This window comes from Undibacterium sp. Tian12W, assembly GCF_049339405.1.
Classification (GTDB): Bacteria; Pseudomonadota; Gammaproteobacteria; order Burkholderiales; family Burkholderiaceae_D; genus Undibacterium.
The window spans coordinates 1-230,686 of the sequence record NZ_JBMPPK010000001.1; the positions used below are offsets into that span (position 1 = coordinate 1).

The 230,686-nt window shown below is 50.9% G+C and carries 198 protein-coding genes (1 of these 198 cut by a window edge); 85 read left to right on the forward strand and 113 right to left on the reverse strand.

From position 1 onward, the window contains the following. Nucleotides 1-136: 136 nt before the first annotated feature. From ACO0LI_RS00005 to ACO0LI_RS00055, 11 genes are all read right to left on the reverse strand, one after another. Nucleotides 137-1,111, reverse strand: a complete 975-nt coding sequence (locus tag ACO0LI_RS00005; protein ID WP_423029947.1) for an alpha/beta hydrolase family protein — start codon at nt 1,109-1,111, stop codon at nt 137-139. Nucleotides 1,112-1,317: 206 nt separating this feature from the next. Continuing rightward, a complete protein-coding gene (locus tag ACO0LI_RS00010; RefSeq protein WP_423029949.1) occupies nt 1,318-2,415 on the reverse strand; it encodes a helix-turn-helix domain-containing protein in 1,098 nt (365 codons plus the stop codon). Between the two features lie 82 nt (nt 2,416-2,497). Next, nucleotides 2,498-4,378 (reverse strand): glucokinase, encoded by a 1,881-nt coding sequence (locus ACO0LI_RS00015; RefSeq protein ID WP_422949341.1) that lies wholly within the window; start codon nt 4,376-4,378, stop codon nt 2,498-2,500. A 147-nt stretch (nt 4,379-4,525) separates the two neighbouring features. Next, complete coding sequence (locus ACO0LI_RS00020; RefSeq protein WP_423029951.1) at nt 4,526-6,934, reverse strand: TIM-barrel domain-containing protein; 2,409 nt, start codon at nt 6,932-6,934, stop codon at nt 4,526-4,528. Between the two features lie 27 nt (nt 6,935-6,961). After that, nucleotides 6,962-8,659 carry an alpha-amylase family glycosyl hydrolase gene (locus tag ACO0LI_RS00025; RefSeq protein ID WP_423029953.1) on the reverse strand — a complete coding sequence of 566 codons (1,698 nt, stop codon included), beginning with the start codon at nt 8,657-8,659 and terminating at the stop codon, nt 6,962-6,964. A 21-nt stretch (nt 8,660-8,680) separates the two neighbouring features. Next, nucleotides 8,681-10,045, reverse strand: a complete 1,365-nt coding sequence (locus tag ACO0LI_RS00030; protein ID WP_423029955.1) for an MFS transporter — start codon at nt 10,043-10,045, stop codon at nt 8,681-8,683. 360 nt (nt 10,046-10,405) lie between these two features. Next, entirely contained in the window at nt 10,406-11,617 is a 1,212-nt protein-coding gene (locus ACO0LI_RS00035; RefSeq protein ID WP_423029957.1) for a cation:proton antiporter, read from the reverse strand. An 82-nt stretch (nt 11,618-11,699) separates the two neighbouring features. Then, a complete protein-coding gene (locus tag ACO0LI_RS00040) occupies nt 11,700-13,208 on the reverse strand; it encodes a tryptophan halogenase family protein (protein WP_423029959.1) in 1,509 nt (502 codons plus the stop codon). Between the two features lie 83 nt (nt 13,209-13,291). Next, nucleotides 13,292-16,090 carry a TonB-dependent receptor gene (locus ACO0LI_RS00045; protein ID WP_423029961.1) on the reverse strand — a complete coding sequence of 933 codons (2,799 nt, stop codon included), beginning with the start codon at nt 16,088-16,090 and terminating at the stop codon, nt 13,292-13,294. A gap of 539 nt (nt 16,091-16,629) precedes the next feature. Beyond that, nucleotides 16,630-17,496 carry a PhzF family phenazine biosynthesis protein gene (locus ACO0LI_RS00050; protein ID WP_423029963.1) on the reverse strand — a complete coding sequence of 289 codons (867 nt, stop codon included), beginning with the start codon at nt 17,494-17,496 and terminating at the stop codon, nt 16,630-16,632. A gap of 77 nt (nt 17,497-17,573) precedes the next feature. Continuing rightward, nucleotides 17,574-17,966: a hypothetical protein gene (locus ACO0LI_RS00055; RefSeq protein ID WP_423029965.1), complete on the reverse strand. Its 393-nt coding sequence runs from the start codon at nt 17,964-17,966 to the stop codon at nt 17,574-17,576. A gap of 364 nt (nt 17,967-18,330) precedes the next feature. Between ACO0LI_RS00055 and ACO0LI_RS00060 the strand changes: the two genes are divergently transcribed. The 3 genes from ACO0LI_RS00060 to ACO0LI_RS00070 all read left to right on the forward strand — a co-directional run bounded on the left by ACO0LI_RS00060 (nt 18,331) and on the right by ACO0LI_RS00070 (nt 22,377). After that, complete coding sequence (locus ACO0LI_RS00060; RefSeq protein ID WP_423029967.1) at nt 18,331-20,430, forward strand: TonB-dependent receptor plug domain-containing protein; 2,100 nt, start codon at nt 18,331-18,333, stop codon at nt 20,428-20,430. Between the two features lie 198 nt (nt 20,431-20,628). Further along, nucleotides 20,629-21,426 (forward strand): helix-turn-helix domain-containing protein, encoded by a 798-nt coding sequence (locus ACO0LI_RS00065; RefSeq protein ID WP_423029969.1) that lies wholly within the window; start codon nt 20,629-20,631, stop codon nt 21,424-21,426. 84 nt (nt 21,427-21,510) lie between these two features. Continuing rightward, on the forward strand, nt 21,511-22,377 hold the full coding sequence (locus ACO0LI_RS00070; protein ID WP_423029971.1) for a metal-dependent hydrolase: 867 nt from the start codon (nt 21,511-21,513) through the stop codon (nt 22,375-22,377). Nucleotides 22,378-22,458: 81 nt separating this feature from the next. Here ACO0LI_RS00070 and ACO0LI_RS00075 read toward each other — a convergent pair whose 3' ends face one another. The 6 genes from ACO0LI_RS00075 to ACO0LI_RS00100 all read right to left on the reverse strand — a co-directional run bounded on the left by ACO0LI_RS00075 (nt 22,459) and on the right by ACO0LI_RS00100 (nt 30,013). Then, nucleotides 22,459-23,784, reverse strand: a complete 1,326-nt coding sequence (locus ACO0LI_RS00075) for a TolC family outer membrane protein (protein ID WP_423029973.1) — start codon at nt 23,782-23,784, stop codon at nt 22,459-22,461. 23 nt (nt 23,785-23,807) lie between these two features. Next, nucleotides 23,808-24,131, reverse strand: a complete 324-nt coding sequence (locus ACO0LI_RS00080; RefSeq protein ID WP_423029975.1) for a rhodanese-like domain-containing protein — start codon at nt 24,129-24,131, stop codon at nt 23,808-23,810. Nucleotides 24,132-24,156: 25 nt separating this feature from the next. After that, nucleotides 24,157-24,807 (reverse strand): protein-L-isoaspartate O-methyltransferase family protein, encoded by a 651-nt coding sequence (locus ACO0LI_RS00085; protein ID WP_423029977.1) that lies wholly within the window; start codon nt 24,805-24,807, stop codon nt 24,157-24,159. A gap of 40 nt (nt 24,808-24,847) precedes the next feature. Then, nucleotides 24,848-28,048, reverse strand: a complete 3,201-nt coding sequence (locus ACO0LI_RS00090) for an efflux RND transporter permease subunit (protein ID WP_423029978.1) — start codon at nt 28,046-28,048, stop codon at nt 24,848-24,850. A 2-nt stretch (nt 28,049-28,050) separates the two neighbouring features. After that, nucleotides 28,051-29,232: an efflux RND transporter periplasmic adaptor subunit gene (locus ACO0LI_RS00095; protein WP_423029980.1), complete on the reverse strand. Its 1,182-nt coding sequence runs from the start codon at nt 29,230-29,232 to the stop codon at nt 28,051-28,053. 148 nt (nt 29,233-29,380) lie between these two features. After that, on the reverse strand, nt 29,381-30,013 hold the full coding sequence (locus ACO0LI_RS00100; protein ID WP_422949358.1) for a TetR/AcrR family transcriptional regulator: 633 nt from the start codon (nt 30,011-30,013) through the stop codon (nt 29,381-29,383). A 694-nt stretch (nt 30,014-30,707) separates the two neighbouring features. Here ACO0LI_RS00100 and ACO0LI_RS00105 point away from each other — a divergent pair. Further along, on the forward strand, nt 30,708-31,679 hold the full coding sequence (locus tag ACO0LI_RS00105) for a phospholipase A (RefSeq protein WP_423029982.1): 972 nt from the start codon (nt 30,708-30,710) through the stop codon (nt 31,677-31,679). A 118-nt stretch (nt 31,680-31,797) separates the two neighbouring features. On the opposite strand, the gene ACO0LI_RS00110 is transcribed toward ACO0LI_RS00105, so the two are convergent. Beyond that, the gene (locus tag ACO0LI_RS00110) at nt 31,798-32,820 is read right to left on the reverse strand and encodes a LacI family DNA-binding transcriptional regulator (RefSeq protein WP_423029984.1); all 1,023 of its coding nucleotides are present in this window, start codon (nt 32,818-32,820) and stop codon (nt 31,798-31,800) included. Between the two features lie 213 nt (nt 32,821-33,033). Further along, complete coding sequence (locus tag ACO0LI_RS00115; protein ID WP_423029986.1) at nt 33,034-34,614, reverse strand: tryptophan halogenase family protein; 1,581 nt, start codon at nt 34,612-34,614, stop codon at nt 33,034-33,036. A 403-nt stretch (nt 34,615-35,017) separates the two neighbouring features. Between ACO0LI_RS00115 and ACO0LI_RS00120 the strand changes: the two genes are divergently transcribed. After that, a complete protein-coding gene (locus ACO0LI_RS00120) occupies nt 35,018-37,447 on the forward strand; it encodes a TonB-dependent receptor (protein WP_423029988.1) in 2,430 nt (809 codons plus the stop codon). Nucleotides 37,448-37,662: 215 nt separating this feature from the next. Continuing rightward, nucleotides 37,663-38,139 carry a cache domain-containing protein gene (locus ACO0LI_RS00125; RefSeq protein WP_422949363.1) on the forward strand — a complete coding sequence of 159 codons (477 nt, stop codon included), beginning with the start codon at nt 37,663-37,665 and terminating at the stop codon, nt 38,137-38,139. 95 nt (nt 38,140-38,234) lie between these two features. Here ACO0LI_RS00125 and ACO0LI_RS00130 read toward each other — a convergent pair whose 3' ends face one another. Then, on the reverse strand, nt 38,235-39,596 hold the full coding sequence (locus ACO0LI_RS00130; protein WP_423029990.1) for a GH1 family beta-glucosidase: 1,362 nt from the start codon (nt 39,594-39,596) through the stop codon (nt 38,235-38,237). Between the two features lie 866 nt (nt 39,597-40,462). Here ACO0LI_RS00130 and ACO0LI_RS00135 point away from each other — a divergent pair. The 3 genes from ACO0LI_RS00135 (at nt 40,463) to ACO0LI_RS00145 (ending at nt 45,321) form a co-directional block, all read left to right on the forward strand. Further along, entirely contained in the window at nt 40,463-41,797 is a 1,335-nt protein-coding gene (locus ACO0LI_RS00135; RefSeq protein WP_423029992.1) for an MFS transporter, read from the forward strand. 948 nt (nt 41,798-42,745) lie between these two features. Then, nucleotides 42,746-44,131 carry a pyridoxal-phosphate dependent enzyme gene (locus tag ACO0LI_RS00140; RefSeq protein ID WP_423029994.1) on the forward strand — a complete coding sequence of 462 codons (1,386 nt, stop codon included), beginning with the start codon at nt 42,746-42,748 and terminating at the stop codon, nt 44,129-44,131. Then, nucleotides 44,128-45,321, forward strand: coding sequence for a trans-sulfuration enzyme family protein (locus ACO0LI_RS00145; protein WP_422949367.1), 1,194 nt, complete (start codon nt 44,128-44,130; stop codon nt 45,319-45,321). The genes ACO0LI_RS00140 and ACO0LI_RS00145 overlap by 4 nt, the downstream gene beginning before the upstream one ends. A 69-nt stretch (nt 45,322-45,390) precedes the next feature. On the opposite strand, the gene ACO0LI_RS00150 is transcribed toward ACO0LI_RS00145, so the two are convergent. The 3 genes from ACO0LI_RS00150 to ACO0LI_RS00160 all read right to left on the reverse strand — a co-directional run bounded on the left by ACO0LI_RS00150 (nt 45,391) and on the right by ACO0LI_RS00160 (nt 50,441). Next, on the reverse strand, nt 45,391-46,479 hold the full coding sequence (locus tag ACO0LI_RS00150) for a tryptophan 7-halogenase (RefSeq protein ID WP_422949368.1): 1,089 nt from the start codon (nt 46,477-46,479) through the stop codon (nt 45,391-45,393). A gap of 2 nt (nt 46,480-46,481) precedes the next feature. After that, on the reverse strand, nt 46,482-49,433 hold the full coding sequence (locus tag ACO0LI_RS00155) for a LodA/GoxA family CTQ-dependent oxidase (protein ID WP_423029996.1): 2,952 nt from the start codon (nt 49,431-49,433) through the stop codon (nt 46,482-46,484). A gap of 255 nt (nt 49,434-49,688) precedes the next feature. Next, the gene (locus ACO0LI_RS00160; RefSeq protein WP_423029998.1) at nt 49,689-50,441 is read right to left on the reverse strand and encodes an NUDIX hydrolase; all 753 of its coding nucleotides are present in this window, start codon (nt 50,439-50,441) and stop codon (nt 49,689-49,691) included. Between the two features lie 157 nt (nt 50,442-50,598). On the opposite strand from ACO0LI_RS00160, the gene ACO0LI_RS00165 reads away from it, so the two are divergent. The 3 genes from ACO0LI_RS00165 to ACO0LI_RS00175 all read left to right on the forward strand — a co-directional run bounded on the left by ACO0LI_RS00165 (nt 50,599) and on the right by ACO0LI_RS00175 (nt 53,050). Next, a complete protein-coding gene (locus ACO0LI_RS00165; protein ID WP_423030000.1) occupies nt 50,599-51,168 on the forward strand; it encodes a 2OG-Fe(II) oxygenase in 570 nt (189 codons plus the stop codon). Further along, nucleotides 51,168-51,740, forward strand: a complete 573-nt coding sequence (locus ACO0LI_RS00170; protein ID WP_423030002.1) for a 2OG-Fe(II) oxygenase — start codon at nt 51,168-51,170, stop codon at nt 51,738-51,740. Before ACO0LI_RS00165 ends, ACO0LI_RS00170 begins: the two co-directional genes overlap by 1 nt. 77 nt (nt 51,741-51,817) lie before the next feature. Next, a complete protein-coding gene (locus tag ACO0LI_RS00175; protein ID WP_423030004.1) occupies nt 51,818-53,050 on the forward strand; it encodes a hypothetical protein in 1,233 nt (410 codons plus the stop codon). A 43-nt stretch (nt 53,051-53,093) separates the two neighbouring features. Here the strand turns inward: ACO0LI_RS00175 and ACO0LI_RS00180 are convergent, their stop codons facing one another. The 4 genes from ACO0LI_RS00180 to ACO0LI_RS00195 all read right to left on the reverse strand — a co-directional run bounded on the left by ACO0LI_RS00180 (nt 53,094) and on the right by ACO0LI_RS00195 (nt 57,144). Then, a complete protein-coding gene (locus tag ACO0LI_RS00180) occupies nt 53,094-54,170 on the reverse strand; it encodes a hypothetical protein (RefSeq protein ID WP_423030006.1) in 1,077 nt (358 codons plus the stop codon). Between the two features lie 133 nt (nt 54,171-54,303). After that, nucleotides 54,304-55,377: a hypothetical protein gene (locus tag ACO0LI_RS00185; RefSeq protein WP_423030008.1), complete on the reverse strand. Its 1,074-nt coding sequence runs from the start codon at nt 55,375-55,377 to the stop codon at nt 54,304-54,306. A gap of 92 nt (nt 55,378-55,469) precedes the next feature. Continuing rightward, nucleotides 55,470-56,297, reverse strand: a complete 828-nt coding sequence (locus ACO0LI_RS00190; protein ID WP_423030010.1) for a sugar phosphate isomerase/epimerase family protein — start codon at nt 56,295-56,297, stop codon at nt 55,470-55,472. 7 nt (nt 56,298-56,304) lie between these two features. Next, nucleotides 56,305-57,144, reverse strand: coding sequence for a phytanoyl-CoA dioxygenase family protein (locus tag ACO0LI_RS00195; RefSeq protein WP_423030012.1), 840 nt, complete (start codon nt 57,142-57,144; stop codon nt 56,305-56,307). Nucleotides 57,145-57,297: 153 nt separating this feature from the next. Between ACO0LI_RS00195 and ACO0LI_RS00200 the strand changes: the two genes are divergently transcribed. Both ACO0LI_RS00200 and ACO0LI_RS00205 read left to right on the forward strand, forming a co-directional pair. Further along, the gene (locus ACO0LI_RS00200; protein WP_423030014.1) at nt 57,298-58,227 is read left to right on the forward strand and encodes a LysR family transcriptional regulator; all 930 of its coding nucleotides are present in this window, start codon (nt 57,298-57,300) and stop codon (nt 58,225-58,227) included. 31 nt (nt 58,228-58,258) lie between these two features. Then, nucleotides 58,259-58,897, forward strand: a complete 639-nt coding sequence (locus ACO0LI_RS00205; RefSeq protein WP_423030016.1) for a hypothetical protein — start codon at nt 58,259-58,261, stop codon at nt 58,895-58,897. A 12-nt stretch (nt 58,898-58,909) separates the two neighbouring features. On the opposite strand, the gene ACO0LI_RS00210 is transcribed toward ACO0LI_RS00205, so the two are convergent. Beyond that, complete coding sequence (locus tag ACO0LI_RS00210) at nt 58,910-60,346, reverse strand: PLP-dependent aminotransferase family protein (protein WP_423030018.1); 1,437 nt, start codon at nt 60,344-60,346, stop codon at nt 58,910-58,912. Between the two features lie 88 nt (nt 60,347-60,434). Here ACO0LI_RS00210 and ACO0LI_RS00215 point away from each other — a divergent pair, with 88 nt between their 5' ends. Further along, nucleotides 60,435-61,688, forward strand: a complete 1,254-nt coding sequence (locus ACO0LI_RS00215) for a benzoate/H(+) symporter BenE family transporter (protein WP_423030020.1) — start codon at nt 60,435-60,437, stop codon at nt 61,686-61,688. A 12-nt stretch (nt 61,689-61,700) separates the two neighbouring features. On the opposite strand, the gene ACO0LI_RS00220 is transcribed toward ACO0LI_RS00215, so the two are convergent. The 3 genes from ACO0LI_RS00220 to ACO0LI_RS00230 form a co-directional block, all read right to left on the reverse strand. After that, the gene (locus tag ACO0LI_RS00220) at nt 61,701-63,968 is read right to left on the reverse strand and encodes a CHASE2 domain-containing protein (RefSeq protein WP_423030022.1); all 2,268 of its coding nucleotides are present in this window, start codon (nt 63,966-63,968) and stop codon (nt 61,701-61,703) included. Between the two features lie 102 nt (nt 63,969-64,070). Next, nucleotides 64,071-65,711: a GAF and HD-GYP domain-containing protein gene (locus tag ACO0LI_RS00225; protein ID WP_423030024.1), complete on the reverse strand. Its 1,641-nt coding sequence runs from the start codon at nt 65,709-65,711 to the stop codon at nt 64,071-64,073. 121 nt (nt 65,712-65,832) lie between these two features. Further along, nucleotides 65,833-66,597: a 3',5'-cyclic-nucleotide phosphodiesterase gene (locus ACO0LI_RS00230; protein WP_423030026.1), complete on the reverse strand. Its 765-nt coding sequence runs from the start codon at nt 66,595-66,597 to the stop codon at nt 65,833-65,835. A gap of 351 nt (nt 66,598-66,948) precedes the next feature. On the opposite strand from ACO0LI_RS00230, the gene ACO0LI_RS00235 reads away from it, so the two are divergent. Together ACO0LI_RS00235 and ACO0LI_RS00240 are read left to right on the forward strand one after the other, a co-directional pair. Next, nucleotides 66,949-69,321, forward strand: a complete 2,373-nt coding sequence (locus ACO0LI_RS00235; protein WP_423030028.1) for a GspE/PulE family protein — start codon at nt 66,949-66,951, stop codon at nt 69,319-69,321. Nucleotides 69,322-69,407: 86 nt separating this feature from the next. Next, nucleotides 69,408-69,827: a VOC family protein gene (locus ACO0LI_RS00240; RefSeq protein WP_422949386.1), complete on the forward strand. Its 420-nt coding sequence runs from the start codon at nt 69,408-69,410 to the stop codon at nt 69,825-69,827. Nucleotides 69,828-70,097: 270 nt separating this feature from the next. Here ACO0LI_RS00240 and pgi read toward each other — a convergent pair whose 3' ends face one another. Then, nucleotides 70,098-71,744, reverse strand: coding sequence for a glucose-6-phosphate isomerase (gene pgi / locus ACO0LI_RS00245; protein ID WP_423030029.1), 1,647 nt, complete (start codon nt 71,742-71,744; stop codon nt 70,098-70,100). A 188-nt stretch (nt 71,745-71,932) separates the two neighbouring features. Here pgi and ACO0LI_RS00250 point away from each other — a divergent pair, with 188 nt between their 5' ends. After that, entirely contained in the window at nt 71,933-72,373 is a 441-nt protein-coding gene (locus tag ACO0LI_RS00250; RefSeq protein WP_423030031.1) for a response regulator, read from the forward strand. 18 nt (nt 72,374-72,391) lie between these two features. On the opposite strand, the gene rsmA is transcribed toward ACO0LI_RS00250, so the two are convergent. The 4 genes from rsmA to ACO0LI_RS00270 all read right to left on the reverse strand — a co-directional run bounded on the left by rsmA (nt 72,392) and on the right by ACO0LI_RS00270 (nt 78,124). Next, nucleotides 72,392-73,183: a 16S rRNA (adenine(1518)-N(6)/adenine(1519)-N(6))-dimethyltransferase RsmA gene (gene rsmA / locus ACO0LI_RS00255; RefSeq protein WP_423030033.1), complete on the reverse strand. Its 792-nt coding sequence runs from the start codon at nt 73,181-73,183 to the stop codon at nt 72,392-72,394. A gap of 38 nt (nt 73,184-73,221) precedes the next feature. Next, nucleotides 73,222-74,262 (reverse strand): 4-hydroxythreonine-4-phosphate dehydrogenase PdxA, encoded by a 1,041-nt coding sequence (gene pdxA, locus ACO0LI_RS00260; RefSeq protein ID WP_423030035.1) that lies wholly within the window; start codon nt 74,260-74,262, stop codon nt 73,222-73,224. Next, nucleotides 74,262-75,620, reverse strand: a complete 1,359-nt coding sequence (locus ACO0LI_RS00265; protein ID WP_423030037.1) for a peptidylprolyl isomerase — start codon at nt 75,618-75,620, stop codon at nt 74,262-74,264. The genes pdxA and ACO0LI_RS00265 overlap by 1 nt, the downstream gene beginning before the upstream one ends. 173 nt (nt 75,621-75,793) lie before the next feature. Further along, nucleotides 75,794-78,124 (reverse strand): LPS-assembly protein LptD, encoded by a 2,331-nt coding sequence (locus ACO0LI_RS00270; RefSeq protein WP_423030039.1) that lies wholly within the window; start codon nt 78,122-78,124, stop codon nt 75,794-75,796. A gap of 261 nt (nt 78,125-78,385) precedes the next feature. Here ACO0LI_RS00270 and ACO0LI_RS00275 point away from each other — a divergent pair, with 261 nt between their 5' ends. The 4 genes from ACO0LI_RS00275 to ACO0LI_RS00290 are packed head-to-tail and all read left to right on the forward strand — an operon-like array spanning nt 78,386 to nt 82,620. After that, on the forward strand, nt 78,386-79,336 hold the full coding sequence (locus tag ACO0LI_RS00275; protein ID WP_423030486.1) for an aminoglycoside phosphotransferase family protein: 951 nt from the start codon (nt 78,386-78,388) through the stop codon (nt 79,334-79,336). An 18-nt stretch (nt 79,337-79,354) separates the two neighbouring features. Then, nucleotides 79,355-80,068 carry an N-acetylmuramate alpha-1-phosphate uridylyltransferase MurU gene (gene murU / locus ACO0LI_RS00280; protein WP_423030041.1) on the forward strand — a complete coding sequence of 238 codons (714 nt, stop codon included), beginning with the start codon at nt 79,355-79,357 and terminating at the stop codon, nt 80,066-80,068. Between the two features lie 2 nt (nt 80,069-80,070). Further along, a complete protein-coding gene (gene pepP / locus ACO0LI_RS00285) occupies nt 80,071-81,429 on the forward strand; it encodes a Xaa-Pro aminopeptidase (protein ID WP_423030043.1) in 1,359 nt (452 codons plus the stop codon). 9 nt (nt 81,430-81,438) lie between these two features. Next, nucleotides 81,439-82,620 (forward strand): FAD-dependent monooxygenase, encoded by a 1,182-nt coding sequence (locus ACO0LI_RS00290; RefSeq protein ID WP_423030045.1) that lies wholly within the window; start codon nt 81,439-81,441, stop codon nt 82,618-82,620. Nucleotides 82,621-82,630: 10 nt separating this feature from the next. Here ACO0LI_RS00290 and ACO0LI_RS00295 read toward each other — a convergent pair whose 3' ends face one another. Then, the gene (locus ACO0LI_RS00295) at nt 82,631-83,365 is read right to left on the reverse strand and encodes a hypothetical protein (RefSeq protein ID WP_423030047.1); all 735 of its coding nucleotides are present in this window, start codon (nt 83,363-83,365) and stop codon (nt 82,631-82,633) included. Nucleotides 83,366-83,577: 212 nt separating this feature from the next. On the opposite strand from ACO0LI_RS00295, the gene ACO0LI_RS00300 reads away from it, so the two are divergent. Genes ACO0LI_RS00300 through ACO0LI_RS00310 form a run of 3 tightly spaced genes read left to right on the forward strand, consistent with a single transcriptional unit; the run spans nt 83,578 to nt 86,247 of the window. After that, complete coding sequence (locus ACO0LI_RS00300) at nt 83,578-84,855, forward strand: sensor histidine kinase (RefSeq protein ID WP_423030049.1); 1,278 nt, start codon at nt 83,578-83,580, stop codon at nt 84,853-84,855. Next, complete coding sequence (locus tag ACO0LI_RS00305; protein ID WP_422949398.1) at nt 84,852-85,490, forward strand: response regulator; 639 nt, start codon at nt 84,852-84,854, stop codon at nt 85,488-85,490. Before ACO0LI_RS00300 ends, ACO0LI_RS00305 begins: the two co-directional genes overlap by 4 nt. 1 nt (nt 85,491) lies before the next feature. Next, on the forward strand, nt 85,492-86,247 hold the full coding sequence (locus tag ACO0LI_RS00310; RefSeq protein ID WP_423030051.1) for a MipA/OmpV family protein: 756 nt from the start codon (nt 85,492-85,494) through the stop codon (nt 86,245-86,247). 112 nt (nt 86,248-86,359) lie between these two features. Here ACO0LI_RS00310 and ACO0LI_RS00315 read toward each other — a convergent pair whose 3' ends face one another. Next, the gene (locus tag ACO0LI_RS00315) at nt 86,360-86,944 is read right to left on the reverse strand and encodes an outer membrane beta-barrel protein (protein WP_423030053.1); all 585 of its coding nucleotides are present in this window, start codon (nt 86,942-86,944) and stop codon (nt 86,360-86,362) included. A 344-nt stretch (nt 86,945-87,288) separates the two neighbouring features. Beyond that, nucleotides 87,289-88,602, reverse strand: a complete 1,314-nt coding sequence (locus ACO0LI_RS00320) for an MFS transporter (protein WP_422949679.1) — start codon at nt 88,600-88,602, stop codon at nt 87,289-87,291. A gap of 202 nt (nt 88,603-88,804) precedes the next feature. On the opposite strand from ACO0LI_RS00320, the gene cyoA reads away from it, so the two are divergent. The 11 genes from cyoA (at nt 88,805) to ACO0LI_RS00375 (ending at nt 99,399) form a co-directional block, all read left to right on the forward strand. Beyond that, on the forward strand, nt 88,805-89,893 hold the full coding sequence (gene cyoA / locus ACO0LI_RS00325; RefSeq protein WP_423030055.1) for a ubiquinol oxidase subunit II: 1,089 nt from the start codon (nt 88,805-88,807) through the stop codon (nt 89,891-89,893). Then, nucleotides 89,893-91,899, forward strand: coding sequence for a cytochrome o ubiquinol oxidase subunit I (cyoB, locus tag ACO0LI_RS00330; protein ID WP_423030057.1), 2,007 nt, complete (start codon nt 89,893-89,895; stop codon nt 91,897-91,899). The genes cyoA and cyoB overlap by 1 nt, the downstream gene beginning before the upstream one ends. Next, nucleotides 91,892-92,557 (forward strand): cytochrome o ubiquinol oxidase subunit III, encoded by a 666-nt coding sequence (gene cyoC, locus ACO0LI_RS00335; protein WP_423030059.1) that lies wholly within the window; start codon nt 91,892-91,894, stop codon nt 92,555-92,557. The genes cyoB and cyoC overlap by 8 nt, the downstream gene beginning before the upstream one ends. Then, nucleotides 92,554-93,060 (forward strand): cytochrome o ubiquinol oxidase subunit IV, encoded by a 507-nt coding sequence (cyoD, locus tag ACO0LI_RS00340; protein ID WP_422949403.1) that lies wholly within the window; start codon nt 92,554-92,556, stop codon nt 93,058-93,060. Before cyoC ends, cyoD begins: the two co-directional genes overlap by 4 nt. Nucleotides 93,061-93,173: 113 nt before the next feature. Further along, nucleotides 93,174-93,935, forward strand: a complete 762-nt coding sequence (locus ACO0LI_RS00345; protein ID WP_423030061.1) for an SURF1 family protein — start codon at nt 93,174-93,176, stop codon at nt 93,933-93,935. Nucleotides 93,936-94,018: 83 nt separating this feature from the next. Beyond that, the gene (locus tag ACO0LI_RS00350; protein WP_423030063.1) at nt 94,019-95,371 is read left to right on the forward strand and encodes an ATP-binding protein; all 1,353 of its coding nucleotides are present in this window, start codon (nt 94,019-94,021) and stop codon (nt 95,369-95,371) included. Nucleotides 95,372-95,509: 138 nt separating this feature from the next. Further along, the gene (locus tag ACO0LI_RS00355; protein WP_422949405.1) at nt 95,510-96,046 is read left to right on the forward strand and encodes a response regulator transcription factor; all 537 of its coding nucleotides are present in this window, start codon (nt 95,510-95,512) and stop codon (nt 96,044-96,046) included. A 91-nt stretch (nt 96,047-96,137) separates the two neighbouring features. After that, nucleotides 96,138-96,350: a hypothetical protein gene (locus tag ACO0LI_RS00360; RefSeq protein ID WP_422949406.1), complete on the forward strand. Its 213-nt coding sequence runs from the start codon at nt 96,138-96,140 to the stop codon at nt 96,348-96,350. 181 nt (nt 96,351-96,531) lie between these two features. Next, a complete protein-coding gene (locus ACO0LI_RS00365; protein ID WP_423030065.1) occupies nt 96,532-97,149 on the forward strand; it encodes a LysE family translocator in 618 nt (205 codons plus the stop codon). Between the two features lie 215 nt (nt 97,150-97,364). Continuing rightward, nucleotides 97,365-98,504 (forward strand): HD-GYP domain-containing protein, encoded by a 1,140-nt coding sequence (locus tag ACO0LI_RS00370; RefSeq protein WP_423030067.1) that lies wholly within the window; start codon nt 97,365-97,367, stop codon nt 98,502-98,504. 70 nt (nt 98,505-98,574) lie between these two features. Further along, nucleotides 98,575-99,399 carry a response regulator gene (locus ACO0LI_RS00375; protein WP_423030069.1) on the forward strand — a complete coding sequence of 275 codons (825 nt, stop codon included), beginning with the start codon at nt 98,575-98,577 and terminating at the stop codon, nt 99,397-99,399. 15 nt (nt 99,400-99,414) lie between these two features. On the opposite strand, the gene ACO0LI_RS00380 is transcribed toward ACO0LI_RS00375, so the two are convergent. Then, nucleotides 99,415-99,870 carry an Lrp/AsnC family transcriptional regulator gene (locus ACO0LI_RS00380; RefSeq protein WP_423030071.1) on the reverse strand — a complete coding sequence of 152 codons (456 nt, stop codon included), beginning with the start codon at nt 99,868-99,870 and terminating at the stop codon, nt 99,415-99,417. Between the two features lie 370 nt (nt 99,871-100,240). Here ACO0LI_RS00380 and ACO0LI_RS00385 point away from each other — a divergent pair, with 370 nt between their 5' ends. Then, entirely contained in the window at nt 100,241-101,320 is a 1,080-nt protein-coding gene (locus tag ACO0LI_RS00385) for an ornithine cyclodeaminase (protein WP_422949410.1), read from the forward strand. Nucleotides 101,321-101,354: 34 nt separating this feature from the next. After that, nucleotides 101,355-102,266, forward strand: a complete 912-nt coding sequence (gene rocF / locus ACO0LI_RS00390; RefSeq protein ID WP_422949411.1) for an arginase — start codon at nt 101,355-101,357, stop codon at nt 102,264-102,266. 21 nt (nt 102,267-102,287) lie between these two features. On the opposite strand, the gene ACO0LI_RS00395 is transcribed toward rocF, so the two are convergent. Continuing rightward, nucleotides 102,288-103,355 carry a DMT family transporter gene (locus tag ACO0LI_RS00395; RefSeq protein ID WP_423030073.1) on the reverse strand — a complete coding sequence of 356 codons (1,068 nt, stop codon included), beginning with the start codon at nt 103,353-103,355 and terminating at the stop codon, nt 102,288-102,290. 36 nt (nt 103,356-103,391) lie between these two features. After that, nucleotides 103,392-103,838: a Cd(II)/Pb(II)-responsive transcriptional regulator gene (gene cadR, locus ACO0LI_RS00400; protein WP_423030075.1), complete on the reverse strand. Its 447-nt coding sequence runs from the start codon at nt 103,836-103,838 to the stop codon at nt 103,392-103,394. A 90-nt stretch (nt 103,839-103,928) separates the two neighbouring features. On the opposite strand from cadR, the gene ACO0LI_RS00405 reads away from it, so the two are divergent. From ACO0LI_RS00405 to ACO0LI_RS00425, 5 genes are all read left to right on the forward strand, one after another. Beyond that, nucleotides 103,929-106,232: a heavy metal translocating P-type ATPase gene (locus ACO0LI_RS00405; protein WP_423030077.1), complete on the forward strand. Its 2,304-nt coding sequence runs from the start codon at nt 103,929-103,931 to the stop codon at nt 106,230-106,232. Nucleotides 106,233-106,265: 33 nt separating this feature from the next. Continuing rightward, on the forward strand, nt 106,266-106,634 hold the full coding sequence (locus tag ACO0LI_RS00410; protein WP_423030079.1) for a hypothetical protein: 369 nt from the start codon (nt 106,266-106,268) through the stop codon (nt 106,632-106,634). Nucleotides 106,635-106,780: 146 nt separating this feature from the next. Further along, entirely contained in the window at nt 106,781-108,061 is a 1,281-nt protein-coding gene (locus tag ACO0LI_RS00415) for a TolC family protein (protein ID WP_423030081.1), read from the forward strand. A gap of 8 nt (nt 108,062-108,069) precedes the next feature. After that, on the forward strand, nt 108,070-109,599 hold the full coding sequence (locus ACO0LI_RS00420; RefSeq protein ID WP_423030083.1) for an efflux RND transporter periplasmic adaptor subunit: 1,530 nt from the start codon (nt 108,070-108,072) through the stop codon (nt 109,597-109,599). A gap of 20 nt (nt 109,600-109,619) precedes the next feature. Further along, nucleotides 109,620-112,757: an efflux RND transporter permease subunit gene (locus ACO0LI_RS00425; protein ID WP_422949418.1), complete on the forward strand. Its 3,138-nt coding sequence runs from the start codon at nt 109,620-109,622 to the stop codon at nt 112,755-112,757. A gap of 77 nt (nt 112,758-112,834) precedes the next feature. Here ACO0LI_RS00425 and ACO0LI_RS00430 read toward each other — a convergent pair whose 3' ends face one another. The 4 genes from ACO0LI_RS00430 to ACO0LI_RS00445 all read right to left on the reverse strand — a co-directional run bounded on the left by ACO0LI_RS00430 (nt 112,835) and on the right by ACO0LI_RS00445 (nt 116,215). After that, the gene (locus ACO0LI_RS00430) at nt 112,835-114,268 is read right to left on the reverse strand and encodes an NAD(P)(+) transhydrogenase (Re/Si-specific) subunit beta (protein ID WP_422949419.1); all 1,434 of its coding nucleotides are present in this window, start codon (nt 114,266-114,268) and stop codon (nt 112,835-112,837) included. Further along, complete coding sequence (locus ACO0LI_RS00435) at nt 114,268-114,591, reverse strand: NAD(P) transhydrogenase subunit alpha (protein WP_162040008.1); 324 nt, start codon at nt 114,589-114,591, stop codon at nt 114,268-114,270. The genes ACO0LI_RS00430 and ACO0LI_RS00435 overlap by 1 nt, the downstream gene beginning before the upstream one ends. An 83-nt stretch (nt 114,592-114,674) precedes the next feature. Then, entirely contained in the window at nt 114,675-115,040 is a 366-nt protein-coding gene (gene panD / locus ACO0LI_RS00440) for an aspartate 1-decarboxylase (RefSeq protein ID WP_110255112.1), read from the reverse strand. Nucleotides 115,041-115,099: 59 nt separating this feature from the next. After that, nucleotides 115,100-116,215: a Re/Si-specific NAD(P)(+) transhydrogenase subunit alpha gene (locus ACO0LI_RS00445; RefSeq protein WP_423030085.1), complete on the reverse strand. Its 1,116-nt coding sequence runs from the start codon at nt 116,213-116,215 to the stop codon at nt 115,100-115,102. Nucleotides 116,216-116,668: 453 nt separating this feature from the next. On the opposite strand from ACO0LI_RS00445, the gene ACO0LI_RS00450 reads away from it, so the two are divergent. From ACO0LI_RS00450 to ACO0LI_RS00475, 6 genes are all read left to right on the forward strand, one after another. Then, entirely contained in the window at nt 116,669-117,160 is a 492-nt protein-coding gene (locus ACO0LI_RS00450; RefSeq protein WP_422949421.1) for an NUDIX hydrolase, read from the forward strand. After that, the gene (mnmA, locus tag ACO0LI_RS00455) at nt 117,157-118,254 is read left to right on the forward strand and encodes a tRNA 2-thiouridine(34) synthase MnmA (RefSeq protein WP_422949422.1); all 1,098 of its coding nucleotides are present in this window, start codon (nt 117,157-117,159) and stop codon (nt 118,252-118,254) included. The genes ACO0LI_RS00450 and mnmA overlap by 4 nt, the downstream gene beginning before the upstream one ends. A 348-nt stretch (nt 118,255-118,602) precedes the next feature. Then, the gene (locus ACO0LI_RS00460) at nt 118,603-119,550 is read left to right on the forward strand and encodes a MurR/RpiR family transcriptional regulator (RefSeq protein WP_162057801.1); all 948 of its coding nucleotides are present in this window, start codon (nt 118,603-118,605) and stop codon (nt 119,548-119,550) included. A 1-nt stretch (nt 119,551) separates the two neighbouring features. Beyond that, nucleotides 119,552-120,538: an isoaspartyl peptidase/L-asparaginase family protein gene (locus tag ACO0LI_RS00465; RefSeq protein ID WP_422949682.1), complete on the forward strand. Its 987-nt coding sequence runs from the start codon at nt 119,552-119,554 to the stop codon at nt 120,536-120,538. 116 nt (nt 120,539-120,654) lie between these two features. Next, the gene (locus ACO0LI_RS00470) at nt 120,655-121,446 is read left to right on the forward strand and encodes a prohibitin family protein (protein WP_422949423.1); all 792 of its coding nucleotides are present in this window, start codon (nt 120,655-120,657) and stop codon (nt 121,444-121,446) included. Between the two features lie 76 nt (nt 121,447-121,522). Further along, the gene (locus tag ACO0LI_RS00475) at nt 121,523-121,867 is read left to right on the forward strand and encodes a hypothetical protein (protein WP_422949424.1); all 345 of its coding nucleotides are present in this window, start codon (nt 121,523-121,525) and stop codon (nt 121,865-121,867) included. A gap of 729 nt (nt 121,868-122,596) precedes the next feature. Here ACO0LI_RS00475 and ACO0LI_RS00480 read toward each other — a convergent pair. From ACO0LI_RS00480 to ACO0LI_RS00495, 4 genes are all read right to left on the reverse strand, one after another. Continuing rightward, complete coding sequence (locus ACO0LI_RS00480) at nt 122,597-123,121, reverse strand: carboxymuconolactone decarboxylase family protein (RefSeq protein ID WP_186950911.1); 525 nt, start codon at nt 123,119-123,121, stop codon at nt 122,597-122,599. A 78-nt stretch (nt 123,122-123,199) separates the two neighbouring features. Then, a complete protein-coding gene (locus tag ACO0LI_RS00485; protein ID WP_422949425.1) occupies nt 123,200-123,748 on the reverse strand; it encodes a peroxiredoxin in 549 nt (182 codons plus the stop codon). A gap of 196 nt (nt 123,749-123,944) precedes the next feature. Then, the gene (locus ACO0LI_RS00490) at nt 123,945-125,867 is read right to left on the reverse strand and encodes a PAS domain-containing sensor histidine kinase (protein WP_422949426.1); all 1,923 of its coding nucleotides are present in this window, start codon (nt 125,865-125,867) and stop codon (nt 123,945-123,947) included. Nucleotides 125,868-125,872: 5 nt separating this feature from the next. Then, complete coding sequence (locus ACO0LI_RS00495) at nt 125,873-127,228, reverse strand: HD-GYP domain-containing protein (RefSeq protein WP_422949427.1); 1,356 nt, start codon at nt 127,226-127,228, stop codon at nt 125,873-125,875. Between the two features lie 126 nt (nt 127,229-127,354). On the opposite strand from ACO0LI_RS00495, the gene asd reads away from it, so the two are divergent. The 7 genes from asd to ACO0LI_RS00530 all read left to right on the forward strand — a co-directional run bounded on the left by asd (nt 127,355) and on the right by ACO0LI_RS00530 (nt 131,943). Beyond that, nucleotides 127,355-128,221: an archaetidylserine decarboxylase gene (asd, locus tag ACO0LI_RS00500; protein ID WP_422949428.1), complete on the forward strand. Its 867-nt coding sequence runs from the start codon at nt 127,355-127,357 to the stop codon at nt 128,219-128,221. Nucleotides 128,222-128,553: 332 nt separating this feature from the next. After that, nucleotides 128,554-128,769, forward strand: coding sequence for a hemin uptake protein HemP (gene hemP / locus ACO0LI_RS00505; RefSeq protein ID WP_422949429.1), 216 nt, complete (start codon nt 128,554-128,556; stop codon nt 128,767-128,769). 27 nt (nt 128,770-128,796) lie between these two features. Continuing rightward, the gene (locus ACO0LI_RS00510) at nt 128,797-129,156 is read left to right on the forward strand and encodes a hypothetical protein (protein ID WP_422949430.1); all 360 of its coding nucleotides are present in this window, start codon (nt 128,797-128,799) and stop codon (nt 129,154-129,156) included. 4 nt (nt 129,157-129,160) lie between these two features. After that, nucleotides 129,161-129,400 (forward strand): (2Fe-2S)-binding protein, encoded by a 240-nt coding sequence (locus ACO0LI_RS00515; protein WP_422949431.1) that lies wholly within the window; start codon nt 129,161-129,163, stop codon nt 129,398-129,400. Between the two features lie 8 nt (nt 129,401-129,408). Then, on the forward strand, nt 129,409-130,086 hold the full coding sequence (locus ACO0LI_RS00520; protein ID WP_422949432.1) for an energy transducer TonB: 678 nt from the start codon (nt 129,409-129,411) through the stop codon (nt 130,084-130,086). Between the two features lie 419 nt (nt 130,087-130,505). After that, complete coding sequence (locus ACO0LI_RS00525; RefSeq protein WP_422949433.1) at nt 130,506-131,027, forward strand: hypothetical protein; 522 nt, start codon at nt 130,506-130,508, stop codon at nt 131,025-131,027. Nucleotides 131,028-131,232: 205 nt separating this feature from the next. Next, the gene (locus tag ACO0LI_RS00530; protein WP_422949434.1) at nt 131,233-131,943 is read left to right on the forward strand and encodes an alpha/beta fold hydrolase; all 711 of its coding nucleotides are present in this window, start codon (nt 131,233-131,235) and stop codon (nt 131,941-131,943) included. Nucleotides 131,944-131,953: 10 nt separating this feature from the next. Here the strand turns inward: ACO0LI_RS00530 and ACO0LI_RS00535 are convergent, their stop codons facing one another. The 5 genes from ACO0LI_RS00535 to ACO0LI_RS00555 all read right to left on the reverse strand — a co-directional run bounded on the left by ACO0LI_RS00535 (nt 131,954) and on the right by ACO0LI_RS00555 (nt 135,663). After that, nucleotides 131,954-132,196: a hypothetical protein gene (locus ACO0LI_RS00535; protein ID WP_422949435.1), complete on the reverse strand. Its 243-nt coding sequence runs from the start codon at nt 132,194-132,196 to the stop codon at nt 131,954-131,956. Nucleotides 132,197-132,328: 132 nt separating this feature from the next. Beyond that, a complete protein-coding gene (locus tag ACO0LI_RS00540; protein ID WP_423030087.1) occupies nt 132,329-133,003 on the reverse strand; it encodes a hypothetical protein in 675 nt (224 codons plus the stop codon). A gap of 156 nt (nt 133,004-133,159) precedes the next feature. Then, complete coding sequence (locus ACO0LI_RS00545; protein WP_422949437.1) at nt 133,160-134,407, reverse strand: hypothetical protein; 1,248 nt, start codon at nt 134,405-134,407, stop codon at nt 133,160-133,162. 13 nt (nt 134,408-134,420) lie between these two features. Further along, the gene (locus ACO0LI_RS00550) at nt 134,421-135,146 is read right to left on the reverse strand and encodes a hypothetical protein (protein WP_422949438.1); all 726 of its coding nucleotides are present in this window, start codon (nt 135,144-135,146) and stop codon (nt 134,421-134,423) included. 193 nt (nt 135,147-135,339) lie between these two features. Then, complete coding sequence (locus ACO0LI_RS00555; protein ID WP_422949439.1) at nt 135,340-135,663, reverse strand: hypothetical protein; 324 nt, start codon at nt 135,661-135,663, stop codon at nt 135,340-135,342. A 479-nt stretch (nt 135,664-136,142) separates the two neighbouring features. Between ACO0LI_RS00555 and bfr the strand changes: the two genes are divergently transcribed. Then, on the forward strand, nt 136,143-136,619 hold the full coding sequence (gene bfr / locus ACO0LI_RS00560; RefSeq protein WP_422949440.1) for a bacterioferritin: 477 nt from the start codon (nt 136,143-136,145) through the stop codon (nt 136,617-136,619). An 89-nt stretch (nt 136,620-136,708) separates the two neighbouring features. On the opposite strand, the gene ACO0LI_RS00565 is transcribed toward bfr, so the two are convergent. Beyond that, nucleotides 136,709-137,317: a glutathione S-transferase gene (locus ACO0LI_RS00565; RefSeq protein WP_422949441.1), complete on the reverse strand. Its 609-nt coding sequence runs from the start codon at nt 137,315-137,317 to the stop codon at nt 136,709-136,711. Nucleotides 137,318-137,581: 264 nt separating this feature from the next. Here ACO0LI_RS00565 and purB point away from each other — a divergent pair, with 264 nt between their 5' ends. Then, nucleotides 137,582-138,949 (forward strand): adenylosuccinate lyase, encoded by a 1,368-nt coding sequence (purB, locus tag ACO0LI_RS00570; protein ID WP_422949442.1) that lies wholly within the window; start codon nt 137,582-137,584, stop codon nt 138,947-138,949. 86 nt (nt 138,950-139,035) lie between these two features. Here purB and ACO0LI_RS00575 read toward each other — a convergent pair whose 3' ends face one another. Beyond that, nucleotides 139,036-140,241, reverse strand: coding sequence for a sterol desaturase family protein (locus tag ACO0LI_RS00575; protein ID WP_422949443.1), 1,206 nt, complete (start codon nt 140,239-140,241; stop codon nt 139,036-139,038). Nucleotides 140,242-140,494: 253 nt separating this feature from the next. Between ACO0LI_RS00575 and ACO0LI_RS00580 the strand changes: the two genes are divergently transcribed. From ACO0LI_RS00580 to ACO0LI_RS00595, 4 genes are all read left to right on the forward strand, one after another. Beyond that, the gene (locus ACO0LI_RS00580; protein ID WP_422949444.1) at nt 140,495-141,031 is read left to right on the forward strand and encodes a cytochrome b; all 537 of its coding nucleotides are present in this window, start codon (nt 140,495-140,497) and stop codon (nt 141,029-141,031) included. Between the two features lie 83 nt (nt 141,032-141,114). Beyond that, nucleotides 141,115-141,681, forward strand: coding sequence for a YceI family protein (locus tag ACO0LI_RS00585; RefSeq protein WP_422949445.1), 567 nt, complete (start codon nt 141,115-141,117; stop codon nt 141,679-141,681). Nucleotides 141,682-141,738: 57 nt separating this feature from the next. After that, nucleotides 141,739-142,305 (forward strand): YceI family protein, encoded by a 567-nt coding sequence (locus tag ACO0LI_RS00590; RefSeq protein WP_422949446.1) that lies wholly within the window; start codon nt 141,739-141,741, stop codon nt 142,303-142,305. Nucleotides 142,306-142,425: 120 nt separating this feature from the next. Next, on the forward strand, nt 142,426-142,818 hold the full coding sequence (locus tag ACO0LI_RS00595) for a MarR family winged helix-turn-helix transcriptional regulator (RefSeq protein WP_422949447.1): 393 nt from the start codon (nt 142,426-142,428) through the stop codon (nt 142,816-142,818). A 73-nt stretch (nt 142,819-142,891) separates the two neighbouring features. Here ACO0LI_RS00595 and ACO0LI_RS00600 read toward each other — a convergent pair whose 3' ends face one another. The 9 genes from ACO0LI_RS00600 to queA all read right to left on the reverse strand — a co-directional run bounded on the left by ACO0LI_RS00600 (nt 142,892) and on the right by queA (nt 156,817). Beyond that, nucleotides 142,892-145,987, reverse strand: a complete 3,096-nt coding sequence (locus ACO0LI_RS00600) for an efflux RND transporter permease subunit (RefSeq protein ID WP_422949448.1) — start codon at nt 145,985-145,987, stop codon at nt 142,892-142,894. Next, the gene (locus ACO0LI_RS00605) at nt 145,984-147,336 is read right to left on the reverse strand and encodes an efflux RND transporter periplasmic adaptor subunit (RefSeq protein WP_423030089.1); all 1,353 of its coding nucleotides are present in this window, start codon (nt 147,334-147,336) and stop codon (nt 145,984-145,986) included. Before ACO0LI_RS00605 ends, ACO0LI_RS00600 begins: the two co-directional genes overlap by 4 nt. A gap of 252 nt (nt 147,337-147,588) precedes the next feature. Then, nucleotides 147,589-148,611 (reverse strand): protein translocase subunit SecF, encoded by a 1,023-nt coding sequence (gene secF, locus ACO0LI_RS00610; protein ID WP_422949450.1) that lies wholly within the window; start codon nt 148,609-148,611, stop codon nt 147,589-147,591. A gap of 33 nt (nt 148,612-148,644) precedes the next feature. Beyond that, nucleotides 148,645-150,534, reverse strand: coding sequence for a protein translocase subunit SecD (gene secD, locus ACO0LI_RS00615; protein ID WP_422949451.1), 1,890 nt, complete (start codon nt 150,532-150,534; stop codon nt 148,645-148,647). Between the two features lie 79 nt (nt 150,535-150,613). After that, a complete protein-coding gene (gene yajC / locus ACO0LI_RS00620; RefSeq protein ID WP_422949452.1) occupies nt 150,614-150,940 on the reverse strand; it encodes a preprotein translocase subunit YajC in 327 nt (108 codons plus the stop codon). Nucleotides 150,941-151,216: 276 nt separating this feature from the next. After that, nucleotides 151,217-152,740 (reverse strand): YdgA family protein, encoded by a 1,524-nt coding sequence (locus tag ACO0LI_RS00625; protein ID WP_423030091.1) that lies wholly within the window; start codon nt 152,738-152,740, stop codon nt 151,217-151,219. A 235-nt stretch (nt 152,741-152,975) separates the two neighbouring features. Further along, nucleotides 152,976-154,499, reverse strand: a complete 1,524-nt coding sequence (locus tag ACO0LI_RS00630; RefSeq protein WP_423030093.1) for a flavin monoamine oxidase family protein — start codon at nt 154,497-154,499, stop codon at nt 152,976-152,978. A gap of 142 nt (nt 154,500-154,641) precedes the next feature. Next, the gene (tgt, locus tag ACO0LI_RS00635; RefSeq protein ID WP_162039972.1) at nt 154,642-155,775 is read right to left on the reverse strand and encodes a tRNA guanosine(34) transglycosylase Tgt; all 1,134 of its coding nucleotides are present in this window, start codon (nt 155,773-155,775) and stop codon (nt 154,642-154,644) included. Then, nucleotides 155,768-156,817 carry a tRNA preQ1(34) S-adenosylmethionine ribosyltransferase-isomerase QueA gene (queA, locus tag ACO0LI_RS00640; protein WP_423030095.1) on the reverse strand — a complete coding sequence of 350 codons (1,050 nt, stop codon included), beginning with the start codon at nt 156,815-156,817 and terminating at the stop codon, nt 155,768-155,770. The genes tgt and queA overlap by 8 nt, the downstream gene beginning before the upstream one ends. A 196-nt stretch (nt 156,818-157,013) precedes the next feature. On the opposite strand from queA, the gene recG reads away from it, so the two are divergent. From recG to ACO0LI_RS00670, 6 genes are all read left to right on the forward strand, one after another. After that, on the forward strand, nt 157,014-159,170 hold the full coding sequence (gene recG / locus ACO0LI_RS00645) for an ATP-dependent DNA helicase RecG (protein WP_423030097.1): 2,157 nt from the start codon (nt 157,014-157,016) through the stop codon (nt 159,168-159,170). A gap of 6 nt (nt 159,171-159,176) precedes the next feature. Continuing rightward, entirely contained in the window at nt 159,177-159,671 is a 495-nt protein-coding gene (locus tag ACO0LI_RS00650) for a GNAT family N-acetyltransferase (protein WP_422949457.1), read from the forward strand. Nucleotides 159,672-159,785: 114 nt separating this feature from the next. Beyond that, nucleotides 159,786-160,697 (forward strand): SDR family NAD(P)-dependent oxidoreductase, encoded by a 912-nt coding sequence (locus ACO0LI_RS00655; protein ID WP_423030099.1) that lies wholly within the window; start codon nt 159,786-159,788, stop codon nt 160,695-160,697. A 423-nt stretch (nt 160,698-161,120) separates the two neighbouring features. Continuing rightward, nucleotides 161,121-162,065, forward strand: a complete 945-nt coding sequence (locus ACO0LI_RS00660) for a hydrogen peroxide-inducible genes activator (RefSeq protein ID WP_422949460.1) — start codon at nt 161,121-161,123, stop codon at nt 162,063-162,065. 18 nt (nt 162,066-162,083) lie between these two features. Further along, nucleotides 162,084-162,629, forward strand: coding sequence for a ribosomal protein S5-alanine N-acetyltransferase (gene rimJ, locus ACO0LI_RS00665; protein WP_423030101.1), 546 nt, complete (start codon nt 162,084-162,086; stop codon nt 162,627-162,629). A gap of 179 nt (nt 162,630-162,808) precedes the next feature. Further along, a complete protein-coding gene (locus ACO0LI_RS00670; RefSeq protein ID WP_422949462.1) occupies nt 162,809-165,064 on the forward strand; it encodes a patatin-like phospholipase family protein in 2,256 nt (751 codons plus the stop codon). On the opposite strand, the gene ACO0LI_RS00675 is transcribed toward ACO0LI_RS00670, so the two are convergent. Beyond that, entirely contained in the window at nt 165,037-165,834 is a 798-nt protein-coding gene (locus tag ACO0LI_RS00675; protein WP_422949463.1) for a helix-turn-helix domain-containing protein, read from the reverse strand. The genes ACO0LI_RS00670 and ACO0LI_RS00675 overlap by 28 nt on opposite strands. Nucleotides 165,835-166,051: 217 nt before the next feature. On the opposite strand from ACO0LI_RS00675, the gene ACO0LI_RS00680 reads away from it, so the two are divergent. Beyond that, nucleotides 166,052-166,300: a hypothetical protein gene (locus tag ACO0LI_RS00680; protein ID WP_423030103.1), complete on the forward strand. Its 249-nt coding sequence runs from the start codon at nt 166,052-166,054 to the stop codon at nt 166,298-166,300. Nucleotides 166,301-166,414: 114 nt separating this feature from the next. Here ACO0LI_RS00680 and ACO0LI_RS00685 read toward each other — a convergent pair whose 3' ends face one another. The 4 genes from ACO0LI_RS00685 to ugpB all read right to left on the reverse strand — a co-directional run bounded on the left by ACO0LI_RS00685 (nt 166,415) and on the right by ugpB (nt 170,712). Further along, nucleotides 166,415-167,491, reverse strand: coding sequence for a sn-glycerol-3-phosphate import ATP-binding protein UgpC (locus tag ACO0LI_RS00685; RefSeq protein WP_423030105.1), 1,077 nt, complete (start codon nt 167,489-167,491; stop codon nt 166,415-166,417). Nucleotide 167,492: 1 nt separating this feature from the next. Further along, nucleotides 167,493-168,344, reverse strand: a complete 852-nt coding sequence (ugpE, locus tag ACO0LI_RS00690; protein WP_422949466.1) for a sn-glycerol-3-phosphate ABC transporter permease UgpE — start codon at nt 168,342-168,344, stop codon at nt 167,493-167,495. 2 nt (nt 168,345-168,346) lie between these two features. Continuing rightward, the gene (ugpA, locus tag ACO0LI_RS00695) at nt 168,347-169,228 is read right to left on the reverse strand and encodes a sn-glycerol-3-phosphate ABC transporter permease UgpA (RefSeq protein ID WP_423030107.1); all 882 of its coding nucleotides are present in this window, start codon (nt 169,226-169,228) and stop codon (nt 168,347-168,349) included. A 170-nt stretch (nt 169,229-169,398) separates the two neighbouring features. Then, nucleotides 169,399-170,712 (reverse strand): sn-glycerol-3-phosphate ABC transporter substrate-binding protein UgpB, encoded by a 1,314-nt coding sequence (ugpB, locus tag ACO0LI_RS00700; RefSeq protein WP_422949468.1) that lies wholly within the window; start codon nt 170,710-170,712, stop codon nt 169,399-169,401. Nucleotides 170,713-170,921: 209 nt separating this feature from the next. Between ugpB and ubiA the strand changes: the two genes are divergently transcribed. The 4 genes from ubiA (at nt 170,922) to ACO0LI_RS00720 (ending at nt 172,971) form a co-directional block, all read left to right on the forward strand. Next, complete coding sequence (gene ubiA, locus ACO0LI_RS00705; RefSeq protein ID WP_423030109.1) at nt 170,922-171,788, forward strand: 4-hydroxybenzoate octaprenyltransferase; 867 nt, start codon at nt 170,922-170,924, stop codon at nt 171,786-171,788. 129 nt (nt 171,789-171,917) lie between these two features. After that, a complete protein-coding gene (locus ACO0LI_RS00710) occupies nt 171,918-172,229 on the forward strand; it encodes a DUF883 family protein (RefSeq protein WP_162039958.1) in 312 nt (103 codons plus the stop codon). 16 nt (nt 172,230-172,245) lie between these two features. Continuing rightward, nucleotides 172,246-172,635 carry a phage holin family protein gene (locus ACO0LI_RS00715; protein WP_423030111.1) on the forward strand — a complete coding sequence of 130 codons (390 nt, stop codon included), beginning with the start codon at nt 172,246-172,248 and terminating at the stop codon, nt 172,633-172,635. Between the two features lie 3 nt (nt 172,636-172,638). Further along, nucleotides 172,639-172,971: a hypothetical protein gene (locus ACO0LI_RS00720; RefSeq protein WP_422949472.1), complete on the forward strand. Its 333-nt coding sequence runs from the start codon at nt 172,639-172,641 to the stop codon at nt 172,969-172,971. A 25-nt stretch (nt 172,972-172,996) separates the two neighbouring features. Here the strand turns inward: ACO0LI_RS00720 and proC are convergent, their stop codons facing one another. Further along, nucleotides 172,997-173,809 carry a pyrroline-5-carboxylate reductase gene (gene proC / locus ACO0LI_RS00725; protein ID WP_423030113.1) on the reverse strand — a complete coding sequence of 271 codons (813 nt, stop codon included), beginning with the start codon at nt 173,807-173,809 and terminating at the stop codon, nt 172,997-172,999. Nucleotide 173,810: 1 nt separating this feature from the next. Then, on the reverse strand, nt 173,811-174,515 hold the full coding sequence (locus tag ACO0LI_RS00730; RefSeq protein WP_423030115.1) for a YggS family pyridoxal phosphate-dependent enzyme: 705 nt from the start codon (nt 174,513-174,515) through the stop codon (nt 173,811-173,813). Between the two features lie 133 nt (nt 174,516-174,648). Here ACO0LI_RS00730 and ACO0LI_RS00735 point away from each other — a divergent pair, with 133 nt between their 5' ends. Genes ACO0LI_RS00735 through ACO0LI_RS00745 form a run of 3 tightly spaced genes read left to right on the forward strand, consistent with a single transcriptional unit; the run spans nt 174,649 to nt 177,327 of the window. Further along, nucleotides 174,649-175,692, forward strand: coding sequence for a type IV pilus twitching motility protein PilT (locus tag ACO0LI_RS00735; protein WP_422949475.1), 1,044 nt, complete (start codon nt 174,649-174,651; stop codon nt 175,690-175,692). A gap of 19 nt (nt 175,693-175,711) precedes the next feature. Then, nucleotides 175,712-176,848: a PilT/PilU family type 4a pilus ATPase gene (locus ACO0LI_RS00740; RefSeq protein WP_423030117.1), complete on the forward strand. Its 1,137-nt coding sequence runs from the start codon at nt 175,712-175,714 to the stop codon at nt 176,846-176,848. Next, the gene (locus ACO0LI_RS00745; protein ID WP_162039951.1) at nt 176,845-177,327 is read left to right on the forward strand and encodes a glutathione peroxidase; all 483 of its coding nucleotides are present in this window, start codon (nt 176,845-176,847) and stop codon (nt 177,325-177,327) included. Before ACO0LI_RS00740 ends, ACO0LI_RS00745 begins: the two co-directional genes overlap by 4 nt. A gap of 567 nt (nt 177,328-177,894) precedes the next feature. On the opposite strand, the gene ACO0LI_RS00750 is transcribed toward ACO0LI_RS00745, so the two are convergent. From ACO0LI_RS00750 to rplM, 11 genes are all read right to left on the reverse strand, one after another. Beyond that, nucleotides 177,895-178,431, reverse strand: coding sequence for a DUF2867 domain-containing protein (locus ACO0LI_RS00750; protein WP_423030119.1), 537 nt, complete (start codon nt 178,429-178,431; stop codon nt 177,895-177,897). A 3-nt stretch (nt 178,432-178,434) separates the two neighbouring features. Next, nucleotides 178,435-179,733, reverse strand: a complete 1,299-nt coding sequence (gene glcF, locus ACO0LI_RS00755) for a glycolate oxidase subunit GlcF (protein WP_423030121.1) — start codon at nt 179,731-179,733, stop codon at nt 178,435-178,437. A 3-nt stretch (nt 179,734-179,736) separates the two neighbouring features. Continuing rightward, nucleotides 179,737-180,801 (reverse strand): glycolate oxidase subunit GlcE, encoded by a 1,065-nt coding sequence (glcE, locus tag ACO0LI_RS00760; protein WP_423030123.1) that lies wholly within the window; start codon nt 180,799-180,801, stop codon nt 179,737-179,739. Between the two features lie 31 nt (nt 180,802-180,832). Then, a complete protein-coding gene (locus tag ACO0LI_RS00765) occupies nt 180,833-182,311 on the reverse strand; it encodes an FAD-linked oxidase C-terminal domain-containing protein (protein ID WP_423030125.1) in 1,479 nt (492 codons plus the stop codon). Nucleotides 182,312-182,486: 175 nt separating this feature from the next. Next, nucleotides 182,487-182,975: an ankyrin repeat domain-containing protein gene (locus ACO0LI_RS00770; RefSeq protein ID WP_423030127.1), complete on the reverse strand. Its 489-nt coding sequence runs from the start codon at nt 182,973-182,975 to the stop codon at nt 182,487-182,489. 179 nt (nt 182,976-183,154) lie between these two features. Next, entirely contained in the window at nt 183,155-183,505 is a 351-nt protein-coding gene (gene erpA / locus ACO0LI_RS00775) for an iron-sulfur cluster insertion protein ErpA (protein WP_110255173.1), read from the reverse strand. A 48-nt stretch (nt 183,506-183,553) separates the two neighbouring features. Further along, nucleotides 183,554-183,943, reverse strand: coding sequence for a bactofilin family protein (locus ACO0LI_RS00780; RefSeq protein WP_422949483.1), 390 nt, complete (start codon nt 183,941-183,943; stop codon nt 183,554-183,556). 112 nt (nt 183,944-184,055) lie between these two features. Continuing rightward, a complete protein-coding gene (locus ACO0LI_RS00785) occupies nt 184,056-184,781 on the reverse strand; it encodes a DUF6776 family protein (protein WP_422949484.1) in 726 nt (241 codons plus the stop codon). Nucleotides 184,782-184,791: 10 nt separating this feature from the next. Continuing rightward, nucleotides 184,792-185,829, reverse strand: a complete 1,038-nt coding sequence (gene argC, locus ACO0LI_RS00790) for an N-acetyl-gamma-glutamyl-phosphate reductase (protein ID WP_423030129.1) — start codon at nt 185,827-185,829, stop codon at nt 184,792-184,794. Between the two features lie 168 nt (nt 185,830-185,997). Further along, a complete protein-coding gene (gene rpsI / locus ACO0LI_RS00795; RefSeq protein ID WP_110255177.1) occupies nt 185,998-186,390 on the reverse strand; it encodes a 30S ribosomal protein S9 in 393 nt (130 codons plus the stop codon). A 9-nt stretch (nt 186,391-186,399) separates the two neighbouring features. Further along, on the reverse strand, nt 186,400-186,828 hold the full coding sequence (gene rplM, locus ACO0LI_RS00800; RefSeq protein WP_110255178.1) for a 50S ribosomal protein L13: 429 nt from the start codon (nt 186,826-186,828) through the stop codon (nt 186,400-186,402). Between the two features lie 441 nt (nt 186,829-187,269). On the opposite strand from rplM, the gene ACO0LI_RS00805 reads away from it, so the two are divergent. After that, complete coding sequence (locus ACO0LI_RS00805; RefSeq protein ID WP_422949486.1) at nt 187,270-187,725, forward strand: OsmC family protein; 456 nt, start codon at nt 187,270-187,272, stop codon at nt 187,723-187,725. On the opposite strand, the gene ACO0LI_RS00810 is transcribed toward ACO0LI_RS00805, so the two are convergent. From ACO0LI_RS00810 to ACO0LI_RS00820, 3 genes are all read right to left on the reverse strand, one after another. Beyond that, nucleotides 187,710-188,489, reverse strand: coding sequence for a BPSS1780 family membrane protein (locus ACO0LI_RS00810; RefSeq protein ID WP_423030131.1), 780 nt, complete (start codon nt 188,487-188,489; stop codon nt 187,710-187,712). The two genes, ACO0LI_RS00805 and ACO0LI_RS00810, sit on opposite strands and share 16 nt — an antisense overlap. Then, on the reverse strand, nt 188,486-189,451 hold the full coding sequence (locus ACO0LI_RS00815) for a homoserine kinase (protein WP_423030133.1): 966 nt from the start codon (nt 189,449-189,451) through the stop codon (nt 188,486-188,488). Before ACO0LI_RS00815 ends, ACO0LI_RS00810 begins: the two co-directional genes overlap by 4 nt. A 110-nt stretch (nt 189,452-189,561) precedes the next feature. Further along, complete coding sequence (locus ACO0LI_RS00820; protein ID WP_423030135.1) at nt 189,562-190,002, reverse strand: hypothetical protein; 441 nt, start codon at nt 190,000-190,002, stop codon at nt 189,562-189,564. A gap of 394 nt (nt 190,003-190,396) precedes the next feature. Between ACO0LI_RS00820 and ACO0LI_RS00825 the strand changes: the two genes are divergently transcribed. Next, the gene (locus ACO0LI_RS00825; RefSeq protein ID WP_423030137.1) at nt 190,397-190,900 is read left to right on the forward strand and encodes a hypothetical protein; all 504 of its coding nucleotides are present in this window, start codon (nt 190,397-190,399) and stop codon (nt 190,898-190,900) included. Nucleotides 190,901-191,328: 428 nt separating this feature from the next. Here the strand turns inward: ACO0LI_RS00825 and ACO0LI_RS00830 are convergent, their stop codons facing one another. From ACO0LI_RS00830 to ACO0LI_RS00890, 13 genes are all read right to left on the reverse strand, one after another. Next, nucleotides 191,329-192,405 carry a porin gene (locus tag ACO0LI_RS00830; RefSeq protein ID WP_422949490.1) on the reverse strand — a complete coding sequence of 359 codons (1,077 nt, stop codon included), beginning with the start codon at nt 192,403-192,405 and terminating at the stop codon, nt 191,329-191,331. 422 nt (nt 192,406-192,827) lie between these two features. Next, nucleotides 192,828-194,063, reverse strand: coding sequence for a multidrug effflux MFS transporter (locus ACO0LI_RS00835; protein WP_423030139.1), 1,236 nt, complete (start codon nt 194,061-194,063; stop codon nt 192,828-192,830). A gap of 133 nt (nt 194,064-194,196) precedes the next feature. Then, nucleotides 194,197-195,678: an NAD-dependent succinate-semialdehyde dehydrogenase gene (locus tag ACO0LI_RS00840; protein WP_423030141.1), complete on the reverse strand. Its 1,482-nt coding sequence runs from the start codon at nt 195,676-195,678 to the stop codon at nt 194,197-194,199. 111 nt (nt 195,679-195,789) lie between these two features. Beyond that, a complete protein-coding gene (locus tag ACO0LI_RS00845; RefSeq protein ID WP_423030143.1) occupies nt 195,790-197,004 on the reverse strand; it encodes a THUMP domain-containing class I SAM-dependent RNA methyltransferase in 1,215 nt (404 codons plus the stop codon). Nucleotides 197,005-197,110: 106 nt separating this feature from the next. Beyond that, nucleotides 197,111-197,533, reverse strand: coding sequence for a CopD family protein (locus ACO0LI_RS00850; protein ID WP_423030145.1), 423 nt, complete (start codon nt 197,531-197,533; stop codon nt 197,111-197,113). A 40-nt stretch (nt 197,534-197,573) separates the two neighbouring features. Then, on the reverse strand, nt 197,574-198,839 hold the full coding sequence (locus tag ACO0LI_RS00855; protein ID WP_423030147.1) for a glutamate-5-semialdehyde dehydrogenase: 1,266 nt from the start codon (nt 198,837-198,839) through the stop codon (nt 197,574-197,576). 116 nt (nt 198,840-198,955) lie between these two features. After that, nucleotides 198,956-199,975 carry a DNA polymerase III subunit delta gene (gene holA, locus ACO0LI_RS00860; RefSeq protein WP_423030149.1) on the reverse strand — a complete coding sequence of 340 codons (1,020 nt, stop codon included), beginning with the start codon at nt 199,973-199,975 and terminating at the stop codon, nt 198,956-198,958. A gap of 1 nt (nt 199,976) precedes the next feature. Further along, nucleotides 199,977-200,486, reverse strand: a complete 510-nt coding sequence (lptE, locus tag ACO0LI_RS00865) for an LPS assembly lipoprotein LptE (RefSeq protein ID WP_162039934.1) — start codon at nt 200,484-200,486, stop codon at nt 199,977-199,979. A gap of 36 nt (nt 200,487-200,522) precedes the next feature. Further along, complete coding sequence (gene leuS, locus ACO0LI_RS00870) at nt 200,523-203,150, reverse strand: leucine--tRNA ligase (RefSeq protein ID WP_423030151.1); 2,628 nt, start codon at nt 203,148-203,150, stop codon at nt 200,523-200,525. Nucleotides 203,151-203,298: 148 nt separating this feature from the next. Then, on the reverse strand, nt 203,299-203,742 hold the full coding sequence (locus ACO0LI_RS00875; RefSeq protein ID WP_423030153.1) for an ExbD/TolR family protein: 444 nt from the start codon (nt 203,740-203,742) through the stop codon (nt 203,299-203,301). Between the two features lie 36 nt (nt 203,743-203,778). After that, nucleotides 203,779-204,435, reverse strand: coding sequence for a MotA/TolQ/ExbB proton channel family protein (locus ACO0LI_RS00880; protein ID WP_423030155.1), 657 nt, complete (start codon nt 204,433-204,435; stop codon nt 203,779-203,781). 177 nt (nt 204,436-204,612) lie between these two features. Then, nucleotides 204,613-205,419 carry a 4-hydroxy-tetrahydrodipicolinate reductase gene (dapB, locus tag ACO0LI_RS00885; protein WP_423030157.1) on the reverse strand — a complete coding sequence of 269 codons (807 nt, stop codon included), beginning with the start codon at nt 205,417-205,419 and terminating at the stop codon, nt 204,613-204,615. Nucleotides 205,420-205,441: 22 nt separating this feature from the next. Next, nucleotides 205,442-205,972: an outer membrane protein assembly factor BamE gene (locus ACO0LI_RS00890; protein WP_422949501.1), complete on the reverse strand. Its 531-nt coding sequence runs from the start codon at nt 205,970-205,972 to the stop codon at nt 205,442-205,444. 111 nt (nt 205,973-206,083) lie between these two features. Here ACO0LI_RS00890 and fur point away from each other — a divergent pair, with 111 nt between their 5' ends. Next, a complete protein-coding gene (gene fur, locus ACO0LI_RS00895; RefSeq protein ID WP_422949502.1) occupies nt 206,084-206,512 on the forward strand; it encodes a ferric iron uptake transcriptional regulator in 429 nt (142 codons plus the stop codon). 104 nt (nt 206,513-206,616) lie between these two features. Here the strand turns inward: fur and ACO0LI_RS00900 are convergent, their stop codons facing one another. The 3 genes from ACO0LI_RS00900 to ACO0LI_RS00910 form a co-directional block, all read right to left on the reverse strand. Continuing rightward, nucleotides 206,617-207,000 (reverse strand): response regulator, encoded by a 384-nt coding sequence (locus tag ACO0LI_RS00900; RefSeq protein ID WP_422949503.1) that lies wholly within the window; start codon nt 206,998-207,000, stop codon nt 206,617-206,619. Between the two features lie 79 nt (nt 207,001-207,079). After that, the gene (gene hrcA / locus ACO0LI_RS00905) at nt 207,080-208,111 is read right to left on the reverse strand and encodes a heat-inducible transcriptional repressor HrcA (protein ID WP_422949504.1); all 1,032 of its coding nucleotides are present in this window, start codon (nt 208,109-208,111) and stop codon (nt 207,080-207,082) included. Between the two features lie 44 nt (nt 208,112-208,155). Further along, on the reverse strand, nt 208,156-208,842 hold the full coding sequence (locus ACO0LI_RS00910; protein ID WP_422949505.1) for an HAD family hydrolase: 687 nt from the start codon (nt 208,840-208,842) through the stop codon (nt 208,156-208,158). Nucleotides 208,843-208,917: 75 nt separating this feature from the next. Here ACO0LI_RS00910 and ACO0LI_RS00915 point away from each other — a divergent pair, with 75 nt between their 5' ends. From ACO0LI_RS00915 to ACO0LI_RS00930, 4 genes are all read left to right on the forward strand, one after another. Then, nucleotides 208,918-209,811, forward strand: a complete 894-nt coding sequence (locus ACO0LI_RS00915) for an NAD kinase (protein WP_162039925.1) — start codon at nt 208,918-208,920, stop codon at nt 209,809-209,811. Between the two features lie 121 nt (nt 209,812-209,932). Next, the gene (recN, locus tag ACO0LI_RS00920; protein WP_422949506.1) at nt 209,933-211,579 is read left to right on the forward strand and encodes a DNA repair protein RecN; all 1,647 of its coding nucleotides are present in this window, start codon (nt 209,933-209,935) and stop codon (nt 211,577-211,579) included. Nucleotides 211,580-211,594: 15 nt separating this feature from the next. After that, a complete protein-coding gene (gene hemH, locus ACO0LI_RS00925; protein WP_423030159.1) occupies nt 211,595-212,701 on the forward strand; it encodes a ferrochelatase in 1,107 nt (368 codons plus the stop codon). Between the two features lie 7 nt (nt 212,702-212,708). Next, entirely contained in the window at nt 212,709-213,533 is an 825-nt protein-coding gene (locus ACO0LI_RS00930; protein WP_423030161.1) for a symmetrical bis(5'-nucleosyl)-tetraphosphatase, read from the forward strand. A gap of 3 nt (nt 213,534-213,536) precedes the next feature. Here the strand turns inward: ACO0LI_RS00930 and ACO0LI_RS00935 are convergent, their stop codons facing one another. The 7 genes from ACO0LI_RS00935 to ACO0LI_RS00965 form a co-directional block, all read right to left on the reverse strand. Beyond that, nucleotides 213,537-214,271: a lysophospholipid acyltransferase family protein gene (locus tag ACO0LI_RS00935; RefSeq protein ID WP_423030163.1), complete on the reverse strand. Its 735-nt coding sequence runs from the start codon at nt 214,269-214,271 to the stop codon at nt 213,537-213,539. Nucleotides 214,272-214,455: 184 nt separating this feature from the next. Then, nucleotides 214,456-214,776, reverse strand: a complete 321-nt coding sequence (locus ACO0LI_RS00940) for a 1-deoxy-D-xylulose-5-phosphate synthase (RefSeq protein ID WP_423030165.1) — start codon at nt 214,774-214,776, stop codon at nt 214,456-214,458. 8 nt (nt 214,777-214,784) lie between these two features. Next, nucleotides 214,785-216,071: a dihydroorotase gene (locus ACO0LI_RS00945; protein WP_423030167.1), complete on the reverse strand. Its 1,287-nt coding sequence runs from the start codon at nt 216,069-216,071 to the stop codon at nt 214,785-214,787. Between the two features lie 7 nt (nt 216,072-216,078). Then, nucleotides 216,079-217,050 (reverse strand): aspartate carbamoyltransferase catalytic subunit, encoded by a 972-nt coding sequence (locus ACO0LI_RS00950; protein WP_422949513.1) that lies wholly within the window; start codon nt 217,048-217,050, stop codon nt 216,079-216,081. Further along, the gene (pyrR, locus tag ACO0LI_RS00955; RefSeq protein ID WP_423030169.1) at nt 217,043-217,564 is read right to left on the reverse strand and encodes a bifunctional pyr operon transcriptional regulator/uracil phosphoribosyltransferase PyrR; all 522 of its coding nucleotides are present in this window, start codon (nt 217,562-217,564) and stop codon (nt 217,043-217,045) included. The genes ACO0LI_RS00950 and pyrR overlap by 8 nt, the downstream gene beginning before the upstream one ends. Further along, the gene (ruvX, locus tag ACO0LI_RS00960) at nt 217,561-217,956 is read right to left on the reverse strand and encodes a Holliday junction resolvase RuvX (RefSeq protein WP_110255210.1); all 396 of its coding nucleotides are present in this window, start codon (nt 217,954-217,956) and stop codon (nt 217,561-217,563) included. The genes pyrR and ruvX overlap by 4 nt, the downstream gene beginning before the upstream one ends. After that, entirely contained in the window at nt 217,956-218,573 is a 618-nt protein-coding gene (locus tag ACO0LI_RS00965) for a YqgE/AlgH family protein (RefSeq protein WP_232063396.1), read from the reverse strand. Before ACO0LI_RS00965 ends, ruvX begins: the two co-directional genes overlap by 1 nt. A 147-nt stretch (nt 218,574-218,720) precedes the next feature. Between ACO0LI_RS00965 and ACO0LI_RS00970 the strand changes: the two genes are divergently transcribed. Continuing rightward, the gene (locus ACO0LI_RS00970; protein ID WP_423030172.1) at nt 218,721-220,229 is read left to right on the forward strand and encodes a cryptochrome/photolyase family protein; all 1,509 of its coding nucleotides are present in this window, start codon (nt 218,721-218,723) and stop codon (nt 220,227-220,229) included. Between the two features lie 42 nt (nt 220,230-220,271). Beyond that, nucleotides 220,272-220,490: a hypothetical protein gene (locus tag ACO0LI_RS00975; RefSeq protein WP_423030174.1), complete on the forward strand. Its 219-nt coding sequence runs from the start codon at nt 220,272-220,274 to the stop codon at nt 220,488-220,490. Nucleotides 220,491-220,846: 356 nt separating this feature from the next. On the opposite strand, the gene ACO0LI_RS00980 is transcribed toward ACO0LI_RS00975, so the two are convergent. The 3 genes from ACO0LI_RS00980 to ACO0LI_RS00990 all read right to left on the reverse strand — a co-directional run. After that, a complete protein-coding gene (locus tag ACO0LI_RS00980; RefSeq protein ID WP_423030176.1) occupies nt 220,847-227,731 on the reverse strand; it encodes an Hpt domain-containing protein in 6,885 nt (2,294 codons plus the stop codon). A 261-nt stretch (nt 227,732-227,992) separates the two neighbouring features. Beyond that, on the reverse strand, nt 227,993-230,329 hold the full coding sequence (locus tag ACO0LI_RS00985; RefSeq protein WP_423030178.1) for a methyl-accepting chemotaxis protein: 2,337 nt from the start codon (nt 230,327-230,329) through the stop codon (nt 227,993-227,995). 58 nt (nt 230,330-230,387) lie between these two features. Beyond that, a protein-coding gene (locus ACO0LI_RS00990) for a chemotaxis protein CheW (RefSeq protein WP_422949518.1) crosses the window boundary here: on the reverse strand, nt 230,388-230,686 show its 3' portion. 286 nt of this gene lie beyond the right edge of the window; only the last 299 of its 585 coding nucleotides appear in the window; its start codon lies off the right edge, out of view; it ends in the stop codon at nt 230,388-230,390.

Genomic DNA, 230,686 nt, shown 5'->3' on the forward strand with positions numbered 1-230,686 from the left:
TCTTGGCATAGCGTTCAAAGCCACCTTCGGCAAATGTTGTCTGTCTCATGGTATTTATGATTCAATGGAAAATAAGCTTATATTACCGTTTCTGAATCATTGCTCGGGGACTTAATCAGAGATTCCTAAGGTAGTTCTAATGTAATAAATGCTTTTCAAAGAATGCGGTAATTTTCTTATCCACCGCAGGCATTTGCCCACGGTCAAAACCGGGCGGATCATTCAGCATGTCGCTAATCAGGCCTGTCAGGTTTGGTGGTAGGGGTGACAGCAATGAACCATGGCCAGCCTCAGGCACGTCCGCAATATGTTCACAAGTCTGGCAGACAGCCAATACCCGACCACTATGAAAACGCGGCACCAGCCAGCGGTCCTGTCCCGCAGTGACCAGGCCCAGTGGAACAGGCGGATTTTTCAACGACGCCATGTCAAAGTCAGCAGCAGCAGGAACACCAGCCACGACTGCAGCCACACGGGGATCATGATGCTCGCGCATGGTGGCATCACTGAAACGGCTACGGATAATCGTCAAAGCCAGCCATTTCTTCAGACCATCAAAGAAACCGCCAGTGAGCCTGGTATTGAGGCCCACGCATGATTGAAAGTCATTGACCAGGTCTTCTTCACAATGTTGTTTAAACCCAGCCGATGACCAGCGCCCGCCTGCCATGCTGAGTGCAGTATGGCCACCTGCCGACATGCCATACATGCCGACCTTGTCCAGCGTCAACAAGGGTGCGAAGCGCGGGTCACGGCCAACGGCATCAATGGCGCGTGATACTTCAGCGGGTCGCAAGGTCCAGCTATCGGGGCCGGGATGACTGTCATCCTTGTAGTTATCGGCATGGTGTTCGGGCATGGCAACGATAAAACCTGCCTCGACCATACTGCGGGCAAGGTCTGCATATACCCAGGGTGAGCCACCTGAACCATGCGAAATGATGATCAGATGGCCATTGCCGCGCACAGGGTCTGCGTGTTCAGCAAAATTGAAATGGAAGCGACCCCGATTAATTGATTGCTCAGGTGCATTACTCGGATAATACAGGGTAATAGTGCCATCGGTGGCGCTTGGGGCTATCGTTGTCAGACCAACCGATGCGCTCGCCATGCCGCTACTAAAAAACAGCAGGCATAGCAGCGCATAGGTGAAACAGTGAAATAGTCGTTTAACAAGAAGTAGATACTTCGCTTTCATCATTCAGGCTCCAATCGGTTGAGTGCCGGAGACCAGGCCCCGGATGAACCGGACTATGCGCAGGAAAGCGAATGATGTCTTGCCGCAGACTGCAAATTACAGATTTCGGCTAGCCGATTTCAGGAATCGGCCATATTTTCTTTGCGGTACTCGGTAGGCGTAAGCCCGGTGGCAGTCTTGAAGGCACGGTTGAATGGCCCTATGGACTGGAAACCAGAAGTCAGCGCAATCGTTAGAACAGGCAAATCGCGCCGCGCCGGGTCAGCCAAAGCAGCGCGTGCTTCGTCCAGGCGAAAGGCGTTGATGTAGGCATTGAAATTGCGGTAGCCAAGCTGCTGGTTGATCAGCTTGCGCAAACGGTATTCAGGGATCTGCATCTTGCCAGCGAGGCTGGCCAGTGTCAGGTCTTCGCTGCGGTAGTGGCGCTCATCCTGCATGAGCTTCTGTAAAGCAATCACCAGCGTGTCTTCACCTGCATCAGGCGCAGTCAAGGGCAAAGGATCATCTTGCAGGACGGTTTGTTCTTTTGATGAAACTGCAGGCAGCGGAAACAAATCCAGATGCCCCAGTTTTAACATCCTGAATGTCACGACGGCGATGATGAGCAGCAACACAAGCACATCTGCCATCGCAGTACCGCCTGCCAGCCTCCCCTGTGGCGAACTCAAACGGGCAAGCAATAATAAAACGGTATAGATACTGCCAGCAATCACGATAAAAGCGCGCAGCCGACGTCGCGCTTCAACCAGATCGGTACGCCAGTTTCTTGCTGCTGCCAATGCGGCCAGAATGGCAAATATCAAAGGTATCGCACGTTGTAAGCCCACCGTCAGTGGTGCAATGATAGAGGCACTACCAGCCACCACGGCACAGTTCAGCGCACTGAGGGCAGCCACTGCAAACCAGGCAAGCAGGTGCATGGGCCGCAATGCATAGTCATCATCGAACAGGGTTTGCACAAATACCCAGAACAGTACGGCGTTCGCAACAGAAATCGCCACCAGTGGCGCTTGCCACAGACCTGGCACCGTGGCTTCAAACCAGGGAGTGGCACTGATCACCTGCACCGCCAGGCCCAGACAAAGTGCGATACCAGCACGCACTACCAGCAGTTGCGGTCGGTCACGGCCCAGAATGGCGGACAGCAGCAACAGCAAAGCCAGCAGCGTGCCGCGCAAAGCTGCATCAAGCAAGACCAAGGGATCAAGAGCCAACATGCCTGTCCATGAAGATGAAAGGCAAAACAATAACAGCAGCCAGACTGCTCAGGCAAGCTGCATCGCTTAGATTAAGGTGTAATCAGCTATCCAGATGAGAAATCAGCAAATTACTGAAACGCGATAACTCCTTGCGCTTGACGTCATCGCCATGCCCTTCTGTTTCAGGTGTATCAACCGACAAACCTACCGCGATAATATCAATCAGCAATAATTGCAGTATGCGTGAAATCATGGACAGAAAAGTTGCGTTGTCCTCAGTATGATTGACCGCCAGACAGACTGTTGCTTTCTTTGCCAGTGGTGACTGATTCGGCGTGATCGCAATAACATCGGCCCCGGCCAGGCGGGCAGCATCAACGGCTTTCAGCAACTCTGGCAGCTTGCCGGAATTCGAGACCACGATAACGACATCGCCAGGGTTCAGCAATTCTGCTGCCATGGAGAATAAATGCGCATCGCCATAGGAGGCGGTAGGAATGCGGAAGCGGAAGAATTTATGCTGGCCATCCAACGCCACGGCACGCGAATTGCCCATGGCATAAAACTCTACCTTGTTTGCCTTGCGCAACAGGGCAATTGCCTGATCAAGCGAGCGCACATCAAGCTGGTCACGGAAATTCAAAATCGCCGACACAGTGTTATCAATCACCTTGGCACTCAGGTCATGCGTGCTGTCGCTCATGCGTACCTGGCTATGGCGCACGGGTATCGTGCCGGTCAGGCTGCTGGCAAACTTGAGTTTGAAGTCAGCAAGACCCAGGAAGCCCAGCGAACGACAAAAGCGGATGACGGTAGGCTGGCTGACATCAGCCAGGCGGGCAATCTCTGCGATTGCCTCATTCAATACCGTACGCGGGTTTTCCAGCACCAGGGTAGCGACGCGGCGTTCTGCCGGTGTCAGTTCTGCCTGTATTTGCTGTATGCGGTCCATCAATGAACTGTCGCCGCTACGGCCACGCAGGTGCTCAGATAAAATCGCCGACACGCCATAAAACGCCGGGTTGGGCGTCGTAATCACAAAAGTAGGTATTTGCGCCAGATAGCTGGTGAAACGCCCTTTGGCTTCAAAGCGTGTGCGGAAGGCGGACGTGGCGAAATAATCACCCATCAGGGGGACTATGCCACCGCCTATATAAATACCGCCAAAAGCGCCGAGGGTTACAGCGAGATTGGCACTGAAACTGCCCAGCATGCCGCAAAAGCATTCCAGGGTTTCCAGGCAAAGTTCATCGGCATCAGCCGCCAGGGCACCGCGCATGATGTCTTGCGCGGGCAGGGCCTGGACTTTCTTGTTATTCCTGTCGGCCAGGGCACGGTAAATCAATTCCATACCAGGGCCAGAAATCAGGCGTTCAGTAGAGACGTGCGGCCATTCTTTCCAGGCGAATTGCAGGATCGCATATTCACGCTCATCCACCGGCGCGAAATTGACGTGACCGCCTTCACTGCCCAGCGTCACAAAACCATCAGATGTCGGGATCAGGCCAGACACACCCAGGCCAGTACCCGGCCCCAGGACTCCGATAACAGATTTAGCAGCCGGTGCGCCGCCGCCAACCTGCATCAGGTCTTTGGCCTGCAAACCCGGCAAGGACATGGCCAGGGCGGTAAAATCATTGACGATGAGCAGAGTGTATAAGCCAAATTCACGGCGCACATCTTCGATGGAAAATGCCCAGTCGCGGTTGGTCATCCTGACCTGGTCACCCTCGATAGGATTGGCCAGTGCAAACGCCGCATGATGTACCTTGCTGGCAGGCACAGTAGAAAGATAGGCGCGCAGCAAGGCCATGATGTCAGCGTATTCATCGCACTTCAAGACCTTGACGGATTCAAACACACCTGGTGAAGACTCAAGTGTGAAGCGCGCATGGGTAGCGCCTATATCTGCCAACAAGCGCGGGCCACTAGAAAAACCTGCCGCGCTACCATGTTCTACAAGTGCGTGTTCTGTCGTCATGCTGTCTTCATATATACGGTTTACTGCCTATTTTCTTACAGAGAATGCAATCACGCAATTTACCACAAACACCTGCAAATTCATGTCCCAAATCTGTACTTGCCATGGCAAGCTGCGTGCATCCACCTGTAAACGGGCATGACAATATCATTTACTTAACTTTATTGATAGCTCTGCCTTACTGTTTTTTAGCCAGTGCACATCAATAAGTAACTGTTTTTTGGCTTCATCCCAGCTAAAAGGCGTTGCCTTGCCTTGCAGGCTTACTGATGCTGGCTTGCTGGCAATATTGTGTATATGCAGTGCAATGTCCTTGTCCACCGCCTCAGCACTCTTGCCGGTTTCTGTTCTCAGACTAATTTTCAACTCCGCAGTATTTGCCTGACTATGGAAATACATGAGGGTGTAAGCCCCCTTCTCATAAGCATTCGCAGTCTCGCCGTCATCGTCATACAACTTGCCTGCCGACTTTTTGACGGTGGCATCATGGTAGTAATGCAGCTCCAGTTTTTTTGCTGAATAGTCACGGGTATTCTGTACCAGCGGGCTCATGGGGACAAAAGCGCCAGCACGCACAAACACCGGTATATGGTCTTGCTCCACGCTTACAGTGTCAGTCGCACCACCCTGATGTTGCTGATCAGTGTAAAAATCAAACCAGGTACTACCTGCCGGGAAATACACGTTGGCTTCTTTTTCCCCTGCCTTCATGACAGGATGCACGAGGAAACTGTCACCCCACAGATAAGTGTCAGCCACAGTTTGCAGTTTCTGGTTCTGTGGTTCCGCATAAAATAGCGGGCGCATGAAAGGCAGGCCTTGCTGGTTATTCTCAAATGCCAGGGTATAGTTATACGGCAGCATGCGGTAACGTAATTCTATCGCTGCCTTTGCCAAAGCTTTGGTCTTAGCTTCACGCAAGACCGGCTCAGAAGCAACTTCTTCCTGCGCATGAGGGCGGAACACAGGCTGAAACACGCCATACTGCAACCAGCGTGCATACAACTCATCATCCAGATTTGCACCGGCAAAGCCACCAAGGTCAGAATGCATATAAGCCATGCCCTGCATGCCCATCTGCAAGGCGATCTCAGGCTGGGAACGCAATCCGCCCCAGGTGCGATTGACATCACCCGACCACGGTATCATGCCCAGCCTTTGTGAACCTGAATAACCAGAGCGCATGAGGATGAAAGGCCGCTGATTGGGGTAGTCTTTCTTGTAGCCATCAGCAATCAGCTTGGCCCATTGATGGCCGTAGATATTATGCAATTCATCGGCACTACCGGTCTTGTGCTGCAAGGCAGATGGATGGACTTCCGGCTCCCCCAGATCTCCCCACCAGCCAGCCACCCCCATGTTTTTTAAATCTTTATAGATGGCCCAGAACCAGTTTTGTGCAGGCGGATTGAAGATATCAATGAGGCCGGTATTTCCAAAATAAAAATCATAGGTGTAGGGCTTGCCCTGCTTGTCGGTGGCCAGAATATTTTTATCAACTACCTCTTGCCATTTTTTTGAAGTCGTCAAAATGAAAGGCTCGGTAATCAGGATAGTCTTGATACCTTGCTGCGCAAAGTCAGCAATCATGCCTTTGGGATTGGGGAAGCTGTCTTTATCAAACTCCAGATTACCCATGGTGCCCTTGATATCTTTACCAAACCAGTAAAGATCAAAGATGATGGCGTCGACAGGAATTTTTTCTGTGCGAAATTTATCGAGTATGCTGCGCGCTTCTGCCTCATTGTGATAACCAAAGCGGCTGGCGAAATTACCAAAAGTCCAGCGCGGTGGCAAAGGCTGGCGCCCGGTCAAACTGGTGTAATTACTGACGATGTCCGCCCAGTTGTCACCAGCGATGACCTGGTAAGTCTTGCGGCCACTAATGGTTTCATACGCGAGCACATTGTTTTTCTTGCTGTCGAGATCAAGCTGACCTATTGCGGCATTATCAAAATGCAGGCCATACATCTTCGATGAAAATACCAGCGGCATGGCAAAGTTCATTTGCTCTGAACGCTCTTCATAGCCATAGTGTGCCTTGTTGTACAAAGGCAGGCGATTGCCGCGACGGTTCATCCCCAGAGCACGGGCGCCGCCACCGTATAGGGCTTCGCTGGCATCCAGGTTGAATTCGAGGACTTCCGCATCTGCGGTTTTGCTATAGCCATTTTTTTCTGATAGCAAGGGCTTGCCCTTATAAGCATAGGCAATTTGCAGCGGTGATTTGGTGATGCTGACACTTATGTCACCCGCGATATACTGAATACTGCTTGCTGTCTCTTTGAAACTGGTCTTGACGCGCGCTGGCAACAAGACGACGGCATGCGAAGCCGGGTTGAATTTTTCAGAAGCAGGGATAAAACTGGTTTCGATTATCTTGTCACTGTAAGGTTTCAAGATGTAGCGACCATCATTGGTCTTGATTTCCAGATGATCAGCCTGCTTGCTGACAGCCACAATAGTGCGGACAGAATTTTGTGCGTGTGCTGTTGTTGCCAGCGACAGGATCGCGACTGCAAAGACATTCAGTTTGACTATGGATGTTTTTCTCATGTGTCTCTAATTATTTTTTTGAGCTTACTAAGGTGCAATCAATGTAGTGCTCAAGCCACTATTGAATTGCACCTTGCCATTGAGGACTGTGGCCGTCTTGCCGGAATAATAGTCGCGCAGTTTTTGTCCATCGGCAAAAACGCCTGCGACGTTGATGGCAGGATTGCTGTTAGCCGGGATATCCAGCGCAATCACTACTTTGTCGCTGATGCCGTTTTTGCCATAAGTGCGCTTAAAAGTATAAGGGGCGTCGGCCAGTTTTTCATGCATACCTGCTCCTATGGCAGGATGGGCACGCCGGAACGAACCCAGGCGACTCCAGTGCTGGCGGACTTCAACAATGCGGTAGCCTTCACGGCTGGCATTCTTTGCCAACTCATCCCAGTTCATGAAAGAACGCAAGGTCGCGTCGCCTTGCGCACCAGCGACATTCAGAGAGCGTGCAGTTTCATCGCCATAATAAATTTGTGCAGCGCCAGGGCTCAACAAAAGTTTATTAGCGGATTCAAATGGCTTTTGGCGTAAGAGATCAAATGGCCCGCCATCATCATGCGAGCTGATGTAATTCAGTACGGAATATCCAGCCAAAGGCCCATGCAAACGCGCGGCATAATCACTGAACAAGGCTTCATAAGTCTTATTGGCATCTGACTTAAAACCAAAATTGATGAGGCTGTCAAAACCGTTCTGGTAAAAATTGACGGTCTGGCCGCCGCCCATGTCAAAGTCCTGGCCGTGAGCGAGTGCATAGTTATACACTTCACCGGTCATAAAGAAAGCCTGATTACCCAGTTTCTTTTTGGGGTTGGCCTGCTTCCAGTCTTCATAAGCTACGCTGGCAAGGCCATGCAATTCTTTCCAGATTTCTGGCTCTGTATGTTTGGCTGTATCAGCACGGAAACCATCGACACCGTATTTCTTTACCCAATCTACATGCCATTTCATGAGGTAGTATCGTGGCGCACGTGGCAAACCTGTGCGCTGAAAAAAATCATCCAGCTCTTTGACTTCTTTGTCATAGCGCCCTTCTGCCTTCCACTTCTCTGCCAGCACTGGCGGCAAGCTGACTGCGGCTTTGCTGTCTGTGCGTATGTCCGGCAAGTTTTTGACCAGGGTGCAACTGACCGTGGTTTCAGTATCTTTATAAGTGCAGGTTGGCGATGTTCTGACCCATTCATCTGGCCAGACCGGGTCTTGCTCCGTCACTGGCCCCAGGTGGTTCATGACCACATCCAGCAAGACACGCATGCCATGCGCATGCGCGGTATCGACAAACTCACGCATATCGGCTTCTGTGCCCAGATTGGCATCGACACGGGTGAAGTCCTTGGCCCAGTAACCATGAAAACCATAAGACTTGCCCGTACCTTCATCCGTACTCGCATGAATTTGCTCGACCGGTGGCGTCAGCCAGATGACATCGACACCGAGGTCTTTGAAATAGCCAGATTTGATCTTTGCCGTAATACCAGCCAGATCGCCACCGGCAAAGCCTCGTTGGGGCGCAGCGTCATTCTTACGCCCATAGGCCAGATCATTTTTATGGTTGGCATTATGAAAGCGATCTGTCAGTAAAAAATAGACAGTGGCGTTTTCCCATAAAAATGGCTGGGCTGAAATGCTTTTCTGTTGAGATGATTGCGCATTGGACGCGGCAAAAATTAGAGTATTTGAACCCGCGACCAGCAGCATTGCCAAGCCCAGTTTTAACGCAGTCACTTGCATAATGAAACTCCGGCTGTCTGCTTAAACGGTAGCAGCATTAGCTGCCGTCTTGTCCATGCCTGGTGCAACTTCGACTGCTTCATCCTTGACCAGCAAAGTCAGCAAGCCCGCTAATATCATGCAAGCCCCACCCAGCATCAAGACCTTGACGGACTGGTTATCAAAGAAATGCTTCAAGATCGCACCGAGCACGACACCGGCAATAATCTGCGGTATCACCACAAAGAAATTAAACAGGCCCATGTAATAACCCATGCGGTTCGCAGGCAAAGCACCTGCCAGAATTGCATATGGCATGGTCAGTACACTGGCCCATGCGATGCCCACACCCACCATAGGCAAGAGCAGCATTTGTTTGGATGAGATCAGGAAGATACTCATGAGGCTGACACCGCCTATCACGAGACACAACATGTGAACAAATTTGCGGCTGGTCATCTTCGCCAGCACAGGCAACAAGAAAGCCGCGATTGCAGAGACACCACCATACACCGCGAACATGATGCCCACCCAGTTACCGCCTTCCTGGAAAGCGGCTGACTGCGCATCGCTGCTATGGAAAACAGTTTGCGCTATCGAGGGCGTGGTGTACACCCACATGGCAAACAAGGCGACCCAGGTAAAGAATTGCACCAACGCCAGTTGCACCATGGTCTTGGGCATTTTGGTGAAGCCACCCAAAATTTCTGATACTGCCTTGCCCAAGCCCTGATTATTCTTGCGTTCCTGTTTGAATTTTTCCAGGTCTGCCGGAGGAATTTCCTTGCTGGTAAACACTGTCCACATGACAGACAAGGCAAAAATCGCGCCGCCGAAATAAAAGGAATAACGCACAGTGTCAGGGATCGCGCCATTCACAGGCACATTGCTGACGCCGAGGTAATCTGTGAATATCGTCGGCAGCAAGGAGGCAATCACACCACCGCAACCGATGAAGAAGGTTTGCATGGCAAAGCCTGCGGTTTGCTGCGACACATCAAGCTTGTCACCGACAAAGGCGCGGAAAGGTTCCATGGAAATATTGATGGCGCTGTCCATCATCCACAACACCGCTATCGCCATCCACAAGACGCTGGAATTAGGCATGAGGAACATGGCAATCGATGCCAGTATCGCACCGATGAAAAAGAAAGGACGACGGCGTCCCCAGAATGGATGCCAGGTATTGTCACTCAGGTAGCCAATGATGGGCTGCACCAGCAAGCCTGTGATGGGTGCAGCCAGCCAGAACAGAGCCAGATCATCGGGATTCGCGCCCAGGGTAGAAAAGATGCGGCTGGTATTGGTATTTTGCAGCGCAAAGCCAAACTGTATGCCAAAGAAACCGAAACTCATATTCCACAACTGCCAGAACGACAGACGTGGTTTGTATGCAGATACTTGCATGGTGTTTTGTCCCCAAATTTATTATGAACTACTGTTGCAGTACGGCTCGCTGGCTAAAAACGACTTCCCAACAAAGTCACCATAGTAAGCACATCTGCATTTTGAAATACTACCACAGCAAAATGTAATCAAACTACATAAATTTTTAAGACCAACTACAAACAATGATTAAGTCTGATAAAAAAGAAAAATCCACGTAAAACCTTACGCTGGAAATAGCAATCTGTAGCAATACTACCCATCATTTCCTGCATTTTTTTAAACTTATTCTGACATAGACACCCACCGCCAAAAGAAAATGCCCGCCACTTTCAAAAAAGCAGCGGGCCTTTCACCTGCAAAAACGGAGATTCAAAAATCTTACTTACTCCTGAAAATCAGCTCCTTCATTTTCTGCAATTTCGGATATACCACAGGTACCGTCAGCATGGTGCTGGCGATAGCCATCAGCAACAAGGCGGTAAAAGTTTCACTGGTGATGATGCTTTTATCAAGCAGGATGTTGACAAAGATAATCATGATCAAAGCCTTGGTCTGCAAGAGCCAGCCTATGATGGAAGCCTCACCTTTTTCCCATTTGAGTATCTTGCCTGCTACCTGTATGCCTATCAGCTTGCCAGTGACAGAGGCGAACAGCAAAACAGCCGCAGCGACGAAGACGGCGACGCCGCCCACCGCCCAGTTGGTACGCAAACCCGTGCTCAGGAAAAACACTGGCATGATGGCCAGCAAGACATGGTGGCGCATGAGGTCCATTTTTTCCTGGTTGAACCAGTGTGCATCCATGACCGCACCCGCCAGGAAAGCACCTACCATATAGTGCAGGCCAGCCCAGTCAGCCGCAAAAGCACAGGCAGCCAGCCAGATCAGGCCCACATACCAACGGTCACGTTCTTCCAGCCAGACCATGAGTTTGCGAAACAACAGGGTAGCAACCGCAAACACCACTAAAAAGCCGACTTGTCGCCCTACCCTGGTCCAGTCCAACAAGATCACCGCCAACACGCCCCAGATCGCAATATCGTCAAGACTGGCATAACGCAGTATGCGCTGGCCTATCGGTTGGCGCAGGATGTCGAGCTTTTCCATCAACAAGATCAGGATGGGCAAGGCAGTGACGGCGCAGGACATGCCCACACCGAGCACGAATTGCCAGCTCATGGCTTTGGGCCCCATCCAGCCATCCATGCTGAGCAGGCCCATACCAGCTACGCAGCCAAACAATAAAGGCATGCCCAATGCCAGGCCAGCAGTGATAGTACTTTCACGGCGGTATTCCCAGGCCTTCTTCAAGTCCAGTTCTATTCCGGCAATCATGACAAAAATCATGACGGCCCACCAGGCGATGCCATTCAGTGACTGTATTACCTGGGGATTGAAGACGAATTTATAGTAGTCGGGATAAATCGCCCCAAGGACACCAGGCCCCAGCAAAATACCAGTGATAATCTGGACTACTACCAGTGGAGCGTAATAGTCAGTTTTACCTACCCGCCAGATCAGGTAAGGCAGCGTGAAAATCACAAACATCGCAATCAGGAAAATCTCGGTAGTGCTCATACCAGTATGCATAATTTATATTTTTTTGAGTTTATTTTTTATGCGCCGCTGCTGGTGGAACCTCACAGTGGCACCTCCCCCACTCAGCACTGGCTCAGCTTCTGGCCTTGCAATGCTGGGCAATATAGGCAGCATGTCCTGGCATGATGGCCACGCATTTCTGCACTACCTCACGCACACTATCGAGATATTCCATGGTGTCCGCTTCGGTCTGCAAATTTACCAGAGGATTGAGGCTTTCAGGAATTAAATTTTGTCCTTCAAAAACCTGCAGCCAACCGACCTCGGCAAACAATTCATTATCAACGCGCAGCAAGCGGCCGCTGGCGCGGAACAAGTCGATTTTATGTTGCAGACTATCCGGCACAGGCATGTCAGCACAGGCTTTCCAGAAAGTGGAATCATCACGCTGATTGAGTTTGTAATGCAAGATCACGAAGTCACGGATGCGCTCATATTCAAAGCGCGATTGACGATTGTATTCTGCGATATCGACAGCATTGAAACTACGGTCAGGGAAGAAGTCAATCAGGCGCGCAATGGCCGATTGTATGAGGTGGATACTGGTTGATTCCAGTGGCTCAAGAAAACCACTGGACAAGCCTATCGCCACTACATTCTTGTTCCAGGTTTTATTGCGCATGCCAGTTTTGAATTTGATGACGCGCGGATCAGCCAGCGGCTTGCCATCAAGATTCGACAACAACACGGAAGCCGCTTCGTCATCACTGACATACTGGCTGCAATACACATGGCCATTGCCTATGCGGTGTTGCAAGGGGATGCGCCATTGCCAGCCAGCGCGGTGCGCAGTGGCGCGGGTATAGGGCAGCAGTTCTGGCTCAGATTCACAAGGCACGGCCTGCGCCCTGTCGCATGGCAACCAGTGCGACCAGTCCTCATAACCTGTCTGCAAGGTCTGCTCTATCAGCAAGCCACGGAAGCCGGAACAATCAATGAATAAATCACCGTCTATGCGTTCACCATTTTCCAGAACGATGGCATCGACAAAACCATCATCTGCGCGCTGGCTGACCGAGACTATCTTGCCTTCAGTACGCACGACACCGCGCGACTCGGCGATTTTTCGCAAGTAACGCGCATATAGGCTGGCATCAAAATGATAGGCATGGGCAATCTGGTTCAGCGGTGAATTCTGCACATCGTAACGGGCCGGCATGAATTTATTTGCCTTGCACATCATGCGGGTAATGGAATACGCCGCCAACTCGTCAGCCTTGCCCAGCTTGCGCATTTTTTGCCAGTACTGGTCAAAGCGCACACTGCCAAAATCCTGGCCGATAGTACCAAAGCCATGCATATAGCGCTCGCCCTGCTTGCCCCAGTTAACAAATTCTATCGCCAGCTTGAAAGTACCTTGCGTCTCGCGCAAGAATTCATTTTCGTCGATACCGACTACCTGGTTAAATCTTTGTATCATCGGTATGGTGGCTTCACCGACACCAACAATACCAATTTCATCCGACTCCACTACCCGTATCCGGTATTGCCCTTGCAGCACGGTCGCTAGCGCCGTTGCTGTCATCCAGCCGGCAGTACCACCACCTACAATCACCACGTTTTTTATAATTGTATTTTGCATGTTGTCTCCACAAAAAAACTAGCCCCCGTGAGCTTGCGCTGACAGGGGCTGCTTGCAGTTCAGCTTAGAACCTGTTTACGATCTTAGAACTTATAGTTCAGGCCAAACAGATAAGTCCTGCCATATACAGTTTTATCTGTGATCTTGTTTGGATCAGTGTCATATTGCTGGAACGGTGCATTGTTCCAGTTATTCGCTTGCGCCAGCAATGATAGACCTTTCAGGTAACCAGTCTGGAATTCATACGAGACCTGAAAATCAACGATAGTTTCACCCTTGATGAAAGTCAATTGCTGATTGTCCTGGAAGTCGCTGATCTGGCCCAGGAAATCAGAACGTTTGCGGCCTGCAACAGCAATCTGGAAGCCATTTTTTTCATAGTACAGACGCAGATTGCTGACACGCTTGGAGAGGCCTGGCAAAGGAATATTTTGCGCACTGATATTTGAAGTGCCGAAACCAAACGCTGGCAAGGTAATCTGGCTTGAGGTATCAGAGTGATTCACCATGACACCAAAACCATCCAGCACTGGAGTGATCATGGAGAATGGAATATTCAGGGCAACTTCAAAGCCATGAATATTACCGCCCTCACCATTTTGTGGTGTCGTCAGCAAACCAACCGTAGAACCTTGATATGGACCACTCAGAGGCAAAGGCGTGCTTGCACTTACAAAAGGCTTAAAGTCGAAAGTACGTGGTGCACGATAGATATAAGTATCAAGCTGCTTATAGAAACCAGCAACGCTAAAATAACCCTTCTTGCCGAAATATTTTTCATACGACAAATCAAAAGCCTTGGCGCTGAAAGGCTTGAGTTCAGCATTACCACCGCTGCCTGTAATGATAGGGAAAGCACCGCCAGTCTTGACGCCAAATTCCTGGCTGGCACGCAAATCATCCATGTTTGCGCGTGACAAAACTTTTGCCAGACCTACACGCAAGAACTGTTCTTTACCCAGATCAAAAGAGACATTCAGACTAGGCAAAAAATCAGAATAAGACTTGCCACCAGTGGCAGTCTTGAATGGGCAAGTATCTACAGTGATACCCGTGCACTTGGCCAGATCAACCTGATTACCAGTCGAGCGCTGGTTAGTGTGGATGAATTGACCACCAAAGTTACCACGGTAATTCAAACCCATTACCTGACCATCGAGATCACCCATTGCGTAGGCGGTCGTTACTTTTTCATTGACGGTCCAGTCTTTTGCGAGCACGGATGCATCAACCCAGCGCGCCAGTTCATAAATCGGGCCCAAAGAACCATCAGGGTCAAAAGAGGCTACTGGCAAACCAACTGTGCCCGCAGTTGCCACTGCACTGCCTGGTACCGCTGCAGAAGCATAGCCACCGCCGCCTTTAACGACCAGACGTCCTTCCTGGCCAGTACGGGCTTTATCGCGCTCAGTATAGTTAAGGCCAAACTGCGCCGCTACCACAGGACCAAAATTCAGGTCACGCTTGGCGCTCAGGCGTATGCTGTTGACCTTGTCATTAATATCTGGCAAAGCAACATAGCCGGCTTGCGGTGTATTTGGACCACCACCCCAGCCATCGACGTCAGTCAGTCTGGAGACATTGCGGTCAGAATAATTCAGGCTGGTGGAATACTTCACGTCTGCAAAATTACCGCCATTAAAACCGGTATAAGAAATCGAACCCAGTGGCGTTACATCACCAGGCTGACCAGCCGTGGTTTCATAACGTTTGATATGTTTGACGGCTTTCGAATAAGATAAATCGGCTACTGCCGTCCACTCATCGAGTTTCATTTCACTGTTCCAGCCTATCGACGTCAGTTTGTCGTCAGCGCTTTCTTTGTGATTGCGAACTACACCTTTATAGTTACTGAAAGTACCTGCAGTCGCAACACCGTTGACGATGGTTGCATTGCTGAGTACGCCGTCTGGATCATAGCCACCGGCTGAACCGGCAATTGCACCTTCCAGACCGGTTTTCTTCAGGCTGCTAGAACCGGCAGAATAAAATACGTCTACAGAAGATTTGAAGTTTTTATTTGGCTTGTATTGCAAAGTCAGAGAAGCGCCGTCGCGGTTACTCTTGCTGACTTCAGTGTCAGATTTAAAACCACCCGGTGCAACTACTTTGGCGCCGTTATAATCTACTGTTGGCGCAAAGCCACCCCATGAATCAAACTTTTGCTGGCCGCCGCCGTCTTCCTTGAACTTGGTCAAGCCCAAAGACACGCCCAGAGTACGGTTGGCAAACTGATCCACATAAGAGAATGATGCGCGGTCGCCTGTGCCCTCTTCGGAGCCTGATTGTACGCCGGTGCGTTGTTTGCGATAGCTGGCTGCCAGTACACGCTTGCCAAAATCTAGTGGCTTGAGTGTATTCAAATCTATCGTCGCTGCCAGCCCCTGACCAACCAGCGCTGCGTCTGGCGTTTTGTAGATCAATACGGAACCCATGAGTTCAGCCGGGAACAAATCAAACTCCGGGCTGCGGGCATTGCCTGTAGAAGCCTGTTCACGGCCATTCAACAGGGAACCATTAAAACTTGGGGACAAGCCGCGCACGCTGACATCTGCCGCCTTGCCTGATGAACGGCTGCGCTGTGCGGTCACACCAGGCAAACGGGCGATCGATTCTGCTACGCTGGCATCAGGCAGTTTGCCGATGTCTTCAGCAGAAATTGCTTCGACAATGGAATTGGAATTTCTCTTGATCGAGATGGCTTCTTCTATACCCTTGCGGATGCCTGTCACGACCACGGTAGTACCAGTTGCTTCTTGTGCAGTAGCGATGTCGGTCATGCCAAAGATCAATACCGCACATCCAGCCGCGACTGGACTCAATTTAAAAGAAAAACGGTGCAGAGCTTCGCCCTGCCGACGCTTTTGCGTAGCTTGTTTCATGTAATGTCCCCTCACACTTTTATTTGACTTGCACTCTTTGAGTCACCAGACAGAAACCCAACATCCCAGCCTGGCAATCAGAACCCAAGGTTCCGAGATGAATTTTGTACTAAAACTAGATTCAATGTCAAACGAAGACTACAAAAAACTACAAACAAAATACGTGCACCATATAAGGCCTCTATAGCAAGTCTAGCCCTGTGCACTGAAATGTGTTGCGTATGCCCCACAAGCGGGCAAGAGAGCAATGTAGTTAGACTACTTTATGTAATTGGACTACTTATAGAATTTTAAAAATTTGGCATGTAAATTCAGCTGCGAGGGCCAGCAAGATCCAAGATTCACGCAAAAACAAGCAAGCCAAAAGCAAGGCCAGAGTGACTCCAAAGCGATGTTCAGATCAGAAGGACGAACATAGGGGAAACTGAATTTATCATGCCAAATCGCGCAGTGATCGTTTAAAAAGGGGCAAGCCATGAACGCCACCGCAATTCGGGGAAATTTTTTACCGCTGTATCGGCCATGCAGGACTCACGGCTTTATACGTAGAGCTCACCCTTGGCGACCAGACAAACTTGCCCATGTACCAGCACGGTTTCATCTTCGGCACTCACATTCACATGCAATTCACTCGGTCTGTGCACATAGGCGCCCTGGGCAAAAATTTGCGTATCACCAGCCTGGGCGCGCTGATGCCTGACCATATAGGCACCGGCAGGGCCGACCGCACTGCCAGTCGCGATATCTTCAACCTTGCCTTCATTGTCCCAGGTACGCCCTTCGCGGCGCTGTACATCCAGCACATAAACAAATTTTGCACCCGCGCTGGCTAGCAGCGCTTCAAACTTTTCATGGCAGATACGCGCTTTGTCGAGGTGTTGTTGTATAGGCACGATCAGATAGGGCAGGCCTGTCGATACCACTTGCAGTGGCAAATCCGCTACCTGGTCATGTGCATGCAGGTTCAGGGCCTTCAAGAAATTTTCAGCGACACTTGTGCTCAAGGGTTCGCCAAAACTGGCTTTGCCCTGATTCATTTCAGCAAAAAAATGGCTATTCTCTTGTTTGCTGCTGGCAAATACACTGCGTTCATTCAGGACAAATTCAAATTCCGCAGTCTTGCTGTCCGGCTGGTAAAGCTGATGCAGGCATGCTGCCGCACCGATGATGGGATGACCGGCAAAGCCCAGTTCTTCTTCCATGGTGAAAATATGGGTGCGCCATCTGTGCTGCCCTTCCAGCTTTTGCAGGAAGATACTCTCGAACTGGCGCATTTCGCGCGTCATTGCCTGCATCATGTAAGCAGACAAGGTTTGCTCAAGCACGAAGACACTGAGGCCGTTGCCTGCCAGTGTTTGTTTGGCAAAGACATCCACCATGGTAAATGGGAAAACTTGTTTTTTCATTTTTTACTCCCTGGTCAGCCCTGGTTCAGAACCATCTCACCAGTATAGGCAAAAAAACTTTGACGCCAGGCAAATTCTCAGCCAGTTTTCTTTTGTTGACGTTGCCAGTATCTGGCGTATAAATGCAGGCCTGTCATCGGCAACAAAAACCAGAACACGCCATTGGCAATCACGCTGGCTTTGGTGAAACCAAATTGGTAGTGATAAGCAGTATCGTCTATATATACCGCTACATACGGGAAACCAGCGAACCAGCCATCACCCGCTATATTGGGATAAGGCAGCAGCATCCAGAAAGTGCCCAGCCACGAGGCCAGACCAAACAACAGTCCAGCCAACAAACAAAGGTAAAAATGTTTTTGCCAGTTTTTTGGACGCACGCCTGAGAACAACAGATACAGGTTGCTGCACAGACTATAAGAACCTGCCAGTACCAGCAAACTGGCAGCCAAAAAGATAGTGATTAACATGATCTGTCAAACCAAAAAAAGAGAAAGCAAATACTGACAAAAAGTCAGCGCATTAAAGGAACATCATACCACCCGGATTTCTGCGATTTCTTGCAGCCGTTGTAAAACGGCGTTGTTTTTGAAGATTTAAGTTTGCCTGGCTTGATAGCCTGCCGATAGCACTCAGGACGGTCTATCTGCAAGTCATGCATTAAATATAATCCTGTCTCTGGATCAGCGAGAATGCGGCATTCCCGCCACACTGCATGTCTTCAGACTTGTTAAGCATTGCTACTTTCAGCAAGCTGCTGCAGAAACCGGTGACAGTCTGCGCTGGCGGATTTATGATGAGTGCATTCAAGCAATGTCTGCTCCGGGAGGAATGATGCAGTTGCCACCACATACAGCCATGCTGAGCGCCCTGCTTTTGTCTTTTTCACTGGCAGCACATGCCGCTGCAGACAATACCGAAGAAGATGACGACCTCAAGGCCGTCTATGGCGATAAACTGACCGTCACTATCGCCACGGGCAGCCAAAAGTCGCTGCGGCTGGCACCCGCCGTTACCAGTGTCATCACCGCCGCCGATATTCGCGCCATGGGTGCGACTGATCTCGATCAGGTCATGGAAACCGTGGCAGGCATGCATGCAGAAAAAATCGGTGCCAACAATTTTTCTGCCTATGTATTGCGGGGCATCATCAATGAACTCAATTCGCAAATCCTGGTATTGCAAAATGGCGTACCAATGACTGTTCTGCTGACTGGGAACAGGTCGCGCCTGTGGGGCAGTTACCCCTTGCAGCATATCTCCCGCATAGAAATCATACGCGGGCCTGGTTCAGCTTTATATGGTGCAGATGCCTACAGTGGCGTCATCAATATCATCACCAAAACCGCTGCAGAAATACAGGGCACGGAATTTGGTATTAATACCGGCTCATTTTCCACCCGCGATGTCTGGATACAGCATGGCGGCAAACTGGGCAGTGTCGATGTCGCCGCTTATTTTCGGATAGGCAAAAGCGCAGGCAGTGCAGAAGTCATCACAGCTGATGCGCAAACCGGCCTGGACCGGGTATTTGGCACACATGCCAGCTTGGCTCCTGGCCCCTTGAATAATGGTCATGATGCAGTGGATGCCCACCTTGACCTGAGTTATGAAAAATGGCGCTGGCGCAGCAATTTCATCCTGCGCGATAACATAGGTACGGGGACGGGTACTTCTTCGGCACTTGACCCTAGCGGTAAATTAAAAAGCCAGCGTCTCACATCAGATTTGTCCTGGAGCGATAATCATATTGGCCAGGACTGGGGGCTGGGTTTCAATATGAGTTATTCGCAGTACCTGCAACGCCTGCCTTCACCCCTGGTTTTGTATCCGCCAGGAGTGACTTTCCCTACTGGTAATTTCCCTGACGGGATCATAGGCGCACCCAATACTTCAGAGCGGCAATTACGTGCTTCTGCCTATGCCGTGTATTCAGGCTGGCCTGACCACCAGCTACGTGTCGGTGTCGGCCACGATGACCTCAACATGTATGACACCTATGAATTCAAAAATTTCCTGATCACTCCGGCAGGCTTGCCGCAACCTGCGGGTGCGGTACAAACTTACACGGGTGCACTGGCATTTCTGGAGCCGCACCGCCGTAAGGTAGATTATGTGTATGCTCAGGATGAATGGCAATTCGCGCCAGACTGGAACCTGACTGCGGGTATCAGGCATGATAATTTTTCTGATGTCGGCAGCACCACCAACCCACGTGTAGCGCTGGTGTGGGAAGCGGCGTATAACCTGACTGCCAAGCTCTTGTATGGCCAGGCTTTCCGTGCGCCGTCTTTTAACGAGCTTTACAGCATCAATAATCCTGCACAACGCGGCAACCCGTCCATACAACCCGAAAGCATCAAGACCCTGGAAGCCGCCCTGATCTGGCAAGCACGCAATGACTTGCAGGCAAAGCTTAATATCTTCCAGTTCAGGATGAAAAACCTGATACGTACCGTGCCCAATGCGATCAAAGGCACAGGCAGCTCCTATGCCAATACCAACAGCCAGGAAGGACATGGCATGGAAACCGAATTGAACTGGCAAGCCAGCCGTCAGTTGCGGGTGAGCGGCAACTACAGCTACCAGGTCAATACTGATCAGGTCACCAATCAGGATGCAGGATACGCGCCACACCACCATGTCTTTGCCCGCGCTGACTGGCAATTTGCGCCAGACTGGTTATTGAGCCCGCAATTCAACTGGGTGGCAGGACGCAAGCGCACCGTTGGCGATCTGCGCCCACCGGTGGCAGATTACAAATTGATTGACATCAGCCTGCGTACCAATACCGGCGCCTGGGAAGTATCTGGCAGTATCCGCAACCTGATGAATGTCGATGCGCGCGAACCCAGTTTTGCGCCAGGCAGTATTACCAATGACATACCGCTGCCAAAACGCAATTTCTTCCTGCAAGTCATGTATAAAATGTGATTGCCAGGCTCCACCCCCAGCATGCAGCATCAGCAGATGATGGGGTTCTCTGCTTTTCATCTGCATGAAATAGCAGCGGAGTGCGGGCTTTGGGTAAAATAACGCCTGAACAAGTACCAGACGACTATCCGGACCGCCTTGCATACTCCTATTAAATACCAGGTTTTTCCCTCACACCCCAGGCTGTCTCCATTAATCATGCATATCATGCTAGTGGAGCTGGATGCCTGCGAAGTATTTTTGCCTGCTACCTTGTGCCCCTCCATCATGCTGTTCGCCCGTGGCGGCGCAACCGTCATCGGGGCAGATCAAAGCGAATTCGTCGCTGAACGCTTTTTTTTGCGTGGCCCCTTCATGGAGCCTGCACGTGTGCGCTACGCTCCTGGAACCATGAGCTTGTCGGTATGTTTCCGTCCTGGCATGCTGCAACAAGCCATGGGCATCAACGTTGCCAGTATTGCCGGTAGTGCCCTGCCTTTTCAGGATCTGGTTTGTCCCGAGCGCACTCAAAACTTCCTGCAAGGGCTGGACAAAGTAGAAGATGGCAAAGCCATCGTGGATTTATTTCAACAGTTTTTGCTTGATGTACTTGATCACAAACCCAGGAGCAGCATAGGCGCGGCATTTCTGGCGGCACACAAGAAGATATTCTTCCCGCTGCTTGAAATATCAGAATATTTTGGCATAGGGCAAAGACAACTGGAGCGCCGGGTACGCGAGAATTTTGGCGTCACCCTGCGTGATGTCAGGCGCATCGTCAGGTTTGGTTTTTCCCTGCCCCACATTATCAGGCCAGATGTCGCCTGGGGAGACCTGACCCAGATTGCTCAGGATACCGGTTACTACGATCAGGCCCACATGCACAGGGAATATGTAGAGCTGGCAGGCATCCCACCGGCGCAGCTCAGGCAAAAAATCAGCGCCCGCGATCCTGCATACTGGATTTATCTGATGCCGGATGACGATTTCAATAAACTTTTTTTATTGATCGATTGACGGGCCGGTACAAATTTGACGCCTTGATACAATTACAGATACGACTGATTATTTAGACTGTTTTTCATGACCAACATGAGAAACATGATGAATATGAGCCCGCAAGAAAACAGCCCAAATAGTCCTCGAAAGCCACTGCAAGTACGTCAATTGAAAATTGATTTATCCCAGGGTTTTTCACGCCACTGGCTGGGAGGCGATGCCTTCCGTACCCATTTATACAATGCCCAGTCCTACAGTTTTCCTTTGGGTGAGCAATACTTCATCGACAGTGTCAAGGCGGCTCTGCCTATGCTCAAGGACGAACAATTAAAAGAGGAAATCAAAGGCTTCATCGGCCAGGAAGCCAGCCACCGTCATATTCACATGCAATATAATCAACAACTTGATGCCCAAGGCTTGAGTTATTTCCTGGAAGGCTATGTGGCCTGGCGCATACGCACGGCAGCCATGCTCAGCATCAAGAGTAACCTTGCCATCACCATGGCCTATGAACATTTCACTGCCATTTTTGCCGATGGTGCTTTGAGTGAACCCTGCTGGATAGGTGATGCGGAAGAACCGCTGAAGAGCCTGTGGACCTGGCACTCGATAGAAGAGACCGAACACAAATCCGTGGCCATTGATACCTATCATGCATTAGGTGGTGGTTATTTCCGGCGCATCGCCTGGTTCCTGTATGTGAGCATGCTGTTCAATGTTGATACTGCTGTGCAGACCATGCATTGCCTGTACAAGGATGGCCAGTTATTCAAGCCAAAGACCTGGTGGCAAGCACTCAAATATTGTCTGCGCCCGCGCGGCCTGTTATGGTTTTCGCTGCCACATGTGCTCGCTTATTTCAAACCTGGTTTTCAACCCTGGGAACGCAAGAACCTGCACCTGACCCAGCAATGGCTGGAAGAGCAAAGCAATACATATCGCGAGATAGGCAAACCCGCACAAACCTGAAAAGCATAAGCACAAATAAAAAGCCCGCTGAATATATATTCAGCGGGCTTTTTATTTCAAGGATGAATCCAGAAGAATAGCTTAGTGCTGCAACAAGGCATTCACTTCTGCCAGATCATCTTCCTTCAAAGTGCCGGCGGCTGATTTCAAACGCAGGCCATTCAGGATAGTGTCATAGCGTGCTTTCGCCAGAGTCTGACGTGTGGTGTACAACTGCTGCTGTGCATTCAATACGTCGATATTGATACGCACGCCAACCTGATAACCAAGCTTATTGGATTCCAGTGCTGACTGGCTGGAAATTTCTGCAGCTTCATAAGCCTTGACCTGCGCCAGACCAGAAGTTACGCCAACAAAAGCCTGGCGTGCCCCCTGCGCTGCTGAGCGACGGGTAGTTTCAAAATCATTGCGCGCTTTTTCTTGCAGGGCAACCGCTTCTTTGACACGGCTATCAACAGAAAAACCTGCGAAGATAGGGATATTCCATTGCACACCGATCTGGGTAGTCTTGTTAACACCAGTCAGATTAGGATTAGTGGCGCCGGCATTGGATGTACGGCCAGTACTGGCGACCAGATCAACGGTAGGATAATGACCGGCACGGTTTCTTTCAACTTCACGCTTGGCAACTTCAATCGCGACTTGTGAAGCCACGACATTGAAATTTTGCTGTTCAGCAGAAGTCACCCATTGATCAATTACTGCCGGTTGTGGTTCATTGAGTTTAACGCCTGTTCTCAATTGTGCCAGCTCACCAGCTTCTTTGGCGATGATTTGTTGCAAGGCAGCGCGCTTGACCTGCAAATCACTTTGACCCGCATATTCCTGCGCAGTCACCAGATCGTAACGGGCTTGCGCTTCGTGCGTATCAGTAATGGTGGACGTGCCAACTTCAAAATTGCGTTTGGCAGAAGCCAGTTGTTCAGAGATGGCGCTTTTTTGTGCACGCAGGGTCTCGAGGGTATCTTGTGCGGCCAGTACATCGAAATATGCCTGGGCTACCCGGATAACCAGATCTTGTTTTGCCTGCTCAAACTGGGCCTGGCTGATCAGCAGTGACAATTTACTTTGTTCATAGACCTGCCAGTTACCCCAGTTGAACAGGGGTTGCGACAATCCAAGTGTCCAGGTATTGGTGACACCAGTAAATGAGCGACTACCACTGACGATGTCATTTTCTGCTTCAGTGCGTGCTTTGCCGTCACTGCCTTTCAGAGCGATACCGGGTAACAGACCTGCGCGGCCTTGCACAGGTTTTTCCTGTGCCGCAGTCAAGCTGGCACGGGCACTTGCGTACTGCGCATCATTTGCCAGAGCATCCTTGTAAATTTGCAGCAAATCAGTTGCATTTGCATTCAAGGTCAAGAAAGCTGAGGCCAGCAGTGTGGCAAGAATAGGATTACGCATGTAAGGCTCCGAAAAAAAGTAAATTAATAAGTGGGCATACCCGTATCGACTTGTTGTGCCCATGCATGCACACCACCAGTCAGATTAATTGTTTGGGTAAAACCCTGACGCTCTAAAAAATTTGCTACCTGCATACTGCGCCCGCCGTGATGGCAGATGCATACAATCACATCGTCCGGTTCCAGTTCTTGAAAACGGGCTGGCACTGTCTGCATAGGCATCAGTTGCACACCGGGGATATGACAAGTCTCATGCTCCCAAGGTTCCCGTACATCGAGTAAAACCGGGGCTTTTCTACTACTATCGTCTAACCATTGCGCCAGCTCTGTTGCAGTAATGTTTTGCATGACATGTCTCCTGTTTTTTTCAGGATTACAGGCTGAAATGCGAAACTGGTTTGGCACCTGCAGCCGGCTCTACCACCGTTTCAAACAAGCTTTTCTTGCTCACTGCAGTTGCAGAAGTGCGCGTGAATAATTGCGCTGTCAATGCCGGCAGTTGCCCTACGAAAGCCAGCAAACGGCCACCCACATTCAATTGCTGTTGCAGATGTTCTGGCAGTTCTTCCAGACCGCCGGCGATGACGATGGCGTCGTAACTACCCGTATTTTTATCGCTGAAAGCATCAGCCAGAACCACATCAACATTGCTGACATGATTGCGGTGCAAATTACTGGTCGCCAATGCATGCAAGACTTTGGATGATTCCAGTACAGTCACGTGGCGGGCAGAGTAAGCCAGCAATGCAGCCAGATAACCTGTGCCTGCGCCGACCAGCAACACATTTTCCTGTTTTTTCAACACCAGCTCTTGCAAAATTCGCGCTTCCAGCTTTGGCGTCATGGCCTTGCTGCCGTCTGGCAAAGGCAACTCAGTATCAAAAAACGCCAGGCTTTTTTGTTCTGCCGGGAAATACTCTTCGCGTTTAACCACAATCAGCATATCCAGTACTTCCTGGCTCAACACATCCCAAGGACGGATTTGTTGTTCTATCATGTTGAAGCGTGCTTTTTCGATATTCATTTCTATACTCGATTGCAAAATTGATGGAAACGGCATTTTATCAAAGCACTTGGGCAGTTTGACGATTACCGCGCCATTTTTGCGTAATCCACAGCCCCAAATCATCCAGATAGGTATAAATCACCGGTACAACCACCAAAGTCAGCAATGACGAAGTGATAATTCCACCTATCACAGCCTGCCCCATGGGTGCGCGCTGCTCGGAACCTTCAGACAAGGCAAATGCCAGTGGCACCATGCCAAATACCATCGCCAGCGTGGTCATCAGGATGGGGCGCAGGCGTACATGGGCGGCTTCCAGCAAAGCTTCCATGCGGTTCATGCCATCTTTTCTTGCCTGATTGGCAAAATCTACCAGCAAAATCGCATTTTTGGTAACTAATCCCATCAACATGATGAAACCGATGATGGAAAACATGTTCAGCGTTGAGCGGAAGAACATCAAAGCCAGGAAAACACCAATCAAAGTCATGGGCAAGGCGGACATGATGGCGATAGGCTGCAAGAAGCTGGCAAATTGTGATGCCAGGATCATGTAGATGAAAATCACCGCCAAAGCCAGCGCCGACAGGGCATAGCCGAAAGATTCAGTCATGTTCTTGGTAGCACCACCCATCTTGTAGCGATAGCCGGGTTGCCATTGCATGCCATCCAGCACTTTTTTGACTTCAGCACTGACTTCACCGGCAGAACGGCCTACCACATTGGCAGACAGCTCCACTTCGCGGTTCAGGTCACGGCGGTTGATCTGGTTGGCGCCTGTCGATGGTTTTATGTCTGCGACCTGGCGCAAGGGCACCATTTTTGGTGAACCGTCTGCATTAGTCTGGGTGCTGCTCAGCATCAGGCGGGACAGGTCCTCAGGATTATTCCTGTCATTCGGTGACAGGCGCACGGTGACATCATAGTTTTCATCATCCGGCGCACGCCAGGTCGTGGCAATTTCACCTGCCAGCAAAGGCCGCAAGGCACCACCTATCTGGGCCACACCTACTCCGAGGTCGGCACCGATATCGCGGCGTGGCTGTACCGAGATGGTCGGCTTTTGTGCCTTGAGGCTGGAATCCAGATCCACCAAACCCGGAATTGCACGTAATTTTGCCTGCACCTGTTCAGATAATTTACCCAGTTCATTCAGATCGCTGCCCTGCAAACTGAAACGCAGATTCTTGTTATCGCCACCGACACCATCCAGCGCACCGATATGCGTGACGGTGATACCGGCAATCTGGCTCAGGCGATTACGCAAAGGCACTGACATCTGACTGGTAGTCCTGGCCCTGTCCTTACGCGGTACCAGGCGGACAAAAGTACTGACATAATTCTTGCCCTGTGCCGAACCGGTATTGACCGTGCTGTAGGTATCCAACACTTCCGGGAATTCCTTGATCACGGCCTCAACCTGATGCACCTTGGTTTCTGTCAGCTCCAGTGATGAGCCTACCGGCGTGTAAAAAGTCACGCCCGTTTCAGAATAGTCAGCCTGCGGTACGAATTCTGAACCTATCAAGCCTGTACCCGGAATTGCCAGGCCGAGGAAAAAAGTCAGTGCTGCAATCAGCAAAGTCTTGATGCGGTGCTTGAGTGACCAGCGCAACATTACCTGATAGCCACGCGAAAACCATTGCACGCCACGTTCAAACTGTTCCAGCACACGGCCTATGCTGTTCGCATACCAGCCCTTGCGAATGGATTTGCCGTTTTCGTCTACCGTAGGATGTCCATGGGCATCCGGGTCTGGCCAGATCGATGACAGCATAGGGTCCAGCGTGAAAGACACAAACATGGAAATCAGTACGGCTGCGGTAACGGTAATACCAAACTGGTGAAAGAAGCGACCGATAATGCCGCCCATGAAACCCACAGGCAAGAACACGGCAACGATGGAGAACGTCGTCGCCAAAACTGCCAGGCCTATCTCTGCCGTACCTTCGAGTGCTGCCGTATGATGATCCTTGAACTTGCCGTTAACCTTCATGCCTGCATGACGCACGATGTTCTCACGCACCACAATCGCATCATCAATCAGCAAACCTACGCACAGCGACAAGGCCATCAGGGTAATCATATTGATGGTGAAGCCAAACATGTCCATGAACAGGAATGTACCTATCAATGCCACTGGCAAGGTCAGTCCGGTGATGACGGTAGAGCGCCATGAATTGAGGAACAGAAAAACGATCAGTATGGTCAGTGCTGCCCCTTCTATCAGAGTGCGGCGCACGTTTTCTACACCCACGCGTATCTGGCGCGAACCGTCCTTGATGACTTGTACTTTGACACCAGGATACTGCGCCTGCAATTGTGGTTCCAGCGCCTTTAAAGCTTCGGTCAGACCATCCGCCACTTCTATGGTGTTTTGTCCCTGTGCCTTCAAAATATCCAGTGCGACCGTGCGCTGGCCGTTATACAGGGCCAAACTCTCTTGCTCTTCCTGACCATCCACCACACTGGCGACTTGCGACAGCATGACTGGCTGGCCACCACGGCGGGCCACGATGATGCGGGCAAAGTCTTGCGGGTTCTTGATGCGCCCTTGTATCTGCACGACTTTTTCATTATCGAGTGCACGGATGGCACCAGTAGGCAATTCCTGGTTTTCATTGCGCAGGGCATTGATGACCTGATCTACACCCAGGCCCAGCGATTCCATTTCACCCGGCTTCAGGTAAATCTTGATCTCACGCTTGACACCACCGACCAGGGTTACCGAGCCTACGCCGCGCACATTTTCCAGGCGCTTCTTCACCAACTGGTCACCGATGGTGGTCAGTTCACGGAAATCACGTTTCTTGATCTTGTCGTCATTCGTCACCGACACCGAGAAAATGGGTTTATCAGAAGGATCGTAACGCGTCACCCTGGGCTCTTTGACTTCCTTGCGAAAGCCAGCCTTGATGAGTGCGACTTTTTCACGCACATCCTGTGCTGCCTGTGCGGGATCAACGGTCAGATCAAATTCCAGGATAACGACAGACGTACCTTCGTAAGAACGTGAAGTCAGCGCGCTGATACCATTTATGGTATTGACGGTTTCTTCAACCTTGCGGGTAATGTCCGACTCTATGGTCTCAGGTGCGGCTCCCGGATAATCGGTCTGGATTACCACTACCGGGAAAGTAATATCGGGAAACTGATCTACCCGCAAACGCTTGTAAGAGAACAAACCCAGCACCACAAAGGCCACCATCATCATGGTCGCCAGCACCGGATTGCCTATGCTGATACGTGTGAACCACATGATTACACCTTGCCTGTCGTGGTTGTCGTCGTTGTCGTGGTTGTCGTGGTAATCAGCTTCACAGCCACACCTGCACGCAAGCGCCCCAGATTGGCTTTGACTATCTTTGTTTGCGGTGCCAGGCCAGACAGCACCTCCACCACAGGCTTGCCCTGGCTTTCACCACGCAAGCCCAGCTTGACCGGCTTTTGTTGCAGGATATTATTTTCTATCGCATACACGAAAGCCTGCTCGCCTTCATACTGTATTGCCGTGTCAGGCACGGTCAGCACTTCAGCTTTTTTATCGACGACCAGTTGCGCTTCGCCAAAAATGCCTGCGCGCAAAATGGTATCGGGATTGGCGACCTGCACATAGGCCATGATAGAGCGTGAGCCCGCTGTCGTAGCGGGGTTGATGCGCACGACCTTGCCATCGACAGCCGTTTGCACACCTTCTATTTTCAGTTGCACGGCCTGACCGATTTTGATGCTGGCAATATCCTGGGTTGGTACCGGTGCTTCCATTTCCAGCATGCGCAAATCGACGACATCCAGCAGTCGGTTATCTGGCGAAATCTTTTCACCGGGTTGCACCATGCGGTTGCTGATCATGCCTGAGATGGGAGCGCGTATGACGGTATCTGCCAGCGCTTTTTGCGCCACATTCAATGCGCCTTTGGCACTGTCTACATTGGCGACGGCAATCGCATACTGGCTGTTGGTATTGTCGTAGGCATTTTTGGAAATGAAACTTTTCTCCAGCAAGGCCTTGTTATTGTCGCGTGCGAGGCGGGCAATTTCAAGCTGCCCTTGCGCAGCAGCCAAAGCACCTTTGGCCTGCTCTTGCCGCGCCAGGTAATCACTGCTGTCCATCTTGATCAGGACCTGGCCTGCCTGCACGGCTTCGCCTTCGCGCACCAGCACTTCGGTAATATCACCAGCCACTTTGGCCTTGACGGAAGCCTGGTTGATGGCGCGCAGAGCGCCGGACAAAGCCAGCAGTTTTCTGACTTCGGCATTAGCCACTTCGACGATGTCGGCGGGCAAGAATTCCAGCACTGCCGGAGATGATTGCGTACCCACGGCAGCAGCACTGGCCGATGCGGGCACGACCTTGCCCTGAGATTTTTTCTTCACCAGTATCACGCCGGCAGCCACTAACAGCACAACGGCAATGATCCAGAAAGTCTTGCGTTTTAACATGCTTGTTTTCCAAAAAGTAATGGTTTCATGGCCTGGGCTAAGATGGTAAATAAACTATCCAGGTCGTAAAAAACCCTGACTTTAAAGCCTGACACAAGGTGAGGGTCAAGCAACGCATGCAACTAAACACGTAAACCACAAGTTAAAACTATTTTTTCAACAACAAGCTATGTAAAGACAACTCTATATAGTGTTCAAGATAGGTATCAAGCTTATCTGGCTCTATATTGCACACCCCTTGAGAATGCTTCCAGATCATCATCATGATCATGGGGGCGATCAGTATCCTGGCATCAATTTCCACATCAACACTGCGTATCTCACCACGCGCCATGCCGCGCTTGAGCATGGTCATGACCAGGTTTTCACCGCGGTTGATGACCTCTTCCTGATAAAACCTGGCCAGCTCAGGGAAATTCCCGGCTTCTGCCATCATCAGTTTGGGCAGGCCAGACAACTTGGTATTGCCTATGCTGCCCCACCAGGTCTTCATAATCAGGCGGAACAACTCTTCACTATTACCTTCAAATTGTTCAATGACGCTTTCTGCTTCACCAATCAGGGGAACAATACTTTCCCTTACCACGGCCTTGAACAGCTCTTCCTTACTGGAAAAATACAGGTACAAAGTGCCCTTGGAGACGCCGGCAGCGCGCGCCACATCGTCCAGACGTGTTGCAGCGAAACCGCGCTCTACGAATAAATCGAGGGCAGCAGCGAGTAATTCTTGCGGGCGGGCATCCTTGCGGCGCTCCCACTTGGGCTTAAAAGGGCATAGCATAATATTAACAACTCAAATTAACTTACTTTTGAGTCAGTAATATAGTCCGCCCCCCGTTCAGCGTCAAGATAAACACTTGTCAGGTCCAAATAAAGTCTTGAACGAAACAATAAATTCTTAAATATCAAGCAATGGTCAAACAATAAAGCCTTAAATAAAGCGTTGAACAGCGCCTTGAACAAAGTCTTAAACAATCACCAGTTCGCGGTTGAAAGTATTCAGAGATGCATATTAAGCAACCGTACATGAGCAAGCTTTGAAATTTTGCTACAACTCAACTTCCTTTTGATCTATAGCTACTTTGCCAAGCTGCTTCGATTATTGCAATCGCCATGCGACAGGATGCAAAATTGAGTAGATCAAACATAAGAATTTTGGAACAGGCTGCAGATATCTAACAGCCACCTCTTAGAAAATACAAAGAAAGTCCGTCAGTTTGCGAGTCAATGATGTAATCAACAATTAACCAGAATTATGTTTGCTACCGAACATACGTCTTGATGAAGCCCGTTTATTCTTGTCAACAATAAAATAGGCATATCGACTGGCTAACTTAAGCACGCGATGTGCTACCGACTCGCCACTTGACAACTAAATGCCACTTAAAGCGCTTATGCCAGCCCACCTCAAAAAAATAATATTCCCTTTTTTCATCATTTCGCCTGCGTTATTTAGCCAGGCACAGGCTAACGAGATGGAACAACAGATGCTGCGTTGTTCCGTGCTCGGCGATGCGAGTGTCCGCCTCAGTTGCTTTGATGCCCTCGCCAAGGCAGCTACTCCGGTGGAGGCTGACAAACCAATCGCCAAGGCAGAAGCCCTGCAAGATCTGAAAGAGACCGTGGCACCTGAAAAGCCACCAGAAGCAGCACCCGAAATGTCGCGCATGGTGCAACGCTGGGAACTTGATGAAGCATCCAAGCGCGGTAAATTCGTGTTTAGGCCTCATCATGATAATTATCTGCTGGTGGGCAATTACAGCAATGCTTCGAACGATGAACCGTTCAAGAAATTCACACCTGCCGGCGTCAAATCCAAGCATGTGGAATTGACTTATCAACTGAGCATGAAAATGAAACTGGCTGAAGAAGTGGGTAACTCGCCTGTTGATCTGTGGGTAGCCTACACCCAGCAAAGTTTTTGGCAGGCGTATAACCGCAGTGCATCCAGTCCTTTCCGCGAGACCAATTACCAGCCAGAAGTCATGGCAATGATCCCTGTCAATAAAAGCCTGGGTGATTTCAATATCCGCTACCTTAATTTTGGCATGGTACATCAGTCGAATGGTCAGACCTCGACTTTATCTCGCAGCTGGAACCGCGTCTATGCCGAGCTGGGTGTTGAGCACGGCAATTTCTCATTCAGCACAAGACTCTGGCGCCGTCTTGATAACGCCAGGTCAGATAATGACAATATCGATATCGTTGATTACATGGGGCATGGCGACATACATGCCACCTATCGCGAAAAAGGCGGGCGCGAATTTTCCCTGACCGCACGCCGCAATTTCAATACCGGCCATGGTGCATTGCAAGCCAGCCTCGCTATGCCTATTACTACCAATCTCAAGGCCTATCTGCAAATGTTCTCGGGATATGGCCAGAGCCTGATTGATTATAATTATTCGCAAAAATCAATCGGTGCGGGATTCATGGTTGATTTCTGACCGCTTTGATTGTGGAATTTTGCCCCTGCAAGGCTGCCCATTATTTACGACCGGGCAGGCACGCTGACATATCTTTTACCTGTTTTACAGGCGCAAAGATATGTCCAGCATACCGTCCTTAGCGCATCCGTCTGGTGGTTTCCCTGGCAATCAGTTCCAGGCCAGGTAAGCTGGTATCGACTTTATTCCCGGCAATCAGGCCCAGCAGGGTCTTGGTCGCGAGCAAACCCATGTCATACAAAGGCTGGTGGATGGTAGTCAGGGGTGGCGTTGTATACAGTGAACTGGGCAAGTCATCGAAACCTATCAGGGAGATATCTTCCGGCACGCGTATCCCCTTGCGGTACAGGCCCAGCCTGACACCGTAGGCAGAAAGATCGTTGGCCGCAAACACGGCGCTGAATTGTTGCTGGGTTTCCAGCAAGCGGTTAATCGCCAGCAAGCCACTAGCCTCATGAAAGTTACCTTCAGCCACCAGGTTTTTTTCAAAGGGGATATTGGCTTCACGCAGGGCATTTTGATAGCCCTCTTGCCGCTCTGCAGCATCGGTATTATTTGCCGGCCCAGTAACAAAGGCGATGCGCCTGTGCCCCAACTCTATCAAATGCCGGGTTGCCAGATAAGCGCCATGGACATTGTCGAGCTTGAAGCCGACCGCAGTCTTGCTATTCAAGCTGCGGCCAGTCGCGACGATGGGTTTATCGAGGGCAAATTCCAGCACTTTTTTATCAGCAATACGGCCAGACAGCAAGATAATGCCATCCACCTTGCGTGCCAGTAAAAGCTTGATGCGGGAAGCCTCTTCGTCAGCATTCCAGTGCCCACTGACGATCACCGAGGCATAGCCAGTACCCTTCAAACCATCATCGACCCCATGCAGGGTTTCATCAAAAAAGGGGCTGGAAATATCCTGCACGACGATGCCTATGGTCATGGATCGACCACTTTTCAGCCCTTGCGCCAGCTGGTTGGGCTCAAATTTCATTTCTGCAATGGCAGTTTCGACTGCCTTGCGCTTGACATCAGAGACCTTGGCCGTGCCGTTCAGGATGCGCGACACCGTGCTGGGCGACACACCCGCCTCACGCGCAACATCCAACAAGGTCACCGGCTCATTTTTACTTTTTGTTCTCTCGACCACGCAATGCCTTCCCAAGCAGGGTAATTATTTATTTTAGATTTATTTTAGTATTAACAACTTATCTTCACAATTCAGTGAAAAGCTTTTCACAATTAGCATAACATGGATTTTTGCGCGTGCGCAGTGGGTCTGCCTTCTATCCATTGTCTCTGTACTCAAACAAACACAATCACGACATTCGCGACATCGTTGCGCCCACTTTGTTGATCGCTTTCAAACCTGCCTTGCCAGCACCGAAGGAAGCGGAGACGCCGCCCTGCACAAGTGCTCAACCAGTTTTCTATGGTCAGGCAAATCAGCCAGGGCGCGTTGCGCCATCTGGGCTATCATCTGAAATTCTTGGGCAGCTTCCTGGTCTTGTGGATAAACGAATTTATTGCTCGCCATATCGGTCTGAAATTCCATCCCATACAAAACAAACTGCCAGCTCGATGGCGGATACATTTCCAGATCTGCAATAAAGTCCATACGGTGTGGCGGGCGGCAGCTCCACATCTTCAGCTTTTCCTGCAGGCTCTCAGGTATAGAGTTAGCATCCCTGTTATCACGCCAGAATGCAGAGTCTGTCCTTTGACTCAGACTGAAATGCATTTTGACAAAATCAACGACGCGTTCATAACGCGCTTTCATATGTTGATTAAACTGGGTCGCCACTGCATCAAACTCGCCATTGAATGGAAACAGATAAGTCAGCAAATAGGCTGCCGTTTCTATCAGGCCTATGCCTGATGATTCCAGCGGCTCAATAAAACCACCGGACAAGCCTATGGCCACACAGTTCTTGATCCACTGGGTTTCGCGATAACCGACATTGAGCTTCAACAACCTCGGCGTCATGCCATCAGCTGCCGGACCGATGTATTGACGCAAAACTTGCTCCGCTCTGGCCTCGTCCGTATGACGAGTGGAAAACACATAACCTATGCCGCGTCTTTCCTGCAATCCTATGTCCCATATCCAGCCTGCTTCCTGCGCGCTGGAGATAGTATATGAAGGTATAGGTGCATCTGGCTTAGCATAGGGCACTTGTAAGGCCAGAGCCCTATCTACAAACAACACATCATTCAAAGACTTGAATGGCGCCCCCAGGGTCTTGCCTATCAGACCTGCGCTGAAGCCTGTGCAGTCTATGAACAAATCTGCCGCCAGCATCTGGCCATCTTGCGTATGCACGGCTGCAATCGCACCTTGTTCATCCAGTTGCACATGCTCTACTGTTCCCAGTATCCGGTTCACTCCAAGTGATTGCCCGTGCTCAGACAATAATGCTGCCAGACGGCCAGCATCGAAATGGTAGGCATAATTCATCGGCCCCAAAAAATCTTTGTCGGCAAATCTCTTAGGCCCGCGTGACGCATCTGCTATGCATTTTTGCATGGTCACGGCATCCGCAAAAGCTGGCTGTTGGCCATTGCGCGCAGCCAGCCCCTTCAACCAGTAAGGTAATAATTCCGGCCCACGCTGACTGGGATGACTGAAGGGATGAAAGTAGTGATCAACACCCGGGCTACCAGCTGGCCTGACCCAATGATCAAAGCGTATGCCCTGCTTGAATGTGCCATGACACTCCCGGATAAAACGTGCCTCATCTATACCTATCGCCGCCAGCGTACCGCGTATCGAAGGAAAGCTGCCCTCACCAACACCAATAATGCCTATGTCTTTTGACTCCACCAGGCGTATCTGTACGCCCTCTCCCTCTTTGGAAGATGACAGGTGTTTGGCCATGAAACATGCAGTCAGCCAGCCGGCTGTTCCACCGCCTACGATCAATACATTTTTTACGGCTTTCATTTGAGCAAGCTCCTCGGTTTAGCTGCGGTCAAGAGTAAATAGCTTCACGGCGCACAGGTATGTTTCACTAGCAGTATCAGTTGCTCTCACACAGGACAATATCAATGGCAGTGACACGCAAACACCTTGAAAACCAACTGGCTGGACGGCAATCAATTCCCGTTTATTGCAAACCAGTCAGGGATGCAGACTACGCATTGCACAGTGGTTTTCACCTCAATCCGGCTTATATTACAACATTTTGAAAACGTTATCATTTTATGTTTGACACAGAATTCAAGTTTTATGTATTATGAAAACGGTTTCAAAACAAAATCAAAGAAACACCAATAAGAAAACGTTTTCAAAAACGTCATGGTTTAATCAGAGCAAAAAAACCAATCCAACCTGTAACAGGAGACATATGAAAATCCGCAATCTTGCGACTAGTAAAGTCGCGACCACACCTATACAACTGGCGATCATTACCCTGATCACCAGCATGGGTGCTGCCCACGCGCAAACACAAGCGCCTGCTCCAGCACCAACCAGCGCCAGCCAAGCCAAGGCAAATAGCGAAAGCACGACTATTTCTGAAGTGATCGTCACCGGTACCAAGCGTGCCACGTCACTGCAAAAAACCCCGGTAGCGATCACCGCCATCAATGCCGCAGCACTTGAAGACGCCCATGTGCAAAACGTGCAGGACGTGGTTAATCTGGTGCCAGGCTTCCAGGCCACCGGCCAGGGTGATCATGGCGTCATCACCATGACCATGCGTGGTATCGGTAACGACAGTGCTAAAACTGAATACGCCGATCCTGAAGTTGCCCTGTTTATCGACGGTATCTATGCGCCCCGCCCTGAAGGCGCAACATCCCTGCTGTTTGACCTGGAAGGCATAGAAGTATTGCGCGGCCCGCAAGGTACTTTATGGGGCCGTAATGCCACAGTTGGCGCAGTCAATATGCAAACCGCCAAACCAAAAATCGGTGAAAGTTCTGGCTCGGTAGAGGGCGGCCTGGGCAGTTACAAACGTTTTGGCACCCGTGGCGCATTCAATATCCCGGTCAGCAATGAAATGGCGCTGCGCTTTGCCTATGCACATGAAAAACATGATGGTTATGTCGATTATCAGGCACCTACCATGCTGTCCCTCGATAGCCAGAAAGCTGCGTTTGCCACTTATCTCAAGAATGGTGGCACAGTAGTTCCCTTCCAGCCTATCAACTATGCATTGTTCGTGCAGGATGGCCCCAAGTATGGTGCACAAGATCAGACTGCTGCCCGTATCAGCATGCTGTGGAAACCTAACGCTGCCACCAAGATCGATCTGTCTTATGAGAAATTCATAGACCGTGGCACTCCATCCATGAACCTGCTGCAAACGCCACGTGCGGGACAAAGCCACTGGTCGGCCCTGATCGATACAGCCCCGTTTTCAGAGCGCGATAGCGACGCCATCCGTGGCCGCATAGAATATGCCATCAACAAGGAAATGCAACTGACTTACATCGGTGGTTATTCCAAGTTCAGTGGCTCGTCCCGTTTTGACCAGGACGGCGGTGCCAATGCGCCAACCAGTTTCACCTCTGGTGGCAGCATGCAGGCAAACAATACTGTTTCATCCAACTATAAAAACTTTAGCCATGAAGTAGAACTGCAATCCGTCGGCACACGTGATGTAGATTGGCAATTGGGTTTGTACTACGGTTCTGAAACCAATGATATCCGTTTCGACATCCCTATCCTGAATGGTACTTACCAGGGCACAGTAGGCTGGCAAGGTTCTTTCATCCAGCCTAAAGAAACAGTGGAAACAGCAGCAGCGTTTGGCCAGGCAACCTGGAACGCCAGCAATGACACGCATATCACTGGCGGCCTGCGTTACACTCAGGACAAACGCACGAATGTCGATGGACGTGGTTACGGTTTTTCTGGCAAGCCTGAGCTTAGCCAGGCGGCCATTACACCGAATGTCAATCCGGCTTTTGCCAATTCCAACTTTGCGCCCTACTCTTTCAATGATGGCAGCTATAGCGGCAACAAGGTAACAGGCTTGCTGCGCATTTCACACGACATTGACAAAGACAATATGGTGTACGGTAGCATCTCCACGGGCTATAAATCTGGTGGTCTGCAAGATGGTGGCAAAACCTACGGTCCAGAAACTTTGACCAACTTTGAACTCGGCAGCAAGAGCACTTTAATGGGCGGCGCAGTCCGGTGGAATAACGCCCTGTACTATGGCAAATTCAAAGACTTCCAGTTCAGTGCACCAGTTACCGCACCGGACGGCACACGCGGCTTGCAAACATCCAATGCCGATGGCGCAACCGTGTATGGCTTTGAGTCTGAACTGGCAGCAAAACTGAGCAAGGACGACAAGTTGCAAGTCACCATTGCCATCGCTAAGGCTACTCTCGGCAACCTGGTAGGCGGCTCAAATGACTATGCCCTGCCGGCCTGCAAAATACCTGGTATCAGCAACTGCCTGGATGTATCTGGCAACACCATGCCACATACGCCCAAGTTCTCTGCCCAGGTCTTGTATCAGCACACCTTCCATTTGAATGAAGGCACACTGACACCACGCATCAGCCTGCATTACGAGACTGAAACCTGGCTCAGCGTTTTCAACTATGGTGATGGCGACAAGCAGGAAGCCTATTCCCGTGCTGATCTGGGCTTGCGCTATCAGTCCACAGGCAAATCCAGCTGGTATGCAGACTTCTTTGTTCGCAATGTTGGTGACAACAAAGTCAAGACCAGCGCCATGAATGCCAATGGCCCATGGCAAGCGCAGTACTTGCCGCCACGCACCTTTGGCGTTAATGTCGGTATTGATTTCTAAAAGTACATAGACTCAAACTGGCAATACATGCCCCGGCCCACGCAAGTGGCCCGGGGTTTTTCTTTGTTCGCCCGGAAAACAGACGTTTTAGCATTGTTTAACACAAGTGCAAATCACAAACATTGCATTACGTAAATTCGTCATTAAAATGAATTTTGGCTCAGCAGCATAAAGCTTCCCCCTTGCCATGTATTTTTTAATAACAGGAGATCAAGATGCGAAGAATATTTATTAAGTCCTTGCTTGCGCTTGCCGGTTTTTCCATGCTGGCAGTGAGCCAGATATCTGCCGCTGCAGACAAAGGGAATGCCGATGAAGCAATGGCCCTGGTGAAAAGAGCCGCTGCTTACCTTAAAGAAAATGGCAAAGACAAGGCCTATGCCGAGTTCAACAATCCCACCGGGCAATTTGTCGTCAAGGATTTATATGTTTTTGTGTACAACACCAATGGTGACGGCATCAACCGCGCTCATGGAGCGAATGCCAAGATGGTGGGTAAGAATTTACTGGAATTGAAAGATGCGGACGGCATGCCCATCGTCAAAAGTTTTCTCGATGTTGCCAACAGCAAAACCGGTCATGGCTGGGTCGATTACAAATGGCCCAATCCGACGACAAAGCAAATGGAGCCGAAATCAACTTATATCGAACGCGTGGGTGATGTCTTGATAGGTTGCGGGATATACAAGTGATATAGCAAAACAACTTTGCAAAGGCACAGTTTGCGCCTTTGCAAAGTTCGTAGTGAGACAGGGCTTCAATCCTGGCGGGAATACGTCGTTATGGCTCAGGCTGCAGCAGGAGTTTGAACTAGCTGTTCCTGCAATTGTGCACGGACAAAATCACGATACCAATACGCACTGTCTTTCAAGGTGCGCTGCTGTGTTGCGTAATCCAGATACACCAGGCCAAAGCGCTTTGCATAACCTGAATTCCACTCAAAATTATCCAGCAAACTCCAGTAAAAATAAGCTTGCACATCAACGCCGGCAGCTATCGCATCATGCATGGCCTGGAAATGCAATTGCAGATACTTGATGCGCTGCTCATCATGCACTTTTCCATCTTCCAGTTTGTCAGCAACTGCCATGCCATTTTCAGTGATGTAAATGGGTGGCAAGGCCGGATATTCAGCGCGCAGTTTCAACAATAAATCTGTCATGCCGGAAGGATAAACTTCCCAGCCCATATCACTAAAACCGAGCTTGCCTTCAGGCTGTTTGGGTGGATTGTCGGTACTGACAAAAGCGCGGAAATAATAATTCACACCAAGAAAATCCAGAGGCTGGCGAATGTTATCCATGTCTTCTGCATGCACATGAAATTTGCTCATGTCCATTCGGTCCAGCGCCTTTTGCGGATAAGTGCCTTTGAAAATCGGGTCCATGAACCATTGCACAGAGCGTGCATATTCCCATTCTGCCTGGGCAATGTCAGCAGTTGAGTCGGTAGCTGGCATGGCTGGCCACTGATTCAGGACTATACCTAGTTTGGCCGGACAATTGATGGCGCGCATGGCTTGCAACGCCAAACCATGCGACAGCAAAAGATGGTGCGACACCTGTATTGATAGTGCGGTATCAGCCACGCCGGGCGCAAACTGGGCATTGCCGTAACCAAGATTAGCAGTACACCAGGGCTCGTTGTGGGTAGCAATGCTGGCAAGGCGATGACCAAAACGGCGCGCAATTTCTGTTGCGTATTCGGCAAAGCGCACGCAGGTATCACGATTGAGCCAGCCACCCAGGTCTTGCAAGCCCTGTGGCAAATCCCAGTGATACAAAGTCAGATGAGCAGCAATGCCATGCTCTTCCAGTTTATCCAGCAAGCGGGAATAAAATTCAAAGCCTTTTTCATTCCAGGCGCCATAACCCAGGGGTTGCACACGCGACCATGACACAGAAAAACGGTAAGCCTTGAGCCCCAGACCAGCAACGATGCCGACATCGTCAGCATAGCGATGGTAATGGTCACAAGCCACGTCGCCGGTGCTGCCGTCAATGATAGTCCCGGGTGTATGGGTAAAGGTATCCCAGATAGAAGGGCCACGGCCATCAGTCGCTGCGGCCCCTTCTATCTGGTAAGCACTGGTGGCAACGCCCCAGGTAAAAGCAGTAGAAAACTCGGGCATCGTTGATGGATTAGTCATGGTCTGTTTTTGGATAGGTTCACATTCTGCATGTGGCAAGCATGCATACTGTTCTTATAAGTTGTCATGCTTCATTGTCCAAGAATCGGCTAGCAACTGTTCTCCCGAAAGCCAGAACCAGAGCCAGAGCCGAAACCCGACATAAATGCAGCATGCATTTATTTGAAATCGTTTTCAAATCATCGTAAAAAGTGATTTTTTAATCACCAATTAAGCTTGAAATAAAAATTGCTGCTCAAACCTCAAACCAATCAACATGAAGATTATTTGAGCAAATTAATGAAAACGTTTTCACAAATGGGAATTTATCACCGGATATGTGGGCTGTCAACGCCAGACTTTCACAAACCGTATATATCACTCTACAAAAATCGCGAGTCACCTCAAAAATGCAAATTTTTTCATACTGCATGTTGCATCTCTCCAATGCCTTTGCTGAAATCAATTTCAGTCACGGCCCCTACTACTCTGCTGGTAATTCAACAGGATTTCAATTCAAATACTTGAACCGCCCTTGCCCGGCTGACGGTGTAAACAAGACTTTCCTCAGAGGTATCAAGCTATCAGGTCGGTAAGAATTTCTGTATCCGTTTATATTTTTTTGCGGATGCAATGCCCCACTTTAAAAATTCGTGCTATTCTGCGCTTGAAAAGGTTTTCATAAATGATGACCGGTTCCAATTAAAACTATTAACGAGACAGCCTGCCAACTCATTTGTCATTCATGACTGGTCATATCCTCCACAAAAGAGGATTCAGTACCGGCAGATATCAAGTGAGCACCATTTCATGCATCGCCCATGACGGGCTATGCATGAATGGAAACCAGCAGGCATGCCGCCTACTTATAAAGAAGCGTGCAGCCCATGATTACTGAGACAGAAGTCAATATCCCGCCAGCAAGCCCGGCCAGGAAATCACCCTTGTTCTGGGTGCCGACCACTTACTTTACGATGGCCCTGGCCTATATGATGCTGACCAATGTCAGCGCCATCATGTTCAAGAACATGGGCATGGACAATGGCAAGGCAGCTGAATATGCGAGTTACCTGATTCTCGCCTATACCATCAAGCCTCTGTTTGCCTCTTTTGTGGAAATGTACAAGACCAAGAAATTCTTTGTCATTTGCACGCAACTGATCATAGCCGTCGGCTTTGTCGGCGTCGCTCTGGTCATGTCCCTGCCGAACTACATGCTGATACTGATGAGCCTGTTCTGGGTCATTTCCTTCCTCGGAGCCACCCAGGATATTGCGGCTGACGGCGTGTATGTCACCTCGCTGAACAGCAAGGCACAATCCCTGTATTGCGGCATCCAGAGCCTGAGCTGGAATATAGGCCCCATCGTGGCGGCTGGTGGCCTGGTTTATTTGAGTGGCAAGTTACATACCGATTTTTTCCATCATGACCCCAAAGTATTTGGTGCGGACTGGATGGATGCCTGGCGCATCATTTTCCTCATCGTCGCGGGTGTCATGGCACTCATGGCAGCCTGGCATTTACGCACCATGCCAGATGGCGCGAAAGCAGAAAACACGCCCACTAACATGGGTGAGGCCCTGTTCATCTTGCGCGATTCTTTCGTCACTTTTTTCCAGAAACGCGATGTCTGGCTGATGATCGCTTTCGCCTTCCTGTTTCGCCTCAGCATAGGCTTCCTGGAAAAAATCGGCCCTTTCTTCATGGTTGATCCCGTTAGCAAGGGTGGCCTGGGTTTATCGAATGAAATGCTGGGTCTGACCTATGGCACGTATGGCCTGATCGCCGTTTTGCTCGGCTCTTTGCTCGGCGGCTGGTTTGTCGCCAAGCGTGGTTTGCAACCAACGCTTTTCATACTCTGCTGTGCAGTGAATATCCCGAATGCCAGTTTTTTGGTCATGAGCATCTTACAGCCAGAAAGCCTGTGGCTGATTACCGCCGGCGTTGCTATCGAAAAATTCTTCTTTGGCTTTGGCTCCGTCGGTTTCATGATCTACCTGATGCAGCAACTCGCACCCGGCAAATACACAACAACCCACTACGCCTTCGGCACCGGCCTCATGGGCCTGTGCATGATGGTCACCGGCGTCATCAGCGGCCATTTACAGCAATTGCTGGGTTATACAAATTATTTCATCTTCGTTATGCTGGCAACGATCCCCTCTTTTGCGGTATGCTGGTTTGCGCCCTTCCATCACAAAGAAGGGCAAACAGAAAACTGAATCAGTAGCACACAATAAAATAAAGGCGGCTCGTCCCAACCGTTCACGCTTTAACGTAACAAGTCCCCCACTTTCAATGCCGCCTCGTGCGGCATTTACTTTTGCGGGTTGCGGATAAAGTGAACAAATTCATTTGTTATAGACTCTTCACCAGTATCAAAGAAATATAAATCAAGGTCGCGTTGGTGTTGCCGTTGATCTTGGTGTTGTAGTTGCTTTTGAAGGTCGCAGTTCCCATGTGTCGATGCCTTTGCTGCATGACAGAAAATGGAAATAGAAAATCCGATGTTTGAGCGTAGCGAGTTTTCGGACTTTCCCATTTTTTGTCATGCAGCAAAGGGAACCCCGCAGGGGCAGCGACGCCTGGGTCGCCTTTTTGGCACAACTTTTTGGCGAAGCAAAAAGGTGTGTAGCTGCCGGTTTACCACCGGCCTCCAATCGCAAATTACGTATACGGATTTTAAAAATCTAATCCATAAACTCCCTCAAGGCTGAAATTAATAGACCTCTCGGTACACTAATAACGCCACTGGATTCCAGCCAAAAGCACGCTGGAATGACGCTATATAGATTGCCGTCATGCACTGATCAATCCACCAACCAAAGCCAGGCCCCCTCCAACTTCATATCAGAGCGTTTGACGAATAACATAAATACAGTAAATCCTTAGTGCCTCAATCAGAATCTACGCCAAACATAAATACGCAAAGCATCGATATAAGCAAACCGCATATACCCCAACAAATTTCCAAACTATGGCTATACTATCCCCATACTTGCCACTTTGACCTCAAATCAGTCTTACCCAAATGCAAGTAAATCATTTTCCAACTATGCTTAGTTGGAAAAATTCCTTAGCCTCAGGAGATGAAATAGCTAGCATAGCTGCCTCATAAACAAATGCTAAACCTGTCGCAACATATCGTATGCACCCAGGAGCACACTAAGATGACAAAACAAACTGATCCCGCAGTACTTGCGTTGATTGGCAATACGCCTATGGTCAAGGTTACCCGCTTTGACACAGGGCCATGTGAATTATTCCTCAAACTGGAATCACAAAACCCTGGCGGCTCCATCAAGGACCGCATAGGCAGGTCGATGATAGAAACAGCAGAACGCGAAGGCCGTCTGCAAGCAGGCGGCACCGTAATCGAAGCAACGGCTGGCAATACCGGCCTGGGCCTGGCACTGGTGGCGCGCGCCAAGGGTTACCGCGTGGTACTGGTCGTACCGGACAAAATGTCCACAGAAAAAATCCTGCACCTGAAAGCCATGGGTGCAGAAGTCCACATCACCCGCTCTGATGTAGGCAAGGGCCACCCTGAGTATTACCAGGACTATGCGGCACGCCTGGCCAAAGAGATACCCGGCTCCTACTTTGCCGACCAGTTCAATAACACAGCCAACCCACTCGCACATGAAACCACGACAGGACCAGAAATCTGGGCGCAGACTGATCACAGAATCGACGCCATCGTCGTTGGCGTAGGTTCGGGCGGCACGCTGACGGGCCTGACACGTTATTTCAACAAGGTCCAGCCAGCACTGGAATTTGTACTTGCTGACCCCAAAGGTTCGATACTGACTGAATATGTAGAGACAGGTAATATCAATGAAGTCAGCGGTTCCTGGGCGGTAGAAGGCATAGGCGAAGACTTTATCCCTGGCATTGCCGACCTCAGTTCGGTCAAGCATGCCTATACCATTGACGATGCTGAAAGCTTTGGCACAGCACGCGAACTGCTGCGCGCTGAAGGCATACTGGCAGGCTCTTCCACCGGCACCCTGCTAGCAGCAGCATTGCGTTATTGCCGCGCCCAGACCACGCCCAAACGCGTAGTCACCTTTGTCTGCGACACCGGCACACGCTATCTGTCCAAGGTGTATAACGATAACTGGATGACAGACCAGGGCTTGCTCAAGCGTAAAAACTATAACGATCTGCGCGATATCATCAGCCGCCGTTACGATGAAGGCGGCGTCATCAGCGTCAATGCCAGCGATACCCTGATGGTAGCGTTCAACCGCATGCGCAGTGCCGATATCTCGCAACTGCCCGTCATACGCGATGGCGCGATTATCGGTATCATTGATGAATCAGACCTGCTGTTGAAAGTATCTGCCGATGCCAGCCTGTTCCGCAGTGCCGTAGAAGACACCATGACCAGCCAGATAGAAACCCTGGCACCGGATGCCAGCATTGCTGCATTACGCGCAACGCTGGACCGCGGCCTGGTTGCCATCATTGCAGCCGACAAACCGGAAAAGCAGTTTTATGGCCTGATTACCCGCTTTGACCTCCTTAACCATATGCGCAGGACACTTTCATGAGCTATCCCGAATACAAGAAGCCTACCCACCCGCAAGCCTTTGGCACGCGTGTCATCCACGCCGGACAGTTCCCTGACCCGGTCACCGGCGCCATCATGCCGCCTATTTATGCGACATCCACCTTCGTGCAGGACAGCCCAGGTGTCCACAAGGGCCTGGACTATGGCCGCTCACACAATCCTACGCGCTGGGCGCTGGAACGTGCCGTAGCTGACCTCGAAGGCGGCGCGCAGGCATTTGCCTTTGCCTCTGGCCTGGCAGCGATAGCCACCGTGCTGGAAATCGTCGACAGCGGTGCCCATATCATCGCCGGTGACGATATGTATGGCGGCAGCTACCGCCTGTTTGAACGTGTACGCAAACGCAGCGCTGGCCTGCAGTTCACTTATGTGGACATGACCAAGCCGGAAGAAGTGCTGGCTGCGATACGCCCTGACACCAAGATGCTGTGGGTAGAAACACCAACCAACCCCATGCTGAAGCTGGCTGATCTGCGCGCGATTGCCAAAATCTGCCGCGAGCACAATATCATCGCCGTGGCTGACAATACTTTTGCCAGCCCAAAGGTACAACGTCCGCTGGAACTGGGTTTCGATATCGTCGTCCATTCCATGACCAAATACCTGAATGGCCACTCGGACATCATCGGCGGTATCGCCATCGTTGGTGGCGAAGCACATCAGGCTGATTGGCGCGAGCGTCTGGGCTTTTTGCAAAACTCCGTTGGCGCAATCGCCAGCCCCTTCGACAGCTTCCTCGCCTTGCGTGGCATCAAGACGCTCAATATCCGCGTCGAACGCCACAATTCAAATGGCCTGGACCTGGCACGCTGGCTGGAAAAACAGCCCAAGATCAAAAAGGTTTATTACCCAGGTCTGGAAAGCCACCCGCAACATGAGCTAGCCAAACAGCAGATGGATGGCTTTGGCGGCATCATTTCCATAGAACTTGACACCGACCTGGCAGGCGCACGCCGCTTCCTCGAACGTTGCGAAGTATTCGCCCTTGCTGAAAGTCTGGGTGGCGTAGAAAGCCTGATAGAACATCCGGCCATCATGACGCATGCAACGATCCCGGCAGAACAAAGAGCCAAACTGGGTATCACAGATTCATTCATACGCCTGTCGGTAGGCATAGAAGATGTGGAAGATTTAAGACAGGATTTGCAATCTGCGCTAGATGCGGTTTGACGTAGTCTGACGTAGTTTGATGTAATGTTGAACTAATGCCCCTGGCCTGGCAAACCAGGGGTAGTAAATTCAAGCAGCAAGCCGCCGCTGCCAAAATGCTTGATCTGCCCAGCGTTGTTCCTGCTGATACCAGACTTGCAGATGATTCACATAGGCTGCCTGTATGGAGCTTAGCTCAGCTATATAGCCAGCTCGCGCATCAGCATCATAATGCGACACCGCCTCCGCTGCTGCCAAGCCAGTATATAAGGCATTGAAAACACCCTGTGAAGACAGCGGATCAAAACTCAGCGCAGCATCACCGATGGCCAGCCAATTGGAACCGGCAAACTGTTCCAGCACTGCAGTATGGGCAGCACAATATCCATGCTGCTGTCCTGGCACAAAACCATATTCATCAAGACAGGCTGACAATTGCGGATTCTGACGCAGGCGCTGCAATAGCCCTTGCTGATGGTTGCAGGCTGCTGCTGGTAAATCAGCATCAGTGTAGAACGCCACAATGCGGCCTTGCCCTGGCAGGGATGAGCTATACCACCAGCCTCCTGCCTCCGCACTGATGTGACTTGAGCCTGCTGTATTGTCAGTGTCTCGGCCCACCAGCCAGCTGCACACCAGTTTATCCGTGGATTTGCGGGCTATGCCCAGTTGCCGCGTTAGTAGAGATTTTCTGCCGCTGGCATCGATCAGCATTCTGGTTTCAACCTGCACGGTCTTGCCCTGCACGGCAATGACAGCATCCCAATATTCCGGATTGCTTTTTGCCGGAGCAAAAGACAGCAGCTTGCTTTGCCTCAGCAAAGCTGCGCCACGTTCTTGCGCGACATCCTGCAGCCAGCAATCAAAACGGTGACGATCAAGATACCAGCCATGTCCATCGAGATTGCGCATGGCATCCTGCTCGGTCGCCAGATCACTGCCCCAGTGACTGATGTTCAGATGCGCAGCCTGATGACCTTGCTGCAAAAATGCTTCATACAAACCCATGTCAGCCAGCAGCTTACCGGCTGCGGCCGGCAGGGATTCACCTACGCGCATAGCTGCTGGCGGTGATGCTTCCAGCATGACTACCTTTTGAAACGGTGCCAGGTTCAGGGCAAAAGCAGAGCCCGCAGGCCCTGCCCCTAAGACCAATGCATCTATCTGCAACGTTCCCACGTCTAACGATGCAAACCACGCGGGAAGCGGCGTACTTTTTCTATCGTCATGATATCGACAGATTCAGCATTCGTCACTTCTGCCGCGCCTACCCTGGCATGCTCCTCATGTGCGACGTGCTGAGCATTTGGCGCTGGCATGTCGGCGATAGGTATATGCTGGTCTTCGACTTCAAATTCAGCGGGGAAGTGCTGATGATCTGCCGGGCCGGGATGCACTTCCACCACACCGAGATGATCAAAATGGCGGATCATATTATTGATCTGGTCGGTATAGCTGGTGCTGCCCAGCGGGTTGATCCAGGAGGCACGGTTGGCGAATGCGGCCAGCCTTTCACCCAGCGGCTTTTTCTCATCTATGACGACGGCATAGTTTTGCTTGGTCAAAACCTGGTTGGGTACGCGCGCTGGCCAGAAGCTCGGCACGTACGGGTCATAAGACTTATCGTAACCAGAGCGGCAGCTTGCCGTATCCGTCTGCCAGGGTACGGCCATCCAGCGTGTGATGCCGCCAGCCTGCTGGCCGTACAAGGGGCCGTTTGGTATGGTGACGCCGTCGCTGGTCAGTATCTCACCCAGGCCAGGTGCAATCCAGCCATCAAGTGCATGAGCAAAGCGGAACGGTGCCATATACATGGTGCTGGCACGCACTGGCCAGGTCATTTCGCAGCCGGGGTGGAAGGCGTCAGCGAGGCAAAAGTCCAGCGCTGCCTGTGTCAGGGTATCGCCCTGCTGCTCCAGCGGCACCTGGTCTATGCGTTCAGCATGTTTGCGATCGGGGTCATAATCTTCTACAAAATTACCCTCGGCCCATTCCATCAGCATGGCCAGTTGGGTGGCTGTCAGCGAGGCATTTTGCCTTGATGTTTGCGCAGCGGGGATAGCCATGGCATCGCCATACAACCACGGCCAAGGCTTTGGTGACCAGGAATCGACTTCATAGTTGCGGAATTGATTGGCAATGGTGCGGCGCAATTCTACATAGGCGGTATTGGTACTCGCCAGGCGCGACAATGCCTGTGCACTCGTGAGGTCCACCATCCCTTTCCAGCCAAAGCCTGCATTGAAGCCAGCATTCACCCATTGCAAGCCATTCAGGCGTTCAAACAGCGGCAGGATGTCGAAAGTAAAGCTGGGCCGTTTAGGCTTGGGCAAAGTACCGGCAGTAATGGCGACATCGCGCATCAAATCCCACATGGTGCGTACTGATTTTCTTTGCGGCGCATAGTTGGGTGGTGCGACCACGACCCAGGACGGCTCTACCATCAATTCCAAACCGTCATAGACAACCTTGGCGTTGATGGGGCCGTCAGAAGTATCATCATGCCAGCCCTCATTATTGGCAAAGGTGATGGCGCGGCTATTATCGTACGAGGCTGATACACCATGCCCACCCAATACAATCAAGCGACCTTGTTCATCGGTAAAAGCTTCGCCAAGATACACAGGCTTGCCCATGAATTTGCCATCATCAAAGCGCTGTGGCTTGGATTTTTTGCCGCTGACTTTTCTTTGTTTGGGTGTGATCGACAACATGGTCCTGTCCGGCACTGCCGCATTGCGCAAGGTGGTTTGCGGCGCAGAGGCGGCTTCAGGGATATCCAGCGCCAGTTGGAAGCCATACCAGGCTGACTTGGTATTGGCCAGTTGCACTTGCCACTCTACTTTTGCATTGTCGGCATTGAGTTCCTTGACGATCTCGCCTTTGGCATTCACGCCATAGACGCGGAACCTGGCTCCCTGGCGTTTGAGTTTTTTATGGGCGTCACGGTAATAGCCCGGTGCCTCTGGTTTTGGATAAGGTACTTCTGGCCCCAAAAACCATTCCTTCTCACTGGTGCCTACACGCGCCACACCTATGGACGGGTAAATCACGGCCTTGACGATGCAAGTGTCCTTGACTAGGGGCTCTGCTTTTGCTTGGCCTACCGCATGAAAGGGGCAGCCCGCAGTTGGGGAGCGCGGCTCGCGCGGGTCTTGCAGGCTCTGGCCATTGGCTTCATGTCTGGCATCGGCACCTGCTGCATAGACGACTTTGCGCGCCTCGGCGATGGAACCTACCGGTGCCTGTGCTGGCGGCACGCGCCAGATATTGAAGGCCAGGCCTTGGCCATATTCAGACTGACCACGCACACTGATATCCTGCTGCGGCAAGATCAAGGTGGCGACATGGATGAAGGGGCTTTCAGATTCCGGCCATTCCACCGTTGCCTCATCCAGCGGCATGGTCTTGGGATTGGTACGCAGTTGTACCATGAAGCGGAACTGGTATTCACGCTTGGCCAAACGGTTGCACATATCGACTGCCAGATAATCGCGCTCATCATTCGGCACATTCTCTGGCGGAGTGACAGGCTCCAGACGGTATTTGACGTATTCTTTTTTCCCGGCCTGGAAAGGCAGAATGGCCCAGTAAGTCGTGGTCAGGGTACTGCCCTCGACCTTTTCCATCTGGTCCAGTATTTTTGCAGTCTTGGGATGTTTTTTCAGGTAGCCGGGGTAATCCTGCGCAACCACACCAGCATAAGTGAACTCCACCATCTCCTTGGCATTATCGACAAAGAAGACCGGGAAGTTTTGCATGATGAAGTCAGCCGTGTCGCCACCATCACCCAGCGCCTTAGGACCGGGCACGCCAAACAGTTTGATACCTATGCCCAAAGTCGAATACAGGTCAGGTGAAGTTGGCGTGGTGTCACTGGAAAACCTGACCCAGGCATCCAGGCTCTCATGCGCAAAAACACCGACCTTGAGTTTGGCCGGTATTTTCTTTTCCATGACCAGCCTGGCGCTGGCAACCCCATGCAATTTGCGGAACACCGCACGCTCCGCCGGACGCTGGCCCAGCCTGATGCGGTTACCTTGCGCAATACCGACAAACAGCTCTGTCAGACGCTCAGGCGCCTGATTGGCCTGGTCAAAACATGGCGGAATGGGGTCTTGATCTTTGCTCATACACTGTCTCCCTTTTTGTACTGAATGCGCAATTGCTAGCTTTAGCTGGTGCGCATTGTTGATGCGGACATTTGCCGGACGCGCACAGCAAGGCTTGTCCAGCAAACATGAATATCAGGAATGCAGGATGATTATTTGATAATATTAAATTTTCGTCAAGTTTAGATGAGCGCGAATGTGCACTTTTGACAAAACTTGACGATGTTGGTTTGGGGCATTAACTCAAAATGCCCCCGAACCAAAGATGGAAGAAAACTATTTCGCCCCGACTTCACCCGTCATCAGACGATTGAAATAGACCGTACCCTGCCCCTTGCGCAAGCCATACAACTGCGCCGGGCGATTGCTGCCCAAGCGCCACTTGCCCGGCAACTCTTCGAGGAAATCACCTTCCCGGATGCGCTTGCGAAACGCGCTCTTGTCCACCAGACGCCCCAGCAAGACCTGGTACACGCGCTGTAATTCAGACAGCGTGAATTCTTCCGGCAATAGATGCGCTGGCAAAGACGTGTATTCCACCTTGTTGCGCAGGCGCTGGACGGCAATATCCAGGATTTGCGCATGATCAAAGGCTAGCTTGGGCAAGCCCTTGTCCGACTCAACCGGGCACCATCGTACCGCATCGGCATTGCCGCCGTGGCTGAGTGTGATGCGGTCAGAAGAAATCAGGGCAAAGTAAGCAAAGGTAGTGGACCAGCCACGCGGATCACGGTTGCGACTGCCAAAGCCTTGCAATTGCTCAAGATAAGGCGCCTCGACCCCGGTTTTTTCCTTGAGTTTGCGCAGGGCGGCACCGTCCAGGTCGATATCATTGTGAACATCAATAAAGCCACCAGGCAAACTCCACTGCCCCTTGCAGGGATGGTCACCACGCTTGACCAGCAAGACTTGCAAAGCCTGTTCCCTGATCGTGAAAATCACCAGATCCACACTCGTCAAAGGCACATCATAGTCATGGATATTGTAATTGAGCAGAAATTCTTTTTCGCTTTGCTTAGCAGTCGCCATGCTTTTCCCCCTGAGTATTCAATACCATCATTGTAAGCGATAGCTAGATTTAGTACAAATCCGTCACTAAGTTCGTAAATATTTAAAACTAACTTAGTTGAAATTTACAACAAAGTATCTTATATTACAGTCAGGACGAAACAAAACCGAGAACGATATGGAACTCAATAACTACGGTGCAGGCGTATTTGGCATCAAAAACTTTATCACTGAAGAAGAATGCGAACGCATGATCTTTACCAGTGAACAAATGGGCTATGAAGAAGCCATGATACAGACTGGCACAGGCATGCGCATGTATAAAGATGTGCGTAATAATGACCGTGTTATCTTTGATGACAAAGTCCTGGCAGCTGCCATATTTGAAAGAGCAAAACTGTTCCTGCCTGCAGAATTGAAGGAATGGACTTTGCTGGGCCTGAATGAACGCTTTCGCTTTTACCGGTATGAAGAAGGTCAATACTTCAAATGGCATAAGGATGGCAATTATGCCCGCAACGAAGATGAGGTCAGCTTTTTGACTCTGCTGATTTATCTGAATGGTGACTACACTGGCGGCAGCACATCCTTTCGCTGGGAAACTATACAGCCAGAAAAAGGCATGGCGCTGGTTTTCCCGCATATGATGTTGCATCAGGGTGCACCTGTCGAAAGCGGCGTCAAATATGTCTTGCGCACGGATGTCATGTACCGCAAGGCAGCAGCTACAGATGCACCTGCAGCATAATGGTGGTCAGTCATATGGAAGTGCATGACCATGGCTCGGGCGTGCATAGCATCAAAGGCTTTTTGACTGAAGAAGAATGCAGGCGCATGATAGCTTGCAGCGAGCAAATGCAGTATGAAAAAGCTGCTATACAGGTCAAAACTGGGATAAGCGGGAAAGATCAGGTACGCAATAATGACCGCATCATTTTCGACGACACCACGCTTGCAGCGTCGATTTTTGAACGCGCCCGTATGGTGTTGCCGGCGCAATTAAAGGAATGGAAGTTGTCAGGTCTGAATGAGCGCTTCCGTTTTTATCGCTATGAAGCTGGCCAGTATTTCAAATGGCATCATGATCTCAATTTCAAAAGATCAGAAACCGAAAGCAACTACTTTACCTTGCTGATTTACCTGAATGCAGGTTATGCAGGCGGCCATACTGCATTCCGCTTTGCCGACATCAAACCTGAACCTGGCATGGCACTGCTTTTCCCTCACTTGATACCGCATCAGGGTACTGCTATTGATGCTGGCATTAAATATGTCTTGCGTACCGACGTCATGTACAAGAAGATGGCAGAATGTCATTAAGAGGATAGGCGCAATAGGTTGCGTCGGATAAAACCTCCGTGGATATCTGCCATTTTTACACCAGGAGTTTGCCAGGCATGGTCGTCAGTCAATTCAAACCAGGTTTTCTAGCCTTGTTACTTGTCTTTACCCACTTATGCGCGCAAGCAGGCAGCGACGACGTGGCAAAAGCAAATACCAGCAGACTGAAACAATTGAAAGTAGCAGAGCTAGCGCTGCAAGAGGCTGCCACCAAGACTTATCGCGACGACAAGGCAAAACGACTGGTGCTTAATTCGAAATATATGTCGCTGGGATTGCATCGCTCCCTGGCTGGCGATCTCGATGGCGCGGTCGCAGCATTCAATCAGATGCCAGTGGACGACATACCTGCCACCAAAGAAGAATTCGATAGCATCAGCAATGCCAAAGCCGAAGACGCTATTGCTGCCGTAGTCCGAGAAGCCAAAAAGACACAAGTAGTCATTTTGAATGAAGCGCATCATGTCCCCATGCACAGGGCTTTTGCGATGAAACTGGCGCGGGAATTAAAAAAGGCAGGTTATAGCTATATGGCCTGCGAAGCCTTCAATTTATATGACGATTTTCCTTTGCAAAAACAATACGTCAGCGAAAGCACGGGTGCCTATACATCAGAAGCTACCTATGCCAATTTCTTGCGCGATGCCATGCACAATCAATGGAAGTTTGTCAGCTACGAGCCAGTTAATGGACCGCGTGAATCAGGCATGGCGAAGAACCTGGTGCAAAAAATCTTCAGGCAAGACCCAAAGGCAAAAGTCTTCATCTATGTAGGTTATAGCCACGCCTATGAATTTCCGGTAGCAGAGACTGATGACGATAAATCCAAAATGGCGGCGCAATTAAAAAGACTGACGGGTATCAATCCACTGACGATAGACCAGACCGCCATGTATGAGCACGTCGATTCAACACGGCAAAGCAAGTTGTATAAAGCTGCTGTTGCCAGGATGGTGCAAGATAAACCCTTTGTTCTCAAATCTGGCGGGCAGCAATATATTAAACTGGGCATCAATAACAAATTCGTCGATATGCAGGTCATTTACCCTGCATATTCCACCAGCCCCGTCAATGGCAGAGCCAGTTGGCTGACTACACTGGCGGGTTTTACACCCAGGGATATTCCAAAAGAATTACTACCGGTCACAGGGCGCCGCCTGATCTATGCCTACCACAAGTCAGAACCGGCAAATGGTATGCCTGCCGATGTAGTGATGGTGCAAACAGGAAAAACACCGCCTAAATTGATGCTGCCACCGGGCGAGTTCCGGTTTGCTTTTGAAGATTAAATGGGCTCAGGATGACAAGCTGCATCAAGATTTTTTCTTATAGTTACGGATTGCCAGGTCCTTTCCCCCTGAGATCAAACTGATACAGACCAAACAAGCCTTGGCGAACTTTCACGGTCAAGGCTTCATCGATATTCTTGCTGCACCAGTATTTTCTGGCATGGTAAGGATATTCAACCACAGGAAGATTCTTGTCTTCAGGCAGCAAATTCAGGCAACTTGCATCACGGTGGTATCTGGCTTCCAGCAAAGGGCCGCCCACCATTTGATTAATGCGAATACCTCCTACATAGCTGGTAACGCCAAACACCAACCCGCTCAGGATCGCCAGGCCAATAACATTACTACGCGGGATGAATTCGTGTTTGCTTGCCTTGAACATTAAGCCCATCAGCACGACCGCACAAGTCGCGCCAAAAACAATATGTGGCAAAAAATAATGAAGGTCAAAGAAGGCATATTCTTCATGTTGCAGCATCGTATCGACGAAACTGTAGGCGATCAAAATTGCAATCCCAAACAATAATTTTTTTGTTGCGGAATGTTTCGTCAAATCGAAATTTGCTTCTACAAGCTGACTATTGGCGGGGTATTTATCCAGGATTTTTAATTCACGAAAAACTGCCAACAAGTCTGGGACTGCGTTCCCACTATTCACATTACTGCCTGTATTTTGCAACTGCCAATCTTTAAGCCTGATATTCAGGAAACTTGCGCCAGATTGGGGGCGTAACTGAATAAGCTGAAAACGCTCAACATAAGTTGCATCTTTGAGTTCTGTCCAAGCTATATCTTTTTCAAGAAAGCCAAGGATAGCCCATTTACTCTTTGGCGGAAGTTTTAAACGCACACCCGCATCATCTATGTACAAACTGGCAGAGCGATAAAAGATTTTTGCAACATCATCAAAGGCGATCAATGGTATAAGAACGAGGACTGCAGCCGGAGGAAATGACACATCTGCCAGAATACGAATGAGCATCTCCGGTTTTAGCAAATTCTGATACAACATCCAAATAAAAAATGCGATAAAAGGAAACAATAACAGTGTGCCAAATAACAAACGCTTGACCCAGATATGTTTATCTTGCTTCTGGACGAATACATATCTAGCAGGCATGGTTGATATATTGTTCTATCGTTGAAGATTTACATTCGAATCAGCTGTTTCTGTACGTAATGGCACAGACACTGGCCTCAGTAGTACGGATTTAAAGAGCAGGCATTTGCTACACAACCAATGGCAGCCAGCATCAGGATTTTTGTTTGTAGTCGCGAATTGCCTTTGTCTGCTCTCGTAAATCAAATTGATAAGAGTTAAACAAACCTTTGCGCACCTTAACGGTCTGGACTTCATCAATGCCCCTGCTGCACCAATAATCCGTGGTCATGTCGGTATATTCAACCACTGGAAGACTTTTATCTTCCGGCAGTAATTTCAGACATTTTTCATCCCGATGGTATTTGGCTTCCAGCAAGGGGCCACCTGCAAGTTGATTAATGCGTACACCTCCAACATAACTGGCGACACCAAATGTTATCGCAGCCATCATCGCCAGCGCAGCGACGATACCCGGGGGAATATAATCCCGCACCCTGGCCTTGAGTAACAAACCAGCCACAATCGCCGCAGCGGACATGGCTGCCAATTCATGTGGGCCGGGCTTGAAAAAAGCATAGCCTTCGTGTTGCAGCATGCTATCCAGGAAGCTGTATATCACCAGACCGCCCATCAGCAGTAGCAATTTTTTTGTTGCAGGGTGTTTCATCAAATCAAAGGTGGCTGCATCAAAACTGTTATCTTTGGAAAAAGATTCAAAGACCTCCAACTCACGAAACAGCCTGATCAAATCAGGCTCAGCATTCCTGGTGTTGAGCGTGGTATCCGGCTTTTGTAACTGCCATTCTTTTACTCTGATACTCACGGGCTGCATTGTCGGTGTTGAGCGCAAATGAATGAGCCCGAAACTTGACAGATAGGTGACACTCTTCACGTCAGCCCAGAGAATTTTTCTTTCAAGGAATTTCATTATTGCCGGACCTTGACCTGGCAGCTGCTCCAGTCGCACACCGGAGCTATCCACAATTAATCTGGCGGTACGAAAAAACTTCTGTATCGCAAAATGGAAGACAAAACCTAAGGGAATGCCCACTAAAGTAATTAGTGATTGTGGAGCGATCTTCTTGTAATCCCCGAGCTTTACCAGGTCCCAATATTTGAGCCAAAAAAGCCCAGCGAGCAGGCTCAATGTGAGCGCGGATAGCAACAGCAATAATATCCAGGAATATTGATTTTTCTTCCAGGTGAACACATAAGTTTCGGGCACAGTTTTCATCATATCCAGAGGCAGGATTCGGCATGCAAAATTAGCTTCAGGCACGCATGATGTCACAGATAGATACTTGCCACAACTTCAATTCATTTTTGATATCGCGAACGCAATAACTGCAGCATCGCCATATTCAATTCCCAGGCATCTGATACGACCTGGTTTGTATAAGGCAGGCTCTGTGTGTAGGGCGATGGCCCAAACTCTGGCGTCAATGTGATCTGCTGTTTGCCTGACGCGCGTTGTTGGCTGATGATAGCGTCCCACCAGGACAAATGCTGCTGCAAGGCCGCTGCATGTTCAGGTGCGCGGAAATCATTGACTTGTGGTCCCTGGCTATGGCCTACGCGGGCATGGATGTGGCGCACATGAGGGAATACTTTTTCCAGTATATGCACCTGGTCTTCGAGCAGGGATTCACAGGCACAACACCAGTGTGAGAGGTCTGCATTGAGTTGCAATTGTGGGCGCTGCTCCAAATAGGGTAAGAGCAACATGGGATGTCCACTGAAGCGGCTGCGGTGGATTTCGTGGACGATGGCGATACCGGTTTCGGCAGCTATCTCGTCAGCCAGGTCCAGCAATTCATTATTTTGCGCCTGACTGTAAAAGTCCTTGCCGGTATGAGTGTTAACGAACAGGGGTTTTGCTGCGCAGGCATTGCGCAACAAATCACCCAGCGCTTGCTTGTGTGCAGAAAAATCGCTGTGAAAAACCGTCTCCCATTGCTGGGAGATGAGCTTTAGGCCTGCGTAGTCAATCGCACTGGTCCACGCATCGCGTTCGGCCACATCCATGGGCAAGGACATTTCTATGCCATCAAAACCGGCTTCCAGCACCTTGGCAATGAAAGCTTCACGGCTCAAGTGAGCACTGCCCCAGTGCGGGGCGAAAATCAATACTTCAGAATTCATCATGAGCTACTCAAACAAAACCACGCACCGGGAAACTGGCGTCGCGCTGTATCCAGTTTTGTGGTGAATAATTGGTCGTGCCATCGGTCACATGCAGGGTATAGGCATGGCGTGAAACTGCTGAGCGATTAGGCGCGCTGTAATGTGGCAACAGACCGTGGAAGCACACCAGGCTGCCTGCCTTGACTTCCAGCGGGATGGCCGTGCTGTCATCTGGCCAGGGCATGCTGTCGAGCTTTTCTACCCGCACCTGATCGCCTTCACGCACGAAGCGTTCGCGCATGGGTGTGCGGTGACCGCCCGGTTCTGCCCACATGCAGCCATTTTCCAGTGTCGCATCTTCGAGTGCAAACCAGAAGGTGGTCACGCTAACCGGATCAGTTTCAAAATACGTTGCATCCTGATGCCAGCGCACTTCACCACCTATGCTAGGCTGCTTGAAGATATACATGGACTGGTAAATCTGTGGCAGTTGCAGACCTAATTGCTCAGCTACTTTTGCCAAAGCAGTACCGCGCGAAAATGCGCTGAAGACAGGATCAAGATCATGTATCGCATGACCTATCTTGTTGATGGACACTGACTTGGCCTGACGCAGATTACCTTGCTCATCGAAGGCTTCTTCTTCAAAAAAACAACTGATGTTATTGGCAGAATTGAGGAAGTAATGATCGACCTTCTTTTCCTGCTCCTTGGTCGTGAAGATGGATTTGGAAGAAGCAGGATCAAATTCATCAACGATTTTGGCTGCACGCTCACGCAGGGCAGAGATTTCATTGGCATTCTTGAAATTGGGGACGACGACGTAGCCATCTTGCTGAAATTGCTGGATTTGTTGTGCGTTGAGCATGCTGACTCCTGGCTGTGAATGCGGGGAAACAAAAGACAATCACCTATCTTGACGCCTTTGCTTGATCTGCATCAAGTGTAGCGAGTTTCATTTGTTGCGCACAATACCCACAATGATTGACAGATTGTATTCAATCTATAGACAATGGCTTTCATGGACCAACTAAAAGCAATGGAAATCTTTGTCGAAGTAGCAAGGCAGCGCAGTTTTAGCGCCGCCGGACGCCACTTGGGCATTAGCCGTGCCATGGTCAGCAAGCACATCATGCAACTCGAAGCTGAACTGGGCGCACGGCTGCTACACAGATCGACCCGTGAAGTCAGCCTGACCGAGTTGGGGCAGGCCTACCTGGAACCTTGCAGCGCCAGTGTAGAGCATGCACGCCAGGCAAGGCTGGTGGTCAGCCAGGCGGGCAATGAACTGGCTGGTGGCATACGCATACAGGCACCGAATAGCTTTGGCAGCGATTGGCTGGCCGATGCACTGGCTCGTTTTACCTTGCTGCATCCCATGCTGCAGCCGACCCTGCATGTCGATGACAATCTGCTGGACCCGTTCAAACATGGCTTTGACCTCAGCATACGGGTTGGTGGCATACCCGACAGCCCCGGCTTGCATGCACGCAGACTGGCCCCCTGTCGCGGTCTGTTGTGCGCCAGCCCGGCTTATCTGGCAGAGCATGGCATGCCAGCGCACCCTACAGAATTGAACCGGCACCGCTGCCTGCACTTCAGCCATCTTACTCAGGGCAATACCTGGCATTTTGAACGGGATGGTGAAACCCTGGCGGTCGATATCACACCCGGTTTTGCCTCAAACAATGGCAAGGTCTTGCACCAGGCCGCCCTGCGCGGGCTGGGGATAGTGTATGACACGACTTTTCTTGCATGGCGTGATTTGATCGAAGGTAATCTGGTCACAGTTTTGCCAGGGTGGGCCTTGCCTTTGAATGACTTCACCGCGCTTTATCCCGCTACCCGCAAAGTCAGCCCCAAGGTGCGGGCGTTGATTGATTTTCTGGTGGAAGAGTATCAACCTGTGCCGGAATGGGATAAGGCCTTACTCGCTGCCGGGCTCTTGTAAAATAGAGTATTAATCAATACAGACAGGCCATATGGATTCAGGTTATTGGAAGCTCGTGCACTGGAAAAAAATACCAGTTTACGCACATTGGACTATCCTGCTTTGGTTTCCCTGGGTTTTGATACAGGGAATGAAGCTGGTCTGGCTACTCCCTGGCTTCCTGGCATTCGTCACGATACTGCTCTTCCATGAATTTGGTCACGCGATTGCGGCAAGATATACAGACACTAAAGTTTATGCGATCAGACTATTTCTGATGCATGGTGAATGCACGCATGAGACGCCGTATTATGAATCGGAAGATATTTTAATTGCCTGGGGCGGCGTGCTCGGGCAGTTGTTGCTCCTGATATTGGCTGTTGTAGCGCAATATCTGCTGTTCTATTTTTCACCCATGTGGATGTTTCAATTGTCCCCGGTGTTCGATGTGCTGACCAAAACCAATCTGATCATCATCGCCTTCAATTTAATCCCGGTGAAGCCTTTGGATGGTGTCATCGCATGGCGGATCATCCCTTTCGTTTTACTGAAAATCCGTACGAGGAAAGTGGGTACCTTGTCCAGATTTGCCAAACGTCAGCAACCATCTGAAAATAAAACTGAAAAGCAAACAGAAGAGCAAAATGCAGACAAGATAGCCAAAGATTTATTTGACCGGCTTAAAAAGTAAGCCGTATTTCATCTACATTTCTGAAACCAGCCTGCCCAGGGTCTTGATACCCTGTTCCATCTCGCGTCCCCATGGCCGCCCTATATTCATGCGCAGATAATTGGCGTATTTGCCCGAACCGGAGAACAGGCTGCCTGGCGTAAACGCTATGCCCTTTGCTACTGCCTGACGCAGCAAAGCCAGGCTGTCTACATGCTCAGGCAATTCCAGCCATAACCACCAGCCACCTGCAGGGCTGATGACTTGGGTGCCCAAGGGAAAATAACGCGCTATGGCAACAGTTGCCAGTGGGATATTGGCCGCCAGGCGCTCCCGCAACTTGCGCAAGTGGGATGGCAAGGCACCTGACTGTATAAACTCAGCCAGTACCGCCTGCTCAAACAAGGGCGTGATCAGGGATGCACTGAGCTTTAATGAATTGATCCTGGCCTGATAACGTCCGCCAGCTATCCAGCCTATGCGAAATGCCGGGGCCAGGCTTTTGCTGCAAGAGCCGCAATAGATGACCCTGCCCTGCTTGTCCCAGGCTTTGATGGCTTGTGGTCTTTCCTGCTGATGCGAAAGGTCGCCGAAGACATCGTCTTCTATCAAGGCAAGGTCATATTGCTCAACCAAGCGCAGAAGGCGCTTCTTGTTTTTATCCGGCATAGCGCAACCCAGGGGATTCTGGAAATTCGGCATGGCGACGATGGCACGTACCGTGCTCTGATGTTCAAGCGCATATTCCAGCGCTTCCAGGCTGATGCCCTGGCCTGGCACGCAGGGAATTTCTATGGCCTTGATGCCGAGGTTCTCAAGCATTTGCAACAAGCCAAAATAGACTGGCGACTCAACAATGACAGCATCGCCGGGTTGGGCGACAGCGCGCAGTGCCACGCTCAGTGCTTCTGTGCTGCCATTGGTGATGAGCAAATCGCTGGTCTGCAAATCCATGCCTGCATTTTTTAGCCAGTGTATGAGGCTGGTTTTCAGTGCTGGCAAACCTGTACCGCCGGGATACACACCTATCAGCATGGGGTCTTGCCGCAGCAGGCGCTGGGCGATTTTGGCCAGGGCTTCACAGGGATACCATTCTGGCGCGGCGCTGGCGAGATGCAGCCCCAGATGCAGGGGCTGTGCCGTCAGTGAATACAGTTCAGTCATCCTGTGCTGCAGGGACATCAGTTTGTCGTACTCAACTGCCGGTGCTGCCTGGCTGTTTTTTTTCAGCGTCACTATGCTTGTCGTTTGCCTGGTTTTCCAGTCAGCGACATAGATGCCTGACTTATTGCGTGCCTCTACCAGACCCTGGCTTTCAAGGTAACGGTAACAGCGTATCGCAGTAGAAACACTGACTTGCTGCGTCTCTGCAATCAGACGCACCGATGGCAGACGATCACCTACCTGATAGCGGCTGGCCCGGATATCTGCACTGATGGCGTCTGCCAGCTGTCTGTAACTGTGCTGCATAACAGATACCTTGAATGTGAATCTGTGTAGCATAAGACAGATCAGCACTGTAAGTAAATGCCAGCCTGCACTGAACTAGACTAGGTGCATGAATACACCACACTCTACCCCTCTCCTTGCCCCGGCAAATGCCATCAAGCCGGGTTTTGCCGCTACGGCGGCAGATTTTTTTCCTGCGGTGCTGGCTGGCCTGATTGCCGTCCTGATCTCCTATGCTGGCCCCATGTTGCTGATCTTGCAGGCAGCGCAAAGCGCAAAACTCACGACAGCGCAGACCAGCTCGTGGATATGGGCTATCTCGATAGGATCTGGTCTGGTGGGAGTGTGGATGAGCTGGCGGCACAAGATACCAGTGATTTGTGCCTGGAATACGCCGGGTGCAGCCTTGCTGGTAACGGGTCTGGCAACGGTGCCTTATCATCAGGCCATAGGTGCCTACCTGGTTGCGGCAGCAGCGATATGGCTGATAGGCATTACCGGTATCTTTGAAAAGCTCATGGCAAAAATACCCAAAAGCCTGTGTGCGGCCATGCTGGCGGGTATCCTGTTTCGTTTTGGCGTCGATGTATTTGCCAATGCCCGCAGCGAGGTTGCTGGCGCGCCCTGGCTGGTGACTGCCATGTTCGTGGCTTACCTGATATTCAAACGCCGCAGTGCACGCTATGCCATCGTCCTGACCTTGCTGAGTGGCGTGATGCTCTGGAGTGCTCTTGGCTGGGGTGACAGCAACCAGGGTCAGGCTATTACTGCGCAACTGGGTTTGACGATGCCAGTCTGGACTGCGCCCGAATTTTCTTTGAGCGCCATCATCAGTCTGGGCTTGCCATTGGCGCTGCTATGCCTGACTGGCCAGCAAGTACCGGGCGTGGCGGTCATGCGTGCAGCAGGTTATGAACAAACACCGACCAGCAAGCTGGTCAGCGCTACCGGTTTTGTCAGCATCTTGCTGGCACCTTTTGGTTCACATGGCGTCAACCTGGCGGCGATCACTGCAGCAATTTGCACCGGCCCAGAAGCCCATCAGCAAGCAGAGAAACGCTGGGTCGCCGGTGTTGCCTGCGGTGGATTTTATTTGTTGATAGGCAGCTTTGCCGGTTCCCTGACTGCCCTGTTCCTGCATTTACCACATGCGCTGGTGACCACGGTAGCCGGTCTGGCCTTGCTGGGTGCAATTCAGAATGGTCTGGTGAATGCGATGCAGGAAACGACAGAACGTGAAGCTGCGCTGATCACCTTTATCGTTACTGCATCGAATATCAGCTTGCTGGGCCTGGGTTCTGCCTGCTGGGGCATCGTTCTTGGCGTGATCAGCTATTACCTGCTGCGGGTAAAAGCCAAATGACACTTGTCAGTTTTATTCGCTGAACTTGCTGACAAAGGTCGCAACACCGTCCCAGTCGGCAGGCAATGGATTTTGCCGGTAGTGGGCGATACGCTCCAGAAAGACCTGGGCAGCCAGGTCTTCTGCACGCACTTCCAGATATGATCGGAAAGATTTTTCGGCAAGATCCCATTGCTGCGCGCGGAAATCATCGAGTGCCTGATGCCAGAGTTCCAGCAAGGCAGACTGGGCATCGTCTATGCTCGTTGCAATGGCAATAGGTTCAAAGATCGAAATAGGCCGGGTCTTGCCTTTGACCGTGACCCTGTCGAGTTCCCGGTAAGCGAATTCTGCTGCGGCAGTTTTTGTCGCTTCACCAACCACGACGCCGACACCATACACCTTGGTAATACCTTCCAGGCGTGAAGACAGGTTCACCGCATCACCCATGACGGTATAGGCCAGCCGGATCTTGGAACCCATGTCGCCTACGCGCACTTCGCCTGTGTTCAAGCCTACCCCTATCTTCAAGGCAGGCCAGCCACGTTTGACAAAGTCTATACTCAGGCCTTGCGCGATGGATTGCATTTTCAGCGCACTGGCAACGGCCAGCCTGGCATGATCTTCCAGGCGCACGGGTGCGCCCCAGAAAGCCATGACGCAGTCACCGATGTATTTATCGAGCGTGCCACGATTACCGCGTATTTCTTCTGACATCGCGGTCAGGTAGATGTTGATATATTCTCGCAAGTCTGCTGCACTCAGGCTTTCGGAAATAGTCGTAAAGCCGCGCACATCAGAGAACATGACAGTCAGCTCACGAATTTCACCTTCCATGGTGTAGCTGTCAGGTTCTTCTGCCATGACCGCAACCAGTTCCGGCGCTACATATTCACCAAAGCGCCTGACCACGCCACGCAACTTCCTCGACTCAACCAGATAGCCCCAGGTGATATTAAACACGAACAGGGCAGCGATCAATAACAGCACTGTTGCCAGTGGCTGGACGAGATTGAATGACTGATACATCCAGTAGTTGAAGGCAATCACCAGTACCAGCATTGCCGTGGTGCAGAGCACGGCTGCCAGCGCCTTGAAACGCGACAGTGCAAAACTGAGCAATAAACCGATAAGGCATACCTGTATGACTTCAAAGCCACGCGTGCTGTCAGAGCGCTGCTTAACATCGCCATCCAGTATTGAGGCAATCACATTCGCATGCATTTCCACACCTGGGTAATCCAGTCCAAGCGGCGCTGTACGCAAGTCCTTGAGGCCCGCTGCCGTTGTCCCTATCAAGATGATTTTCTCTTTGAGCTTATCAACTGCCAGACGCTTTTTGAGCACATCCGAAGCTGATACATAGGCAAACCCGCCACCATTTGGCCCACCCTTGCTTTTATAGTGGATCAGCGCAGTTAACAATGGCTCTACAGGGATGCGCTTGTTAGGAGTGGAGTTAAGCTTGATCGCTTCTATCGAACCATAATTATTCAAAAAGCTTTGAGAATTGATACCATCAGCTTGCAGAAATACTGGTTTGACTTTACTGGCATTCAGGGCTATACGTGCTGTTGCCAGTGACAGTGCTTCATAGTAGCCAGCACCATGTTTTGCCAGCAAGGGAATGCCCCGTATCACCCCATCGGCATCTGGCGAGGGATTAAAAAATCCACCGGCAATCGCGGCTTTTTGCAGCTCTGGCAAATTGGCGGTGTACTTGGTGTAGATGGCAGACTCAAAACTGCGTTCGCCGAGGTCGGCATCGACAAAGGCCGGCGTTGGCAGCAAGCCTTTTGAACTATCGTTGGGGGTATTGGAAAACACATAACCCAAAACCACAGGGCGCCCCGCTAGAGTCCTGGCGAGTTTGTCGTCAAAATCGAGTTCTTTTCTGAGTGCGGGCATTTTCGCTACAAAGCCAGCATTTTCCTTTAACTCTTTTTGCGCCAGGCCTTCGAGCACCTGTATACCGGTGCTGCTGTCCGGTTCTGAAAATACGATATCCAGCCCTACTGCCTTGACATGGTAATCGTCTGTCAGTCTTTCTATCAGATCAGCGACAACGCCCCTGTTCCAGGGCCACTGTCCTACCTCCTGCAAACTCTTTTCATCGATATTGACGATGACAATGTCGGGATTGAAGGTCGTAGGTTCCCACCTCATGCGCAGGTCATAGATAAAGTAATCGACTTTTTCTATGAGGGTGGTCGGCAAATTACCATTTGCCTGCAAGGCAGCCATGATGATCAGCAGCACGCAGATGCCCCAGCGTGTCAGTTTGTTGATGTGCTTCTGCAAGCTTTCCTCCACAAACTCAGTTTCAGGTAGTGCTTATGCCGGGAAATCTTCCTGCTACCCGATGCCTTTTAACATGGACAACGGGAAGTCTGGCTATGTCACTCAAATACGGTAACCAGGTACCTTGCTCAAATCAACATCATCAATCTGGCTCTTGTCCATGAAGCGTTCAGCATAAGTCAGGTAGACTTTTTTCTTGACGAAGATATTGAACAAGTCTGGATCAATATGGCCATTCAGGGCAAAGCTGCCGAGGATGTGCAGTGACTCTGTCAGGGTCTTGCCATCTTTATAGGGACGGTCTTTGGCGGTCAATGCTTCAAAGATATCAGCTATTGCCATGATCTTGGCCTGTACTGACATTTGTTCACCACGCAAGCCACGCGGGTAACCTTTGCCATCCATACGCTCATGGTGGCCACCGGCATATTCAGGCACATTCTGCAAATGCTTGGGCCAGGGCAAGGCTTCCAGCATCTTGATGGTGGTGGTAATGTGGTTGTTGATGATGGCGCGCTCTTGCGCATTGAGGGTACCTGCACGCACGGACAGGTTTTCAACTTCATCCGCATTCAGGAAGGGCTGTTGCGCACCGTTGGCATCGGCAAATTGCCATGCTGCGATATCGGTCACACGCTGCAAGTCTTCGGGGCTGGTTCTCTCTGAGCCGATATTCAATTTGCGTAAAAAATTCCTGGCGTCATCGATTTTGGCCAGCTCAGCCTGCAAGCCCTGCTCCAGCTCAGCGATCAGGCCTTCATTATTGACACTGGCCTGGTACAAGGCACATTTACTTTTCAACACCTTGATTTCTGCATCGCGTTTCAAGACTTCAAAACGGGTATCCAGTAATTGTATGCGGTCAAATATGGTTTCCAGTTTGGTGGATTTTTCTACTACATGCACAGGGGTGGAAATCTTGCCGCAGTCATGCAGGATGCCCGCCATCCACAATTCCTTGCGGTCTTTATCCGTCATCGAAAAATGTGACAGAGGCCCTTCGCGCGTTTCATGCACGGCATTGGCCAGCAACATGGTCAGCTCGGGTACATGCTGGCAATGCCTGCCTGTATGAGGAGATTTTTCATCAATACCGATATTGATAAGATGTACCAGCGAGACGAACAGGTTTTCCAGTTGCGAGATCAATTGCTGATTGGTCAGTGCAATAGCCGCCTGCGAAGCCAGAGCTTCGATAAAGCGCTGGTCTGTTTCGGTAAATGGGCAAGGTTCGCGTGTTTCGGGATTGGTGGCATTGATGAGTTGCAGCACGCCGATCAATTCACCCTCATGATCATGCATGGGCACAGTCAGCAGGGATTTGGTCTTGTAGTTGAATTGCTGGTCAAAATTGCGGGTGCCAGAAAAATTGAAGACGCCAACGGTATAAACGTCCTGGATATTGACCGACAGTTTGTAGTTGGCAGCATAGGCTGCCACGGCATTCAGGTTCCTGCTGCCATTAGCATCAATCAGGGGGATGTCGGGTATATCTACCGTATGCCCTTTTACGCCACCCTGATACATGTTCAGGGTGTCATTGAGGGAAATATTAAAGCACAGGCTTTGCTTGTCTTTACTGGTACGGTATAGGGTGCCACCGTCGGCATAGGTAATACTCTTGGCCGAGCGCAGTATGTTTTCCAGCAATAATGGTGTGTCGTGATTATTGCTCAGCTCCAGGCTTAATTCCGTCAGTTTTTCCAGCCGTTGTGCAATTTCGCTACTGCTCAGTGCAGTCATAATCACGTTCTCCAGATCGTCTAGCATTTTTTCCAAATCGTCATCGCTGATCCTGCTACTTCATCGTGTCCACTATCCACTATAAACAGTGCGCGCCTGCATATCACTTTTCAATTTCACATCAAAAACTGAATTGCTCACCCATTTTCAAGGCTTTAAAATTCCTTTCCTTATTTTGCCCTAGTTCTGCCATGATTTGTGCTTCTTGCCCCGGTTTCAGGTGATAGATATGAAAGTCGATTTCGGTAGAAACAGCGGCAATATCATTGATGAGCGCTGCCGGGCAAAAATGTTTTGAAACCAGCGCCAGTTCCACTTCTGCATTCGGGAAAGAACAGTCAACGATCACCATGCTCAGCGCCTTTTGTCCCGTCAGGTTTTCCCACAATGCTGGCGTACTTGCCATATCACCTGTAAACAAAAAACCTTTACCCTCAGCGCGCACCCAATAAGCCACCGAACCCGGCACATGATCGACCACATGCGAAGTAATCAATCTGTCTCCCAGCGTCAGCGTGCTGCCAGGCAGCATTTCCTGATATTGCATGGATGGTTTGTCTGTATCTGGCAAAGTGCTGAAATCTGGCCAGATGATCCAGTTGAATATATGGGTTTTCAGGGCGTGCAAGACCTCTGCCGTCGCATGCACCGTGACTGGCTTGTCTCTTTTACCAAATACGGCATCCATAAGCCAGGTCAGGCCAGCCACATGATCGAGATGACTATGGCTGATAAACACATGGTCTATCGCCACCAACTGCTCTACACTGAGCCGTGACAAGCCTGTACCGGCATCCAGCAAGATATCATCGTCAATTAATAAGCTGGTTGTGTAGGGCTCACTGCCACCGATGCCACCTGCACAGCCAAGAATTTGTAAGTTCATAAATACAAAAATAGTGTGCCTCTGTCTATCCAGGGGCTTTGTTATCTCAAGGTCAACGCCGTATCTATCCCGACCTCTGAGCAAGCTTAACACTTTCTTTGAAGACAAGAATACCTTCTGCATCATTCCTTCCCTGAAGATAGGCTAATTTGTCGCTTTACGCTATAAAGAGTTGACTTTGTGGTCAGACATTCGACTTCCGTGATACATTTTTGTAAAAATTGACTTAAGAGAATAATAATTTGCAGTATCTTGCAATGCGCATCATATTAAAGCTGATTTAAAGCTGATAATTAGCTTCTGGCTTTACGTCGTGCTTCATGCTGCAGAACGTGTAACAAAGGAAAACGAATGGTTGTAACTGCTCAAGCCGCAAATGCTTCCAAGGAAGGTCTGGATCACAGGCTACAATTCTTTAAACGCCTGCAAGCCCTGACCAACAAGATACATGGGGCAGATGCTTTGGACCAGATCATGCTGGATGTCTCGCCTGACATCTGCAATCTGTTTGAATGTGACCGCCTGACCATTTATGTCGTGGCGCAGGACAAGGTCACCCTGATTTCCAAAATCAAGACTGGCCTGAATTCTTTCAAGGACTTGCGCCTGTCCATTTCTGACCAGAGTATCGCCGGCCACGTTGCACTGACCAAGACCATGATCAGCCTGCGCGACGTGTATGATGAAAATGAATTGCGCTCGCACTCCCCTACCCTGAAGTTCCAGAGCGCGGTCGATCAACGCACCGGTTACCGTACCAAGCAAATGCTGGTGGCCCCCATCGTCGAAGCACAAAGCCACGAATTACTGGGTGTGGTGCAATTCATTAATCACAAACTGGGCGATGCTTTCAATGCCATTGCCGCCGAGGGTGTGCAGGCCTTGTGTGAAACCCTGGCTGTGGCGTTCACCCAAAAAAGCAAGGTACTGCCAACCAATACACCGCGCACCAAGTTTGATTTTTTGGTGTCGGAAGCGGTTTTGTCTGCGCAAGAGATGGAACTTGCTGTCAGGGCAGCGAGGCGCAGCCTGCTGGACCTGGAAGAGGTATTGGCTGAAGATTTTAAAATCCCTATAGCCAGCCTGGGGCAGGCACTATCCAAATACTTCCGCGTCGCTTATGAACCGTACAAGGCTGAGCGCATCATCCCTGTCGATCTGGTCAAAAAACTCAAGCGCCAGTATGTGGAACAAAATTCCTGGCTGCCCATCATGGAAGACCAGAACGGCCTGACCGTGCTGGCGATAGATCCCGAACATACCAATACCACCCATGTCGTCAACCATGTGTTTGCGACTTCCAAGATCAATTATCGTGTCACGACCAGAAAAGAATTCCTGCAAACCATAGACCAGTTCTTTGGTAGCGTGTCTGATGGCAGCTCCGTCGATGAGCTGCTGTCCGGCCTTGATGATGATGACGAAGAAAACGGTGGACAGGCTGCTGTTGAAGTATCTGCCGCAGTAGAGAATGAGCTCGTCAAACTGATCAACAAGATCATCATCGACGCTTATCAGCAAGGCGCTTCAGACATCCATATAGAACCACGGCCAGGCAAGGAAAAAACCCTGATACGCTTTCGCAAGGATGGTTCGCTGTCACCGTATATTGAAATACCGGCCAGCTACCGCAGTGCCCTGCTGGCACGTATCAAGATCATGTGTGACCTGGATATCTCTGAACGCCGCAAGCCGCAGGATGGCAAGATCAAGTTCAAGAAATATGGCCCGTACGACATAGAATTACGCGTCGCCACCATCCCGTCTTCTGGCGGTATGGAAGACGTGGTCATGCGTATCCTGGCTGCCGGCGAGCCTATCCCTATCGATAAGCTGGGGGTATTGCCTTACAACCTTGAACGTCTGAAGAATGTCGTCAGCAAACCCTATGGCCTGTTCTTTGTTTGCGGACCTACAGGCTCAGGCAAGACGACCACCCTGCACTCAGTACTGAGCCATCTGAATACGCCAGAAACCAAGATCTGGACCGCCGAAGATCCGGTGGAAATCACCCAGAAAGGTTTGCGCCAGGTACAGGTCAACCGCAAGGCGGGCATGGACTTTGCGACCGTCATGCGGGCTTTTTTGCGGGCTGATCCTGACATCATCATGGTCGGCGAGATGCGCGACAAGGAAACCGTTTCCATCGGGCTGGAAGCTTCACTAACGGGCCATCTGGTATTCGCTACCCTGCACACCAATAGCGCGCCTGAATCCATCGTCCGTTTGCTGGACATGGGTATGGACCCATTCAATTTTGCCGATGCCTTGCTAGGTATATTGGCGCAGCGCCTGACCAAGCGCCTGTGTGGCAAGTGCAAGGAAGTCTATCACCCAGCCAAAGAAGAAATGATGGAGCTGCTGGACGAGTATTGCCAGGAATTGCTAAATACCGAGAACTTCGTCAAAAACCCCATAGAAGCCAAGAAAAAGGTGTTTACCACCTGGCAGAGCCAGTATGCCGATAAGGCCGGTAAATTCACTTTATACAAGGCGGTGGGATGTGAGCATTGCTCAAAAGGTTATAAAGGCAGGCTAGGTTTGCATGAACTGATGGTGGCAAATGACATGGTCAAAAAACTCATACAAGACCATGCCCGCGTCTCTGAATTGCTGACTGCTGCATTGGCAGATGGCATGCTGACCCTGAAAATGGATGGTATAGAAAAAGTTCTTTCCGGATTAACGGACATGAAGCAGGTCCGCATAGTCTGCATAAAATAGTTTTTTGCAAAATCAGCTAAAATCCTGCTTATCTTCTGCACTGTTTTGAGCCGATATGCTCAGGCAGGATTTTTTCGAAAGCAAACATGAAATATCTGCACACCATGGTGCGCGTCACCGATCTTGAGGCTTCCCTGCGTTTTTACCGTGATGCACTGGGGCTGGAACTGGTACATCAGAAAGAATATCCCAAAGGCCGCTTCACCCTGGTGTATCTGGCAGCACCTGGCGACCATGATGCCCAGGTAGAACTGACCTATAACTGGGACCCGGAAGAATATACCGGCGGCCGCAATTTTGGCCACCTGGCTTATCGTGTAGAGAACATCTATGAACTTTGCCAGCGCCTCGCTGATCACGGTGTCACCATCAACCGTCCGCCTCGTGATGGCCATATGGCCTTTGTGCGCTCGCCTGACAATATCTCAATAGAATTGCTGCAACAGGGCGAACCACTGGCGCCGGCTGAACCCTGGGCTTCGATGCCAAATACAGGCAGTTGGTAATCAGGCTAGCCATAAAAAACGCAGACCCTGGTCTGCGTTTTTTATTTCAATTCTGGTGATCAGCGCGGCGCGCTTCCTTATTCATGGCACGTATCAATATAACCATGCTGACGACGATGACGACCGAGACAACGCCAAAAATTCCTGTCCACATAGACGCATCCTGAATTGATTTAAGAACTTACTTTATATCAAGCAAGATTCTTTGCGTCAACTTTGCCAACATGCTTTCGAGAAATTTTAACTATTTCTTTCAATCGCTTCACATCATCAAACGTGACCGTGCCTGCGGAAGTAAGCAATCAGGCCACTGGTAGAAGTATCCAATTGAGCGTCGTATTCCTGATTACCCAAAATCGCTGGCAACAGGCGATTAGCGAGTTGCTTGCCCAGCTCCACGCCCCATTGATCAAAGGAATTGATGCCCCAGATCACGCCCTGGACAAAAACCTTATGTTCATAAAGGGCCAGCAACATGCCGAGCTGGAAAGGATCAAGGCTGGGCATGAGTATGGTGGTCGATGGCTGGTTACCGGCAAATACCTTATGTGGCAGCAACCTCGCTATATTGGCATCGCTGAGGCCAGCCTGTGACAACTCTTCACGCGCCTGCGCCTCAGTCTTGCCAAAGGCCAGGGCAGCGCTCTGCGCCAAACAGTTGGCGAGCAAAGGGGCCTGGTGTCCTGGCAAAGGATAATCACTGGATGCCGCCACCACAAAATCACAGGGTATCAACCAGCCACCCTGGTGCAACAGCTGGAAGAAGGCATGTTGACCATTCACGCCTATCTCGCCCCAGACGATGGGGTTGGCACGGCAAGACAGGGCCTCACCATCACGGCCTACCGCCTTGCCATTCGACTCCATCTCCAGTTGCTGCAAAAAGGCTGGCAAATGGCGTATTGATTCGTTATATGGCAGGATAGCCGTGGTCTCGGCACCCAGGAAGTTGGTATTCCAGATCGAGATCAGGGCCAGCAAGACTGGCAGATTCTTTTCCAGTGGCGAATTACAGAAATGCTTGTCCATGGTCTCGGCCCCGGCCAGCATACGCTCAAAACCATTCATACCTATCGCCAGTGCAACAGACAGGCCGACAGCTGACCACAAAGAGTAGCGACCGCCCACCCAATCCCAGATTTCCAGGATATTTGTATCTGGTATGCCAAATTCATGTGCCTTACCGGGGCTGGAAGTAACCGCAATGAAGTGCTTGCTGACGGCCCACTCTTCCATAGCGGCGGCCATCAGCCAGGTACGTGCAGTCTGGGCATTGATGCTGGTTTCTTGTGTAGTGAAGGTTTTGGAGGCAACAATGAACAGGGTCGTGCGCGGGTCCAGCTTTTCCAGCAAGGGTGCGAGGTGGGCACTATCGAGATTTGATACATAGTAAAACGTCAGGCCAGGATGCTGGAAAGCTGACAAGGCGCGTGTCGCCAGCTTCGGTCCCAGGTCAGAACCGCCTATACCTATATTGACGATAGTCTGTATCGCATCACCCTTGAAGCCGCGCCACAAGCCGCTGCGTACCCGCTCAACGATGTCGCGCATTTGCTTGCGCACTGCCCTGACCTTGGGCATGACATCGTCAGCCTCATTCGGGAAGGGTGTGAAATCCGTATGCCGCAAGGCAGTGTGCAAGACCGCGCGGTCTTCACTGATATTGATTTTTTCACCGGCAAACATGCGGTCACGCCAGCTTTCCACCTTGGACAGGCGCGCCAGGGCCATCAGGCTATCCAAAGTTGCCTGATCTATGCGCTGCTTGGAATAATCCACCAGCAAGCCATCAAGCTCAACCGAAAAATGCCTGAACCTGTCACTGTCGGCGGCAAACAATTCACGCAAGTGCTGTTGTTCCAGCCTTTGTTGGTGTGCCAGCAGGGCTTGCCATTCCGGTGTGTGAGTTATATTCATGTTTTGTCAGTCTCTCAAGTAATTCGTCATCCTCATACATCAGATTATAGGCCAGACAATTATGCATGCTGCAAGCTTATTATTGCTAAAATTAGCACTCATTTAAATTTTTGCAGACAAAATCCAAAACTGGATTTATCGTAAACAAAAATTAATGCAATGTGAATTTGCAGAGGAAACGGATGAACATGTTAGACAGACAAGACATAGGCATCTTTATCGTGGATGACAATGACATCAGTCGATCCATGCTTCGCCATATCCTCAATAGCGAGGCGTTCAATGTCATTGGTGAGGCGTCCAGCGGCGTGGCCGCGCTGGACTGGCTGGAGAAAACCATACCTGAAGTAGTATGTCTGGACGTCATGATGCCGGACATCAGCGGCCTGGAAATTCTCGAACATATCAAGAAAATCTCGCCCGACACCGTCGTGCTGATGGTCACTGGCAGTAATAATAAAGAGACGGTGGTCAAGGCGATCAAGGCAGGGGCAAATGGCTTTATTGTGAAACCATTCAATCCCGCAACGCTGCTACAGTCCATGCATTATTCAGTCGGCAAATCCCAAAAGCAATTGAAAATCCTGATAGACCGCAGAAAAGCCTGGCGTAAAAGCGGGCTGCTGTAAGTCTCAACCCGCTACAACTCAAGCAGGATCAGCCTGTCGTGCACTCAGCAAATTGGCCATGGCAACATAGGCTTCCAGCGCGATGGTTTCCGGGCGCAGTTGCGGATCAACACCGCAAGCAATCAAATCTGCTTCTGACAATAAACCGGCAACGCAGTTGCGCACCACCTTGCGTCTTTGTGAAAATGCCTTGGTAACGACTTCTTCCAGTTTTTTGATATCACAAGGCAAAGCGCCTGGCTTGGGTATCATGCGTACGATGGCAGACTCTACCCGTGGTGGCGGGTCAAATGCCTCTGGCGGCACGATGAACATCAATTCCATGTGGTAGCGTACCTGCAGCATGACCGACAGGCGGCCATAAGTCTTGCTGCCTGGTTCAGCAACCATGCGCTCAACCACTTCTTTTTGCAGCATGAAATGCTGGTCTTCTACCAGCGGTGCTATCTCGGCCAGGTGAAACAGCAAGGGGCTGGAGATGTTGTAAGGCAGGTTGCCCACTACGCGCAGCTTATGACCTTCAGGCACAGGGATGGAGGCAAAATCAAATTGCAGGGCATCGCCCTCGTGGATGATGAGTTTTTCTGGCGAAAAATTCTTCTTCAGGCGAGCCACCAGATCGCGGTCCAGCTCAACCACATGCAATTGCGTCAAGCCATCAAGCAACTGGCGTGTCATGGCAGCCAAGCCAGGGCCTATCTCGACCATGGTTTGTCCAGGACGCGGGTTGATGACGCGCGTGATATTGCTCAAGACCAGTTCATCGGTCAGGAAATTCTGGCCAAAACGTTTGCGAGGGATATGTTTCATAGTGTTCTTGCTTATTTTTTGCTTACTTTTTTGCTTATTTACTTGTCTTGCTTGTTGACCATGCTGGCCGCAACACGTATCGCCACCAGCATACTGCTGACATCGGCATGCCCAGTGCCCTTGGCCGCCAGATCAAGGGCGGTGCCGTGATCAACCGAAGTACGTATCAACGGCAGGCCCAGAGTGATATTCACACCTAGCCCAAAACTCGCATGCTTGAGTACTGGCAAACCCTGGTCATGGTACATCGCCAGTATGCAATCAGCCTGCTCCAGGTATTTTTGCTGGAACAGGGTATCCGCTGGATAAGGGCCGCTGACCTGCATGCCAGCTGCTTGCGCTTTTTTGATGACGGGCGTGATGACTTCAATTTCTTCCATACCCAGGTAACCGTTTTCACCCGCATGCGGGTTCAGGCCAGCCACCAGGATGCGTGGATTTTCTATGCCAAATTTGCTACGCAAGTCGGCATGGATAATTTCCAGGGTCTTCCACAGGTCATCAAACTGTATGGCATCAGCAACTTTACGAAGTGGTAAATGCGTGGTCGCCAGCGCCACCCGCAGGGCTTGCGGCAGATGATCATTGGCTTCACTGGCCAGCATCATGACAACGCGGCCAGTATAGGTTTTCTCAGCGAAATATTCGGTATGACCGCTAAAAGCAACACCGGCATCATTGATCGTGCTTTTTTGCAAAGGGGCGGTGACTACAGCTTCACACCATTTGCGTTGCACGCTTTCGATAGACACATCCAGAGTATGCAAGACAGCACGGCCATTGCGCGGGTCCAGCTGGCCGGCAATCACAAACGCACTCAGAGGACAATCGATAATGGTCAGGCGCTCATTGCCAGAAGCAGGCAAGCCCTGATGCCGCAAGGCTTGCAGGGATACACCCATCATGCTGATGGCGGGATCAAGCTCGGCTGCCAGCATGGACAGATAGGCAGCGTCACCTATCAATACTGACCTGACTTCATGCCTTAACTGCCAGGCAGCCCGTATCGCAATTTCAGGCCCTATGCCAGCCGGTTCGCCTACGGTTACCGCGATGACCGGCAAACTGGGCTGTGGCATTATTTTTCTTCCAGGCGGAAATCAACATAGGCACGGTCACGGATTTCACGCAGCCAGTCTTGCAGCGCTTCATCTGACTTGCGCTCGCGCACAGCCTGGCGGGCGGCGATACGTTGCCTGTCTTTTGATAACTCATCTGCCTTGCGCTCTGTCACCTGGATCAGGTGCACACCAAATTGCGTGGTCACAGGTTCACTGATCTCATTAATCGCCAGTTTATCCATGGCTTGCTCAAACTCGGGCAAAGTAGAACCAGGGTACAGCCAGCCCAGGTCGCCGCCCTTGGAGGCAGAACCATCTGCAGAGTGGGTCTTGGCCAGGTCTTCAAAAGTGGCTTCCTTGGCTTCTATCTTGCGCTTGAATTCCTGCAATTTCTTGCGTGCCTCATCCGCAGTCACGATCTGGCTGACCTTGATGAGAATGTGGCGCACATGGCTTTGCTGCTCGGCAGCGGCAGCCTTGGTGTCATTCATGGCACGCTTGCCATTAACTTTGACGATATGAAAACCATTCGGGCTGCGCACGATATCAGAGAATTCGCCAACTTTGACCTTGCTGATGGCATCGACAAACAATTGCGGCAAACGGTCTTGCTCGCGCCAGCCTATGTCGCCGCCTTTCAAGGCTTCTGAGCTGTCTGAGTAAGTGACGGCGGTCTTGCCAAAATCTGCGCCTTCACGCAATTTTTTCAAGACTTCGTCAGCGCGGGCGCGACGTGCGGCGATTTGTTCGGCAGAGGCTTTTTCAGGGATGCTGATCAGGATGTGAGCCAGATTCAATTCCTGCTTGGCGGCCGCCTTGTTGTTGGCTTCTGCTGCCAGGTAGTTATCGATCTCGGTTTCAGACACTTGTATCTTGCTATCTACTTCACGCTCACGTATGCGCTGCATGAGGATATCGTCGCGAATCTGTTCACGGAACTTCGCATAAGGTGTGCCTTCGCGCTCGATCTGGTTACGGAACTCAGGCAAAGTCATCTTGTTTTGCTCAGCCAGACGCAACATGGTGCGGTCAAGCATGACATCATCTACACGCATGCCGTTTTCTTTGGCAAGCTGCATTTGTGCGCGGTCAGTGATCATGCGTTCCAGCAATTGCTTTTGCAGAACGGCACGGTCTGGCAATGGAGTGCCCTGCTTTTTGAGCTGCATTTCTATTTCCAGCATGCGGGCATCCAGTTCCTGCCGGGTAATCACTTCATCATTGACCACAACAACGATGCTGTTGACCTTTTGCGCCTTGCTGTTTTGCGTCTTGGGAACCGCAATAGGGCTGAGTTTGACTTGCGACCAGGCTGTCGAGCTGATGAGCAGGCCAGCAGACACTGCCAGTACTGTGAATAAGTTACTTTGTTTCATTTGCAATAAAGGTCGCATATCGGTCCAAAATCCTGTTAAGCCATTCCCGTGAGAGCATCAAAGCGGGCAAAAGTTGCAATATACACGTTCGCTCCGGTTTCATAAACTGCCGAGCAGAGCATATACAGCATGTATATTATTAATACAGCAAATTATTTATCTACAGCAACAAACTAGCGCTCACTGCCAGACTGGTAGCCTGAAATATTCTTTTTCAAGGCATCAATCGGGTTGGCACCAAAACCCAGCCTGGCCAGGCCATTCAACTCCAGTTGTATGGAAAAGCCAGAGGTGTTGTTAACACTATTAGTGGCAAACCTTTGTGCCAGGAAGCGCAATGACCAGCAGTCAGCCTTGTATTCAAAGCCCAGCAAGCCATCCACCATCTTCTTGTCCATCATGGAGTAATTGCTCCTGCCTACCATGTACCAGCGGTCTGCCACTGGCCATTGGGCTGAGACATCAACCTGTTCCAGACTGTTACGCTGATAACGGTATTCGAGGTTCAGTACTTTTTTCGGTGAAGGCTGCCAGTGCACGCCGTAGTTGGCACGTACTGACTGCCTGTCGGTCTGGCTCAGTTGCAAGGCCATTTCACCGCTCAGCGTCGATGACAGTTTGCCAGTTGCCGCCAACAGCAAATCTGAACGACTGGGGCTGACAGTATTATCAAGCGTGACTTTTTGCGTATTGAAATAGAAACGCTGACCTATCGCCAGTTTCAGGCTTTCATCCCCATTACCTTCGATGAAACGTGAAATCAGGGCGGCAGTAATCTGGTTGGAGTCACCTATCCTGTCCTGGCCGGTAAAACGGTTTTCACTAAAAATCTGGGCGAAATTAAAGTCGGCAACCGCACTGTCAAAGTTAGGCATGCGCGACTGATCGCGGTAAGGCGTATTGACATAGAACAGGCGCGGTTCCAGCGTCTGTGTCAGTGCCTTGCCAAACATCTCAGTCTTGCGCTCAAACACCAGGCCACTATCTACCGAGAACGTTGGTACCACGCGATGGAAATCAGATTCCTTGCCTGGCTCAGGGTTCACCAGATGGTAGTTGGTCGCATGGAAAGAGATTTTCGGGATGACAAAACCACCAGCCTGCACCAGGGGCAGAGAAACTTGCGGATTGAACACCGCCCTGTCACCACGCACCATGGTTGGGTGCCAGAAGCGCGTCAATATGCTGTCCATGGACCAGTCCAGCCCTGCGACATCATGCTGCTCGGCATGCAATTGCAATTGCGGCAGCCTGTCATACGGGCGCGCTATCGGCGCTGCCAGATCTTGCAAAACCTGGTAATTCGAGGTCCTGAGTGACAGATTCCAGAAAGAACCGTAATACGTCAAATTGGCTTCGCGCAACAGCAGGCGTTGCGCTGTCTTGGTAATCGTACGAGAAAAGTCAGTAGGATAATCATCATCCGAGGCTGAATTGATATTCCAGGACAATTCCAGTTGCGGCAGTAATTTTTGCTGATGTATCGATGCCACCGCATAACGGTTAGTACCCGTTACGCGGTCATTGAGCAAACCTTCGACACTGGTTTCACCGGCATAAGTTTCACCCAGATAACGCCCCTCCACCCCGAGCTGCAGGCCGCGCCTGGCAATCATTTTGGGGTAGAGCGTCAAATCACGGTTAGGTGCAATATTAAAATAATAAGGCAACGTAACTTCAGGGCCACCCTTGGATGACGCCCCCAGTATCGGCGGCAGCAAACCAGAGTGACGTGCACCTGACAAAGGGAAGGTCAATGAGGGTGTTGCCAGGATGGGCACACCCTTGAAATACAACACCGACTTGCCAGCCACACCTTTGTCGAGGCCGGTATCAAGACTTAAGGTATCTGATTGCAGATACCAGTCAGGGTCCAGACCTTCGCAAGTACTGTAGGTGCCGCGCGTGATCAGGGAACGTTCTTCATCCTGAAAATCAATGCGCGCAGCATGCCCCTGGGCATTATTGCGCAAGAGTTTATAGATGGGATTGGCGACATAGCCGGAGCTGGCATCAAGTTGCATGCGCAAGGCGTCACCGGTATAGCAATCGCCGTAGCGCACCATGCGTATCTTGCCACTGGCTTCGACTTCGTCTTCCAGATTGCGGTACATCGCCTCATCTGCATTGATACGGGTGCCGCCTTTGACGACTTCGACATCATGTTCAAACTTGATATAGCGCTCTGGCATCCCGGAGAAATTACCGGCACGGACAGTCACGGGGGCGTTTTTGTCATCCTGCTTTTGCTTTTCGCTCAGCTTTTCCAATTGCTTCTGGCTGGGCAAAGACTCTTTGGACGACTTGTCGTCGGTCTGAGTTTGCAGTGGTGACTGTATAGGGGTTGCCAGCTGAGTTGGAGCCTGAACTTCATCCGGCTTGGATGTGATGACGTTCTGAGCCATCGCCTGAGAAAAGTAGGCGGGCACCAAAACCGACACCAGAATTGCCGGGATAGTAGGAAACAACAGCGGTGAGTGAGATAATACGGGTTTCCTGCGCATGAATTCAGTGGTCAATAAGCGTTTTGCCAACAATGCTGGACGATGTCATACAGACAATATGCCAGAAATCAGTCGCCTATTATAGGTTAAATGCTGGCAAAACCACTTGAAGTATGCAGACAAACTAACTTCCATTACTATTTATACATGTCTTCTACAGCAATCCCAGGGAATTCTGCAGCATCTGCAGCGATCTCCCCCGAAAAAGAACAACGCAAGCAAGCATTGCAAACCTGGCTTGCCAGCGTAAATGGACATGCGATGAAGCTGGCCAGCATGCGTGCAGCATCTGCCGATGCCAGCTTCCGTCAATATTACAGAATTGACACTGAAGATGGTAATAGCCTGATCGCTGTCGATGCACCGCCTGCAACCGAGAATACCGCAGCCTTTATCAAGATGGCGAATCTCTTGAAAAGTATCAACCTGACTGTGCCTGAAGTACTGGCACACGATCTGGAGCAGGGCTTCATGCTGGTGACCGATATGGGCATGCATACCTATGGCCAGATCTTGAACAGCGATAATGCCCACAAGCTGTATCTGGATGCAATAGACAGCCTGATCCTGTTTCAGGCGCAGAGCCAGGCCGATGTCTTGCCAGAATATGACCGCCCCTTCCTGCTGCGTGAATTAAATATTTTCAAGGAATGGTATGTAGGCAAGCATCTGGGTGTCACCCTGACTGATGCGCAAACTGCGACGCTGGACAAGGTATTTGATCATTTGCTGGCCAGTGCACTGGCGCAGCCACAAGTGTATGTGCACCGCGACTATCACTCCCGCAACCTGATGTGGATGGACAAGGGTAATCCCGGCATCATCGATTTCCAGGATGCCGTATATGGCCCCATCACTTACGATCTGGTGTCGCTGTTACGCGACGCCTATGTACAGTGGGATGAAGAAATCGTGCTCGACTGGGCCATACGTTACTGGGAAAAAGCCAGACGCGCTGGTTTGCCGGTAGCACCGGACATCGACAGCTTCTACCGCGATTTTGAATGGATGGGCTTGCAGCGTCATTTGAAAATCCTCGGCATCTTCGCCCGCCTGTCGCACCGTGATGGCAAGCACCATTACATCGCTGATATTCCAACTGTCATGGAATATGTGCGCAAGACTTCGCATCGCTACAAGGAACTGATCCCGCTGTTGCGCCTGCTGGATGAACTGGAAGACAATGCGCCGCAAGTTGGCTACACCTTCTAAGGCGGAGCAATAAAAATCATGAAAGCCATGTTACTTGCCGCCGGGCGCGGCGAACGTATGCGTCCATTAACCGATGCCTGCCCCAAGCCTTTGTTGAAGGTGCGCGGCAGGCCGCTGATAGTCTGGCATATCCTGAACCTGGTCAAAGCCGGCATCACCGAAATGGTCATCAATCATGCACACCTCGGCCATATGATAGAAGATGCCCTCGGTGACGGTTCGCGCTTTGGTGCAAAGATACAATACTCAGCCGAAGAACAGCCGCTGGAAACTGCAGGTGGCATTGCCAAGGCTTTGCACTTGCTGGGTGACGATCCCTTTATCGTGGTGTCTGGCGATATCTATATCCCCCACTTCAATTTTGCTGAATGCCTGAATACCCTGGAAGAAAATGACCCCTGGGGTAATCCACATCCGGCGGACAAACGCGATATCGCCTGGCTGTATATGGTGAAAAACCCCAGCTTCCATCCAACGGGTGATTTTGCCCTGACACTGATGGGCTTGTCGAATGAAGGTACGCCACGCCACACATTTGGCAATATCGGCGTGTATCGCCCAGAAATGTTTGCCTCGATATGTCCAGGTGACCACGCCAAGCTAGGCCCCCTGCTGCGTGAATACATAGATGCAGGCCGTATAGGCGGTGAACTGTACCGCGGTGAATGGCATAATCTGGGCACACCAGATCAACTGGAAGCGCTGAACGCGCCATTGAATTTCAAAGGATAAGCATGAGCATCAACACCACCAATTATTCTGCATATGCTGCACGTCGCCAACAACTGATGTCGCAAATGCAGGCACAAGGTGGTGGTGTGGCAGTGATACCAACTGCACGTGAATGGATACGCAATAGCGATAATCACTTCCCTTTCCGCCACGACAGTCATTTTTATTATTTGTCCGGTTTCACTGAACCGGAAGCGCTCGTCGTGCTGGTCGCTACTGCCGACAAACAGCAATCGATTTTGTTTTGCCGCGAAAAAAATCCAGAGCGTGAAATCTGGGATGGTTTTCGATTTGGGCCAGAGGCAGCGGCTAAGGAATTTGCTTTCGATGCAGCTTACCCCATCACTAGCCTGGCAAAAAAACTGCCAGAATTGCTCAGTGATGCTCGCGCTGTGTTTTACAGTGCAGCACAAGAACCGCATATTGACAGTCAGGTACAGCAAAGCCTGCAAGCCGTGCGCGACAAGGGCCGTAGCGGCATCAAGGCCCCGTCCATTACGGTGGATGTGCGCGAACTCGTCGATGAAATGCGCCTGTTCAAGGATGTATCAGAAATCGCCCTGATGCAGCGTGCTGCCAGCATTTCTGCCGCTGCCCATGCGCGTGCCATGCGCAGCACCAAACCCGGCAAATTTGAATATGAACTGGAAGCGGAGCTGCTATATGAATTCCGCCGCAATGGCGCGCAGGCACCGGCCTATGGTTCCATCGTCGCCACGGGCGCGAATGCCTGCATCCTGCATTACCAAAGCAATCAAGAACAAATCAAAGATGGTGATCTGGTATTGATCGATGCAGGTTGTGAATTCGATAGCTATGCATCCGACATCACCCGCACTTTTCCAGCGAACGGCAAGTTCAGTCCAGCACAAAAACGTCTGTATGAAATCGTGCTGGCGTCACAGCAGGCAGCGCTGGAATGTGCGCGCCCAGGTTCTGTATACATGGACGGCCACAACGCAGCAGTACGCGTACTGACCCAGGGCATGCTGGATACGGGCTTGCTGGATAAAAACAAGGTCGGCAGTCTTGATGATGCGATAGCCAGCGCCGCCTTCCGCCAGTTTTACATGCATGGCACAGGTCACTGGCTGGGCCTGGATGTACATGATGTTGGTGACTACAGAGCTGCCGGAAAAACCGGGGATACAAGGGCTTACCGCCAGTTACAACCCGGCATGGTCATCACCATAGAACCCGGTATTTATGTACGCCCTGCCGAAGGCGTGCCGCAGGAATACTGGAACATAGGCATACGCATAGAAGATGATGTCCTGATCACGCCAGGTGGTCATATCAACCTCAGCCGCGACACACCAAAAACCGTAGCAGAGATAGAAGCAGAAATGGCGAAAGCTTAAGGTTCACAAATGACTCATACCATCAATGATGTTGATATTGCGATTTGTGGCGCTGGCCCTGTCGGTCAGGCACTGGCTTTATTGCTGCAACAGCAGGGTTATGCGGCTGAGCGCATTGCGCTATACGACGCCAAAACCGCTGAGCAGGCAGAACAGGATGCGCGCTCTATCGCTATTTCGTATGGCAGCAGACAAATCCTGCAAGCCGCTGGTGCATGGCCGGTCAAAGCCACAGCGATACAGGAAATTCATGTTTCACGCCGCGGCCATTTTGGCCGCAGCCTCATGCGGGCGGCTGACTATGCAGTACCAGACCTGGGTTATGTAGCCCGCTATGGCGACATCATACGGCCACTGCAAGCAGCGATCAACAATAAGGGCATACGCATACAGCGGCCAGTAAGTGTCAGCAATATCGAAGAAGCTGCAGACCATGTGCGCCTGACACTAAGCCATGCAGACACTGGAGAAACCAGCCATGTCAGCGCCAGCATCGTCATACAGGCAGAAGGCGGCACTTTTGGTGATCAGGAGCAGCGCAGCCAGCGCCATGATTACCAGCAAACAGCCATCATCGCCCACGTGAATACAGATGCCCAGATAGCAGGGCGCGCCTTTGAACGCTTCACCGAGCAAGGCCCGCTGGCCTTGTTGCCGCAAGAAGATGGCTATGCCCTCGTCTGGTGTGTACGACCTGAGCAGGCTGAGCATTTGCTGTCACTGGATGAGCAGGGTTTCAAACAAGCCCTGCAAGCCGCTTTTGGCCATCGCCTTGGCAACTTCATCAAGACCTCAGCACGCTTGTCTTACCCGCTGGGCCTGAACGCCCAGGCGCATGCCACGGCCCGCACAGTTGCCATTGGAAATGCCGCACAAACTCTGCACCCGGTTGCCGGACAAGGCTTGAACCTGGGCTTGCGTGACAGCGTGGTATTGGCACGATCACTGACACGCCATTTGCATGACACGGCCAGCAGCGATCCCGCAGCGGCCTTGCAAGCCTATCTGGCAGAACGCCAGGCCGACAGGAAGCTGACCATACGCATCACCGACAGCATGGCCCGTGTATTTGCCAACAGCCCTGATGGTTCATTCAGCCAGACCTTGCTTGGCCTGGGCCTGGGTGCGCTGGATATGGTGAAGCCAGCAAAACGCATGCTGGCAGAACAGATGATGTTTGGCTGGCGCTGAATCCATACGACTAATCGTACAAGGTCCCTATGGCCAGCGGCTTGCTGGTCGCGATGATTTGCCCTGACGCTGGCCAATCAGAAAACTTGTAGAGCGCCACTCTATACTTGCCCATGGAGTCGTCTTCAAATGGTGTAGTCTCGCTCACAGGCAAATCACGCGGTAGCTGTACAGCATCCCTGAAGCTGATGACAATCTTGCTATCATTTTTGTTGTCATTGAGTGCATAGATGAACTTGATGCCAGTACACTTCTTGCCTATCAAGCGTATGCGATAACCCGATTCGCGCTGGGCACTAATCAACTGTTCGCAGGCACTGCGCAGTTCTGCAACATCGTAAATACCATCTTCACGCTCCTTGATGGAATAACGCCCGCTGAAATAAAACTGCCCTTGCGGACGATTCAGGCGCAAGACTGCATCTTCATCATAAGCCTGTTTCAACATGGGCAAGCTGACACGTCCCATGGTATCGACAGCGATATCTAGCCTGGTTTTTTCTCCACTCAGTTGCAGCCGTAAGCCAGCCAGCGATGCATCCCTGGCATTTGCCGAGGGACGCAATTGCATATGCGCCTGTATCAAGGGTCGGTCACGGATATAAGTCGCAAAGAAATTATAGGCTTTGTAGGCATGGCGATAACTGCCCCACTCTGCATTACTTATATTGCGTAGTGCGGCAATTTCCACTTGCTGAACTTCTTCAGCAATGATCTGACCGGGGATTGCGGCAAGGAGTAACAACAGGTAGTACTTCATCAAAGAGCAGGCAGAGCAGCACTGAGGCCAAAGCATGCATTCTAGTGCATCTCCATTCAATTAAGCCCGGCTAGCAAGGGAATTTTCAAACCATGACTTCTGGCACTCCCCATGAGATAACGCTTAGCGTAAAATTGCGCCGCTCACCAACATCCCCTGGCAAGCTAATTCAGTCGCTGTTGATCACAAGGCCCTCATTGAAGAAAGTCATACTCAGGTTTGCTCGCCATCACGCCGTCATTGCGGGGGTAGCGTTAAGCCTTTTCATTGCCGGTCTGGAAAGCCTGCTATTGTGGCTACGCGGTGCACAGGCTGACGACATGCACAGCCTGCTTGGGCAAGCCGTAATATGGATAGCCACGCAATTTAGCCCAGCCCCCAGTCTGACCAGGGCGGGATCAGACAGAAGTGAGCTGATTCATTCTTTATTTTTCTACAGCTATACGCTATTCAGCCTGGCATTCGCGGTATTGCTATGGCTGCGCACCCGCCATGTCCATCTCCTTGCAGCAGATAAGCCCGCCAGGGCCGCAGATACGATATTGCTGTCATTGCAGCTGGCTATAGGGCTGGGTGTCAATTCCGCTTTTTTATATATAGTCGCCGCTGAACTTGCTTTTCTCTATCCGCTCAGGAAAAGCTTGCCGTGGTTGCTGACACAAATTTTTCTGCATGCAGGCATTGACATTTGGTCTGCCGCTGCGGTCATAGGCACAGACTCAAACATGCGTATCTTCCTGCTATATCAGGGTGGTGAACTGGTCTTGCAAATCATGGTGTTTGCGGCATGCCATGTCAGCGTACTGGAGCGGCGCGGCCGTTTGCAACTGGCCAAAGCCAATGCAGAATTGCTGGCAACGCAATCCTTGCTGACGGAAACCGTGCGCGTCTCTGAACGTATGCGCATTGCGCGAGACTTGCACGACATCGTCGGCCATCACCTGACAGCCCTGAACCTGCATCTGAACCTGGCCTTGCGACAAACAGATGAAGCGAGGCTGGAGTCCCTGAACCTGTCTTCAGAACTGGCGGGGAGTTTACTGGCCGAGGTCAGGGATATCGTTAGCAAGGAAAGGCGCGAACAAGATATTGATTTGCGCAATGCACTGGAGAGCTTGTGCGCCGGTATTCCTCAACCAAAGATACAACTGAGTTTTACCGGAGCACTCAAGCTGCACACACCTGCCGGCGCCCATACCTTGTTTTGCTGCATACAAGAAGCCATCAGCAATACCATGCGTCATTCGGCGGCCACTGACATGCGCATAGACCTGACGTCGAATGAAAGTGGGAAAGCCATACAAGTCCTGGTACATGACAATGGCCAGGGCTGCCAGCAATTAAAAGAAGGCAATGGCTTGCAAGGCATGCGCGAAAGAATTGCAGAACTTGGCGGCAGTCTGCTCGCCACGAATCATCCCGAAGCTGGCTTCATGCTGAAGATCAATATACCCAATGAAAGGACGCTGGCATGATCAAAGTGATCCTGGTCGATGACCAGATGCTGGTGCGTAGTGGCATACGCGGCTTGCTGAATCTGACCGACGATATCCGTGTCGTTGCTGAAGCTGCCAATGGCGAGGAAGCGATTGCCGTCATCCGGCAAACCCAGGCTGATGTGCTCTTGCTCGATGTACGCATGCCTGTATGTACCGGCATAGAATTACTGCAAACCCATAGTAACTTGCCTCCGACCATACTGCTGACGACTTTCGATGACGATGATGTACTGTTTGCTGGCATGCGCGCAGGTGCCAGGGGATTTTTACTCAAGGATATTTCCCCGGAAAGACTGGCCGAAGGCATACGTCGTGTCGCGACGGGAGCCACCTTGTTTCGCCCTGCATTGACAGAGCGTAATCGCGCATCATACGAAACCCCAGGCACTACCAAAGCCAGTGAAGACAAACGCCTACGTGACAGCCTGACAGAACGTGAAATCGAAACCCTGGCTCTGATGGCGGCAGGATTGAATAATCATGAAATTGCAACGGCAATGGGTCTGGGAGAGGGAACCATCAAAAACCATGTGTCCAGTATCTTGTCCAAATTAGCTGTACGCGACCGTATGCGCGCCGCCTTGCGCGGTATAGAACTGGGCTGCATTTGATATGAGCAAGAAAAAAGCCTTGCTGCTATTTTGCTGCATTTCATGTCACATGGTGCAAGCGCAAACCCCTGACATGATGCCTGAAGGCTCTACCGACATAAACCTGGGCATGGCGGCACTCATCGCACCCAGCCATGAAGGAAGTGACAAGCAAAAATTTTATCTGCTGCCCTTTGCTTCGGTGGTGTGGAGTAATGGCGTTTTTCTCGCGCCTGGAGAAATTGGCCTGCGCCTGCCCTCACCACAACATCTGCAATACGGTCCCTTGCTGAGTTATGAATTGCAGACAAATCGCGCTGACCGAAATGCATCTTCATCACTGGTATTTACACCGGGTGCTTACTTTAATTATCGTCTCGACCATCGCTTAGGTTTTCGCTCACGCCTGGACTATGGCGCTGGTACACAACATCAGGGCATACGCCTGCATCTGGCAAACTGGTTCAGCATGCCTCTGGCACGGCATCAGAGCCTGTCAGCAGAAGTAGGCCTGACTCTGGCGAATAAGCACTATATGCAATCATATTTTGGCATCAATCCTGAACAAGCCCAGTACACTGGCTTGCCTGCATACAACGCCACAGCAGGCATCAAGAACACCTCTTTGCAAGTGGGCTGGAATGTGGAGTTGAGTCCGAAATATGATTTCTCCACACGTATCGGTATCAATCGATTATGGGGTAGTGCCGCCAGCAGCCCACTGACAACGAAGACGAATACTGTCAGCTTGTTGACCTCACTGACTTATCACTATTGAGCTGTGGATGCTTGTTTCTTCGTGCTTGTTTCTTTGTGCTTATTTCTTCGTGACTACTTCGTTGCAAGACCTGGTTGTGCTTGCAACGAAATTCTGGCGTAATTTTTAGCGATTAAAACCGGTATTGGATACCAGCCGACAATCCATTCATATTGAATTTCATGTTTTTTTCCTTCGCGATGCCAAAACTTTCCAGTTCCAGTGTCAGGGCAAGATTTTTGGTGAGCTGATAAGCAGTTCCTACCGCGGCATACAAACCCGCCTTGTCAGTGGATGCACTCAGTGCACGCAACTCGCCCGCACCAGTAAAGTGAGTATTCATGTGGGTAACACCCAGCTTGCCAAACAGGGACAAATCCTCGGCCAGGGACATGCTGCCCTTGGCTGCAACATACCAGGCATTGGCACGGGTGGTCACTGTAGAACCTGATCCAGGCACCGGATCTATCGTGGCGCTGCCAAAATTCTTATAACCCAGCTCGACTCCCAGATTCTGGTTAGCCTCATAGCCAACAAAAATCTTCAGGGGCATGGCCTTGTCTTTGCTGCTGAAATCATTTTGCGTGCCAGCGTCATTAAAATTAAGACTGCTGGAGTAGCTTCTGCCGACGGCGGCACCGACATAAACATCCTGAGCATGACTGGCATTGCTCAAGGTAGCTGCAAAAATCAGGGATAAGCAGAAAATGCGTTTCATTGTTGAATCCTCTAAGATAAAAGAAAGATTTTTGCCGCGCTGGCGAAAATCTTTCTCGCCAGATTGCAAAAACCAGGCTAGCTTAGGGGATGGGCTCTGTTATCAACAGTGCCAGAAGTCATGGTTGGACTGATTGCAGTGAAATTTGAAATATTGACTTACCGGGATTTTTTGTATGCGAAGAGATATGGGGGAAAAGACGTAAAACATGAAATACGTCATGTAGGAGCGGCTTCAGCCGCGAACGTCTTGCACGACCGAAAATAACCGATACGGCAAAACTATCGCGGCTGAAGCCGCTCTTACGAAAATGACTTTATTGACTTACAAAAATTAGCTGTCGATTAGTTTCTAATTTCCAGAGCGCGATTCAAGCTCAATGCGGCTACCGAACATGCCGCGCCTGACAACAGGTAGAGACTGACATATTCCAGCCCAAAATGGGATGACAGCCCCAGCGCCACCAGTGGAGCGAAACCTGCACCCACCAGCCATGCCAGGTCAGATGTCAGGGCTGCGCCGGTATAGCGGTATTTGGGAGAAAAATTAGAGGTCACAGCACCTGATGCCTGCCCATACGACAATCCCAGTACGCCAAAGCCCAGCAAAATAAAAATATCCTGGCCAAGCTCACCACCATCCATCAGGGCGGGGACGAAGCCACTCAGCACTGCTATCATCAATGCCAGCGCAAATAACATTTTGCGGCGGCCAATACGGTCGGCAATCAGGCCAGAAATAACGATACCCAGTATCATCAATACTGCACCTACCATCTGAATTTCCAAAAACTCGCTCAGCGACCGTTTGGAGTAAATCGTGATCCACGACAAGGGGAACACGGTAACAAGATGAAACAATGCGTAGCTGGCCAAAGCTGCCAGTGCCCCGATGAGCAGGTTACGGCCTTGTGAGCGGGTCATTTCGATGATATTGGTAGGCTCGAGTTCGCGCTCGTCCAGCAAATGCTTGTATTCATTGGTTGAGACCAGGCGCAAGCGGGCAAACAGGGCTACCACATTGATTGCGAATGCGACATAGAACGGATAACGCCAGCCCCATTCCAAAAAGTCTTCAGTCGATAAATTGGCAAGCATGTAGGCAAACAGGCCTGCTGCAATCATGAAGCCGACTGGCGCGCCCAGTTGCCCCAGCATGGCATACCAGCCGCGCTTGTTTTCAGGCGCGTTCAGGGCCAGCAAAGAAGGCAAACCATCCCATGAGCCGCCCAGTGCAAAGCCCTGGCCTATGCGTAACAAGGACAGCAAGACGATGGAAGTTGCCCCCAGATGCGAATAAGTTGGCAGAAATGCAATGCCGGCAGTAGATACGCCGAGCAGGAACAAGGCAATAGTGAGCTTGGCTTCACGTCCCAGCCTCTTCTGGATTTCCATAAAAGCTACGGTGCCAAATGGACGTGCCAAAAATGCAAATGCAAAGATCACGAAGGCATACAATGTACCTTCCAGTCTTTGTTCAAATGGAAAGAAAACCTGGGGGAAAACCAGCACTGAGGCCAGTGCATAGACAAAGAAATCAAAATACTCAGAGGCTCGCCCGATAACGACGCCTATGGCGATTTCGCCGGGCGCGATTGAGGAATGGTCAGATTTGGTGTTTCTGGTATTTCTGACATTCCCGCTTTCAGTAGCTGCCATAGCGCTGGAGGGCAGTTCATTTTCATTGGTGCTGATGCTTGCCATGATGGTCCCTCAAATTGTCTCAAAAATTATAGTCTGGCTCCTGTGCGATCTTCGTTTCTGATGCTTATTTGAAAACTAGGACAAAACGTCCAATCGCCAAGGCCTTTTTGTAGAGTTACATTAGCACAAATTTCTATAATCATTGACCTATCTCAATATGATTCCCTTATTTGCACGACGCGGATTTGCTGTTTTTTCTGCAATTTTGTTGGCGGGTTGCAACACGGTAGTAATGAATCCGTCAGGCGATATCGCCGCTCAACAAAGCCATTTGATATGGGTATCTACGCTGTTGATGCTGCTGATCATTGTACCAGTTATCTTTCTAACCATTTTATTTGCCTGGCGTTACAGAAAAAATAACACTTCAGCAAAGTATGAGCCAGACTGGGACCATTCCACCCAGCTTGAGCTCGTGATCTGGGGGGCACCGCTGCTGATCATCATCGCCCTGGGCCTGATCACCTGGATCAGCACGCATACGCTGGATCCTTATCGCAAGCTGTCACGCCTCGATGAAAACCGCCCTATTCCTGCTGACACAAAAGTCCTCAACGTTGAAGTTGTGGCGCTGGACTGGAAATGGCTGTTCATTTACCCGGACCTTGGCATTGCCACAGTCAATGAGCTGGCAGCGCCAGTAGATGTGCCAGTGCGCTTCAAGATTACCGCATCGAATGTCATGAATTCTTTCTTCATCCCTGCACTGGCTGGCCAGATCTATGCAATGCCGGGCATGCAGACGACGCTTAATGCAGTGATCAACAAGCCGGGTGAATTTGATGGCTTTTCCGCCAATTACAGTGGCGCAGGTTTCTCTGACATGCGCTTCAAATTCCACGGCATGAGCGCGCAGAATTTTGAACAATGGGTGCAAGCGACCAGAGCCAAAACGCAAACGCTGGACCGTGCGACTTATCTGAAACTGGAAAAACCGAGTGAGCGTGAGCCGGTGCGTCATTACGCGAGTGTCGATGCAAGTTTGTTTCACGCCATCCTGAACCGTTGCGTCAGTGCTGGAGAAGTGTGCATGGACAAAATGATGATGAGTGATGCAAAGGCAAATGCCAGAGCCTATGCTGCATCTGAAGCAAAAATGGAGTTCAGCAATTTGTTCACGCAAAGCCTGGAAAAAGATAACGCCGCACGCACAGCACGCTTGCTGGCTTATCTGGACGCTGACATTTGCAAAGCATCTCCCATAGCGTCCCCTGCAGTGTCCTCCATTATCACCGGAAATAAATGATGCAAGACCAACTCAATTTGACGAAGCTCATCTTCGGCCGTCTTTCATGGGACGTGATTCCCTTTCATGAACCCATCCTGCTGGCGACCTTTATCGCCGTCGGCCTTGGAGGCATAGGCCTTCTTGGCGCACTGACGTATTTCCGCGTATGGGGCACTTTGTGGCGCGACTGGTTTACCAGTATCGACCATAAAAAGATAGGCATCATGTATGTGATTTTTGCCATTGTCATGCTGCTGCGCGGCTTTGCTGACGCCCTCATGATGCGCTTGCAACAGGCAATCGCCTTTGGTGATACAGCAGGTTTCCTGCCACCGCATCACTACGACCAGATCTTTACCGCGCATGGCGTGATCATGATTTTCTTCGTGGCCATGCCTTTGGTCACCGGTTTGATGAACTATGTGGTACCACTGCAAATCGGTGCACGCGACGTTGCCTTCCCTTTCCTGAATAATTTCAGTTTCTGGATGACAGCATTCGGTGGTGGCCTGGTCATGGTATCGCTGTTTGTTGGTGAATTTGCCCGCACCGGCTGGCTCGCTTACCCGCCGCTGTCCGGCATCATGTCCAGCCCGGACGTGGGTGTTGATTACTATATCTGGTCACTGCAGATTGCCGGTGTCGGCACCCTGCTGTCGGGTATCAACCTGATCGCCACCATCATCAAGATGCGCGCGCCTGGCATGACGATGATGAAGATGCCGGTGTTTACCTGGACTGCACTGTGCACCAACATTTTGATCGTTGCTGCCTTCCCTGTACTGACTGCGGTATTGGGCATGTTGTCACTCGACCGCATGTTTGGCACCAATTTCTTCACCAATGATCTGGGTGGCAACTCCATGATGTATGTGAACCTGATCTGGATCTGGGGTCACCCTGAGGTTTATATCCTGGTCTTGCCTGCATTTGGTGTGTTCTCTGAAATCGTCTCTACCTTCTGTAGCAAGCGTTTGTTTGGTTATACCTCGATGGTGTATGCGACCGTGGTGATCACCATCCTGTCCTACCTGGTGTGGCTGCATCACTTCTTCACGATGGGGTCAGGCGCGAGTGTCAATTCCTTCTTCGGTATCACGACCATGATTATCTCTATCCCTACCGGGGCGAAGATATTCAACTGGTTGTTTACGATGTACCGTGGCCGTATCCGTTTTGAATTGCCTATGCTGTGGACCATGGGTTTCATGATCACTTTCGTTATTGGTGGCATGACCGGTGTCTTGCTGGCGGTACCGCCTGCTGACTTTGTCCTGCACAACAGTCTGTTCCTGATTGCCCACTTCCACAACGTGATTATCGGTGGTGTATTGTTTGGCATGTTTGCGGGTATCAACTACTGGTTCCCCAAGGCTTTTGGTTATAAGCTCGATGATTTCTGGGGCAAATGCTGCTTCTGGTTCTGGACTATCGGTTTCTATTTCGCTTTCATGCCTTTGTATGTACTGGGCCTGATGGGTGTAACCCGTCGCCTGAGCCATTTTGAAGATCCATCCCTGCAGATCTGGTTCCAGATCGCTGCTTTCGGTGCCGTCCTGATTGCTCTGGGTATTGCTTCCTTCATCATACAGTTATATGTCAGCTTCAAGAATCGTGCATCGCTGCGTGACTTCACTGGTGACCCATGGGGTGGCCGTACGCTGGAATGGTCTACCTCTTCTCCACCTGCAGACTACAACTTTGCGTTTACACCTAAAGTGTATGACAACGATGCCTGGGCTGATATGAAGAGCAAGCAATACCAAAGGCCTACAGATGGTTTCGTACCTATCCATATGCCTAAAAATACTGGGGCCGGCTTCATCATCGCCTTGCTGAGCGCAGCCTGTGGCTTCGCCCTGATCTGGCAGATGTGGTTGCCAGCGGTGCTGGGCTTTGTCGCCATGATGGCTGCCATCATCGTTCACACCTTTAATTACAAGCGTGATTACTACATCCCTGTTGCTGATGTTATCCGCACAGAAGAAGAACGCAGCCGTCTCGCAGGTGCCGCCCATGTCTAATACTGCAACTATCCCTAACGAGGGCACGAACTTGAATACCAGTGCAACTTCGCAGACTCGCACTTTTGCCAGCAGCGATTTCTATGTCAAGGAACACCACCCGGAAAACGGCACCCTGCTCGGCTTCTGGCTTTACCTGATGAGCGATTGCCTGATCTTCGCCTGTCTGTTTGCTACCTATGCGGTATTGGGCCGCAACTATGCAGGCGGTCCTACCGGTGCAGAATTGTTTGACTTGCCGCTGGTTGCCGTCAATACCTCACTGCTGCTGCTATCGTCGATCACGTATGGCTTTGCCATGCTGGAAATGCAGCGCAAGCGTGTGAAAGCCACCTTGATCTGGCTGGCTATTACCGGTTTGCTGGGTGCAGGTTTTATCAGTCTGGAACTGTATGAGTTTGCCCACCTGATACACGAAGGTGCGGGCCCACAACGCAGTGGCTTTCTGACCTCCTTCTTTGCACTGGTAGGCACGCACGGCCTGCACGTGACTTTTGGCATTATCTGGCTGATTACCCTGATGTTCCAGATAGGCCGCCATGGCCTGACGCCAGAAAATGGCAGGAGGCTGATGTGCCTGTCAATGTTCTGGCATTTCCTGGATGTTATCTGGATTGGTGTATTTACCTTTGTTTATTTGATGGGAGTCTTGCCATGAGCGCACACCAAGAACATACGGCGCATGATCATCATGATGATCACCATGGACATACCCACGCCAACCATGGCAGCCTGAAGGAATACGCCACCGGGTTTATCCTGGCGGTGATTTTGACTGCGATCCCCTTCTGGCTGGTCATGGGCAAAGTCATGAACAAGTCCAGCACCACAGGCATAGTCCTGCTGGTATTTGCGGCGATACAAATCGTCGTGCACATGGTGTATTTCCTGCACATGAATAGCAAATCAGAGGGTGGCTGGACCATGCTGGCCCTGCTGTTCACCGGCATGCTGGTATTTATCATGATGAGCGGATCGCTATGGGTCATGTATCACCTGAATCACAATATGATGCCCGGCATGATGCATGAAGCAGAAACAAAGCCGGAATCGATAAAAGGCGAGCTTATGCCCATGTCAAAACCAGAAGCACAATCAATACCTGCAGCGGCATCCAGTCCAGCAGCGGACAACGCGAAGCCTATGCCGTCCATGCAATGAATGAGCCTGAACCAGGAATGACAGGTAAAGGGGCTGATCTGGCATCCCAGTCAGATCAGCCCAGGCATCTTGCCCGGCACTCCAGTTTATTCAGAATAAGCTTCACGGCCTGCATGGCAGTTATTTTTGCAGGCTTCATTTCACTTGCTACATGGCAGGTACTACGCCTTCAATGGAAGCTTGATTTGATAGAGCGGGTTGAGCAGCGTGTACATGCAGAACCAGTCCCCATTCCCGGTTTTTCACTATGGCCACACATCAACGCCAGTGCGGATGAGTACCGCCATGTGCAAGTCAGTGGCGTTTTCCTGTATGAGAAAACCATACTGGCGCAAGCCACGACAGAATTGGGCGGCGGCTTTTGGGTCATGACGCCGCTGGCGACTGCAGATGGCGCTACGATACTGATCAACCGTGGTTTTATCCCGGAAAAAATGGCTGCGTCTTACCGGGCGTCGTCAGAAAAAGATCGCCCCTCCACATCTGACGCCAGCATCATGCAGGTCACCGGTCTGTTGCGCATGACAGAGCCGGCTGGAGGTTTTTTAAGGAAAAATGATCCCACTGGCAATCGCTGGTATTCACGCGATGTGAACGCCATTGCTGTTGCAACTGGCTTGACCAGGCCTGCCCCTTTCTTTATCGACGCCGATGCAAGCCCGGCCAGCAACAAGCCCGGCGCCCAGCAAAAGGAAGTGTCCGCCAACGCCCCTGTCGCCGGCTTGACCGTGATTCATTTTCACAACAACCATTTAATTTATGCCGTAGTCTGGTTCTCGCTGGCAGCCATGACGGCAGCAGCCTGGGCATATGTCATGCGGGTCATGCGGGATAAAAAAAATACCACCGCCGTCAAGGCAGGGAATACCGCATAAACCAGGCTGGAGTTGCAAATTTAATATAGAGCCCATGATCTGTTAGCATGCACTAAAAAGCACAATAACGGGACATGGCAAGCATGATAAGAAAAATACTTCCTCATAGCATCGGGCAAGGCATAGTGGCAAAAACCGCAACAAAAACCCCAGAAAACCAGTCTGCCATTGCGATAGAGTACGAAAACTCGGCAGGTCACAAGAACATGTTGCAGCTTATACAGCTGCGCTGGCTTGCCGTGTTCGGTCAGTTATCAACCATATTGATCGTCATGTTTGGCTTTGGCATACAGTTGCCTCTGGTCAAAATGCTGGCCGTGCTGATCTGTCTGATCAGTTTTAATATTGCCAGCCACTTGCGCTGGCATGAACGTGTGTATGTAACCAATGGCGAACTGGTTTTTGCCTTACTGATTGACGTATTCAGCCTGACGGCACAGCTATATTTTGGCGGGGGCACCTCAAACCCCTTTGCTTTTCTGTATCTGCTGCAAGTGATTTTAAGTGCGGTCTTGCTGGAAGCCTGGTCCACCTGGATCATCGTCGTCATCACCAGTGCCTGCCTGGCCGGACTATCGCTGTTTTCTGAGCCCTTGCCTTTGCCATCCAGTGAAACTGGCGGCTTATCGCGCTTGTACATCGCTGGCTTCATTATTTGCTTCATGCTCAATGCTGCCCTGCTGGTTTTCTTTATCACCCGCATAGGCCGCAACCTGCATGCGCGGGATGTTCAACTGGCCGACCTGCACCAGCGTGCTGTGGAAGAAGACCACATCGTGCGCATGGGCCTGCTGGCCTCTGGCGCAGCACATGAACTGGGGACACCGCTGGCAACGCTGTCTGTCATCCTCGGTGACTGGCGACGCATGCCAGAGTTCAAGAAAAACCCTGAGTTGCTCGAAGAAATCAGCGAAATGGAGACGCAGCTGCAGCGCTGTAAAAGCATCGTCAGCGGCATCCTGCTATCTGCCGGGGAAGCACGCGGTGAATCGGCCCTCAAAACCACGATCAATACTTTTTTGAATGATCTGACCAAGGAATTTATCTCGACCCGCCCTATCGTCTCATTTGGTTTTGACAATCAGATTCAGGAAGATATTCCCATCGTCTTTGATACTGCCTTGAAGCAGATGGTCTGTAATGTGCTCGATAATGCACTGGAAGCTTCGCCTGACTGGCTGAGCATGGAAGCCAGGCGTGAGGGTGATGCACTGATATTTACGGTTGTCGATCGAGGGCCTGGTTTCGACCCGGCCATCCTGTCACGCATAGGAGAGCCGTATCAATCGACCAAGGGCCGTCCAGGCAGCGGGCTGGGGTTATTTTTCGTCGTCAATGTGGCGCGCAAACTGGGTGGTCATTTCACCGCATCCAACCGCGAAGATGGCGGTGCCATCGTACAATTGAGTCTGCCGCTTTCGTCGATCATGCTTTAGGAACCTCAGATTAAGCAGATTTGTTCCGGTAAGAAAATCAATAAAAACTTTACAATGTCACAAGAGCTGGAATAGTTTGGATGGCCGCTCTGCTCCACCTCAACGAAATACAGCGTTAACTTCAGGAATTGTTTCACTATGCCAGAAAGTCGTCTGTTACTCATTATCGAAGACGATACTGCTTTTGCCCGCACACTGGGCCGCTCGTTTGAGCGGCGCGGCTATACCGTGCTGCACGCAAGCAGCAAGGAAGATGCTGAAAAACTATTATCAAACCATAGCCCTGCTTACGCCGTGGTTGACCTGAAGCTCAATGGCCATTCATCGGGCCTGGCCTGCGTACAGCTTTTGCATCAGCACAATCCCGATATGCTGATCGTCGTGCTGACAGGTTTTGCCAGCATTGCGACTGCCGTGGAGGCAGTCAAACTGGGCGCATGCCAATACTTGTCCAAACCGTCCAACACCGATGATATCGAAGCAGCCTTTGGACATATCGCTGGCACGGCAGAGGTAGAAATTACCAATCGCTCTACGTCCATCAAGAATCTGGAGTGGGAAAGAATTCACGAAGTACTGGCTGAGACTGACTTTAATATTTCTGAAACAGCACGCAGGCTGGGCATGCACAGACGTACGCTGGCGCGTAAGCTTGAAAAACAAAGAATCAAGTAAATTACTGATCTGTTATTTTTGAGCAAACACAGTAAATACCTGCCTCACCGTGTTTACTCTATAATCCGCCCTTCAACTGAAAGGAAACACCATGAAAATGCGCATCAAAAGACGCCATCTGAATTTTGGACGCTTGTACAATCACCAACTGGCTGCTGTGCTTGAAGCTGCATTTGAAGAATTCAAAAGCAATTTCAGCGAGCAAGGCGCATCCATCACCGAGTCTATAGACTCTTTGCAAGACCTGGGCGCCAGCTACCGTCATTTCAAGAAATTTGCCCTGCGTTTTGCCAAGGCACATTAATCTTTGCAGTCTCTGCAGGAGCGGCTTTGGTCGCGAACAGCCCGCGCAATAAGGCCAGTTCGCGGCTTTAGCTGCTCCTGCACTATCCCCCTTCTTTGCCTGTTACGCAAAAATCTGTATCCCTGCCGCTGTACGTTTTAACCGTACAATTTCTTCTCCTGGCACACACAGAGTTCTCTCCATGAAACTGTATCCCTTATTCCTGCTGATGGCAGCAGCCACCGTATTGAGCCCCGGCCCTGGCGTGGTCATGACGCTGACGAATGCCTTGCGCTATGGCATGCGTGGCACTTTTGGCGGCATCCTGGGCATCGCTTTTGGTGCGCTGATTGTCGCTGCAATTTCTGCGACCAGCGTGGGTGTCGTGCTGGCTGCATCGGCTACCGCATTTACCGTACTCAAGCTATTGGGTGCGGCTTATCTAATTTTCCTGGGTATCAAGCTCTGGCGCGCTCCGGCTTTCCGTTTCACGGAAGGTAATGCCCATGAAGCCAGCTTCAAGAAGCGTTTCATGGAAGGCCTGTCTTTGCAGATGACCAACCCCAAGGCGATATTCTTTTTCCTGTCGGTATTCCCGCAATTCATAGACCCGGCCATGAGCTATGGCCTGCAGTTTGCCGTACTGGTCATGACTTATAGTGGCCTGATCGTCATCATCCATAGCAGCTATGCAATTTTTGCCGGACGCGCCAAGACCTGGCTGACATCAGAAAAAGGCGGTTCCTATATGAATAAAATAGGTGCTGCCACCTTCGTATTTTTTGGTTGTGCCCTGGCGGGTGCGAAACGCACGGTATAAGTAAGCCCCCCTCAAGAGCACGGCGTTCTTCCCAAGCGTCACAAGATTGCTGTGCACTGCACAAGCACAAGTACCGCGCTGCAAAGCAGCAACGGATTCATCCATTCTTGACATTTGATAACAAGTACGGACAAAGAATTCTGCTAGGATAAATGCGTGTTCAGGGTATTCCGGCAAGCTTCATTCCCCCGCATCATTCACCGTCCGAGGTGTGCATGTCAACCAGACGCATAGGAATGTCTGACATCGTCATAGGCCAGGCCTTGCCATGGGATGTGTATGGTAATGATGGCAGCCTGCTGCTGCGCAAGGGCTTTGTTGTCACCCATGCCGGGCAAGTATCAGCTTTAATAGAACGCGGCCTGTTTGCCGATACCGGCAAATCCGAGGGTGGCATGCGCGATGGCAAAGCGGCAGAGAAAGCCAGTGAAGCCCCTTCTGTTGTGCGCACCATCAACGCAGTGCGCACAGAATTGCGCAGGCTGGTTTATAACCTCAATACCGAAGCCGATGTACAAACCCAGCTTATCTCCCTGACCAAAAAAATGGGCGCAGCCGTCTTCATGGCACCTGATGTAGCGCTGGGTTGTATTTTGCTGAATCAGGATGATAACTATGGACCCAGGCATTCTGTCGATACTGCCGTGGTATCACTGCTGATTGCCCGTACGCTCAAAAAATCTGCTGATGAAATGCTCTTGCTGGCAGCCGCTGCGCTGACCATGAATGTGGCTATGCTGAGGCAGCAGGAAAAGCTGCAAGAAAAAAGCGAAACCCTGAATGCGTCAGAACAGGAATTGATTTCCCAACATCCAGAAGCCGGGGTCGCCATGCTGCGTGCTGCAGGGGTGAATAATGAAGACTGGCTGTCCTGGGTCTTGCATCATCATGAGAGTGAGGATGGCACAGGTTACCCTGCTGGCAAAACCGGTGCAGATATCCCGCAAAACGCCAAGATTATTTCACTCGCTGACCGCTACTGCGCCCGCGTCTGTGCACGCAGCTATCGCAAGTCCATGCTGCCAAATGCAGCATTGCGCGACATCCTGGTGGAAGGCAAATCCAAGATAGACCCTATGCTGGTCACTGTGTTCATCAAGGAGCTGGGTACCTACCCGATAGGTACTTTCGTCAGGCTGGAGAGTGGTGAAACTGCCTTGGTGACGGGTAAAGGCGAGACCACGACAACACCTTATGTGCATGCATTGCTGGGGCCGCGTGGCACGCCACTGTCGATACCATTGCGCCGTGATACGGCAAAACCCCTGATGGCAATACGCGAAGTCTTGCACCGTGACCAGGTGTCAGTCAAATTTACCATGCGTCATTTATGGGGCGATATTGCCCGCTTATGAATATCCCCATCATGCTCGTACCAGACAAATAACGATTGCTTCATTCACCGGAATTTAAGTTGCCAATATCATGAATAATGACCTCCCTGAGTCAGAAAAAATCAATGAAGAAGAAAGCTTTGAAGAGCTGAATCAAGCAGACTATCGCAGCCTGGTATATCTGTATTTTTCAGATGCTGATGCAGGCCAGCAATTGGCCGCTACGCTGGAACTGTATCATCATGAAGTCATCTGCTTTGATGAAGCCAATGAATTACAATCCGCCATCATGGTCAGGATGCCGCAGGCCTTGGTCGTAGATGTGGATAGCCCTGCCGGAATGGCGACCCGCAAGAAAATTGCCAACCGTGTCATCAGCAACTTCCCCATCATTTATATTTCAGAGATGGACGATTTTACCCAACGCCTCGCGGCTGTCAGGGAAGGTGCAGCGGGCTACTTTCTTAAGCCTCTCGACGTGGAGGCATTAAGCGCCAAGATAGATGAAAAAATCGCCAGGAATGAAGTGCTGGCTTATCGCATACTCGTGGTAGATGACGATGAATTGCTGGCCAGTTATTACGATGCCATACTCAGCAGCGCTGGCATGCATGTGAAAGCCATCAATGATCCCAGTGAAATTCTGGAGTCACTGAAAAAATTCAAGCCTGAACTGGTGCTGACGGACTTGAACATGCCCGTCTGCAATGGCCTGGAAATGGCGCAGATCATCCGGCAAAACAATCGCTACATTGACATCCCCATCGTCTTTCTATCGACAGAAATACAAAAGGAAATGACCGCCATAGAAACCGGGGCAGACGATTTTCTCGGTAAACCCATAGACCCGGAAAAACTGATTTCAACTATCGCCAGCAGGGCAGAACGTTATCGCAATCTGCGCAAGCAAAGATAAACAAGTTCAAATTCATCAATCTATCGGCAGCCCGCTGACAGGTTTGATTTCTTCCATACAGATCATCGACCGCAGCGAGGCGACACCAGGCACCTGCATCAGGGTATCAGTCAGGAATTGTGACAGGCTTTTCAAATCGCTGGCCACTACTTTAAGGATGTAATCAAAGTCACCGGAAATGGTGTGGCATTCTATGATTTCAGGAAAAGCCTTCAACTGCCGCTCTACTTCACGCACATTGCGAAACTGTTCACGGTCCAGCGACAGGCTCACAAATGCCATGACACCGAGCCCCAATGCCTCAGGCGCAACCTGCGCTACATAGGCGCGTATCACGCCTTTTTCTTCCAGTGTCCTGACCCTGCGCAGGGTTTGTGGTGCCGACAGATGTATCCGTTCTGCCAGGCTTAAATTGCTCATGCGTCCATCTTGTTGCAAATGTCGCAAGATACTGCGGTCATACACATCCATATTCATCCCCCGGCTGTACCCTGATTTTCAGGATATTTTGTCATTTTCATTAAATGAGAAATTAAAACACACTAATTATTAATATATGAAACTTAATTTCTATTTACATGAAATTTACATCTTATTTAGCAATCTATTTCTTTTCCCGGCTGGCTACAATGGTAAACAGAATACATAGCACAACAGGTGCGCAAGAGCCTGATGCGAAATGGGTCTGGTGGATTTTCAAAAACCTCACTCTTCTTTGAAGGAGTGAATGGAAGTCTCGCAACATCAGGAAAACCAGGGTGATTTCGCAATAGCCTCTGAAATGTGTTCCCGCAAGTCCCTACATATAAATACTGTAAATACGGTAAACACGGAGAACATCATGGTGACCTTCATCGGCACAAAAGAATTACAAAACCACTTGAAGAAGACCAGACTGGAAGATGCCATTGCGCGTCTGGCTGGCATGATCAAGGAGGATTATTTGCGCTGGCAGTCATTCGACAAATCGGCACGTGTGGCGAATCATTCAGACGTGGGCGTTATAGAGCTGATGCCTATCTCTGACGGTAGCCAATACTCATTCAAATACGTCAATGGCCACCCAAAAAACACCCAGGCTGGTTTACTGACGGTTACTGCATTTGGCGTGCTGGCAGATGTAAATACTGGTTACCCTCGCCTGCTGTCAGAACTGACGCTGACAACCGCGATACGCACTGCCGCCACCTCTGCTCTGGCAGCGACTTACATGGCCAGGCCAGACAGCCGCGTCATGGCCCTGATAGGCAATGGTGCGCAAAGTGAGTTCCAGGCAGTGGCTTTTCATGCCATGCTGGGCATCAAAGAGTTGCGTGTCTATGACATAGACCCTGCAGCAACCGACAAATTAATTCATAATTTGCGTATGTATCCCGAATTACGTGTCATACGTGCCAGTTCCACTGCCGAGGCAGTCAAGGGCGCGGACATCGTAACCACGGTGACAGCAGACAAAACCAATGCCATCATACTGACGCCGGACATGATAGAACCCGGCATGCACATCAATGGCGTAGGTGGCGATTGCCCAGGCAAGACAGAATTGCATGCAGATATTTTGAATAATGCCCATGTGGTGGTGGAATATGAACCGCAATCCCGCATAGAAGGTGAATTGCAGCAAATGCCGGCAGACTTCAAAGTGACTGAGCTGTGGACTATCCTGGCAGGTAATGCCACAGGCCGCAGCCATGCTGAGCAAGTCACAGTATTTGATTCTGTCGGTTTTGCGCTGGAAGATTTTTCTGCCATGCGTTATCTTGAAAAATATGTCATGCAAGCCAATTCACCGGTGCTGGATCTGATCCCTGAAATGATGAACCCGAAAGACCTGTTTGGTATGGGAATGGCAGCAACAAGCAGCAATGTTGCCAGCCCTGCCCGTAGCAATACAGATTGTGCAGTACCAATAAACGCCTGAAGTCTATCCTGACAGGGCATTACACTAGAAACGAATGAAAACCATTTCCTTAATTGGAGCGCCTACCGATGTAGGCGCAAGCGTCAGAGGCGCGGGCATGGGGCCCGACGCATTACGTGTGGCGGGCCTGAACGAGGCTTTGACGGCACGCGGCTTGAAAGTTATCGACCATGGCAATTTGCATGGTCCGGCCAATCCCTGGGAACAACCAGTAAATGGCCTGCGCCACCTGAAAGAGGCGATAGACTGGAACCAGGCCGTGTATGACGCCGTCGATAAGGCCTTGCAGGATGGCCACATGCCCATGATGCTCGGTGGTGATCATTGTCTCGCGATAGGTTCCATCAGCGCGGTGGCAGCTCACTGCCGCCGCGTTGGCAAGAAACTGCGCGTCCTGTGGTTTGATGCGCATGCCGACAGCAATCTGTCGACCATCAGCCCTACTGGCAATATCCATGGCATGCCTGTCGCCTGCCTCATGGGTCATGGTCCAAAGGAATTGATCAACTATAGCGGCCAGACGCCAGCCATACAACCGACTGACATACGCCTGATAGGCATACGCAGCGTCGATGATGGTGAGCGCAAGTTCATTCATGAAATGGGCATGCAGGTTTTCGACATGCGTTACATCGATGAATATGGCATGCGCAATGTCATGTCTTCCGTGCTGGCGAATCTGGACAGCAATACCCATCTGCATGTGAGCTTTGACCTGGACTGCCTAGACCCCGGCATCGCCCCTGGCGTAGGTACGGCAGTGCTAGGCGGCCCCAGCTACCGTGAAGCACAGCTGTGCATGGAAATGATTGCCGACACTGGCTTAATGGCATCGCTGGATGTAGTAGAACTGAACCCTGCCCTCGATGTACGCAACCAGACTGCGGTGCTGGCAGTTGATTTGATCGAAAGCCTGTTTGGCAAATCGACGCTGGTCAGGATGTAATACCAGAAAGAATATGCATCATTAGTGTACGTGCTGATGATGCATATCCGGATAATGCGGATGTTTGTGCCTTATTGGATGGTGATGGTGCTTATGTACATGCGGTTCGGTGCCATCCCAGCCAGTATCATGTTCATGCTGGTGGTGCAGGTCATGCGTATGCTCATGCGTATGCTGCAAAGCTTCGTGATCATGTTCGTGTTCATGGTTTTCGCTCAGATGCAGCCAAATACCCGCCCCCATCAAAACAGCTGCCAGCCAGAACATGCTGCCGGGCTGTTCGCTCAACAAGAGTAAAGACATGGCTGTGCCGACAAAGGGTGCCGACGAAAAATACGCCCCGGTGCGTGCCGCCCCCAAATGCCGCAGCGCCAATACAAACATCACCAGGCTAAGACCATAACCAGAAAACCCGATCATGCCAACCGACAACAAGGTATAACCGTGCGGCAGTTTGTATCCGTATAACAAGGCAATGCTGAGATTGACAGTACCGGCAACCAAACCCTTGAGACCGGCAATTTGCAAGGCATCGCTGGCCGCCACCTTGCGGGTCAGATTATTATCAATCGCCCAGCACAGGCAAGCTGCCATGATTGCTATAGCACCCCAGGGCACACCCAATACTGGCACTTGTTCCCAGGATAAAAGTACACCTGCCACCACGATCAATAACATGCCCAGAAAGATGCGCCGGTCAAAATTTTCTTTGAAAACAAACCAGGCCAGCATTGCTGTCAACACGCCTTCCATATTCAGCAATAGCGACGTCGTGGAAGCTGGCGTCAGCGTCAAGCCCACCATCAGTAATACTGGTCCTGCTATACCGCCGGTAAGAATGGCAGCAGCAAGCCAGGGCAAATCTGGCCGGGTGAGTGGCAAAAATTGATCCTGCCTGTGATGAAAAATGGCGGCGCGTAAAATAAAAATCAACAGCAAACCCAGGCCACTACCCAGATACAAGATACCCGCCAGCATGACCGGGGCAATATCCGTCACCATAGTTTTGGCGAATGGCGTGCTGATGCCAAACAGGGCAGCTGCCAGCAATGCGTAAACAACACCTTTGTGTATCAAATGGCTTTTCATACAATTTTTTTAATCTGGCAAATATCAAAATCGCTATCAATGACAACCACTACCGTGGCTACCCAGATTACGCACAGGATGTTCTTCCGCCGTTCCCAGATTCTGCAAGATACCGCAATCTTTAATTGCCTGTGCACTGGTGCATAATTGGCGCAAGGATTTTAACTGCAACTCCAGTCCTTTCAACTCCCTGATGCGATGAGCAACATGCTCTATATGCTTGTCTAGCAAGGCATTTACTTCTGAACAATTATCTTCGGGCGCATCGCGGAACTGCAATAGCTGGCGTATTTCATCCAGCGTCATATCCAGAGAGCGGCAATGCCGTATGAATTGCAGGCGCTCTGCATGCATTTCGCCATACAGGCGAAAATTGCCCTGTGAACGGCTGGCCTGCGGCAACAAGCCCTCTTTTTCATAGTAGCGTATGGTTTCTACCAGGCAACCGGAGCGTTTTGCCAATTCACCAATTTTCAATTCCATTTGTGTGCCTCCATCATTTAAATCTAGTGCTTGACTCTATACCTGCTACAGGGTGTCTAATGCTCACTATACCTCTTTTCCGGAGTCAGCATGGCGCATCAACATCAACACGATCATTCAGGGCACGGCCATGGACATAGCCATGGACACACTCATGAACATGGTGATGAACACAAACATGAACCAGCGCCCAAGCATGCGCATAGCTGTTGCGACCACGGAGAAGTCAAGGCGGTGCAGCTCAACGACAAGCCCATAGCAACGCCTGCCGGTACATCGACCGTGGTGTATTCCATAGAAAACATGGATTGCCCGACAGAAGAAGGCTTGATACGCAATAAGCTGAGCCCCATGCCCGGCATAGCCCAGCTTGATTTCAATCTCATGCAGCGCAAACTGACGGTCAGCCATACGCTGGAAGACCAGGCAAAGATACAGGCCATGCTGACATCTATCGGCATGCAGGCCGTGCTGTTAAGCGAAGATGGCAAAAACAATGAAGATGCAGCCGCAATACCGCCAGCAAACCCTGCACAAAAATGGTGGTTGCTGGGAGCCGCGGGTGTAGCTGCGGTACTCGCCGAAACCTATGCCTACGTCAGCGGCACAGAAAAAGCCTGGCCCGTCATGCTCTTGTCTGCCCTGGCGATACTGCTGAGCGGCACCAGCACCTATAAAAAAGGCTGGATAGCACTGAAGAACCTGAACCTCAACATCAATGCCCTGATGACAATCGCCGTCACTGGTGCGCTGATCATAGGGCAATGGCCAGAGGCGGCCATGGTCATGGTCTTGTTCAGCCTGTCGGAAGCCATAGAAGCGATGTCGCTGGACCGCGCCCGCAATGCCATACTCGGCCTGATGGCAATGACGCCAGAAACTGCCAGCGTCTTGCAGGCAGATGGTAGCTGGCAGGATGTTGCGGCCAAAACTATCGCCATAGGCGCTACGGTAAGGGTTGCTCCGGGTGAACGCATCCCACTGGATGGTGAACTCAGCAAGGGCCAATCCTCAGTCAACCAGGCACCTATCACGGGCGAGAGCATACCGGTTGCCAAGACAGTTGGTGACAAGCTGTTTGCTGGCACCATCAATGAAACCGGCTCTTTTGAATACCGCGTGACTGCTGCGCAAACTGACTCCACTCTGTCGCGCATTATCCATGCTGTTGAAGAAGCGCAAGGCAGCCGCGCACCGACACAACGCTTTGTCGATAGCTTTGCCAAGGTATATACACCCATCGTGTTTGTACTGGCACTCGGCGTCATGCTCATCCCTCCTCTGCTGCTGGGCCTGCCCTGGATGGTGTGGGTGTACAAGGCGCTGGTCTTGCTGGTGATTGCCTGCCCATGTGCTCTGGTGGTCTCTACCCCGGTCACTGTAGTCAGCGGGCTGGCGGCAGCGGCCAGGGCGGGCATACTTATCAAGGGTGGCGTGTATCTGGAAGAAGGTCGTAAGCTGAAGTCATTGGCGCTGGATAAAACCGGCACCATCACTCAGGGCAAACCTGTTGTCACTGATGTCAAACTGCTTGACGGTAACCAGGCCACGGCATTGCAACTGGCCGCCAGCCTGGCAGGCCGCTCTGATCATCCGGTATCAGGCGCGGTGACTGCCTATTCGACAACTCAAGGCAGTAGCGCATTGGAAGTCACTAACTTTGAGGCGATTGCAGGCCGTGGTGTCAAAGGCCAGATAGCGGGCAAATGGTATTACCTCGGCAATCATCGTTTGATAGAAGAACTCAAGATTTGCAGCCCCTCTACTGAAGCATCACTGTTCGCGCTGGAAGCCGAAGGCAAAACAGCCGTCATCATTGCTGACGAAGAAAAGGCCTTGGCAGTGATAGCCGTGGCAGACACTGTGCGTGAAAGCAGCCGCCAGGCAATTGCAGAATTACATGCGCTGGGCATACGCACTGTCATGCTGACTGGCGATAATGAAATGACGGCAAAAGCCATCGCAAAAAATGTGGGCATTGATGATGCACGTGGCAATCTGCTGCCGGAAGACAAACTGGCCGCCATCAATGATGAGTTGGCCAGTCACGGCACGGTAGGCATGGTTGGCGATGGCATCAATGATGCGCCCGCACTGGCCAAATCCAGCATAGGTTTTGCCATGGGTGCAGCAGGTACGGATACGGCGCTGGAAACTGCAGACGTTGCCCTGATGGATGATGACTTGCGCAAGATCCCGCAATTCATCCGCTTGAGTCAGCGCACTGCGGCGATACTGAAACAAAATATCGCGCTAGCACTGGGTATCAAGCTGGCCTTTCTGGTGATGGCAGTCATGGGCGTGGCGACTTTGTGGATGGCGGTATTTGCTGATATGGGTGCGAGCCTGCTGGTCATCTTCAATGGTTTGCGATTAGTCCGTCGTCTAAAATAATGACAATGCGCTTTAGGGTTTATAATTCGCACCATGCTTAAAAAGTTCATCCTCATGATCATCGTCGCTTTCACTCTCCAGCTAAGCTGGTCGGTGGCGAGTGCGTATTGCATGCATGAGACGGACAAGACTTCGCAACACTTTGGTCATCACCCGCATGAGCATGATGCCAAAGATGGTGAAAACCATGCTGATAAGTCAGCAGACAAGTCAGCCGCAAAAAAAGCAAACTCCCACCCGGATTGTGCATCTTGCGCGCATAGCCCGCTGGGTGCTTATTCGTCCAAGCTGCCGCTGACAGAATCGACGCTGATCACTTATCAACTCACTGCAGCATCGCTGCAGACTCCCGCGCCTTTTCTGGCGCAACCTGAACGTCCCAAATGGATGGCTTTCGCCTAAGTCCGGCGAGGCATCTGTCTATATTTATTTCTTTGCTTTTGTGTTTCGTCACGTATTTTCTTGCGTGCCGTATAAGGCATTTCCAAAGCTAGAAACTTGACAGCTACTTGCTGGATTCTTCCTTTTCGTTTCTTCAGGAGAATGCCATGCAAAAATTATTCTTGCCACTCGCTGTAGTGGCTGTACTACTGTGCCCCATGCCGTTTCCGGCATCAGCACAGGCACAAAACTCATTGCCCTCGACCAGCGCAGGCCTAATGACCCTGCCTGCAGCATTAGCACAGGCGCTTGCCAACAACCCCGACATCGCTGCTGCCAGGCGTGAAGTGCAAGCCAGTGAAGGCGCATTGCGCCAGGCAGGTGTCATGCCCAATCCGGAACTGTCTGTCCTCATGGAAGATGCCAGGCAAGACAGTCGCAGCACCACCATACAAATCAATCAGCCTCTGGAACTGGGCGGCAAACGCGGCGCACGCATCAGCGTCGGAGAGCGTAGTCGCAGCGCTGCCTTGAATGAACTGGCGATCAAATCAGCCGAGATCAGGGCAGCAGTCACCACGCAGTTTTTTGCCGTGCTGATCGCACAGGAGCGCCAGCGTTTGGCAACAGTGTCGCTGGAACTGGCACAGCGTGCCAGCCATGCTGCCGGCCGTCAGGTCAGTCTCGGCAAAATCCCGCCACTGGAAGCCACCCGGGCAGGCACTGCCGAATCTGGGGTGCGTGTGGAACTTGCACAAGCCAATAGCGACTTGCTGATAGCCAGGCAAAGTCTGGCAACAGCCATGGGCAGCAAGCTGGCTGCCGAGCTGCAACTGCAGGCTGAATTCCATACCCTGCCCGCCTTGCCCGACTTGCAAAAACTGACGCAAGCTCTGGCACGCTCACCATTGATGCAACGCGCCCAATTGGAAGTCGACAAGCGACTGGCCATATCAGCGCTGGAAAAAAGCAGGCAAGTACCGGACCTGACTTTAAGCATAGGCAACAAGCGTGAACAGCAAACTGGCCGTAACCAGGCCATCGTCGGCATCAGCATCCCGCTGAACCTGTTTGACCGTAACCAGGGCAATTTGCAGGAAGCCCTGAGCCGCGCAGACAAGGCCAGGGATGAATTGACAGCCACTGAAAACCGCCTGCATGGTGAAGTGCTGCAAGCCCATCAGCGCCTGAGCCTGGCCAGGGACGAAGCCGAGATGTTGAAGAAAGACATGCTGCCCGGAGCGCAGCAGGCATATGAGCTCGCCATCAAGGGCTTTGAATACGGCAAATTCAATTTCATGGATGTGCTGGATGCCCAGCGTTCATTACTGCAAGCCAGGGCGAAATACTTGCGCAGCCTGTCAGAAGCCCAGCGTGCTGCGGCGGATATCGAGGCTTACATAGGGGACAGTGAATTCAGCCTGTTCACCGCCATCTCTACATTTTAGGATTTTGTATGAAACTGAATATCAATATAAAAACTGCCGCGCCAGTCATCATCGTCATCCTCATAGGCGCAATATTGGCTGCACTGATACTGAGCACAGGAAAATCGAAAAAGAATGATGAACATGGCAGCCATGCAGAACAGGCTGAACATGCCGACAAAGAACATCATGACGAAGCCAGTGAAGCCGAGGCTGCCGCCAAAGGCCCGCATGGCGGCAAGCTGTTCAGCAAGGATGGCTATGCGCTGGAAGTAACTATCTTCGAGCAAAACACGGCACCGGAATTTCGCCTGTATGCCTACCAGGATGGCAAGCCGTTGCCACCTGTCACCAATAACGTCAGCATCAATCTGGAGCGTCTGGGTGGAGCAGTACAAAACTTTAAGTTCAGCACAGAGAAAAATTATCTGAAAAGCGATGCCATTGTCGAAGAACCGCATTCCTTCAAAGCCAGTATCACAGCGCAGCATGCGGGCAAGAGCTATCAGTTCAATTATGAACAGATAGAGGGCCGCGTCAGCATGAATGCCTTGAAGCGCAAGCAAAATGGCGTGGAGACAGAAATAGCAGGCGCAGTGAAACTGCAAAGCAATCTGAATTTACTGGGTGAAGTACGATTGAACGAAGACCGCATGCTGCAAATCGTGCCGCGCCTCGCAGGTGTGGTGGAAAGCGTGGCAGTGAATGCCGGTGACAAGGTCAGCAAGGGTCAGCTACTGGCAGTGATATCCAGCCAGGCCCTGGTCGATTTGCGCACCGAAGTGCTGGCAACACAAAAACGCCATGCACTGGCACGCAGTAATTTTGAGCGCGAGAAAAAACTCTGGGAAGAAAAAATCTCAGCCGAACAGGATTATCTGCATGCCCGCAATGCCATGCAGGAAGCCGACATCACCCTGCAAAATGCGCAGCAAAAACTGGCGTCCCTGGGTGCAGGTATGGCTACAAAGGGTAATCTGAACCACTATGAAATCCGTTCACCTATCGCAGGCACAGTGACCGAAAAGCATATCAGCATAGGCCAGTCACTCAAGGATGATGCTGCCATCTTTACGGTAGCGGACCTCAGCAGTGTCTGGGTAGAAATCGCGATACCTGCCAAGGATCTCAACAATGTCAGGACAGGCCAGAGCGCCAAAGTCAGCGCCAACGCTTTTGACGCAACGGCAGAAGGCAAGCTCAGCTACGTAGGTGCCGTCATGGGCGAACAAACCCGCACGGCCAAAGCACGCTTGCTGCTGCCCAATACCAAAGGTGCATGGTATCCAGGCCTGACCGTGAATGTGGCCCTGTTGTCGGCCGAAGTGGAAGTACCGGTTGCGATAGTCAATGAAGCCATACAAATCATTGATGAACAAGCCACGGTGTTTGCCAGCTATGGCGATCAACTGGAAGCCAGGCCGGTGGAACTGGGCCGCAGTGATGGCAAGTACACAGAAATACGCAAGGGCTTGCAGGCAGGGACAGCCTATGTCGCGAAGAACAGTTTCCTGATCAAGGCTGAGTTGGGCAAAGCTGCCGCCAGTCATGAACACTGAGAGCATGAGGAAAATACATCATGTTTGAAAAAATCATACAATTTTCGATAGCGCAGCGCTGGCTGGTCATCATGGCAACGCTGGCGCTGGCAGCACTGGGCATTTTCAGTTACCAGCGCCTGCCGATTGATGCCGTACCGGACATCACCAATGTCCAGGTACAGGTCAATACCACGGCCCCTGGCTACTCACCACTGGAGGCTGAGCAACGCATCAGCTTTCCCATAGAAACCGTGATGGCAGGCCTGCCTAACCTGCAACAGACGCGTTCACTGTCACGCTATGGTTTGTCGCAAGTGACTATCATATTCAAGGATGGCACCGATATTTACTTTGCCCGCCAACTCGTCAATGAACGCATACAGGAAGCCAAGGGCAAGCTGCCAGCAGGCATAGAACCCGGCATGGGGCCTATCTCCACCGGCCTGGGCGAGATCGTCATGTGGACAGTCGAGAGCAAGGAAGGTGCACTCAAGGCTGACGGCCAGCCCTACACGGCCACCGACCTGCGTGAAATACAGGACTGGATAGTCAAACCACAACTGCGCAATGTTGCAGGCGTGACTGAGATCAATACCATAGGTGGTTATGCCAAGGAATTCCTGGTTGCACCATCGCCAGAAAAACTGGTGGCACATGGCCTGAGCTGGCAAGATGTCGTCACCGCACTGGAAAAAAATAACGGCAATGTCGGCGCTGGCTACATAGAAAGACGTGGCGAACAATACCTCGTCAGAGCACCGGGGCAACTGGCGTCCATGGATGACATACGCAATGTCGTCGTAAATACCCAAAAAAATATTCCTGTGCGTATCAGCGATATCGCCGAAGTCAGCATAGGCCGTGAATTGCGTACTGGTGCTGCGACAGAAAATGGCCGTGAAGTCGTGCTCGGAACGGTGTTCATGCTAATCGGTGAAAACAGCCGCAAGGTATCGCAGGATGTGGCAAAAAAACTGGCTGAAATTAACCGCAGCCTGCCGCCCGGCATTGTTGCCAGCACGGTATATGACCGCACCGTGCTGGTCGATAAGGCCATCAATACGGTAAAGAAAAACCTGCTGGAAGGTGCAGTACTGGTGATTGCCATCCTCTTTTTGTTTTTGGGGAATATACGTGCAGCCATCATCACCGCCATGGTGATACCGCTGGCGATGCTGTTCACGTTTACCGGCATGGTCGGCAATAAGGTCAGTGCCAATCTCATGAGCCTGGGTGCGCTGGATTTTGGCATCATCATCGATGGTGCAGTGGTCATCGTCGAGAATTGCGTGCGCAGGCTGGCTCATGCACAAGCGGCTGCCGGACGCACGCTGAACCGCAGTGAACGCCTGCAGGAAGTTTTCGCTGCTGCCAGAGAAGCCCGCCGCCCCTTGCTGTTTGGCCAGTTGATCATCATGGTGGTTTACCTGCCTATCTTTGCGCTGACCGGCGTCGAAGGCAAGATGTTCCACCCCATGGCATTTACCGTGGTTGCTGCCTTGATTGCAGCAATGGTCTTGTCGATGACTTTCATCCCTGCGGCTGTTGCCCTGTTCATCGGTGAACACGTTAGCGAAAAAGAAAACCGTTTGATGCTGTGGGCCAAACAACTCTATCAACCCATGCTGGACTTTGCCCTGCAAAGCAAGGCGCTGGTCTTGAGCATCGTTGTGGTGGTACTAGCCTTGAGTGGCTTGCTGGCCAGCCGCATGGGCAGTGAATTTGTCCCCAGCCTGAATGAAGGCGATATCGCCCTGCATGCCATGCGTATACCCGGCACCAGCCTGAGCCAGGCTTTGCAAATGCAGATAGAACTGGAGCATGTGATACGCACTTTCCCTGAAGTCGATAAAGTCTTTGGCAAGCTGGGTACGGCAGAAATAGCGACAGACCCCATGCCGCCAAATGTGGCTGACACCTTCATCATGCTCAAGCCACAAGCGCAATGGCCAGACCCCAAGCGCAGCAAGGATGATCTGGTAGCGGCCATACAGGAAGCAGTCGAAAAAGTGCCAGGTAATAATTATGAATTTACCCAGCCCATACAAATGCGCTTCAATGAACTGATCTCAGGTGTGCGCAGCGACGTCGCGATCAAGGTGTTTGGTGACGACATGGATATCATGAACCGCACCGGCGAGCAGATTGCCAGAGTGCTGGAAAAAATCCCCGGTGCTGCCGATGTCAAGCTAGAGCAAACCACCGGCCTGCCGATGTTGAGCATCAACATCAACCGTGAAAAAGCGGCCAGGCTGGGCTTGAATATCAGCGATGTGCAGGACGTGATTTCCTCAGCGATAGGTGGCAAGGAATCTGGCACCCTGTTCCAGGGTGACCGCCGTTTCGATATCGTCGTGCGTTTGCCAGAAAATGTGCGCAGCGATATCGACGCCATCAAGCGTCTGCCTATACGTTTGCCGAATGTATCAAATGCACAAAATGGAGCAGCCAGTTTCATTACCCTGGCGGACCTGGCAAGCATAGACATGGCACCCGGCCCAAACCAGATCAGCCGTGAAGATGGCAAGCGCCGCGTCGTCGTCACCGCCAATGTACGTGGCCGCGACATCGGTTCTTTTGTGAAGGAAGCGCAGGAACAGCTGGCACAGAAAGTCAAAGTCCCAACGGCTTACTGGACTACCTGGGGCGGCACGTTCGAGCAATTGCAGTCGGCATCACAACGCCTGCAAATTGTTGTACCTGCTGCCTTGCTAATGGTGTTCATGTTGTTGTTTGCCATGTTTGGCAATATCCGGGATGGCCTGCTGGTATTTACAGGCGTGCCATTTGCCCTGACAGGCGGCATCGTCGCCCTGTGGTTGCGTGATATACCGCTATCGATTTCAGCCGGCGTAGGCTTTATCGCCCTGTCTGGCGTTGCGGTACTGAACGGCCTGGTGATGATTGCCTATATACGCAGCCTGCGTGAAGAAGGCATGGCATTGGACAAGGCCATCCAGCAAGGTGCATTGACACGCCTGCGCCCGGTGTTGATGACGGCACTGGTAGCCTCGCTGGGCTTTATCCCGATGGCGCTGGCGACAGGTACAGGAGCTGAAGTGCAGCGGCCACTGGCGACGGTGGTGATAGGCGGCATACTCTCATCAACCCTGCTGACCTTGCTGGTGCTGCCTTTGCTGTATCAACTGAGCCATCGCAAGACAGATAAACCGTAATCCAGGTTAAAACAAAATGCCCGGAAGCGAATATCGCTCCCGGGCATTTTTTATACAACTCAGCTTGGTTCAGCTAATTACTCAACAGCCTTCACCATATCTTCAATGACTTTCTTGGCATCGCCAAACACCATCATGGTTTTATCCATGTAGAACAGTTCATTGTCCAGACCTGCATAGCCAGAAGCCATGGAGCGCTTGTTGACGATAACGGTCTTGGCTTTGTAGGCTTCCAGGATAGGCATGCCAGCGATAGGAGATTTAGGATCTTTTGCCGCAGGATTAACCACGTCATTTGCACCCAATACCAGCACCACATCTGCCTGAGCAAATTCGTTGTTGATGTCTTCCATCTCGAACACCTGGTCATAAGGCACTTCAGCTTCTGCCAGCAAGACATTCATGTGACCCGGCATGCGCCCTGCCACAGGGTGAATTGCGTACTTGACCGTAATACCCTTGTGCGTCAGTTTTTCTGTCAGTTCTTTCAGGGCATGCTGGGCACGGGCAACTGCCAGGCCATAACCAGGAACGATAATGACAGTTTCTGCATTACCGAGCAGGAAAGCCACGTCATCAGCAGAACCTGACTTGACGTTACGTTGTGCCTGGCCGCCTGTAGCAGCAGTAACCGCTTCGCCACCAAAACCACCCAAAAGCACGTTGAAGAAAGAGCGATTCATCGCCTTGCACATGATGTAAGACAGGATGGCACCAGAAGAACCCACCAGCGAACCGGCAATGATGAGCATGGAGTTATTCAGCGAAAAGCCGATACCTGCAGCAGCCCAGCCAGAATAGCTGTTCAGCATAGACACCACCACCGGCATGTCAGCACCACCGATAGGGATGATGATGAGTACACCCAGCACGAAGGCCAAAGCCGTCATGATGATGAAAGGTATCCAGCTTTGCGTGACGCAGAAGGCAATACCGCAACCGAACATGGCAATTGCCAATACCAGGTTCAACTGGTGCTGGCCGCTGAAGCTGACGGGCGCGCCCTGGAACAGACGGAACTTGTACTTGCCCGACAATTTACCAAAGGCGATGACAGAACCAGAGAAAGTAATCGCACCGACAAAAGTACCGATAAACAACTCCAGACGGTTACCGAAAGGTATAGGCTGGTCTCTTGCGACGATATTGAATACCCATGGTTCAGACACAACTGCCACGGCGATACACACCGCTGCCAGGCCGATCAATGAGTGCATCGCTGCGACCAGTTCCGGCATCTTGGTCATCTCTACGCGTTTGGCCAGCGTTGCACCTATGCCGCCACCAACGATAACGCCAATGGCAACCAGGCCATAGCCCAGACCTGCACCGGCGCTTTCGTTTTTCAGCTTTACGATGAGGGCGATGGTGGTCGCGACTGCGATTGCCATACCTATCATGCCAAAGCTGTTACCACGACGGGCAGTGGAAGGATGGGACAAACCTTTGAGGGCCTGGATAAAGCAAACGGATGCGATCAGATACAGCATCGTTACCAGATTCATGCTCATTATTTGCCCTCCTTGTCAGCATGGGCAATGGCCTTGGGCTCTTTTTTCTTGAACATTTCCAGCATCCTCTGGGTAACCAGAAAACCACCGAAAACATTCACTGCCGCCAGTGCCACGGCTGCTGTGCCCATGACCTGGGCCAGCAGACCTTCGGTCAGACCGGCGGCCAGCATGGCACCGACGATGATGATGGCAGAAATGGCATTGGTCACCGCCATCAAAGGCGTGTGCAGGGCTGGTGTTACTGTCCACACCACATGGTAACCGACATAAATTGCCAGCACGAAGATGATGAGATTGGTAAGGGTATGACTAACTTCCATGATGTCCTCTCTTTAATTGGATTGAGACATGCAAATCGAGACATGAGCAAGCAGAGCTTTACAAACTGCCTGCCCTGCCTGGGTTATTTATACTCTTTGATACTGGTGATCTGATTCTTGCCATTCACGAAAACGACATTCGGTTTATACGCTTTTGCTTCTTCTTCTGTCATCGGCGCATAGGTACAGATAATCATCAAATCGCCCAGTTGTACGCGGCGGGCTGCAGCGCCATTGAGTGAAATTTCACCGCTACCACGTTTGCCCTTGATGGCATAGGTGGAAAAGCGTTCACCGTTGTTGACGTTATACAGCTCTATCTGTTCGTTTTCGATGATGTTGGCAGCGTCGAGCAGATCTTCATCTATACCGCACGATCCTTCGTAGTGCAGGTCACACTGGGTTACAGTTGCGCGATGAATTTTGGCGCGGAGCATATTTCTTTGCATGGTCTTTCTACTTTCTGATACTGATTGCTAAAAACTTTAAAACCTTAAAACTTTTTATTCTATTTCTTCAGGACTTCACCACCTGAGCAAACCAGGGTGGCAGCGACGATTTCATCTTCACGGTTAATCGCCAGCGCAGCATCCTTGTCGATGATGAGCTTCAAAAAGTCCAGCACATTACGTGCATACAGGGCCGAGGCATCAGCCGCCACCAGGGTTGCCAGGTTAGGCTCGCCGATGATGTGTACGCCGTATTTGGTGACGGTCTTGTTGAGTTCAGACAAGGGGCAATTGCCGCCCTGCTCCACCGCCATATCGACGATGACTGAGCCCGGCTTCATGGCTTTTACTGTCTCTTCCGAAATCAGGATAGGTGCCTTGCGGCCAGGGATCAGGGCCGTGGTGATGATGATGTCGGCCTGCTTGGCACGTTCATGCACGAGAGCGGCCTGTCTTTCCATCCACGCTGCTGGCATGGGGCGGGCATAGCCGCCTACGCCTTTGGCGATCTCGCGTTCTTCATCTGTTTCATAGGGCACGTCGATAAACTTTGCGCCCAGGGATTCAACCTGTTCCTTGACGGGCGGGCGTACATCCGACGCTTCAATCACTGCACCAAGACGCTTGGCTGTGGCAATCGCTTGCAGACCGGCTACACCTACGCCCATGATCAACACGCGTGCGGCCTTGACCGTGCCCGCCGCCGTCATCAGCATGGGCATGAAGCGCTGGTAGGTATTGGCGGCCAGCATGACAGCCTTGTAACCGGCGATATTGGCTTGTGAAGACAAGACGTCGAGCGACTGCGCACGGGTAATGCGCGGTGCAGCTTCGAGTGCAAATGCGGACAGGCCGTGTGTGGCCATGGCCGCAATATTGTCTGCGTCAAAAGGATTGAGCATGCCAACCAGCACCGTGCCTGACTTCATCAGGGCACGTTCTTCTGCATTGGGGGCACGTACTTTCAAGACCAGTTCAGCGCCCAGTGCATCGGCAGCAGTAGCAATTTCCGCACCGGCAGCCTGGTAGGCCTCGTCAGTAATACTGGACGCTACGCCTGCACCAGACTGCACGATCACCTGGTGTTTGGCGGCGACATATTTCTTGATGGTTTCTGGGGTTGCCGCTACACGCGTCTCCCCCGGCCGTGACTCGGCGGGTATGCCGATTTTCATAGATTTGCTCCCTTTTTTAGTGTGAATATTGGTGTATCAATTTCGTGCTGAAAAGGCCAAGGGCAAGCTCTGACCGTTCCATTATTTTTTTGCTGATGCGGGTCACTAGTTTTCTTACCCGAATCTTACATTTGATATTCGACAACGATATTACACGCAAAATGTTTTTTAGCACAACCGTTCACTTTTTTGTGTTTTCTGCAAATTTCTTTAAAGAATCATGCTGATGAAGCCTTACGGACATCTATAAAACTAAATTATTTCCTTTAAAAACAGTCACTTGACACTAAAATCAAAAACTGTACAAGTTTGGTGCAAAATCAAAATACGTTGAAAGCCTAAAAATAAGCAGGCATAGATAAATTACGCATTAGCTAATTCGCTTTCAAATTTGCTGGTTTGCCACACAAAATTTGACGGCAAAGTAAAATGTCGGACTTACTGAGAGAAGCCATGTCTGCCATTTGGAAACCATCCGTCACTGTAGCCGCAATTATTGAGCGCGACCAACAGTTTTTCTTGATTGAAGAAGAAACACCTGATGGTGTACGCATCAACCAGCCCGCCGGGCATCTGGACCCTGATGAAAGCCTGATCCAGGCCGTCATCCGCGAAACCCTGGAAGAAACTGCGCACGACTTCACACCGACCGCATTGACAGGTACTTACCTGTCGCGCTTCATTTCACCCAAGACTGGTGAAGAAGTCACTTATCTGCGCTTTGCGTTTACCGGCGAACTGGGTCAAGTACATGACCGCGCCCTCGACGACGGCATCTTGCGCACCGTGTGGATGAGTTACGAGGAGATCGTGGCGGCGCAGGACAGGCATCGCAGCCCTCTGGTGATGCAATGCATAGATGATTATTTGCAGGGCAGGCGCGCGCCGCTGTCCCTGTTGTTTACCCATCCAAGCGTACTTGGAAACTTGGAACCGCAAAAATGAGCAAGAAAAAAGTAGTGATAGGCATGTCTGGTGGAGTGGATTCTTCCGTCTCGGCATGGCTGCTGAAAGAGCAAGGCTATGAAGTCATCGGCCTGTACATGAAAAACTGGGAAGATGACGACGATTCAGAATACTGCTCTACCCGTGAAGACTGGATAGATGCCGTCAGCGTTGCCGACGTCGTTGGCGTTGATATTGAAGCCGTCAATTTTGCCAGCGAATACAAGGACCGTGTCTTTGCCGAGTTCCTGCGTGAATACCAGGCTGGCCGCACACCTAACCCGGATGTGCTGTGCAATGCCGAAATCAAGTTCAAGGCCTTTCTTGACCATGCCATGAAGCTGGGTGCCGATTACATCGCCACTGGCCACTATGCCCGCGTGCGTGAAATGAATGGCCAGTTCCAGTTGATGAAAGCCATGGATGCCAGCAAGGACCAGAGCTACTTCCTGCACAGGCTGAACCAGAAGCAACTGGCAAATACCCTGTTCCCACTTGGTGAAATCCAGAAGACTGAAGTGCGCAAGATCGCTGAGCAATTGCAATTACCGAATGCGAAGAAAAAAGACTCGACTGGCATCTGCTTTATCGGTGAACGCCCTTTCCGCGAATTCCTGAACCGCTACCTGTCGTATAAACCAGGCAATATCCAGACACCTGAAGGTGAAATCATAGGTCAGCATGTGGGCCTGAGTTTTTATACTCTGGGTCAGCGCAAAGGCATAGGCATAGGCGGCATCAAATCGCATCAGAACGCCGATGGCAGCAGTGATGCATGGTATGTGGCGAAAAAAGATGTGGAAGCCAATACCCTGTACGCAGTGCAGGGCCATGATCATCCGTGGCTATTGTCTGCTGGTCTGGAAGCCGGGCAAGTCAGCTGGGTGGCGGGCGAAGCACCGCAAGCCGGTGAGCTGTCTGCCAAGACCCGTTACCGCCAGCCTGATGTGGCTTGCCATTTCAGCGGTGACAGTGAGCGTTTTCAACTGGACTTCCCTCAAGCACAATGGGCAGTCACGCCTGGGCAGTCTGCAGTTTTGTATGATGGCGATGTTTGCCTGGGTGGCGGAATCATTGATCTTGCCAGCCGCTAAGCCATTTTGCTATTAAGCAATCGCTACTTTGCGATCGCCAAAAGACTGAATGCCCACATGCCTGTGGGCATTTTTTTACCGTTTGGTAAATAACTGAATAGTTTCAATTCATGTTATGAAGTGACTGCAATCTTTTCAATTACACCACCATTAGCTTGCGTAAATTCAGGTAAATTCAGAACAAAATTTGATGTATTTTGTTTATCCTGACAAATCTCCTAAATAGACCAAATTATCCAAAATATGTACGGAGAGAGACATTCATCGATTTGACACGATTCATTTCTTTACAATTTAAATCGATGAAATTATATTTACATTTCTATTTCACCGGAAAAGCCAGTCGATATGAATCGTCCTGATACGCAATCCCTGGGTGGTACTGTTAATGCGCGCATAGGCAAGGTCTATATGAACTTGTCAAAAGCGCACAGAAAAGCAGCCGATTATGTGCTGTCGAATGTATTTCGATCAGCCACCATGTCTATCGATGAGTTGGCAAATGCCGTCGGCATCTCGGTGGCCACGGCAAATCGCTTTGCCAGGGCGCTGGGCTTTGAAGGTTATCCGCAATTCCGTGCTGAACTGGTATATGGCTTTGAAGCCATGCTGGCACCTATCGATAATCTGCGCAGCGAAATCCAGCGCCCTGCCACCAGCACAGAAATTATCTCCAGCTCACTCAATGAAGACATGGCGAATCTGGAAGCTACCCGCCGCGGCCTGGCTCCTGATTTGTGCAACCATGCCGTGCGCCAGATCCTGAATGCCGAAAGAATTTACATCGTCGGCTATGGGGCGAGCGCCTTCCTGGCTGGCCTGATGGCGCATAGCCTGGACCCGTTCTGTAATACCGTGCAATCAACTCTGGGCTCGGGCGGGCCATCGAATGTCGCGCGGCAGTTGTTCAAATACACAGAGCGCGATCTCGTCATCGGCATTTCTTTCCCGCGCTATGCAGAAGATGTGGTCACTATCCTGCAGCAGTTGCGCGAGAAAGGCGTGCCCATCCTGGCATTGACGGATGCACCAAGTTCACCATTGGCCTCACTGGCGAACATCACCCTGTATGCGCAAACCCGCCGCAACTTCTCTCCCAATTCCGAGGGCGCAGCGCTGTGCCTGATAGAAGCGATTTGCAGTGCCGTCGCCCACCAGGCCAAAGCCCCGGTACATGCTGCATCTGAAATGACCAAGTTCATGCTGCCATGGTTGTATCAGGAACCGAATGCCACGACCCGCAAGCAGCATGCGGCGGCGGCCAGCAAAATCATCGACATGGACAGGCCAGCATAAGATGGCCGCACCTGCTGCTATCGCCATACACGGTGGTGCTGGCACGATTCTGCGCAGCAGCCTGACTGCAGAACAGGAAGCGCGCTATCTGGATGCATTACGCTCTGTCGTCACTGCGGGTAATGAGGTATTGGCACAAGGTGGCAGCGCGCTGGATGCTGTGAGCCTGGCTGTCAGCCTGCTGGAAGATTGTCCGCTTTTCAACGCAGGCAAAGGCGTAGTATTTACCAATGCCGGCACCATGGAAATGGACGCCGCCATCATGGATGGCAAAACCCGCCGTGCAGGTGCCGTGGCTTGCATACAGCATGTGCGCAATCCCGTTCGCGCTGCCAGAGCCGTCATGGAGCACAGCCCGCATGTCTTGATGGTAGGCAAAGGCGCAGAAGAATTCTTGCGCCAGCATGGCCTGCAATTCGAAGATCATGCTTACTTTTATACCGAAGAACGCTACGCGCAATTGCAACGCGCCCGGCAAGAATCTGGTGTGCTGCTGGATCACGATGCAGCAAATTTGCTGAGTACGTCATCCAAATCGGCTTCAGAACCCGCGCCACTTGATCCCGATAAAAAATTTGGCACGGTAGGTGCCGTTGCGCTGGATGTACACGGCAACCTGGCTGCAGCCACTTCGACAGGTGGCATGACCAACAAACTGCCTGGCCGCGTCGGTGATACGCCCATGCTGGGTGCCGGCTGTTATGCCGACAACCAGACCGCTGCCCTGTCTGCAACGGGCACGGGGGAAGCCTTCATGCGCAGCCTGGCATTGCATGATATTGCTGCGCAAATGCAATACCTTGGGCTGAGCCTGGAACAGGCTGCCAATAATGTCGTCATGGACAAACTGCCCCTGTATGAAGGCCAGGGTGGCATCATAGGCATAGACAAACTTGGCAATATCGTCCTGCCCTTCAATACCGAAGGCATGTACCGCGCTTATCAACGCGTGGGCGAAGCAGCGTTTGCGGCAATTTATACAAACTAACAGTACGTAAAAACAGGACGTAAAATAAGCGGTAGTTTTGCCCTCCGATTACCGGGAATACTTATGTAAAAAACACCTATACTGCGGGTGTTTTCATTCCTTGAGTTCAAAAAATCATGCGTAATTTTCTTCCCAAGTTTGCGGTCGGCCTGATCACCTTGCTGGTCCTGTTCATCCTCAATCCCTTCGCTACTATCCCCGCTGGTCATCGCGGTGTGCTGACAACATTTGGCAAACCTTCGGATGAGGTTTACAGTGAAGGCATACATTGGGTATGGCCTATTGCCCAAAAAATGCAAAAAGTCTCTGTCGCCATACAGAAAGGCGAAGGTGATGGCGATGCTGCTTCCAAGGATTTGCAAACCGTTCACACCAAGATTGCGATCAACTATCACGTCAGGCCAGATGCAGTGGTCTCGGTTTTCCGCGATCTTGGTAATGAACCTGGTGAACGTATCATCATCCCCAGTGTGCAGGAAGCAGTCAAGGCAGTAACTGCCCGTTTCACAGCAGAAGAACTGATCTCACGCCGCTCACAAGTGCGTGATGAAATCATCCTGGCCCTGAAAGAACGCATGGCAAGACATGGCCTGGTGGTCGATGAGTTTTCCATCGTCAACTTCAACTTCAGCCGCACCTTCAATGAAGCGATTGAAGCCAAGACCACCGCCGATCAATTGAAGATGAAAGCCGAGCGTGACCTGCAAAGGATAGAAGTCGAAGCCAAACAAAAAATATCCCGCGCCCGGGCTGAAGCAGAAGCACTTTCCCTGCAAAGACAGCAAGTCACACCAGAACTGCTACGCCTGCGTGAAACCGAGAACCAGGCCAAGGCCATAGAAAAATGGGATGGCCATTTGCCAACCACCACAGGTGGAGCAATCCCATTCATTAATGTTGGAAAATGAGCTGGCAAATAAGTTGCAAAATAAGTCGTTAAATAAGTCGGTAAATATTTAGAAATCAGCGAGGAACAAGCCAGCCATGTCAGACCAAAAATCATCCGCCCGCTTCACCGCGTTTTGCATACTCTTGCTGGTCATCTGGTATGTCATGGACAGTCCCATCGATTTAAACCTGGACTGGAGTCCGGATGATTTTGATATTTTTTCTGACAATGGCTTTTCAATCGGCGGCATCGCTGTTGCACTGGTCGCCATCGTCTTTGCCATGATCATGGCAGGGCTGGTGATTGCGGGGGTATCGTTCTTGCTGGTGGGTTTTGCGGTGCTGATAGGTGGCTTGTTTTTGATGATATTTTCGCCGTTTTTATTGCCGGTTTTATTGCTGGTTGTGGTGCTCGGGATTTTTAAGAGGAAGTCGCGGTAGGGAGATTGTAGTAATTTGAAGTGCGGGGAAACTGGGTTGTTATTGGGTTTGACGCAGCTTTTGACGCTGCTTTTGATTTTCCGCAGTTCCCATGTGTCGACGCCGATTGTGCAGTACAGAAAATGGAAATAGAAGAGCCGCTGTCTGAGCCGCAGGCGAGTTTCGGATCTTCCCATTTTTTGTACTGCACAATCGGGAACCCCGCAGGGGCGACGACGCCTGGGTCGCCTTTCTTTGAATACGTTCTTTGGCGACGCAAAGAAAGTATTTCGGCCGCCGGGCCGAGACCCGGCCTGGTTCTACGGAGGGCAATCGCTTTAATCATAGTACGGCAATGCAACGAAAAACACGGGAGCGCTGGTTCGGTGGCCTCCAGCTTTTATAGTGACGAATACGTGCATGATAAGCCCAGTGTTGGGCTGATAAAGCGTAGCCTAGCGAGGCCCGGCCCAACCTACATGAAATACGGCAATGCAACGAACGCCGCTGGAGCGCCAGCCCGGTAGCCTCCTACCTGCGCAGGAGCGACGAATCTGAGATTGCACTTTGAATTATTATTGCTGCTGATCGACAGAACCCCATCCTCATCCCAAGCTTCTCCACCGCACCGCTTGCAAGCAACTTAGCGATTCGTGGCACAAAGCTGCGCTTTGCGAATTCCCGCAAATCTCCTTGAAGGAGAAGCGGCCAAAACACAAGAGCCACCAACCGCAAGCCACTTAAAACTAATTACACAGTCTCAGCAGAAATAACCTGCGCCGCCGCATTCACAACAGCAGCAATACGACCGACATCCCGTAACTGCGTTGCCGACATACCTTCCTTCTTCAACAACTCAAAATGCGATTTCACGCAGAAATGGCATTTACCGATGATGGAAGCCGACAAGGCATACATCTCGAAACGGCGTTTATCAACACCGCCATTGGTTGCATAGGCATTCATGCGCAACTGGGCGGCCTGGGTTTTCAGGTCTGCATCGTCTGCCATTTCTACATACGGGTACCAGACATTATTCATGCCCATCAAAGCCGCTGCTGTCAGCGCTGCATTGATTTCTTCTGGCGTGATTGCGCCACTGGATTTGATGGCTTCAATGATCACTGTGCTTTTCGCTGCGAAGGCTGCTGCCAGTGCCACGCCTACCGCGTCATTGCCTTCCAGGCTGGAGCGGGCGATCGTGCCATCGATGTTCAGACGGATATCCTTGGCGTAATCAGGGATACGACTTTTAATTAAATTCAAGAATTCCATAGTATTTACCTATCAAAAAGTGGTTTTAAAACCCGCCGTAGCGGGTTTATTTTACATCTACAGCATGCACTCTCTAAATTACAGAGTTGCGCCGCCTACTGTACGGTTGCATGGGCACAGTTCGTCTGTTTGCAGACCATCCAGAATACGCAGGATTTCTGTCGGGTTACGGCCAACATTAAGGTTGTTGACAGAAACGTGCTGAATGACATTGTCAGGATCAACGATGAAAGTCGCGCGCAGTGCAACGCCGGCGTTAACATCACGTACACCCAGCATATCAACCAAAGAGCCTGTTGCATCGCCGAACGCATAGTGGTTCAGTTTGTCCAGGTCTTTGTGTTCACGGCGCCATGCCAGTTTGCAGAATTCGTTATCGGTAGAACCACCCAACAAAATAGCATCGCGGTCTGCGAAGTCGCTAGTCAGTTTGGCAAATTCAACGATTTCAGTTGGGCAAACGAAAGTAAAATCTTTTGGGTAGAAATAAATGATTTTCCATTTGCCTGGGAAAGAAGCTTCAGTGATGTCTTCAAATGCGGAGACGCCATTTTCTTCATGATGATTGAAGCCTGGCTTGGCTGCTGGAACTTTGAATGCGTCGAGTTTTTGACCTACAGTTTTCATTAAATTCTCCTGATGACGTAACAAGGTGAACAATATGTCCACAACGGAAAGAAGCATATCACTATGAATTTTAAATATCCAATAGATTTTAACTACTATGCAATTAGCTAAAACCTTGTCCTGAATATACCAATGAGCAGGCTGCGTGTATGCAATGAGGAGATAAGGTGTAATACCAGAATATCAAGTCTGGCTACTATCTGTCGTGGCGGCGATGAGCGGAGGCCAGTAGCGTAAACCAGAATATGCTGCCCTTGCCCTCTTCCGTTTCAAAGCCGATTTCACCACCCATTTTTTCGACGAAGGTCTTGGTGATATTCAAACCCAGGCCGGTACCGCCCTGTTGCCGGGTATTGGTGCCGTCTGCCTGGGCAAATTTCTTGAACACCTGATCCTTGAAGGCCTCGGGTATGCCTTGCCCATGATCTTCAACCTCGACCTTATAAATGCCGGCATTGTCGGTAATGCGGATTTGCACTTCAGCCCCATTCGGGGAAAACTTGGCAGCATTCGACAGTAAATTGGCAAATACCTGCATGACGCGCACATTGTCTCCCATAGCCCAGGCGTTTTCCGGGTGACCAGCGAAGCAGTAACGCACATTCAGGGCCTGGGCATAACCGGCATTGGCTTCTATCGCCTGCCTGGTCACGGCAACCAGGTCGAAGCGCTCGATATTGATGACCATTTTGCCGGAGGCCAGCTTTTCCATGTCCAGGATGTCATTGACCAGCACACCCAGGCGCTGGCAATTCCTGTGCGCGACCTTGATGAGTTGCATGGTCTTGGCGGTGAGCTCACCGGCGACGCCACTCTCCAGTAAACCCAGTGCACCGCGTATTGACGTCAGTGGGGTACGCAATTCATGGCTGACAACGGAAATGAATTCAGACTTGATGCGGTCAGCCTTGCGTTGTTCAGTCAGGTCCAGCACAAAGCCCACCCACTCTTCGAGCGAACCTTCGAGTTGCGCCAGACCTACCATGACGGGAATACGCTGCCCATCCTTGCGTATCAACTCACCTTCATAGGGCCTGGCCTGACCATGCTGACGTATTTCTGCCATGGCATTCTGGTGCAGGGTGTGACTTTCTTCTGTGGTTCTTTCCAGCCAGCTCATGCCAGACTCGACAAACTCCCGCCTTTGCACACCAGCCAGTTGCAGCAAGACATCATTGGCTTCGGTAAGCCGGCCACTGAGGTTACCCTGCATGATGCCAATGAGGCTGGAATTGACGAGGCGGCGCAGGCGTGATTCACTGATCAGCAGCGCTTCCAGCATGCGCGATTTTTCCTTGCTGGCGCGCTCAGCTGCATCCCTGGCTGCCACCAGACTGCACTCAGCTTCTTTCATCTGGGTAATATCGCGCACGCTGAAAACCCGCCCTACCCGCCTGTCACGCATGAATTCTGGCTTGGACACACAGATAAAATAACGCCCGTCTTTCAGGGTCATCAAATCTTCTGTTTCAAGGTTGGGGTCATCCTTGATTTTTTCGAGGCTGGCAAAAAAACCGTCGGCGTCTTGCAAGGCATGCTTGAGATGGGCAAACATCTGCACTTCATCACGCGACGCCAGCAATTCATCTTTCAATTGCCACATGGAAGAAAAGCGCTGGTTGATGTTCACCACATTGCCATTCAAGTCTATCGACAGGATGCCCTCAGCAGTGGCATCGAGCGAGCTTTGCAATTGTGCTACCAGATGCACATGCCCATCGACCAGTTCGCGCCTGTGGGTAATGTCTTCGGCATGGATGATAAAAAACTCTTTGCCACTATCAGCAAAAGTCGAAACGCGTTTTTCTACCGGAAAAGAAACACCATGGAGGTTGATCCATTCGCTTTCCGCAACAGCCCTGCCCTCAGCCTGCGCATCTGCCCGCAAGGCTTCCCAAAAGAAGACATCCTGCAAGGAACACTCTATATTTGCCAGTGGTGAACCCAGTAATTCATCTCGGGTATAGGCCAGCATCAGGCAGGCAAGCTGGTTGGCATCGACCAATACCATATGCTGCATATCCACCACCAGAATCGCTTCACGACTATGGTTGATGATATGGCGCAGTAATCCATGGTTCAAAACGGATACTGACTGTGACATGCCGGCGTCGGTCATTTCTGCTAATTCTGGCCTGGTAAAGGGCCGCCCTGTGTTTTCTGCGATTGCGAGTCAAAATAATAATTGACCCTTTTACGCGGGTTCAGGTAATTAAAAATTGCCCTGGGCAACAAGCCTGGCCTGATGCTGGCATTGATGGACAATTCCTTGTTCTCTTCTGCGAGATCCAGAATGATGGCATCTTCCTTGGGAATCTCGGCGTCATACACCAGCACGCGTGGCCGCAAGGGCTTGCCTACATTCACATTCATGACCAGGCCAACGGCCTCGTTCGATAATCTGACCAGGGTACCTGGTGGATACACACCCAGGCTCTTGACCAGGGTAGCCATGATGGCAGTATCAAACTGCGCACGCCTGTGGGCATACATGGTCGATAAAGCCTCATGCGGGGTCAATGACTGTTTGGGGTCATTGTGGTTACACAAATTATCGTACACATTGGCAATCGTCACAATACGCGTATGCATGGTGATCGCGTCACCTTTCAGTTGGTGTGGATAGCCGGTACCGTCCATGAATTCATGATGCTGGGCAATGACATCAAGCACCACTGGCGACAAGCCTGCTTTTTTACCTACTTCAAGCCCGTATACCGGATGCAGCTCAAAGAAATTTTGCTCAGGCCTGGTCAGTGGCTCAGTCTTGTGAACGATATGCTCGGGCACATTGACCTTACCCAGATCATGGAACAGCGCGGCAATGCCTATTTCCTTGATCATCTCATCGCTGCATTTCATTTCATTGGCCAGCATCATCGCCAGCACCGAGACATTCAATGTATGAAAATACAATTCCTCATTGCCAGCTGTCTGTTGTATCAGGTGCATGACGGTGTCGTTGCCGCTGAGTAGCACTTCTGACATGCTATCGACCAGCTTGCCTGCTTCGACTATGGTTTCCTTTGGTCTGGAAAAAATCAGGCGGTTGATATTTTTGACCACGCTGGCAGCCTGCACGAATTTTTCTTCGCAGCGGGCAATTTCGTCACGTTGCTTCTGCAGTTTTTCAAAACGTGCGCGCTTGGCATCCATGATGCTGGCATACACTTTTTTGGGCGCGGTATCGGCTACCTGAGCTGGCACAGCCTGAGGAGTAGTGGGCGGCTTCGCAGCGACAGGATCGGATTTGGACGGGATATAGCGTACATGCTTGAGCTTGAGCGCGATCAGGTCGTCAATCTGATGTTGACTGGTGATCTTGAACGAGTTCATCGGAAAAGAATGCTGGAACCAACTCAGGTCGAGTTTGATGAACATTCCGATCCGGATCTGATCAATCACAATTAGCTGGCTATCATCAGACATGGGGACGCAATAATAAGTATTTCTATTGACGATAGCATACGCCCCCCTCATTTGCAAAAACCTTAGCTCAGGAGAAACAATTTATCACGATGCGTCTGCGATTAGCGCAGAAACAGCAGGCTTTTGCCCGCTCAACGTTATAATCCACTTCCTGTACATTTTGAAAAGTGAGTCGCCGTGTCCGATCGCCTTGCCGTCCTGCCCCAATATTTAATGCCTAAACAGGCTCTGACTGTATTCGCCGGCAAAGTTGCCAATGCCAAGGCAGGCAAGCTCACCACCAGCCTGATACGCTGGTTTGTCGGCAAATACAATGTGAATATGCAGGAGGCTGCCAATCCGGACATCAGCAGCTACGCCAGCTTCAATGAATTTTTTACCCGCCCGCTACGTGCGGATGCACGCCCGTTCGCCAGCAGCGACTTGCTGAGCCCGGTAGATGGGGGCATCAGCCAGTTCGGCCCTATACAAAAAGACCAGATTTTTCAGGCCAAGGGGCATAGCTATAGCACTACCGCCCTGGTCGGTGGCGACAGCCAGTTGGCCTCACTATTTGAAGATGGCAGCTTTGCCACGCTGTACCTGAGCCCGCGCGACTACCACCGCATACATATGCCTTGCGATGGCCGCCTGACGCGCATGATCTATGTGCCAGGTGCATTATTCTCGGTTAATCCAACCACCGCGCGCGGTGTGCCTGGCCTGTTTGCCCGCAATGAACGCGTGGTATGCGTATTTGAATCCGCCTTTGGTCCTTTTGTGCTGACACTGGTCGGTGCTACCATCGTTGGCAGCATGGCCACTACCTGGCATGGCATCGTCAACCCGCCCCGCACAGCCACCGTGCGCGAATGGCGTTACGATGACCAGCAAATCATCTTGAAAAAGGGGGATGAAATGGGCAGGTTCCTGCTGGGCTCAACTGTCGTCATGCTATTCCCCAAAGGCACGGTGGAGTTCAACCCGGCCTGGACGCCGGCCAAAGCCATTTGCATGGGTGAGGCCATGGGCGAGCACCCCTCAGACCATCTAACATCCAGCTAAATCATATAGGCTGCTCACAGAAGTTGTACCCGTCAAGACCGCTGTAAGACCGCACCTCACATTCACGGCCCAGGCAACCCATACAGGATGCCTGGGTAAGTATCCAGCCAAGCCCCCATAGTCTCTTCAGTATTTCCATACCAAAGCAGCAAGCATTTGCCAGAAGCATTGCCTTGCGGCCATTTTTCCGGCGTATTTAGTTTGCCACTTTAATGAGCAAGGCAAAAGTAAACCTTGAACTGATGAATATCAACAAAAAACACTTGCCAAACATGTTCGAATATTCAATAATCTAAATAAGAATTGTTATCGTTTAGATTTGCAAGGTAAATATGACTACATATAACGCTCTACACCAGCACGCTGATCTAGCTATTACAGCAGCGACAACAGCCGTAAAAACAGCAGCAGCGCAAGCTCCAAAAGAAATCCCGCGTATCAAGAGCGGTGATCTGATGCAGCAAAAGCGTGAACTGGAAATTGATCATGCGGGTCGTATTTACCGGCTGCGCATTACGCAACTGAACAAGCTCATATTGACGGCGTAAAACGCTGATCATACTTGGAGACTGGACATGCCAGGTGGAACGCTGACGAACGAAGAATTATCGGGTTTGACTGCCACATCCAAGCAGCCTGAACTGCTGGTTTCTGCAGTATTGCACCTGATGTCGCATTACACAGTCAACAGCACGAATAGTACGACCCAGGAAGAGGCTGAGCAAGCCAGCACCAGGCTGGCATCAGTCATAGAAAGACATTTGAATGCGCTGGCGAATTTGCCGGATCTGGCACCTGTGCTCAAAGCCACTTGCCAGCAATTATCCGAGCAATGGGCCAGCCTGGTAGAAAAGAAGGCAGCGCAAAAAACCAGATTGCGCAAATTGGGCTGGTTGCTGGCCTTCACCGGTAAAAAATCTGCATTAATGGAGTAGCTTCATGATTGTATGCGTTTGCAATAATGTATCGGAAAAGAAAATTCATCAGGCTGTCGCCATGGGTGTCAGCACGATGGCCGAACTGCGCGAGCAACTTGATGTAGGCACTTGCTGCGGCAAATGTGCCGGTTGCGCACGCAAAGTCATGCGCCAGTGCCTCGATGAGAAAAGCAATAATGCATCCGGCTTCCAGAACTTCATTCAACAACTACACTTCCAGCCCAACGCCGTCACTGCGTGAGGTTTACCATGTCCACACTCACTCTACAACAAGCCCCACAAGACTTTACTGCCCCCAAATCCCGCATCCTGTCGCTTGGTGCCATCGTTGCAGCGCACCTGGCCCTGTTTTACGCTTTGCAGCATGGTTTGCTGACACACGCGGTACAAATATTGCCCAAAGAAGTCGTCATGACCTTTGTCGAGCCACCCGCAGTAAAATCAGAACCACCACCCAAGCCAGTCCCCCTGAAAAAACTGACGACAGTACAAGTACCCGTCCCGGTGGTCCCGCATATCGTTCCAGTGGTAGAAATACCGGCGGATGTACATCAGATTACGACACAGGCAGCCCCTCCTGCACCACAACCGGCACCTGTTGCAGCAAAAGTGGAAACCGCCCCGGCACCAGCCGCTCCGGCACAGCCAAAACAGATCAGTGCGGTTGAATATGTGCGCGCGCCGCAGGCAGATTATCCAGCCATGTCCAGACGCATGGGCGAAGAAGGCAAAGTGACCCTGCGTATATTGGTCAATGAAAAAGGCCAGGCAGAAAAAGTCGATGTACAAAAATCATCCGGCTCGAACCGCCTTGACGAAGCCGCCAAAGTTGCCATATTGCGCGCTATTTTTAAACCTTATTTTGAAGATGGCAAAGCCCTGACAGTGATTGCCACGGCAACGATCAGCTTCTCGCTGAGCAGCTAAAAAATCCCCTCCCCGGGACAAGCCAGATTGCGGCAATTGCGCGATCTGGCTTTTTTTATTTCTGTGGCACATTCAGCTTTTCCTTATTTTCTTTGATAATGGCCGGCTCGGTATTGGTAAGGACATGGATTCGCTTAAGCAGTGTTTGCACAACCTCAAGATAAGCCCTTTCGAAGTGTATGGAACTCGCCTCCTGAATGATCGACACACTTGGAGAGTTTCAAAAAATGCAATCAGGTGAAAATATCGGCGACCACTTATAGAATTTATCAATTGGAATTCATCAGCCTTTAATCCAACCTCAGTGAGCCATTAGTGAGCCATTAGTAAGCTTAATACCTGGCATCAACAAAATTCGATAGCTCCAGCAACGGACGTGCATTACCCTGACGAATATAAACAACCAACCAGGAGTAACCATGAAGCTGTCGTCTAATAAAACTTTGATTGCCCTGATCTTCCTCGTGCTTGGCAATATCACGAACCTTAGTGCCGTTACAGCAGCCAATACAGAAATGCCGGGTTGGAATGTACCTGCCAAACAGGATGATCAACAGTTACGACAAATTTTGGCAAATTATGTCCAGGCATTCTCAAACGGTGACCGGGTTTTATTTGAATCACAGCTTCTGGACCTGAATATTCCGTTTTCGTACATCCCTGACAACATCAACGGAAACAAAAAATATGGTTTGCAAAGCATACAAAAATACGCCGATTTCAGAAAGTCAGTATTTGAAAGTGGTAGCAAATTGAAGCAAAGATTTTCCAACATCAAAATCGAGCAACTTGGAAGTTTAGCCCAAATTTCGCTAGACTATGAAAGCGCCGGCAGGGACCAGGACTATCAGGGAAAGGGATGGAAAGTGATTCAGCTTATCAAAATCAACCAGCAGTGGAAAATAGCCAGTGAATTTTACAATGGCTATCCGGATAAATGACGGGCTGGACTTACTTAGCCTTATCTGCGTTATCAATCTCATCAGCGGCATGACAAACTGTGCCCTGGCTTCATGGAGCATCTGTGCAGGCATTGAAAATTTTCACCATGATCGACCCGAGAAATTCATTCCTGACACAGCATTAGCGTCAAACATCGGAATTTACATCCAACAATAATTTAACTGGATCCTTCTGGATACGTAAATGCAGCCTATTGTCCTAGTACCCGGATTGCTTTGTTCAGCAGAAGCTTTCGCCTTCCAAATACCTGCTTTGTGGCAGTTTGGGCCCGTGACTATTGCATCGACGCTGGAGGGGAAATCAATAGCCGAGATGGCGTCCACAATCCTGGCCACAGCACCCTCTCAATTTGCACTCGCCGGCATTTCAATGGGTGGTTATATTTGCCTTGAGATCATGCGACAGGCACCAGAGCGCGTACTCAAGCTTGCGCTTCTAGATACATCGGCGCGCCCGGATAGTGCTGAGCAGATCAAACAACGTCGAGCCATGGTTGCAAACTTCCGCGAAGGTGACTTTACTACGCTCGCATCAGAAGCTTTAAATTCCATTGTCCATCCATCGCATAAGGGTGACGCCAACTTGTGCGAGATAAATATCCGAATGGCGATGGCAGTTGGCATCGATGCTTTTGAACGGCAGACTGATGCAATTATCTCGCGTGTAGATAGTCGCCCCTGCTTATCATTTATTTCAGTACCGACGCTTGTTCTCGTAGGAGATTCAGATATTCTCACCCCACCAGAATTAGCTGCAGAAATCGCAGCAGCTATTCCCGCCGCGCGATTGACGGTCATCCCTCAATGCGGCCATGCGTCTACACTCGAACAACCTCTCGCCGTTAACAGTGCCTTGATCAAGTGGATCGCTGATCCCCTGGAAACTCCAGCTTAGTTGCAAGCTGCTATATTCCCTGTTGCATAATTTCATGACCCATCACAAAAATCAACTCGGCCTTGTCGCGTGGATTGGTGTCGGCACCTTTGAGTGCATCCATCGGTACATTGATGGCTTTTGCACTTGGGTCATACGAGCCGCCAGTACCAGAGCTGGGGGGCAGTGCCTGAAATTTGCTTAAGTAGCCTTTATCGACAGAGTCGAGGATACGTTTCTTCAAATCGGGAGAGGCGTCGAGGACCTTGGCCAAATCATCACCCGGATTATTATTCGCAGTCTTGTTGGCATTACCGAAGTCCTTGAGAATCTGATGAAGCTTTTGCTAAGCAATCGGCGGTGCCACATTCGGGTTGTGATTTGGTCCGGTCATATGACATCGATTTTAAGCGCTAATGGTGATCATGGAGACGCAATCGTGATCAGGCTTTTCTTTGCTTTCTCCACGAATGTCCATATGAATCACAATTTCATCACGTGAGAAAATCCAGGTAACGCGGCGACCGTGTTCGCCATAAACAGGCTTCTGTTGAAAGCCGAGTTCGTTCAATCGTTTTGCATAGGCTTCAAAATCGATTTTGCAGATCGTGGTCATATCGGCGTGGCTATGAGTTTGATCGTCGAAGGAAAATAGCAAACGGCTGCGCTCGCCATCTTTGCTACCGGAGATCACGGTAATATTAAAGAACCAGGTATCAGTAATTTTCGCTCCGGTTCCATATTCCCTGGAATTTGCAGGATCAAAGTAAACCTTGAGACCAGTCGCGATTTCCAGATTTTTGGCAGAAATATCCTCAGCCGTTTTAATCTTGCCTATCAAGTCCAGCATACGCTTGTTGATTTCCTCAGCAGTCATTTGCGGAACTTCCGGCGATACGCTTTGATGAGAGATATCCATAAATTTCTTGTTTGCGATAGAAGTTGAGGAAGAGTAGGTACCAGAAGAATTATTTCCTTCTGCCAATGCGCCACGGCTTTGCGCACAAAATGTCGAAAGCATGGTAATTAGCACTAAAGCGAAGACCAAACGACTGGTGCTAATGCGGAGATGCTTTGCCAACTCTGCATTTGAAGATGAGAGAGACGACGAAACAAAAGCTCTGGATCGCATAACCAGGTCCTTTCAAATTATCAACACCTGCGTATACATATATAAAACTCAGGGCAGTTGCAAGCGTCCCTATTCCTGGTTACATTTTTATGTAAATTCTCGCGCTCACCCTGGCTTGGGTTGAGCGGCTTTAAGTGATTCGGGCACGCTCCTGAGCAAACGGCTGGATGGCGTATCGTCGCCCATGAGCAGGTCTGCACTGTTCTTGGCGGGCGACATGGGCACAGCCTTTGACGAGTTCAGCGGGACGGCTGTTCCGTCAGGCAGATCACGTTTGGTATCCCTCGCCAATGCATGGCTCGTGACAGGACTTACCGGAGGAGCAGGGTTAGGATGCGCGTTCGGATCGAAAGTTGCAGGCTGTTTCTTGCCATCGCTGGTATCGACATAAGAAAAGGCTTTGTTGTCGGAAAACTTTACATTCTGATTGATCAGGTCTTGTTGCAAGCCCAGGCGCTTCATGTCGAACTGCACTTCAGGCGTCGCGTATTTCTTGTCAGTTTTGTGATAAAAATCCTGATACGCTTTCTCATTGTTACCCGCAACATTGACTGCCCAGCTACCGTAGAAGTTGGTGTAATCGAGATTGTGATTTGACCCAAGCCTGGACTCCTTTGCGGATTTATCAAAGTAATACTTGCCCATGGCTGCGACATTATCCTTTGAATAGGGCATGCTCATGTCAGCATCGACGGTCAGGCCTGGCTTCATCGCGTAGTTATAATTTCCTGGCGTGCCGCTCACGGTAATGAAATCCTGCATGCGCCCCGGAGCAGTATCGTAAATGTCTTCAAGCGTTGCTTTGGGGTTGGCTTTCCTGGCTTGCGAGACAATCGCATTGAAGCCGCCGATATGTGCAGAGGCCTCGTCTTTACGAGAAGCCTGGATAAAGTCTTCAGTCACCTTGGTATAGTCGTGCGGCGATGCCTTGCTCGTTGCCAGCACCTTAGTCCCAGCAAGGAAATCCTGGGTTATCTTTTTGGTTGCGGCAGCATTGAATGAATGCTGGATTTCGTGACCCATCACAAAAATCAACTCACCCTTATCGCGTTCGTTCGTACTGGCTTTCTGGAGTACATTCATCGGGACATTGATGGCTTTTGCACTCGGGTCATACGAACCGCCTGTGCCAGAATTGGCAGGAAGCGCCTGAAATTTAGTTAAATACCCTTTATCGACTGAGTCAAGAATGCGCTTCTTCAGATCAGGAGAAACCTCAAGAAGCTTGGCCAAGTCATCGCCGGGATTATTGTTCGCGGTCTTGTTGGCATCACCAAAGTCCTTGATGATCTTATCAAGCTTTTGCTCAGCAGTCGGTGGCGCCGCATTGGGTTTGGGATTCGGTCCGTTCATGTGACTTTTCCCTCTAGACGTCAATGACTATCATGGAGACACAATCGTGTTTCACATTTTCGTCACTTTCTCCACGAATGGAAATTTGTAATTCGACTTTACCGCGCGAGAAATTCCAATAAATGAGTCGATTGTGTTCGCCATAGTAAGGCTCTGATTGAAAACCGAATTCAGTCAGGCGTTTCTTATAGGCCTCAAAATCGACTTTGCAGATCGATGTCATATCGGCACCGCTATGGGTTTGGTCGTCAAACGAAAATATCAGCCGACTGGCTTCGCCGTCTTTGCTACCGGATATCACTTTAATGTTAAAGAACCAGGTATCGGTAATTTTTGCTCCAGTCGCATATTTACCGGGATTATCAGCGTTAACGTAGACCTTGAGGCCAGTCGCAATTTCCAGATTTTTGGCAGAAATATCCTCAGCCGTTTTAATCTTGCCCATCAGGTCCAGCATGCGCTTGCTGATTTCCTCGGCAGTCATTTGCGGTACTTCTGGAGATGCATTTTGATCAGAGGTTTCCATAGATTTCTTGTTGGCGATAGAAGTTGAGGAAGAGGCAGTACCCGAAGAATTATTTCCCTGTGCCGGTGCATCACGGCTTTGCGCGCATGAAGTCGTCAGCATGACAAGTAAGGCCGAAGCAAAGACCAGGCGAATGGCGTTCATACGCCTATGTTTTGCCGGCTCTGCATTTGAAGTTGAGGGCGATGATGAAGCAATGGTACTGAATTGCACTATTAGATCCTTTCGGATTATTAACAAGCGAAGAGTTCCTGACCTACAAATCAAATCGCACAATATTTTCAGGCCGACTCAAAGTACTTTAAATATTGCCAACTTAGCAATCGCAGTATACCACCCTTGCCGTCACCGTCAACAGACTCAGCTCTGCGAAGTGAAGAGATCATACGAATGAGAAAAAACTGGCTCAGAGATCGACCAATTCCAGCACTTTTGGATCCTCAGGTGCAAGCTTCAATGCTCGGTCAAGTAATTTTTGGAAGCCTACATCATCACCAGCGGACCAATAACAAAGCGCTGAATAAACTAGTGCACTGATATTCTTGGAATCTAGCTCCAACACTCTTCCGAAAAATCGCAAGGCAATCCCCGGTTCAGACGCCATAACGTCTTCTCCATAAGCAAGTAATTCGTTAATCGAGGATTCATCCCGTATCGAAGCGCATAACAGTTTTCGGGCATCCACATACGCACCAATCAGTAGATGATATTTATTTCGAAACTCATCCATATCTGCTTTCAAAGAACATAAAAGCTTTAGTCAAATTTTTCACTACTACATTAGCGATAAATAAATCGGATTTTTGTCCGGGCAATATGAAACCAAAACAGCTTAAAAAAAGCTCAGCTTGAAAGAGCTGAAATTTAAGGTCTGCAAATTATTCAATTCAACAATCAAGCGAACAGCGAGCCAGAACCAGATGCAAATGTCTAGTGATAAATTTAGCGCAAACTAAGGCTAAGCACTGAAAGGCTTTTTCTCTTTTCAGAGTTATAGAAAACTAAATGAGAATAATTGCTCTTCACCTCCTCAATCAGCATCAAGAATATTGTCTCACTCAAGCATTTAATTCATTAAATTCAGTGATGCAGGTCATCTTCATTTTGCAACTGCTGCCGAATGATCTATCATGTGATAAAAGCCTGCAAGCATAAAGCTCGTCAGCAAACACCTCACCATCAATATCCATAGCCACAGGAAGGAAAGCCATGAAAGGCGACGCGAAAGTCATCAAACTGCTTAATGCACAACTCACCAATGAATTGAGTGCGATCAATCAGTATTTTTTGCATGCACGCATGTACAAGCATTGGGGCTTTGAAAAAATAGCCAAGAAGGAATACGAAGAATCCATAGGCGAAATGAAGCATGCTGACAAACTCATCGACCGCATCCTCATGCTGGGTGGTCTGCCAAATCTGCAAGCCCTGCACAAGCTGATGATAGGTGAAGAAACGGTAGAAATGCTGGGATGTGATTTGAAGCTGGAAGTTGCTGCGCAAAAGACAGTCAAGGAAGGCGTCGCCACCTGTGAAGCAGTCGGCGATTATGTGTCACGCGATTTGTTCCAGGTCATTTTGGAAGATACTGAAGAGCATATAGACTGGCTGGAGACGCAGCTGGAATTGATAGAGAAAATCGGTATCCAGAATTATTTGCAATCACAAATGTCTACAGAAGAATAAGTCACAGCAATTTTTTTGCTTCGCTAAAAACAAGAAAGGGATGGAGCTTGCGCTACATCCCTTTTAGTTTTCAGTCCGGCTTTTTGTATTTATTGTGGCAAAGTGTCTTTGAAAGAAGCACGTTCCGATAATTTATCGAACAGTTTTGCGAGATTTGGATAGTCACCACGCCAGTCTATTTCCGGGAAGCGGAAGCCCAGCCAGCCCAGTGCGCAGGCCACGCTGATATCAGCGAGGGTCAGGTGATTGCCGGTACAGAACGCGGTATCACCAAGGCCACTAGACATGGATTTCAAACCCGCATGCACCTTGCTCATTTGCCTGTCTATCCATTCCTGGCTTTGCTGTTCAGCAGGGCGCAAGGTTTTTTCCAGACGTACCAGAATGGCGGCATCCATGATGCCATCTGCCAGGGCTTCCCAGCATTTAACTTCCACACGTTCACGGCCTTGCGAAGGAATGAGCTTGCCGACTGGCGTCAGGGTGTCGATATATTCGACAATGACGCGCGAATCAAACATGGCACCACCGTCTTCCATCAAGAGACAGGGTACTTTCCCGAGGGGATTTGATTGCTGTATTGTGGAGTCTGCTGCCCACACATTTTCTTGCACAAAAACGTAATCAAGTTTTTTCTCCGCCATGACAACGCGGACTTTTCTGACAAAAGGACTAGTGATGGAGCCAATAAGTTTCATAGGAATCTGGTAGTAGGTTTAGCGCGGATTATAGCATCGCCTGCCTGTAAACCCATGCTTGCGGGGGCTGACGTGCGGAGCAGCAACATCACTACGATTCTATAATTTGAACGCATTCAAATGGTAAAATCGCGTATACGGTGCAAAAAAAACTGTATTTGCACAACAATTGTAAATTTTTGCCAAATCATGGTGATTTGCAAAATCTACACTTTTGTTGTTTTTTGCGCAAGGCTTTCTGTCATTCCATCTCTATAGTCCATCATGTCCCTATCCTCACTCTCTGCTCTCTCTCCACTCGACGGTCGTTATGCAAGCAAAGTGGATGCCTTGCGCGCCACCTTGTCTGAAGCTGGCTTCATGCATCACCGCGTTAAAGTTGAAGTGTCCTGGCTGCAAGCTTTGTCACAAGCCGGTTTTGATGAGATCAAGGCTTTTTCCCCGGAGGCAAATGCCTTGCTCGATAAACTCGTTGCCGGGTTTTCTGAAGCAGATGCGCAACGCATCAAGGAAATCGAAGCCGTCACCAACCATGACGTCAAGGCGGTTGAATATTGGCTCAAAGAGCAAGTCAAGGATGTGCCTGAACTGGTTGCTGCCAGTGAATTCATTCACTTTGCCTGCACTTCTGAAGATATCAATAACACTTCTCACGGCATGATGCTGAAGACAGCGCGTAATGAGGTGATGCTGCCATCGCTGCAAAAGCTGATCAGCAAGCTTACAGAAATCGCACATGCAAATGCTGAAGTGCCTATGCTTTCCCGCACCCATGGTCAGACAGCCAGCCCAACTACCCTGGGCAAGGAAATGGCCAACGTCGTTGCACGTCTGCAGCGCGCCATCAAGCGTATAGAACAGGTAGAAATTCTGGGCAAGATGAATGGCGCAGTGGGCAACTACAATGCCCACCTGTCTGCCTACCCGCAGCATGACTGGGAAAGTTTTTCCAAAAACGTCGTGGAGCAGCGTCTGGGCCTGACCTATAACCCATACACGATACAGATCGAGCCGCATGATTATATGGCCGAGATGTTTGATGCCTTCGCACGCGCCAACACCATTCTGCTGGATCTGAACCGTGACATCTGGGGTTATATTTCTGTCGGCTATTTCAAGCAAAAAACCAAGGCAGGCGAAATCGGTTCATCCACCATGCCGCATAAAGTCAATCCTATCGACTTTGAAAATTCTGAAGGCAACCTGGGTCTGGCTAATTCGCTGTTGCGTCATCTGTCTGAAAAATTGCCAGTTTCCCGCTGGCAGCGTGACCTGACTGACTCTACCGTCTTGCGCAATATAGGTGTAGCTTTTGGCTACACCTTGCTGGCCTACGACAGTTGCCTGCGCGGCTTGAACAAGCTGGAAACCAATCCAGAGCGCCTGGCAGCAGACCTTGATGCAACCTGGGAAGTATTGGCAGAACCAGTGCAAACCGTGATGCGCCGTTATGCAGTTGAGAACGCTTACGAACAATTGAAAGAACTGACTCGCGGCAAAGGCATCACCAAAGCCGCCTTGCAAGAGTTTGTTGAAGGCCTGGCGATCCCGCGCGATGCCAAGGATTTGCTGCTGGCAATGACACCGGCGAACTACACTGGTATTGCGGCGAAACTGGCGAAAGCGATTTAAACTAAGTTTTAAAAACTGGGTTTTAGCAGCACCAAACAAAACAGGCAGATCAAATGATCTGCCTGTTTTGTTTTTATTGTTACTCTCTATTTCTGCGAACGGAACGGGAACATCAGCTGTTTCACGAAACCGTCCGGCATGTAGTCACCCTGCACGCCATATTTCTCAGGGAATCCTTTTTGCCCCTTGATTGCTGTACCAAATAGATGATCAAGGAAGGCATAGTGTGCCGCATAATTTCTGTCTATCGCCACATCATCTGATGAATGGTGCCAGTGATGAAAGTCAGGTGTGACGATCACATACTTCACAGGTCCCCATGGCAGATGCACATTCGCATGGTTGAATACGGCCTGGAAGCCAACCACGATGATATAGACATCCATGACAGTCTTGTCAAAACCCAGCACATACAGGGCACCCAGTACACCAACGCGGGTGCAAATCAACTCCAGGATATGCTGACGCGAACCGGCCAGCCAGTCCATGGTTTTTGCTGAATGATGGACTGCATGGAAGCGCCACAAGAATGGAATCTCATGATAAGCGCGATGCGTCCAGTACTGCACCATGTCAGCAGCCAGGATACACAGCAGTAACTGCGGGAAGAACCAGATGGACTGCACAAAGTCGCGCACGCTGTCATGTGCCATCCAGCCAAACAGGCGGTGTATCGCGAAATTGACAGTCAACAATGCCAGCCCGACGATAAAGTGATTGACGGCAAAATGCACCATGTCGGTTTGCCATTCGCGACGGAAAATCAACTGCCCTTTGTACAGCGGGAAGATTTTTTCGATAACGACGAAAATGATCGTCGAGCCCAGCAAATCGAGAATGAACCAGTCCAGACCTATATATGGCGTGTGATCAGGAAAATCAGCAACAGGCACATGTGATCCGCCAAAAGCCACGGCACCAATAACCAGAGCTGCTGCCACCGCATTCAAGCCACGGCGGCGATTAAACAGTATATTCAATAAACTGATCACACCAGAGAGTACCAGCGCAGCAAATAGAATATGACGTATGACGTCCGGGGAATAGTTTTTACGCAATTCAGGCGTGGTCAGATACTGTGGGAAGTGGAAAGCTATCACGCCCAGCAAACACAGGAAAGCCAGCGTTAATGCCAGCACGCCACTGGCCAGGCCAGTGCCCGGTTTCAATGGCCCGCTCTGGTCCAGCAAGCCTGTGGTTTCAGTGACGGCACCTGCTACGTTGCCAAGTACGGTTTTGGCAGGATCGACTAATAGTTTACCTAGGGATTTTTCTGGAATTTCTGGTTTCATTATTGATATGATGAATTGGCAAGTAAGCCAATGATAAATGAATGCCTTAATGGCAGGGGAAAAACCTTTTTATGGCAAATTGCGCGGAGATTCCGGGCAAAGTATAGCCGGAAGACTCAGTTTCAAAAACAAAATGTAGCAGCTGCTTACATAATATTCGCTTAAAAATTGGGCGGCTCTCAGCAGACTTTCTTTTTTTGCGCTATATTAGTTCTACTTCGAACTAATTATCTCTTTCATCAGAGGAGCCAGCATGGCAGCCACTCAAAGATATTCCAATGTCAGTATAGCCTTGCACTGGCTGATTGCTGTACTCATCATCGCCGCCTTTATTCTGGGCAATATCATGGTTGATATGCGTATCAGTCCAACAAAGTTGCAATATTTCTCCTACCATAAATGGCTGGGGGTGACGGTACTTGCTTTTGTTGCCATACGTCTCATCTCACGCCTGATGAGCAAGGCACCGCCTTACCCTGAGAATATGGGCAAGGTCCAGACCCAGCTGGCGAATGCTACCCATATCCTGCTGTATGTACTGATGTTCACTGTGCCCTTGTCTGGTTATTTTTACACCCTGGCAGCGGGCTATCCGGTAGTCTATCTGGGCTTATTCGAATTACCAGTATTAATAGCTCCCAACCCGGAAATCAAGGGGACTTTGAAAGAATTGCATGAAATTTTAAACAAAGTCATGTTCGTTCTAGTCTTACTGCATGTCGCTGCGGCGCTCAAGCACCATTTCTACGATAAAGACGGGCTCCTGAATCGCATGCGCCCTCGTTTTTAATTTCTCTTTTTAATATTTTTAATTAATATTTTTTTAATATTTCTTGGTTAATCTAAATTAATCCATCTTAAACAGGTATAAGTATGACTACATATTCCACAAAAAAAATCGCCATATCTGCTGCTGTCGCCTTGCTGATCGCCAGCCCGGCCATTGCCGCCGCACTTAAGGTTGATGCGGCAAAAAGCACCGTCAACATTGTGTTCAAGCAAATGAATGTACCTGTTGATGCCAAATTCAAAAAAATTGCGGCCAACATTGATTATGACAGCGCAAAACCTGAAGCATCCAAGGCAACAGTAGATATTGACGTTGCCAGCTTTGACCTCGGTGATGCTGAATACAATAAAGAAGTCTTGAAGAAGGAATGGTTCAACGCTGCTGCTTTTCCTAAAGCCAGCTTTGTATCTACATCCATGAAAGCTGGTGCCGCAGGCAAGCTGGATGTCACTGGCAAGCTCAGCATCAAGGGCAAGACCGTCGATGTCAGCTTCCCTTTAAGCGTCAAGAAAGAAGGCAACAGCCAGGTGTTTGACGGCAGCCTGCCTATCAAACGTCTCACCTTCAATATTGGTGAAGGTGAATGGAAAGATACCGGCATGGTCGCCGATGAAATACAGATCAAGTTTCACGTAGTAACAAACCCGTAATACCTAGTCCCCTAAACCTTTTTAATCAAACAAATTTTCGCCATTCAGGAGTCAACCATGAAAATTGCTAAACTTATCGCCGCCGCACTGTTGATCAGCACTGCACCTGCATTTGCCCAGACATATAACATCGAACCTAACCATACTTATCCTAGCTTTGAAGCTGATCATATGGGCCTGTCCGTCTGGCGCGGCAAGTTTACAAAAACTAGCGGTAAGATCGTGCTGGACCGCGCTGCAAAAACGGGGACTGTTGATATCGTTATTGATGCCAGCTCCATCGACTTTGGCCATGAAAAAATGAATGATCATGCCAAAGGCAAAGACATGTTCAATGTAGCGCAATTCCCGACAGCGACTTATAAAGGTACGTCCATCAAATTTAATGGCGACACACCAGTTGCTGTTATCGGTGAATTGACTTTGCTGGGCGTAACCAAGCCAGTCACTTTGACGATCAACAAATTCAAGTGCATCGACCATCCTATGTTTAAGAAAGAAGCTTGCGGTGCAGATGCCACTGCAGAATTCAAACGCACTGATTTTGGTCTGTCCTTTGGTACACCACGTTTTGCACCAGAAGTAAAACTGGCTATCCAGGTAGAAGCAGTCAAGGCTGACTAATTTTGTAGTTCCTGGTTTGGCCCCCTGCTAGCTCTAGCTGCGGGGGGCCAAACCAACAACCTCACAATTTACTTCATGGGCGAACGTTACCTGCGCAGCATACGATTACTGTCGGAGTGCATGCAATTATTTGAACAGGCTTCTGCCAGGAATGTGCGCAAGCTTGGTTTTACGCATTCGCAATTCGATATCATCGCCACCCTGGGCAATACGCCAGGCATGACCTGCAAAGAACTCGGCGAAAAAACCCTGATCACCAAGGGCACACTGACAGGTGTGCTCGACAGGCTGGAACAAAAGGGCCTGGTACAACGTGAGCGCGGCAATGATGACCGCCGCCAGTTGTTCGTTAAACTGACACCTGTGGGTGAAGCCACTTTTGATGATGTGTTTCCCAAAGTAGTTCAATCCGGCAAGCAGCGGTTCAAAACTTATACCGAAGATGACTACCTGAATCTGGAAAACAGCCTGCTCAAACTCAGGCAGCATTTGCAGGAAGACGATTGCAGTTAAGCAATCGCCAGAAAATCAGTTCGAGTACCCCTGCCTATCCACAAGCTGATTGCCTGCGGACAGAATCCAGCATTTATTTCACCGGCAAGGCATCACCAACGATGGGCCCGCTACCGCTGAAACGGTCCAGTGCCAGATAAATCACGGGTGTAATGAACAGGGTAATTGCCTGTGAAAAAATCAAACCACCCACCACTGCAAGCCCGAGAGGCTGGCGCAATTCAGCACCGGCACCCAGGCCCAGGGCAATCGGCAAAGCCCCAACCAGTGCAGCCAGTGTGGTCATCATGATGGGACGGAAGCGTTGTATGCAGGCTTCACGTATTGCTTCTGGCGGCGTCATATTGTGGTGCCTTTGCGCATCGAGCGCAAAGTCGATCATCATGATCGCATTCTTTTTGACGATACCGATCAGCAGCAAGATACCGATAGTGGCAATCAGGGTCAGGTCTTCGCCAAACATCTGCAGGGTCAGCAAAGCACCGACAGCGGCAGAAGGCAAGCCAGCGAGGATGGTGATAGGGTGTATATAACTTTCATACAATACACCCAGCAACACATAGATCACCAGCAAGGCGGCAACGATGAGGATCACCTGGCCGGATTGTGAATCCTTGAACACCGCTGCATCACCACCATAGGTAGTGATAATGGACGATGGCAATTTGATTTCATCGCGGTATTTTTCTATGCGGTTAGTCGCCTCGCCCAGGGCTGTGCCGGGTGCCAGGTTGAAAGATACCGTCACCGCCTGCAATTGCCCTACGTGATTGATCGCGGTCGGCCCTACCGTGCGTTTGACGGTAGCAATACTGGACAGCGGTACCAAAGTACCGGTATTACCGCGTACATAAATGCCATTGATGGCACTTTCATCTTTCTTCGCATCTGGCGCCACTTCCATGATGACCTGGTAGCTATCAACATTGGTGTACATCGTCGATATCTGACGTTCGCCAAAAGCGCTGTACAGGGCTGAACGTATGCTGTCCATGGACACGCCCAGAGCATTCGCGCGGTCACGGTCAATATTGATACTGGCCTGCAAACCCTTCAATTGCGAGTCTGTGGTGACATCCTTGAAACCGGGATCAGTGCGCAGTTTTTCTTGCAGCTTGATGGCCCATTCGCTCAATGAGCCGGCTTCCACACTTTGCAAAATGTATTGGTACTGGCTCTTGCTGGGGCGGCCACCGAGTTGCAAATTCTGGGTAGGGCGCAGGAAAACAGCAATACCAGGAACCTCATTAAGTTTCTTGCGCAAACCTTCGACCACATCCTTCATCGGTTTGCGTTCACCACGTGGCTTCAGGTTGACGAACATGCGACCTGTATTTTGCGAACCACTGCCACCATTGAAAGAAGTTGCAGTAGCCACATTAGGATCATCGCGTATGATCTTGGCGACCCTGTCCTGCAAGCTCACCATGGCTGGGAAAGAAGTTTCTTCTGCCGCCTCGGTCGAGACATTGATCTGGCCTATATCTTCTTGCGGAAAGAAACCCTTGGGGATGACATTGAACAGATAAGCCGTGGCAGCAAAGGTTGCCAGGGCGATCAGCAGCACTAGTTTGCGGTGGCGCAATGCCATGTCCAGCCCACGAGTATAGCCACGCAAAGACGCATTGAAACTATTTTCAAATAAGTGCAACATGGCGCCCACTGCTTTTGGCGGCTCTTTCAGTTCATGCTCGCTCTTCAAAAAGCGGCTGGCCAGCATCGGCACCAGCGTCAGCGAAACAAAGGCAGAAGCAACGATGGCCAGAGTGACGATTACGGCAAACTCATGGAATAGCTGACCGATAACGCCGGGCATGAAAAAGATGGGAATAAACACCGCCACCAGCGAAGTGGAAATCGAAATGATGGTGAAGCCCACTTCACGCGAACCCTGCAACGCGGCCTTGAAAGGCGGCTCGCCATTCTCAACGTGGCGCATGATGTTTTCCAGCATGACGATGGCATCATCGACCACCAGGCCCACAGCCAGTGTCAGCCCCAGCAGCGAGACATTGTCCAGCGTATAGCCAAAGCCCCATAAAAGAGCAATAGAACCAACCAGGGACACAGGCAAAGACAGAGTGGGAATGATGGTTGCGACCATACGGCGCAAGAACAGGAAAATGACTATCACCACCAGGAATATCGTCAGCAATAAGGTCAGGTTCACGTCATGCAAAGCATCACGGATGGAGATGGACCTGTCATTCACCAGATTCATTTTGACTGAAGCTGGCAATTGCGCTTTGAAGCCAGGCAAGGCCGCCTTGATGGAATCGACCACCTTGACGGTGTTGGCATCAGTCTGCCTTTGTATTGCCAGGGTAATCGAACTTTCGCCATTAAAATTGGCATTGGTTTTGACTTGCTCGTAGCTGTCTTCAACCGTGGCAACTTCACGCAGGCGCACGACTTGCCCACCTTTGTTACTGACCACGAGATTGGCAAATTCTGCTGCGCTTTGCATTTGCTTGTTGGCCAGCAGCGTCAGTGTCTGCTTGTCGCCATCCAGCGTACCGACTGGCGTGTTTGCATTCGAGGTACGGATGGACGCTGACAATTCATCGAGCGTCAGATTGCGTGCCTGCAAGGCATCTGGCATGACGCGTATGCGCACGGCATAACGCTTGATACCAAAAATATTTACCTGGGCCACACCTTCCAGCGTCGACAGACTGGGGGAGATCAAATGCTCGGCATAACTCGTCAGTTCAGCAAGACTCAGCGATGGCGATGTCAGGGCAATAAACAGCACAGGCGCATCAGCAGGATTGACCTTGCGATACGACGGTGGCGATGTCATATCAACTGGCAAAGAGCGCTGCGCACGCAGCAGTGCCGCCTGCACATCCACAGCGGCTGCATCAACATTACGGTTCTGGTCAAATTCCAGTGTCAGCGAGGTAGAGCCGAGAGTATTGCTGGAACTGATGATGGACAGGCCAGGTATGGTGGCAAACTGCTTTTCCAGAGGCAAAGCCACTGAGGTTGCCATGGTCTCAGGACTGGCACCAGGCAAGTTGGCATTCACGCTGATGACCGGCGTGTTATAGCTCGGTAAAGCCGCGATAGGGATATAACGGTAAGCCAGTACACCTGCCACGACGATGGACAGGTTCAGCAATACCGTCATGACCGGACGGCGTATGAATAATTCAGACAAATTCATGATGCGCTCGCGGCTGAGGCTGCTGGTGCTGTGGATGCAGCAGGCGCAGTTTTTGTATATGCAGCCGTTGCAGATGAAGCGCTGGAGGAAGAAGCACTAACGGAAGCACCAGCGGAAGCACCGGCAGAAGACTCGCCCTTGCCTGCACCCCTGGCACCCTTGTCTGCTTTGTCGCCCTTGCCTTCTTTACCATCGCCATTACGTTCCTTGATGCTGGCGCCCGGACGCAGGTTTTGTTTGCCATCCAATACGACTTTAGAGCCTGCCTCTATGCCAGTAACAACCGCATCATTACCAAAACTGTTGGTCACGACCACTGGCTTCATGATGGCCTTACCTTCGGCATCAACGATATATACAGAGCTGCCACGGGGACCAACGATCACAGCATCCTGCGGCACTACGACGACATCTTTGAGAGTCTGTACGCTGAGTTCCAGATTGGCATAGGCACCAGGCCAGAGTTTCAGTTCCTTGTTGTCAAACACGGCCTTGACCTTGATCGTGCCAGATGCGGCATCTACGGCATTATCAACGAATTGCAATTTACCTTTGAATTTGACCGTGGTATCCGGCAAATTGGCCATGACATAGCTGTCGCTGCGTCTCAGGCTTTCCAGCGCATCTGGCAGATTGCGTTGTGGCAGCGGGAAAGCAATCGCTACCGGGTCCATCTGGGTAATGCTGACCAGCGGTGTCGCAGTCGCAGGCTGTACCAGCGAACCTGGGAACACGCTGATGATGCCAGTCCGGCCAGCTGATGGTGCCACTATGCGGTTATAGCTGAGCGCAACGCGAGCGGCATTCACCGCTGCCTTGTCGGAAGCAATCACGGCTTGTTGGGCATCGACCTGGGTCTGGCTGGTGTCGGCAACACTTTGGGCAACAAATTTCTTGCTGACCAAATCCTTGTTGCGCACGAGCTGGCGCTGATAGTCGGCCAGCGACGCCAGGTCCTTGTCGAGTTGTGCCTGGGCTTTTGCCAGGTTGACTTCATCAACACGGCTATCGAGGGTGAACAAAACATCACCGGCTTTGACGAACTGCCCTTCCTTGATATGCACCTTCGCAATTGTGCTGCTGACTTGCGGACGGATATCAACAGTGTTTAATGCAGTGACCACGCCATTGGCAGTAATCCTGACATCATAGTCACGCTTTTGTGCAATGATGGTGGAGACAGTGACTGGACGGTTTTGCGCTGCACCGGCTCCGGCAGGGCCACTACCCCCCGTTTTTGCAGAAGCACCCTCACCCGCAGCCTTGTCAGATGACTTGTAATAAGTGTAAGCCGCGCCCGAGGCGGCTGCCAGAGCTGCGACGATGATCAGGGTTTTGAATTTGCTCATATTATTTTTATCCAGTGCAGGAATCGCTATCAATAAGCTTTTCCACGCGTTTCTTGATGAAGTGTTGACTTCTTACGTCAATTTGCAATTTCTCCTCAGACACAAACCGCCCCTAAAAAGTTCAGAACCGAAATGCTAACAAAGAAAAAGCCAGCACACAGGCTGGCTTTCATTTTAGATACCTTCCGTTACATGGAAGAGACACAATTGCTAGGTTTTAAACAATCTGTTCAAACACCACACTTAGCACCTTTATACCACTGCACCGTCGGTATCGTCTTTTTCTTTGACTGGCTTGAGCAGATCTTCACGCTTGACACCCAGCCACATCGCAATCGCCGCTGCCACGAATACGGAAGAGTAAATACCAAAGCAAATACCTATCGTCAGAGCAACTGCAAAATAATGTAAAGTCGGACCGCCGATCAGCAACATCGACAACACCATCATCTGCGTACAACCGTGAGTGATGATGGTACGTGAGATCGTGCTGGTAATAGCATTGTCGATAACTTCGGTCACAGACATCTTGCGCTGTTTGCGGAAATTTTCACGGATACGGTCAAAAATAACCACGGACTCATTCACCGAGTAACCGAGCACCGCCAGAACTGCTGCCAGTACCGACAAGTTGAACTCCCATTCAAAGAAGGCAAAGAAACCGAGAATGATAATGACGTCATGCAAGTTGGCGACAATCGCTGCTACCGCAAACTTCCATTCAAAGCGTATTGCCAGATACAGCATGACGCCCAGTACCACAGATAACAGTGCCTTGAGGCCATCGTGTGCCAGTTCATCACCTACCTGTGCGCCGACCAGCTCCACCCTTTGCAGCTTGACCAGTTCGTTTTTAGCAGCATCCTGGCAAGCGAGTTTTTCTGTGGTCGTACCATCCTTTGCACTGGCTGGAACCTTGATGAGGCTACCGCTTTCAACTTTGCAAAGTGCCTCAAATACAGTATCAGCAACACTGACCTTGGCATCCTTTTTTGTTTCCGGCAAACGTATCACCACGTCTTGCGCCTTACCAAAAGTTTGTACTGGTGAATCCTTGAAACCCAGCTCCTCTACCTTGTGGCGTATGGCATCGACATTGGCAGCCTTGGGGTAGGTCACTTCCATGACCGTACCACCGGTAAACTCAACCGAGAATTGCAGGCCTTTGTGCAGCAGAAAAAACACGGCCGCGACAAAGGTCAGGGCAGAGATGACATTGAATATCAGCGCATGGCGCATGAAAGGAATGTCTTTTTTAATACGGAATAATTCCATGATGAATTCCTGTGTTCTTGATAGTCTGGCCGCTTACTTGCCAGCGTTGTCTGTTGGTTTCCAGATCGTTCCAATAGAAATGGACGCCAGTTTTTTCTTTCTTCCATACCAGAAGTTCACAACGCCGCGTGAGACGAATACGGACGAGAATATCGAAGTCAGGATACCCAGACAGTGAACCACAGCAAAACCGCGAACCGCACCGGAGCCAAATACCAGCAATGACAAACCAACGATGAGAGTCGTCACATTGGAGTCAAGAATGGTTGCCCACGCATGATCAAAACCTTCTTCTATGGCTTTTTGCGGTGTCTTACCTGCACGCAGTTCTTCGCGTATGCGTTCATTGATAAGCACGTTGGCGTCAATCGCCATACCCAGCGCCAATGCAATCGCAGCAATACCTGGCAAGGTCAGCGTAGCCTGCATCAGTGACAGGATCGCCACCAGCAACAAGACGTTGAAAGACAGTGCCAACACACTGAAGAAGCCAAACATCAGGTAATAAGCAATCATGAAAACAGAGATTGCTATAAAACCATACAGTGTCGAATTACGACCCTGCTTGATGTTTTCCACACCAAGTTGCGGGCCTATCGTGCGTTCTTCTATGATTTCCATAGGAGCAGCCAGAGAGCCAGCGCGCAACAACAGGGCCAGGTCGGCAGCTGCATTAGGAGTTCCCATGCCGGTAATAATGAAACTATTGCGCAGCTCGTCATTGATTCTTGGAGCTGTCAGTACTTCGCCCTTGCCTTTTTCAAACAACACGATAGCCATACACTTGCCAATCCTGGAACTGGTCGCGTTAGCCATCTTGCGGCCACCGTCGCCATTCAGATCAACACTCACAGCAGGCTGCGAACTGCGCTGGTCGGTAGTACCCATAGCGCTGGTGATGTCATCACCCGTGATCACAGGCTCTTTAACCAAAATCAGGCTTCCCTGCTTGGACGCAAACATTTCCGAACCATAAGGTACAGGAGTATTGGGATCAACTGAACAATCAGCTCTGGTAACTACAGACTCGTCAAGCAAACGCACTTCCAGTGTCGCCAGGCGATTAATCGTGGTTTTGGCGCGCACAACGTCCTGTACACCTGGCAATTGCACGACGATACGGTCAGGCCCCTGCTGTTGGATGATGGGCTCAGCAACACCGAGTTCATTCACACGCTTGGACAAGGCAGTAATATTCTGTTTGATACCTTCAGAGACAACATCCTTGAGTGCTTTTGCCTTCAGGCTTACCTGCAAACCAAAGTCAGCGCCATCACTACCGGCGGTGTCGAGCAAATCGACGTCTGTCATCCGAGACAGCAAGACATTCTTGGCCTTGGTGCGTTCATCCGCATCACGGAACTTGAGCTTGATCAGGTCGCCTTCACGGTCGAGACCCGCGTGGCGCACATCTTTTTCTCGCAAATAGCTACGCACACTGGAGGTCAGGCTCTGCATCCGCTTGTTCATGACAGCCTTGGTATCGACTTGCATGAGGAAATGCACGCCACCGCGCAAATCCAGTCCCAAAAACATGGGCATGGCGCGCAGGTTTTGCATCCACTTCGGTGTATTTGGCAAAAGATTAAAAGCCAGCGTATATGTAGGGTCTGCAGGATCCGCATTCAAGGCTTTCTCAAGCGCTGCCTTGGCTTTGAACTGGGTATCCGTATCGTCAAAACGGGCGCGGACTGAGCCTTGCGTACCGTTAAATTCGTAGGAGATATCCTTGCTTTTCAGGCCAGCCTGTTCCAGCGCTTTTTCTACGCGGCCAGTCATGTCAGCCTCAAGCTTGACAGTGGCTTTACCGCTACTGACTTGCACTGCAGGTGATTCACCAAAGAAATTTGGCGCAGTATACAAAGCACCAAACAACAGGGTAATCAGAATCAGTATGTACTTCCAGAGTGGATAGCGATTCATAATGGGGAAAATAATTGGAAGCTAAAAAAGCACAACGCAGCCCAGTTTATTTTTGGACTGCGTTGCCGTGTTTTTCTGATTAAATCGCTTTAATCGTGCCCTTGGGCAGCATCATGGTGATGGACATCTTTTGCACGACGACTTCTGTGCCATTGGCAATTTCTATCGTGATGTAAGCATCAGTTACCTTGGTCACTTTACCCAGGATACCGCCTGCTGTGACCACTTCATCATTCTTTGCCAGGGCATCCATCATTGCCCTTTGCTCTTTCTGACGCTTCATCTGAGGGCGTATCATCAAGAAATACATTACTGCTACCATCAGGAGCAAAGGCCACATAGTCAGCAGATTGCTCTGGAGATCGCCGCCAGCGGCTGCTTGTGCGTAAGCATTGGAAATAAACACGTTCAGACTCCTGTCATTTTAATAATGAAATTCTAATTTCCTGGCTAAAACCCGGATATAAATTGCCGCAATTATTGCTCAATTCCTGGTATATAGCACCAAATGCCTATTTTTCAATCGGCAAAGCGGCGTATTTTAGCATCGCCTATGCCAAATGCTGGAAATTGTCGGGATATCTGCAAAAGAAAGCCGCGCAAAAAAAGGCAGGCAATCACCGGGGCACCCGGATGATTGCCTACCTAGACTGAATAAATGCAAATTTTACAACAATAATACTTATTGCTTGCTAAATGGTTTACCGTTGATGGTCAAAGCACCCTGCTTCCATTCGATTTTGGAACTCAGCAGTTTGCCGCTGCGGGTGATAAAGCCCTGGCCTTCGAAAGCCTGGATTTGTTGGGCCATGGCAGCCTGGGCAGCTTTTTGGGCTTCTGGATCTTTTTGGCTGGCCCCGCCAAGTTTGACGACCAACGCTTCTGTCAAAGTCACATCCAGGTTGCTTTGCAATTTTGGCAGCAGCAACATAGGGTTGGCTGTATCTGCCACCGTTGCACCTACCAGTTTGGCAGAGCCTGCGAGTTTTGCCTCGCCATCGACCGTCATGACACTCAGGCGCTCGAGTACCAGCTCTGGTTCTTTTTGCAAAACGATCGTGGCGACTTCATCCCATATGGCTTTCAGGGCAGCTCTTTTTTCTGGGTCACCAGGCGCGCTCATCACATCGGTATAGGCAACAGAAATTTTTGCCAGGGATGGGCCATGAATGCGCTTTACACCATAGTCGTAATGGAAATCAGTAAACTCTTGATTATCAAAGCTGAGTTTGGCAGCGCCTATCCTGGCGACAAAGTCCATCAGTTCATCTTTCATAGTGGCTTCAGTGCCGAGCTTGAACTGATCCAGAGTAAAGCTTTTCTTGGCTTCGACTTTATCGGTATAGCTGATATTGGCAACAGTGGTTTCAGTCTTGCCCAAATAAAGTCGGGTACCCGGATAAGCTTGCGTCACCTCACCTTTGAGGCTGACCGCACCCAGTTTGAATGACTGACCTTCCAGCCCATCGACGGTCAAGCCAGGGGCACTCATGACGACATTAAATGCCTTGTAATCTTTTTCAAAGCCTACTTCCAGACTCAAGCCCTGCCAGTTGACTTTTTCCTTGTCTTTTTCCATGACAGTATTGAATGCCGGGCTGGAAATACTGACACGGCCACTGCCGCCATAATTGAGGCGTGAGGTGATATCTATAGGGTTGGCAGTACCAAACAGCTTGGCAAGCTGTGCCTTGCTTTCTGCATCCAGCACCAGTTCAGTCTTGATCAGGGCCGCACCATAACCACGGAATGCAGGCAGCGGGCCATGCTGGATGTGGTTAATGAAATGTATTTGCAGCGGTTTAGATGCTTTTTCTGCCAATGCCGGATCTGCTGGTGGAGTTTGTGCCGCTGGGACTGCCGGCACGGCTGCTGTACCGACTGGTGCCGCTGGGGCAGAATTGTCAGTAGCCGGCTGTCCTGCAGTATTGGCGTCAGTACCAGCTTCGGCACTGGCACCAGGCAGAGGGAAATCCGGTTTTTTAATACCAGGGAAAGTCAGCTCCAGTGTCGTGTCCTGAGTGGAAGAGAACACGCCGCGTTGATAGTCTTGCTTGATGACTTTGACATAGGGAGAAGATTTAGCCTGATTCAGGCTGCTCTCTGTCAGTTTGGCTTCTACATTTTTTCCTGTGTACCAGGCCGCTGCAGGATAGGCGATTGCCAGGACCACTACTACCGCGATCAGTTTTGTACTTTTACTCACAAGCTATCTCCATTTAAGCTGCATGCTTGCCATTTTGGCTTTGGTCATGAGGACCTGCAAAGAGTTTAACAAGCTTCTTCTGGATTGTCATTCTTGCATTTGACGGTCAATACTTTTGTATATGAGAAGTCCTCGGTTTGAACTGGAATATCGCATAAAAAAGGGAGCAAGCTCACGCTTACTCCCTTGCCGCTACTAATACTCTTATCAAATACTCTTCTTCAGTACTTCTCCATTAACTGGAGCGTATCGTCGCCAACGCCAGTTCCGAGGTATTCAAGGCACCTTCAACAAAGCCCTGGTAATCGGAATATGCCTCGCCAACGATGTGGATATTCTTGGCACCACTGCCAAAGTCAAAGGCCTTGAACACATCCATGACCTTCCATGAGCGCACACCCGGCTGCCAGCCATGATTGGCCGCGCCATAAGGAGCTCTCGCCCAGTCGCGTATGCCATAAGTCACGATGGAATTCTTAATAAAGTCGCGCGTGTCTTCCAGCGATTTTTCTTCAAACATATGCTGGGCCTGGTCAGTCAGTTTCAGACCTGAGCGTTTTATATCGACGAGGCGTTTCACATCACGCGCGACAAATAGCGAGAACGCATCGACGATCTTGACGTTCTGGTCTATCTCGGCGCGGTCATGTTTGTCGGTTTCCATGACGTAGTGTTTCCAGAACTCTGTCGATGGGCGGTCCATGTACAGCAAGACCATGCCATGACCGTCCTTGTCATGTCCTTGCGGGCGGCGGAAATAATGGATTTCACGGGTAGGCAGGCAGCTCGCATATTGTTGCGGGCGCTGTGAGTAATCCCACCAAGGCGAATCCGTCACGAAGAACAGTTTCAGCATCGGAAAGCCATTCACTGCATCAAGCTGGGAAGAGACATGTTCAGGCAGGCAGGATGCCAGTTTCACCAGCGGCATCCTGGGCAAAGCCAGGATCAGCCTGTCGGTCTGCAACTGTATATTGCCGTTCTTGGTATGTACATCCAGTTCCAGCCTAGGCTGGCCCATGGCGATTTGCTTGAAACTGGTCAGCATATGGCCACCGGCCAGGGTGACATTGCTAAGGCCGCGCAATTTGGCCATCAGGCTTTCTGTCAGTTTTGCGGTGCCGCCATCCACGCTGGCCAGTTGCTGACCTACAGTTTTGAGGGCGCGTAGCCACCAGATGATCCACTCTATCGCATTCAGGTTTTCCGGGATCATGTGGTAGAAAGTGCCAGTGTCGCGCAGCTTGGTCAGTGCCAGATGGCTGAGCGCACCTTCGGCAGACATGGCGTTCCAGAAACCCATGCTCCACAAGGGCTGGCCATTGAGTTGTGCATGTTTGCGCATGCGCTGGTAATCAGCTTCGGTCTGCGCGTCTATCCAGGCCTGGTCTTGCGGGTCTTGCCCCAAGATCAGCATGATGCCGCGCTTGAGGAGTTGCAGAGAGTTGAGACCCATTTCCTCGGCAGGCAAGTCATAGGTAGGTGCGTTGACTTCTTCACCTTCAGGGCCGCTGAACTCGGTCAGCTTGACCCCCAGGTCACGGCACAATTTATCGAAGCGCGGTTGCAGGGTGGGCTCGAAACGCATAGGCCCCCATTCGGCGATGAAGCCATCAAGATCTTCAGTCTCTATGCGGCCACCCCAGCGGTCAGATGAGGCTTCCAGCACCACGACTTTTTGCCCCGACAAGGCCAGACGCCAGGCGCAATACAGACCAGAAATGCCGCCGCCGGCAATAATGACGGGATGATAATTCATATCAGACCTCTAGTATTCATTTGTCCACTCGGACGAGAGCGTCATTTTGCCTGCAAGCAGCCTGAATATAATTCGTATTACTGATCAGTCCGTCATTATTTACCGTATTAAATAAGACACGAACGCTGACTCAAACACTGATTCAAACGCCGCGCGCGCGATCTGCGTGGAACTGCTGGACAAACTCAGGGAAGCGCTCATCGTCGAGTGCTTTACGGATGTTTTTCATCAAATCCAGGTAGTAATGCAGATTGTGGATGGTATTCAAACGTGCGCCCAGAATTTCACCGGTCCGATGCAAATGATGCAGATAAGCGCGTGAGAAGTTCTTGCAGGCATAGCATTCGCAAGTCGCATCCAGTGGTTCTTTTTCTTCCTTGTAACGGGCGTTCTTGATCTTGATATCGCCAAAGCGAGTGAAGATCCAGCCATTGCGCGCATTGCGGGTAGGCATGACGCAATCGAACATGTCTATGCCATTGGCAACACCAGCCACCAGGTCTTCTGGTGTGCCTACGCCCATGAGGTAATGCGGCTTGTTTTCTGGCAGCTTGGGTCCAACGTGCGCGAGTACGCGCATCATGTCTTCTTTAGGCTCACCTACCGACAGGCCGCCGATGGCGATACCGTGGAAATTCAGTTCATTCAAGCCAGCCAGGGATTCATCGCGCAGGTGTTCAAACATGCCACCCTGGACAATGCCGAACAAGGCATTCGGGTTTTCACCCTGATTGAATTCATCAATAGAACGCTTGGCCCAGCGCAGAGACATGCGCATGGATTTGCCTGCTTCTTCTGTCGTCGCTGGCCTGCCGTCGATTTCGTACGGTGTGCATTCATCGAACTGCATGACGATGTCAGAGTTCAGCGAACGCTGGATTTGCATGGAGATTTCTGGCGACAGGAACAGGCGCTCACCACTGATAGGTGAAGAAAACTTGACGCCCTCTTCGGTGATCTTGCGCATTGCACCCAGCGAAAATACCTGGAAGCCGCCTGAGTCAGTCAGGATAGGTTTATCCCAGCCCATGAAACCATGCAGGCCACCAAATTTATTCAGTACTTCCGTGCCAGGACGCAGCCACAGGTGGAAGGTATTGCCGAGGATGATGTGGGCATCTATCTCTTTCAATTCCAGCGGCGACATCGCCTTGACCGAGCCATAAGTACCGACTGGCATGAAGATAGGCGTTTCGATTTCACCATGGTTGACTTTGACACGACCACGACGTGCGGCAGTAGTTTTATCTTTTTTAATGAGTGTAAATTCAAGCATGGTCTTCCCCGGAGGAATTGGTCAGCAGCATGGCATCGCCATAGCTGAAAAAACGATATTGTTGAGCGATAGCGTGAGCATAAGCAGCGCGGACGCGATCATACCCGGCAAATGCCGATACCAGCATCATCAAAGTGGATTTTGGTAAGTGGAAATTGGTGATAAGCCTGTCCACGGTTTTGAATACATAGCCTGGCGTGATGAACAGACGGGTGTCATCGCTGCCTGCCTGCAAGCTGCCTGTTTGTGAAGCCGATTCGAGCGCACGCATGCTGGTTGTGCCGACAGCCACCACTTTGCCGCCCGCGGCTTTGGTGGCCTGCACGGCTGCCACGGTCTCATCCGGCACGGTATACCATTCGCTGTGCATCTGGTGATCTGCCAGGTTTTCGGTACGCACAGGCTGGAAAGTGCCCGCGCCCACATGCAGGGTTACATAGGCGAGTTTGATGCCTTTATCCTGGCAACGCTGCAACAGCGCCTCGTCAAAATGCAGCCCAGCCGTTGGTGCTGCAACCGCACCGGGCACACGGTTATACACAGTCTGGTAACGCTGCTCGTCAAAGTCATCGGCATCATGTTCTATATACGGCGGCAAAGGCAGGCGACCATAGGTTTCCAGCAGCGTGAAAATATCAGAAGGGAAGTACAGGGTAAAAAACTCACCGACGCGCTCACCGACAACCACATCAAAACTGTCCGCCAGGCGAATTTTACTACCCGGCAGTGGCGACTTGGACGCACGCATCTGCGCCAGCACGCTGCGTTCCTTGTCATTATTCGACAGTACACGCTCGACCAGCATCTGTATCTTGCCGCCGCTTTCTTTGACGCCAAAGAAGCGCGCCTTGAGTACACGGGTATCATTAAAGACCAGCAAATCACCGGCATTGAGCTGGTGTAGGATGTCAGCAAAATGCCTGTCGACCAACTTATCGCCATCAACATGCAAGAGGCGTGAAGCAGTACGGTCGGGCAAAGGTGTTTGCGCGATCAGGGTTTCAGGCAGTTCAAAATCAAAATCACTTAGGGAGTAAGACATGCAAAAATTCTACAAAAAACGGGGGTAAAACAGGAAAAACAGACATAAAGCTACTTTACACTGTATAAAATACCAGTAGAATGCACACTATCGTAGCAAACCCGGGTAAGATCACAGACAAACAGCCTGAAACCCAAGGTTTTGTGAATTTCCTGAAAAAAGTAAGCTAACAGCAAAACCCACCATTTTACACCCCATGGCCGCTGAAGACCAAAGTGCAAGTGCAGAGTTAAAAAATACACAAGCTGATGCAGCCATGGCTGGCATCACTGCCTTGCCTGAATCCAGTCCCAAAAAACCTGCAAAAAAAACCAAGGCAACTGCCAGCCCGGCAGCCAAAGCCAGTGAAAAGCTTGCCAAACTGGGCTTACGCAAGGACATGGATTTTGTCTTGCACCTGCCCATGCGTTATGAAGACGAAACTGAAATCGTCAGCATGCGCGATGCTTCTTTCCGTGGCGGCAGCAGTGTGCAGGTTGAGGGTCTGGTCACAGAATGCGATATCCAGTACCGCCCGCGCCGCCAGTTGGTAGTGACAATTGCCGACGATAGTGGCCAGGTTGTACTGCGCTTTCTGAATTTTTATGGCAACCAGACCAAGCAAATGGCGGTTGGCGTGCGGGTGCGGGCCCGTGGTGAGTTACGCCATGGCTTCTTTGGCGCGGAGATGGTGCATCCTCATTACAAGATCGTCAATGAAGGCGCACCTTTGCCGACCGCATTGACGCCTGTTTATCCATCTGGCGAAGGTGTGCCACAAGCTTTATTGCGCAAGGCCATTGCCAATGCCATGACACGCGTCAACTGGCGTGACACCCTGTCGCCTGCGCGCCTGGCTGCCCTGCATTTGCAGGATTTTGAAAGCAGCATACGCACCCTGCACAATCCGCCGCCGGATGTCGATCAACATAGCCTGATAGAACGCGAACATCCGGCCTGGGAACGCATGAAATTCGATGAGCTGCTGGCCCAGCAATTATCATTGAAGCGCGCACAAATTACCCGCCGCAGCAAAGGCGCAAATGCGCTGCCAATGGTGGGTGAGCTCAGCAATGCCTTCTTGCTGAACCTGCCATTTTCCCTCACCAGGGCGCAAGAAAAAGTGCTGGCCGAGATACGCGACGATCTGCGTGAAGCCTTCCCAATGCAACGGCTGTTGCAGGGTGACGTAGGTAGCGGCAAAACCATCGTAGCGGCACTGGCAGCGGCGCAAGCGATAGACAATGGTTTCCAGGCAGCGCTGATGGCGCCAACAGAAATTCTGGCCGAGCAACATTTCAGGAAAATCGCCGCATGGCTGGAACCCTTGGGAGTAAAAACTGCCTGGCTGACTGGCAGCCTGAAGAAAAAAGAAAAAGACGCTGCCAATGCACTCATCACTTCTGGTGAAGCGCAACTGGTGATAGGCACCCACGCGCTGATACAAGACAGCGTGCAATTCAAAAAGCTGGGCCTGGTCATCGTCGACGAACAACACCGCTTTGGTGTCAGCCAGCGCCTGAATCTGGCCAACAAGACTGAGGCGGGCAAGGTGCCACATCAACTGATGATGTCGGCCACGCCTATCCCGCGCACACTGGCGATGACTTATTACGCTGACCTGGAAGTATCCATCATTGATGAATTGCCGCCAGGCCGCACACCTATCGTCACCCGCGTCATCGACCAGAACCGCCGTGATGAAGTCATCGCCCGCGTACAGGCAGCCGGACAGGAAGGCAAGCAAGTCTACTGGGTTTGCCCACTGATAGAAGAATCAGAAACCCTGCAACTGCAAACAGCAACTGACACGCACACCATGCTTGCTGAAGCCCTGCCAGAACTGAAGGTGGGCCTGGTCCATGGCCGCCTGAAACCGGCAGAAAAACAGGCGACGATGGAAGCATTCATCCGCAATGACAGCCAGGTATTGGTGGCTACCACGGTGATTGAAGTTGGCGTCGATGTGCCGAATGCCAGCCTGATGGTGATAGAACATGCAGAGCGTTTTGGCCTGTCGCAATTGCACCAGTTACGTGGCCGCGTAGGCCGTGGTGCCGCAGCCAGCGTCTGCCTGTTGCTGTATCAAGGCCCGCTGGGCGGCACTGCCAAGCAAAGGCTGGCCACCATGCGCGAGAGTAATGATGGTTTTGAAATTGCGCGCAAGGACCTGGAATTACGCGGGCCCGGTGAATTCCTCGGTGCACGCCAATCCGGCGAAGCCATGTTACGCTTTGCCAACCTGGAAACTGATCAATGGCTGGTGGATAAAGCGCGCAATCTGGCCGATGAATTATTAAAAAATGACCCCGTCACCGTTGCTGCCCATCTGCAACGCTGGCTGGGATATAAAGAAGAATTTTTGAGAGTATAAAAACCTATGCTGAATATCGTCGATGTTGATGTCAATAATCCACAGCATGCCAAAGACCTGGTCAGCATGCTCAATATGTACGCGCTGGACCCCATGGGCGGCGGCGAAGCACTGTCAGATTATGCGCAAGCCAATCTCATCACTGAACTCAAAAAACGCAATACTGTGCGCGCCATACTCGCCTATGTGAATGATCAGGTTGCCGGTTTTGCGATTTGCATAGAAGGCTTCTCCACCTTTGCCTGCAAGTCTTTATTGAATATCCATGACTTTGCCGTACACCCTGATTTTCGTGGCCAGGGCATAGGCAATAAAATGATGCAGCACCTGACTGTCCTCTCTGAACAACTAGGTTATTGCAAGATGACGCTGGAAGTATTGGAGGGCAATACCCGTGCACAGAATCTGTATCGCGCAGAGGGCTTCGCGCCGTATGAGCTGAACCCGGAATTTGGTGGTGCGATCATCATGCAAAAGAAAATCGGTGCAAAAGCTGTTTAGTCGCCAGCGTCTAAAAAACTGAGCTGCCTGCTGCTACATCGCCAAAAAAATAGCATACACTCGTCATCTCAGGGCTGAGTCTGCCCACGATTTCAAATTACAACAGGAGAAAAAATGACAATAGACTTCAAAGGCCGTGTTGCCATCGTAACAGGTGCTGGTGGTGGTTTGGGACGTGAACATGCGCTGGCGCTGGCTGCGCGCGGCGCCAAAGTGGTGGTCAATGATCTGGGTGGTGCGCGTGATGGTTCCGGCGGTTCATCTGCCGCGGCACTGGCCGTGGTTGAAGAAATACGTACGGCTGGTGGTGAAGCGATTGCCAATGGTGCCTCGGTCACTGATTTTGAAGCGGTGCAGGCGATGGTGGCAGAGACCATGGCGCAATGGGGGCGGATTGATATCCTGGTCAACAACGCCGGTATATTGCGAGACAAGAGTTTTGCCAAGATGGATATTGCCGACTTTAAACTGGTGCTGGATGTACATCTGATGGGTGCGGTACATTGCTGCAAGGCAGTCTGGGCCATCATGACAGAACAAAAATATGGCCGCATCGTGATGACAACGTCTTCTTCCGGCTTGTATGGCAATTTCGGCCAGTCAAATTATGGCGCGGCCAAGCTGGCCCTGGTTGGGTTGATGCAGACGCTGGCGCTGGAAGGTGCCAAGTATGATATCCGCGTCAACAGCCTGGCGCCGACTGCGGCAACCCGCATGACTGAGAGCCTGTTCCCGGCAGAATTTTTGGCGGCACTGCAACCATCCGATGTGGTACCTGCGATGCTGGTGCTGGCGTCTGAGCAGGCACCTAACCGTGCCATCCTGTGCGCAGGCGCGGGCAGTTTTGAAGCTGCAAATATCACGCTCACACAAGGTGTCTGGGTAGGTCGCGGTGAAGATGCACCTGAGCAACTGGCTGCACGTCTGGCGGAAGTGCGCCAGCGTGATAGTGAGGCTGTGCCTGAAAGCGGCGCTGCACAGGGGCATCTGGAGTTGACCAAGGCCATGAGCCAGTCTAAAGGCTGATGCTGAATCTCTGCTGAATTTCTGCAGAAACTCCGCTCAAATGTAAGTAAGCGCTTCAATCATTCTGTAGGAGCGACTTTAGTCGCGAACGCTTGACCGTATCAGCATTTTGCATGCATCGGTCATTCGCGGCTGCAGCCGCTCCTACGAGGCTATGCTTGTCTATGCGCACTACCCTGGTCATCTACCGCCTACCATTAAACCCGGCCCAAGACACTGCGCCAGATCAACAATCCTGCAAACAACCAGCATCGCATCTACAATTTAGTTTCTGGCAGAGTATGTACCAAAACAGGCGGATATCGTATATACGGTATGATTGTTAAAAAATACTCCCCCTGTCATTGTTAAATTCAGGAAAAAATTTGCTCCCTGTACAAAGCACTTGCTGACGCTGCTCTCAGTCTGTGCCAAACTAACGGCATGACACTCACAGAATTAAAATACATTGTTGCCGTAGCCCGGCAAAAACATTTTGGCCATGCGGCAGAAGCCTGTTTTGTCGCTCAGCCTACGCTGTCTGTCGCCATCAAAAAACTCGAAGATGAACTAGGCGTCACTATTTTTGAACGTGGCGGCACCGAGGTATCCACCACCCCGCTGGGTGCACAGATTGTTGCCCAGGCTGAACGCGTGCTGGAACAGACCGCTGCCATCAAGGAAATCGCCAAACAAAACAAAGACCCGCTGGCTGGACCTTTCCGCCTTGGCGTCATTTATACGATAGGCCCCTACCTGCTGCCTACGCTGGTGAAAACCATGATACAGCAGGTGCCGCAGATGCCTTTGGTGTTGCAAGAGAATTTCACCGTGAAACTGATGGAGTTATTGCGCCAGGGTGAGCTCGATGCCGCCATCATGGCCCTGCCCCTTCCAGACCAGGGCATGATGATACAGCCGCTGTATGACGAGCCCTTTGTCGTCGCCATGCCGCGTACCCATGCATGGGCAGAGCGCAAGGAAGTCTCAGCAGAAGAACTGAAGTCAGAAACCATGCTCTTGCTGGGTAATGGCCATTGCTTCCGCGATCAGGTGCTGGAAGTTTGCCCTGAAATGTCGCGTTTCTCGACAACGGGGGACGGCATTGCCAGGACCTTTGAAGGTTCTTCACTGGAAACCATACGTCACATGGTGGCGTCCGGCATAGGTATTACGGTATTGCCGATGGCGTCGGTACCTGACATGGATGCTAAAGATGGCATGCTGCGTTACCTGCCTTTCACTGCACCGGCACCCGACCGCCGCGTCGTGATTGCCTGGCGCAAGAGTTTTACCCGCCAGGCGGCAATTGAAGCGATATGCAAGGCTGTGATGGCTTGTGATTTGCCCGGCGTCACCATGCTTGATGAAGCGGCGAGCACTCAATAATCTTATTTCCCCAGCACGATGAACAAAGAAGCGATCGCGACCACGCGCCTGCAATTGCGGGTATTGATGCCCGAACATGCACCCATGATGCAGCAATACCTGCTGCTCAACCGTAGCCACCTGGCACCTTGGGAACCTGCCCGTGATGAAGAATTTTTCTCGCTGGAGAAATGCGAAGAAAGACTACTGGCCAGTTTTCGCCTCATGGAAGCTGGTCTGGCCATGCATTTTGCAGTGTGCCAGGACCAGACCATGATAGGTATTTGCAATTTCAGCAATATCGTCCGCGGTGCATTCCAGGCTTGCCACATGGGTTATGCCATTGCCGAACAGCAACAAGGCCAGGGGCTTATGCAAGAAGCGGTGCAGGCTGGTATTGCCCACATGTTTCATGAACAGGGACTGCATCGTATTATGGCCAACTATGTGCCACAAAACCAGCGCAGCGGTGCCTTGCTGGAGCGTCTGGGCTTTGAAAAAGAAGGCTATGCCAAGTCTTATCTGAAGATCAATGGCGTCTGGCGTGACCATATCCTGACCGCACTGGTTAATGAGGATAACTGATCCAGACAACCAGGCTGGGCAATTAAGCCAAACAATCAAACCGGAAACTCTGAATTAGCAAGCTGTCCATCATCGGGCAAGGCGATACGTATATACTGCGGTCTTTTGCGAAACACGCTGGTGATTGCGGTCTGTAACAGCAGACCCGCACACCACATTTCTACAGAAAGCTTCAGTTCATGTCATTGTCCCGAGTCCTGTTGGCCATTGCCTGCCTGGCAGCCAGCTTGTTTACCTTTGACAGCCAGGCGCAAGCCACTGGTGATGCGCCAAACTCCAGCCCTGCGGCCAATATACAAACGACGCGTCCCAAAGTCGCCCTGGTACTATCCGGTGGCGGTGCGCGCGGCTTTGCCCATATCGGTGTCTTGCGTGCCTTACGCAAAATGCGTGTGCCTGTAGATATGGTGGTTGGCACCAGCATAGGTGCGGTCGTTGGTGGCGCCTATGCTGCAGGGCGCTCAGCCGATGAGCTGGAGCAAATCGTCAAGGAAACTGACTGGGACAGCGTTCTGGCTGACCGCCCTGCCCGCTATGATCTGGACTTCCGCCGCAAGGAAGAAGACCTGATGCTGCCTTCCCGCATAGAGTTTGCGGTGACCAAGTCTGGCGTATTTTTGCCTCCGGCAGCTGCCGGCAATGCTGCCCTGGAAAACGCCTTGACCCGCCTGATGCCAGAAGGCATGCGCGACCAGCCGGTCAATCAGTTGGCCCTTCCCTTCCTCTCTGTCGCCTCTGACTTGCTGACTGGCGAGATGGTGGAATTGAATGACACTCCCCTGTTGATGACGATGCGCGCCTCACTGGCCCTGCCAGGTGTGTTCGCGCCTGTGCGTATCAAACAAAAACTGGTGGTTGATGGTGGCCTGGTCAGTAATTTGCCAGTAGAACTGGCCCGCGCCATGGGGGCCGATATCATCATTGCGGTGAATGTGGGCACGCCATTGGCCAAGGAACATGAACTCAATAGTGCGATTGATGTAACCAAGCAGATGCTGCAAATCCTCACTGAGCAAAACGTGCAGCGCTCTATCAAGGATTTGCGCAAATCCGATGTGCTGATCGCACCGGAATTGTCAGGCACCAGCTTTCTTGATTTTGGACTGTATCAACAGACCATCAAGGCAGGTGAAATCGCCACGAATAAAATGGCGGCGCAACTGAGTGCCTTGCGCGTGCCGGATGAGCAATATGCGGTCTTTGAATACCAGCGCTCGAACGCGGGGCAAGCTGGCAGAAATACCGCCGACAAACTGCCACTTGCAAAGATAGAGGTCGAAGGTCCGCGCTATATCAATCCTCAGGCCCTGATCGCGCAAACGGGTTTGAAGGAGGGCCAGGTCTTGTCGCAAGAACAAATCAGGCAAGCCTCGGGCAAGCTGTATGGGCGCGGTGATATCGATAATATAGAAACTGTCATCAGCGATGAAGATGGCAAGCGCAATGTACTGATCAGGCCATCAGAATCCAATTCCAGCCGCAACCGCTTGCGGGTAGGTCTGGAGCTGACTAGTGATTTTGCCGATGAAAACCGCTTTGGCCTGAGCGTCTTGCATATTGCATCCTCGCTCAATAGTTATGGCGCAGAATTGCGCACCTTTGCCCGCATAGGCAGCCAACGCCAGTTGGGCTCACAGTTCTGGCAACCGCTGGCTTCTGGCTCACCATGGTATATCGCCCCTTCGCTTGAATACAATGGCAGCAGCCTGGATTTGTACCAAGAGGGCCGCAGGGCCTTGCGCGTAGGGGTGCGCGGCACCCAGGCCACCCTGGCTTTTGGACGGCAACTGGATAACTGGGGCACCATAGAAGCGGGGGTCAGCCGTGGTTTTGGCAAAGTCGATATTTTATTGCCCGCCGTTGCGAATCAAGATAGCCTGCGCTATTACAGTACCACGCGTTTTTTGCGCTTCCGTCTGGATACCCTCGATTCGCTGGCCAACCCTAGCCGCGGTTATCTGGTTACTTCCTCCTGGGAACAGACACCGTCACAGAATCCGGGTGAGCGCTCACAGGCACAATCGCAGATCGATGCTTTGTCAGCCTTCCGGCTTGGTGACTGGGCAGGGCATTTATATGGAGAATGGAGCCGTTCAGAGCGTGGTGGTGCACCTAACCCGCTGGGCGGCTTCTTGCGCCTGTCAGGCACTGCCAACAACTCGCTGGAAGGTGACGCCACCGCTTTTGGCCGCTTTGTCATAGCGCGCAAAATCGGCGCATTGCCAACCACGATAGGCGGCGCGATACGGACTGGTTTCTCGCTGGAAGTGGGCAATTCTTACGGCAATGGTCAAGCCTTGCGACTGGGCTCGCTTAAACAGGCAGGCAGCGCCTTTGTTTCGGTAGAAACGCGTTTTGGCCCGCTGTTTTTTGGTGCCGGGGCAACCCGTGGCAATGGCTCTTCGCTTTACCTTTTCCTCGGGCCTATCTGGTGAATTTGATGGGTCAGACTTTTGACCGGCACTGCAGCCTCAGGACGGCGCAGTGCCGTAAAGGCTGAAAACTCCCAGGAACGGAAGCCCACCAGCAATGTAAAACCATCGCGCTCTTCTGGCCTCAGGCGGCGGTCATCCTGATGCAGACGTGCGAGTTCGGCAGCCAGTTGCTGTATCTTTTGCACCATCTCCATCGCGCTGTGCGATGACACCCGGGCTGGCACGAAGAGCAAAGTCTCACCCTGTCCGGCAAAGCTGCCGTCGAAGTAATCACCAACGACAACATCGCGAAAATACTGTTGCACTGGCCCGTCAGGACGCCAGTGGAAAGCTGGCGACACTTTCAGGCGATAGCGGTTAAGGGGCCGCAATTCTATGACTTCAAGTTTATCGAGCGCGATCAGGTGCAAGACACATTCTGCTTCTGACAAATGATAGGTTTCTATGATTTGTTCCAGCGTCCAATGCCCGAGGCAGCAAATTGCTACCAGCAATAATTTGGGGTCGGCCATCAGCGATTGTTCTTGCGCTAGGCTCAGGGTATCGGCATGCGGCGTGACATCGGCGGCCTGGCGCAAGACATCTTCCATGGCGATGCCTGAGGCCTTGCAGATTTCTGCCAGGCGCGACAGGCTCATGTCCTTTTGCCCAAACATGCGCTTCATGCTGGACTCACTCATGCCTATACGGTCTGCCAGCATTTTGTAAGTCACGCCTGCTGCTCGCAATTCTGAGCGCAAGACTTTCAAGACCAATTCGGGAGAACTCATGAAGGCTTCCTGGCTAAATGTAAAATTTCGCAAATAGTACCGCAATTCAGTACCAAACAGATTAATTAACTATTCTTTCAGCAATTTTCTGGTACGTTTTTTTAATTATTGCGACACTTCGACCTGCAAAAGCGGCATGAAGTTCAATAGCAAGCGTCTCAAGATGGAAACTCGCTGCCCATGCAAATATTCAAGCTTCAGTCCAAAGGGGTCAGGAATGCAAACAGGAAGTGATGCCAGTATGAACAGCAGCAGACGTGAAACTGTACGCAGATATGCAATAGCCGCGCTGCTGACGTTCGCAGTGTTTGGGCTGGGTTATATTTGCGGGCAAAAAAGCGAGCAGCAAACGCCCGCCATCAGCAAAGCCAATGGCTTCAATGGCACACCCAGCCGCGCCAGTGTACGCTCGGATTTTTTAAAGCAGCAGCAAAATCAAAAGCGCAAAGCTGCCCTGATTGTTTGAGCGCTTGTTTGATCGGTTCTTTGATCGATTCATTGATCGATAGGCTGCAACTGAAATTGGTTTGCTGAACCGTATCAAATCTCCAGATGCTGAGATGCTTAAAGGCTCACTTGCTCAGATACGTTTAGTGGTAACAGGGTCAAACCAATGCACGACATCCGCAGCAAAGCCTGCGGTGGTGCGCTGACCTGCTTCTACTGCCGTGCCTGCAGGCGTGCGTATCACCATGGGTTCACCACCACATAGACCATGCACCAGCAAATCTGCCCCCAGCGACTCTACCAGTTGTACATCCAGTGGCAGACCTGGCATGCCTATGAACAAATGTTCTGGACGTACACCCAATATCAGTTCACGGTTGGCGACTCGCTCTGCTTCGCGTTGCACCAGCGGCAGTGACACCAGTGCCTGGCCTATCTGCATCTGTCTGCCATTCTCAGCCAGCTTGCCACGCAAAAGATTCATCGGTGGTGAACCGATAAAGCTGGCGACGAAGGTAGTGGCCGGCGTTGCATATACTTCTGCCGGTGTGCCTATTTGTTCCGCCAAGCCACCATTCATGACTATCATGCGCTGGCCCAGTGTCATGGCCTCGACCTGATCATGGGTGACATACAGGCTGGTGGTGCCCAGTGCCTTGTGCAGGCGCTGGATTTCCAGACGCATTTGTACCCGCAATTTGGCATCCAGGTTTGACAGTGGTTCATCAAACAAAAATACTGCTGGTTCCCTGACAATGGCACGCCCCATGGCAACGCGCTGGCGCTGACCGCCAGAGAGTTGGCGCGGGGTTCTGTCAAGCAGCGCCCCCAGTTCCAGTATCTGCGCCGCTTTTTGTACTCTGGTTTCAATATCAGCTTTGGAAAAACCGCGTATCTTCAAACCATAAGCCATGTTCTGATAGACACTCATGTGCGGGTACAGCGCATAGTTCTGGAACACCATGGCGATATCCCTGTCCTTGGGTTCCAGATTGTTGACAACCCTGTCGCCTATGACGATATCGCCAGAAGTAATTTCTTCCAGCCCTGCGACCATACGCAAAAGCGTTGATTTACCACAGCCAGAGGGACCAACCATGACAATGAATTCACCATGATTGATATCCATGGAAATGCCATGGATGACGGCAACGGCCTTATCGCCCTTGCCGTAAGTTTTGGTGACGTTTTTAAAATGTAGTTGTGCCATGCTATTTTTCGGAATCTACCAAACCCTTAACAAACCATTTTTGCATGATGACGACCACCAAGCCAGGCGGCAACATCGCCAGCAGCAGAGTCGCCATCACCATATTCCACTCAACTGCGGCATCACCACCAGCAATCATGCGCTTGATGCCTACACCTATCGGGTACATATTCTGTTCTGTCGATACCAGCAAGGGCCAGAGGTACTGGTTCCAGCCATAGATGAACATGATGACGAACAGGGCAATCACATTGGTGCGCGACAGCGGCCACAGAATGTCCTTGAAGAAGCGCAAGGGGCCAGCGCCGTCTATACGTGCAGCTTCTGCCAGTTCATCGGGTACGGTTAAAAAGAATTGCCGGAACAAGAAGGTCGCTGTCGCCGAAGCAATCAGCGGCACCGTCAACCCGGCGTAGCTGTTGAGCATGGACAGGTCAGACACCACTTTATAAGTCGGGCTGATACGCACTTCAACAGGCAGCATCAGGGTGACAAAAATCATCCAGAAAAACAGCGTGCGGCCAGGGAAGCGAAAATACACCAGCGCAAAGGCAGACAACATGGAAATCGAAATCTTGCCTATGGCGATCATCAGTGCCGACACCAGGCTGACCCACATCATGCGGCCTACCGGGCTACTGGCGACATTACCTGACGTACCTGTGCCCAGCACTGCCTGCAAATTGACCCAGAGCTGGTCGCCCGGTATCAGGGACATCGGTGCCAGGGCAGATTGTTCAGCCGTCTGGGTAGCGGCGACAAAAGCGACATAGATGGGGAAAGCCACCAGGCTGACACCAAGTATCAGAATAAAGTGGCTGAACATGCCCAGAAAAGGCCGGCGTTCTATCATGCTTAATACTGCACTTTCTTTTCTATGTATTTGAACTGCAGCACAGTCAGTACGATGACGATGCTCATCAATATGACGGACTGCGCAGCAGCACTGCCAAGGTCACCGCCCTTGAAACCATCATTGAAAACTTTGAATACCAGGATCTCGGTATCCTTGCCAGGGCCGCCTTGAGTAGTAGCTTCAACGATTGCAAAGGTATCAAAAAACGCATAGACGATATTCACGACCAGCAAAAAGAAAGTGGTTGGCGTCAGCAACGGAAAGACGATGGTAAAGAAACGCTTCCACGGCCCGGCACCATCTATCGCCGCAACCTCTATCAGCGACTTGGGTATCGATTGCAAACCCGCGAGAAAAAATAAGAAGTTATAGCTGATCTGCTTCCACACCGCCGCCAGGACGATCAATATCATGGCGTGACGGCCATTCAAGAGATTATTCCACTCAATGCCAAAATGGCGCAAACCATGAGCAACGATGCCCAGCGTAGGATTGAGCAAAAACATCCACAACACACCCACCACAACCGGCGACACGGCATACGGCCAGATCAGCATGGTCTTGTAGATGGAACTACCCCTGACTACCCTGTCTGCAAAAACTGCCATCAGCAAAGACAGGCTCAGGCCTAACACCGCCACCAGGCTGGAAAACAGTGCCGTGGTCTTGAAGGCCGCCAGATAAGTCTCATCAGCAAACAGGGACTTGAAATTATCAAACCAGACAAACTGGGTGGACATGCCAAAGGCATCCTGTAACAAGACGGATTGATACAGGGCCTGCACTGCAGGCCAGAAAAAAAACAGCACTGTTACCAGTAACTGCGGCAAGAGCAGCAGATAAGGCAACCAGGCTGAACGAAACCGTGCACGCTTTTCCAAAAAAACCTCTAATGAATAGGACCTGAAAGCTCACCACAGAGACACTGAGACACTGAGTTGGCATAGAGAAAAAACAAAGGCATCAAACTCAATCTTTGGCCTTTGTTCTTTTTGTTTTTCTCTTGGGTTTCTCTGTGTCTCGGTGTCTCTGTAGTGAGGGGTCTTAAGACTTACTTGTTCGCTTTTTCGAAACGATCCAGCAACTCATTGCCACGCAAAACAGCATTATCCAGTGCGGCCTTGGCTGATTTTTTACCGCTCCAGACGGATTCCAGTTCTTCATCCATGATGGTGCGTATCTGGACAAAACTGCCCAGGCGTATGCCGCGGGATTTGTCTGTGGTCTTGACGATCATTTGCTGGACGGCGACACCAGGGCCTGGTGTTTTTTCATAAAAGCCTGACTTCTTGGTCATCTCATACGCGGCATTGGTGATCGGTAGATAGCCGGTTTCCTGATGCCATTTGGCTTGCACTTCTGGCTGTGAGAGGAATTTATAAAACTTGGCGACACCCTTGTATTCTTCTGTCTTTTTGCCATTCATGCTCCACAGCGAAGCACCGCCGATGATGGTGTTTTGCGGTGCGCCTTTGACATCGGAATAGTACGGTAAAGGTGCAACGGCAAATTTGAACTTGGCATTCTTGGCGACATTGCCATAAGCAGAGCTTGATGACGTCAGCATGCCGCATTCGCCAGAATAGAATTTCGCTTCCGGCTCATTTTTGCGACCTGCATAGGTGAAGTAACCTTGCTTGGCCCAGTTCTCCAGATTTTCTATGTGGCGTACATGCAGTGGGCTATTGAAGGTCAGGCGTGCATCAAGACCACCAAAACCATTGCCTTTGGACGCGAACTCCACATTGTGCCAGGCTGAAAAACTTTCCAGGTGCACCCAGGTTTGCCAGCCTGTGGTGTACGCACATTTTTCGCCGCTGGCTTTGAGACGGGCAGCGGCAGCAACGACTTCTTGCCAGGTTGATGGTGCCTTGTTAGGGTCCATGCCTGCTTTGGCGAACATGTCCTTGTTATAGTAAAACACGGTGGTTGAGCTATTGAAGGGGAAGGACAGCATTTCTCCCTTGGGTGAAGTGTAATAACCCGCGACTGCCGGCACATAGCCAGAGGCATCGAATTTTTCACCCGCGACCTTCATGACTTCAGATACCGGCTTGACTGCACCCTTGGCATACATCATGGTTGCAGTGCCGACTTCAAACACTTGCAGTATGTGTGGGGCATTCCCAGCGCGGAAGGCCGCAATACCCGCAGCCAGTGCTTCGTCATAACTGCCTTTATAGACAGCCGTGACCCTGTATTCATTCTGGCTTTTATTGAATTGCTCAGCCAGCGCGGTAACGCGGTCGCCCAGGGCGCCGGTCATCGAGTGCCACCAGCTTATTTCCGTCACTGCATGGGCAGAGCCAGCCAGGCTCATTAATACCGCAGCACTGGCCCAGGCCAGTTTGGTTTGCAATTTCATAGATAGTCCCAAAAACTTCTAATAATAATTATGTGCGATTGTTGCAAAATCATGGCGCTTATTAAGTGACACGAGTGACATGAGTAGCATGATGTACCCAGGCTTTCAGGCAAGCACTGAGTGTAGCAATTCATTAAGATATCACTCTGCACCACTCCGTGTATAGATAACACTTATAATTCTGCCATGCGCAACAACAAAGCTGAATCATGAATTTCTTGCTGACTCGCCTGGGCTGGTACATCAAACTGGTCAGGCTGCACAAGCCCATAGGCATACTCTTATTACTCTGGCCTACGCTGGCGGCGCTGTGGATAGCCTCGAATGGCCAACCGGACTGGCATCTGGTATTGATTTTCAGCCTGGGCACGGCGCTGATGCGCTCTGCTGGTTGCGCCATCAATGATTATGCGGACCGTGACTTTGACCGCCATGTCAAACGCACGGCAGACCGGCCACTGACCAGTGGCAAGATATCCGGCAAAGAAGCCGTCGGCGTTGCCGTCGTACTGGCGCTGATTTCTTTTTGCCTGATCCTGCCCCTTAATACACTAACCAAACAATTGTCTGTCGTGGCGGTCGTGGTGGCAGGCAGTTACCCGTATTTCAAGCGTTTCTTTGCGATTCCCCAGGCTTACCTGGGCATCGCCTTTGGCTTTGGCATACCGATGGCCTTTGCTGCCGTGCAAAATACAGTGCCTGTGGCGGCCTGGATACTGTTACTGGCGAATGTATTCTGGGCGGTTGCCTATGATACCGAGTATGCGATGGTGGACAGGGATGATGATCTGAAGATAGGCATCAAGACCTCTGCCATTACCTTTGGCAGCTACGACGTCTTTGCCGTCATGCTGTGTTATGCAATCAGCTTCATGCTGATCGCACTAGTCGGCTGGCAATTTGGCCTGCGTACCTGGTTCCTGGCGGGCATGGGGGTGGCTATCGGTTTTTCGCTCTACCACTACACCCTGATACGTGAGCGTGAACGCATGGCCTGCTTTGCGGCTTTTATCAATAACAACTGGCTGGGCGCAGCAATCTTTGCTGGTATTGCCATTGACTATGCAGTAAAGTAAGCTGACAGATTGCCAATTTCTTAATTCGCGGTATTAAATTACATCTTGCTACATCTTGCATTAACGCAAAGTAGCCATACATCATTACTATAAGCTGTAAATTATTTGACCAACCAGAAGGGATGAATCATGAGCACAGTAGATGAACATAAAGAACAATTGATGAATGACTTGCATCTGGTTATCCGCGATGCAGAAGAACTGTTGAAAAATACCGAGCAACAAGGCAGCGAAGGCTTCAAGTCTGCCAAGGCCAAATTTGAAAAAACCTTGAGAAATGCCAAGGCAGAAGTTGAGCGTATCGAAGATATCGTCGTAACACGCACAAAAGAGGCTGCCAAGGCCACCGACGTTTATGTCAAAGAAAATCCATGGCAGTCCGCCGGTATTGCCGCTGGTGTCGGCCTGCTGGTGGGCCTACTGATTGGCCGTAGCCGATAAGCGCAGTAAGTAATCAATGGCTATCAGCGATTCATTGGGACAACTTGCTGCGACACTGAGCAGTATGGTGCGCACCCGCCTGGAACTGGCTGCTGTTGAGCTGGAAGAAGAATTTGCACATTTTTCTTCCAGCCTGATTTGGTCATTGCTGGCGCTGTTTTTTGCCTGCCTTACCATTCTGCTGATAATACTGACTGTGGTAGCAGTATTTTGGGATACACAATACCGTTATACGGTATTGCTGGTTTTAATCGCCGTATTTGGTGTGCTGGCAGCAGGTATAGGTTTAAGGGTGCGCAATCAATTCCCCAATAAACCCGGTTTGTTATTCCATAGCCTGGCTGAATTGAAAAAAGACGCTTCTGTCTTCAATCGCAGTGATGTGAATCAAAAGGAACAGGGCTAGACTATGGGTAACCGTCAGGAAAGACTGGCCCTACGGCGTCAGGCATTGTTGTTGAAGATACAGGCAGAACGTGGTTTGATGAGCATACATTGCCAGGAATTAAAAGAATCCGTGGGAATGACAGGCGTCGCCACGGGTTTGCTCGGCAAGGCGGGCGAAATCGTCCGCCATCGTCCGTTGCTGGGTGGCATAGCTGTTGCTGCTATTTTTATACTCAAACCCAGACGTATATTTTCTTTTGCCAGGTCAGCGATACTTGGCTGGGAAACCTGGCGCAGCGTTGCGAATATACTGCAACGCGTACGCTCAGATGTCAGTCATTCGGGCAAATCATAGTAGCGAGTCCTACTTCTCTTCGCCTCTACACTAGCCCGAACTCATCTCCCAATTCTTTTCCTCTGGCTGCTGCTGCCTTGATAGCATTGACGATAGCCTGTTTGACACCGGCGTTTTCCATGCTGGTCAAAGCGGCATAAGTAGTACCGCCCTTGGATGTAACACGTTCACGTAAAACATTGACTGGTTCTGTCGCTTGCAAGGCAAGTTGCGCCGCGCCGGTAAAAGTCGTCATTGCTAGTTGCAGGCCCTGCTCAGGACTCAGGCCCAGCTCCGTTGCGGCCTGCTGCATGGCTTCAATAAAATAAAACACATACGCCGGGCCACTGCCGGATACTGCGGTAACAGCATCCAGCAAACTTTCATCGTCCAGCCAGGTAGTTGCGCCAACTGCCTGCATGATGTGCTCGGCGATTTGTTTTTGCTCTGCACTGACAGCAGCCAATGCAAACAGACCTGTCATGCCCTGACCTATGAGTGCCGGGGTATTGGGCATGGTACGCACAATTTTTTCATAGCCACCCAGCCAGCGCGCCATATCTGTCGCACGTATGCCGGCGGCAATTGAGATAAGCAGTTGCTGCCCCAGGTAAGGGGCCAGGCCCTGCACGACTTCCCGCAATTGCTGCGGTTTGACGGCCAGGATAATTGCATCCATCTGTTCCAGCCTGGCATCGGCAGCCATTGCTGTGCTGACACCAAAATCGCTGCTCAATTTATCTAGAGAGGATTGATTAAGGTCTATGACATGAATATGTTCAGCCGTCGTCAAATTCTTGAGCAAGCCGCCTATCAGGGCGTTTGCCATGTTGCCGCCGCCTATGAAGGCGATTTTCATCTTATTTTGCATAATTCCGGTTTCCAAAAATAGCTGTTCCTATTCTGAGCATGGTGCTGCCTTCTGCGATTGCTGCGTGCATATCGCTACTCATGCCCATGGACAGGGTGTCCAGGGCAATACCTGCGGCTTGTATGCTATCGCTCAACTGCTTCAACTGGCGAAATGCCTGTCTTTGCACCTGTTCGTCATCACTGGCTTCAGGCACGGCCATCAGGCCACGTAATTGCAAGCCCGGCAACACGGCAATTTTTTGCGCCAGTGCCACAGCTTCTTCAGGCAAGACACCGCTCTTGCTTGCTTCGCCGCTAATATTAACTTGCAGGCAAATATTCAGGGCTGGCATGCCTGCCGGTCTTTGTTCCGACAGCCGCTGGGCGATTTTTTCCCTGTCGACTGAATGCACCCAGGCAAAATGCTCGGCAATGGGACGTGTCTTATTGCTTTGTATCGGGCCGATAAAATGCCATTCGAGCTGAAGTTGCGGCTTTTTTGCCTGTACTTCCTGCATTTTCTCCAAAGCTTCCTGCAGATAATTTTCACCAAAACAGTGCTGACCAGCCGCGGCGGCGTCTATGACGGCATCAGCAGGAAAGGTCTTGGACACGGCCAACAGACGTAGTTGTTGGGGATCGCGCCCGCTGGCAAGCGCAGCAGCGCGAATATCAGCACTTACGGCTTGCAAGTTGTCAGAAATTGAGGACATAATCAGTAACCAAAAATCTATCTAATTCGTTGTGGACTTCTGGTAAAACTCCCATCCACAGCTTAATATTGCGATATCTTGCTTTAGAGCAGCTTACCCACAATCAGCAACGATTTCATTACCGGAATTATAAATGGACATTTCAGAACTGCTGGCGTTCTCCGTCAAGAACAATGCCTCCGATTTACACCTATCCTCCGGCTTGCCGCCCATGATACGGGTACATGGTGACGTCAGGCGCATTAATTTGCCACCACTGGAGCATAAAGACGTCCATGAGTTGATCTATGACATCATGAACGACTCGCAACGCAAAGCCTATGAAGACACGCTGGAGTGCGATTTTTCCTTTTCCATCCCTGGTCTGGCCCGTTTCCGTGTGAATGCCTTTAACCAGGAACGCGGCGCGGCTGCGGTTATGCGTACCATTCCATCCAAGATTTTGTCGCTGGAACAGCTAAATACGCCCAAGATTTTCGCTGAACTGGCTTTAAAACCGCGTGGTCTGGTGCTGGTGACCGGGCCTACAGGTTCGGGTAAATCAACCACCTTGGCTGCCATGGTGAACCACCTGAATGAGCATGAATATGGTCACATCCTGACGGTCGAAGACCCGATAGAATTTGTGCATGAATCTAAAAAATGCCTGATCAACCAGCGTGAAGTCGGCCCGCATACGATGTCGTTCAACAACGCGCTGCGCTCTGCCCTGCGTGAAGATCCTGATGCCATCCTGGTTGGTGAGTTGCGTGATCTGGAAACCATACGCCTGGCACTGACTGCTGCTGAAACGGGTCACTTGGTGTTTGGTACTCTGCATACTTCATCTGCTGCCAAGACTATCGATCGTATTGTTGACGTTTTCCCGGCAGAAGAAAAAGAGATGGTACGTTCGATGTTGTCAGAATCCCTGCAAGCGGTTATCTCGCAAACCCTGCTGAAAACCAAGGATGGTTCTGGCCGTGTGGCTGCGCATGAAATCATGCTCGGCACCCCGGCGATACGCAACCTGATCCGCGAAGCCAAGATTGCACAGATGTATTCATCGATACAAACCGGTAGTAACCTAGGCATGCAGACGCTGGATCAAAATCTGACCGATCTGGTGCGCCGCAATGTCATCTCGGTGGCGACTGCACGTGGTGCAGCCAAAACACCAGACAACTTCCCAGGCTAAGAGATCAAAGGATAAGAACATGGAACGCGATCAGGCCACCAAATTCATGAATGATTTGCTGAGACTCATGCTCAGCAAAAACGGTTCAGACTTGTTTATTACTGCGGACTTCCCGCCAGCCTTCAAGATAGACGGGCGGGTAACGCCAGTGTCGAATCAACCGCTGTCCCCAGCACACACTGTCGATCTGGCCCGTTCTATCATGAACGACAAGCAGTCATCAGAATTTGAATCGACCAAGGAATGTAATTTCGCGATCAGCCCGGCAGGACTGGGGCGTTTCCGCGTCTCGGCCTTCATGCAACAAGGCCGCGTAGGTCTGGTATTGCGGACGATTACGACTGCCATTCCTAAACTCGAAGACCTGGGCTTGCCGGAAAATCTCAAAGAAATCGCCATGACCAAGCGCGGCCTGGTCATCATGGTGGGAGCTACCGGTTCAGGCAAATCCACCTCGCTGGCGGCCATGCTGGGTTACAGAAATGCAAATAGCTACGGTCACATCATTACGATTGAAGACCCGATAGAATATGTGCACCCGCACATGAATTGCATCATTACCCAGCGTGAAATCGGCATTGATACTGAAGATTGGGGTGCAGCGCTGAAAAACTCTCTGCGTCAAGCACCAGATGTTATCCAGATTGGTGAGATCCGTGACCGCGAAACCATGGACTTTGCTGTTGCCTTTGCGGAAACCGGCCATCTTTGCCTGGCCACCCTGCATGCGAATAGCTCTAACCAGGCGCTGGACCGTATCATCAACTTCTTCCCGGAAGAACGTCGCCAGCAATTGCTGATGGATTTGTCACTGAACTTGAAAGCCGTTATTTCTCAGCGCCTGATACCACTTAAAGGGCGCAAGGGTCGTGCTGCTGCCGTAGAGATCATGCTCAATACCCCCCTGGTGTCTGATTTGATCTTTAAAGGCGCGGTACATGAGATAAAAGAGATCATGAAGAAATCCCGTGAACTGGGCATGCAAACCTTCGATCAGTCTTTGTTTGATTTGCATGAAGCAGACGAGATCACCTATGAAGATGCCCTGCGCAATGCCGATTCTGTCAATGAGCTGCGCCTGGCCATCATGCTGAGAGGTAAAGACGCCAAAGACCGTGACCTCAGTGCAGGCACCAAACATCTGGGCATAGTATGAGTACGCTCGATTTTCAAGCTAATAGCCTGCAAGGCACGCCCGTCGATCTGAAGCAATATGCAGGCAAGGTATTGCTGATCGTGAATACCGCCAGCAATTGCGGTTTCACGCCACAGTACAAGGGACTGGAAGCGATCTACCAGCAATTCAAGGACAAGGGTGTTGAAGTACTGGGCTTCCCCTGTAACCAGTTTGGCCATCAGGAACCAGGGTCGGCTGGTGAAATTGGCTCATTCTGCGAAAAGAATTATGGTGTGACCTTCCCGCTGTTCGACAAAATCGATGTCAATGGCGACAAGGCTCACCCACTGTTCCAGCATCTGAAAAGCCAGGCTCCGGGTTTACTGGGCAGCCAGTCCATCAAATGGAACTTCACCAAATTCCTGGTCAAGAAAGATGGCACAGTATTCAAACGCTATGCGCCACAGACTGCACCTAAAGACTTGCTGGATGATATAGAAAAGCTGCTGGCGGAATAATATAAAACCATCACATGGTTTTATAAGAACATATGTGATGGCATTCGTGCGTACTGTACTGAACTCAACTATAGGCTTGTGCAGGCTTTATTTTGAACGCTTGCGCCATCCAACTCGTCAAATTGATGCAACGTTATAAATCTCTTCTCAAGGTGAGCATTCGTCTTTTTGTCAATGGTTTCTTCGGATATCTTTTAGGAGTTTTCGCTGGCGCAGGTGCCGGAAACAATAATCAAGGTAATTACTTCAATTCCATTTTGGTTCCTGCCTGGATAGGTATATTCGTCACAGTGGTAATTCTGAGCTATCTGTTTGCGATAATAAGGCGCCATAAAATTGCAATGGCCATTCCACTAGTGACTATTCCTCTGATGTTTTCAGTATTGTTCCTTACCGTAAATTGACGCAGGCTAATGCCTGTTAGCCCCCCCCTCAAAACCTTTGATTAATCAACTGATCAAGAAAGATCGCACTGTCTTCAAGCGAGACTGCACCGAAGGATTTGCTGGATGATATAGAAAAGTTGTTGGCTGAGTGATGATTGATATCACGGGATAACATCTCAGATCACAAGCGCCCCGCCAACATTGCTTGCCGTATCAGGTACTTCAGTCCCCATCGATGAAAAGGGCGTATCAGTCGTATATAGACTCGCCCAAACCAGTTGTGCGTCAAACAGGCCGTTGAGATTACAATAGCAACGGTCTGCTCTTCTTCTACCCGCACAATCGAAAGCCGGAAATCCAGATGGCTATTGTCGCGTCCGGCAACCAGTTCTTCTGAACTCAAATAAAAAATAGGCCATGCGCCTATCTTTTCACCGACTTTATAATCGGATCTCATGCGTGGATGCATGATTTCTGCCTTGTCTGGCACGGCAATGCCAAATAGGGACGCCAGGTAATTACGGCTGAGCATGATGAGCTTCATCCATGTTGGCCGGTGCATGAAAACCGCGTGAAATGCATCGCTGACTGTCAGTTCGCTACGACCAAACTCAACCCTGTACGAATCGCGATAATAGGCTGCATGCACCAGCTCGGGCATCAGCACACTTTGCTCTGGGTGCCCGCATTCGCTGAGGAGTGTGCGCTGGCCAGGCATGTGTCACTCGGGTTTATTGACAGCGGATGATGCACTGTCCGCTTCAGGCAAATCCTGGCTTATCACAGAGTCCTGCAAGGCCCGGTCTATTAGTTCTATCCAGTGTTGTACCGGCAGTTCTGTACCTGATTGCAAATGCGTGAGGCACCCTATATTCGCCGACAAAATCATCTCTGCATCCGTTGCCTCCAGATTGCGTACCTTATTATCCCGCAATTGATACGAGAGCTTGGGTTGCAGGACAGAATAAGTACCGGCTGAACCGCAACATAAATGACTGTCGGCACACAGCTTCACATCGACACCGATGGCAGTCAACAGGCCTTCAACCTTGCCGCGTATCTGCTGGCCATGTTGCAGCGTGCAAGGGGGGTGCCAGGCGATGCGCTTGCTGAGTGTGTTGATATTGCCTTGCAGGCGCTGCACCAGTTGCGGCTGGAATTCTGGCAAAATTTCACTAAGGTCACGGGTCAGCATGGATATCTTTCCAGCCTTGCCTGCATATGCGGCATCATGCGCCAGCAGATGACCATACTCTTTTACCGTAGCACCGCAGCCAGAGGCAGTCATGACGATGGCTTCTGCACCAGCCTCTACATACGGCCACCATGCATCGATATTCTGGCGCATATCGTTGAGGCCATCTTCATGCTCATTCAAGTGATAGCGTATGGCCCCGCAACAGCCAGCCTTTTGCGCAATCTGCAATTGCACGCCCATGGCATCAAGCACCCTGGCAGCGGCAGCATTGATATTTGGCGACATCGCAGGTTGCACGCAACCGTCGAGCAAGAGCATTTTGCGGGCGTGCTCAGTTTGCGGCCATAGTCCTGCATCTTGCGCCAGCGGCACTTTATTTTGCAAGGACCTGGGCAAGACTGCGCGCAGGCTTTGCCCCAGCTTCATCGCGGGATTGAATATCCATTTGCGTGGCAGCACGGCCTTGAGCGCAGCGCGATTGAGTTTTTGGAACAGTGGGCGGCCTACCTGTTTTTCTACGACTTGACGGCCTATATCCACCAGGCGGCCATATTGCACGCCGGATGGGCAGGTGGTTTCGCAATTGCGGCAAGTCAGGCAACGATCCAGATGTTGCTGCGTTTTAGCCGTAGCGGGTTTGCCTTCCAGGACCTGTTTGATGAGGTAGATGCGGCCACGCGGGCCATCAAGCTCATCACCGAGTAATTGATAAGTCGGGCAAGTGGCTGTACAAAATCCGCAATGCACACACTTGCGCAGGATGTCTTCAGCCTCTTTGCCTTCGCGTGTGTCTTTAATGAAATCAGCGAGATTGGTTTGCATTGTTTACCAGCCTTTGTACATGCGACCGGGATTGAATATACCGGCGGGATCAAAAGTATTCTTCAGGCGTCTATGTATCTTTTCTACCGGTGCAGACAAGGGGGCGAATACACCTATGCTCTTGTCACCACCACGGAATAATGTCGCATGACCACCAGCGGCCAGTGCCGTCAGGCGTATCAGTTCTGGTTTTTCGGTGCTGTAGAGCCAGCGCTGTGCCCCGCCCCATTCGATCATCGATTTGCCAGTCAGCTTCAAGGCCGGGCTGGTAGATGGTAGTGATAAGCGCCACAGACCGTGCTCTTCTTCCTGCTGGAAAAAATCCAGGGTCTGTTCACGTAAAGCTGTCCAGAAAGCCGTGGCATCCTGCATTTCTTCACCACCCAGTCTGGCTTTGGCGGCACGCACTGCGGCCTCTGCGCCGGACAGGCGCAGCATCAATCGGCCTACATGCCAGCAACTGGCAGAGATGGGCAGGGCCTGGCCTGCCCATAGATTCAAACGCGTCAGCGCATCTGCTTCTGACAAAGCAAACACCAGGGTGGTTTCTGCAAAGGGACGTGGTGAGACCTTGACGGAAATATCCAGCAGCAAACCCAGACAACCCATGGAACCGGTAAGCAAGCGCGAGACATCATAGCCAGCGACATTCTTCATGACCTGACCACCAAATTCCAGTATTTGCCCTTGTCCATTCATGAGGCTGGCACCGAGCACGAAATCACGCACGGCACCAACGGCAGGCCGTCGCGGGCCGGACAAGCCAGCGGCAACGACACCGCCTATGGTGGCGGTAGTACCAAAGTGCGGCGGCTCGAATGCCAGCATCTGGTTTTGTGCTGCCAGGGCGGTTTCTATTTCTGTCAGCGGCGTACCGCTGCGGGCGGTCAGTACCAGCTCAGTCGGGTCATACGCCAGGATGCCGCTGTAGGAGCGGGTATCCAGCACCTCACCCTGCACATCCTGCCCATACCAGTGCTTGCTGCCACCGCCCTGTATCTGCAGCGCTGTGCCACTGGCGCTTGCAGCCAATATGCGATCACGAAAATTGTCTAGCGTCGTTTGCATGCCATCGTCCAATTAAGTCTAGCCTCTGTCTTTAAAAACGCGGCAAATCAGGGAACTTCAAACTGCCTCTTTTCACATGCATGCGGCCGTATTCAGCACAGCGATGCAAGGTAGGTATGGCTTTGTCCGGATTCAGCAATGCGTCCGGATCAAAAGCTCGTTTCAAGGCGAGGAAGGCGGTAATCTCTTCACTGGAAAACTGTACACACATGGAATTGATTTTTTCTATGCCTACGCCATGCTCGCCAGTGATCGTGCCACCGACCTTGACGCATAACTCCAGTATCTCGGCACCAAATTCCTCGGCCCGGTGAAACTCACCTTCTTTGTTTGCATCAAATAAAATCAGTGGATGCAAATTGCCATCGCCAGCATGAAAAACATTGGCGCAACGCAGGCCATATTTTTCTTCCATGGCGGTGATGCCGATCAGGACTTGCGCCAGATGCTTGCGCGGTATCGTGCCATCCATGCAGTAATAATCGGGGGAGATACGACCCGCAGCGGGGAATGCATTCTTACGGCCAGACCAGAAACGCAGACGTTCTGCTTCGGTAGTGGACACGGCCAGTGCGGTGGCACCAGCCTGCTCCAGCACAGCGCTCATGCGGGCGATTTCTTCTTCAACTTCTTCTATGGTGCCGTCTGATTCACAGAGCAAAATGGCTTCGGCATCGGTGTCATACCCTGCTTGCACAAAGGGTTCCACCATGCGCGAAGATGTCTTGTCCATCATCTCCAGACCGGCAGGGATAATGCCTGCCGCAATCACGCTGGCCACCGCATTGCCGCCTTTGACCACATCATCAAACGACGCCATGATGACGCGTGCTGTTTGCGGCTTGGGAATAAGTTTAACGGTCACTTCAGTGACGACACCGAGCATGCCTTCAGAACCTATGAACACGGCCAGCAAATCCAGGCCAGGCGTATCCAGCGCACCGCTACCCAGCTCGATGACTTCGCCTTCCATGGTGATGGCGCGTACCGCCATGACATTGTGAACGGTCAGGCCATATTTAAGGCAATGCACACCACCAGAATTTTCTGCAACATTGCCGCCTATGGTGCAGGCGATTTGTGAAGACGGGTCGGGCGCATAATACAAGCCGTGGGTAGCTACCGCTTCAGAAATCGCCAGATTACGTACGCCAGGTTGCACGACCGCAGTGCGGGCATAGGCATCGACTTTGATGATTTTATTGAGCTTGGCGGTTGACAGCACCAGGCCGTCAGCAATCGGCATGGCACCGCCAGACAAACCGGTACCAGCACCTCGTGGCACAATGGCAATCTGCTTGTCACGGCAGATATTGATGATGCTGATGACCTGGCTTTCATTCTCGGGCAGGGTCACTACCATCGGTAACTGGCGGTAGGCTGCCAGGCCATCACATTCATAGGGGCGGGTATCTTCTTCATCATACAAAATGCAATGCGCAGGCAATTGCTGCCGCAGTGCGCGCACAAGGTCTTGCTGGCGTGAAGATATGGCGAGTGATGCTTCCATGCTGGCTCCTGTTGATTCAAGGAGTGTAATCAGCTTTCCATGTCTTGTGATGAATTGTTCTCAGAAATTGCCGCAAATACTTTTCATTGCTTCTTGTAGAAGTGCTGTATGCAACAGCCTGCCAAGGAGACAGCTTTACAGAGCGAGAAATTACCAGCTCTATCCGTAAAAAAATTTACTTAGCGCCAGCCTTGACCAGAACATCTATCATTTTCTTGTTCGGCTTGGCTACGCCCTTCGCCCATGACAAAGGCGTATCACCATTAGGTGCAGTGGCATTCACGTCAGCTTTTTTGCTGATCAAAAGCTGAACTGTTTCCAGCTTGTCTGACATCACGGCGCAGAATAAAGGGGTATGCCCGTCGCCATTGGTAGATTCTATGCTGGCACCAGCCTTGAGCAAAGCCAGGATGATGTCATTGTTACCCTTCAATGCTGCCTGCGTCATGAAAGTGGGGGCGGCACGGCTGTCCTCTTGCAAGTCCAGCTTGATCTTGTCCTTGATGAGCTTTTCTACGGCAGCGGCGTCATTACCATCAATCGCCTTGAGCATGGCATTGTACTGGCGGCGTTCTGATTTGCTCAACTCGCCTTCGCCTGCATGTACGGCCATCGTCATCGTGAGTGAGATGGATACCAGGACCAATGCCAGTTTATTTTTCATGTCGAACCACCTTGCTAAATTGATTAAATGCCAGAGGGCGGAATCTTACATGAAATCATTTAATAAGCAGTTTATTAAGAATCTATAAACTGTAACAATTAGTTCTAGCTTTAGCTCCAATCGGGCACGCAAAAACAAAAGGACGCCTAAGCGTCCTTTTTCAGGCAAATCGACGAGGATTATGCTGAGAATGAAGAACCGCAACCACAAGTGGTTGTTGCATTTGGGTTCTTGATGACGAACTGTGCGCCTTCGAGATCATCCTTGTAATCGATTTCTGCGCCAACCAGATACTGGTAGCTCATGGAATCGATCAGCAAATGGACGCCATTTTTGGTCATGGTCGTGTCATCTTCATTGGTGATTTCATCAAATGTGAAACCATACTGGAAGCCTGAGCAACCACCGCCTTGTACGAAGACGCGCAGTTTCAGGTCAGGGTTACCCTCTTCTTCAATCAGCTGGGCTACTTTGGCAGCGGCGCTTTCAGTGAAAACAATGGGTGCGGGCATTTCGGCAACAGCGTTCATAATTACTCCTTCAGACTATTTACCATCATTATAGACCCGCACAGAAATCTATGCATTGTTCGCTGCGAGTTTCAAGACAGGTTCTTGTGCCTGGTCATGGCTAAGCTTGCCAGATACCACGGCACCGCTCAGCATTTCCAGTGTTTTGTAGTGCACATCACCAGATATTTGTGCTTTTGGCTGTAATTCAAGCAATTCTGAAGAAAATACCGGACCATTGATGACGCCATTGACCACGATATGGGCGGCGCGGACTTCACCATCAATTTTGGCTTGCTCAGAAATCACCAGCATGCTGGATGCTTCCAGATCAGCAACAACATTGCCACGGATGTGACCATCGATGCGCAAACCGCCCTTGAAATGCAAATCGCCCTGGATGACGGTGGTTGCACCGATCAGGCTGTCTATGGTGTTTTTGGTTTTTCGATTAAACATTGGTGTTCCTTCTTGAGGAAATAAGCCAGAAGCCGCAGCATATCAGAAATGCTATTTTAGCAAGCGCAGCTTTTCTTTGCCTGGTTGATGAGTTGACCGCTTAGATTGACCATTATAAATTGACCATTTGCTGAGCCCGGATCTGGCCATTCGATAATACCTTGGCCTGCACACCCTTAACCGTAGCTCCTTCTGGCAAGGTAATAGTACCTTCCAGTCTTTGATAATGCCGGAATGACAACTTCAGCTTGCCGGCATCTCCCGATTTAGGATCGGGAAACAGCATCGTAGCAGGTTTACCGGCTTGTACCAAGTTCAGGCTGAATTGCATTTCCCCGGTGAAATCACGGCCACTTTTACCGCCCTGCATGACTAGCGCCCTATAGCGCAACTGGCCTGGACTGAGTATTTCCACCTTGAAATTCTGTAGCGAGATACCTTCGGCACCGACTGCGGACGGCGTCAGACTTTCAAAAAAGGCCAGATCATCCTTGAGCTTGAGGTTTTCTGTCGTCAAGGCCTTGACCTGGTCAGTCAATTGCTTCTGGGTAGATTTGTCGATATTGACCGTGCTCTCTATGGTATTGGCGGCCAGCGATAACTTGTCGCGCTCGGCAGTCAATTCCTTGATTTTTTCTTTGAGTTCTTCGACCTGGTCAGCACTGATCCTGGAACCAAACGCAAAATTCTTGCCCAGATCATAAGTCCACCAAGCGATGCCGGCAGCAACAGCAATGACGATGCCAGCCATGGCCATTTTTGATGACCATGGACGTTCATGCGTAATCGTCATTTTTGGCGCCAGAAAGCGCTTGGGAGTCAGACGTGACTTTGCCATGACCGCGCGATTACGGCAGTACTGGCACGTGCATCAACCCGGTCGTTTCTTCCAGGCCAAACATCAGATTCATACATTGCACTGCCTGGCCAGATGCGCCTTTGACCAGATTATCCTGCACGACCAGTATGACGACCGTGTTGCCATTATTTGGTCTGTGCAAAGCCAGGCGTAACATGTTGGAAGCGCGGGTGGAACGTGTCTCTGGATGCGAGCCAAATGGCAGTACATCGACAAAAACTTCATCTTTGTACGCGTTTTGAAACAGGGCTTGTAAGTCTTCGTTGCTGATTTCTGTATTCAGGCGCGCATACAGGGTGGAATGCATGCCACGTATCATCGGTACCAGGTGCGGCGTGAACAGCAGGCCAATCTGGTCTTTGCTGATGCGCTGTAATTGCTCTACCGTCTCAGGAGTATGCCTGTGGCCGGATGCCGCATAGGCTTTGAAACTGTCACTGGTCTCAGAGAACAACAGGCCCAGTTCAGCCTTGCGGCCTGCACCGGATACACCGGATTTGCAGTCAGCGATGAGGTTGCCAGCATCAATGATGCCAGCCTTAAGCAGCGGTGCAAAGCCCAGTTGCATGGTGGTTGGATAGCAACCTGGGTTGCCAACTACTCTGGCGGTCTTGATGGCGGCACGGTTCAGCTCTGGCAGGCCATACACGGCTTCTTCCAGTACGTCAGTACAGGTGTGCGGGATGGCATACCATTTTTCAAATTCAGCCACATTCTTCATGCGGAAGTCGGCTGCCAGGTCGATGACCTTGACGCCAGCAGCCAGCAGTTCAGGTGCCTGTGCCATGGCGACGCCATGCGGGGTAGCAAAGAAGACGACGTCGCATTCTTTGAGGTTGGCTTTGTCAGGCGCAGAAAAAGCGATATCGACGCGGCCACGCAGGGAAGGATACATGTCAGAAACCGGCAAACCATCTTCCTTACGGGAAGTAATTGCCGTGATGTGCGCCTGAGGATGGGTGGCCAATATGCGCAATAATTCTACCCCAGTATATCCAGTGCCACCTACGATGCCAATTTTTATCATATGCTTTCCTTGCAAGAAATTTTGACGCTATTCTAGCAGCATAAGAGTCCATGCCGCTGCGACTGAAAAAACTCGTTACATGCTCCAAAGCAAAAAAGCCGCCCTTGCAGGCGGCTTTCTCTTGTAACAATTGCTGCAATTGTAGTAATTGCTTCCAGCGATAAAAAATTAACGCTTGGAGAATTGTTTTGCGCGACGTGCTTTGCGCAGACCAACTTTTTTACGTTCAACTTCGCGAGCATCACGAGTAACGAAGCCAGCTTTGGACAATTCAGGTTTCAAAGCTGCATCGTAGTCGATCAGTGCACGAGTGATACCGTGACGAACAGCACCGGATTGGCCGGATTCGCCGCCGCCGTGAACGTTAACCATAATGTCGAATGTTTCGAGATTATTAGTCAGTTCCAGAGGTTGACGGATGACCATCAGGCCAGTTTCACGAGAGAAATACTCGTTTGCTGGTTTGCCGTTGACAACGATCTTGCCGCTGCCGGATTTCAGGAATACGCGAGCAACTGCGCTCTTGCGACGGCCAGTTCCGTAGTTGTAATTACCGATCATGGCTAATCCTTAGATGTCGAGTACTTGTGGTTGCTGAGCTGCGTGCGGATGTGTTGCATCTGCATAGACTTTCAGCTTCTTGATCATTGCATAGCCGAGTGGGCCTTTAGGCAACATGCCTTTAACAGCTTTCTCGAGTGCACGACCTGGAAAACGCTCTTGCATTTTCTGGAAATTTGTTTCATAGATACCGCCTGGATAACCAGTGTGACGGTAGTATGTTTTGTTCAGAGCTTTAGTACCAGTCACGCGCAGTTTGCCTGCGTTAACAACAACGATAAAATCGCCTGTGTCTACGTGTGGTGTAAATTCTGGTTTATGTTTGCCGCGTAAACGGAGTGCCACTTCGCTGGCAACACGTCCGAGTACTTTATCTGTCGCGTCAATCACGAACCAGTCGCGCTGAACCTCATGGCCCTTAGCGGAAAAGGTTTTCATGTTGAATCCTAATAAAAGTTAAAAACGCCCTCAAATATTCTGTGTTTTTGGTGGTTCTGCCATTAATTTCAGCAGACTCGTCCTTATCACTTCTCCCTTGGGCGATCAGGGAGTCGGAAATTATAGTATTTTCAAAGACTTAGTGCAAGAACTGTTTAATTTTTGTGCAGACTGGGCAGCAAGCATGTGGGAATTTTGCAGAAATACAGGCAAAAAAAAACCCGAAGACTGGCTTCGGGTTGAATCCACCAAAGGAGTAGGTGGAGGAGACAATTGCGAGGTTAGTTGCCAGACTTGCTATTAACTAACCGATGAGTCAATAATAGGATAAGAAATTGTGCAGTGCAAGGTAATTCACAGTTTTTTTCGCAAAAGTTCACGATTTTGAGCAATAGGCTACAATCTGAGGACGGTATTTTCTAATTCATTGGGGAGTAAAGAATGGAAGCAACAGTACGCTGGACAGGCTCGTCCGGCATGTCTTTTCTTGCAGAAACCGGTTCCGGTCATGCGGTATTAATGGATGGAGCACCAGATGGCGGCGGCCGTAATCTTGCACCCCGCCCTATGGAGATGGTATTGCTGGGAACGGGTGGCTGCTCGGCCTATGATGTGGTTCTGATTTTGCGCAAGGGCAAGCAGGATATCCGTGGTTGCGATGTCAAGCTGACGGCAGAGCGGGCGGAGACCGAGCCCAAGGTATTCACCAAGATCAATTTCCACTTCGTTGTGCGTGGCCGTCAGTTGAAACCTAACCTGGTTGAACGCGCTATTAAGCTCTCACATGAAAAATACTGCTCTGCGTCAATCATGCTGGAAAAGACAGCAGAAATGACGCACAGCTTTGAAATCATCGAAGACCTCGACCTGCCCTCAGAACATCAGGCTGCAGGCTGACTTTCCTGATCCGGCTTACCAAAAACATCTGTGTAAGTCGGATAAGAAGAGCAATAAGCGATAACAAAAATAAGAAATGACAATGCTGCAAGCATAAGTGCTGCAACATAAATATCTATTCCTGCAAAAATGAGTGCAAACGGGCTGACCAGTATCATCACACCATACAAGCCAAGGACATAGACAATGAACGCCTTCCAGGAATGCAGCACGGCAAAGAAACTATAGAACATGGATTTCATCAGCGACATTCGCTGCCATACCATCAAGGGAACGCTGTACCAAAATGCCATCGCAAATGGAATATAAAACAGGACCGAAAAGAAAATGCCCTTGAAAGGAAAAGCTTGCTGCAGCGCATTCGCATCCATAGGCCCGGCAGTTTGCATAATTTTTACGAAGGCCTCAATATCTCCGTCAGCCAGTGCATCAGAAAGTAAGCCGGTTACAAATATGGCCACTATACGGAATACACCCGATCCCAGCAAAGCAAGCCTGTGCTCAGATTTAAAACCGATAAAAAGCAAACTGGGCGTTATTCTCTGCTCATTTTCGATCAGCAAACAGGCTTGTATAAGCCCGACTGAAAATACCGGGAACAAAAACAGGCTCAAAAATTGTCCTGCTAAAGGAATGAACTTCAGCAATTGAGTCAGCATCATCCATAAGAAAAACAAGCTGATCAACTCTGCGGGCCGTTGACGGAATAACGCAAAACCACGGGTCACCCACGTCCAGCCTGACCTTGCATCTACTGTTTTCATGTATTGACAGGCAATGCCGGGACACGCCCCGATTCACGCAGGCGCAAAATACGCTCAAAATGTGTAGGATCATGCGGGGTCAGCATTTCTGCATCCCTCGGCTGGTAAAAATCATACAGACGCGACAACCAGAAACGCAAAGCCGCTGCACGTAACATTGGCTGCCAGGCTATGCCCTCTTCCTGAGTGAAAGGGCGCACGGCATGATAGGCGTTCAGCAAGGCCAGTACACGGGCGTCATCCAGCACGCCAGTGGCAACATCAATACACCAGTCATTGACGGTTACGGCCACATCAAAAATCCAGGTATCGCAACCGGCGAAATAAAAGTCAAAGAAACCGGTCAGGCGCTCGCCGTCGAACATCACATTATTGCGAAACAGGTCGGCATGCACAGGGCCACGCGGCAAGGCACGGTAAATTGGCGTGCTGTCGAAAGCATCCTGGAAATGTACTTCGGCCCGCAACAGATGCTGCAATTCATCTGACAGGAAAGGCAGTACCTTTGGCGTGGTCTCATGCCACCAGTCCAGCGAACGCAGATTGGGTTGCTGTATGCTGAAATCCTTACCTGACACATGCATACGTGCCAGCATGGCACCTACCTCGGCACAATGAACAGACTGCGGGTCCATTTGTGAGCTGCCTTCAAGCTTGCTGACAATCGCGGCAGGCTTGCCATGCAGAGCGACCACTAGCTCACCCTGATCATTGGCAATAGGCGCAGGCACCAGTACACCATGGTCCGCCAAATGACGCATGAGCTTCAGGTAAAACGGCAATTGCTCAAAGCTCAGATTTTCAAAAATCGTCAGGACGAATTCACCTGCTTCGGTATTGATGAAAAAATTGCTATTTTCTATGCCTGAAGCAATACCTTTGATGCTTAAAGCTCTACCCAAAGGGAATTGCTGCATCCAGGGGCCAAGATCGTCCAGGGTTACCGGTGTAAAAACTGCCATATCAATAAAAAAATGAGAACTAAGTGAATGCTTACTGCGAATATTTACCGTCAATGCTTGGCTACCGCCCGGTTTGCTCAGTGCATGCCTGGCGACTACCTTGTAAGCACTTACTTTGCGATAGCAGAACTGGCAGGAGCAGCAGATTTTGAAGCAGGTGGCAGAACATCAGGAGGATTACCCTCTTTCACTTCTTTCTTGCCGCCAAATTCAAGTATGGTCCATTGGGCCGCACGATTGGCATCGCCCTGCACCGTACCTTTAGGCGCGTTGCCTACGTCGGTATCGGTTTTGACTGTGTAATTGCTTTTGCCAGACTTCACTTGTACTTCTGTACCCTTGCCGCCAATGACGCGTTTTTCTGTCACTTTGGTCCTGGGTTCTGGCTTGCTCACCGATACGCCTTTGGGATCGGGGATTTCTTCCAGTTTTTCCATTTTTGGCGGAGGTGGCACATCGGCCTTCGAGGGAACTTGTGCGAAAACTGCCTGCCCTGCAGTACAAGCCAGCATAAAGGTCAGTAATACGGCAGATTTTTTCGTGATTTTCATGATGAAGCCCGGAAACGTGTGATAAAGCCATTGTAACAAAGCCCAGACTGCACTGTCAGGAATATACGGCTTGTTGTGTGCATTCGCATTGATACTCATCCGTAATTTAACAGCCAAGGACGATAGTCTTCATATTCGCATTACTGGAATTTCACCGTTTATGTACGGTTTGTTTTTCTATCCAGTATTTATACCGTCTCGAAATAGCTGCTAAAAACGGATAAGGGTCGCTTGCCTTTCGAATAGGAATAACAAAATCGGCCAGGAGAAGGTCTCAAGCAGAGCAAATGTGATGTTATTATTTCAATTCTCATGACCATTACGCTTCAACAACAGCATTTTTCGAGCGAATAATTTATTAACTTTACATTCCCGGAATCTCAACAAAAATAACATGCCACATTTCGCACCCAAAAATCGCATCTTTCTACAAACCTATATTTTTTGGGCATTCTTATCATTATTCAATTTTGATTTTCTTTATCCTCTTGCGCTTCCGTTTTTAATTCTTATGTATGTGCAGTTTTTGCCGTTTCTATTCCCGCCCATTATTTTTTCTTTCATATGTGCCGGGTTAATCACGATTCTTAGCATGCGCTATTTGTCCAAAAAAATTCATGGGATGTTACCGCTCATTGCTAACTTCGTTTTTCTTATAGCGCTTATCCCTAGCGCAAACACGTACAAGAACATTCTGATTCACCAGCAACTCACTGGGCATACCCCGGATTGTGTGGACTACGGTTCTTTCTGGCGCTCAAGCTTTTACAGTGATCGTAATTTTTTTGGCAACGCCATTTATGAAGAGAAGGGGAAAGTCTATCTATGGAGTTACAAAGAAAGAAGATTTTTTGAGGCACAACCGGATCTGGCACGGAATTTCACTTGCAGGAAATAGCGCCTGACATCGTCATTCAAATAGCAATATCCTTAAGCGAATGCAATATGCCACACCACCCTATCGAGATTAGAACTCATTTCATAAATATGAATGAGATGCGTTTGCCTCATACGTGGGCCGGCAAGACAGACTCGGCAGTAAATAGCTTTATCTATTGACAACGGGCTCGTCCAGTAAAGTACGCGTTATGAGACAAACCCTTAGTGCTTAGTGAACTGGCGATTTGGGCGCATTGCAGCGTTGCTCTCCCCCTTTTTTGCACTGCATCCCACATTATCTTGTTCGCCATCACCCCTATTTATGAAATGAGTTCTAGTAAGCATGCGTTGGAATTACATTGCGCGATCATTTCAAAAAAAAAGAGTGCCCAATACAGGACACTCTTCTCTTTTTAAACGCATGAAGGGACTAGCCCTTCAGCCGTATTAGAACTGGTGACGTACACCGAATGTCAATTCTTTTACGTCAGCGCCTTTAACTGCTGCGCCCACTTTTTGGGAATTGGCATCTTGTGTTGTGCTTGCGAAAGCAGCATACAGGTCAGTACGCTTGGAGAATGTGTACTGGTAACCGATTGCGAATTGCTTAGCATCGCCAACTGTAGCAGCGGAGTTAGCTGCAACTGGAGTAGAGTCTTTGATTTTGGTGAAAGTAGCCAAAATTTTGTTTGTTGGATCAAACGGAACTGTTACGCCCAGGGAGAAGATCTTTTGATCAACTGCCAAAACAGCGTCATCGCTCACTTTTTGATAGATAAAGACTGGTTTAGCTACGCCGAAATCATAAGCAACAGCCAGAGTGTTACCTTTACGTGCATTGATAGGACCGTTAGCAGCAGCTTGGCCGTTATCTTTAACGAAAGAGTAACCAACATCCAGGCCATCAGCGTTGTAACGCAGGTTCAGACCCAGAGTACGGCCAGCAGAGTTATCGCCAGCGGCTTCGCCGAAACCGTATTGACCAACAGCAGAGAAACCGTTCAGGTTGCCTGGTGTGTAGTAGTAGATTGCATTACTTGCACGGCCACCGGAGTTAGCATTCGCGCCTGCTACAGTCGCTGTGCCACCAATGAAGTACAAATTGGACAGACCATTGCCGCTGTTGATGTAGCCAGATGCAAACGGATCAAAGTTGTCGAAGAATTTGAAAGTTGGAGTCTTGTCGCGGCCCAGATCTACTGTACCGAAATCGCCAGACAGGCCAACTGTAGAACGACGGCCAAATGTACGGCCTTGAGCAGAGCTACCGTCATCAACGTTCAGACCCATTTCCAGAACGAAGTTGGCTTTCAAGCCACCACCGAGGTCTTCAGTACCTTTGAAGCCCAGACGGGAACCGTTTTCCTGACCACTCTGGAGTTTGTTGAAACGGCCAGCAGGTGTGCCGTTATCCAGACTTTGGAAGCCAGCGTCAACGATACCGTAGATAGTAACGGAAGATTGAGCAAACGCTGCACCGGAGAAAGCACTCATCAGAGCAAGTGCGAGGAATGATTTTTTCATTATCTAGTATCCAAAAATGAATGTTAAGTTTTCACCAATTTATATCAAGCACGGTAAAAACAGAATTACAGGTGTTTTACAGCCTTGAATCGGTAAGAGATCCAATGACAAGCGGCACGATACCTGCGAAAAGTGACAACTTGATGAATTCAATGTGTTTAGAAAGCTACACTCTAATAAAGTTCAGCTTAAAAGAACACGATGGAAATCTTATTTGCATATGCGGAACGAATAGTACACAAAATCAAGGAAACCTGCTGACGACACTCGATTTCGCCTCATTGCTGCAAAGCACCAATCATATAAGGCCAGTAACTGGCATTTCAAGTAACTGACTTGAAATTTATTTATGTATTATTATAAATGAAATATCTTCTTATTGACAAAATGAAATATTTCATTAGAACAATTAGTGAAAATACTTATTCCACAGTTTCCCAGGCATTCTGTTTTTGCGCGGTCATGGCACGCCAGTAAGCACGTCCGGTGTACCACATGGTGGCACCTATGACGGCACAGGCAAACTGCCCGAGCGCCAGGGTCAGCACAGAATGATCAAGGGCTGGCGCGACCATACCGGCGATGACGGCGCCCAACATGGTGACGGTTGCCGACTGACACGAGGCGACAATGCCTCTTATATTAGGAAACAAATCCAATACCAGCAAGGTCGCCCCTGGCGCAACCAGTGACATGCCAAAGGTATAAAAGAACAAGGGGGTTACTGACCACAATAAAATGGGGGGCGAAAAATAATGAAACACTACATTGAACAGGGATGCGCCTATCAAAAAGCAAAAGCCTATGCTGACCTGTTTCCAGACTGTCATTTTGCCCGCCAGGCGATTGGCCGCCAGGGCACCTAAAAAGATACCACCTACGGAAGGCACAAATTGCCAGCCAAACTGATCTGGCCCCAGATGCAAATGCTGGGTAATAAAAGCCGGGGCGGCTGAAACATACAGGAACAGGCCCGCAAAATTAAAGGCAATGGTGCCAGCCTTTAAATGGAATAGTGGTGATTTAAATACTTTTTTGTAACTGACCCATAAAAATTCTGCGCTAAAAGGCTGGCGCTTGTCCATGGGCAGAGACTCTGGCAGATGCTTATAGCAAGCCCACCACAGGATCACGGTATAGCCAAACAACAACAGAAAAATCGCCCGCCAGCTACTAAAACTGACTACCCAGCCACCGAGGATGGGTGCAATCGCCGGTGCGATAGAGAAGATCATGGTGACCAAAGACAGCAGGCGTTCAGCTGGTGCGCCAGCATACAAATCGCGGATAATGGCACGCCCCACCACCATGCCAGCCCCGGCAGACACGCCTTGCAGGATACGGAAGCCCCACAGGTAATGAATGCTATGCACAGAAGCACAACCAAAGCTGGCAACGGCAAACACCGCCAGCGCCACCAAAATCACATTACGCCTGCCAAATGCGTCAGACAATGCACCATGCCATAAAGTCATGACGGCAAAGGACAGCATATAGGCCGTCAGGGTCTGCTGCACTTCCAGCGCACTCGCATGCAGGGTGGACTGGATATTAGGGAAGGCAGGGAGGTATGTATCGATGGAGAATGGACCAAGCATGGCCAGGGCAGCCAGTAAGGTCGCCAGGCCAGCATTGCTGATCTTGGTTGCAGAGGACATGGGCAAATTCAGTGTTGCGCCTGATAGCAGTGGCAGCTATCAGGCATGGGACTACAAATTGGGGGCTAAGGGACTGCAGCCAATACCAGGCTGAAGTTGACGCCGCAGTTCATGCTGAAGTTCAAAATGAAATTCAGATGCCACCCATACAAAGGTACTTCATTTCCAGATATTCATCCATGCCATATTTGGAGCCTTCACGCCCCAGGCCGGATTGCTTGACGCCGCCAAACGGTGCTACTTCATTAGAAATCAGGCCAGTGTTGATACCTACCATGCCGTATTCCAGTTTTTCAGCAACCCGCCAGACACGGCCTACGTCGCGTGAATAAAAGTAGGATGCCAGGCCAAAGTCAGTGTTATTCGCGGCGGCAATGGCTTCTTCTTCAGTCTTGAACTTGACGACTGCTGCGACCGGGCCAAAGGTCTCTTCATTCATGATCAACATGCCAGATGTGACATTCGACAGCACCGTTGGTTCATAAAAAAGTTTGCCCGCTTCCAGCAATTTTCCACCAGCCTGCAAGCTTGCACCTTGTTTCAAGGCATCGGCCACATGTTCTTCTACCTTGGCTACCGCTTGTGCATCGATCATTGGCCCCTGGTTGATGCCAGCACCAAAGCCATCGCCCACTTTGATCTTTTTAGCACCGGCTGATAGTTTTTCAACAAAGGCATCGTAAATCGATTCGTGCGCATAAAAACGGTTGGTACAGACACAGGTCTGGCCAGAATTGCGGAATTTCGATTGCAGCGCACCTTCAACGGCAGCATCAAGGTCAGCATCTTCAAACACGATGAAAGGGGCGTGTCCGCCCAGTTCCAGCGCCAGCTTTTTGACTGTCTGGGCCGATTGCCGCATGAGGATGCGGCCTACCGGCGTTGAACCCGTGAAAGACAAGTGCCGTACAACCGGGCTGTCGCACAAGACTTTGCCAACAGCAATGGATTGCTCAGAGTCAGCCGTGACGATATTGATGATACCTGCCGGTATGCCAGCCCTGTGTGCAAGTTCTGCCATGGCCAGCGCCGACAAGGGCGTTTGCTCGGCAGGTTTGATGACGATAGAGCAACCAGCGGCCACTGCAGGCGCCACCTTGCGCGTAATCATGGCGATAGGGAAATTCCAGGGCGTGATGGAAGCGCAGACGCCGATAGGCTGCTTCAGGACCACCATGCGCTTGTCGCTCCAGGTTGAGGCCATGACATCGCCAGATACGCGCTTGGCTTCTTCAGCAAACCATTCTATGAAGCTCGCACCGTAAATGACTTCACCCTTGGCCTCTGCCAGTGGCTTGCCCTGCTCTGCCGTCATGATGGCAGCAAGGTCGTCGGCATTCTCTATCATCAGGTCAAACCATTTGCGCATGAGCGTCGCACGTTCTTTGCCGGTTTTTGCGGCCCACAGCGGGAAGGCCACTTGCGCAGCCTTGATGGCGGCTTCGGTATGACCGGCGTCCAGATTGGGTACTGTGCCCAAGATTGCCAGCGTGGAAGGATTATTCACCTCAAAACTGGCTGAGCCTGTGACCCACTCTCCATTGATGTAGGCCTGCTCACGTAATAAGGATGGGTCTTTTAAATTCAGTTGCTTTGCTGTTGATTCCAGTGCCATGACTACATCTCCTTGCAGAATCTTGAAGTGAAGCCTCAAGCCTAAAGCAAAACGGCCAGGTCTGCTGAGACCTGGCCGCTTTTTCAGTAGCTTATTGCCATAGCATGAAAATTATTCAGCTATATCTTTGGGTTTGGCTTCTTCCCTGCGGTTAAAGCCTGCCACCATATCAAAGCGGAACAAACGGCATTCCAGCGCGCCATTGAAGAATGGGGTCTTGCGTGACTCTTTCAAACGCAACATCTTGGGCAAACCCAGATCAGCCGTGAACAGGAACACGCTCCAGCCAGCAAAGCGCTGCTTCAGCGTAGTACTGAAGGCGCTGAAGAAGTCTTTGGCCATATCATCTTCTTCCATCGTGCTGTCACCGCGCACACCGATACGTTCGCCGTAAGGCGGGTTGGTCAGCAAGATGCCTGGCTCTGTCGTTGGTGCCTTGATTTCCTGCGCTTCTATCTGCTTCAGTGGCACGTCAAAACGTATGCCCGCCTTGTTCAGGTTATTGCGTGTCATGACTATCATGTCGCCAGAAATATCGCTGCCAAAAATCGTTGGCTCTGCAGGCAGAGGATGTGGTTTGGCACTGGCCTTGATCTGTGTCCAGGCATCTTCATCAAACTGATGCATTTTTTCGAAAGCAAATTCACGCTTCAGGCCTGGTGGTATGCCTGCCAGGATTTGCGCAGCTTCGATAAGGATAGTGCCGGAACCACACATGGGATCAAACAAAGGTGTACCCGGCTTCCAGCCTGCGGTGCGCAGCAAGCCTGCTGCCAGGTTTTCACGCAAGGGCGCGTCACCAGTTTCCAGACGCCAGCCGCGCTTGAACAAAGGCTCGCCAGAGATATCCAGATACACCGTGAAATTGCGCGCATCCATGAAACCGACGATGCGCATGTCAGGGTTCTTGGTATTGACCGAAGGGCGCTGGGTGAACTGGTCGCGGAAACGGTCGCAGATCGCATCCTTGATTTTGAGTGTGGCAAAGTCCAGGCTCTTCAAAGGTGATTTTACTGCCGTGACATCGACACGGATGGTATGGTGATAACCAAACCAGTCTTCCCAGGGCTGGGCCAGCACCAGGTCGTAAATATCATTTTCATTGGTATAGCCAGAATGCGCCATACGCATCAGCACGCGCGAGGCTATGCGTGAATGCAGGTTAATACGCCAGCCATCATGCAGGCTGCCTGAGCAGTGCACACCGCCCGGTACCTGATTGTGTACAGTCATGGTTTTATCCAGGGCTGCAATTTCACCGAGCTCTTCAGCCAGGGCTATTTCCAGGCCACGTGGGCATGGGCAAAAATAAGAATAACGCGTCATAGGAGTACCCTTTATCCGTTAAAAAAACAATGGTGAATGTTCACCGCCAATTGCTGACCTGGAGTTCTGCACTCCAGGTCAGCCGTACTTTGAGGCCTCGTCAAACCTAGAAAGGTTTGACGACTACCAATATCAATATCGCCAGCAATAAAATCACCGGCACTTCATTAAACCAGCGGAACCAGATATGGCTGCGCTTGTTAACGCCCTTCTCAAACTTTTTCAGCAAGCTGCCACAGGCATGGTGATAACCTATCAGCAAGATCACCAAAGTCAGCTTGGCATGCAACCAGCCATTACCCGACCCCTTGCCTATGCCATAGCCTTGCCATAACCACAGGCCGAAGATCAATGCCAGCACTGCCAATACCGTCATGAAACGATACAGCTTGCGCGCCATCAGCAACAGGCGCTCTGTCGTCGGCGGATGGTTATCCATCGCCAGATTGACGAGGATGCGTGGCATATAAAACAGGCCAGCGAACCAGGACATGACGAACAGGATGTGGAAAACTTTGACCCAGAGCATGGCTTACTTTCTTTCTTATTTTTTACAATGAGCTTCTAAATTATTGGCGCACTTCACCGTGACCAAAAACCACATACTTCATCGACGTCAGCCCTTCCAGCCCTACCGGTCCGCGTGCATGCAGCTTGTCATTCGAGATACCTATCTCGGCACCCAGGCCATATTCAAAACCGTCAGCAAAACGGGTGGAGGCATTCACCATCACCGAGGCTGAATCGACTTCGCGCAAGAAACGCAGGGCGCGGCTATAGTCTTCTGTGATGATGGATTCTGTATGCTTGGATGAATAATCATTGATGTGCGTGATGGCTTCATCAAGATCAGCCACTACTTTTACTGCCAGGACAGGTGCCAGGTATTCAGTGCTCCAGTCTTCTTCTGTTGCTTTAACCAGATGCGGGTAGCCTGCCAGTATCGCAGCGGCGGCATCGTCGCAACGCAATTCGACTTGCTTGCCTGCATACAGCTCAGCCAGTGCTGGCAAGACTTGCGCCGCTATGCCTTGTGCAACCAGCAAGGTTTCCATGGTATTGCAGGTACCATAGCGGTGGCACTTGGCATTGAAAGCCACATCCACTGCTTTTGTCAGGTCAGCCTTGTCATCAATATATACATGGCAGATGCCATCAAGATGCTTGATCATGGGCACTGTGGCCTCTTGCATCAGACGCGCAATCAGGCCCTTGCCACCACGCGGAACGATGACATCGACATACTGCGGCATGGTGATCAGTTCGCCAACGGCAGCGCGGTCGGTAGTCTCGACGATCTGTACCGCGTCGGCAGGCAACCCGGCACCGGCCAGACCTTCCTTGACCAGTTTCGCCAATGCCTGATTACAATGGATGGCTTCTGAGCCACCACGCAATATCGTCGCATTGCCGCTTTTGATGCACAGGCCAGCCGCATCCACAGTCACATTCGGGCGAGCTTCGTAAATAATGCCGATGACGCCCAGCGGTACGCGCATCTGCCCTACCTGTATGCCAGTGGGGCGGTATTTCATGTTCGAGATTTCACCGATAGGGTCAGCCAGACTGACGATCTGCTCCAGGCCTTCGGCCATAGTGGCTATCGCCTTGTCGGACAAGGTCAGCCTGTCCAGCATAGCGGCTTCCATGCCTGCTGCTTTGGCTGCGGCCAGGTCAAGTTCATTGGCGGCGCGCAAGGCGGCAGCCTCGCGCCTGATGGCGGCAGCGATCAGTGACAAGGCCTGGTTCTTGGCGGCGGTGTCGGCTTTGGCCATGGCGCGCGATGCTGTGCGGGCACGGATGCCAAGGTCGTTCATGTAGTGCTTGATATCCATATCGTCATTCAGAGACCTACTGGTCTCATATTCGTTGATCAGCCACCAGCAAGGTGGCGAGGGAATTCAATTTCCGGTTTGATAAACCGCTAAATCAGGTGCTGGCACAATGGCGATTAAGCCGCTTTTGCCACTCTCAAACCCAATTGCAACAAGGCATCCCAGGGATCACCTGCAAATGCCTTCGCTCGTAAACCTTTTACCATCTTATCGACCTGCGATGCCTCTTGCAGTGCAGCCCGCAAATTTGCCAGGCTGACACGGCGCAAGGCAGGGTCCATGAGTTTTTCTCGCGGCCCCCAGATGCGGTATTCTTTCAGCAAGGCTGACAAGGGCCTGCCCTGTGCCATGCCAGACTTTAATTTCAGCAAGGTGCGTATCTCTTCTGCCATGGCCCACAAGACCAGGGGCAGTGCTTCGCCCTCGCCTTTCAAACCATTCAGCATGCGTACCAGTCTTGCAACATCACCGGCCAGCATGGCTTCATTGAGCTTGAAGACATCATAGCGCGCGACATTCAGCACGGCATCATGGATTTGCTCAAAACTCAGTTTGCCTGCCGGGTGCAGCAAGGCCAGCTTCTGGATTTCCTGGTGAGCTGCCAGCAAGTTGCCTTCTACCCTGTCGGCGATGAAATCCAGGCTTTGCCGGTCTGCGCTTTGTTGTTGCAAGGACAAGCGCATGCTGATCCAGCCCGGCAATTGATTGCGCTCTACCAGCGGGATGTCGATATATACCGCGGCTTGCTGCAAGCTGCCTACCCAGGCAGCTTTTTGCGTGGCCCAGTCCAGCTTGGGCAAGGTGATCAGGGTCAGGTTATCGGGTGACAGATTCGTCACATAATCCTGCATGGCCTGGCCACCATCCTTGCCGGGCTTGCCGGTAGGAATGCGCAAGTCTATGAGTTTTTTATCACCAAACAGGGATTGCGACTGATTTGCTGCCAGCAAGGCACCCCATTTGAAACTGCGTTCCACCGTCAGGATTTCGCGCTCGTAAAAACCCTGTGCTTTAGCTGTGCGACGTATCTTGTCTGCCGCTTCCAGCGCCAGCAAATGCTCATCACTGGTGATCACATATAGTGGCGCCAGTGTTTTCGCCAGATGGCCATCAAGGGCATCGAAGCGTAATTGCATATCAGTCGTCCATCTTTACAACAGCCAGCCTGCGCATGATTTGCTGCACCAGGTCACTTTGCATATCGCGGTACAGCAAGACTTCTTCTGCCTCTTTCGCCAGTACTTGCGATTCATTAAAGGTGATATTGCGCTTCAACTGCAGATCTACCGGTTCCAGATATTCCTTGCCTACATTATTGCGGACACGGAAACGGAAGTTATAAATCAGATTATATTCACGCACGCGCCCCTGGCTGTTCAGCGACAGGATTTGTTTTTCGCGGGTTTCACTCAATACTTCAAGTACCACTTGCGCGTCCTTGGCCTCAGACATGATCTGGGTCTGGCCATTGGCACGGATATGGCGGCGCAATTCACCACCCAGGGCCGAGCTTTCTGGCATGCCGATATATATACTTTTAAACGGCAAGGCAACCGGGCCGCGCAGGGCGAAACCGCAGGCCGACAACAACATGATGGACATGATGGCTGCCAGCCATTGCAGACGCTTTACATAGTTTGCTTGCATGCGGTTTTCCCTGTTACTGGTATATCTGTTAAACAATCAGGCGACGATATTCACCAGCTTGCCAGGCACGATGATGATTTTCTTGGCGGCGCCTTCCATGAACTTCTGTACGCTTTCATTCGCCAGAGCAGTCGCTTCTATGGTGGCCTTGTCGGCATCCTTGGCAACCTTGATGCTACCGCGCAGTTTGCCGTTGACCTGGACCATGAGCTCGATTTCATCCTGTACCAATGCAGCTTCATCGACCAGCGGCCACGGTGCATCAATGATTTCACCGAGTTCTGTCGCCAGACCCAGTTCCTGCCAGAGTACGTGGGTAATATGCGGACATACCGGATACAGGCCACGCAGCAAGATACTGAAGGCTTCGCGCAAAGCTGCAGCGCTACCTTCGGCCTCTGACTTGAATGACTCTATGGTGTTGAGCAACTTCATCGCACCGGATACAACGGTGTTGTATTGCAGCCTATCATAATCGGCATCGATCTGTTTCAGCGTCAGATGCACTTCACGGCGCAGGGCCTTGACATCATTTGCATAAGCAGTTGGTGCCACTGTACCGGAGGCAATCGTGCCGGACAGTTTCAAGGTAGAAGCCCACAGACGACGCAGGTAACGTGAGGCACCTTCTACACCGCTATTGCTCCATGCCGCACTTTGATCTGGAGGACCGGCAAACATGGTGAACAGGCGTGCAGTATCTGCACCAAACTGCTCAATGATGTCTTTCGGTTCAACCACATTGTTCTTGGACTTGGACATCTTTTCTATGCCGCCCATTTGCACAGGCTGGCCATCGCTCTTCAGCGAAGCAGAAATGGGACGTCCCTTGTCATCATGCTGGACTTCAATTTCATTCGGGTAGAACCAGATTTTCTTACCGCTGGCATCTTCACGATAGTAAGACTCGTTGAGCAACATACCCTGCGTGAACAGGTTCTTGAAAGGCTCGTCTATCTTGACCAGACCCAGGTCACGCATGGCCTTGGTCCAGAAACGTGCGTACAGCAAATGCAGAACCGCATGTTCGACGCCACCGATGTACTGGTCCATCGCCATCCAGTAGTCATTGCGACCATCCACCATGGTTGTCGCATCAGGGCAGGTATAACGCATGAAATACCAGCTGGAATCAACGAAGGTGTCCATGGTGTCGGTTTCACGGTGTGCCGGGCTGCCGCATTTAGGGCAAGGCACATTCAGGAAATCTTCACGGTGTTTCAATGGATTACCAGAACCATCAGGGATGCAGTCGGTAGGCAATACCACTGGCAAATCTTCATACGGCACAGGCACATCACCGCAGCTTGCGCAGTGGATGATAGGGATAGGTGTGCCCCAATAGCGTTGACGGGAAATACCCCAGTCACGCAAACGCCAGGTGGTTTTCTTTTCGCCAAGTTCTTTGGCAATGAGGTCGGCAGCGACTGCATCGACAGTTGCCTTGAAGCTCAGGCCATCATATTTACCAGAATTGACGGTGACGCCGCGCTGCTTGTCGCCATAGGATTCGGCCCAGGCGTCAGTGGTGAAGCTTTCGCCGTCAATCGCCACGACCTGCTTGATGGCGATATTGTATTTTTTTGCAAAGGTAAAATCGCGTTCATCATGCGCAGGCACACCCATGACAGCGCCATCACCATACGTCATGAGGACATAGTTACCTACCCAGACTTCGACCTGCTCGCCAGTCAGAGGGTGAGTAACGAACAGGCCAGTCGGCATGCCCTCTTTTTCCTTGGTCGCCATTTCAGCTTCTGTCGTGCCACCAGCTTTGCAGACTTCGATGAAGGCTGCCAGTGCTGCATTATTCTTTGCTGCCAGTGTCGCGATTGGATGCTCTGCCGCCACTGCGCAGAAAGTCACGCCCATGATGGTGTCGGCACGGGTAGTAAATACATACAGCTTGCCGTCTTGTACCAGTGCGCCGGTTTCGTCAGCGATCTGATGCGGGAAAGCAAAGCGCACGCCTTCGCTCTTGCCTATCCAGTTACGCTGCATGGTACGTACCTGCTCAGGCCAGCCATCAAGATCATCGATGCTATTCAGCAATTCGTCTGCGTACTGGGTGATGCCAAAGTAGTAGCCAGGAATTTCGCGCTTCTCTACCAGGGCGCCAGAGCGCCAGCCACGGCCATCGATAACCTGTTCATTCGCCAGTACGGTTTGATCGATAGGGTCCCAGTTCACAACCTGGGTTTTTTTGTAGGCAACGCCTTTTTCCAGCATCTTGAGGAACAGCCACTGGTTCCAGCGATAGTAGTCAGGGTCACAAGTTGCGACTTCACGCTTCCAGTCAAATGCCAAACCCAAAGGTTGCATTTGTGACTTCATGTCTTCGATATTCGCGTAAGTCCATTCTGCAGGAGATTTCTTATAGGCAATCGCCGCATTTTCTGCCGGCAGACCAAATGCATCCCAACCCATGGGCATGAGGACGTTATAGCCCTTCATGCGCAGCTGGCGTGCCAGCATGTCATTGATCGTGTAATTGCGCACGTGGCCCATGTGCAGCTTGCCGGAAGGGTAAGGCAGCATGGAGCAAGCGTAATACTTGCCTTTAGGGAAACGTGGATTGTTTTCTACTGCCGTATAGGCATCGATCTTTTTCCAATGGGTTTGCGCCGATTGTTCGACGTCAGAGGGCGTGTATTTTTCTTGCATGGCGTAAGCAGAAGTAGATGCGGAAATGACTCATAACCTTTGATTATAACTGGTTCAGACACATTATTGAGGAAAGCCTGACAGGCAAAGGCTCCCGGAGCCGTTTTACAGGGTGCAGCGCAGTCTTGTACTGACTCAACCGTGGCAATTACGGTTTTTTGGCTTGCTTGCTGTCGGTTACAAAAGAAATCCTGGCCAGCCCTTGCGTCTGGGCTGCCGCCATCACCTGGGCGATAATTTCATAACGGGTAGCCTTATCGGCCCGCAACTGGATTTCTATCTGCTTGTTCTTTTTCGCCAGCAGGGCCAGCCTGGATTCCAGGTCAGCCATGGCCAGTACCTGTTTATCCCAGTAAAGGATGCCGTCAGCATCAAAGGAAATACGCACAGACTCAGCCTGCTCGGCCACCGGGGCTGATTGTGCTTGCGGCAAATCCAGCTTGATCGCATGCGTCATGAAAGGGGCAGCGATGATAAAGATGACCAGCAAAACCAGCATCACATCGACCATGGGCGTGACATTGATGTCCGCCATGGAAGTCAGGGGACGGGATGAGGATTCGCGCGGCGTATGAAATTGACCGAATGTCATCTTTTAATTTTCTTGATGCTTTACTAATTTTTTAATTCAAGACTTGTTCATGTGAGCATGCAAGTCAAAGGCAAAACCATCCAGCTCAGCCAGGGTAATGCGGTTAATGCGGTTGAAGGCGTTATAAGCCAGCACGGCAGGTATCGCCACCAGCAAACCCAGCGCTGTCATGATCAGGGCTTCGCCCACCGGCCCTGCCAGCTGATCGATTTGCACTACACCGTTGGATGAAATAGCCGTCAAGGCACGATAAATACCCCAGACTGTACCCAGCAAGCCAACAAAAGGGGCGGTTGCGCCGACTGAAGCGAGAAAGCTCAAGCCAGTTTCCAGCCTGACCGTGAGGCCTTGCAATTCCTGGCGCAGGCTGCGTGTCAGGATTTCACTCAGACCAGCATTGGCAGACAAGGTGGCGCTGCGTTGGGCTGTATCACTGGCTGCATGTGCTGCATCTGCCAGGGTGATGAATATTTTGGACTGGTCAGCTTGGCGCAGCGACGACAATGCATCTGCCAGACTGGGCGCACGCCAGAAGGCGCGCAAGCCTGGGGCTGCTTTACGGATACGCCAGAAACTCCAGGCCTTCATCAGTATCAGTGTCCAGCTCAGTACCGACATCAACAATAATAACCAGCCAACCAGATGACCCAGTGCGTCAGCCTGTTCCCAATAATGTGCGATTGCAGAATTCATGCGTGTGCCGCTTATTTCACTTATTCAAATATCAGGCGAATGTGCGCTATTAACGAAAACCAAAGCAAACTAAATAGGACTTACGCAAAATTGTCCCAGCAAGGCGTAGCGACGAAGACAGTACTTTAGTACGGCTAGGAGCTACAACGCAGCTGGGGCGGTTTTGCGTATGTCCCACTAACGGAAACCCAGGACATCGTACATATCATACAAGCCTGTAGATTTGCCTTGCAAGAAACGTGCAGCACGCAGGCTGCCATGGGCATAAGTCACACGGCTGGAAGACTTGTGGCTGATTTCTACGCGTTCACCTATGCCGGCGAACAAGACCGTATGATCACCAACGATGTCGCCGCCACGGATAGTTGCAAAACCGATGGAAGATGGATCGCGCTCACCTGTCACACCTTCACGGGCAAACACGCCCACTTCATTGAGGTCACGGCCCAGTGCATCGGCGATGACTTCACCCATTTTCAGGGCTGTGCCTGAAGGAGCATCGACCTTGAAGCGGTGATGGGCTTCGACGATCTCAATGTCATAACCTTCGGCAAAGCTTTTGGCTGCCATTTCCAGCAACTTCATGGTGACGTTTACGCCTACACTCATGTTCGGCGCAAACATGATCGCGGTTTTTTCTGCTGCGACGGCAATCGCTGCCTTGCCTGCTTCATCAAAGCCCGTGGTGCCGATAATCATCTTGATGCCATGAGCTGCACAATATTCGAGATGCTTAAGGGTGCCCTCAGGGCGGGTGAAATCGATCAGGTAGTCGGCATTGGCCAGGCCAGTTGCCAGGTCAGCAGTAATATTCACGCCGCAAGGCTTGCCCAGACTGGCTGCGGCATCGGTACCGAGGGCTGGTGAGGCTGGCACATCCAGCGCACCAACCAGGACCATGTCATCGGCATTGCTGATCGCTTCGACCAGCATTTTCCCCATACGGCCAGAAGCCCCGGCCACGGCAATTTTGAGTGCAGTCATAAATATCTACTTCTCTCTTAGCTTATTTCTCTTTTTTCTTCGGCGCATCGGTCTCTATCACCGATTGCACGCGGTTCAGGCCCAAAGCGGATTCTGTAATACGTGCCAGATATTCTTTTTCAGTCGGCAAGTTACCGCCTTCAAACTTTGCTACCGTACCATCTTTGAAAAACACCGACACGCGGCTGGTGATACGTTCACCATTTGGCTTGGTCAGGCGGAAAGGATAATCCCAGCGGTCTTCATGGAACATATCGGTCAGCAAGGCTGTACCAAGGATAAAACGCACCTGCTCACGTGTCATACCTTCTTTTAACTGTGCCACCATTTCCTGGGAAACGAAGTTACCTTGCTGTATGGGAACGCGGTAAGGCGAAATAAAGGCCAGTACCTTGCCAAAACCGGTCGGCTCAACCACTTGCGCGCCATTTGCATCACTAGGTGTGCCTGATGTTGCATATACTGAAGTTCTGTCAGCCGATGACAGCAGGGGAATAGGTGTTGAACATGCTGTCAAAGAAGCCAGCACTACCAGACCCGCTACACGGCTCATCTTATTCCGCGTTAAACCTGAAAACAACAGTTGCATAGATAACCTCTTAATTGAGCAACAAGCCCTAAAACCCGATATCATAAAGCAGATAGCAATTTTTTGATCGAAAACATGACAAACAGCTCCCCAAACCTCAAAGCCAGCGGTCTGAAAGCCACTCTGCCCCGCCTGAAAATCCTGGAAATCTTCCAGAGCAGCAAGGTTCGTCATCTGACAGCAGAAGATGTATATAAGATCCTGCTCAATGAAAATATGGATGTCGGTCTGGCAACTGTGTACCGCGTCCTGACCCAGTTTGAACAGGCCGGACTGTTAAACCGGAATCATTTTGAGACTGGCAAAGCCATTTTTGAATTGAACGAGGGTTCACACCATGACCATCTGGTCTGCCTGGACTGTGGCCGTGTGGAAGAATTTTTTGACGAAGAAATCGAACAACGCCAGCAAACAGTCGCCCTGGAACGCGGCTTCAAGATTGCTGAACATGCACTGGCAATTTATGGCAATTGCACCAAGCCTAATTGCGAACACAAGGCTTGAATCGTAAGCGCAAAGCTTAAAGTAAAGAGAAATCCCCCAACTTTAGCCTGACAAGCGCACCCGGCCATAGCAACCCGGTGTGCGCTTTCCAGCTTAATTCCAGCCTATTTATTGATCTTGGCTACGACAGCCTCGACAGTTCCTATGATCTTTTGCGCATTGAATGGCTTGAGGATATAGCCGTGGATGCCATTCTTGACTACTTCCGTAATCGTATCCTGGTCTTTATTGGCTGTTACCATCAAAACCCTTGAGTCTGGCAACAATTCGCGGATGCGGGGCAGGATTTCAGTACCACTGATCTTGGGCATGACAATATCGAGCAAGATCAGGTCAGGTTTGAGTTTCACTGCCATTTCCAGGCCAGTGCCACCATCGGTAGCTTCGCCAACGACGTTATAACCCTCGCTGCGCAATATGACCCTGAGCACCTCGCGGGTGACATCATTATCATCAATCAATAAAATCTTAGCGTTTTTCTTTTCCATAGCAACCCTGTATGCGCATCAATGTTTGCTTGTTTTTGCTTATTTGCTTCGCTATTTCACACTGTATCTTAATGCTTTATTACTGACTAAGTGCATTAGATAATAATTTTGAAGTGATGTCTACGATGGGGATAACTCTTTCATAGGCCATGCGGGTAGGTCCTATGACACCCAGGGTACCCACTATCTTGCCGTTCACCCCATAGGGCGCTGTGACAATACTCATTTCTTCCATGGGTACCAGTTGTGATTCGCCGCCGATAAATATCTGCACACCAGTTGCCTTGCTGGATACATCAAGTAATTGCATGAGGCTGTTTTTTTGCTCGAACATATCAAACAGCTTGCGCAGGGAACTCATATTTGACGACAGGTCTTGCACATTCAGCAAATTACGCTCACCAGAGATAACGACCTCGTCATTATCCTCATCCATGGCATTGCTGCCCGCCTCTACCGCCGCCTGCATGAGCCTGGTCATATCATTTTGCAATTCCCGCAACTCACTGTTGATACGGGTGCGTGCGTCGGTAAAGCTCAAGCCACCAAAGTTCTGGTTCAGGTAATTGGCGGCCTGCACCAACTGCGTTGGCGTGTAATCAACATCGGTCAACAACAGACGGTTATGCACTTCGCCACCAGGTGCCACCACTACCAGCAAGATACGTTTTTCTGACAGGCGCAAGAATTCTACCTGCTGGAAAATCGACTCAGTACGCGGCGTCATGACGACACCGGCAAATTGTGACAAGGACGATAATATCTGCGCCGCGTTCGCAATCAGTTTTTGCGGCGACTGTGCATTCATATTTGATTGCAGGCTGGACTGCAGGCGCGAATCCATGGCTGCGCCATTCACATCTTGCACAGTAAGCAAGGTATCAACGAAAACGCGATAGCCCCTGGGCGTGGGGATACGGCCCGCAGAAGTATGCGGGCTTGCTACGAAGCCCATTTCTTCCAGGTCGGCCATGACGTTGCGTATCGTCGCCGGGGATAATTCCAGGCCAGATATTTTGGACAAGGCACGGGAACCCACAGGCTGGCCGTCGGCGATATAACGCTCGACCAGGGCTTTTAATAAAGTTTGTGCGCGGATATCTAGTTGCATGGTTTCATTTTATGCGTTCATGACTGACATGAACATAGAAAAATTCATAGCCATAGAGTCAGGTCATGCAGATTGGCAAATTCCGCATCCGGCTTGATATGCAGATGGCGCTCATCTTCAATTTTTAAACCCTGGCGGTTCATCCAGCCGCCTTTTAATCCCGCCTGTTGCGCACCTTGCACATCGAGCAATAAATCATCGCCAACATATAATACTTCTGCAGGTTCCAGGCCCAGCTCCTGGCAAGCGGCCAGGAATATCCTAGGGTCGGGCTTGGCACAGCCAAAACGATAGGCAGCGATAGACACCTTGAAGTGATGCGCCAGGCCTATCGCCTGCAAATCGGCAAAACCATTCGAGACTGTGCCTAGCAACAGTTTTTCTTGCAAAGCCTGCAAGGCGGGTTTGACATCGCTGTACAAATCGACTTTGTTACGGGCATCGGCAAAAACGGCCATGGCCTGGTCGGCTTTTTCGGCTTCCACGCCATGCTCATCAAAAACCTGTTTCAACAAGGTATGACGCAGAGCCCATAAATCGTATTGAAAACGCTGGTCGCTCGCTACCAGCAAATTCCTGCGCTCACGCAATTTTTCCACATTGTAATTTTGCGCCACAAGAGGTGCGTGTTCATGCAACCATTGCTGCAAAACGGATTCAGCATGACGAATAACTGGCGCAACCGGCCACAAAGTATCATCGAGGTCCAGCAAAACTGCTTTAATTGCCATAAAGAGCACTCATTCCATTCATAGATGCCCTAATTATGTTCTAATCTCAGGCATCATGTCACCCTACCTTTGTTTATGACAGTACAGGCCAAAACCATTGCACTTGTTGGAAAATCGAATGCGACAGGCATTGCTGACTCGATTAAGGAACTGGCCAATTTTCTCGCGAGCGCCGGACACCGCGTCGTCATCGAGGCAGAAACCGCGCAATATCTGCAGTTGAGCGAATTCAGCAGCATGCCCGTGCCTGAGATAGGCAAGCTGGCCGATGTCGCCATCGTCGTTGGCGGCGATGGCACCATGCTGGGCATAGCACGGCAACTGGCACCCTACAATATTCCTCTGATTGGTATCAACCAGGGCAGACTGGGTTTCATTACCGATATTGCACTTGACCGCATGATCCCTGTCATAACAGAAATGCTGGATGGCAAATATGTGTCCGAGCGCCGCAGCCTGTTGCAGGCCATCGTGACCCGCGATGGCAACCAGATTTTCAGTGGTGTGGCTTTCAATGACATCGTGGTCTCACGTGGTGCAGGCTCAGGGATGGTGGAATTACGTGTCGAGGTAGATGGACACTTCATGTATAACCAGCGCTCAGATGGTCTCATCGTTTCGACGCCGACAGGCTCCACTGCCTATGCCCTTTCTGCTGGCGGCCCGCTGCTGCACCCCAGCCTGTCAGGCATTGCGATGGTGCCAATTGCGCCGCATGCCTTGTCGAACCGGCCCATCGTCTTGCCAGACAGTAGCGAAATCGTCATCACCATCGTGGCCGGACGCGATATCAGCTTGAATTTTGATATGCAAAATTTTGCCAGCCTGCAGCATCAGGACAGGATTATCGTGAACCGTTCTGCCCATACGGTAACCTTCCTGCATCCTCCCGGCTGGAATTATTACAACACCTTGCGCGAGAAACTGCACTGGAATGAATATCCATCGGTAGAGGGTGCGCTGAATTAATTTTTTCGCCCACTCTTACAAACACAGAAGTCACAGGCTGTTGCTAAAATAGCGATTTCGCTATGCTGGCTGGTACTTTCCGGCACCATTTTCTTAACAAATTCCTTCATGTCTGCCCATTATGTTGCGCACGCTTGCCATACGAGATTTTGTCATTGTTGATACGCTGGAGTTGGAATTTTCTTCAGGCTTCAGTGTGCTGACCGGTGAAACCGGTGCGGGTAAGTCCATTTTGATCGATGCCCTGACCCTGGCCCTCGGTGGCCGGGGTGACGCCAGCATGGTAAGAGAATCTGCCAGCAAAACTGATATCAGTGCAGAATTTGCCGTCAATGAAACACTCGCCACCTGGCTCAAAGAACATGAATTCTTTGACCAGGATCAACCGCTGATCTTGCGGCGTACCATCGATAATGCAGGCCGTTCCAAGGCCTGGATCAATGGCATCACCGCCACTGCAGGGCAATTGCGCGAGATAGGCGACATGCTCGTAGATATCCATGGCCAGCATGCACACCAATCCTTGTTGAAAACCGAGGCACAGCGCGACTTGCTGGACATGCAAGGCGGCTTGCAAGAGCAAGTCACCGAAGTAGGCTTGCGTTACCGCGCCTGGCGCAATATCAGCAAGCAACGTGAAGAATTTGAGACCAATGCCAAGAGCGTCTTGCAAGAGCGCGAGCGTCTGGAATGGCAGGTCGGCGAACTCGATAAATTGCAGATCAAGCCCGGTGAATGGGAAAGCATCAGCCAGGAGCACAGTCGTCTGGCTCACGCTGCCAGTCTGCTGGAAGCCGGACAAGAGGCAGCCGCATTGATTTCTGAATCCGAGCATCCTGTCTTGTCGCAACTGACTGCCATCCAGCAAAAGCTGTTGAAGCTAATCGATTACGATGCGGCGCTCAAACCCGTCACCGATGCGCTGGAATCTGCCTGCATCAATTTGCAGGAAACCACCTACGCACTCAATGTTTACCTGAGCCGCACAGAACTCGACCCTGCCCGTCTGCGCGTCGTGGAAAACCGCGTAGAAGTGATACACACGACGGCACGGCGCTTTCACGTCGCGCCTGAAAAATTGCACGAAGAATTTGCCACGCTGTCAGCCCAGTTGGCGCAGTTGTCGAATGCCACCGACATGGATGCCCTGAAAGCACAGGAAGAAAAAGCCAGGCTTGCCTACCTGCAAACCGCAGGAAAACTCAGCAAGATCAGACAAAAAGTTGCCAAAGACCTGGGCGCAGCAGTCACCACGGCAATGCAAGACCTGAGCATGGGCGGCGGCAGCTTCTCGGTTGCACTCAATCCTGTAGAACCAGCCGCCTATGGCCTGGAACAGGTGGAATTTCTGGTCGCAGGCCATGCCGGTGTACAGGCAAGGCCATTGGCCAAGGTAGCCTCTGGTGGCGAACTGGCGCGTATCTCGTTGGCGATTTCTGTCATCACCTCTTGTGCTACTGCTACTCCTACCCTCATATTTGATGAAGTTGATAGTGGCATAGGTGGTGGCGTGGCTGAAGTGGTTGGTCGTTTATTGAAACGCCTGGGCCAGGACCGGCAAGTCTTGTGCGTTACGCATCTGCCGCAAGTGGCCAGCCAGGCTAACCAGCACTTCCAGGTCAGCAAGGCCAACCAGAATGGCAAAACCGTTTCACAAATAGAAGCACTCGACAATAAACAAAGAGTGGAAGAAATCGCCCGCATGCTGGGCGGCATAGAAATTACGGCGACTACGCGCAAACACGCCAGAGAATTATTGGCATCTTAAGAAAAAAAATACATCATGCGCTTCCTCAAAGAACCTAAATATTCACACGGCAAAATCGCCAAGACAGCCGTGGTGCTGATCAACCTCGGCACGCCTGATGCACCGACGACATCGGCAGTGCGCCGTTATCTCAAACAATTTTTATGGGATAGACGCGTAGTTGAAGTACCGCGCCCGGTCTGGTGGCTGCTCTTGCACGGGATTATCCTGCCCTTCCGTTCTGGCCAGTCAGCAAAGAAGTATGCTTCGATCTGGACCAGGGATGGTTCGCCACTGAAAATACATACACAAAAACAGGCAGCATTGCTGAAAGGCTATCTGGGTGAACGTGGGCATGAAGTACAAGTTGCCTATGCCATGCGTTATGGTTCACCTTCGATACCCGAGGTCTTGCAAAAACTCAAAGTAGACGGTTGTGAGCGCATACTGATATTGCCAGCCTACCCGCAATATTCTGCCACGACGACAGCCTCCAATTTTGACGCGGTGGCCCAGCATTACCAGCAAGTCAGGAACATGCCTGAACTGCGCTTCGTCAAGAATTATCATGACCATGATGCTTATATACAGGCTTTGCGCGTGTCGGTCATGGATCACTGGCAAAGCCATGGTCGCCCTGACAAACTGGTCATGAGTTTCCATGGTTTGCCAAAAGCATTTTTATTGCGCGGTGATGCCTATCATTGCGAATGTTATAAAACCGCCCGCTTGCTGGCTGAGAAACTGGGCTTGGGCAAAGATGATTATGTGGTCACCTTCCAGTCACGCCTGGGCCGTGCCGAATGGTTGCAACCTTATACAGCACCTACCGTGGCAAAGCTGGCCAAAGAGGGCGTTAAACGCATAGACGTGATTTGCCCCGGCTTTATCGCTGACTGCCTGGAAACCCTGGAAGAAATTGCCATGGAAGTGAAGACCGATTTTCTGAAAGCGGGTGGCAAGGAATTCAACTACATTCCCTGCCTGAATGAGTCACCGGCGTGGATGCGCGGCCTGGCTGAAATTGCAGAGCAACATCTGATAGGCTGGCCTACCATGATCACCGCCAGCGTGCGTGAACAGCAAAAACAGCAAGCCCTGATCAGCCGCGCAGAAGCCAAACGCATGGGTGGCGAGCCCTGAGGCAGCAATGGCAAAAACTTATTTTATCGGCGATATACAAGGCTGTGCCGACCAGTTGCAAAGCCTGCTCAACAAAATAGAGCAGACCGAAGCAGATGCACAGTATTTGTTTGCAGGCGACCTGGTCAATCGCGGCCCCAAATCGCTGGCCAGCCTGCGCCTGATACGTGATTTGCAAGTTGCTGGCCGGGCAGAATCCGTACTCGGCAACCATGACCTGCATTTGCTAGCTGTCGCCAATGGCATACGTAAAGCAAGTCGCAGCGATACCCTGGACGATATCCTGCAAGCACCAGACCGTGAAGAATTGCTGGACTGGCTACGGCACAGACCCATGGCGATTTCACAGCACCAGCACTTATTGATACATGCAGGCATCTTCCCGCAATGGTCAGCAAAGCAAACCATGAAGCTGGCGCATGAAGTCGAAACACAGCTACACAGTAAAGACTGGCTGGATTTATTACGCAATATGTATGGCAACACCCCAGCGCAATGGCAGGATGATCTGGAAGGCTATGACAGATTACGCTGCATCATCAACGCACTGACACGCATGCGTTTTTGCAATGCAGATGGCGTCATGGATTTTGACAGCAAGGATGGCCTGGACAGCGCACCGCAAGGCTTTGCCCCTTGGTTTGAGCTGTCACGTGCGAGTGAAAAAAACACCGTGGTATTTGGTCACTGGTCCACCTTGGGCCTGATTTTGCGTGACAACCTGATTAGCCTGGATACTGGCTGTGTATGGGGTGGCAAGCTGACTGCCGTCGCACTGGAAGACCGGCAAGTCGTGCAGATAGATTGTCCGCAACAGCAAAAACCTGGGTAAATATTACTCGCTTAATCCCAACTCCTTCATCACCGCTGCACGCGCCACTTGCGCCACTTCCCTGCGGTGCGCACCTTCGGTAGGAATCGCAGGCAGGCGCACCAGTTCTGCTGTCATACGTGGTGCCAGCAAGATGATGCGCATGCTTTCTGCAAAAGTCATGTCACCAATAAAATCAGCGGCAGGGTGGAGCTGTCCCTGCGCATCAAGATAGCGCACAACAAAGGGCTGTACAGGTACATGTGCTTCTATTGCCGCTTCAAACAGGTTGGCGTGAAAAGACAGCAGATTACCTTGCGCTGCAGTTGTACCCTCAGGGAAAAACGCAATGCGCTTGCCTGCTTCTATCTGATGTACCAGGCCTTCATAGATACGGCGCACATCGCGCTGCCTGCCACGCACCAGGAAAATTGTACCTGCCTTTTCACATAACCAGCCCAGCAAAGGCCAGTTGCGGATGTCAGACTTGGCGACGAAGTGGCAAGGATGCAGGGTATTGATGACAAAAATATCCAGCCATGACACATGGTTGGAAACGATCATCGCCGACGGATTCACCGCACCCCCGCTTTTATCCTTGAAAGCAACATCCACGGTACAGATGGCGAGCAATTTGACCGACCAGCGGCGAACCAGCTCATCACGCCTGGCATCAGAAGAAAACGGAAAGATCAGGGCGCAAGTCAGCAGACCTGCCGTGAGATGGAGAAATATCCGGAAAAAATGCCAAACGATCATACTGACTCACAAAAATACTCACGTAGAGTAACAATTAAAAATAGCCAAGCTGAATAAACAAAAGCGGGAGTAAGGCTATACCTGCCTTTACCCCCACTCTTCCCACTCGTCCCGCTCTTCCCACGCATCCTACTCAATCAAACGAATTTCTCACTGAGCAGTTTGGACACTACCTCAGCCTGCTTCAGGCACGCATTCTTACCACTTCCTCTTTGGCATCTTCATCAATCAAGACACTCACTGACTCTGCATAATGCACATTGGAGCCGCGTTTTTTGACGCCTGAAATCCAATACTCTTCATGGGTATCGGCGTCAAAAAAATTACCGGATATTCCACCTCCGGTACATGCCTGCAAGGATTTTCCACGGTAGTAAACTGTTCGCCCTGTTTTGGAAAACTCAACCCAGCCTATGCGCGCAGCAACGCCATCGATCAAGCCGTTTTTATTTTCCACATACATGACGCGTCTTTGTTCACCACGGGTAAGCTGATTACTTTTCATCTGCGATGTTAATGCAAAGTATCAAACGCAGTATGCCCTGACACTATCGTGGCCTTGACCACGCCCGGCAATTCATAACCCAGGAAAGGCGTGTGCTTGCCCTGGCTGGCGAGGGCTTTGGCTTCTACCTTCCAGCGTGTGGCAGGATCAAAGATGCAGATATCCGCTGCCTGGCCTACGGCGATTTGTCCGGCGGGCACACCTGCCACTTTGGCGGCATGCTGGCTGATTTTGGACAGGGCCAGCATCAGGCTGACGTCACCACGGCTGTCTTCTGCCCATTTCAGTGCCAGTGACAATAATAATTCCAGGCCGGTGGCACCGGGTGAGGCCTCAGCAAAGGGCAGCAATTTCTCATCATCATCGACCGGTGTATGGTCTGAGCATATCGCATCGATGGTGCCGTCTTTCAGTGCCGCAGAAATGGCATCGCGGTCACGCTGACTGCGTAAAGGTGGTGTCAGGCGGGCATTGGAATCGAAGTAACCAATGTCAGCATCAGTCAGATGCACATGATGAGCACCAACGTCGCAGGTCAGCGGCAAACCTTCTTTTTTGGCTTTGCGTATCAAATCCAGTCCAGCGGCGGAAGAGATGCGGCACAGATGTACTTTGGCGCCGGTGGCGCGCATGAGTTCAAACAGGGTATGCAGGGCAATCGTCTCGGCCATGACGGGCACACCAGACAAGCCCAGGCGCGAAGCCAAGGGGCCGCTGTGAGCAACGCCGCCCTTGCCTATGTAGGCATCTTGCGGACGCAGCCAGACGGTGAAACCAAAGGTGGCTGCGTAATCCAGCGCCCTTTGCAGGGTATTGGTATTGGCGATGGTTTCTTCGGCCTGAGAGAAACCTATGCAGCCTGCCGCTGTCAGCTCCACCATCTCGGTCAGGGATTCACCTTTCAAACCTATGGTCAGCGCACCCAGCGGATAAACGTGGGCCTTATTTTGCATGCGGGCTCTTTGCTTGAGCATTTCTACCAGGCCTGATTCATCCAGCACAGGGTCAGTATCTGGCGGGCACACCAGGCTGGTGACGCCGCCGCGCATGGCGGCCTGTAATTCAGATTCCAGCGTGGCCTTGTATTCAAAACCAGGCTCACGCAGGCGGGCACTCAGATCGACCAGACCAGCGGTAACGATCAGGCCAGAAGCATCAATAGTTTTATTGGCGACAAAGTCAGCCGGGGCCTGGCCTATGGCAACGACCTTGCCGGCAGCGATAAACACGTCCTGTACTGCATCGCTAGCACTTGCCGGATCAATCACGCGGCCATTTTTGATATGTATCTTCATATTCTCCTCATACCCCGCCGCTATTGCCTGCGACGATGCTCATGACAGCCATGCGCACGGCAATACCAAAAGTCACTTGCGGCAGTATTACTGCCTGCGGGCCATCGGCCACGGCAGAATCAATTTCCACACCACGGTTCATGGGGCCGGGGTGCATGACGATGGCATCTGGTTTTGCCAGCGCCAGGCGTTCTGGTGTCAGGCCATAGCTCTTGAAATATTCTTGTGCAGAAGGCAGCAAGGCACCGCTCATGCGTTCATTTTGCAAGCGCAGCATGATGATGACATCAACACCTTTGAGGCCTTCATCCATGTTGTTGAATACCCTTACACCCATTTGCTCCAGGCCACCGGGCAACAAAGTACGTGGGCCTATAACACGCACTTCGGGTACGCCCAGCATGGTCAATGCATGGATATCGGAACGGGCGACGCGGCTGTGCAAGACGTCACCGACAATCGCTACTGTCAGATTGGTGAAGTCTTTTTTGTAGTGGCGTATGGTGTACATGTCCAGCAAACCCTGGGTTGGGTGAGCATGGCGGCCATCACCGGCATTTACCACATGCACATGGTGCTGTTTGGTGTCGTTCAAATGCTTGGCGATCAGGAAAGGTGCGCCTGAGGTTGCATGACGCACGACGAACATGTCAGCATGCATGGCGGCCAGATTATCGATGGTGTCGAGCAGGGATTCACCCTTGCTGGTACTGGACGCAGCGATATTGAGATTGATGACATCTGCCGACAAACGCTTGGAGGCAATTTCAAACGTCGTACGTGTGCGGGTAGAGTTTTCAAAGAACAGATTGAAGACGCTTTTACCACGCATCAGCGGCACTTTTTTGACTTCTCTGTCGCTGACGCTGACGAAAGAAGATGCGGTATCGAGAATATGGTTGACGATGGCTTTCGGCAAGCCGTCTATCGTCAGCAAATGCTGGAGTTCGCCGTGTTTATTGAGCTGGGGATTATGCATGATCGACAGAGATGCTGAAAGTGCCGTCATCTGCACGTTGCAGATTGACAGAGACGGCGGGTTCAAATGAGGCGGTATGGGCAACAAAATCAGCTGCCACCGGCAATTCGCGGCCACCACGGTCTACCAGGGTAGACAGCATGATGCGGGCCGGACGGCCATAATCAAATAATTCATTGATGGCGGCGCGGGTGGTGCGGCCTGTGTACAACACGTCATCTACCAGGATGATTTGTGCACCATCGACATCGAAAGGAATTTGCGTAGGTTTGACTTCAGCATGCAGGCCCTTGGCGGCATAGTCGTCGCGGTAAAAAGACACATCAATGCGGCCTGCTTTATTCGGCAAGCCCAGGTCTTGCACCAGGCGCTCGGCTATCCACGCGCCGCCTGAATAAATACCAACGATGCCCAGTTTGTCTTGTGCCAGCGCATGTGGCCTGATTTGCTCCAGTAGCAGCTGATACAGGGCTTCTGCATCAAGCTGGGCAGCATTAGTGGTCGTGGTAGTCATGGCGTTTCATCAAAATATTGTTGCAGAATGAGGGCAGCCGCATCGTCATCGATGAACTCGCCACGCGAGCTTGAGAGTACGGCAGAAGAATAGCGTTCATCGACCAGCACGGCAGGCAGGTTGAAGCGGCCATTGAGCTGATTGGCAAAGCGCTTGCAGCGCTGTGTCATTTCATTGTCGGCACCATCGGGGTGCATGGGCAAACCCACCACGCACAGCACGGGCTGCCATTTTTCTATGAGCTTGGTGATGTCGGCAAATTTGCCGTCATTGGTAGGAGCGTGGATGATGCTGAGTGCTTCAGCCTGGCGTAAAAACGTATTGCCAACGGCAACGCCTATGCGCTTTAAACCAAAATCAAAGGCGAGTACCGTACCTTCGCTTGCAGCCATCAGGCATGCCCCGCTTCGGCTGCCAGCATCAGTGGGTCTATACCCAGCAATTTGATGGCGGCGGCAAACCGTTCTTCCAGCGGCAAATCGAACAGGATGCGTGCGTCAGCAGCGACTGTCAGCCAGCCATTGGCCAGTATCTCCTGTTCCAGCTGGCCAGCACCCCAGCCTGCATAGCCAACACTGATCAGGACTTGTTCAGGCCCGTCACCGGCTGCCACGGCTTCCAGCACATCGCGTGAGGTGGTGAAGGCGATCTCGTCTGTGACCTTGAGCGAAGATGAATAAGCGCCAACAGGGGTATGCAGGACAAACCCCCGGTCATCCTGCACCGGCCCGCCAAATATGACAGGGCGTTTGCCTATGGGATGAGAGTCAGGAATGATTTCCAGCTTCAGGTCTATGCGGTCAAACAAGCCAGCCACGGTCAACTCTATCGGCCGGTTGATGACCATGCCCATGGCACCGCGAGGGCTGTGCTCGCACAAATAAATCACCGTGCCGCCAAAGACGGGATCCATCATGGATGGCATTGCAATCAGGAAATGATTGGTTAAATTCAATTCCAAATTGTTATCGTCTTCGCTTTTCACCTGAAATTTATGTCTGGAAGTCATGGGGGCCGACTGTGTTGCATCGTCGTGCAGATTGGTATGTAGTGATTTTGTTTGCTTCGCCATGGTCACATTTTAGCATTTTTAGCGTGTATTTTCGATGTGTGCTAAGGTGCCACACTGCGTTTTGACCACACTATCCGACAGATCATGCAAGAAAATAAAGCCGAGAAAGCCCATACAGCCCATTACCCTCGTTCGCTGGTCTGGTTCCGCCGCGACCTGCGTAATTTTGACCACGCCGCCCTGTACCATGCCCTGCGGCAAAGTGATGAGGTCTACTGCGCTTTTATCTTCGATAAAACAATATTAGACAATTTGCCAGAAAATGACAGGCGGCTGGCCTTTATTCATGAAAGTATTCTTGAACTGGATCAAGAATTACAGCAGATGGGCGGTGGCTTGCTGGTGCGTTATGACTATGCAGAAACAGCCATACCGCAACTGGTGGCCGAGCTTGGCGTTGATGCCGTATTTACCAATCATGATTACGAACCACAGGCTGCGACCCGTGATGAGTCCGTCAGGCAAGAATTATCAAAACGAAATTGTGCATTTCTGAGTTTTAAAGACCAGGTTATTTTTGAAAAGGCTGAAGTCTTGTCGCTGGCGAATGCGCCCTTCTCTGTCTTCACGCCCTACAAAAATGCCTGGCTGAAAAAATTCCATGCAGAAGGCAGCGACTTTTATTCGCGTTCTTACCCTATAGAAAAATATGCGCACAAGCTAAGCAGCATCTCAGCGCAAACTATACCTACGCTGTCAGAAATGGGCTTTGCGCAGGCCGCTGAACGCCGCATGCCTGTTGCCGCAGGCATGTCGGGTGCACAGGCTTTGCTGGAAGACTTTGTCAGCCGCATGAAGCTGTACGACCAGTCGCGTGATTTTCCGGCGATCAAGGGGCCATCGTATCTGTCAGTCCATTTGCGCTTTGGCACGATATCGATACGTCAACTGGTACAGGAAGCCGTCCGACAAATGCGTATCTCTGCCAATCGCGGGGCAGAAATCTGGTTGTCTGAACTGGTCTGGCGCGACTTTTATTTCATGATCCTGCATCACCACCCGCATGTGGCAAGCCGTTCCTTTAAACCAGATTACGATGCCATACAGTGGGAAACCGGCCCGCAAGCGGACGCCCACTTCGCTGCCTGGTGCGAAGGCCGCACCGGCTACCCCCTGGTAGATGCCGCCATGCTGCAACTAAACCAGACCGGCTACATGCACAACCGCCTGCGCATGGTTACCGCCTGCTTCCTCATCAAAGACCTGGGCATAGACTGGCGCCGCGGCGAAGCCTATTTCGCCGAACACCTGAACGACTTCGACCTATCCGCCAACAACGGCGGCTGGCAATGGGCATCCTCCTCCGGCTGCGACGCCCAGCCCTACTTCCGCATCTTCAACCCCATCACGCAGTCAGAAAAATTCGACGCCGACGGCAAGTTCATCAAACGCTACCTGCCGCAACTGGCGAAACTGGACAAACGCAGCATCCATGCACCGTGGAAGGCTGCGCCATTATTGCTGGAGCAGGCTGGAGTCAGGGTAGGCAGGGATTATCCATTTCCGCTGGTCGAACATGACGTGGCGCGAAAGCAGACTTTGACGCGGTATGCGGTGGTGAAGAAGGTGGCTGCGCATGGTGAGGAGGAGTGAAGGACTGAAGCTTAAGCGAACTAATACCATAGCAATGTGCGCATGCTGGTTTTGAATTTGCCGTTGGTTTTGACGTTGCCGTTGGTTTTGAAATTGCTGTTGATTTTGACGTTCCCATGTGTAGCCGCCGTTTGTGCTGTACAGAAAATGGAAAAAGAAGGACCGCTGTCTGAGCGTAGCGAGTTTCGGGCCTTCCCATTTTTTGTACTGCACAAACGGGAACCCCGCAGGGGCGGCTACGCCTGGGTCGCCTTTCTTTGAATACTTACTTTGGCGACGCAAAGAAAGTATTTCGGCTGCCGGGCCGACACCCGGCTTGTATCCACAGAGAGTAGTCGTGTTAATCAAAGTGAGTCATCTAACGAGTAATATGGCATGCCACGAACGCCACTGGAGCGCCAGCCCGATGGATTCCAGCTAAAAACACGCTGGAACGATGGCGCTTAGTTTACGGCAATTCATCCTGCATGGCATGTCTTGAGCCCGTTCAAAGGTAACTTACCAACAGCGAATAACAAGTCAAATACAGAAATACAAGTAGCAAAAATATGCGCACAAAAACAAAAAAAGCAGAGATCACTCTCTGCTTTTTTGACTATCTAAAATCTACAGCCTGCTTACACTATGACCGCCGCATCTTTACCCAGGAAGCCCATAATCGCCCCCAACAAATCATCCTCACGATACGGCTTACCAAAGTACTCATTAACACCGAGTTCTTTCGCATAGTTACGATGCTTATCCGCAGTACGCGAAGTAATCATGATGATAGGAATATGGCTGGTACGTGAATCACTGCGGACGTTACGGGTCAGATCGAAACCGTCCATGCGTGGCATTTCGATATCAACCAGCATGACGTCTGGTGTCACTGACTGCAACTGCTCCAGCGCATCAATACCGTCTTTTGCCAGGATGACCTGATAACCCTCACGTGTCAGCAAACGCTGGGTCACGCGGCGTACGGTCAAGGAATCATCAACGACCATGACGGTATGCTGGGTACGCAAGCCCTGTACTGGCTGGGCTTTGGTTTCAGCCACTTCCGTTGCTGTATGCAGGTTGGCAACCGCACCCATTTCAGGTGTGGCTTCTGTACCCAGTTGCTGCAGACGTGCATGTTCATGTTCCATGCGTTGTGCCAGCGGTACAGGGTTCAGGATCAGAACGATTTCACCAGAACCGAGTACAGTCGCGCCGGCGATACCTGTCATACGTGCCAGTTGCGGGCCGATGTTTTTAACAACCACCTCGCGGTTACCCAGAACGTCATCGACGTGAATCGCAACACGTTCGCCACCGCTCTTCATGATCAGCAGCGGGCTGTATTGTTGTGTCATCGGTGTGGCATCGTCCTGGCCCAGCATGGAGGACAGGTAATACAAAGTCACGCGCTGACCTTGCCACATCACTGCCCCTTCGTTGTAGGCATTGGCCAGGGCATTCGATTTCAGTTGCTGTACTTGCTCGACCAGAACAGAAGGCACGGCGAAGGTACGGCCACCAGAACTCAGCAATACCACCTGCGTCACAGCCAGTGTCAAAGGCAGGCGAATCGTGAATTCAGCGCCCTTGCCTTCATTGGTTGTTACTTCAACACGGCCACCCAGGGATGCAGCTTCGGAGCGGACCACGTCCATACCGACGCCACGACCGGCAAGTTCAGTAATTTCTGTCGCTGTCGAGAAGCCGGGTTCGAAAATCATGTTGGCTGTTTCGAGCTCACCAGGATTATCTTCATTGGAGATCAGCCCAACGGACAGCGCTTTTTCGCGGATGCGGGTCAGGTTCAGGCCCTGGCCGTCATCGCTGAAGCGGATCACAACCTCATTACCTTCCTGACGGATTTCGATCAGCAATTCACCGGTTTCTTCTTTGCCATGGTTACGTCTTTGTTCACGGCTTTCTATGCCGTGGACAATCGCATTACGCAGCAAATGTTCGAAAGGACCGGCCATTTTTTCCAGAACGCCCCTATCCATCTCTACCGTTGCACCGCGGATATCCAGATTCACGCGTTTATCGACTTCTTTGGAAGTCTGGCGTGTCACGCGATACAGACGCTCGGAAATACTGGCGAAAGGAATCATACGCACGCGCATCAAATCCTGTTGCAAGTCACGTGTCAAACGCGCTTGTACCAGCAAGTCATTGGTTGCGCCGTCGATAGTACGCGTCAAGTTGGTTTGTACGGTGGCCACGTCGCTGACGCTTTCGGCCATCATGCGTGTCAGTTCTTGCAGGCGGGTGAAGCGGTCAAACTCGAGCGGATCAAATTCACGATCTCCCGAGAGTGCCATACGTGAAGTGATCTGGGTTTCTGCCTGGATTTCAACTTCACGCAACTGGTCGCGCAGACGGTTGACGTTCTCTGTCAACTCGCTGAGGGACGAGCGCAAGGTGCTGACTTCATTTTCCAGACGTGAACGCGAGATGGAAACTTCACCAGCCTGGTTGACCAGGCGGTCAAGAATATCTGCACGTACACGTACCAGCGTCGCTGGCGTATTGGCGGCTACCGCTACTGGTGCGGCTGCTGCCCTGGCCGGTATGGCGCGGGTCATGAGCGGCACGACAGGCGTCAGGTTGACCAGTTCATTGATGACAACCGGCGCATCGGTATTGGTCGCGGCCATTTGCTCCTGGAACTGATCCAGTTCCTGAGCAGCAGTCAGAGGTGCATCAGCTTGTACTGGTGTTGCATGTGCTTCTGGATGCAACAGACGGTCGAACATATGCATGCTGTGGTCGTGACGTGCCAGCAAATCATCCAGCAGGGAGACACGCACTGCACTACCGCCATGCATCAGTGTTTCAATGCGTGATTCCATGTCATGGATGTGCTGACCCAGGCCCATGGCACCGGCCATACGTGCACTGCCTTTGATGGTATGCATGATACGGGCAATGGCTTGTGGTGCTGCCATGTCATCCGGTTTTTCTTGCCAGGTACGCAGCAACTGACCAACCATAGGCAGCAAGTCATTACCTTCTTCTATGAAGACTGGCAACAAATCCATATCCAGATCATCACGGATCTGTACAGTGCCGTCACTGGCTGGAGCAACATATTCAGGCGCAGCCTGAACAGTCGGCGTAAAGCTTGACGGTGCTACTGACACTGCCGGGATGGCTACTGCTTCGACTACTTCTGGCTCGGCAACAGGCTCAGGCACTGCTACAGGTGCAGGTTCAACGACAGGAGCAAGCTCCGCATGCGTTTCCACCGGATGGATATCATCCATGGCGTCAAGCATGATGGAGCCGATGCGGTCAGTAATAGTTTCTGCCGGTGCTTCTGGCTCTGGCAAGGCCGCGGCGATGACAATTTCTGCTTCCAGCGGAGTTTCAACAGCCAGCTCTTCTGCAGTCAATTCCTCTGGCAATTCTTCATCAAGAACAGGCAAGGCTTCCAGTACTTCTGCTTGATCCAGATTGAACTCAGGCTCAGCCAGTGTTTCGGTAACGACCGGTATGTCTGCGGTAATTTCTTCAGGCGCATCAAGCGTATCAGGCACCTCTGCCGTCAACAACTCTGTAGCAGCCAGATCGACCAATGGCAACTCTTCTGACAGGGATATCGGATCGAGTTTTTCGTTGGTAGAAGTGATGAATTCTTCATCTGCACCGGCGTTGGAACGCTCGATGACGACTTGCAACAAATGCTCAAGCTGACGGATTTCTTCTGGTGCGGATGCCGCCATTTCTGACAAGGCAAACTTTTGCAGCATGCGTTTGGCAGAGTCCAGCGAACGGTCCAGCACATCGTATTCTGATTCCAGCAATACGACAGGATGACGTTCCAGTCTTTGCAAGACAAATTCCAGGCTATGTGCCAGTTCTTGCAAAGGTTTGAGGCCGACGGTTGCGGAGCTACCTGCCAGAGAATGGCTGGCATGGATCGCATGTGTAGAAACATGACGATGCGGTTCATGTCTCCACTCAGCAAAGTCTTGCACCAGGAAACGGACGATTTCATCTGTCTCTGCCATGTAGATGGAATACAAAGGCAGGCTGATTTCTATATCGCCAATGCGCTTGATATTGTCGTCCACACTAGGCGCGGGCACAGACAGATCAGGGAAGTCGATGATTTTTGCCGTAGCAATTTCAGCGACCTGGGCGACAGGAGCAACTTCAGGTTCTTTGATAGCTTCTGCTTCAGGCTCATCGCTGGCAATGCTTAGTTCAGGCAAGAGGCTCTCAGCAGATGCAGTGACAGAATCTGCCAGCTCCAGAACTTCTGGTTCTGGCACAGACGTAGTTGCAACTGGCAAGTCGCTCGCTGCTATTGCTATGACTTCTGACAATTCCAGTGAAGGCACATCTGCCACAGTTTCAGACAACAATTCGAGAGGAGGAGTGTCTTCTGCCGCTGTTATGTGCTCAACTACATGTTCCGCAGCCGGCTCTGCTACCTCGGCTACCAGAATTTCTTCCGGTACAGCTTCCAGCGGCAATTCAGCAACTAGTTCTTCAACATCTGGAACCGGCATATCTTCTGCCGCAACTGCCACTTCCAGCGCACGGTCGAGAGACAGTATATCTTCTGACAAACTGGCTTCCTGAGCTTGCACAGGAGTATCGAGCGTCAGTTCTGGCAAGCTGGTGAATGCTGGGATCTCTACCGCATTAATCTCGACCACAGTTGGATGCTCAACATGTTCAGTTGCTACATTGATCTCTGGCACTAGCTCTGGTACTGAAGGCACCGATGGCACTTCTGCCGTAGTCGGTTCAGCATCGACCAGTTCTACCGGTGTGAATTCAAATGCATCAAGCTCAAAAGTTGAAGGCTGGGTTGCTGGCGCAGCGGTCACTTCTTCCACGGCAGGTGCTGCCACGATTTCGGTTTCTGCGATCTCGGCAATTTCGGTAACTTCAGGCAGGGCAGCAGCCTGAATTTCTTCAACAACTGGAGTAGCAACGACTGGTTCTGGCTCAACAGCCGGTGCGGCGGCCACTTCAGGAATATCCTGATAATCCTCGCCTGCCTTGACACGTTCAGCTGCAGCGATGATAGCTTTGCCAGTGCGTGCAGAGACACCGTTTTGTTTCAGCTCGCTTACCCACTCAACCATTTCACGCGCAGTGCGGTCCAGCAGAGCATACAGGTTGTCATCGCCACTACGTGAGTCAGACAGCCACAGGTTCATAACCTGTTCTATGCTCCACGCTGCTTCGCCAAACACCATCAAGCCAACCATGCGGCCACTGCCTTTGAGGGTATGGAAGGAACGGCGCAAGCTGGTCAGGTATTCCTGGTTGTTGGTATCTTTTCTCGACAGCGGCAAGGTAGTCTGGACATACTCCAGCACCTCATCGGCTTCCATGAGGAAGATTTCCAGCAATTCAGCATCAATCGCATCATCACCTTCAGGAATATCCTGAGCGGGTGCGGCAGCGACGGTGGTTTCAACTGGCGGTGTCGTCACTATTTCCTGCAAGGCACCAGAGCCACTTGTCGCATCGGTTGCGGCCAGCAGGGCAATGGCAGACTTCGCACGTTCTGAAGCCGCAGTATCATCCAGCAAGATAGCAACTGAACGCTCGGATTCGAGAGAACTTTTCAGTTGCGCCTGCAGGCCTGCGTCTTCTGGCGCAGCTGCCAGAGATGCTGCCAGACGGGCAGATTCTTGTTGCTGCTGAGCCAGTTCCTGCTCGGCTGTTTGCAAGATGGCGACTTTAGGTTCCTGGCCATGAGCTTCATCGCCAGGCAAATGAATGTCTGCGCTAGGTAACAATTCCTTGCTTGCCTGGGCTTCCAGCAAATTGGAACGGAACAGGCCGGCTTCTTTGTCGAAACTGAATTTCTTTTTCGCGGTATCAGGCTGAGAATGCAAGGTCTCGATGAAGAAAGACAATGCACCTATGTTTTGCGCCACATTTTCATGAGAGGCAGCTTGCGCAACCGGATCAATCGCATCTTCTTCTTTAAAGCTGCTGATCATCTGACGTGTATGCTCAACTGCGGCCATAGCGTCGTCCTGATCGAGCATGGCCAGAGCGCCACCGATCTGGTGCAGATTGCCGTCGATAGGTTTCAGCGTTTCTTTGTCAGCAGGATTGCGGAAATACTCATCCAGCACTTTTTCTATATGACGCAGGCTGGACTGCATTTCAGCAACCAGCACACCCATGGTCTGACGTTGTTGCGCTTCGCGGGAAATCTCACCCATCCAGCTGGCCTGGGTTTGTGGGGTTTCACCAGAAACTACGGACAGCAAACGGGTCGTGATTTCTTCAGCGCGTTCAGCAAAATTGGCTGGCAGGCGTGTGACGTGATCCAGTGCATGTTCAACAAACAGCAGGCTGGTAGCCAACTCTATGCCAAGCTTGCTGCCATCTGGCGAATGCGCGACACTTCGGGCAATGCCGTTCAGTTCACGCAAGAGTTTTGCCAGTGCTGGCGCATTCAGACCTGCGCCGGTATCGGCCAGGTCAGTCATTTTTTGGGAGAATTTTTCTGCCAGGCCAGTTTCGCCATTGGCTATCCTGCCCCACAGGTTTTTGACTGCTGACAATTGTTCTTTTGCCGCTGTCAGTGCACCTGCTGTGATCTGGCCATAATTCTTTTTGTCGTAATCGACTGGCACTTTGTCATCAAGCTGGTAAGCCTTGCGTACCCGGGTGACAAAAGGAGAAGGGTTTTCAACCTGGGCCAGGAAAAACAGGGCATCGCGCAACAGGCGCTCAGGGATGGTGCTGACACCTTCTACCAGGCGACGGATTTGCAGATTGATGCGGCCAAATATCTGTTTGACATATTGCTGGTTATCGATAGCACCATGACCTACGGCTTCAACAAAAGCACGCATGACGACCCAGAAAGCCTTGGCTTGCGAGTTGGTCTGGCCATTTTCGATTTCCGCAATCATGTCGTGCATGGATTGCGTGGCAGCGCGTTGTTGTTCCTTGTCTTTGCTGGTCAATACGGTCAGCAAGAGCTTTTCAAAACGCTGGCGCAAGCCGGTATAACTGATCGCCACAGCCTTGCTGCTGACAGCCAGTTCAGGTATCTGTTCTTTGGCGGACAGGGATGGGAAAAACAAGTCAGCCGGATGTATTCTCTCGGCACCCTTGAGTTCGAGCAGGGCGCGGTAGTACGGGAACAGGCGGACTGGCTGGTGCAGTGAACCAGACAACAAATCTTCCAGATAGCGCAAGACCGCATGGAAGGCATCGACGATGACTTCCACATTTGCCTGAGTCATCTCAAGCTGGCCGCCTTGCAGGCGTTCGAGTAATTCTTCTATGGTTTCTGTAACGATGGATACACCATCGATATCAACGATCTGCAAGGCACCATGGGCCTGGTGCAGATAGCTTTTTGCATGCAATAAGGAGGTAGGGCGGGTTTCAGTGTCCTGGCCAAGTGCTTCCGTCAGCATCTTGCCAGCATTCGTGATTGCTTCCCGCACTTCTCCCATCACCCAGGATAGCGGCCCGATGTCGAACTGCTCCTGTGGAAGATCTGGCGATTTTGAAAAATCGGATGTCATGCGTACTCCGCAAACTCAAGGGCAATGGACCGCAGTCCATTGCCGTGCAAATATGATAGGGTTGCAGCTAGTGGACTGTAACAGTGAAAACTCGAGTGAAGGACATGTGCCCGGCGAACCAGGGTCAGGCCAGACTTCCAAGCATACTCAGCAATAGCCTGGCTACCGCGAGTATGTGCAACGCCACCCTGGTCGGCGCGCACTTGGCAGACACTTCGTTTTTCACTTTTAAGGTCCACTCTCACAACCGGGGCGTGAAAATCAGGCAGCAACCCGGAACCGTGACACAGAGTTCTTGAGTTCTTCCGCAAGCATGGACAATTCTTTAATGGAAACCGCAGTTTGCTGCGTACCATGCTGCGTTTGCTCGGTGATGGTCAAAATGTGTTGAATATTTTGTGCAACGCCGTTAGCTGAGGTAGCTTGTTGTTCCGTCGCCAGCGAGATACCTTGAATCAGTTCCGCGAGACGGTTCGAAACGCTACGAATTTCAGACAGCGCCGTACCGGCCGCATCTGACAGTTTTGCTCCCTCAACCACACCCTGAGTGGATTTTTCCATCGCGGCAACCGCGTCATGGGTATCCGTTTGAATCGTACGAACCAGCGCACCAATCTGCTTGGTCGCTTCAGCTGAACGTTCCGCCAGACGCTGAACCTCTTCCGCAACCACTGAGAAGCCTCGACCCGCTTCACCGGCTGACGCCGCCTGAATCGCCGCATTCAGCGCCAGTACGTTGGTTTGTTCGGTAATGTCGGAAATCAGTTCAGTGATCTCACCAATCTCTTGTGAAGATTCACCCAGCCGTTTAATACGTTTGGAAGTTTCCTGGATTTGTTCGCGAATCTCGTTCATACCCTTGATGGCGTTTTCCACCGCATGGGCACCTTGCTCCGCCGCAGCAACCGACTGACGCGCAACCAGTGCTGATTCATTCGCCGAGCGGGAAACGTCAGTAATCTCAGCCGCCATCGTCAGAACCACCTGACCGGCATCAGAAATTTCGCGTGACTGTTGTTCAGACGCTGTCAACAAATCGCTGGAAATATTCTGCGCTTGTGTTGATGCTGAAGTAACCTGTTCTGCAGTTGCCGTAACACGACCTACCAGACCGCGCAACTCTTCCACCGTGTAGTTAACCGAGTCGGCAATCGCGCCCGTGATATCTTCAGAAACCGTCGCTTGCACAGTCAAGTCACCATCCGCAACCTCTTGCAATTCATTCATCAGTCGCAAAATCGCAGCCTGATTCTGATCGTTCGCGGCTTTCGCTTCTTCTTCCTGTTTCTGCGCTTGCATCATTTGTGCCGCAGCTTCAAGACGACGATCATTCGCTTCTTTAGCGCGGTTACGGCTTTCCTGCAACTGAACGAAACCCACGCCTACCGCAGCCAGCAACGCGAAGAAGGCGGAACCCAGCATGGCATAGAAGTAGATACTGGTACCATCCTGCTCAGCCGTGTAAGTTTTCTGCAATTTGGACAGTTTGTTTTTGAGATCTTCGTTCTCGTTAAACACCAGCTGTTCAGATTGTTTTGCAGCGATAAAGTTTTGCAGATTGCCCAGAATGCTGGAAACCCATACCTGGTATTCAGAGAAGGTTTTTTGCAGTTCTGTGAGTTTGTCGCGTGTATCTGCATCCTTGGTCGCTGTCAGGCGCAATACATCGCTGCCCTTCAGGAAGCCATCGACCAGATCACGGAAAGTATTGGTATCCTTACCCAGCAAGAACGCCGTTTCAGGATTAACACCTTCGGAAGTCAGGAATTCATTCGCACTACGACCCAGACGCTGGGTCAACATGACCAGCTGACCGGCAGCATTAATTTCACGCGCTGAACCACCGCCCTGTACTTTCAGGGTAGAGATTTGTTCCGTCAACTCCAGCAGGATTGGGGACAGGGCATTCATTTTTTGCAGAGTCTGACCGAAACCCGTCAATTCTTTTTGACGGTTCAAGATCGTTTCCGCAGCCTTGTTGGAGTTATTCCAGGCTTTTTGCGCTTCTTTGACAACAGGTTCCAGCGAAGAGTCAGCGCGTTTGACTGAACGGCCCTGGTATGGACCACCACTCAGCAGAACGCTCAGATCGGCATTCAATTCGCCACGGCTGTCCTTGAGCTGCTTAAACGCCTCAACGTTACCCTGAATCGCATTCGGTGCCGCTTTACCAATACGCTGCGAGTGCATCAGCGCCTCACCGGCGATCTGTGCCTGTGTGGACAGCAGCGTTGATTGCTCAGAGTTCAGATATACCGAGATACCACCCACCAACAGGAAGAATCCCATGGTGTAGAGCAAGAAGTTGGTCTGACGACGAACTGACATGCCGCCGATGATAGGCAGGCGCATGCCGCTGCCTTTTTCCAGAGGGTCACCGATAAAGGTGGCGTCGCCATACGACTCTACTTTAGTAGCAGTTTCTGCCACCGCAGGCGTGGCAGCAGCTGCCTCCTGCTCTGGAGTCAGCATTTTGACGTTGCTTGCTTCTTCAACTTCAATCGAATCAGCATTCCCGAACGACCTTGCCGCAACTTCTGCTCCGTCAATTTCCGGATTTTCTTTATCTTTGGACAAGAACGGTAGATTAAATGCCATTACTAAGTCTCCTAAACGATTGAAAAGCTGTCGGTATTGCTACAGTGCACATACCGACTTAAATACCTATTTGCAAAAAATCCTGGTCTTGTACCAATGTGGCCAGACTAAGCTCAAACCAGATGTTGCCATCCTTATCCCTGTACTTTTTCCTCAACCAGGCCTTGCTTTCAAACTGATTGTCTTCAAAAGGGATTTCTTCCATTTCTGAAACCGTACGCAAACCCAGAACCTGGGATACCAGCAAACCGCTGTTGAATGCCATGCCGGGAGCAAAAGCAACGATCCGGCACTGGGTATCAAGCTTGGTGTTATCCATGCCCTGGAAACGCGGCAAATCGACGACGCCAGTCAAAT

Coding starts and splice junctions, on each gene's coding strand:
- ruvX (WP_110255210.1), bottom strand. CDS start 217,956: ATGGCTGCAAGCGAAGGTACGGTACTCGCCTTTGATTTTGGTTTAAAG.
- secF (WP_422949450.1), bottom strand. CDS start 148,611: ATGGAATTATTCCGTATTAAAAAAGACATTCCTTTCATGCGCCATGCG.
- recN (WP_422949506.1), top strand. CDS start 209,933: ATGTTGCGCACGCTTGCCATACGAGATTTTGTCATTGTTGATACGCTG.
- ACO0LI_RS00555 (WP_422949439.1), bottom strand. CDS start 135,663: ATGGATGAGTTTCGAAATAAATATCATCTACTGATTGGTGCGTATGTG.
- ACO0LI_RS00270 (WP_423030039.1), bottom strand. CDS start 78,124: ATGCGCAGGAAACCCGTATTATCTCACTCACCGCTGTTGTTTCCTACT.
- ACO0LI_RS00355 (WP_422949405.1), top strand. CDS start 95,510: ATGCCAGAAAGTCGTCTGTTACTCATTATCGAAGACGATACTGCTTTT.
- cadR (WP_423030075.1), bottom strand. CDS start 103,838: ATGGAATTGAAAATTGGTGAATTGGCAAAACGCTCCGGTTGCCTGGTA.
- secD (WP_422949451.1), bottom strand. CDS start 150,534: ATGAATCGCTATCCACTCTGGAAGTACATACTGATTCTGATTACCCTG.
- glcF (WP_423030121.1), bottom strand. CDS start 179,733: ATGCAAACCAATCTCGCTGATTTCATTAAAGACACACGCGAAGGCAAA.
- ACO0LI_RS00045 (WP_423029961.1), bottom strand. CDS start 16,090: ATGAAACAAGCTACGCAAAAGCGTCGGCAGGGCGAAGCTCTGCACCGT.
- ACO0LI_RS00890 (WP_422949501.1), bottom strand. CDS start 205,972: ATGAGCCGTGTAGCGGGTCTGGTAGTGCTGGCTTCTTTGACAGCATGT.
- mnmA (WP_422949422.1), top strand. CDS start 117,157: ATGAGCAAGAAAAAAGTAGTGATAGGCATGTCTGGTGGAGTGGATTCT.
- ACO0LI_RS00180 (WP_423030006.1), bottom strand. CDS start 54,170: ATGCCTGCTAGATATGTATTCGTCCAGAAGCAAGATAAACATATCTGG.
- ACO0LI_RS00785 (WP_422949484.1), bottom strand. CDS start 184,781: ATGGCAAAGTCACGTCTGACTCCCAAGCGCTTTCTGGCGCCAAAAATG.
- ACO0LI_RS00825 (WP_423030137.1), top strand. CDS start 190,397: ATGCCACATTTCGCACCCAAAAATCGCATCTTTCTACAAACCTATATT.
- cyoA (WP_423030055.1), top strand. CDS start 88,805: ATGATTCCCTTATTTGCACGACGCGGATTTGCTGTTTTTTCTGCAATT.
- purB (WP_422949442.1), top strand. CDS start 137,582: ATGTCCCTATCCTCACTCTCTGCTCTCTCTCCACTCGACGGTCGTTAT.
- ACO0LI_RS00710 (WP_162039958.1), top strand. CDS start 171,918: ATGAGCACAGTAGATGAACATAAAGAACAATTGATGAATGACTTGCAT.
- ACO0LI_RS00830 (WP_422949490.1), bottom strand. CDS start 192,405: ATGAAAAAATCATTCCTCGCACTTGCTCTGATGAGTGCTTTCTCCGGT.
- ACO0LI_RS00720 (WP_422949472.1), top strand. CDS start 172,639: ATGGGTAACCGTCAGGAAAGACTGGCCCTACGGCGTCAGGCATTGTTG.
- ACO0LI_RS00855 (WP_423030147.1), bottom strand. CDS start 198,839: ATGGATATCAAGCACTACATGAACGACCTTGGCATCCGTGCCCGCACA.
- ACO0LI_RS00780 (WP_422949483.1), bottom strand. CDS start 183,943: ATGTTTAATCGAAAAACCAAAAACACCATAGACAGCCTGATCGGTGCA.
- ugpB (WP_422949468.1), bottom strand. CDS start 170,712: ATGAAATTGCAAACCAAACTGGCCTGGGCCAGTGCTGCGGTATTAATG.
- ACO0LI_RS00040 (WP_423029959.1), bottom strand. CDS start 13,208: ATGCAAAATACAATTATAAAAAACGTGGTGATTGTAGGTGGTGGTACT.
- ACO0LI_RS00210 (WP_423030018.1), bottom strand. CDS start 60,346: ATGCAGCACAGTTACAGACAGCTGGCAGACGCCATCAGTGCAGATATC.
- ACO0LI_RS00595 (WP_422949447.1), top strand. CDS start 142,426: ATGCAATTATTTGAACAGGCTTCTGCCAGGAATGTGCGCAAGCTTGGT.
- ACO0LI_RS00475 (WP_422949424.1), top strand. CDS start 121,523: ATGTCAGACCAAAAATCATCCGCCCGCTTCACCGCGTTTTGCATACTC.
- ACO0LI_RS00510 (WP_422949430.1), top strand. CDS start 128,797: ATGCCAGGTGGAACGCTGACGAACGAAGAATTATCGGGTTTGACTGCC.
- ACO0LI_RS00815 (WP_423030133.1), bottom strand. CDS start 189,451: ATGGCAGTTTTTACACCGGTAACCCTGGACGATCTTGGCCCCTGGATG.
- ACO0LI_RS00930 (WP_423030161.1), top strand. CDS start 212,709: ATGGCAAAAACTTATTTTATCGGCGATATACAAGGCTGTGCCGACCAG.
- ACO0LI_RS00125 (WP_422949363.1), top strand. CDS start 37,663: ATGCGAAGAATATTTATTAAGTCCTTGCTTGCGCTTGCCGGTTTTTCC.
- ACO0LI_RS00935 (WP_423030163.1), bottom strand. CDS start 214,271: ATGATCGTTTGGCATTTTTTCCGGATATTTCTCCATCTCACGGCAGGT.
- rpsI (WP_110255177.1), bottom strand. CDS start 186,390: ATGATCGGTAATTACAACTACGGAACTGGCCGTCGCAAGAGCGCAGTT.
- ACO0LI_RS00170 (WP_423030002.1), top strand. CDS start 51,168: ATGGTGGTCAGTCATATGGAAGTGCATGACCATGGCTCGGGCGTGCAT.
- queA (WP_423030095.1), bottom strand. CDS start 156,817: ATGTCTTACTCCCTAAGTGATTTTGATTTTGAACTGCCTGAAACCCTG.
- ACO0LI_RS00350 (WP_423030063.1), top strand. CDS start 94,019: ATGATAAGAAAAATACTTCCTCATAGCATCGGGCAAGGCATAGTGGCA.
- ACO0LI_RS00405 (WP_423030077.1), top strand. CDS start 103,929: ATGGCGCATCAACATCAACACGATCATTCAGGGCACGGCCATGGACAT.
- ACO0LI_RS00630 (WP_423030093.1), bottom strand. CDS start 154,499: ATGAATTATCATCCCGTCATTATTGCCGGCGGCGGCATTTCTGGTCTG.
- ACO0LI_RS00005 (WP_423029947.1), bottom strand. CDS start 1,111: ATGGCGAGCGCATCGGTTGGTCTGACAACGATAGCCCCAAGCGCCACC.
- ACO0LI_RS00495 (WP_422949427.1), bottom strand. CDS start 127,228: ATGAGGGGGGCGTATGCTATCGTCAATAGAAATACTTATTATTGCGTC.
- ACO0LI_RS00145 (WP_422949367.1), top strand. CDS start 44,128: ATGAGCTATCCCGAATACAAGAAGCCTACCCACCCGCAAGCCTTTGGC.
- ACO0LI_RS00175 (WP_423030004.1), top strand. CDS start 51,818: ATGGTCGTCAGTCAATTCAAACCAGGTTTTCTAGCCTTGTTACTTGTC.
- ACO0LI_RS00200 (WP_423030014.1), top strand. CDS start 57,298: ATGGACCAACTAAAAGCAATGGAAATCTTTGTCGAAGTAGCAAGGCAG.
- ACO0LI_RS00315 (WP_423030053.1), bottom strand. CDS start 86,944: ATGAAACGCATTTTCTGCTTATCCCTGATTTTTGCAGCTACCTTGAGC.
- ACO0LI_RS00735 (WP_422949475.1), top strand. CDS start 174,649: ATGGACATTTCAGAACTGCTGGCGTTCTCCGTCAAGAACAATGCCTCC.
- argC (WP_423030129.1), bottom strand. CDS start 185,829: ATGATAAAAATTGGCATCGTAGGTGGCACTGGATATACTGGGGTAGAA.
- ACO0LI_RS00660 (WP_422949460.1), top strand. CDS start 161,121: ATGACACTCACAGAATTAAAATACATTGTTGCCGTAGCCCGGCAAAAA.
- ACO0LI_RS00525 (WP_422949433.1), top strand. CDS start 130,506: ATGAAGCTGTCGTCTAATAAAACTTTGATTGCCCTGATCTTCCTCGTG.
- recG (WP_423030097.1), top strand. CDS start 157,014: ATGGCCGCTGAAGACCAAAGTGCAAGTGCAGAGTTAAAAAATACACAA.
- ACO0LI_RS00105 (WP_423029982.1), top strand. CDS start 30,708: ATGGAACAACAGATGCTGCGTTGTTCCGTGCTCGGCGATGCGAGTGTC.
- ACO0LI_RS00730 (WP_423030115.1), bottom strand. CDS start 174,515: ATGTCCTCAATTTCTGACAACTTGCAAGCCGTAAGTGCTGATATTCGC.
- fur (WP_422949502.1), top strand. CDS start 206,084: ATGACAAACAGCTCCCCAAACCTCAAAGCCAGCGGTCTGAAAGCCACT.
- ACO0LI_RS00445 (WP_423030085.1), bottom strand. CDS start 116,215: ATGAAAATCGGCATACCCGCCGAGTCACGGCCGGGGGAGACGCGTGTA.
- ACO0LI_RS00840 (WP_423030141.1), bottom strand. CDS start 195,678: ATGGCACTGGAATCAACAGCAAAGCAACTGAATTTAAAAGACCCATCC.
- ACO0LI_RS00745 (WP_162039951.1), top strand. CDS start 176,845: ATGAGTACGCTCGATTTTCAAGCTAATAGCCTGCAAGGCACGCCCGTC.
- ACO0LI_RS00370 (WP_423030067.1), top strand. CDS start 97,365: ATGTCAACCAGACGCATAGGAATGTCTGACATCGTCATAGGCCAGGCC.
- ACO0LI_RS00365 (WP_423030065.1), top strand. CDS start 96,532: ATGAAACTGTATCCCTTATTCCTGCTGATGGCAGCAGCCACCGTATTG.
- ACO0LI_RS00480 (WP_186950911.1), bottom strand. CDS start 123,121: ATGGAATTCTTGAATTTAATTAAAAGTCGTATCCCTGATTACGCCAAG.
- cyoB (WP_423030057.1), top strand. CDS start 89,893: ATGCAAGACCAACTCAATTTGACGAAGCTCATCTTCGGCCGTCTTTCA.
- ugpE (WP_422949466.1), bottom strand. CDS start 168,344: ATGATAGAACGCCGGCCTTTTCTGGGCATGTTCAGCCACTTTATTCTG.
- dapB (WP_423030157.1), bottom strand. CDS start 205,419: ATGACTGCACTCAAAATTGCCGTGGCCGGGGCTTCTGGCCGTATGGGG.
- ACO0LI_RS00875 (WP_423030153.1), bottom strand. CDS start 203,742: ATGACATTCGGTCAATTTCATACGCCGCGCGAATCCTCATCCCGTCCC.
- ACO0LI_RS00585 (WP_422949445.1), top strand. CDS start 141,115: ATGACTACATATTCCACAAAAAAAATCGCCATATCTGCTGCTGTCGCC.
- ACO0LI_RS00970 (WP_423030172.1), top strand. CDS start 218,721: ATGCAAGAAAATAAAGCCGAGAAAGCCCATACAGCCCATTACCCTCGT.
- holA (WP_423030149.1), bottom strand. CDS start 199,975: ATGCAATTACGCTTCGATGCCCTTGATGGCCATCTGGCGAAAACACTG.
- ACO0LI_RS00250 (WP_423030031.1), top strand. CDS start 71,933: ATGTTAGACAGACAAGACATAGGCATCTTTATCGTGGATGACAATGAC.
- ACO0LI_RS00450 (WP_422949421.1), top strand. CDS start 116,669: ATGTCTGCCATTTGGAAACCATCCGTCACTGTAGCCGCAATTATTGAG.
- rsmA (WP_423030033.1), bottom strand. CDS start 73,183: ATGAAACATATCCCTCGCAAACGTTTTGGCCAGAATTTCCTGACCGAT.
- ACO0LI_RS00880 (WP_423030155.1), bottom strand. CDS start 204,435: ATGAATTCTGCAATCGCACATTATTGGGAACAGGCTGACGCACTGGGT.
- ACO0LI_RS00075 (WP_423029973.1), bottom strand. CDS start 23,784: ATGCGTAATCCTATTCTTGCCACACTGCTGGCCTCAGCTTTCTTGACC.
- ACO0LI_RS00225 (WP_423030024.1), bottom strand. CDS start 65,711: ATGACTGCACTGAGCAGTAGCGAAATTGCACAACGGCTGGAAAAACTG.
- pgi (WP_423030029.1), bottom strand. CDS start 71,744: ATGAATATAACTCACACACCGGAATGGCAAGCCCTGCTGGCACACCAA.
- murU (WP_423030041.1), top strand. CDS start 79,355: ATGAAAGCCATGTTACTTGCCGCCGGGCGCGGCGAACGTATGCGTCCA.
- ACO0LI_RS00980 (WP_423030176.1), bottom strand. CDS start 227,731: ATGACATCCGATTTTTCAAAATCGCCAGATCTTCCACAGGAGCAGTTC.
- ubiA (WP_423030109.1), top strand. CDS start 170,922: ATGAATTTCTTGCTGACTCGCCTGGGCTGGTACATCAAACTGGTCAGG.
- ACO0LI_RS00575 (WP_422949443.1), bottom strand. CDS start 140,241: ATGAAACCAGAAATTCCAGAAAAATCCCTAGGTAAACTATTAGTCGAT.
- rimJ (WP_423030101.1), top strand. CDS start 162,084: ATGAACAAAGAAGCGATCGCGACCACGCGCCTGCAATTGCGGGTATTG.
- ACO0LI_RS00155 (WP_423029996.1), bottom strand. CDS start 49,433: ATGAGCAAAGATCAAGACCCCATTCCGCCATGTTTTGACCAGGCCAAT.
- ACO0LI_RS00165 (WP_423030000.1), top strand. CDS start 50,599: ATGGAACTCAATAACTACGGTGCAGGCGTATTTGGCATCAAAAACTTT.
- ACO0LI_RS00655 (WP_423030099.1), top strand. CDS start 159,786: ATGACAATAGACTTCAAAGGCCGTGTTGCCATCGTAACAGGTGCTGGT.
- ACO0LI_RS00765 (WP_423030125.1), bottom strand. CDS start 182,311: ATGGAAGCATCACTCGCCATATCTTCACGCCAGCAAGACCTTGTGCGC.
- panD (WP_110255112.1), bottom strand. CDS start 115,040: ATGCAAAGAAATATGCTCCGCGCCAAAATTCATCGCGCAACTGTAACC.
- ACO0LI_RS00055 (WP_423029965.1), bottom strand. CDS start 17,966: ATGTTAATCACTATCTTTTTGGCTGCCAGTTTGCTGGTACTGGCAGGT.
- ACO0LI_RS00140 (WP_423029994.1), top strand. CDS start 42,746: ATGACAAAACAAACTGATCCCGCAGTACTTGCGTTGATTGGCAATACG.
- ACO0LI_RS00305 (WP_422949398.1), top strand. CDS start 84,852: ATGATCAAAGTGATCCTGGTCGATGACCAGATGCTGGTGCGTAGTGGC.
- ACO0LI_RS00195 (WP_423030012.1), bottom strand. CDS start 57,144: ATGCTCAACGCACAACAAATCCAGCAATTTCAGCAAGATGGCTACGTC.
- tgt (WP_162039972.1), bottom strand. CDS start 155,775: ATGCTTGAATTTACACTCATTAAAAAAGATAAAACTACTGCCGCACGT.
- ACO0LI_RS00845 (WP_423030143.1), bottom strand. CDS start 197,004: ATGACGCGTTATTCTTATTTTTGCCCATGCCCACGTGGCCTGGAAATA.
- hemH (WP_423030159.1), top strand. CDS start 211,595: ATGCGCTTCCTCAAAGAACCTAAATATTCACACGGCAAAATCGCCAAG.
- rocF (WP_422949411.1), top strand. CDS start 101,355: ATGAAAACCATTTCCTTAATTGGAGCGCCTACCGATGTAGGCGCAAGC.
- ACO0LI_RS00065 (WP_423029969.1), top strand. CDS start 20,629: ATGCATATCATGCTAGTGGAGCTGGATGCCTGCGAAGTATTTTTGCCT.
- ACO0LI_RS00085 (WP_423029977.1), bottom strand. CDS start 24,807: ATGAATATCGAAAAAGCACGCTTCAACATGATAGAACAACAAATCCGT.
- ACO0LI_RS00015 (WP_422949341.1), bottom strand. CDS start 4,378: ATGACGACAGAACACGCACTTGTAGAACATGGTAGCGCGGCAGGTTTT.
- ACO0LI_RS00395 (WP_423030073.1), bottom strand. CDS start 103,355: ATGAAAAGCCATTTGATACACAAAGGTGTTGTTTACGCATTGCTGGCA.
- ACO0LI_RS00025 (WP_423029953.1), bottom strand. CDS start 8,659: ATGCAAGTGACTGCGTTAAAACTGGGCTTGGCAATGCTGCTGGTCGCG.
- ACO0LI_RS00235 (WP_423030028.1), top strand. CDS start 66,949: ATGGTTGTAACTGCTCAAGCCGCAAATGCTTCCAAGGAAGGTCTGGAT.
- glcE (WP_423030123.1), bottom strand. CDS start 180,801: ATGCAAACGACGCTAGACAATTTTCGTGATCGCATATTGGCTGCAAGC.
- ACO0LI_RS00160 (WP_423029998.1), bottom strand. CDS start 50,441: ATGGCGACTGCTAAGCAAAGCGAAAAAGAATTTCTGCTCAATTACAAT.
- ACO0LI_RS00090 (WP_423029978.1), bottom strand. CDS start 28,048: ATGTGGTTCACACGTATCAGCATAGGCAATCCGGTGCTGGCGACCATG.
- ACO0LI_RS00095 (WP_423029980.1), bottom strand. CDS start 29,232: ATGTTAAAACGCAAGACTTTCTGGATCATTGCCGTTGTGCTGTTAGTG.
- ACO0LI_RS00375 (WP_423030069.1), top strand. CDS start 98,575: ATGAATAATGACCTCCCTGAGTCAGAAAAAATCAATGAAGAAGAAAGC.
- ACO0LI_RS00115 (WP_423029986.1), bottom strand. CDS start 34,614: ATGAAAGCCGTAAAAAATGTATTGATCGTAGGCGGTGGAACAGCCGGC.
- hemP (WP_422949429.1), top strand. CDS start 128,554: ATGACTACATATAACGCTCTACACCAGCACGCTGATCTAGCTATTACA.
- cyoC (WP_423030059.1), top strand. CDS start 91,892: ATGTCTAATACTGCAACTATCCCTAACGAGGGCACGAACTTGAATACC.
- ACO0LI_RS00050 (WP_423029963.1), bottom strand. CDS start 17,496: ATGAAAAAACAAGTTTTCCCATTTACCATGGTGGATGTCTTTGCCAAA.
- pepP (WP_423030043.1), top strand. CDS start 80,071: ATGAGCATCAACACCACCAATTATTCTGCATATGCTGCACGTCGCCAA.
- ACO0LI_RS00465 (WP_422949682.1), top strand. CDS start 119,552: ATGGCCGCACCTGCTGCTATCGCCATACACGGTGGTGCTGGCACGATT.
- ACO0LI_RS00130 (WP_423029990.1), bottom strand. CDS start 39,596: ATGACTAATCCATCAACGATGCCCGAGTTTTCTACTGCTTTTACCTGG.
- ACO0LI_RS00410 (WP_423030079.1), top strand. CDS start 106,266: ATGCTTAAAAAGTTCATCCTCATGATCATCGTCGCTTTCACTCTCCAG.
- ACO0LI_RS00020 (WP_423029951.1), bottom strand. CDS start 6,934: ATGAGAAAAACATCCATAGTCAAACTGAATGTCTTTGCAGTCGCGATC.
- ACO0LI_RS00070 (WP_423029971.1), top strand. CDS start 21,511: ATGATGAATATGAGCCCGCAAGAAAACAGCCCAAATAGTCCTCGAAAG.
- ACO0LI_RS00080 (WP_423029975.1), bottom strand. CDS start 24,131: ATGCAAAACATTACTGCAACAGAGCTGGCGCAATGGTTAGACGATAGT.
- ACO0LI_RS00600 (WP_422949448.1), bottom strand. CDS start 145,987: ATGAATTTGTCTGAATTATTCATACGCCGTCCGGTCATGACGGTATTG.
- pdxA (WP_423030035.1), bottom strand. CDS start 74,262: ATGCCACAGCCCAGTTTGCCGGTCATCGCGGTAACCGTAGGCGAACCG.
- lptE (WP_162039934.1), bottom strand. CDS start 200,486: ATGCAAGCAAACTATGTAAAGCGTCTGCAATGGCTGGCAGCCATCATG.
- ACO0LI_RS00035 (WP_423029957.1), bottom strand. CDS start 11,617: ATGCATACTGGTATGAGCACTACCGAGATTTTCCTGATTGCGATGTTT.
- ACO0LI_RS00135 (WP_423029992.1), top strand. CDS start 40,463: ATGATTACTGAGACAGAAGTCAATATCCCGCCAGCAAGCCCGGCCAGG.
- ACO0LI_RS00685 (WP_423030105.1), bottom strand. CDS start 167,491: ATGGCACAACTACATTTTAAAAACGTCACCAAAACTTACGGCAAGGGC.
- ACO0LI_RS00770 (WP_423030127.1), bottom strand. CDS start 182,975: ATGAAAAATAAACTGGCATTGGTCCTGGTATCCATCTCACTCACGATG.
- ACO0LI_RS00230 (WP_423030026.1), bottom strand. CDS start 66,597: ATGAACTTACAAATTCTTGGCTGTGCAGGTGGCATCGGTGGCAGTGAG.
- ACO0LI_RS00940 (WP_423030165.1), bottom strand. CDS start 214,776: ATGAAAAGTAATCAGCTTACCCGTGGTGAACAAAGACGCGTCATGTAT.
- ACO0LI_RS00915 (WP_162039925.1), top strand. CDS start 208,918: ATGACAGTACAGGCCAAAACCATTGCACTTGTTGGAAAATCGAATGCG.
- ACO0LI_RS00430 (WP_422949419.1), bottom strand. CDS start 114,268: ATGAGCATGAATCTGGTAACGATGCTGTATCTGATCGCATCCGTTTGC.
- proC (WP_423030113.1), bottom strand. CDS start 173,809: ATGAAAATCGCCTTCATAGGCGGCGGCAACATGGCAAACGCCCTGATA.
- hrcA (WP_422949504.1), bottom strand. CDS start 208,111: ATGCAACTAGATATCCGCGCACAAACTTTATTAAAAGCCCTGGTCGAG.
- ACO0LI_RS00275 (WP_423030486.1), top strand. CDS start 78,386: ATGAAGCTGGCCAGCATGCGTGCAGCATCTGCCGATGCCAGCTTCCGT.
- ACO0LI_RS00030 (WP_423029955.1), bottom strand. CDS start 10,045: ATGCAAGTATCTGCATACAAACCACGTCTGTCGTTCTGGCAGTTGTGG.
- ACO0LI_RS00950 (WP_422949513.1), bottom strand. CDS start 217,050: ATGCATAATCCCCAGCTCAATAAACACGGCGAACTCCAGCATTTGCTG.
- ACO0LI_RS00515 (WP_422949431.1), top strand. CDS start 129,161: ATGATTGTATGCGTTTGCAATAATGTATCGGAAAAGAAAATTCATCAG.
- ACO0LI_RS00675 (WP_422949463.1), bottom strand. CDS start 165,834: ATGAGTTCTCCCGAATTGGTCTTGAAAGTCTTGCGCTCAGAATTGCGA.
- ACO0LI_RS00205 (WP_423030016.1), top strand. CDS start 58,259: ATGGATTCAGGTTATTGGAAGCTCGTGCACTGGAAAAAAATACCAGTT.
- pyrR (WP_423030169.1), bottom strand. CDS start 217,564: ATGACTACCACGACCACTAATGCTGCCCAGCTTGATGCAGAAGCCCTG.
- ACO0LI_RS00380 (WP_423030071.1), bottom strand. CDS start 99,870: ATGGATGTGTATGACCGCAGTATCTTGCGACATTTGCAACAAGATGGA.
- ACO0LI_RS00190 (WP_423030010.1), bottom strand. CDS start 56,297: ATGATGAATTCTGAAGTATTGATTTTCGCCCCGCACTGGGGCAGTGCT.
- ACO0LI_RS00490 (WP_422949426.1), bottom strand. CDS start 125,867: ATGACCGACGCCGGCATGTCACAGTCAGTATCCGTTTTGAACCATGGA.
- ACO0LI_RS00265 (WP_423030037.1), bottom strand. CDS start 75,620: ATGAAACAAAGTAACTTATTCACAGTACTGGCAGTGTCTGCTGGCCTG.
- ACO0LI_RS00975 (WP_423030174.1), top strand. CDS start 220,272: ATGCTGGTTTTGAATTTGCCGTTGGTTTTGACGTTGCCGTTGGTTTTG.
- ACO0LI_RS00670 (WP_422949462.1), top strand. CDS start 162,809: ATGTCATTGTCCCGAGTCCTGTTGGCCATTGCCTGCCTGGCAGCCAGC.
- ACO0LI_RS00360 (WP_422949406.1), top strand. CDS start 96,138: ATGAAAATGCGCATCAAAAGACGCCATCTGAATTTTGGACGCTTGTAC.
- leuS (WP_423030151.1), bottom strand. CDS start 203,150: ATGCAAGAAAAATACACGCCCTCTGACGTCGAACAATCGGCGCAAACC.
- ACO0LI_RS00310 (WP_423030051.1), top strand. CDS start 85,492: ATGAGCAAGAAAAAAGCCTTGCTGCTATTTTGCTGCATTTCATGTCAC.
- ACO0LI_RS00580 (WP_422949444.1), top strand. CDS start 140,495: ATGGCAGCCACTCAAAGATATTCCAATGTCAGTATAGCCTTGCACTGG.
- ACO0LI_RS00415 (WP_423030081.1), top strand. CDS start 106,781: ATGCAAAAATTATTCTTGCCACTCGCTGTAGTGGCTGTACTACTGTGC.
- ACO0LI_RS00965 (WP_232063396.1), bottom strand. CDS start 218,573: ATGACTTCCAGACATAAATTTCAGGTGAAAAGCGAAGACGATAACAAT.
- ACO0LI_RS00820 (WP_423030135.1), bottom strand. CDS start 190,002: ATGAAAATCACGAAAAAATCTGCCGTATTACTGACCTTTATGCTGGCT.
- ACO0LI_RS00900 (WP_422949503.1), bottom strand. CDS start 207,000: ATGGAAAAGAAAAACGCTAAGATTTTATTGATTGATGATAATGATGTC.
- ACO0LI_RS00120 (WP_423029988.1), top strand. CDS start 35,018: ATGAAAATCCGCAATCTTGCGACTAGTAAAGTCGCGACCACACCTATA.
- ACO0LI_RS00650 (WP_422949457.1), top strand. CDS start 159,177: ATGCTGAATATCGTCGATGTTGATGTCAATAATCCACAGCATGCCAAA.
- ACO0LI_RS00010 (WP_423029949.1), bottom strand. CDS start 2,415: ATGTTGGCTCTTGATCCCTTGGTCTTGCTTGATGCAGCTTTGCGCGGC.
- ACO0LI_RS00290 (WP_423030045.1), top strand. CDS start 81,439: ATGACTCATACCATCAATGATGTTGATATTGCGATTTGTGGCGCTGGC.
- ACO0LI_RS00805 (WP_422949486.1), top strand. CDS start 187,270: ATGGAAGCAACAGTACGCTGGACAGGCTCGTCCGGCATGTCTTTTCTT.
- ACO0LI_RS00590 (WP_422949446.1), top strand. CDS start 141,739: ATGAAAATTGCTAAACTTATCGCCGCCGCACTGTTGATCAGCACTGCA.
- ACO0LI_RS00215 (WP_423030020.1), top strand. CDS start 60,435: ATGAATACACCACACTCTACCCCTCTCCTTGCCCCGGCAAATGCCATC.
- ACO0LI_RS00485 (WP_422949425.1), bottom strand. CDS start 123,748: ATGAAAACTGTAGGTCAAAAACTCGACGCATTCAAAGTTCCAGCAGCC.
- ACO0LI_RS00910 (WP_422949505.1), bottom strand. CDS start 208,842: ATGGCAATTAAAGCAGTTTTGCTGGACCTCGATGATACTTTGTGGCCG.
- cyoD (WP_422949403.1), top strand. CDS start 92,554: ATGAGCGCACACCAAGAACATACGGCGCATGATCATCATGATGATCAC.
- ACO0LI_RS00470 (WP_422949423.1), top strand. CDS start 120,655: ATGCGTAATTTTCTTCCCAAGTTTGCGGTCGGCCTGATCACCTTGCTG.
- ACO0LI_RS00835 (WP_423030139.1), bottom strand. CDS start 194,063: ATGTCCTCTGCAACCAAGATCAGCAATGCTGGCCTGGCGACCTTACTG.
- ACO0LI_RS00545 (WP_422949437.1), bottom strand. CDS start 134,407: ATGAACGGACCGAATCCCAAACCCAATGCGGCGCCACCGACTGCTGAG.
- bfr (WP_422949440.1), top strand. CDS start 136,143: ATGAAAGGCGACGCGAAAGTCATCAAACTGCTTAATGCACAACTCACC.
- ACO0LI_RS00750 (WP_423030119.1), bottom strand. CDS start 178,431: ATGCCTGGCCAGCGCACACTCCTCAGCGAATGCGGGCACCCAGAGCAA.
- ACO0LI_RS00945 (WP_423030167.1), bottom strand. CDS start 216,071: ATGAAGATACATATCAAAAATGGCCGCGTGATTGATCCGGCAAGTGCT.
- ACO0LI_RS00420 (WP_423030083.1), top strand. CDS start 108,070: ATGAAACTGAATATCAATATAAAAACTGCCGCGCCAGTCATCATCGTC.
- ACO0LI_RS00100 (WP_422949358.1), bottom strand. CDS start 30,013: ATGCTATGCCCTTTTAAGCCCAAGTGGGAGCGCCGCAAGGATGCCCGC.
- ACO0LI_RS00520 (WP_422949432.1), top strand. CDS start 129,409: ATGTCCACACTCACTCTACAACAAGCCCCACAAGACTTTACTGCCCCC.
- ACO0LI_RS00435 (WP_162040008.1), bottom strand. CDS start 114,591: ATGGAAGTTAGTCATACCCTTACCAATCTCATCATCTTCGTGCTGGCA.
- rplM (WP_110255178.1), bottom strand. CDS start 186,828: ATGAAAACCTTTTCCGCTAAGGGCCATGAGGTTCAGCGCGACTGGTTC.
- ACO0LI_RS00715 (WP_423030111.1), top strand. CDS start 172,246: ATGGCTATCAGCGATTCATTGGGACAACTTGCTGCGACACTGAGCAGT.
- ACO0LI_RS00320 (WP_422949679.1), bottom strand. CDS start 88,602: ATGGCAGCTACTGAAAGCGGGAATGTCAGAAATACCAGAAACACCAAA.
- ACO0LI_RS00605 (WP_423030089.1), bottom strand. CDS start 147,336: ATGAGCAAATTCAAAACCCTGATCATCGTCGCAGCTCTGGCAGCCGCC.
- ACO0LI_RS00425 (WP_422949418.1), top strand. CDS start 109,620: ATGTTTGAAAAAATCATACAATTTTCGATAGCGCAGCGCTGGCTGGTC.
- ACO0LI_RS00060 (WP_423029967.1), top strand. CDS start 18,331: ATGCAGTTGCCACCACATACAGCCATGCTGAGCGCCCTGCTTTTGTCT.
- ACO0LI_RS00530 (WP_422949434.1), top strand. CDS start 131,233: ATGCAGCCTATTGTCCTAGTACCCGGATTGCTTTGTTCAGCAGAAGCT.
- ACO0LI_RS00850 (WP_423030145.1), bottom strand. CDS start 197,533: ATGCTCTGGGTCAAAGTTTTCCACATCCTGTTCGTCATGTCCTGGTTC.
- ACO0LI_RS00460 (WP_162057801.1), top strand. CDS start 118,603: ATGAATCGTCCTGATACGCAATCCCTGGGTGGTACTGTTAATGCGCGC.
- ACO0LI_RS00565 (WP_422949441.1), bottom strand. CDS start 137,317: ATGAAACTTATTGGCTCCATCACTAGTCCTTTTGTCAGAAAAGTCCGC.
- ACO0LI_RS00385 (WP_422949410.1), top strand. CDS start 100,241: ATGGTGACCTTCATCGGCACAAAAGAATTACAAAACCACTTGAAGAAG.
- ACO0LI_RS00680 (WP_423030103.1), top strand. CDS start 166,052: ATGCAAACAGGAAGTGATGCCAGTATGAACAGCAGCAGACGTGAAACT.
- ACO0LI_RS00240 (WP_422949386.1), top strand. CDS start 69,408: ATGAAATATCTGCACACCATGGTGCGCGTCACCGATCTTGAGGCTTCC.
- ACO0LI_RS00740 (WP_423030117.1), top strand. CDS start 175,712: ATGGAACGCGATCAGGCCACCAAATTCATGAATGATTTGCTGAGACTC.
- ACO0LI_RS00345 (WP_423030061.1), top strand. CDS start 93,174: ATGGCAGTTATTTTTGCAGGCTTCATTTCACTTGCTACATGGCAGGTA.
- ACO0LI_RS00810 (WP_423030131.1), bottom strand. CDS start 188,489: ATGAAAACAGTAGATGCAAGGTCAGGCTGGACGTGGGTGACCCGTGGT.
- erpA (WP_110255173.1), bottom strand. CDS start 183,505: ATGAACGCTGTTGCCGAAATGCCCGCACCCATTGTTTTCACTGAAAGC.
- ACO0LI_RS00985 (WP_423030178.1), bottom strand. CDS start 230,329: ATGGCATTTAATCTACCGTTCTTGTCCAAAGATAAAGAAAATCCGGAA.